Below are 230,686 nucleotides of genomic sequence, written 5' to 3'. Positions count from 1 at the left end.
AATTTTTAGGAGGGTTGGAGCGTCCAGATGTTGATAAAATAGATGGCCTTTCTCCCGTAATTGCCATAGAACAAAAAACCACTTCAAAATCACCACGCTCCACCGTAGGCACTATAACGGAAGTTTACGATTTTTTACGACTCTTGTTTGCAAGAGCTGGTGATGCGTATAGTTACAATACAGGTCAAAAGATGGTAAGCTATAGTGATGAACAAATCAAAAGCTTGATTATTGATTCCTATCGCGAAAAGAAAATCAACATTTTGGCCCCGGTGGTCAAATCTAGAAAAGGACATTACCGAGAGCTTTTTGAGCAAATTGCCAAACAGGGTTTTCTAAAAGTGCGTGTTGATGGTGAAATAGTGGACATCATCAAAGGAATGAAAGTGGATCGCTACAAGATGCATGACATTGAAATAGTCATTGACCGCTTAAAGGTGATTGAAAATGAGGATTTCCACAAACGTCTCAATGAAACCATAAACACGGCCATGTATAGCGGAAATAATGTGCTTATGGTCTTGGAAGAAGGAGAAAAAGAACCGCGTTATTTTAGTCGTGATTTAATGTGTCCTACTTCCGGAATCTCCTACCCCACCCCTGAACCAAACACCTTTTCCTTCAACTCTCCAAAGGGGATGTGTCCAGAATGCAATGGCCTGGGTCATGTGTTCCAGGTCAATGAGCAAAAAATATTTCCAGATAAAAAATTATCAATAAAGGCCGGTGGTATTGCCCCATTGGGCGAATACAAAAAGTCATGGGCTTTTAAACAGTTAGAGACCATTGCGCAGCGCTATAACTTTGAATTAACAGATTCTTTGAGCAAGATTCCAAAAGAAGCAATGGATGTTATTTTGAATGGTGGGAAGGATAGCTTTGAAGTGGATTCCAAGACTTTAGGCGTCAAACGACAGTATAAAATTGATTATGAAGGCATTTCCAATTTTATCAAAAACCAATTTGAAGAAGCAAATTCTACCTCTATAAAACGTTGGGCTAAAGATTATATGGACAAGGTTGAGTGTCCAAATTGCCAAGGAGCACGGTTACGAAAAGAATCTTTGTACTTTAAAATTGGAGAAAAGAATATTGCTGAACTGGCCCATTTGGACATTGCAGAGCTTGCTATTTTTTTTAAGGAGCTGAATGACACACTAGAGGGAAACCAAAAAAAAATAGCCGAGGAAATCATTAAGGAAATCAGAACTCGAATCCAATTCTTATTGGATGTGGGATTGGATTATTTATCCTTGAATCGGAGTTCAAAATCTCTTTCAGGCGGTGAGGCACAACGTATTCGGTTGGCAACACAAATTGGTTCGCAATTGGTTGGGGTGCTCTATATTTTGGATGAGCCCAGTATAGGTTTACATCAAAGGGACAACGAACGTCTAATTAATTCTTTGGTATCTCTTCGGAATTTAGGAAACTCAGTTATTGTCGTGGAACATGACCGTGATATGATCGAGCATGCTGACCATGTTATTGATATTGGCCCGAAAGCCGGTAGACATGGGGGAGAAATTATTTCAGAAGGAAAGCCAGAAGAACTTAGAAAACACAATACCCTAACAGCTGAATATATTACTGGAGAGCGGGAAATTCCCGTTCCAGCCAATCGCAGAAAAGGGACTGGAAAAAAAATTGTGCTTTCAGGATGTAACGGAAATAACTTAAAAAATGTAACTGCTGAATTTCCCTTGGGAAAATTGATTGGTGTAACTGGTGTTTCTGGAAGTGGTAAATCCACGCTAATCAATGAAACACTTTATCCCATAATGAATACCCATTATTTCAATGGGGTAAAAAAACCAATGCCGTATAAAAAAATTACTGGTTTGGAACATGTGGATAAGGTCATTGATATTAATCAATCACCTATCGGACGAACTCCACGCTCTAATCCCGCAACATATACAGGTACTTTTAGCGAAATTCGTGCACTGTTTTCCAAAACAACGGAAGCAACCATTCGTGGATACAAGCCGGGGCGATTTAGTTTTAATGTAGCTGGTGGAAGATGTGAAACCTGCCAAGGCGGCGGGCTCAAGGTCATTGAAATGAATTTTTTGCCCGATGTTTACGTAGAGTGTGAAACTTGTAACGGCAAACGCTTTAATCGAGAGACTTTGGAAATCCGGTATAAAGGGAAATCTATTGCCGATGTTTTGGAAATGACCATTAATGAAGCGGTTGATTTTTTCGAAAACATTCCCAAAATCCATAGAAAACTTAAAACAATCAAAGATGTAGGTTTGGGTTACATTTCCTTGGGACAACAGTCCACTACCCTATCCGGCGGTGAAGCCCAGCGGGTAAAATTGGCCACAGAACTTTCAAAACGAGATACGGGGAATACCTTCTATATCTTGGACGAGCCAACAACAGGACTCCATTTTGAAGATATTAGGGTCTTAATGGAAGTTTTGAATCAATTGGTGGACAAAGGAAATACCATTTTGGTGATCGAACATAATATGGATGTCATTAAAATGATGGATCACATCATCGATATAGGCTATGAAGGTGGTCGCGGTGGCGGAATGATTGTGGCAAAGGGAACCCCGGAAGAGGTTGCTAAGGACAATAAAAGCTATACAGCGAAGTTTTTGAAAAAGGAGTTGGAAGCGGTTAAACGTAAAATAGCCCCAGCAGTATAAAATATAAATACAGTAAAAATGCGTAAAGAACAACATCATAAGGGATGGAATGAGATAAAGACAAATGACTCCTGGGCCATCTTTAAAATCATGGGGGAATTTGTAAGTGGCTTTGAAAAAATGAGCGCTATTGGTCCCTGTGTTTCCATTTTTGGTTCTGCAAGGGTAAAACCCGGAGATGCATACTATGATCTAGCCGTAAAGGTTGCAAAAAGTATTGCTGAAGCAGGTTACGGAGTAATAACTGGTGGAGGACCTGGTATTATGGAAGCTGGTAATAAAGGTGCAAGTTTAGCAGGTGGTACTTCCGTAGGCCTTAATATAGATTTGCCGTTTGAACAGCACGATAATCCATTCATAGACAGTGATAAAAGTCTGGACTTTGATTACTTCTTTGTTAGAAAAGTAATGTTTGTAAAATATTCACAAGGGTTTGTGGTAATGCCAGGTGGATTTGGCACTTTGGATGAACTTTTTGAGGCAATTACACTTATTCAAACCAACAAAATACACACCTTCCCAATTATTTTGGTTGGGTCTAAATTTTGGAGCGGGTTAATTGATTGGGTAAAAGACACTATGCTTGAAGCTGGAAATATAAGCGCAAAGGACCTTGATTTAATTAAAATTGTCGATACAGAGGAAGAAGTGGTTTCAATTATTGATGCTTTCTATAAAGGACGAACCTTGAGTCCTAATTTCTAATATCACTACAACTTTGGTAAATAAAAATCTCATTTTAAGCATATTCGTATTGTTCTTTTTAGTACAATCAGTATGCTGGTCGCAACATAAAAATGAGATTGCCGCTACTTTGACGGATGCCACCAAAGAAATCTACATCAAACAAAAACTAACCTATTATAACAGTAGTAACGATGGCCTTTCCGTAATCTATCTTAACGATTGGAACCATGCTTATTCCAACAAAAAAACAGCTTTGGCTAAGCGTTTTGCGGAGGAATTTAAACGCAGTCTTCATTTGGCGAAAGATCGCGAAAGAGGATACACAAAAATAACAAGCATTGTGGGTCAGGACTATCAGGGCTTACATTGGGAGCGATTAGGGAACAAGGATATCCTAAGGGTAGAATTAGCCGAAGCGTTAGACCCTGGTGAGTCTGTTCAACTCTTTCTAACCTATACAATTAGACTTCCACACAGCAAGTTCACTACCTATGGATTTAAATCCAATGGAGAATATTATCTAAAAGATTGGTATCTGACCCCTGCAATTTATGATGGGGAGTGGAAGCTATACGATAATATGGATTTGGATGATCAGTATACGGAACCCATCAACACCTTAATTGATTTCACATTTCCTTCCAAACTTTTTCTGGCATCCAACTATGATGAAGATGGTCTAGTAGATTTTACTGAGGGTCAGTATGTAAAACTTATGGCCAATAATAGAACAAACTGCAAGTTGGTTTTAAGTCGAACTAAAAGATTCACAAAACATGTAACACAGTTTTTAACGGTTACGACTGATTTGGAATCGAACAATTTTGATGAAATATCCCAGGGTATCTCAATTAATAAAGTAGCTTCATTTCTTGATGAAAATTTAGGAAGATATCCGCATCCAAACCTATTGGTAAGTGAGTTGGATTATAACAAAACGCCGCTCTATGGAATAAATCAGTTGCCTTCATTCATACGACCCTATGAAAAACAGTTTCAATTTGAAATGAAGTTTTTAAAAACCGCCATTCATAGTTTTCTGCAGGAAACTCTTTATTTGGATACGAGACGTGAACGGTGGGTAAATGATGCCATTGGCACTTATCTTATGATAAGGTATGTTGAGGATTATTACCCCAATCAAAAATTGGCAGGAAAACTTTCCAAGTTATGGGGGTTTAAAAACTTCCACATGGCAAAAATGGACTTTAACGAGCAATACGCTCTGCTTAGTATGCTTTCTGCGCGGAAAAATATTGACCAAGCATTGACGACTCCCAACGATTCCCTAATAAAATTTAATAGAAAGATTGCCAATAGCTACAAAGCCGGGCTGGGAATGTCCTATTTATCAACATACTTGGGCGGTGAAAAAATTGACAGTAGTATTATATCCTTCTATAAATCCCACAGTCTAAATCCAAGAGTAAATGCAACGGATTTCAAAAATGAGATAAACACATTTTCAAATAAGGATATCGATTGGTTTTTTGACGAATATGTTGCAACGCGTAAAAAAATCGATTTCAAAATAAAAAAGCTCAAAAAAACTGAAGATTCCATAACCTTCACCATTAAAAACAAAAGGCAGACCAATGTACCCATTTCATTATTTGGGCTGCAAAAAGACTCTGTGATTTCCCACTATTGGTTTTCAGATATTGATACTTCAAAAACCTTTACAATACCAAGAAATTCCGAAGATCGTCTTGTTCTTAATTATGATCAGAAAATTCCTGAATTTAATCAAAGGGACAATTGGAAAACTTTGAACGGCTTTTTTTCGAGTAACAAAAAACTAAAATTTCAATTCTTTAAAGACACCGAAGATCCTTATTACAATCAGGTGTTTTATGTGCCTATTGCAAATTTTAATGTGTATGACGGAATTACACCGGGATTGAGGCTTTATAACAAACCATTTCTTGAAAGACCATTTAATTATGATATTGCCCCAACTTATTCCTTTTTAGAGCGGACATTGGTAGGTAAAGCAAATTTTAGTTATAGAAAATATCATGGCAAAAGTGGTCTATATGTTTCCAATTACTCTCTTTCGGGTTCCACGTCACACTTTCAGGTTAATTCTCGTTTTTCCACCCTTACACCAGCTGTTAGTTTTGGTTGGAGGCCCAATGACCTCATTTCAAATAGAAGACAATCATTGCTTTTCCGCTTCAGGAATGTATTCAGAAATATAGATGAAAATGTTGCGCAACAGATAGACACAGACCCAGATTATAGTGTGCTTAATTTAAGGTACAGGGATGTGGACAATAACATCTTAAATTATACTTCTTGGTTTTTGGATGCACAGCATTCAAGTGATTTTACGAAATTGGCATTTGAATTGGAGTATAGAAAACTGTTTGAAAGCAACAGACAAATTAACTTCCGTTTATATGCCGGGAAGTTTTTACGCAACAAAACGGATTCAGATTTTTTTAGCTTTGCTTTGGATAGACCAACGGATTACCTTTTTGATCTTCCCTACCTAGGTCGTTCGGAGGATTCTGGTATTTATAGTCAACAAATAATTATAGCAGAAGGTGGTTTTAAATCCCAATTGGAAAATCCATTTGCAAATGATTGGATCGCTACAACCAATGCAAGCACCAACATATGGAAATGGGTTGAAGCGTATGGCGATCTTGGTTACATAAAAAATAGAGGTGAAAACGCGCGATTCGTTTATGATTCTGGAGTCCGATTGAATCTTGTAACTGACTATTTTGAACTTTACTTTCCCGTATATTCAAATAGAGGATGGGAGATTGCGCAGCAAAACTATGGTGAACGCATTAGATTCATTGTAACATTAAGCCCACGTACGCTTATCGGGCTGTTCACAAGGCAGTGGTTTTAGTATTGAATTATTCCTAAATATTAAGTCTTAAAGAAGATATATTTTTAATAATTTCTACTCTATTATACTTTTTTTTATCAAATTATCATTTTTTTAGCAATATATCCTATTGCCATTTTGATGATGTTTTTGTATTTTTGCAAAACTAAAAATCACCTATGAAGCCAGATTCTAGCACAAGTAGCGATATTTCTTTTGATGATTTTCAATCACAAATCCTTAAGGATTATGTAGTTGCGGTCACCAGTAGAGAATGTAGCTTGCTAGGTAGACGGGAAGTGTTATCCGGAAAGGCGAAGTTTGGAATTTTTGGAGATGGTAAGGAATTGCCTCAGCTTGCAATGGCGAGAGCATTCCAAAATGGTGATTTTAGAAGTGGTTATTACAGGGATCAAACTTTTATGATGGCCCTAGGAAACCTGAGTCCCAAAGAATTTTTTCATGGTCTCTATGCCACTACGGACATAGAAAAGGAACCAATGAGTGCAGGCAGGCAAATGGGAGCACACTTTGTCACCCACAGCCTAAATAATGATGGTACTTGGAAAAATTTAACCCAACAAAAGAATAGTAGCGCAGATATTTCGTGTACAGCAGGTCAAATGCCACGCTTGTTGGGATTGGCCCAAGCTTCAAAAATCTATAGAAACGTAAAAGAAATTAACCAAACCAACTTTTCAAAAAATGGAAACGAAGTTGCTTGGGGGACTATAGGTAATGCAAGCACAAGTGAAGGCCACTTTTTTGAAACCGTGAACGCTGCCGGAGTAATGCAAGTACCTATGGTTATTGCCATTTGGGATGATGCCTATGGCATTTCCGTTCCTGCGGAGTTTCATACTACAAAAGGCGATATCTCAGAAATGCTAAAAGGGCTACAACGCGATGAATCCAACGAAGGCTATGAAATGCTGAAGGTTAAAGGTTGGGACTATACGGGTTTGATACATGCTTTTGAGAATGCTTCCGATATTGCTAGGGAAAACCATATTCCTGTTCTTATACATGTTACTGACCTTACGCAACCTCAAGGGCATTCAACCTCTGGTTCCCATGAGCGCTATAAATCTGAGGATCGCTTGGAATGGGAACGGGAAAACGATTGTAACAAACGTTTTAGGGAATGGGTTCTTGAAAATAATATTTCCACTGAAGAGGAATTAAAAAAATTGGAGCGGCAAATAAAACAAGAAGTTAGGGCTTCAAAAAAAGAGGCATGGGCCGAATTTTTGGAACCACATCTTATTGCCAAAAAGCAGCTTATCCGATTGTTGGAGAATGCATCAACTAAAAGTCCGAACAAGAGCTTCGTATCAAAAATAAAGAATGATTTAATTGCTATTGAAGAACCTTTAAAAAAAGATCTAGCATCCCAATCAAGAAAGGCTATGCGCTATCTTTTGGGTGAATCAACACAAGAAAAAACAATACTACAACAATGGATTAAAAACTTCTTGGGTATAAATCAACCCAAGTATAGTTCACATCTTTACAACGAAGGCCCAACCAAGGCAACAAATATCAATTCCATACCTCCATCATATTCAGATGACTCGAAATCTGTGGATGGTAGGATTATCTTACGAGATAATTTCGATACTATTTTTAACAAGTATCCAGAGGCAATGGTATTTGGAGAAGATACTGGGGCAATTGGAGATGTAAATCAAGGCCTGGAAGGCCTACAGAAAAAATACGGGCCATTGCGTGTAGCGGATACGGGAATTCGGGAAACAACTATTATTGGACAAGGTATTGGTCTTGCGCTAAGAGGCTTAAGGCCAATAGCAGAAATTCAATATTTAGATTATATTCTTTACGCAATACAGACCTTAAGTGATGATTTAGCATCACTCATGTACCGCACAGTCGGTAAACAAAAAGCACCTCTCATTGTAAGGACTAGAGGCCACCGATTAGAGGGTATTTGGCATTCAGGGTCTCAAATGGGTGGGCTTGTTCATCTATTACGCGGCATGTATATTTTAGTGCCTAGAAACATGACACAAGCTGCAGGTTTTTACAATACCCTAATGAAAAGTGATGAACCAGCCTTGGTTATTGAAAGTCTCAACGGTTATCGTTTAAAAGAAAAAATGCCCGCTAACCTTGGGGAGTTTTGTACCCCAATAGGAAAAGTTGAAACTATCAAGGAAGGTAACGATATTACCCTTCTTTCATATGGTTCTACGCTTAGAATTGTAGAAAAAACAGCTCAAGAGTTATTGGAGGTTGGTATTGATGCTGAAGTTATTGATGCACAATCCTTATTACCATTTGATTTGGACCATGATGTAACCAAAAGTTTGAAAAAAACCAATAGACTCTTGATTATTGATGAAGATGTACCTGGAGGATGTTCGGCTTATCTTCTACAACAAATAATCGAAGAACAAGGAGGCTATCAATATTTAGATAGTGCTCCGCAGACACTAACGGCAAAAGCGCATAGACCAGCTTATGCTTCAGATGGGGATTACTTTTCAAAACCAAGTGCCGAGGATATTTTTGAGAAAATCTGCCAAATTATGCATGAGGTTGACCCAAAGTCTTTTCCCAGTTTACGATAATAGAAGAACATTTGTTCTCACTTAAGCACAAACATAGTATTAAGCCTATCGGTTTTGTCCTTAATTACTTACTTAAACTAACTTTAATAGTCCATTCTTACTTTCATTTGGACATAATTCATATTTTCACAGTACCTAAATTCCCCTTTCATGAAAAATAATCTTTTAATCCACCTAGGTCTTGCGCTATTAAGAATCGTCCCTTCTGCATTTATGCTAACCCATGGTTATTCCAAATTTCAAAAGCTTATCAGTGGTAATACCGAATTTGCCAACCCATTGGGTATTGGACAAGCTCCTTCGCTCTTCTTAACTGTAATAGGTGAGTTTATTTGTCCCATTCTTATTATTATAGGATTTAAAACACGTTGGGCAACAATTCCAACGGCTATTACCATGTTTGTTGCTGCTTTTGTAGTTCATGGCTCAGATCCTTTTGGAAAAAAAGAATTGGCCTTACTATATCTTATCATTTTTGTAGTAGTATTTCTACTAGGACCGGGTAAATACAGTATCGACAAAAAATAATCTATACAATTTTGGTCAACAACTCTTTAAGAAGATCAGCCTGAGTAAGGTTGCTTGCCCCAACACCTTTACTTTTTAAATCCAACTGTCTTAGGTTTGAGATGATTGAACTCACTCTCCGCATTGGATAGTTTTTGGCAGCAACTGTATATTCATTTACAAAATACGGGTTTACACCAAGTGCCTTTGCAACATTGCCTGGGGAATGGTCTTTAAGACCATGATATTGCAATAGCTGGGTAAAAAAAGTATTCAATAATGTAATAGTGACCACAAAAGGATTGTCCTTGGGATTTTGCGAAAAATAATTGATTATACGGGTAGCTTTACCAACATTTCGCTCGCCTAGAGCCTTTTTAAGTTCAAAATTGTTGAAATCCTTGCTAATGCCTATATGCTGTTCAATCAATTCTGGAGTGATTTCTATGGTTTCAGGTACTACTATCATTAGTTTGTCAAGTTCATTATTGATCTTGCTCAGATCCGTTCCCAGAAACTCTACAAGCAACATACAAGCCTTAGGGGAAATCTTATATTTCTTTCCGTTCAAAATTTTCCGTATCCAATCAGCTACTTGATTATCGTATAACTTCTTACTCTCAAATAATTCTCCTGTTTTCAGAATAGATTTATATAACTTTTTTCGCTTATCAAGCTTTTTGTATTTATAGCAGAAAACAAGTATTGTATTCGGCTGAGGGTTTTCAACGTAAGCGTTAAGGTTTTCAATAGTTCGGGAAAGATGTTGTGCCTCTTTAACTATGACAACCTGGTACTCTGCCATCATGGGAAACCGTTTCGCATTGGAGATAACCTCATCAATACTGGTATCACGCCCATAAAGCACCATTTGGTTAAAACCCCGCTCCTCTTCGGTCAAAACATTATCCGCGATGTACTTTGAAATCTTATCAATATAATAAGGCTCATCACCCATTAAAAAATAAATGGGTTTCGGATTTCCCTGATTTATATTGGCTACAATTTCCTTTACGCTGTCCATTCAGAAAAAATTATCAAATTTGTCCAATGCAAGCCTTGAACTTTCCCAAGTATTCGTTTAGAGTCAAAAATAGCGAAAATGGCCTCCATATCTTTGACCCAGTCCGTAAAAAATTTGTTGTGCTGCAACCCGAAGAATGGGTGCGCCAACATGTTGTCCATTATTTAATTGATACAAAGAAGTATCCCAAAAGCCTCATCAATGTAGAAAAACAGCTGATTGTCAACACCTTGAAAAAACGTTATGATGTTGTCGTTTTTGAACCCAACGGCTCAATCCAAATCTTAGTGGAATGCAAAGCGCCAGAAATTAAAATTGACCAAAAAACGTTTGACCAGATTGCCCAGTACAATTATCAATTAAAGTCTAAGTACATTATGGTTACAAATGGCATGCAACATTATTATTGTAAAATGGACCATGAAAATGAAAAATACAAGTTTTTGAAGGAAATTCCTGATTTTAGCCGTTAATTTGCTGCCGATTTGAATGTCGCTGTTGTCATACTAAACTGGAATGGAAGAACATTGCTGGAAAGGTTTCTTCCCAGTGTTGTAGCGCACTCAAATGGCGCTAGCATCCACCTTATTGACAATGCGAGCACAGATGACTCTGTTGCATTTGTCAGAAAAAATTATTCAACCATAAATATTATCCAAAATGCATCGAACGGTGGCTTTGCCAAAGGCTATAATGATGGCTTAAAAAATATTGAGGCCGATATCTTCTGTCTTTTAAATTCTGATGTTGAGGTTACTCCAAATTGGTTAAAACCCATCACCACTCTTTTTAATACCATTCCAGAAGCTGCTATTGTTCAACCAAAAATACTGGACTTAAAGCGGAAAGAATATTTTGAGTATGCAGGTGCAGCTGGAGGGTTCATAGACAAGTTGGGGTATCCTTTTTGTCGTGGCAGAATATTTCAAGCCTTAGAAAAAGATGAAGGTCAATATGATGATGTAAAGGAAGTTTTCTGGGCCACAGGGGCATGCATGTTTATAAAAAGTGAAGTGTTCAAGGCTTTAAATGGGTTTGATGAAGATTATTTTGCACATCAAGAAGAAATTGATCTATGTTGGAGGGCCAAAAACTTGGGGCATCGTGTTTATTATGTTGGTAATAGCCACATTTTTCATCTTGGAGGTTCAACATTGGAAAACATGAATCCTAAAAAAACTTTCCTCAATTTTAGAAACTCTTTATATTCTATCACCAAGAATTTACCAAGAAAAAAGGCATTCCCAATTATTTTTTTCCGTTTGATATTGGATGGAATAGCAGCACTGCGTTTTATTTTTCAATTTAAATTCAGCCATTGTACCGCTATTTTAAGGGCTCATTTCAGTTTTTATGCTAATTTTAGAAAGATATATGGTAAAAGGGAGAAAGCTAATTTTATACTAAAGTATTACTCAACAACATCCATAGTTTGGTCTCACTTCGTACATCAAGTAAAGAATTTTAACATTTTAGTAAAAGATTAACGATGCCTAGATTAATGCGGCTTTAGTTTTTGTATAATTTTGGCTGACAAATTTAGCATCAACCTAATAACAATACTTTTAACTTATAATCAAAATCATGAAGAAAGTTTTCCTAGGATCATTGGCAATGGCAGTTTTGTTGTCATCATGTGTATCACAAAAAAAATATGCTGAGCTTGAAGCACAGCAGCAAGAAACCCAAGATTTATTAAACTCTGCAACTGTAAAGTTGAACGATTGCTTAGAGGAAAAAGCCTCGGCATCGTCCAAACTAAAGACTCTTGAAGATCAAAATGCATTTTTAAAAGCAAACAATCAGGAGCTTATCAACAATATGGGTAATCTAACAACCTTGACTACCAAGGGTGCTGAGAATCTTGAAAAATCTTTGGAAAGTCTAAAAGAAAAAGATTTAACCATCAGAAAATTACAGGATGCCGTTACCCGAAGAGATTCAGTGAATCTTGCCTTGGTACAGAGCCTTAAAGGAGTTTTGGGCAACTTGGATGATGAAGACATTGAAGTAAGTGTTGAAAAAGGTGTAGTCTTTGTTTCTATTTCTGACAAATTATTGTTTAGCAGCGGAAGCTACAATATCACCAGCGCAGCCAAAAGTGTTTTAGGCAAAGTGGCAAAAGTGGTCAATAACAAGCCAGACTTTGAATTCTTGGTAGAAGGCCATACAGATAATGTGCCTTACTCTAGTGGAGTGCTGGTAGATAACTGGGATTTGAGTGCCAAAAGAGCAACTGCAATCGTAAGAACATTGCAAAATGAGTTTAATGTTGCTCCTGAGCGTATGACAGCAGCAGGAAGAAGTTTTTATGTACCATTAGCATCTAATGATACGGCAGCTGAACGTGCTAAAAACAGAAGAACGCGTATTGTTGTTCTTCCTAAAATTGACCAGTTCTACAATATGATTGAGGAAGGAATGAAAGATCCTGCTATTGGAGGTTCTGGCAAATAAGCCATTTTCTTTCAATTAAAATATAGGAAGCGGCCTTAGGGCCGCTTTTTTTGTTTAAAAAATATCTAATTCACCCTTTCCTTCTCGTACTATCTCAGGAGGTTCAGATGACAAATCAACTACAGTCGAGGCAATATTCCCTCCATATCCGCCATCAATAACCACATCAACAAGATTTCGCCACTTTTCATAAATCAGCTCTGGGTCAGTAGTATACTCTAAAATATCATCCTCGTCCCTAATTGATGTGGAAACAATGGGATTTCCCAATTCGGTAACCAAGGCTTTAACTATTTCATTATCCGGAACTCTAATTCCAACTGTTTTCTTTTTTTTGAAATCCTTTGGAAGATTATTGTTCCCTGGTAGAATAAAAGTATAGGGGCCCGGTAATGACCTTTTAAGGATTTTGAACGTTGCCGAATCCAATTGCCTAACATAATCAGAAAGGTTGCTTAAATCCGCACATACAAAAGACCAATTGGCCTTTGCCAATTTTATTCCTTTTATGCGGGCAATACGCTCCAACGCTTTTGAATTTGAAATATCGCATCCCAGACCATACACCGTATCCGTTGGGTAAATAATCAACCCTCCTTTACGAAGTACGTTCCCCACTTTCTCTACTTGTTTTGGGTTAGGGTTCTCTTCAAATATTTTTATGAATTCAGCCATTTTAAGCAAAGTAACAAAGATTAAAAGTAATAGTTGTTAAAAAATAGAAGGTGAAATCAGATGTGTGTGGGAAAAGATTTTGAATTTGGAGAACTAAGGAGACCTACGACTAGCCTTGTAATACTTCAAGCTTGGCAAATCTGAGCAATAGCTTTTTAATATCTCCTTTTTCAAACTTAATTTCTGCCTTTTTATCGTTTCCTATCCCTTCAATCTTTAAAACGGTTCCGCGACCAAAGCGAGTGTGATTTACGAGGGAACCTTCAGATAAATTGGAATCGATGGTATTAGTGTTTTGTGCTGGTGAGGATAATTGGGGCTTTAACTTTCTAAGTTTTCGCAATTGATTCTCATTGGGCTTTTGAATGCTGGGAGGTGTTCCATTCTTAGGTTTTATTTGTCTCAACTTGCTCTTATCAACCTCTCCAAAAATATCAGCATCAATCAAAGATTTGTACCGGTACCCATCATTCACTGGAGTAAGGTTTTCAACATATTGTTCTTCAATTTCTTCCAAAAACCTACTTGGTTCGGCGTCAATAAGCTTTCCCCAACGGTATCTGTTTTGGGTGTACGTCAGAAATGCTTGTTTCTCAGCCCTTGTCAATGCAACATAAAAAAGTCTTCGTTCTTCCTCTAGCTCACTTCGTGTATTCATGCTCATGGCAGAAGGAAACAAATCCTCTTCCATTCCAACCACATAGACATAAGGGAATTCCAATCCTTTTGCCAAGTGAATGGTCATTAAGGCTACTCGGTCGTCATCACCTGTATCCTTGTCTAAGTCCGTAGCCAAAGCAACATCTTCTAAAAACTCAGATAAACCTCCAGTGGCGTCCGCCAGTTCTTTTTGTCCCTCAACAAAATCCTTTATACCATTCAAGAGCTCCTCAATATTCTCCATTCTGGCAATTCCCTCCGGAGTTCCATCTTTTTTAAACTCCAGCAGCAGACCGGTTTTTTTTGCGACATGCTCTGCAAGGGTAAAAGCATCTGAACCTTCATTCATAATTTGAAAGCTTTTGATCATGGTCACAAAATCTTCCAACTTCCGTTTGGTTCCCGTATTGATTTTTAAATCAAGTTTTTTCAAATGTTCTATTACCTCAAAAATGGAACGGCCGTAGTGGTTGGCGGCAACAATTAATTTGTCAATTGTGGTCTGTCCAATACCTCGAGCTGGAAAATTAATGACCCGTTTTAAAGCTTCTTCATCTTTTGGGTTGATAATCATTCGCAGATACGCCAGAACATCTTTGATTTCTTTACGTTGATAAAAGGAAAGTCCACCATAAATTCGATACGGGATATCACGTTTACGTAAAGCATCTTCTATCGCCCGGGACTGAGAATTGGTACGGTACAGAACAGCAAACTCACCATTCTGCATCTGTTGTTGCATTTTGTTTTCAAAAATGGAACTTGCCACATACCTACCCTCCTCTGCATCTGTTATGCTTCGGTGTATTTTTATCTTGTTCCCTTCATCGTTAGAGGTCCAAACCACTTTCTCCAATTGGTTTTTATTTTTGGCTATAATGGAATTGGCGGCATTCACAATGTTTTTTGTGGAACGGTAATTTTGTTCCAAACGGTACATACCCACATTATCATAATCCTTTTGAAAATTGAGGATATTATTAATGTTGGCTCCCCTGAAGGAATAGATGCTCTGGGCATCATCACCCACTACGCATATGTTTTGGTAACGGTCCGAGAGTGCCTTTACGATTAAATATTGCGAATGATTGGTATCTTGATACTCATCAACCAAAATATACCTAAACCTATCTTGGTACTTCATCAGCACCTCAGGAAAACGTGTTAAAAGCTCATTGGTACGCAGTAAAAGGTCATCAAAATCCATTGCGCCCGCCTTAAAACAACGATCTACATAGTTTTGATAGATTTCTCCAAGCCTTGGTCTTTTAGCCATGGCATCAGCTTCCACCAATTCTGGATTTTGGAAATATGCCTTGACCGTGATTAAACTGTTTTTATACGATGATATTCTGTTTTGAATCTGCTTGTACTTGTAGATATCCTTATCAAGTCCCATTTCTTTTATGATCGAAGCAATCAAACGTTGGGAATCCTGGGTGTCATAAATAGTGAAATTGCTAGGGAACCCTAATTTATCACCATCAAAGCGTAGCAATTTTGCAAATACGGAATGGAAAGTTCCCATCCACAAGTTTTTCGTTTCTGAACTTCCGGCAATAAGGGCTATCCGCTTTTTCATTTCGCGAGCGGCTTTATTGGTAAAGGTCAGAGCCAAGATATTAAAAGAATCTACCCCTTGCTCCATTAAATGTGCAATCCTATAGGTAAGCACACGTGTCTTTCCAGAGCCTGCACCGGCAATTACCATCAGAGGGCCATCCTTGTGCAACACCGGGTCGCGTTGCGCATCATTTAATTCATCCAAAAAACTACTCAAACAATAGGCTTTTATAAAAAGTAAAGGTGAAATTAGACAATAATGGTTTTATGCTAAAATCATCCTATGAATACTTACTAACAGAAAATTAGTTTTATCTCGAATTTGAATATATTTAGGAGCTTAATTCCAATATGCATGAATTATACCCACAACTTCCTTCTATTTTTTATTTTGATTTGCCTTAGCGGATATTCACAAGAGAAAACAGCTGGACCCATTATTGAAAATTACGGTAAAGTGTGGTCAATAGAGAACCCAGATTTTAAGACAGACATAGCTGCTGACTTTAAAGTGGTCTTTGATATTATGAACAGCCCCGAATCACACACGGAAATCAATAAAAGTATTGAGACCGCGGCGCGATTTCTGAATATGCACGCAAAGGGAGGTGTTCCCCACGCACAGCTTAAAGTTGCATTGGTGGTTCACAATAAAGCTTCTAAAGATATTATTGAAAATAAGGCATATGAGACCAGATACGGAGTTTCAAACCCAAACTATGACCTGGTCAAAGATTTGATGGAAGCTGGGGTCGAGGTTATTCTCTGTGGGCAATCTTCAAAATCCAGAAACTTTCCAAAGGAGGATTTGATTTCCGGCGTGCAAGTTTCCCTTTCAGCCATGACGGCACTTATTCAATTACAAAACCAAGACTATCGTCTTATCAAGTTTTAACAAAACACAATCATCTTATCATATTGAAAGTAATTTATGGAGCAATTTCTTGATTTTTTAGCGAATATTCCATGGTGGAGTTGGATTCTCATCGCACTTTTATTGGTTGTGGTGTGGGATGTGTTTCTTCAAAAGAAACACACCATTAACCACAATTTCCCTCTTGTTGGACACCTTAGATATTGGCTGGAAAGTATAGGGCCGGAAATGCGACAGTACTTTGTGGCAAACAATAGGGAGGAACTTCCTTTCAATAGGATTGAACGCGGTTGGATTTACGCTTCCGCTAAAAAAGAAAATAATTACGAAGGGTTTGGTACGGACAGAGACATATATGCACATCAACATATTTTCGTGAAAAATGCCATGATTGGGTATCAAATGCCCAGTGGTCATCCAAATATTGAAAATCCTTATTTTTTACCCTGTGCCAAAGTTATTGGAGCCTATAACAAACGTAAAAAACCATATCGCCCTGCCTCGGTAATCAATATTTCAGCAATGAGTTTTGGTTCGTTATCAGCAGCAGCTGTTGAAGCCATGAATACAGGGGTAAAAAAAAGTCAAGCATACCATAATACGGGAGAAGGAGGTTTATCTCCATACCACAAACAAGGAGGCGATGTAATTTTCCATTTTGGAACAGGTTATTTTGGCGTTCGGTCTAGAGAAGGCAATTTCTCCATGGAAAAAATGAAGATTCTGGTCGATGAGAATCCATGTATCAAAGCCATTGAAATAAAACTATCCCAAGGTGCAAAACCTGGAAAGGGAGGTGTTCTGCCTGGTGCCAAAATCAGTCCCGAAATTGCGAAAATACGCGGGGTCGCCGTTGGAAAAGACGTCCTCTCCCCTGCTACGCATAGAGCATTCAGCTCCATTCCTGAGCTTTTAGATTTAATAGAATCTATTGCAGACGAAACTGGGTTGCCCGTGGGAATCAAAGCGGCCATTGGGAAATTGGACCAATGGGAAGAATTGGCAGATTTAATGAAAAAATCTGGGAAAGGACCAGACTTTATTACCGTTGATGGTGGTGAAGGAGGAACTGGAGCAGCCCCACCAAGTTTTGCAGATCACGTTTCATTGCCTTGGGTCTATGGATTTGCATCAGTCTATAAAATTTTTAAAGAAAAAGATTTAGCAGACCGTATCGTTTTTATTGGAAGTGGGAAATTGGGTTTTCCAGCTAAGGCAGCCATGGCTTTTGCTATGGGGATTGATTGTATAAATGTGGCTAGGGAAGCTATGATGAGTATTGGCTGTATTCAAGCCCAAATATGCCACACCAATAGATGCCCCGCCGGTGTGGCCACACAAAGCAAATGGTTGCAAAATGGGATAAACGTTCCCTTGAAATCCGATAGGTTGTCACAATATTTTAAAACCTTTAGAAAAGAGTTTTTAGAGATTACCCATGCTGCAGGTTATGAACATCCTTGCCAGTTTACCATGAATGATATCCAGGTAAATGTAGATGATGACTATTTAAGTAGTGATTTGGAAACCGTTTATAAATACAAAAAAACAAAAGTCCCTTTTACATCGGTACAGGAATTTTATGATTGCAATTTTCTAGGTGGAAAAACCAATGTGGAAAAAACACCCTAATTTTGATATAATAATACATTTAAAACCAAATATTACTTACATATGAAAAAACTATTACCTACCCTAGGTTTTTTGATTTTAACCACTATAGGCTTTTCACAAAAAAAAAGTGAGCTCTTGGCCCAAATTGAGGACTTGAAAACTGAGAAAAGTGGTGTTGAACAGGAATTGGCCAAAGCCAAACGCGAAATTTCATCCAGCAAAGCCACCGCTGAAACGTTTGAAAGTGAAAATGCAAGTTTGCGCGATGCCAATGCCACGTTACTGCAAAATTTGAGCAGCTTCTCAGAACTTTCAAAAAAGAACAGTGAAAATGTGAATGCTACCTTGGCAGCCTTGAGCCGAAAGGAAAAACAACTTAGTGGAATTTCGGACATGATAGCTTCCAGTGACTCTACTTCCATTGTTTTGCTAACGCGAATAAAACAGACCATGGGTGAAAATGCAAATCCTAATATATCAGATGGCGCAGTAGTGCTCTCAAAGGGTTTGACCACCTTATTTGGGTCTGACACTGGGACTGAACTCACAGAAGAAGGCAAAAGTTGGCTTACTCAAATAGCAAAAGTGTTGTTAGCAAGCCCCAACCTTAAGGCAGAGGTGGAGGGTCTTAACATGACAGGTGAATTTGGAGTTACCTACGATCAAGCTGCAACCGTTACCAAAGAATTGGTAGTTACTTTGGGTATCCCTAGCAGCAGTGTGGGCATCTCTGCAAAGGATGGAAATTTTAAGGAAGGTATCGCCATAAGTTTTAGTCCAGATTATAAGGGGTTTTATACCAAGGCAAAGGAAAGTGTGAAAACCAACTAAATCATAGAAATTCATCTCCAATACTTTTTAATGTTTTAGTTCGTTTTAGTTTTTATAAAATCAAAAACCAAACTATATCATGACTGGAGATAACATCTTTCAACTTTTTGCTTACTTATTGCCCGCAGTAGTTACAGGCGCTGTTGCTTTTTATTTCTTTAGGTTACATACCAAAAATGAGGACGGACGCAGACGTTTCTTATTGCATAAAGATTCACAAAAAGACACCTTGCCTATTAGGCTCCAGGCATATGAAAGAATGGTCTTGTTCTTGGAACGTATCTCGATAAATAGTTTGGTAGTTCGCGTAGCTCCTAAAAGCAAGGACAAAACTGACTACGAAAACTTGCTGATAAAACAGGTAGAAACTGAATTTGACCATAACCTGTCCCAACAAATCTATATGTCTGAAGAATGTTGGAACATTATTAAAGCGGCAAAAAATGCTACTATCCAGATTATTCGTTCCGCGGGAATGAGCGAAACGGACTCACCTGATAAACTTAGAGAAGACATTTTAAACCAGACCATGGAAAAACAATCCCCTTCAGCAACTGCTCTGGCATTTGTAAAGAAAGAAGTAGGAGATTTATGGTAATCACCTATCTTGGTGATCTGGATCTATAGGACTCGTTTCCTCGTTCTTATTCTTTGCGTACAAATACCCTCTTTTCCACCATAAGGTCATTCGCTCCTTATTAAAAATTAGAGAATTTGTGGTTAAAACTGCCGGGGTATAGTAGAAATTTATAATTGCATCTTTTTGATTGGCCACCAGTTTGCCTATACGCACATTTTGGTTTTCTATGCGATCCAACACAAAACTGAAGATGGTTGTCATCAATTCAAACGGATTTCTGGAATGCATACGATTCAGATAGTTTACTTCGGTATGCAAAACGACCACATCCACTTCCGTAGCACCTCGTTTTAAGGCCTCCTCAATAGGAACCAAACTTCCCAATCCGCCATCAGCATATTCGCATCCATTTTTTTTTACAAGACTCATAAATGGGGCGTAATTGGATGAGATCCATATCCAATCGCAAAATTCATCATACGTACAATCATTTATCGATTTATACTCCACTTGATTTAGCGATAAATTGGATACCGTGACTACAACATCGGTCAAACCCTGTTTTAACTCATTGAACTCATTTTGAGTTATTGACTCACGAATTAGGTGCCTCAAGTTTTCACTTTCACCAAAGGTTTTTTTCCCTTTGATAAAATTCTTTACAACATTCCAATGGTTAATTGCAATTATGTCAATTCCATGTTTCTTTTTGACAACGAAAGGACAGCTATTAAAAATACTTTTTTGATTTACGGAAGAGTATATCCGCTTAATTTTATCCAACTTGTTCAATGCCAAATGGGATATCAGCAAACTTCCCGTGGAAGTCCCAACGAACAAATCGTATTTGTGATTGGCCTCTTGTATTAAAAACTGGGCAACTCCGCCTGCAAAGGCACCTTTGCTCCCACCTCCAGAAATAACCAATGCTCTCATTTACCCAATGCTTTATCTAAATATTGTTTTTCCTGTTGATTTAAAGAAGGATAAATATCTTTAATTCGGGCTACATTTTCTTCACCTTTTAAAAATTCTTTTAAAATTTTTCTGGAAGATTTTTTAAAATGCCAAACATGATGGCTACATGCTTCAATCAGGCTTTTAAGGGTTGAATCGTTAAATCCCCCTATACTTTTCAAATATTGAAATGCCAGAAGCCTCACCTCAAAATGATGTTCCAAACCCGTGTAACTGCTCAGTTCTTCAAAATATGTTGGCTTTAATCCAATATTATAATCTGGACTAACCAGTGCCAATGTCAGCCAAAGTAAGCGCACATTTTTATTGGGCATTCCAATAACCCCAGAGGTTTTGTTCAAGTATTTGTTCTGATTACTGGGAAAATCTGTCCATAACCTATAGAGAGCCGACTCTACTGTAGTATAACTCTTATCCACTAATAGCTTTTCATAGTCTGATTGAATTTCCAAAGGTATTTGCTGTAATGAAAATGCAACCGCCTGCCTTACTTTTATACTTTCATTTTTAAGTATTTGACTTAAAAAGTCTACTGAAAAAGCATTTCCGTAATCCAAAACCAGTTGTTTTTTTAAGTAATCAGATTCCAGTTTATTCCAATCATTTTTTAGAATGGCTTCCGCTGAAGTTAAATTTTCTCCAATACGATCTTTAAACTCAAAATATGTTTTGATAGAAGCATTCTTCCCAATTAAAAATTCCTTGACCGTTTCAAATGGAAACTCAGATTCTTGTAACCAAGTAGTATCAAAATCTGAAAGCTCCATTCCAGATGCTTTCTCCATTTCCCACATAAAATCTGATATGGTTACATTTTGATATGCGTATTTCGCCAAATAATTCTGTACCCCTTCACGAAAATTAACATCTCCTACCCGTTCTCTAAGCATTACCAATGCCCATGCCCCCTTTTCATAGAACGTAAGACTGCCAGCACTGGAACTCGTAAGGGCTTCTCCATTTCCATCACCAGAAAAATTAACTAGTGACTTGGCCGTTTCTAATAACCGCCAATAAAAATAGTCCTCTCCAAAAACCTCTCGCTCTGCCAAATAGGCATAATAGGTTGCAAAACCTTCATGCAACCAATGATGCTTCCCACTTTGTTCCGTCACTAGATTCCCAAACCATTGATGCGCCAGTTCATGTGCATTTACATTTACATAGTTTTTATCAGCAAAAGCTATGGAGTCTATCATATATGTATTGGAAAAGGTAGTAGCCCCAGTATTTTCCATTCCAGCGTATAAAAAATCCTGCACAGGAACTTGCTTATAGTTCTGCCAAGGATAGGGAACGCCAATTTCCTTTTCCAGAAAATCAAAAATTTTCTTGGTATATCTATAAGTTGGTTCAACTTTTAAACTGTCCTTCGGTTCATAATACAATTCAATCGGTATTCCAGAGAGGGAACTAATCTCTTTTTTTTGAAAGCTTCCAACTGCAAAACTCAACAAATAACTGCTCATGGGCTTTCTCATGTCAAAGCGCCACTCAAACTTATCATCCTTGATTTCATCTCTACTTATAAGTCTTCCATTCGAAATTACAGCCAAATGTCTTTCTGCTGTAATTTTTAAATCGAATTCAACCTTCTCATTCATGTCATCAAAGCTGGGCAGCCAATGGCTTGTGTATTTTCCCTGTCCCTGGGTCCATATTTGATTGTTTGACGGATCGTCATCATCCCATCCTAAAAAATATACTGTTTGTTTTGGTTTCGCTGTATAGGTCAAATCCAAAAAATGTGTATCTCCTTTTTTGAATTTCTTGTCTATGGAAATCACTTTTCCATCATTTGCGAATTTCACCTTTTTCAAGTCCAATAAAACTGATGAAAAATCCATATTCACCGCATCCAAAAAGATTGAGTCCACATCATTTAAAACCTGAAACCCATATCTAACGGTACCTTTAATCTGATTTTCCTTTGGAAATGGTTCAATATAAACTTCCGCATTTGTAAAATCTACTTTATCTTGAATTTGGGAGCATAAGATATGTCCAAACAGAAAAAAAAGAACAATGGGGTATAGCTTCATCATTTGTAAATAGCAAAAGTCAATCCAAATTACATATTTTAGTTTGATGAATCCCAATTTTCTACAAACTCCCATTCCATACCTTAAGGGTGTTGGTCCAAACAGGGCAGAAACCTTGGGTGCAGAATTGGGCATTCAAACCTACCGTGACTTACTTCATTTGTTTCCCAACAGATATCTGGACAAAACAAGTTATTATAAAATCAATCAACTAAAACCCAGTGGCGCAGATGTTCAAGTAGTTGGTAAAATAGTGCATATTAAAACCGTGGAACAAAAACGTGGAAAACGTTTGGTTGCCAGTTTTGTTGATGAAACAGGACAAATGGAATTGGTATGGTTCCGTGGGCACAAATGGATTCGGGAAAACCTTAAACTCAACGAACCTTATGTGGTATTTGGGAAAACTACCCGCTATGGAAGCATTTTTTCCATGCCGCATCCTGAAATGGAATTGCTGTCGGAACACCAAAAAGGTTTAAAAGTTGCCATGCAACCAATTTATCCTTCAACAGAAAAGTTAAGTGCCAAAGGCATTACCAATCGTGTCATTGGTAAAATGATGCAGCAATTGTTTTTGGAATCAAAAGGTCAATTTCCAGAATCGCTATCTTCCACTATTCTGGATGAATTAAAACTGATTCCAAAGAGTGAGGCACTGTTTAATATCCATTTTCCCAAAAACCAAGAGCTATTGGCAAAAGCCCAATTTAGATTAAAATTTGAAGAGCTTTTCTATGTTCAATTACAGCTTATTTCAAAAAAGCTAATCCGTAAACAAAAAATAAAAGGGCTTCCATTTGAAAACGTAGGTGAAAAATTCAATGTTTTCTTCAAAAATCATCTTCCGTTTGAATTGACCAATGCCCAAAAGAAGGTAATCAAGGAAATTAGAAACGATATGGGCAGTAATGCCCAAATGAATAGATTGCTACAGGGTGATGTAGGCTCAGGAAAGACAATTGTGGCCCTAATGTGCATGATTTTGGCTATAGACAATGGTTTTCAAACCTGTTTGATGGCGCCCACAGAAATTTTGGCTAACCAACATTATACCGGGCTAAAGGAATTACTGGGTGAAATGGAAATAACTATTTCTTTATTGACCGGCTCTACAAAAAAGTCTGCTCGTACACATATTCATGAGCAATTGGAAAATGGGGAATTGCATATTTTGGTTGGTACTCATGCTGTTTTGGAAGATAAGGTGCAATTCAATAACCTTGGTTTGGCAATCATAGATGAGCAACATAGGTTTGGAGTGGCACAGCGCTCAAAATTATGGCATAAAAACGAGGTGCCTCCCCATATTTTGGTCATGACAGCTACTCCAATTCCACGAACCTTGGCTATGAGTTTGTATGGGGATTTGGACATTTCGGTAATTGATGAACTCCCTCCCGGACGTAAACCTATTAAAACAGTACATCGATTTGATAGCAATAGATTAAAAGTCTTTCAATTCATAAAAGATGAAATAAAAAAAGGAAGACAAATCTATATGGTCTATCCATTAATAAAAGAATCTGAAGCACTGGATTACAAGGATTTAATGGATGGATATGAAAGTATTTCTAGAGATTTTCCACTACCCGATTATCAAATTTCCATTGTTCATGGAAAAATGAAACCCAAGGACAAGGATTATGAAATGGAACGCTTTGTAAAAGGCGAAACTCAAATTATGGTGGCAACTACCGTAATTGAAGTTGGGGTCAATGTTCCAAATGCTTCTGTAATGATCATTGAAAGCGCTGAACGATTTGGACTTTCGCAATTGCATCAGTTGCGCGGTCGTGTGGGTAGAGGTGCGGAACAGAGTTTTTGTATTCTAATGACAAGTCATAAATTGTCTGAAGATGCCAAAACACGTTTGCTGACCATGGTCCGGACCAATGATGGTTTTGATATTGCTGAAGTAGATTTAAAATTACGTGGCCCAGGGGATTTAATGGGTACGCAACAAAGCGGACTGCTAAACTTAAAAATTGCTGACATTGTAAAGGATAATCAAATCCTAAAAACAGCTAGGTATTATGCAATACAGTTATTGAAAGAAGATCCAAAAATGGAAAAGGAAGAAAATAAATCCATTCGTATAGCATACACAAAAATGATGAAACAATCATCAATCTGGAATTATATAAGCTAAAATGCTCGACCAAGGCCGAGCATTTCTTGCTGGAATCTTCAAAAAATATGGTTTAGTTGATTGATTCTCCTTTTTCAGCCTTGGCAATATTTGCCGCTACCCTATCCCTGTTAGCTTGTGCTGGAGCGTTTTCAAGAGCTATTTTTAAATGCTTCAATGTTGATTTGTTATCTCCTATTGCTGAATACCCTCTCGCCAATCCATAGTGAACTGGCCATGTATCTTTGTTATTCTTTACGTTCCATTTGAAAATCTCCAATGCTTCTGCAGTTTTTCCTTGACCTATAAGTTGTCTACCATATCCATGTACTTGAAAAACCGTACCCAATGGTAAAGCTTCCTTCATCAATGCCTCAGCTTCTACGGTTTTCCCTTTCTTGGCCATAATCTGTGACTTAATCCGAAGATTATTGAAAGTTTTCTGACTAAAAAACTGACCTGCGATTGCGGCATCTACCCAACCTAAAGCTTCATCCAAATCCCCATCATTATTGAGGGCGAAATTGGCAGCTTGCTCCCAACTTGGTCGATTAAATCCAGGATTGGTCTGCAATTGTTGCCGAACTTCAGCCAAAACATTTGCCGTAACATCCGTTTCTATCTTAAATGGAATTTGTTTTTTCTCCCAACTTAGTGCCACAACAGCAGACTTGGCATCAACCTCATTAAAATTAAATGTAAGCTGCTCTACATGCGAAACTTCCATGGTTTCAACATCTACGCGCAAAGCATCCTCGCTTGGCTCATAAAAATAACTTCCCCATGCCCCATGGTTTTTAGAAAAAATTATTGTTGCGGAATTATCTTCATTGACAATCATATGCAAACCGTACTTGCCTGCCGGTAGGGTTTTTCCCCCAATGGTTAGGTCATGTGTCGTCTTAAAAATGGTATTCTCATTAGCACCAGCTCTCCATGGAGATTCTTTGGCTGTTCCAAATCCCAGATTGTTCATTCCATAGGGAACAAGTGCGCCCCATATTTCCCGATCATTGACACTAGGTCGGGAATAAATAATGGTTACATCAGTATTTCCTATTCGTTGCCCAATTTTTGCCATCTGGCTGCCACGTGGTAAAAAGTCAAGTTGGGCTGAAGTAATGTTGGTAATACAAAAAATTGCGATTAAAATCATGGTCGAAATGACCGAGTAGTTTGTCTTCATGAGTTAATTGTTTTTGATTTGTTGATGTTCAGTTTAGGTTTTTGATTGATGAATAAACTGCTTAGGTGTGCCTCTAAAGTAGAACGCTCAGAGTTTCCACAACGTTACAGCAATGTTAAAATAAAACGAAACTTGTTAAAATTCAGGGGTTTATGTGTAAAATACTCAAAATCAATACTTAAAAAATATCAGATTCACACTTTAAAAGGTAAATTTTTATCGGCTATTTCCAATGTGTCTAAATTTTTCTGATTTTACTATCTGCAAAGTGCATATAAGCTGATAACATTTGCATCAGATTTTGTTTTAAAACAATGAATCTTAAAAGTCTTTTGCACTATTATGTAAAAAATCAACCTTGAACATCGTAATTTTCACATCAAAATGAAAACAGTTTTTTATACATATTCTAATTTTACAAGCTTATAAATTATTGATTGTAACGATGAGTAAAACACTATTTGACAAGGTTTGGGACTCTCATGTGGTAAAACACATTGAAAATGGCCCCGATGTGCTATTTATTGATAGGCATTTAGTGCACGAGGTAACGAGCCCAGTGGCTTTTCTTGGGTTAAAAAATAGAAATATCAAAGTTTTATACCCGGAACGCACTTTTGCCACTGCCGATCATAACACCCCAACGCGGAATCAACACTTGCCAGTAAAAGACAAGTTGTCGGCAAACCAGTTAAAAGCCTTGGAGGAAAACTCTAAAGCACACAATATTCCATATTGGGGGCTTGGACATGAGAAAAATGGAATTGTTCATGTTATTGGGCCCGAAAACGGGATTACAGTTCCTGGCGCAACAATTGTCTGTGGAGATTCACATACATCTACACATGGTGCTTTTGGTGCCATTGCTTTTGGTATTGGAACTAGTGAGGTTGAGATGGTGTTGTCCACACAGTGCATTATGCAGCCCAAGGCCAAAAGTTTGCGTATTTCTATTGATGGTGATTTAAATATAGGCGTAACGCCAAAAGACGTGGCGCTGTTTATAATTTCCAAACTAACCACTTCTGGTGCTACAGGTTATTTTGTGGAATACGCTGGAGAAGTTTTTAGAAATATGTCGATGGAAGGCCGTATGACCGTTTGCAACCTAAGCATTGAAATGGGTGCTCGTGGTGGAATGATTGCTCCAGATGAAAAGACCTTTGATTATATCAAAGGAAGGGAATACACACCTAAAGGTGCCACATGGGATAAGGCTATGAAATACTGGCAAACACTTTATTCTGATGAAAATGCCGTTTTTGATAAGGAAATCACTTTCACCGCAAACGAAATAGAACCGATGATCACCTATGGCACAAACCCTGGAATGGGCATCGGAATTCAGAATGGTATCCCTTCGGCAGATGCTGTTGAGGGCGGAAATGCAACTTATAAAAAATCACTTCAATACATGGCCTTTAATGAGGGTGAGGCCATGATTGGAAAACCTATTGACTTTGTCTTCTTAGGAAGTTGTACCAACGGAAGAATTGAAGATTTTAGAGCATTTGCCTCTATTATTAAAGGAAGAAAAAAGGCTGACAATGTAACTGCATGGTTGGTTCCAGGTTCGCATCGTGTTGAAGAAGCTATTAGAAGGGAAGGTATTCTGGATATTTTAAATACTGCAGGTTTTGAATTAAGAGAACCCGGGTGTTCCGCATGTTTGGCAATGAATGACGATAAAATTCCAGCAGGAAAATACGCGGTAAGCACATCAAACAGAAATTTTGAAGGAAGACAGGGCCCTGGCTCGCGCACACTTTTGGCAAGTCCATTGGTTGCGGCGGCGGCGGCGGTAACCGGAAAAGTAACTGATCCGCGAGAATTAATGGAATTGCAGACTGCATAACAATATAACAAAATCTGTTTCAGGATTCAGAAAACTGATAGCTGATAACTTAAAACTGATAAAAATGGCTTACGATAAATTCAATATACTAAAAAGCTCCGCGGTACCACTTCCGATAGAAAATGTGGATACTGATCAGATAATCCCAGCCCGATTTTTAAAAGCAACAGAGCGAAAAGGGTTTGGAGATAATCTTTTTAGAGACTGGCGCTACAATCCAGATAATACACCTAAAGAACATTTTGTGTTGAACAACCCCATTTATAGTGGGAAAATATTAGTGGGGGGTAAAAACTTTGGTTCTGGTTCTTCAAGGGAACATGCAGCATGGGCGGTGTATGATTATGGCTTCAGATGTGTTGTATCCAGTTTTTTTGCAGATATCTTCAGAAATAATTGCTTAAATATCGGGGTTCTTCCAGTTCAGGTAAGTCCTGAATTTTTGGACAAAATCTTCAAGGCCATCGAGGCAAATCCAAATGCTGAATTAGAAATCAGCCTTCCAGAGCAAACCATCACAATTTTAGAAACAGGAGAAAGTGAAGGCTTTGCCATCAATGATTATAAGAAAGAAAACATGCTGAATGGCTTTGATGATATCGACTATCTGTTGAACATCAAAAAAGACATTGAGGTGTTTGCCCAGGATACCCCACTTTAAGTCATTATAGAAGATTACTACATTTAAAATGGAAAAACGTACTGTTGAGATTATGGATACCACCCTAAGGGATGGTGAACAAACTTCAGGTGTGTCCTTCTCTTCATCAGAAAAGCTTACGCTGGCAAAACTGCTATTGGAAGAGCTTAAAGTAGACCGCATAGAGGTGGCTTCGGCGCGTGTATCGGACGGAGAGTTCACTGCAGTCAAGAACATTACGGATTGGGCCGCAACAGAAGGGTATCTTTCCAAGGTGGAAGTACTGACCTTTGTAGACAAGGGTGTCTCCTTAAATTGGATGCAAGAAAGTGGTGCCAAGGTTCAAAACTTGCTTACAAAAGGCTCGTTAAACCATCTTACCCATCAACTAAAAAAGACACCTGAACAACATTTCAAAGATATTGAAATAGTCGTTTCCAAAGCTGAAGTTCTGGGTATCGAAACCAACGTATATTTGGAGGACTGGAGCAACGGAATGCGAAATTCTCCAGAATATGTCTTTCAATTTCTTGATTTTCTAACTGCCCAACCCATAAAAAGAATCCTTTTACCGGATACCTTGGGAGTTTTAACCCATGATGAGACTTCAGACTTTCTAGGTCAAATTATTGCAAAATACCCCAATACACATTTTGATTTTCATGGCCATAACGATTATGATCTTAGTGTTGCAAACGTTATGGAAGCATTAAAAGCTGGATGTCACGGATTGCACCTAACAGTCAACGGAATGGGTGAGCGTGCAGGGAATGCGCCTTTGGCCAGTGTGGTTGCCGTGATCAATGATTTTATGCCCGAAATTTCAATAGGTGTCAAAGAATCTTCACTTTACAAAGTCAGTAAATTAGTGTCTGCTTTTACCGGTTTTGGCATTCCTGACAATAAACCAATTGTAGGAGATAATGTTTTTACGCAAACTGCTGGTATACATGCAGATGGAGATAGCAAAAAAAACCTTTACTTTAATGATTTATTGCCTGAGCGTTTTGGTAGAAAGCGGAAATATGCTTTAGGAAAAACATCAGGAAAAGCCAATATTCAGAAAAATCTTCAGGAGTTAGGATTGACCCTGAATGATGATGAGCTCAAAAAAGTAACAGAGCGCATTATTGAACTTGGAGATAAAAAGGAACGCGTTACCAAAGAAGATCTTCCCTTTATTATTTCTGATGTTTTGGATAGTGAATTACATCAACAACGCATATTTGTAAAATCATATGTACTCACCCATTCAAAAGGTCTAAAACCTTCCACTACTCTTTCTATAGAGATTGACGGTAAGCTGTATGAAGAACATGCACAAGGAGACGGGCAATTTGACGCTTTTATCAATGCCCTTAAAAAAGTATATCAGAAAGAAAAAATGGAATTGCCCAAATTGGTGGACTACGCAGTAAGAATTCCTCCGGGAAGTACTTCGGATGCACTTTGCGAAACATTTATCACCTGGCAAACCAAAGAAAATGATTTTACTACTAGAGGATTAGATTCCGATCAAACGGTATCTGCTATAAAAGCAACGGAAAAAATGCTCAACCTAATTTAAACAGAGTTCAGAATTCAGGTTACAATAATCAGTCATCTGAACTCTGATAATCGACAACTAATAATAAACAACTGAATACCCAAAATATGAAATTAAACATTGCCCTTCTGGCAGGAGATGGAATTGGTCCAGAAGTAATAGATCAAGCTGTAAAAGTATCAAATGCGATTGCTGCAAAATTTAACCATGAAATCAATTGGACACCGGCATTGACAGGGGCCGCGGCCATTGATGCCGTTGGTGAGCCGTATCCAGATGAAACCCATGAAATTTGTGCCAATGCGGACGCCGTTCTGTTTGGAGCAATTGGACATCCCCGTTTTGACAATGATCCATCGGCAAAGGTACGTCCTGAGCAAGGGTTACTTAAAATGCGAAAAAAATTGGGGTTGTTTGCCAATGTACGCCCAACATTTACTTTTCCTTCTTTGATAGACAAATCCCCATTAAAAAGAGAACGGATTGAAGGTACTGACCTCATTATTCTGCGAGAATTGACTGGAGGCGTATATTTTGGTGTGAGAGGTAGAAAAGATAATGGAAATACCGCTTTTGATACAATGACCTATTCTCGCGCCGAAATTCAGCGATTGGCAAAAAAGGGTTTTGAAATGGCCATGAAGCGTAGTAAAAAACTTTGCTGTGTGGATAAGGCCAACGTACTGGAAGCTTCTCGCTTATGGAGAGAAACCGTCCAAGCCATGGAAAAAGATTATCCAGAAGTAGAAGTTTCCTATGAATTTGTAGACGCAGTAGCCATGCGTTTGGTGCAATGGCCCAAAGCATATGATGTTATGATAACCGCTAATTTGTTTGGGGATATTTTAACCGATGAGGCTTCTGTGATTTCCGGGTCTATGGGATTAATGCCCTCTTCCTCCTTGGGTGAAAAGACAAAACTGTACGAGCCAATTCATGGTTCTTACCCACAAGCAGCGGGCAAGGATATTGCCAACCCCTTGGCTACTGTATTATCTGCAGCTATGCTGTTTGAAGATTTTAACCTTACAGAAGAAGCTGAAGCCATTAGATCGATTGTAAACAAATCTTTGGCCGAAGGTATTGTTACCGAAGATTTAGCCGATGGTGGAAAAGCGTACAAAACAAGTGAGGTTGGCGATTGGCTGGCCCAAAACCTCTAATACAGTAAAGAGCCGCCACTGTCATATCGAGTGCAGTCGAGATATTCAGATGCCCATTTTGAACGTGGTCGAAAGGACTCTCAAAACATAAATAACCAAACTATCCAAAGAGGGCTCCGTGAAATTCACGGAGCTTTTTATTTATATTCCTTTTACCTCCCCTCCAATAATCTCTATATCCCATACTGAGCGAAATATCCATACTATCTGATGTTCTATTCTAGACAATAAATAGGAGTAAAAAAATACCAAATCAGTTCAGTTTTACACTACATCAACTGAAACTCCACATCCGTCAATTGACATCCCCAGACGGCTACCTCCATTTCTATTTTTGAAACCGATTATGACGTGTGAGCCACCACGTTTAAACCAAAATTAGAATGTCAAGTCAATCTCAAAAATCAAACCTTCCTACCCTTGGGCCTTACCCGTACCTAAATATTGAATTACAATGTTTAGAACTATCATAAATGGCCCGGCAAATAACATACACAATAATAACCCTTAAACCAATTTGCAAATGAAAGGAAAAACCTATGATACATCTTAATTAAATAGCAACACCATATAAACATGAAAAAATCAAAAATTTTTAACCAAAGCCTTCAAATCCAATAATTATTATGAAGCATATACTCTTTATTACATCGGTCCTGTGTTTTTTGATATTCCCTTTAAAGGGAATCGCTCAGGATACGGATGAAGCAACAAATTCCGATGGCTCCATTATAGTGGGTGCCCGAGTCGGAGGCAGTTTTAGTCAATTTGCACAACCCGGAACCGTGATCACCGGCAATATCGGTGCTTTTGGTCGTTATGAGGCCTTGCCCTATATGCAGGTACAATTAGATTTAGGTTACGATGTTTTCGGTGGCGGCCGTACTGACCTTAACAGGGAGTTGCCTGAGCCTGCCAATACCACGCAAGCAGGTATACTCACACAATTGGAATACCTGAACCGTCAGGTCTTTTTCCATTCGGTAGCGGGTCGGCTTTCAGCAAGGTTTTCCTTGCCGGAGCTTAATGGCGCTGCAGTGCAGCCACGTCTTATCGTCGGGGGTAACCTGAACTACATTTTCAGGGGCCGTGAAAACCGGGATCAGTACATGGTGTTCGACGATGGTTCACGAATCATCCTATCCAACGATTGGGAAGAAGTCGGAGCCGACTACAAGTCGATTAATCTTGGCGCACATTTCGGTCTTGGCATCGATTTTAACCTGACAAACGGCGAAACATTTTCAGTGGAATTTATCTACGACCGCGGTTTTACCGACCTGAATAATATCACCATAGGTCAGCCCGAAAATATCGAGGTAATACGAACCAATCGTTTCGGGATAAGCTTTACCTACACCATTTTAAATTTTTAGCTATGAACAAGAAATACAAACACAATTATTTTAATCCAATACATCTATTGTCGAATACATTTAAAAACCATAATACAATGAAAAGAAACAAAAACTATTTTTCCATCATAGGCATGGTACTCGCTTGTGGTGTGCTCATCACTTCATGTGCCGATAACTTCGCAGAAGAAGAACTATTGCTCAGGCAACAAGAACGCAGTGACCGAATTGCAGCAGATGAAGCCGCAGCAGAAGCGGCAGATGAAGCAGCGGAAGAAGCCCTTTCAGCCGAAAATGCCGCTGCATTAACAGCAGCCGCCAATGTTACCTATACCATAAGCCTTCACTCAGATAACGTTCCAGCAGCTGATGTAGCCGTAACGCTTACCAACCAAAATGGCGGCGGCACAACTTCAATTGTTACAGATGCAAACGGTAATGCTGCTTTTGTAGATATCGATTTAGGTGGATACAACGTGTCCATAGTATCCAATGACTACCTTGATTCTTCATATCTTGTAGATTTTGGTTCCCCTCAAGACGGCGTCCATTACGAGTGGATAAATGGCTCAATCGTAGCTTTGGAGCAGTCCGAGGCTTCAAAAATTGAGTTGTTGGAACTTAATGGTATGCAAACCGCTACCATTACAGGAACGGTAGAAATAGAAACTGACCTTACCAATGATACCCCAGAGGTACCACAAGAGGTCACCATCCGTGCCAATTTGGACAATTTCGGTGGTCTTTTTGAGCATACTATAAATAGTGCTAATGGAAACAACAATGGAGGTGATTTTTATATCTTCAACTCATATTCCTTAACAGAAGGAGATATCGGTTCCGCAGTTGTTGATGCCAATACTGGTGAATATTCTATGCAAGTTCCCGCTCAAGAAGATGGTACTGTTATTGATTTACTAATACCCCTTGTAGAAGCAGACCAAACACTAGGGTTCTCAAGTGTAGACGGACAAGATGTAGGTGTACAAGTAGGTACACAGGCAGCTGTTTTTGGCCCAGATATTACAGCTACCACCACCCCTACTATTGAAGGAGTGGTTGCCCAGTTCCCAGAACCTGAAGCTCCGGGAAGAGGGTTTACTGTAGGTAACTTTACCACATTACCACGAACACTATCAACCGGTGTTATAGACAACTTTCCACTTGAAAACGATTTAGATGATATTCAATTTAGAGGTAACCCGGGATCAGATGACTTCCAGTTATCACCACTAATTACAGTCTCAGATCCTGAAATTACTGATGGATTGGGAGATACGGCAGAGATAGTGGCCAATATGTCTTGGGCACTTAACTCTTTTGATTTAATAAGTGGAGGGAATTTTGCTGCGTTCGAAAGTGTCGAATTTGTTGTCAGAGTTGTCTACAGTGATGCAACCACTGAAGATTTTCCTACAGGTCTATCTAGGCAAGCCAATAATGCGGGAACTCTTACACCAGTATCGTATACTGATATTGATATTCCTTTCAACACATCTAAAGAAGTAGTTGGCATTACAATTACCCAGGACATAGCGAATAGCCAGGCGGGCGTGTTAAACGTTAATAACATTGGAATAAATGGTTCAATTACGGGCTTTGAATTGACTAATGCTGGTCATGGATACACTTCAGTTCCGACAATAACCGTTGGAAATCAGGGTAGCCCGACTACTAGGCCTTCTCTTGAGATTTCAGAAATGGCATTCCAGTATACATTTGATTTGGACAACTCCGGAGTAACACAAGGATATGTTGTACTTCCTGATGTATCTTTTGAGCTTGAAAACGCAATTGGAGCTTTCAATGAAAGTACTTCGGTGACGCTTGTCACATTAGATGCAGATGGTTTTCAGGACCTTTCAGCCCCTCAAGATCCTTTAACTGATGGTTTAATGGTTTCCAATGGCGACCTCGTCTTTAATGATGATTTGTTTAGCGCTAATGTTTTTGCAATCGCTACTGTAGATAAAGGACTGACTGGTTATTCATACTCGGAACCAAATGTGATCATAGTTGAACCTATCCACGAACAAACCACAGCAGATGTAGATGTCAACAACGATGGCGAAATCACAGGCTTATTCAATATTATTGTAGGCTCCGGTTATACTTCGGAATACGATGTCACCTTGGTTACACAAAACGGTCTGCCCGGTGCAGGTGCTGTACTTGACTTGATAAATTTTGCTACTACTAGTGAAACTGGAGAAGTGACTTGGGGTGGTAATGATGTTATCGTGGTAGAGTCAGGTTCTGGTTATACTGAGGATGTGAACATTAGCAGAGAATTCTTTTCTGCCCCAACTTTCATTAGTTTAAAAAATGGTGAGACCAAGATTGTAAATATTAACTACGGTACGGGAGATACTGTATCTGACGTTGATTAAGAACAATGGTTGCTTATTCACATATAAATGAAAGGGGCCTTCGGGCTCCTTTTGTGTATTCTAAAAAGTAGTTTTTAAAAAAATTATCATGACAACAAGAAAAAATATACGGACAAAAAACAAAACCTGTTTTTTCGTCTTAGGCCTAGTACTCGTCTGTGGGGTTTTGATTACCTCATGTAAAGATGAGTTTGAAGCAGAACAACTGTTGGTCGATCAAGCCGAGCGCAGTGACCAAATTGCGCAACGAGAAGCTGATGAGAAAGCCGCAGAACAACTCGCAGAAGAAGAACTTTCAGCCGAAAATGCCGCTGCATTGGCGGCAGCTGCCAACCTCACCTATACTATAAACCTTTTCTCAGATGACGTTCCAGTTGTTGATGTAGATGTTATGCTTACCAACCAAAATGGCGGCAGTATAGCCGCAGTGACTACAGATACTAATGGCAATGCTGTTTTTGTGGATATTGACCTGGGAGGGTACAATGTGGCCATAACATCGGATAATTACCTTAACGCATCTTACTTGGTAGATTTTGGTTCTCCTCAAGAAGGTGTCCATTATGAATGGATCAATGGTTCCATTATAGCTTTGGAACAGACCGAGGCATCAAGAATTGAGTTGTTGGAATTGAATGGCACCCAAACAGCGACCATCGAAGGAAAAGTTGAAATAGAGACCGATTTGACCAACAATACTCCAGAAGTACCACAAGACATTACCATCCGTGCCAATTTGGACAATTTCAACGGCATGTTTGAACATACCAATAATAGTTTCAATGGATCCAACGATACTGACTCGTTCTATATTACTGGTTCTTTCTCATTAACGGAAGGAGATATCGGTTCTGCCAATGTTGACCCCAATACTGGTGACTACACCATGCAGGTCCCTGCCCAAGAGAACGGTACAACTATAGAACTTTTGTTCCCTTTGATTGAGGCCAATCAGACCTTGGCATTTTCCAGTATCAATGGACAAGATGTAGGTGCCCAGGTAGGTACACAGGCAGCTGTCTTTGGGCCTGATATTGCTGCTGCCACTACTCCCAAAGTACCAGGAGTTACAGCTACCTTTCCTACTCCCCCGGAGCCAGGAAGAGGATTTAACCTTAGTTTAAACACTGATCGATATCCGGAGGATTTGCTCAGTATAGGAAGTGGCGTGGCGACTATTGATGAATTTCCTGTACAACTCGTAGAAGGAACATGGTTCAGAGCTTCCAGAGGATCAGGATATCAGGTCACACCTCTAATTACTTTAAGTGCACAGGATATACCCACGGGAGACCCAGCTATGATAGAAGCATGGATGGACTGGACGTTTGAGTCTGTGACCTACACAGCTCAGCCTGCAGCTACATATGGCGTTAATGAGCAACTTTATATTTTTGTGGAAATATTGGATGAGAACGGAGTACGAGATACTTATGATTTTGCACGAATCAATGCTGAAGCGGATGGATCGCTGGTTGCTAGCACTGTGGATTTAGATCCTAACATAAATATTTTTTATGGTCCTGTACCCGCCGAACTAATAACCGAATATGTTGTCACTGGTTTTAATATAATTATCTCGGGTGGAGGCAATTCAACAGGTACCCTGACAAGGTCTGGTAGTGTAGATGCATTTAGGATAGTAGATGATGGTGATTCAGTGTACATCAATATACCAACCATTATAGTAGCTCCTGCTCCGGCACAGGGGACTGATGCAACGTTGGCCATCACAGATTGGGAGTCTATCTATACATATAACTTGGATAATTCAAACATTTCTACACCCTATGTAGTATTGCCTGAAATTTCTTATGAGTATGAAGTTGATCTTGGAGTAACAACTGTTGATGACAGGTTTAGGGTAACCTGGTTTAATTCTGATGGTTCTATAGGTGGCGATGATTTGATTCAACCTTCTCGCAAGCTTCCAGATGCCTTGATCACAGCTAATAATGGTTTGCTGTTTGATAATGATAACTTTTTTGGCAATACTGATATTGATGTTGCAAGACCAGAACAAGCATCTTATACTCCCCCTAAGATTATTATTATTGAGCCTACCCATGAACAAACTACCGCGGATGTCCTTGTGAATTCGGATGGTGAAATCACCGGTATTGCCAATATTTTTGTTGGTAAGGGGTATAATACTATTTACGATGTTACTCTCACAACTTTGGATGGACTTCCAGGCTCGGGAGCTGTGCTTGACCTAGTGGATTTTGATACCGATGAACGAACTGGGGAAGTGACCTGGGGAGGAAATGCTAATGATTTTATCGTAGTAGATAGAGGTTCTGGTTACACACTTGATGTAAACATAGTTGAAGAACCCTTTACCCCAGGAACAGCAAGTCAGGTAATTACCGTAAAAAATGGAGAGACCAAGATTGTAAATGTGAATTACGGTACTGGAAAACCAGTTGCCGAACTTGAATAGAACATATCGTTCTCTATTGAATTAGCAATAAAGGGGCCTTCAGGCTCCTTTTGTTTTTCCAAGCATTTTTGGAACCAAATCCAATAAAACACTATTTAGGTTTTTATTTATTGTTATACAGTAGGATACTGAATATTTTTTATTCCAGATTAAAACAACTCATAAATAAATCATTGAATTTCAATTACTTGAAACTATAATGTAGTTTTTATCCTACGCTATTTTATCTAAATCTATCCGGATTGGGCATTTGTCAACTGGAAAGCCTAATCCATATATCTGAGTCCAAAAAGCGCTTGCAATGCCTATAAATTTGTAGTCGGATGCTATAAAATAGTATGCCTTCTTTATAAAATATAAGTAAACCTCTAAGAAGAAATTATGAAAACCTCAAATATTTTCAAGGCCCTTATGGCAACATTAATCCTATTGATTTTAGCTACCTGTATTCTTTTGATTGCTGTTTACTATGCAGGATATACACCTACGCTATAAAAATTTAAATGAAAAGTTTAGTTAGTTTGAGTTTGTTCAGTGTTTTTTTCAATTCAGATAAGGCTTCGGGAACTAGTTTCCTGGGGCCTTCTGTTCTTTCACATAATTCTGAATATATCTATTGGAAGCACCACGTCCTAAAATTTAAGTAGTAATGATTCCTATCATATCAATTCTAAAAACCCAAAAATCTCAATTGGTAAAATTTTTTATTTCCAAATCAACCCCTTTTTAACTTAACCCTTTAAATTATGAAAAAACTATTTCTTCTCTGTGTTTTACCCCTGTTCTGTATAGGGCAAAAAAAAATAAAGCTTACCAAAGACCCGGTGGCATGGACATACGAAATTTCACCCTCTACCCCTTTGGATGAAACCCTCCGCACCTTTTCTGCAACAGTGAATACCAAATTAGATCCCATGGATTTTTGGGACGATATCAATTGGGCCATGCAAATGGGTGAAATGGATTTGGAAGAACGCGCAAGACTTAGAAGACAAGCCGCGAAGGATACCATTGCAAAATGGAGTAAACAGTACCTATTAAATTCCCGACCCTTTCTATGGGTGAAAACCGACCCTGACTTTTATGTTGAGCTAAGTACGGATACCTTTAAAATGGAACATGTACAATTGGATGTGGACTATTCCAACCCAGAGAGTATTATGGGAGAAATCAACGTTGCAGCCAGATTGTTGGTAAAGACGGCTCAAGATGAAGTACTTCTTGACAAGGAAATCCGGTATTATATTGATGATAAAGATGGATTGACAAACAAACTACGTCTAAGGCATTTGGTATTTAACCCTTCTTTCAAGTTAAAATACAAAATGACTAAAAAGCCCGAGAAAAAAAGAAAATTGTTGGAAAAAAGAATAAAAAAATACGAGGCCGACATTTTGGAGTATTTTATCCAAGAAGCCGGGCGCATTTTAAAAGAACACTATTTGGTTCAACAAGTAAATGCTTATAGCGCCATGTTCGGAGTTAAAAGTAAAGATTATGAAGCTTTGAACGATGCAAGTGAAATAGCAAAAAAGAGCATCAACTCCCTTTCAGCATTGAGCAAAAAGAAAAGAAAGCAGCTAAACGAGATTAAACCTGATTTGGAATACGCAAGGGATTATTGGACCGATAAACTGACCAGAACCACAGATTCGACCATACAAAATGTACTTAATGCCAATCTTTCGGCAGTACTATTAATTTTGGGCGACATTGAAGCCGCAAAATTTCATATCAAAAGCATTCCCGAATATGAAGAATTAGGTACTAAAACCATTTGGGATGGTAGTTTTACATACTACCTCCAAGGACTTGCCAATGCTATTGCCCTAAAAGAACATTACGGAGTACGTGCACAACTGTACAAATATTAAATCCCAACACTAATACGGATTATAAAATATAATCCGTACTTAAAAAGTTGCTCACTTTGGCTTCCAATAGTTGCTCAATAGTTTCATTGTTCAACTCATTATCCTTAAAGGCCACAAACGTACGTACTGAAAAAGAACGTAATGCATCGTGCACACTTAGTGTGGATTGCGCTGAGTCTTTTCTACCTGTAAATGGGTATACATCTGGCCCACGCTGGCAAGAACTGTTCAAATTTACTCGACAAACGAGATTGGCAAGTGTGTCAATCAATGGAGAAAGTGTATATACATCTTTTCCAAACAAACTTACCTGCTGTCCATAGTTTGACTCAGCCATATCGTTCAGAGGTTCTTCAATATCCTTAAAAGAAAGAATCGGGATTATAGGACCAAACTGTTCTTCTTCGTATACCCGCATGTCTTTTGTAACAGGATACAGAACTGCTGGCCAAATATAGTTATCCGATTGTTTACCCCCTTTTTTATTCTTGACCCTAGCTCCTTTTGTCTTGGCATCATCCAACAATTCTTGGATATATGCTGGTTTTCCAGGTTCAGGTAATGGAGTTAGTTTTGCTCCATCATCCCATGGGTTGCCAAACTTTAATGCATCTACCTTTTCAGAAAATCGTTTTAAGAACTCATCCTTGATATCCTCATGTATATAAACCACTTTTAAGGCCGTACAACGCTGCCCATTAAAAGATAATGTACCTGCCAAACATTCGTTTATGGTAAGGTCTAAATCAGCATCTGGTAAAATAATTGCCGGGTTTTTAGCTTCCAATCCTAAAACCAATCGTAATCTATTGCTCTTTGGATGCTGGTCTTGCAACGCATTGGCTGATTTACTGTTTCCAATCAATGCCAATACATCAACTTTGCCTGTTTTCATAATTGGAGCTGCCACTGCCCTACCCCTTCCAAAAAGAATATTCACTACTCCTTTGGGAAAACTACTTTGAAACGCTTCCAAAAGTGGCGTAATCAACAAAACACCATGCTTTGCAGGTTTAAAAACCGTAGTGTTTCCCATTATGATTGCCGGAATCAAGAGGGCAAATGTTTCATTCAATGGATAGTTGTAAGGTCCCAAGCACAATACCACGCCTAGAGGGCCCCTGCGAATATGTGCGTATACTCCATCGTGTTTTTGAAACTTGGCAGAATCACGATCCAATTGTTTATAATCCTCAATGGTATCGTAAATGTATTCTACTGTTCGGTCAAACTCCTTTTGTGAATCTGGTAGAGATTTACCTATCTCCCACATCAGCAGTTTTACAACCTCTTCCCGCTTCGCTTCCATCTTTTTCACAAAGGCCTCCATACACTCTATACGATCTTTCACCTTCATTGTTGGCCACACACCTTGACCTTGGTTATATGCACCCACAGCCGCATCCAAAGCATCCATGGCTTCTGGTTCGCCCATATCAGGAATACTGCCCAATAGTGTTGGGGCATATTCTGCTGTTGATGAAATCGTTGAAAACACTTCTGTGATATTTCCATTCCATTTCTTTAATTCACCATTAACAAGATATTCTTGTTGATGAATTTGTTCTTTTATTTGAAATTCTTCAGGTATTTCAAGAGTTGCTTTTTTCATGTGTTCAAATAGGTTTTGAGTAATTAAAAAATCCCCGATTGCTCAGGGATTTAGTCGTTATACAATGGGTTTCATTGCAGTCATGGATTCCCGCAATCGAGCACCCACAATTTCAACAGGATGTTCTCGTAATGCTTTGTTTACTGCAATCAATTTTACGTTGTCCACGCCATTGCCTTTACCTTCGCCAAAGTGTTTGCCAATAATATCCGTATCTACGGTATTCATAAAATCGGTCAATAACGGTTTGCAAGCATGATCAAATAAATAACAACCATATTCTGCAGTATCCGAAATTACACGGTTCATTTCAAACAATTTCTTTCTTGCAATAGTGTTCGCAATCAATGGGGTTTCATGTAATGACTCATAGTAAGCAGATTCTCCAATGATTCCTGACTCTGTCATGGTTTCATAGGCCAGCTCCACTCCAGATTTTACAAAGGCAACCATCAATACGCCATTGTCATAAAACTCTTGCTCCGAAATTTCAACAGCTCCAGCCGGAGTCTTTTCAAAAGCGGTATCTCCCGTAGCTGCTCTCCAATCCAATAAATTTTTGTCTCCGTTTGCCCAATCTTCCATCATAGTTTTGGAGAAATGACCACTCATAATATCATCCATGTGTTTCTGGAACAACGGACGCATAATATCTTTCAATTCTTCCGCCAAATCAAATGCCTTTATCTTGGCTGGGTTGGACAATCTATCCATCATGTTGGTGATTCCCCCATATTTTAATCCTTCGGTAATAGTTTCCCATCCGTATTGAATCAATTTTGAAGCATACCCTGCATCAATCCCTTTTTCCAACATTTTATTAAAGGAAAGTATAGATCCTGTTTGCAACAATCCACATAGAATTGTTTGCTCTCCCATTAAATCGGATTTTACTTCAGCTACGAAAGAAGACTCCAAAACTCCAGCTTTGTGTCCTCCTGTACCAGCAGCATAGGCTTTTGCTTGCTCTAGACCTTTGCCTTCTGGATCATTCTCTGGGTGTACCGCAATCAATGTAGGTACTCCAAAACCTCTTTTGTATTCCTCACGCACCTCAGAACCCGGGCTTTTTGGTGCAACCATGATTACCGTTAGGTCTTCACGAACCTGCATCCCCTCTTCCACAATATTGAAGCCATGCGAATAAGAAAGCGTAGCGCCCTTTTTCATAAGAGGCATAACCGTACTTACTACATTGGTGTGCTGTTTGTCTGGAGTTAGATTGATAACCAAATCCGCAGTAGGAATCAGTTCTTCATAGGTCCCTACATTAAAATTGTTCTCCTTGGCATTTTTATAGGACTGTCTTTGCTCTTTTATGGCGGCTTCCCGTAAAGTGTATGAAATATCCAATCCTGAATCCCTCATATTCAGACCTTGGTTAAGACCTTGAGCCCCACAACCAACAATTACAATTTTTTTACCTTTTAGTGCTGTTACACCATCTGCAAACTCGCTGGCATCCATGAACCTGCATTTTCCCAATTGTGTCAATTGATCTCGTAGTGATAGTGTATTAAAATAATTTGTCATTTTATTTTTTGGTTTACGCTGTTTATTTATTTTGAAATTCTGATAAGATATTTGTGATTGGCATGGCCGCCTTACTGACCGTAATTCTTCCGGAACGAACAAATTGCATTATTCCATAGGGCTCCAAAGCATCGTGCATTTCATCAATTTCATGCCTGCGACCCGTTTTTGCCAACACAAAAAAGTCTCTTGCTACCGTAACAATTTGAGAATTGCTCTCTTTTATAATATTTTGAATTTGTCGTTCATCAAACAACAAATGGGATTCTATTTTAAAAAGGGCAGATTCTTGATAAATGGTTTCATCGTCTGTATGATAAAAAGCCTTGATAACTTCAATCTGCTTTTCAATTTGACCTACAATTTTTCTAGTCCATTCCTCGGAAGCAAAAATGACGATGGTAAATTTGGATACGTTTTCAATTTCTGACTTTGAAACATTTAAGCTTTCAATATTAATGTGACGCTTTAAGAATATACCTGATATTCTATTCAGCAGTCCAATATTGTTTTCTGAATAAACCGATATGGTATACCATTGTTTTTCCATACTATTTTATTTTAACCGCAACTATTACTCCTGTTGACCAGTCCATTTTTGTAATTGTAAAATCCTCCCTTGATTCCAGAATATCAACCAAGTCGGATACATTATTTTCATGACCCGCTGGCCAATTCGGTTGAGTTTTCATATCATCAATCACATAAAATCCACCTTCGTTTATCAAAGTCAATGTTTGATCTAAAAAACTATACTTTCCAGGCCATGCATCTGCAAAAATCAAATCAAATTTTCCGCCCTTGTATCCTGATAACCAGTTTTCGCCATCTTCGCATATCAATTCCAGTCTTTTTTCTTCCCCAAAAAAATGTTCAGCAATTTGAATGAGTTCCTTATCATTGTCTATACTGATGAGTTTGGAGTTTTTATCCATTCCTTCCAGCATCCATACAAGTGAAAGACTCATCCCAGTTCCAAGCTCTAAAAAATTTCCAGCAGGTTTGGAGGAAATCAATGTTTTTAGCAAAGTACCGATGTACATATCCGAAGGCATGGTAAAACCAATCTCTTCCGATTTCGCAAGTAATTCTGGATATATGCTTGGCGCATCTAAAATCTTGGTCTGATCCATTATTTTAATCTGATATCAGAAACTGATGCCCCAGAAGGAATCATGGGAAATACATTATCTTCTTTTTCCACCTTAACTTCTAAAAAATAGGGGTCTTTGGATGCCATCATTTCTGCAACAGTGTCCTCAAGCTCTGACCGTTGGGACACCCTTTTTGATTTGATATGATACCCTTCTGCAATCTTTACAAAATCTGGGTTTACCATTACCGTGGAGGCATATCTACTTTCAAAGAAAAGTTCCTGCCACTGACGTACCATTCCTAAATGATCGTTATTAAGAACCACTATTTTAACAGGAACGCTATGCTGAAAAATAACCCCTAGTTCTTGAATTGTCATTTGATACCCTCCATCTCCAATAATTGCCACCACTTCACGGTCCATTGCTCCCATCTTGGCACCTATCGCAGCTGGTAATGCAAATCCCATCGTTCCCAATCCACCAGAGGTAATATTGCTTTTGGATTGTTTGAACTTGGCATATCTACAGGCAATCATTTGGTGTTGCCCCACATCCGTTACAATAACTGCCTTGTGCTCGGACGCAATATTGATCTGTTCAATAACTTCACCCATGGTAAGACCCTCTTTTGTGGGTGTGATATCATTTTTTATAACCGTATCAAACTCTATTTGATGCTTTTTGTCAAACTCAATCTTCCATTCTTTATGCTCATTTTTATGAACCATGGGCAATAACAAATCCAACGTTTGTTTCGCGTTACCCAGTACAGCAACATCTGCATTTACATTTTTATTGATTTCAGCCGGGTCAATTTCAAAATGTATAACCTTCGCTTGCTTGGCATAGGTATCCAAACTACCGGTAACACGATCATCAAAACGCATTCCGATAGCAATTAGAAGATCGCATTCATTGGTAAGTACATTTGGGCCGTAGTTCCCATGCATACCCACCATACCTACATTTAATGGATGACTGGTATCCATAGCGGATAGGCCTAAAATAGTCCATGCGGCAGGAATTCCGGTCTTCTCAACAAATGCTTTCAATTCTTCTTCTGCTTCTCCCAAAATAACACCTTGTCCAAAAACAATCATGGGTTTTTCGGCAACATTGATAAGTTCAGCCGCAGCTTCAATAGCCTTTATATCCGGTTTAGGGACTGGCTTATAACTACGAACACCTGAACATTTTTCATATGTAAAGTCCAACTCATCAAATTGGGCATTTTTGGTAATATCTATCAAAACCGGCCCTGGTCTTCCTGATCTGGCTATATAAAAAGCTTTTGCCATAATTTCGGGAATCTCATCAGCATGGGTAATTTGATAGTTCCATTTGGTTACTGGAGTGGATATTCCTACAATATCAGTTTCTTGAAAGGCATCCGACCCCAATAAATGCCTTGGTACCTGACCCGTAATACAAACCATTGGAGTTGAATCTATTTGGGCATCGGCCAATCCCGTTACCAAGTTCGTCGCACCCGGTCCTGAGGTTGCCATGGCCACACCCACTTTTCCGCTTACCCTTGCATATCCCTGAGCAGCATGTGTTGCACCTTGTTCATGTCTAGTTAATACGTGGGTTAATTTATCTTGGAATTTATAAAGCTCATCATATATTGGCATGATTGCCCCTCCGGGATATCCGTAGATCAAGTCCACACCCTCTGCCAATAAACAATGTATAACTGCTTCTGCACCACTTATTTTGAGTGTGGTTGAATTTTTGGCATCCTTTTTTTGTTCTTTCAGTGTTTCCATAAAACAACTGTTTTAAATCAAATCAGTAACACAACCCTGAGAGGCGGATGAAACCGTTTTGGCGTATTTGTACAAACTTCCTTTTTTAACTTTTAACGGGGGTTGTTTCCAGTTTGTTCTTCTTTCAGCTATTTCAGAATCGGTTAGATCAACTGAAATCTGGTTCTTCTCTGCATCAATGGTAATAACGTCACCATCTTTCAACAAACCGATCAACCCTCCTTCTTGCGCTTCCGGACAAACGTGTCCCACAACAAACCCATGAGTTCCTCCGGAAAATCTTCCGTCGGTAATCAAGGCGACATCTTTTCCAAGGCCAGCTCCCATAATCGCAGCTGTCGGTTTAAGCATTTCCGGCATGCCCGGCCCTCCTTTTGGCCCTTCATACCGAATAACCACAACATCTCCTTTGCTTACTTCTCCCCTTCCAATTCCGGCATTAGCCAAAAATTCATCGTCATATACTTTTGCAGGACCTGAGAAATGCAATCCTTCTTTACCTGTAATCTTTGCAACCGCTCCATCTTCTGCCAAATTCCCGTAGAGAATACGCAAGTGGCCCGTCTCTTTAATAGGGGCATCAATAGGTTTTATCACATCCTGACCCGATGAAAGTTCAGGGAGATCTGCTAGATTTTCAGCAATTGTTTTTCCTGTGACCGTAAGACAATCGCCATGGAGCATTCCGTTTTCCAACATAAACTTCATTACCGCTGGGGTTCCTCCCACACGATGAAGGTCTTCCATCAAATATTTTCCACTTGGCTTTAAATCGGCCAAAAATGGTGTGGTATCGCTAATTTTCTGAAAATCATCAATTGTAAAATCAACTTCAGCAGCTTTGGCGATAGCCAAAAAGTGTAGAACGGCATTCGTAGAACCACCAAGAAGGGTCAGCAAACGAATTGCATTTTCAAACGATTTTCTTGTAATAATATCACTTGGTTTAATATCATTTTCAATCAAGTGCCTTAATGCAAAACCAGAGTTTATAGCATCTTTTTGCTTTTCCTTTCCAATTGCAGGATTGGATGAATTGTATGGCATTGCCATGCCCAAGGCTTCAATGGCTGATGCCATTGTGTTTGCCGTGTACATACCTCCACAAGCTCCTGCACCCGGACACGCATTTTGAATAACACCTTTGTAATCATCCTCATCCATGGTTCCAGCCACTTTCTCACCCCATGCTTCAAAAGCGGAAACAATATCCAATTTTTTATCCTTGAAACAGCCAGAAGCAATAGTTCCTCCATACACCATGACAGAGGGTCTATTTAAACGAATCATTGCCATAAGTGCACCGGGCATATTTTTATCACATCCCACAACAGTGACCAATCCATCATAATTCATTGCCTGAACAACGGTTTCCATGGAATCTGCAATAATATCTCTTGATGGAAGTGAATAACGCATTCCATACGTGCCCATTGAAATGCCATCACTAACGCCTATGGTATTGAACACTAAACCTACCAATCCACCCTTGTTTGTACCTGATTTGACTTCTTGAGCCAAATCATTCAAATGCATATTACAGGGGTTCCCCTCGTAGCCCGTACTGCCAATTCCAATCAGCGGTTTTTTAAGATCCTCCTCATTTAGTCCAATGGCATAAAGCATTGCTTGTGCCGCGGGTTGTGTTGGGTCTTGAGTGACATTTTTACTAAACTTGTTCAGCTCCATTAATAGAATTATTTCAAATCTTGGATTTCTTTAGATTTACTTCAATATTCAAAGATAAATGTTTAAAAAGGCCAATAATTTTAACACATTTATTGTGTTTAAATTCATTTAAAATAATATTGACCCATATTGCTGTATGTCAGCAATTTAACGTCAAACAAAATATCATATTCAATCATTTTTTAGGCATGTGGAGAAGTGAAATATTACCTTATCTTATGGGTCACAAATCAATTTTGGAATTGAATAAAAGGTATGCGCTGGATAGGTGTCTTCTGACCCAATTAGAAAATTTCATTAATAGTGTACCTAAAATCTGAAGTCTCTAAGTAAGTTTAAAATTGATGAAGTCTCCAAATTTTTTCTGTGCCAAAACGCAAATTGAGGTTTCGGAAAGTTGTAAGATTCTCGGGTATCCACCTGTGGTCTGACCGTCTTTCATTAAAACAATCAACTTGCCCGCTGGTGTAAGTTGAACAGTTCCTGGTAAAGTGGCAGAGGTCAACATAGAATATGAATGGCCCTCAATTTTCTCATCCAATTGATACGCCATTCGGTTATTTTTTTTCGAGATTGTAAAATCTTTGGAAAAAAGTGCCTCCAAATGATTGTCCGTTAAAATATTGAACTCTGGTCCTCTTTGGACCTCCAAAAAGTCAAAATCTAAATAGGTATCCATCTTTACTTCTGATATCTTGGGTTCAAATAAATTACAAACTTCATACTGGATTTCTTCATTCTCCGAAATGCATTTTTTTGAGGTTAATGGAACATATTGCGAGTAACTCCCCAATATTTTTTCGGTTTTCAGTCCGCCTTTTACCGCTAAATAACTTCTAAAACCTTTTTCAAGTCTACCATAGGAAAGGATATCCCCCGAAGAAACTTTGTATACTTTATAATTTTCAACAGGCTCGTTGTTCAATGTTGGTGAAATCAATGCTCCTGCCAAACATACATATGTATTTTCCTCAAATAACAAAGTTGGCCCGGTCATCGTAATTTCGAGTACCGCTGCGGAAGATTCATTTTCAAGCAATGTATTAATTCTTTCTACGGAAATAGAATCCATCACCCCGGAAATGGGAACTCCTTTATTTCTGAAACCGAATCGGCCAGCATCTTGAATGGTAGTAAAAAAACCAGATTTTAATATTTTAAGCATTCAAAACGATTTTTTCTGGCGTATATATTCCTACTTCCCCTTCAATCTTATGCAGCTCGTATTCTGCGCGGGGTATTGCTTCAAACTTAATCTTATCTCCAACACTTACAAAACAGGGTTCTTCTGATTTTAAATTGAATACTGGTATTGGACAATTTCCAATTATGTTCCAACCACCAGGAGACTCTTGCGGATAAATGCCTGTTTGTTTTCCTGCCAATCCAACTGCACCTTTTTCAACCTTTAGCCTAGGTTCACTTTTACGCTGGGTTTCCAAACTTTTTGGCAACCCTCCCAAATACATGAAACCTGGTAAAAAACCTATTCCATAGACTATATATTCATGAGAAGAATGCATCTTTATAAGCTCCTCGATTGACATCTTTAACTCTTTCGACAATTCTTCCAAGTCTATGCCGAATTCCAAATCATAGCAAACAGGTAACTTCCATAGGTAGTTTTGCCGCTTTGAAGTACTGTCTGAATCTTTGTGCATTTTCAACAGTTGTTTTTCAATTGTTGAAAAATCTATTTTAGTTTTAAGATTGATAAGGGTTAATGAATTATAGGCTGGTATAAATTCCCAATCATTTTCAATTTCTAACTGCAGAAATGCCTGGAATCTTAGTATGTCATCCAAAATTACTTCTTCAACCTTATTGGGCCATTCTATTAAAACAGCGTTTTCACCAAAAGGTTTTATGGTAATGGGGTACTTATTCACTTGTTTGGTTGTACTTGGTGATTTGGCAATTCTTGTGAAAGATACATCAATATTTTCAAAGCCGAAGGTGTATCTCCATGGATACATAAGGTATCTGCAAGAATTTTTGGGCTTTGACCTGAAACCGTATTTACCGTATTTGTTTTTATTATTTGCACTATATGCATCAAAACTTCCTCAGGATCTTGTATCGAAGCATTCTCTTTTGTTCGTGACACCAAACTCAAATCAGGGTTATAATTTCTATCTCCAAAGGCTTCAAACTTTATTTTAAAATTTTGATTATCTGCTTCCTTTGCAATTTTCGAAGCATAGGGAGCATACAGATATACCTGCTCTTTATACTTTTCTATGGCTTTTAAAAAAATGATTGCCAATTGTCTGTCCTTTGCTATATCATTGTAAAGTGCCCCATGAGGTTTGATGTGGTGCAAATGGACATCTTCTTCTTTTACGATTTTAACAAAGGTATCCAGTTGTTCCTGAATGCTCTTTTGAAGTTTTTCTGGGGAAATATCCATAGTCTTTCGACCAAAATTTTCCTTATCTGGATAGCTTGGGTGTGCTCCTATTTTGACCTTATGTACTTTTGATAATTTTAGTATCTGTCTAATGGAATTTTCATCACCTGCATGACCCCCACATGCAATATTGCACGAAGTAATATATGGGAACAACTTTGTTTCGTTGCCAACTCCTTCACCTACATCAGAATTAATATCAATGTACCAGCTTTCCATTTAAAACAACCCAATTACTTTAAAGATACTTTTTGCACCCAAAATTAAGGATAGTATAATGATAAGGAAACCAAAGATGTTTTGAATCAGCGTATTCCGGAACTTCCCCATAACACTGGTCTTATTTACCATCCATATTAAAAGTATTGCGATTACCGGTAGTAATATGCCATTGGCAATCTGAGCGAATTTGATAACTTCAATGGGCTTAATATTAAATGACATGAACAAAACTCCCAAAAGGAGTATTGTACCCCAAACAACTCTATAGCGTCTATCCTTCATATCCGCATTCCACCCAAAACAGCTATTTGCTACATAAGCTGCAGCTAAGGGCGCAGTTATTGAAGAGGTAATTCCAGCCGCGAACAACCCAATGCCCATAAAATAAACTGCGGCATTACCAAATAGGGGTTGAAGTCCCATTGCCAAATCCATTGCCCCAGTTACATCTTGAGTTGGAATTGCAGTCGCTGCAATAACAATGGCCATAGAAACCAAGCCTCCCAATCCAATTGAAATCATGGTATCCCAACGTATTGCTTTAAGGTCGCTTCTTGACTTCCATTTCTCATTGACCAAAGAAGCATGTAGAAATAAATTATATGGAACCACAGTTGTTCCAACCAAGGCGATAACCGTAAGCAAACTATCCTTTGGCAGTAAAGGAACAAAAAGACCTTTTGCAACTTCTATTAGGTTAGGCTTTGTCAAAACTGCCGTTACAATAAAGGAGATACTCATTAAGGCAATCAATCCCACAAACGCTCGTTCCAGTATTTTATAATTACCAATCCAAAGTAGTATAAAAGCAAAGAATCCCACAATAAGCGGATAATACTGTTTATATGTATTTCCAAACAATGCTTCCATACCTAAGGTCGCACCTCCAATATTTCCTGCTTCATAGGCGGCGTTTCCAACTAATATAGCCCCTAAGATAATTGTGATTACGGCAATTCTAATCCATTTTGAAGTGATTTCGGATTTAATGACATCGGCCAATCCTTTTTGGGTAATGATTCCCAAACGCGCTGCCATTTCCTGTAAAACAATAGTGGCGAAAATGGAAAGCAGTAAAGCCCAAAGTAATGTATAACCAAAGGTGACCCCAGCTATAGTGCAGGCTGCAATTGTACCGGGGCCTATAAAAGCCGCGGCTATCAGTACTCCTGGTCCCATTTTTTTGAACATAGGCATCTATTTTATGGTTAGTCAAGGTAAGTGTTTTGCCACAAAAAATGCATTTCATCTAAAAAAATGCATTTCGTCTAAAAATAGGATGTTTTACATCGACATTTTATACGATTCTAAAAATGTCAAAGTTATAATAGTCCCAAATCGTATAATTGACCTAAACTTGACCAATACTTATGACGTGCAAGGATTGTGACAAAGCAATCGGGTATAAACAGCATAAAGAATCTATGGATTCTTTAGGTGTTGAACTCTGTGAGAGACATACTCGACTTATCAAAAAAATTATTCTCGACAACGGCACCCCTGTTGAGGCCATTCAACTGTTTTATGCATTGAAAGAAGCCGGCGCCCATCCCATGTTAGAATGGTGGGATGGAAAAAAATCTGTGGATGTAGCTATTTCAAGAGTAAAACTCAATATTGAAATTGACAAGGATTATAACATGATAACCCATGAACAAGCCATCAGTGATTTAGAAGAAGCTATGCATTCCTTTAAAAATGGCTTTACCACCGTTAGAATTCCTCATTTGGCAATTAAGTATTACTTAGATGATACTGTGCAAAATATTTTGGGAATAATTACCGGTCTAAAATCCAATATTAAAGCGATTTAATCGGAAAACAATAACTGTTTTCCGATGTTGTTTTTTTTGTATTCCAAAATATTGATGAGAATAGATTCCTCACCAATGTTTTCCAAATCATAGATGTGGTTTTTTCCCTCGAACTCAAAATATTCGGTATCGCCAGGGTTTATTTTTACCATAGATATCTTGCCATTACCAGAACGAGTGAGGGTCAAGCCGCCAGTAGTACATACACAACTAAAATTTGTGAAATGTTTTCTGAATGGAATACGTTCGCCTGGAATTAGCTTAATGTCCCAAAGTTTGACGCTCTCGTTCTCAAACACCAATCGCCCACCTAAAGATGGTGAAATCTCTTGGTGAAACAATTCATCTATCATTTTTTGCTCCCACGGATCAAAATTTCCAACTGGGTTTAACTCTACACATTGCATGGGTATTTTTTTAAAACGGCCGCAAAAGTACTCTAAAACAGCTCTTTAAGTTCAATTTGATGTAGGAATTAACTTATTTTTAAACATTTTGATAGTAATTTTCTCTTTTACTTAAGAAATTGAAGATGAAATACTTAAAAAATAATTTAAAATTAAATGATTGTGCTATCCCAACCATCCTTCCCTATCCAAACTTCTATATTGAATGGCCTCGGCAATATGGTCTCCAGAAATATTATCAGCCCTTTCTAAATCGGCAATCGTTCTTGAAACTTTCAAAATCCGGTCATAGGCCCTAGCCGAAAGATTAAGCCGTTCCATCGCATTTTTCAATAATTCTTTTGATGTAACATTCAACATACAAAACTCCCTAATCTGTTTTGTGTTCATTTGTGCATTGTAATGTAGATTTTCAATTTGTGCGAATCGCTTTGTTTGAATATCTCGTGCCCTGGTCACCCGTTTACGTATTGTCACACTGTTCTCAGCCTTATTATCATCAGATAATTTTTCAAAAGGCACTGGTGTTACTTCAATATGTATATCAATCCTATCCAACAAGGGGCCAGATATCTTTCCTAAATAACGCTGCATTTCAATTGAAGATGTGCTCACCGGGGCATCTTTGTCATTAAAATAACCGCTAGGGCTTGGATTCATACTCGCAACCAACATAAAGCTGCTTGGATACGTAACTGTAAATTTTGCTCTCGCAATGGTCACTTCCCTATCTTCCATGGGCTGACGCATGACTTCAAGAACCCTACGTTCAAATTCTGGCAGTTCGTCTAAAAAAAGAACCCCATTGTGCGATAAGGAAATTTCGCCAGGTTGGGGATAACTGCCCCCGCCAACAAGAGCAGCACTGCTTATTGTATGGTGCGGATTGCGAAAAGGCCTTTGACTCATTAATCCCATATTCTTCACCTTGCCAACCACACTATGTATTTTGGTCGTTTCCAATGCTTCATTCAAAGTCATTGGGGGTAAAATTGAGGGCAGTCGTTTTGCAAGCATTGTCTTCCCTGCTCCGGGAGGTCCTATCAGGATAATATTATGGCCTCCTGCAGCTGCAATTTCCATACAGCGTTTTATACTTTCTTGCCCTTTTACATCAGAAAAATCAAATTCAGGAAAATCCAACCTCTTATAAAACTCAGCCCGAGTATCCACATGGGTCCTTTCCAGTGGCTTTCCTAAATCAAAAAAAGCTATCACCTCTTCAATGTTCTCTACACCATAAACTTCTAAATCCCCAACTATTGCCGCTTCTTTCGCATTTTGATTTGGTAGAATGAACCCTTTGAAACCTTCCTCTTGGGCTTTTATGGCAATGGGCAGAGCTCCCTTTATTGGCTGAAGACTTCCATCCAAGGAAAGTTCTCCCATAATCAGGTATTTTTCTATGTCCTCTGATTTAATTTGATTGGAAGCGGCCAATATTCCCAACGCTAAGGTAAGATCATAAGCAGAACCTTCCTTTCGTAAATCGGCAGGAGCCATATTGATGGTGATTTTCTTTCCGGGAATTCGATATCCATTATTTTGAAGTGCCGCGGCAATACGGTAATTACTTTCTTTTATGGCATTATCGGGAAGGCCGACCAAATGATATCCTATTCCCTTGTCTACATTTACCTCTACAACAATTGTGGTGGCCTCTACCCCAAAGACGGAGCTACCAAATACTTTTATGAGCATATAGTTTTTTTAAGTCCAAAATGTTTTGAGGTAAGAAACGAAGATGGAGTGTTCTTATTTTTATCTAAAAATCAAGACAATAAAAGTATAATTATTTCACAAAACAATGTAAAACCCAAAATTACTTAATATTTTTATTTGCCCTTTAATCAGATTTATCCTACTTTATGAAGATTCTCATCATTGAACAAGAGTCAGAATCCTTTAACTCATTAAGAAGGGGTTTAGAAGAATCCTTCGCCTCTATACAAGTATTGGAACATGCCGATACCATTGAGCATGCAGTAAGTCTTATAAAAAAAATTAATCCTGATATTATTTTTATGAGTTTTTTACTTAAGGATGGTGACGTATTTGAGGTTTTAAAAAGAATTCGGGTTTTTGACTGCAAAATATGTTTTACCAGTGAATTCAATAGACACATTAACATGGTTTCGGTAAAGTCTTTAATTTCTTTAATGCTAAACCCAACTAATGGTTCAAAAGTTCAAAAACATACATTGTCCAATAATCAATATTTTAATAATAACAAAAATGGTTCTTATTCATTTTATAATCCTAACGCCAAACTATTTTTGCCTAAAGGTGGTGAACATGTTGCAGTAAAGACTAGTGAGATAATAAAATGTGTAGCAGATGGAAATTTTACTTTTTTTTATTTAACTGGACAAAAACACTATGTTTCACAACCTATCAAATATTATGACATGTTGTTGTCTGATAAAGGATTTTTTAGAATTAACAGATCAGTTTTGATTAATATAAATTATATAAAATCAATTAGTAAAAAAGAAGCTATTGTACTGACCAATAATGAAAAATTAATGGTTTCAAGACGAAATAAAGAAAAGTTAAAAAGACTTATTGAGCATTTTTCCTGAGTTACTTGCCGTTCATCAAAAAAGTAAGCTTATTCCTACTTTTGTATTCGCCTTTTATCAGTTTTGTCTAGTATTGTAATAGTGTATCTTTTACTTTAGATACCAAGCCTACCAAATTCAGTTCAAAGCCAATACAACTAACAACCCTAAAAACAGTATATGTTAGATGGATTTAGCTTTGTATTTTCTAATAAAAAGGTTTCTTGTTAATCAAAATTATCCAATAAATTCTGAAGAGTTAAAACTTCAATTACTGAGCCACCCTTCATATCCCAGCCTGCATTCGGTAACAGGTTTGTTAAATCATCTTGGAATAGAGAATATTGCATTAGAAGTACCTAAGGACATTGAAACGTTGAAAGAACTTCCAGATATATTCTTGTCAATCACTTCAACTCAAGAATACATACTTGTCCAAAAACAAGAAGAACATATCGAGCTTTTATTTGACAGTAAGGATAAAAAGAATGTTGCCACAAGTGAATTTTTGACTATCTGGAGTGGTATTGTAGTAGCCATTGAAAAAAAAGACTCCAATGAAATAGGTGAAAGTAGTCCTTACACAAAAAAAAATATCCCTTATTATCTTTTAGCAATTATAGTAATAGGTCTTTTCTTTTTTACGAAGCCTACGTTTTTCAATTCTATTCACTTCATATTATCATTAATTGGTTTGACCATAAGTGTCCTTATTGTAAAACATGATTTGGGTTATAAATCCAATACTATAGAAAAGCTATGTAGCTCGAATAAATCTTCAAGCTGTGATGCTGTTTTGAATTCTACTGGAGCATCAATATCAAAATATGTTAAACTTAGTGATGCATGTCTAATCTATTTTGTCTCAGTTACACTTTACTGGCTCTTAACGCAATCTTACTCCATACCACAATCAATTATAGCAGTACCAAGTATTTTATCCATTCTAGTTACCCCAGTCTCAATTTACTATCAATCCAGGGTAATTAAAAAATGGTGTCCATTATGTGTTGGTATAACCGGGGTGCTTTGGTTACAATTCTTTAGTTTGTTTATTAATATGGATATCTTCCAAAACCTAAATTTCGAGCTATCGGATAGTCTTTCACTTTTAATCAGTTTTCTGTTTGTTTCCGTTGCTTGGAGTTTTATTAGGCCCTTTATTAATAGGAGTTTGGAACTAAATAAACTCTACATATCCCATTATAAATTCATAAGGAATTTTGACTTGTTTGCATCTGCTCTAAATAAGAACAAAACTATAGATACGGATATTCATGAAATTGATGGGATGGAAATAATTTTAGGTAATAGAAATGCCCCATTGAGTATACTTCTGGTAACTAATCCACAATGCCACTATTGCAAGAAAGCACATTTTGATTTAGAAAAGATTTTAAATAAACATGCTCAGGACATCTCTATTATTATCCGTTTTAGTGTACATACCGAAAAGGACAATCTTGGTTTAAAGATATCACAAAGACTTCTAGAACTATATAATTCTCCTCAAATAGAACAATTTAAAAGTGCCATGCAAGAAGCCTATTCGGAAGAAGCAAATCTAGAGAAATGGATTGAAAAATGGGAAGCACCAAAGATTGGCTCTCATTTGAACGTGTTAGAAATGGAAAAAAAATGGTGTCTTGACCATGAAATCAATTTTACCCCCGCGCTATATGTAAACGGCAAAGAATACCCCAAGGAATATGAAAGAGAGTACCTCTCTTATTTTATTGAAGAACTAACTGAACTTTCCAATACTGTATTAGAAAACATAGAACATTTGGAAATGGTGGACAGATAACAATACTACCGATCACTCTCTTTTGGTGAGTAAAATTGTGAATTGAACAATTCACTTTCTCCAAAAAAGGACATAAACCTTGAGTGTCCTTAAGTGTTCAAGGAAAGTATAATTCTAAATTAATTTATCATGAAAAAGTTAGCAAGTTTAAAAGGTGTAAAAATGCTTAACAGAAATGAGCAAAAAACTATTACTGGAGGTGCTAAATGCTATCAAGGAGGTCATCCGGAATGTTGTGGAACAGGCCCACATCAATGCGGAACAGGTCCAAATGGTGGTGGCCTACTTGAAGGCTATCTAGATGGCAATCCTATTTGTCTTTGTTTCTAGAAAATAAACCTCAAAGTATCGACCCGTTTTAAAGTGGGTCGATGCTTTAATTATCCCAAATGAAAAAATTCCCACACTATAAACAAGCAGACCAAAAAGATTGTGGCCCTACTTGTCTTAAAATCATATCCAAATATTATGGGAAAATCATCAATATCCAAAGCTTACGCAATCTAGCAGAGACAACTCGGGAAGGAAGTAGCCTATTAGGTTTAAGTGAAGCCGCAGAACAAATAGGTTTTCACACTATAGGCATTAGGGTTAGTTTCTCAAAATTTCTGGAAGCAACGCTACCGTGCATAGTACATTGGAACAAAAATCATTTTGTAGTAGTCTACAAAATTAAAAAGGATATAATCTACGTGTCTGACCCGGCACATGGGCTAATTCAATATACAACAAAGGAGTTTTTAAAGTTTTGGATAGGAAATAATGCTACAAAAGAAACGGACGAAGGCATTGTACTTCTTCTTGAACCCACTCCAAAATTTTATAACGATAGTTTGGAAGATTTGGAAGACCCGAAATTTGATTTTGCCTTTGTCTCACGCTATCTTTTAAAATATAAAAAATTTATAGTACAACTATCTATTGGGCTTTTAGCTGGCAGTTTATTACAATTAATAGTTCCCTTTCTTACACAGAGCATTGTGGACGTTGGTATTCAAAACCAAGATATTAATTTCATTTTTTTAATACTCTTTGCTCAGTTATTTCTTTTCTTGGGAAGAACCTTGCTTGAAGTCATACGAGGATGGATTTTATTGCATTTGAGCACTCGAATCAACATTTCATTGATTTCTGATTTCTTTATTAAGCTCATGAACCTTCCCATTTCATTTTTCGACTCTAAAATGACGGGGGATTTATTACAACGTATAAATGATCATAAACGAATAGAAAAAATACTGACAACATCTTCCCTTAACGTATTATTTTCAATGGTAAACCTAGTTATTTTCGGAGTTGTTCTCGGGTATTACAGTTTGCAGATTTTTGGAATATTTCTTTTGGGAAGCGTACTGTATTTTGGATGGGTACTTTTCTTTTTCAAGCGACGAAAAACATTGGATTACAAACGCTTCTCTGAAGTAAGCCAGGAACAAAGTAAAGTCATTGAACTCATTAATGGAATGCAGGAAATTAAATTGCATAATGCAGAACGTCAAATGCGTTGGAATTGGGAATTTGTCCAAGCAAGGTTATTTAAAGTTGGCATTAAAAGCCTTGCTTTGGAACAAACACAGTCTGTAGGTTCCTCATTCATTAATGAACTGAAAAATATATTGATTACTGTAGTCGCTGCTAAGTTGGTAATCGATGGAGAAATTACCCTGGGCATGATGATGGCCATCACCTACATAGTTGGTCAATTAAATGCACCTGTTATGCAATTAATTAGTTTTCTGCGAGATGCACAGGATGCCAAAATATCCTTAGACCGTCTGGGAGAAATTCATAATAAAAAAGACGAGGAAAGTGCTTCTGATAAAAAAGTGACAAATATTCCAGATGATTCTGATTTCAGTTTACGGAATGTTTCATTTCGTTATACTGGTGGGTTAGAACCTGTTATAAAGAAATTGGATTTGGTGATTCCTGCGAACAAAGTAACTGCTATTGTCGGAGTAAGTGGCAGTGGCAAAACAACGCTTATGAAGTTACTTTTAGGCTTCTACAATATAGAAAAAGGGGAAATAGCAATCGGCAATCACAATCTTAAGAATATTTCTCAAAAAACATGGCGCTCCCACTGTGGAGTGGTTATGCAAGAGGGATATATTTTTAATGATACCATAGCAAAGAATATTGCTGTTGGAACTGATTTTATTGATGAAGAAAAATTATTACATGCAGTAAAGGTTGCAAATATAAAACCCTACATAGACGAATTACCATTGGGGTTCAACACCAAAATAGGAATGGAAGGCAGTGGACTCAGCACAGGGCAAAAACAACGTCTTTTAATTGCTCGTGCCGTATATAAAAATCCAAGATTCTTGTTTTTTGATGAGGCTACATCAGCCTTAGATGCAAATAATGAAAAAGTAATCATGGAAAATCTCGATGAGTTTTTTAAAAATAAGACCGTTGTGGTCATTGCCCATAGATTGAGTACAGTGAAAAATGCCAACCAAATTGTGGTTTTGGATGATGGTAAGATTGTAGAAGCAGGAACTCATAAGGAATTGACCAAACAACAAAAGAATTACTACAACCTAGTAAAAAACCAATTGGAACTGGGCAATTAAAATATTTTTCGCGAAGGATGGACACAAGCCATGAGTGTCGTTAACTGTTCGTGGTATTTATTAATATAAATTTTTAATAATGAAAAAGTTATCGAATCTTGAGAATTCAAAAATTCTTAACAAAGCTGAACAGAAATCAATAAAAGGAGGCTATCCTGGTGCTCCCTGTTATCAAGCTGTGGACTGTCCTGATTTAGGAATTCCAAAAGCCTGTAAAGTAAATTATCCTGGAGCTCTTGGATACTGTATTTATGCAAATGTCTAACAAAGTTAAATACGAGGTGGGAGTGAAAATTTCCACCTCTTTAAAACATGCCGAATAACATAGAATTACGTAGCGAAGAAGTTCAAGAGATTTTAAGTTTTGTCCCCAATTGGATGATTCGCTGGGGCAATACCTTAATTTTTATTCTTTTTATTGGATTATTGTTAATGTCTTGGTTCATTAAATATCCAGATACTATTCAAGCAGAAGTAATAATCACTACAACGCTACCACCAGAGAAAGTATATGCGGCCAGCGGTGGTCAGTTAGAAGCAATCTTGGTCAAAAATAATGATTTTGTTACCAAAGGAACTTTCTTGGGAATCATTGAAAATACATCCAATTATGAAGATGTGCTCTTACTAAAGCAAATTGTGGATACTTTGAAAATTGACTATAAAGATTTTTACTTCCCAATAGAACAGATTCCTATCCTCTTTTTGGGGGACTTAGAATCGGAATATGCCTTATTTGAACAGAGCTACACGGAATACATTCTAAACAAAGACTTGGATCCTTTTTCCAATGAATCTTCAACCAACAAATTGTCTATTCAAGAAGCGAAAACAAGATTGAATATTCTAGTATCTCAACAGGCTTTGAATAAAAGCGAACTCAACCTTAAACAAAAGGATTTTGAACGGTTTAAACTATTGTTTGAAAAAGGAGCGATATCCGCACAAGAACTAGATCAAAAACAACTGGAATATCTACAAGCCCAGAGGTCTTTCCAAAATATAGAGGCATCCATCTCCCAGCTGCGTGAAACTATTTATGCTTCACGGAACAGTTTGAAAAACACCGAATTCAAAAAAACTCGGGATGAAAGTAGCTTGTTAAAAAAAACAATTCAATCTTATAATCAGCTTAAAAAAAGTATTAAAAATTGGGAGTTGCATTACGCTTTAAAATCTTCGATTTCGGGACAAGTCTCATTATTAAACTTTAATAATGAAAACCAAACTGTAAATGCCGGAGATTTAGTTTTTACAATTATACCTCAAGGCTACCAAAACTACATTGGAAAAATAAAAGCTCCAGCCCAAAACTCCGGTAAAATAAAACCAGGACAAGATGTAAAGATAAGATTAGCTAATTACCCATATACAGAGTTTGGGGTTTTGGAAGGAAACATCAAAAACATATCAATGGTTACTGATGTTGATGGAAACTATCTCATTGATGTAAGCTTACCCAAAAAACTGATTACCACATATAACATTGAAATTGATTTTAAACAAGAAATGATTGGATCGGTTGAGATTATAACGGAAGACTTAAGATTAATTGAGCGATTTTTTTATCAATTTAAAAGTATTTTTACCCGATAAAATAGTTGACCAAGTTTTTATAAAACTCCGCTCAAGTGTTATTTTGAAGTGCCGCGGCAATACGGTAATTACTTTCTTTTATGGCATTATCGGGAAGGCCGACCAAATGATATCCTATTCCCTTGTCTACATTTACCTCTACAACAATTGTGGTGGCCTCTACCCCAAAGACGGAGCTACCAAATACTTTTATGAGCATAAACCTTTAAAAAGAAAGTCTTGTTAACATTTTCATCAAGATATTTAATCTCATCTAACAACAAAACTCTTTTTGACGGATACTGGTTTTCCAATTGATGTAAACCCTTCTAGAATCAACTCATAATCTCCTACAACATCAGAAGCATAAAAAACAAGCTCTTTGTCTTCATCTGACAAATCTAGATTTGGCTCCCAAAGTAATTGATATCTAAAATCTGGTATTCGCTTTTGCAATTTATTCCCTGAATAGTCTTGAGCATGATATTCTTTTTGGGGTAGTGGCTTAAACAAGTCTACGTCTATGATATATGGGGCATGAAAATCATTATAAAAATCACCTTCTATTGTTTCAAAAGAAATCACACCTTGGAATAGTTGCGTCCCTAAAAAGTACTTACCCCGCGAAAAGCTTATGGTCTTAATCTTTTTTGCACTATAATCCATAAAATCTTCGTGCCTTTTTATAAAAAGACCATCTACAAAAACCATGGGCTGGAGGTTGGTATCTGTAAGTCCTTCTTCAGGTCTAATTTCAAAAACCCGGTCTTTGTTATTTAATTTTCTAATTGAGACCTGATTTACAACTTCAATAATCGTCTCTTGTAGGCTACTAAACCGAGTGAAATCATCTAAGTTATATACCGTAGTATACTTCCTGTAAAAAGGTTCCTTATGACTTGCTTGCTTGATAGAATCTGTTTTAATTTCTCGATATACATTTTCTATCTGATTCTGAACACTTCTTTTCAGTATAAAATTCTCTATCTCCTTTGAAATGAAAAAATTACTGAAACTCAGTCCATCGTAATCAATTTGTTGGCCATCAATAATAATCTCATAGTTCTCCCAATCATCGGACAGTACCTGGATGGCCGCCCTCATATTTGCATATTCCTCGCTAATGTTAAACCAAAACTTTCCCTCATCAGTAGAAGTAGCAATCTTAAATAGAAAATTATTGCCCGGTAAGGATATTGATATCTTTTGATTCTTGACCGGACTTCCTGAGCTTTTCTCTTTTATAACTCCTGAAATGATCTCTCCCCTAAGTTCGGGCAAATTGATGTTTGAATCTTTCAATGGAATTTTTGTAGTACTTCCATTCTGAAAATTAGCATAAAAATCTTTAGAGGTGGCGTACATCGGCATACAAATTGAATCAATCTTTCGAACTGAAATCCCATAAGTACCCCCGGAAGCAATTTCGTTTAAAGTAGAAATAGTAACACTTATTTTTTCACGCTTTTTGAAATCCATTTTATTCAACTCAACTTTTACCAAATTCCCTTGGCTCAAGGATGTAATTCCATTTTTATGTTTTGCATTCACAATCTCATGAATGGTTGATTGGGAAGAATCTATTGACTGTTTTAGGTATGATTTCGGTGTGGTTTGATAAGGGTTGATGATATGGATATCGGATTGAAAAAAATGCTTTATTCCAAAATTCTTCATCCATTCCGTGTATCCCACAATTTTATAACTTCCCGTAGAAACTGATGTTGGTATAAAAAAATCTCCGTAGCCGGTACCAAAATTCAAACGTATCTTTTGTTTTACAATTACGGTTCCATCCCTTCCAATAAGAGCCACATAGGCTATCTTACTTAAACCACTGATCTTTTTTGTATCGTTATTAAAATTATACAACTTGTATTTTAAATATTCGCCCGCAAACAATAAGCCTGTGTTGTACTGAACATAAACACTTTCTTGGGGAATAACTTCCAACGCTTCAGAAAAATTGGGCTTATCCGTACCGCTTTGGGCAACTACAGTTGTTGCTATCAAGAAAACTATTTTAGCTATGTTTTTAAATTTTCCCATTTTTTCTCTGTTATTCGACCCAAAAACTTGGTATTTCTGTTTTTCCCAATAAGGTGCAATCACCACAGACTCTATTAACAATAAAAAAAGGGCCTTCTTGTGGTCCAGGTGTCGGATTATCTGCCCAATACCGAGCTGATTTATCTTCAAATATTGGACGAAGCAGACAGCCTCCCAGTGCATCTACCAGGGGGGGCGAGTTATTATTACAAGGATCTACATATGGAGGCAATGGCTCATTTGGATAAAAGTCGGTATAATCAAAAAAGATACGTTTCTCTGAAATGGATGAGACATCAAAAAAGCCCAATACCTTCTCGTTTTCATCTTGATCAGATGTAATATTGCCTTTTAGAAATCCAGGTTGCGTTTCCGAAAAAAGACTTTCACTCTGGGAAAATTGATTCAAATTATCATAAAAAATATAGGCTTCATTGGATTGTATATATTGCCGAACAAGAATTGAATATCGATGGGATATGATATAATTGTCCCTATTGATAAAGCGAACCACAAATTCCGCTACCCGATCTTCTGCTAAATCGCCTGTGTTGGTCAATATAATTTCATTGGAAAAATCCGTGTTGTAACATATTTGTTCATCCCGTACATTTCTTATTTTAACAAGCCCACAACCTCCGGCTGGGTCTCCTTCCAAATCTATCGCCGACCATTTGGGAGCAATTATTTTATAGGTTTCTTCGTAATCATAGCGGTAGTTTACAGAACTACCAGTAGGATCAAAGCTGTCCGCCAAAATTGCAATACCGTCAATACCATCGTCATTTGTAATTCTTCTGGCCGTAATGTTATCCAGTTGGGTTGCCTGTGTTAATTGCATTTCACTTGAACCATACGATTTTCCATCTTGTGTACTAATGGAAAGTTTATAGTTTCTGTCCGGTAATGCCGAAAATGTATCAACCGAAACATAGATACCCGGTTCGGATTCAAGAAAAGTAAAGGTACTACCGGTATCATCGGTCACTTCAACACTTGCATTTCTAACTGCTGTAGTGTTATCGACCTCAAACTCAAAAGTCCGGGTCAAATAAACTTTTTGTTGCTTTGTTTCATTGGTAATGGTGGCTTCAATTACCAAAACACTTTCAAAGCCGACAAATTCCGTATCAAAAGGTTCAATACAGCTATTCATCAAAAAAATAAGCAGTGCAGAAAAAAAAAGATTTTTTTCAAATAGTATGCTTCCAACTTTTATCTCTAGCATGTTCAAAATTTGAAATTATATGTTATTGTGGGCACCGGTATGGAGAAAATAGAACTTTGAAAGGCCTTTATCCCTCCATCTTCTGTAACAAAGAATACTGAATACGGGTTATTTCTTCCCAATACGTTATAGATGGAAAAACTCCAAAAACTATGGGCAAACTTCTTTATTTTATGATTTCCCTCTACATTAAAACTCAAATCCAATCGATAGTAGTCTGGAATTCTGAACTTATTCCGGTCACTATATAACACAAACTCAGAATTATTGAACGTAAAGCTTCCTATGGGAAAAGTTACAGGTCTTCCTGTTTGGCATACAAAATTGGCCGATGCACTAAACCTCTTGGTAAACTTGTAGTTGGCCACGACACTTATATCGTGTGGTTTATCATAATTTGATGGAAAAAAATCACCGTTGTTCACTACTTCTTCATTGAATTCACTATCCAATTTCACAAATGATCTTGAGTATGTATAACCCAACCAACCGTTTAGCCTTCCTTCGTTTTTCTTTAGTAAGAATTCGACCCCATAGGCTTTTCCATCTCCTTGTAACACCTCTGTCTCAATAGCTTGATTAAGCAGTAGTTGGGCCCCAACCTTATAGTCCAACAAATTTCTTTGCTGTTTATAATAACCTTCAATGCTTAGTTCATACTTATTACCTTCTAAGTTTTTATAAAAACCTAAAGAAGCTTGATATGCTTCTTGGGGCTTGATGTTTAAATCGGATAATTTCCATGTATCTGTTGGAGATGCCGTGGTATTATTGGATAACGTATGAATGTACTGAAAAGCATTATTAAGGCTTGCTTTCACTGAAAAGTCAGGCTTGATGAAATACCTTGCGGAAAGCCGTACTTCCGGACCTCCAAATGTTTCTATTACTTCGTTTTTATCAAATTCCTCTATTTCTGTTAAAGTGGCGCTACTTCGAGGTGCGTTGTCTTCATAAATCCGCTGTGCTGAAGCACCAAGCGCAGCATAAAAGGAATACCTGAGGCCCATATCCACTAACAACTTATCGCTTACTTTATACCTGTCAGATAAAAAAATAGCAGACTCCAGACCTTTTTCTTCAGCCAGGGTCAAAGTTGAAACATCAGAATCTGAAGTTAGCGGGGCAATTTCTCCAGGGTTTACAACATAAAGCTTACTGGATAAACCATAATCAAATTTGTGTTTATCACTATGAAGGTATTTTATCTTAATCTTAATCTCGGTTTCGTTGTTTTTATACCCTAAATCAAAATCATCGTTGGATTCACCATCAAACTCAATCCCAAATTTATATTCGCTATTGGAAAGTATGAGACTTCCTGTGTTCTTTTCATTAAACTTATGGTCCCATTTCAATGAAACCAATCTATTGCTGTAATCAAATATGGAATCTGATGTAATGCTAAAGGCATCTCGACTAAAATAGCCCGTAGCTTTTATTTCGTTATTGTCATTTATGGTATGGTTGTACTTAGCGATGAGGTCGAAAAATGAGGCTGTACTATTACTCAGTTGCTCATCATCCAATGCGCGTAATATCCAATCTGAATAAGTACCCCTGCCACCAATAAGCAATGCCGATTTATCTTTTAGTATAGGGGTTTCAAGTACAATATTGCTTGTTACCGGTCCTATGGAAGCCTCTCCTGCAAATTTTTGTGTGTTTCCATCTTTGGTGGTAATATCAAAGACCGAGGAAAGCCTTCCTCCAAATTCCGCAGGAATATTTCCTTTGTAAATCTCCGCCAACCCTGTACTATATGGGTTAATTGCAGAAAAAATGCCAAAAAAATGAGATGGATTGTAAATAACCCCATCATCCAATAAGATTAGATTTTGGTCTGCTCTCCCTCCTCTTACATTATAACCTGCGGCCCCCTCACCAGCAGTGGTAATACCAGGTAAAGTAACTGCTGCTTTCAATACATCCCTTTCCCCCAGTACCAAAGGAATGTTCTTTATTTTCTCAACTTCAATCAAGGTTACCCCCGTCAATGCCGTTTCTACATTTCTATCTCTATTTGCCTCTACAATAACCTCGTCCAATACCTCTAGACTTTCATTCAGTTGAAAATTAAAAACACCATCATTATACAGAATAATTTTGGTTCTTGAACCTTGAATACCAAGTCCTTTGGTTTCTAAAATGTTTTCACCTGCAGGAAGGTCAATGCTATAATTTCCATTTACATTAGTAGATGTACCAACATCTTTTCCTTGAAGAATAATAGCTAAATCTGGGATAGGCTGCCCTTTAGCATTAACAGCTTTTCCAGTCAGTGTAAATGTCCTTCTTCGATTGCTCTTATTTTCTTTTCCAATTTTAACAACTTTTAATTCTTTGTTTATGTCATTCTCATCTGTTTCCACAAACAAAGGAGCTAAATTTTCTAATTCTTCAAACTCAATTTCGGAGTCGGTCAGCTCTTCTTCTTTTCCAAAAAAAACCTTCGGCAAGGAATTGTATATTTGGTTATTCTGCAGTAGAAATATTCTTTGTTCGTCCATGATGTGGAAATTGAATGCCGTATTCTTGAATAATTCTTCCAGGACTTCATCAATTCTTAAATCTGTATATTCTCCGGAAACCTTTACCCCTTTTAACCATGATTCGATATAGAAAAAACTGTATTCTGTTTTCTCTTCAATAGCAGAAAGTGCCTCTTTTAAATCTGTATCGTTGAAAGACACCGAAATCTTTGGAATCTCCACTTGGGAATGTACATATTGCATGCTTGCTAAAAGCATGAGGCTCACTAGGATTCTTTTCATTTCACCAATGGTTTTTTCGTATTGGACAATTGTATTTCTATACGCTTCATAAGGCCAATATGAAACCCATCAGTATCCGTTTTGGTACGCCAATTTACCTTTCTATAATATTCATTAATATCATTTTTAAATTCTGGAAATAGACCTGTTATGCTTTTTTTAGATTTTAGTAAAACATACTTGTTAGTGTAGCATAAGACATATTCACTTCGTCCATCTAAAAACTCATCAAAAATGAATGTATCTTTTCTTTCAAATTTCTTTTTTACCCGCTTTGCATAAAGTGTGAAAAATGCGTTTTTCACCAAAACTTCATAGAATCCTGTCGGTAAACTTTCTGCATAAATTTGTTCAAATACCCTTCCTTCTATTTCAAAACTTTCAATGTTTTCTTTGAACAGTTTAATTGTTCCTCCGCCTGCTTTCTGAATTATTTTCAGCAATAATTCATCGTTATAGACGTCATACTTTAGATCAAGGTCAAAATACATCTGTCCATTGTAATCTATAGAACCACTGAGGAAATCATCACTTCTAAAAAACTGGGTGTTTTCGTTGATGGTTCTATACTCTTTAACATATAGAACTCCTTGATATAAGTTAGTGTTATCGACTCCGATAAAATCATCAAACAATAAGTAGTAGTCCCTCTCCTTCTCAGAGATTTGACCATGACATAAAACAAAATTGAGCAGGAACCCAACTAGGAAAGAAAACAGTTGAAAATAGCTATTAATGAAAGTTTTTTTGGAACAGTCCAAAGCAAAACATTTAAATTCAAAAAAATAGCTATCAATACTAAAATATATATTTAAAAATAATAAAGCAGTATAACCAGCGGAATATTTTTAAATTAAATTATTTCTTAAGATTAACTACTTGATTAATAATAAGTAGTGTTTTAAAATGAGAAGTTTGAAATGGCTTACTCCTTTGAGGGTTTAAAAACAAGTAATGAGGCTGCGGTCTCCTCGATCTCCTCCTTGTTCATCATCATTTTTCTAAATTCTCCATTTACAAAAAGTTCCGCTTGATCCTTATAGTATTTGCTCAGGGGGTTTCCTGATTGTCCTGTTGGCAAGATGCTTATACTGTTTTCCACGTCTGAAAAATCAATTATACGACGCGTAGATGGTCCAGAACTTACACGATAGAGACCTGTACTATCATATTTAAAGCTCATATTGTTGATTACTTCTTGTGTACCCTCTACCGGGTATGGGCCTACATTAAAAAATTTACGCAAGGATTCCACTTGACCAATAGGATGTGGGTGTTCCAATGTATGGGCTTTATCCCAGGTCCATTCACTTGGGTCTGGACCAAAATCAGCAACCAATGATTTCCATGCATCCGCAAATGATTTTAATGCGATTTCATCCCTGGTTTCAACTTTATCCTTAGTTGTAATATTATCCCACCATATTCCTTTTTCCTTTCGAGTGCCAAAGGCAATGTGACGTTTGAATAAATGCGTTGCCAAGAACTGATTAAATTGTTCTGTACCCATTTCGTCTTCAAAAGTGTTTTTAAGCACATAATATTCGCATCTATGATAAAGTAGGGCACTTGTGCTTTCCAAAGTATACGTTCCATCCCAATTTTTAAGTGCGTCTAATTGTACCAATTGGTCATTTGATAAAGGGGTGATATCCAAGAGTTTTATCAATTCGGACACCATTTTTGGATTAATGGGAGAAGTAATGTCAAGTGTCATTTTAGAAGTGGATTCCAGGTCCCAATCATCTTTTGAGCTTAACAGCTCTACAATCCTAACAGCTCTGTTTTCTGGGAGGTAGTAGCCAGGATAAACCATTCCAGAAATGGAATCAGGTTGGTTGTTAGCCGAGTATACATAATTCCATGGAGGGTTTATGGCGCTTGGGTTCTCTGAAAAATCCAAATAATCTAAACGTTCTTCCTCACCAGAAGCTCCATTTAGCACAAATTTGGTAGATACACTATCTGGCATCTGATACAATTTTGCAGTTGCCCACCAGGCTACATTACCCTTGGCATCCCCATACATTATATTTAAGCCCGGGGCATGTATTTTGGGTAGGGCTTTCTTAAACTCATCAATATCCTTGGCCGTGCACATACCATATAAACCTTTCATTATCTCATTGTCCACTTGTGTGTAGATCCAAGACATCGAAATCGGTGTTTCTCCCTTAATTTGATCGGCTATATTGTTAAGCACTGGGCCATGCCTTGTTTTCTTGTATTTGAAAATAGTAGTTTCCCCATCCTTTACCTTAATGTTTTTTGTTACATACTCATAATTTTTCCAACCAGATTCGGTTTTATATTTTGTACTGTCCGATGGATGGGTTTCTTCAAAATAAAAATCAATATCGTCATTCTCAAACATTGTCAATCCAAATGCCAGATTTCTATCGTGGGCAAGAATGGGAAATGGGACCCCCGCCAAGTGGTATCCGTATTTTTCATATTCCGGGGTTATGACATGGGCTTCATACCAAACAGAAGGTTGAGCAAATTCTATATGGGGATCGTTTGCGAATATAACCTTGCCATTTTTGGTTTTCTCTGGTGATAGCACCCAGCTATTGCTTCCAACAAACTTTGGTACAGGGAGTTTTTCCATAACACTGGTAACGTTCGCCGTGATGTTCGTTTTTAGGGAATCTGAAACGGTTTTTTTGAAATTCTTGATCCAAAGGGTTGATGTATCTGACTCTATTGCCAATTCATTTACATATTCATCCCCGAGCTGATTTCTAAGGTTGGTCAACAACGGGTCTGTTTTATGGGCCATTGCAAAACTAAAGGCCATATAACCCATAGTGTTGTATACATCTTCGATGGAAAATGGTTCTTTTTCCAAGCCAGTAAGATAAAATTCCACTGGGGTTGGGCCTTCTGCTATAAACTGATTAATTCCGTCTAGATAAGCATTTGAGAGCGTTACCATTTCGCTTTCCATATCCAAGTTGGAAACCGTTTCCGTTGTATAATCATCTATTCCAAGAGAAAGAAAAAACTTGTCCGTTCCTACTAAATCTTTGCCAAAAACTTCGGAAAGTCCTCCTTTTGCTATTCTCCTTAACAATTCCATTTGCCATAGACGATCTTGGGCATGGACATATCCCAAGCTTTGGAAAGCATCTTCTTTATTGTTAGCATATATATGAGGGATTCCGTAGGCGTCGTAAAATACGTTGACCTCGGTTTGTATTCCTGATAATGTCTTTTTTCCGTTGTAATCTGGCTTAAGGGAATTTATGAATATCAGCAGACCAATGACAACAAGGCATAGGGTACTAATAAGTACGAGAAGTACTTTTTTTAATTTTTTCACTGGGGTTTTTTGATTGAGTTATTAGTCTAACTAAGGTACTATTTTTTCTAAAAAGGGAAAATTCCCTGAAAAACAGAAAATTATTTGTTCATGGAAAGCTGATACTTTTCCAAACCAGATTTCAACCACTTTTCATAGACATCTGCATCAACATATTGCACAGATTTGTTCAAGATTTCGAGGTTTGGAGAGAGCAGCACATAATACGGCTGGGATGCAGCATTGAAGTTTATGGTTTGGAAAGTGCCCCATTTTTGTCCTATGGTTTCAATAGTCTTAATTCTTCCAGAATCGTATTTAAAATCAAACTTTTCTTCTTCCGGAAGCTCTTTTCTATCATCAACATATAATGAAATCAATACGTATTCATCCTTTAGGATTGGATAGATGCTTGCATCGCTCCATACATTTTCTTCCATTTTTCGGCAATTCACACAGGCCCACCCTGTGAAATCCAACAAAATAGGTTTATTTACTTCCTGTGCGTAAGCGACCCCTTCTTCAAAATCCTTAAAACAATCCAAACCTAACGGACAGTCACTTTCTGTTTCTGTTATACTATAGAAATCAGGAGGAGGAAAACCACTAAGTAGTTTAAGGTTTGTAACAGTAAATAGACCCAATACAAGGTATACGGAAAAAACAATGCTAACCAATCCAATGAGTTTTCGAGTCAGGGAAATTTTTTGTTTTGGACCGTCATGTGGAAATCTAAATATTCCAAAAAGGTACAGTGCCAATAGTACAAAAAGTACTATCCAAATCCCTAAAAATATTTCTCTCTTAAAAATCCCCCAATTTCCTACTAAATCAGCATTAGAAAGAAATTTAAATGCAAGTGCCAACTCTAAAAATCCCAACACCACTTTTACAGTGGTCATCCATCCACCTGATTTTGGCAAAGAATTTAACCAAGCTGGGAAAAGGGCAAATAATGCGAAAGGCAAGGCCAAGGCCAAACCAAAACCAACCATTCCGGCCGATAGGTTCGTTGCCACGTTTCCATCAGCCAAGGTGGTGCTTCCCAAAAGTCCTCCCAAAATTGGTCCGGTACATGAAAATGAAACTATGGCAAGGGTCAATGCCATAAAAAATATTCCCATTCCACCTCCTACCTTGGAAGAAGCCGCGTCCATTTTGTTGGCCCAGGAACTGGGCAATGTCAACTCGTAATATCCAAAAAATGAGAAGGCAAAAAACACAAAAATGATGAAGAAAAAGACATTCAACCAAATGTTGGTTGCAATCGTATTTAGAATTTGGGAGTCTATGGAATCAAACAAATGAAATGGCAGGCTCAATAAAAAATAAATCAGCACAATAAAGAATCCATATAAAATGGCATTTGCGATACCTTTTGATTTTTGTTGGGACTGTTTTGTAAAAAAAGAAACGGTAAGGGGTATCATTGGAAAAACGCAGGGGGTCAACAATGCGATTAGACCTCCTAAAAATCCTAAACCAAATACCATCCATAGGTTAGATTTACCCTGTTCTCCTTGCAAAGTGCCCTGATTTAAAAGTGCTTTGTTTTTTAAATCCAACTTTAATGATGTGCCCAGCGCAAGGCTACGTTCGTCCAGATTCTTTTCCTGGCTTACGAAATCGCTCCCATCCAGTGAAATCTGGAATAATTCATCTTTTGGGATACAGACCTCCTTACATATCTGATAGAATAAATTGACCGAAACCTGGGTAACATTTGATTTTAAGAGCTTAATCCGTTGTGTAAAAATGGCTTCTTTCTTGAAAAAGGTTTCATCAACCTCGAAAACGTCACTAAATTCTGTTATGGTTTTGCTCTCAGTGGTTTTTCCGACCAATTCGTAGTCCTCACCAGCTCCTTCAAATGTAAACTCACTAGGAAGTGAGCCGCCTTCTGCCGTATATTGGGAATAGACATGCCAACCTTCTAAAATTTCTCCTTGAAATACTAGATCATATTCTGAATCCGATAGCTTCTTTACTTCATGTGACCATAGCGCTGGGTTATCCCCAGTTTGCCCTTGACTAGTCAAATTGGCAAAAAACAATCCCAAGAATAGAAACAAAAACCTCATACAGAAAGTGTAATTTTTATAATACTTTTTGTTAATTCATCAACCTTAAAACGCTCATCCAATCTTTTACCAACAACCCAAACAATGTTATTTCCCGAACATAACAGCCATTGTTTTTCCTTGGACAGGACATCTGTCTTTTCATCTTTAAAGAATTTTGACAGTTTCTTTTTTCCTTGCATACCAAAGGGATAAAAATAGTCGCCTTTTTCCCAATTCCTTAATAGTAACGGATAGTTTAACTTTTCCTTATCTATATAAATTACATTTTGCAAGGGATTTTGCAAGGTTTTTACGGTTTCAATCTTTAATTGGACTGGATTTATAATATGGTTATCATCTTCTGAAATCACAAAGACCGTTTTTTTCTTAGTCTCCTTTTTGGAAAGCAGTAAATGTTCTCTGTCTTTAATAAGGCTATGGGTTTTTGATTCTACTTTTTTGCCGCTCATAGCGGTTAAAAGTCCTTTAACATCCTCCCATTCGGTAAATCCAAATTCATTAAAAAGTTGATATAGATAAGGTTCAATAGGATGCAATTCCGCTAAATCTTCTATACGTATTCTGTAATGGCCTACCTCCTGCACAAATAACTTCTCCTTGAGCTCATTGATATGATTCTGAACTAGGGCATTAGTTTGAATTAAATGCTCTTGTGTCTTTTTAAAATTCTCCAAAAATGTTGGGTGCAGTTCTTTTAATTTGGGCACAATTTCATGACGGATTTTATTCCGCAAATATTTATTTTCTGCATTGCTACTATCCTCTCTCCATTTAATATGCTCTGCTTTTGCAAATTCTAGGATTTCATTTCGAGAAAAATTCAAAAGTGGCCTAAACACACGTCCGTTTTGAGCTGGAATTCCAGATAAACCATCAATACCCGTCCCTCTTGAAAGATTTATTACAAATGTTTCCAAACTATCGTCTGCATGATGTGCCGTCAACACAAAATCAAAACCTTCAGCATCCATAATTTCGTGAAACCATTGATAGCGTAGTTCCCTCGCTGCCATCTGCACCGAACCCTTATGGGTTTGGACATACTCTTTTGTGTGAAAGGATTTTACCAGGATAGCTATATTTAATTGCTTGGCCAGCTCTCGGACAAACAATTCATTTTCGTCACTTTCTAATCCTCTAAGGTTAAAATTGCAATGTGCCAATGTAATATTCAACCCCAGTTTAATGCATAAATGTGCCAACACAACACTATCCACTCCCCCACTACAAGCCAATAGCAACCGCTTCTCCTTTAAGAAGGGAAAACCAGTTTTAATATGAGCTATGAATTGCGTCAACATAGTGTAAAATTAACAATAAACTTCAGCTCCCTTCCAATACGCTACGCATTGCCTTTGCTTTAAGCAAACATTCTTGATATTCCTTTTCAGGGTTTGACTTGGCGGTTATAGCACTTCCTACGGAAAAAGAAACATACTTTTTAGTGGCATTATATAGAATACTGCGAATGACTACATTAAAATCGAAATTCCCATTTGGGTCAAAATACCCAACAGTGCCACTATACAATCCCCGTTTTGTTTCCTCTAGTTCTTCAATAATTTTCATTGCAGAAATTTTGGGGGCTCCTGTCATACTTCCCATAGGGAAAGTTTCCTGGATCAACTCTACCGGATTTTTATCTTTTGGAACTTTGGAAACTATTGTTGAAATCATCTGATGCACTTGTTCAAAAGTATACACCTTGCAAAATTCCTTCACTTCAACACTACCTTTTAATGCACTCTTGGAAAGATCGTTTCGTACTAAATCTGTAATCATGATATTTTCCGTTCGTTCCTTCTCGTCATTTCCTAGCTGAATTTTGAGCTTTTTATCTTCAACCTCATTTAATCCGCGAGCTGCTGTTCCTTTAATGGGTTGTGAAACAACGGTTTGGCCATTTCTTTTTAAATAACGTTCTGGTGACCCGCACATTAAATATTTATCATCCAATCGCATAAAGGAGGCAAAAGGCGGTTTTGAAATCGTGTTTAAATTCTTGTACGTGTATAAAGCATCAATACTTGTGCCTTCTGAATAAAATTCCTGACAGAAATTTGCTTCATAAACATCTCCGCGATGAATATGGCTTAATAGCTTGTCAAGCTTTTCAAAATAAGCGTCTTTGTGGATGCGTAATTTTATGTGTACGGATTGTTTCTGTTCTTTTTCGACTTTCTGGGATTTCTTTATTGCTTCTATTTGCGTATAATCTCCTTCAATTTCCTGGGCATAATCATCAAGGTAGAGAAAATTGACTTGATTGCCTTTTAGGGCGATAATCTTCTCAGGTTGAAAGAAGTGAATTTTAGGAAACCCAAGACCATCGTAGTTGTTAGACACCAAGTCTTCCAATTCATTTTTAACATCATAAGTAAAATATCCGAACAACCAATCATTCTTTTTATCTATAAAATCATTTATTTCATCGATGTTTTTTAAACCTATTCTAGACTTATCGGTCTGTTCGGAAATTGCCAAAACAGCATCAAAAGAACCGTACTCATCAGAATGTCCATTGCTATCCAACCAGACAATTTTCTGATTTTTTTTTGACCACTCTAATAAAGCTTCTTTAAATTTTAAAGGGGAAGAAATTGTAAATGAAAGATGCTTGCGCAATAGATTTTTACTTTAATGTTTTCAGAAAAGCATCCAAAGCCACTTTATGCTGATTTTTTAATTCGTCATTGGTAATTCCCTCTGGTCCAAAGTTTTCACTGAAAGATGGCAATGAAAATGTGCTTATTATATCGGCTCCAAACCTGGGCAACATATCCTGCACTACTCCTAGTGACCCTATACCACCTCTTTTTCCTCCGGAAGTAGACATTAACAGTACTTTTTTATCCTGTAAAAACTTTCGTTCCAATCTAGACAGCCAATCCAATACATTTTTGAAATAAGCCGATGGATTACCATTGTGCTCGTTTACAGAAAGTATTACCCCATCTGCTTTTTGAAAATCGTTCTTAAGTTCTATCAATGAATTGGAGTATCCTTTCTGTTTTTCATCATCGGCACTGTACATGGGAAAAGGATAATATGTCATGTTCAACTGTTGTATTTGATGTCCATCTATCAATGAGGTTGTAAATTGTACTAATTTGAAATTGATGGAAGTTGAAGAATTGCTTCCCGCCAGTGCCAAAATTGCAGCCATATGTGTAAAATCTTGATTGTTTTGCTAAAATACCGCAATTGTACATTACATGCGAGTATTTTGCCTAATTTCGCACTGCAAAACATCCAAACTTGTTGTTAAGCAAGTATATAGGGTAATTATTTGCATATGCAAACCAAAGCCAACAGATTATTTTTCATAGATGCAATGCGTGCCTGGGCCATCTTAATGATGCTTCAGGGACATTTCATTGATGGGCTTTTAGACCCTGTTTTTAGAGATAGGGAAAATATGGTTTTTTCCATTTGGCTTTATTTTAGAGGCATTACCGCTCCCGTTTTCTTTACGGTTTCAGGATTTATTTTTACATATCTTTTAATAAAAGTACCTCAAAAAGGTTTTGACAACCCAAGGGTAAAAAAAGGAATCCGCCGCGGATTACAGTTGCTTTTGATAGGCTACCTGCTGCGAATGAATCTTTTTGGAATTCTTAGTGGTGAGATTTATGACTCGTTTTACTTGGTTGATGTACTGCATTGTATTGGACTTTCCATTTTAGCCTTGATTGGGGTTTATCTCTTTACCATTGAGAGAAAAAAATATCTCTTTCCAACACTGCTCTTAGGAATCACTATCGTGTTATTTTTGTTTGAACCAGCCTATAAGCAATGGACATTTTCATTTTTGCCCAATGCAATAGCAAATTACTTTACCAAAGCAAATGGTTCCGTATTTACCATAATTCCATGGTTGGGCTATGCCACAATGGGAGGGTTCATATCTATCTTATTCAATAGATTCAAAAACTTTAAATATCTGTACGAAGTTGCTATAAGCTTGGCGTTAGTTTTAGGGTCTTTATTGATTTTCGCGTCTTCGGATGCCTTTTTGTATATACATAGGTTGACGAAAATTCAGCTTTTTGCAGATATCTTCTTTAATAATTATTTGTTTATCCGTCTGGGTGATGTCTTCTTCGTCTTCGCAATTTTTATGCTGCTTCGAAAATTTATGACCAACAAGACTGTACTGAGTATTGGCGCCAGTACACTGTCCATTTATGTGATCCATTTTGTAATTCTGTATGGAAGTTTCACTGGATTGGGATTGTATCGGTTCTTTAATCACATATTAACACCTTCTGTTGTAATTCCGGGAGCATTGGCATTTATGTTCACTTGTACGTTTTTAGCCCTGAGATACAACAAATATGAATCGGAAATTAAAGGTAATATTGCTTGGGGCAGAGAATATATCAAGACTAAAAGTCTTAATTTATTGGCAGTAAGCAAACCCATTCTGAAAGAATTATTGCTAAAAGCCAAGCTTTTCCTTACCAGACTTTTTGGATTGATAAAAAACTAGTTTAGTTACTGTCAATCAGTTTTAATTCTTCATCAGAAAAGTGTAATTGCTCCAAAGCACCTACATTTTCCCTTAATTGATCAGCAGAACTTGCTCCAATAAGAACAGATGCAACCGCCGGTCTGCTCAATAGCCAGGCAATGGCCATTTGAGAAAGTTTTTGACCTCTTGCATCGGCTATTTTCGCCAAACTTTGTATTCTTTTTAAGTTGGCCTCTACCTGCTCTTTTTCCAAATAAGTGAGGTTCCTTGCCGCTCTCGAATTATCAGGAATGCCATTTACATATTTATTTGTGAGCATACCTTGTGCCAAAGGAGAAAAAGCAATACAGCCCACTCCCTCTTCCTCCAAAGTATCCAATAAACCATCTTCAACCCATCGGTCAAAAATAGAATACCTGGCTTGGTGCAATATAAATGGTGTTTTTAATTCTCGAAGTAGCTTTGCTGCTTCTGCTGTTTCTTTGGGTTTGTAGTTTGAAATGCCCACATACAAAGCTTTTCCTTGGCGCACAATATCTGATAATGCAATCATGGTCTCTTCAAGTGGCGTTTCTGGGTCTGGTCTATGGTGGTAAAATATATCGACATAATCCAATCCCATTCGTTTTAGGCTTTGATCAAGACTGGAAATAAGATATTTCCTTGAACCATGGTTCCCATAAGGCCCAGGCCACATATCAAAACCTGCTTTTGAAGCAATGAACAGTTCGTCCCTGTAGGGTTTAAAATCCTTTTTGAAGATTGTTCCAAAATTTTCCTCTGCAGAACCATATGGAGGGCCATAATTATTGGCAAGATCAAAATGGGTGATTCCCAAATCAAATGCACAACGTAAAATATCCCTCCCATTCTGAAGGCTATCCACAAAGCCGAAATTATGCCATAATCCTATTGACAACGCTGGTAAGAGTACCCCACTTTTACCGGTTCGGTTGTATTGCATGGTTTCATACCTTTCAGCACTGGCAAGATATTCCGTTACTCCTGACTTATCTCTAATCTTCATTGAAAACCTATTTCTAGATGTGTATTGCCCTATCTTCTGTAGCAGCCAAGGCTGCTTCTTTTACAGCTTCGGCATAGGTTGGATGCGCATGGCTCATACGTGCAATATCTTCTGCTGATGCCCTAAATTCCATAGCTGTGACCCCCTCAGTGATTAAATCAGCACAGCGAGCGCCGATCATATGGACTCCAAGGACCTCATCAGTGGTTTTATCTGCAAGTATTTTCACAAAGCCATCAATATCCATACTAGCTCTTGCACGTCCTAAAGCGCGCATAGGAAATTGTCCTGATTTATATGCAACTCCGGCCTCTTTTAGTTCTTCTTCTGTTTTGCCGACAGCAGCAACTTCTGGCCATGTGTAAACAACACCAGGAATTAAATTATAATTGATGTGTGGTTTTTGTCCTGCAATCAATTCAGCAACCATGGTTCCTTCTTCTTCTGCTTTATGGGCCAACATAGCTCCTCGAACCACGTCACCAATTGCATAAATATTGGAAACATTGGTCTGTAAATGGTCATTGACCTCTACTCTACCCCTGTCATCCAATTTTACTCCAGCTGCCTCAGCATTCAATCCATCCGTATAAGGTCTTCTTCCTACGGAAACCAGACAATAATCTCCAGTAAAGGTAACCTCTTGCCCTTTTTTATCATCAGCTTTTACCACAATCTCATTTCCTTTTCGTTCAACAGACTTCACCTTATGGGATAGGTTGAACTTGACCTTCTGCTTTTTCATCGCCTTCATCAATTCTTTGGAAAGCGCTCCATCCATTCCTGGAATTATACGGTCCATGAATTCAACAACGGTAACTTCAGCACCAAGTCTCTTATAAACCTGACCCAATTCCAAGCCAATAACACCCCCTCCAATCACAATCATGTGTTTTGGGATCTCTTTGAGCTCCAAAGCTTCTGTTGAAGTGATAATACGTTCCTTATCAATCTTAATAAAAGGAAGTGTTGATGGTTTGGAACCTGTTGCTATTATTGTATGTTTTGTTTCTATGGTCTCCTTCTTACCATCCACCTTATCCACATCAATGTGCGTAGCATCCTTAAAACTGCCAACACCTTCATAGACATCTATCTGGTTTTTATCCATCAAAAATTGAATGCCTTTGGTGGTTTGGTCAACCACACCTTGCTTTCTGGCAATCATTTGTTTTAAATTCACTTTGACTTCACCGGGAATATCAATTCCATGCTCTTCAAAATGTTTTATGGCATCTTCATAATGATGTGATGAATCTAAAAGTGCCTTGGAAGGGATGCACCCAACATTGAGGCAAGTGCCTCCTAAAGTGCTATACTTTTCTATAATTGCAGTTTTCATTCCTAATTGTGCACAGCGAATTGCCGCCACATAGCCTCCAGGTCCAGAGCCAATAACGGCCACATCATATTGATTCATATCTATTTCTTAGGGATAATGTTTTGATTTCAATAATAACTACAAAAATAACAATGTTATCTGAAAAGACTCTGTTCTTTTAAGATTTGATTTTATATCAATTTTGTTACAAAAGCCATTTGCTGTTAAGGTTATCTTATATCCATAAATTTTATGCAAATTCTGGTTATATTTAGTTGATGCGAACCGTACGACTAAACAAAGAACTTGAGATTTTCATAGCTGGAATTGGGGCAACCCAAAGTTTTTTAATGGCTTTTTATAGCTTCTACGTGCGGAAAAAGGACTTTAGGAACCTTTTGCTTTGTATACTTTTTCTATCGGTGGCATTACGATTGACCAAGTCCATTCTTTGGGTATATTTAGATTTCACTCCTATGTGGCTAATTAATTTAGGTTTTCTGGCGCATTCCATTTCAGGGCCAGCTTTACTTCTTTACAGTTTGTATTTTCTATTTCCAAAGAAATGGTCCTCCTATACTATTTTACATTTTATTCCCAGTGCCCTTCTGCTGCTTTTTGTATCCTCTTTGACCTTATCAAATTTTTGGTATTCTGGTGGGTATTCCCTTCTTCTTTTTCATCAAGTTGCCTATGGTTTTATGACATTGGGTCTCTTAGGTATTCGATTTTTATCAAAAAAGCATAAGTCTCCTATGGATAAGACTTCCGCAATCTGGATAACAACCTTGATTCTTGGAACGGTCTTGTTTCAATTTTTATATTTCTCCAACTATATTCTGGGTTTAACCCCTTATTTGCTTGGGCCAGTAATCTACCTTCCCTTTATTTACTTCCTTGCTTTTCTATTGTTCAAAAACCCATCGCTCTTAAAACATGACCCAACTAGGAAGCATCAAAACATCCGATTGACTCAAGAAAAGCTTGGTCTCTATGCAAAACAGCTTGAATCCCTAATGCAGGGCAAAAAACTATACTTGGACTCGGATTGCACTTTAAATAGTGTTGCAAGGCAAGCAAAACTTCCTGCCTATTTGGTTTCTCACGTTGTTAATAACACCATTGGAAAAAGCTTTCCAGATTTTATGAACGGGTATAGAATTGAGGATGCCAAAGGAAAACTTCTCCATGCCGATTATGCACAAATTAAAATTGCCAATATTGCATATGATTGTGGATTTAATACACTTTCCTCTTTTAACAGCGCTTTTAAAAAATTTACGGGAACAACCCCTACAAAGTTTCAAAAGACCAACGCGCGCTTTTAGCCATTTATAAATTCATCAGACGTATTCACCAATCAAAAAGGATTGGCAAACATTAATTCCCAAATTCGATTTCGAACAGAATGGAATTAAGACTTCGTGAAATACTTTTTCAATACATCAATTTTTAAATCACTAAAAGAAACTGAGGATCGAGAGCTTCGTCTAATCGGTTACTCTTTTATTTATTTTTTCTGTTTACTATGTTCTTACTTTATCCTACGCCCATTGCGAGATGAGATGGGAATTGTAAATGGTGCCATAAATATGCAATGGTTGTTTAGTGGAACTTTTGTTGCCATGCTCTGCATTGTTCCAGTATTTAGCCTCTTGGTATCACGAAATTCAATAAGAAGAATTCTGTTTTTTTCATATTCTTTCTTTATTGGTAACATTCTTTTGTTTTATCTGGCATTCCAATTTTTTGGTGTTTCCAAATGGTTTGCCATTTCCTTTTTTATTTGGTTGAGTGTTTTCAACTTATTTGTGGTGTCATTGTTCTGGAGTTTTATGGCTGATGTATTTTCCAGTAAATCATCTAAACGATTTTTTGGAATAATTGCATCTGGTGGAAGTTTAGGAGCTCTAACTGGCCCTATATTGGCAAATCATCTAAGCTCTAAATTTTCTGTCGCCATGCTCTTATTGATAGCTGCTTTCTTATTGGTAGCTGCTCTTCTGTGCATTCGTGGTATTTTGAACTTGTCAGAAAAGAAACAGCATTTTAATAAAAGTGTTCAGCCAAACCCAGTTAAACTCACAAGTCTTTTTGAAGGAGTTAAAAATATAGTCAAATCAACATATCTCTTAGGTATTGTATCCTTTGTGTTACTCTACACCACAATTTCAACAGTGCTTTATTTTGAACAAGCCCATGTTGTAGAGGAAATGTTGACGAGCAGTGGTGATAGGATTCGCTATTTTTCAAGTATTGATTTTAAGGTAAATGCAATTGCTATTATTGGTCAATTGTTTTTTGCAGGACATATTATAAAAAAGTCTGGGCTATCTGTGGTTTTGGCTTCCATTCCATTTATAATGGGTGTTGGATTGATGGTTCTAGGGATGAATCCATCTTTGAGTATTATTGCTATGTTGATGGTGGTTCACAGGGCTGGAAACTTTATGCTGTTGCGGCCTGGAAAGGAAATCCTCTTTACTGTTTCCTCTTTTGAGGACAAATACAAATCCAAAAACTTCATCGATACGGCAATCTATCGCGGAGGAGATGCGTTTGTTGGATGGCTTTTTGCAGGGTTCGTAGCTATGGGCTGGGGATTGGGAGCCATTGCATTTTTGGCCATCCCTCTTTCTTTCTTATGGAGTTTTATAGGTTATCGACTTGGAAAACAGCATGTAAAAAAAGAGAATGTATTAACTTTAAGCAGCAAGACTTATGAAAACAGTATATAACAGAAGGGAAGCCCTAAAATTATCGTTATTGGCAGGATTTGGACTTTCATTACAATCCTATGGAAACCCATTGAACGCAAATGATAAAGTTCATACCAGGATTATACCATCAACCAGGGAGGCAATTCCAATAGTTGGTCTAGGCACCTGGCAAACTTTTGATGTTGGTAATTCTTCTGAAAAACGTAAAATTCTAAACCAAGTACTGGTCGAGATGAATAGACTTGGAGGCACCGTTATTGATTCATCACCTATGTATGGTAGTTCCGAAAAAGTGGTAGGGGATTTGACAAGTACATTGGACTTTGGAAACAAATTGTTTTACGGCACCAAAGTTTGGACAACAGGCAGGCAAGCAGGAATTCAGCAAATGGAGGCATCCATGAAGAAAATGCAGCGAGCAAAAATGGATTTGATTCAGATTCATAATCTAACGGATTGGAAAACACATGTTAAAACATTAAAAGACTGGAAAGAACAAGGAAAGATACGCTATTTGGGCATCACACATTATGTGGATTCATCCCATAGCTCTTTGGAGGAAATTATTAAATCAGAAAGGCCTGATTTTGTTCAATTCAACTATTCCATAAAGTCTAGGCATGCTGAAAAATCGTTATTTGATACAGCCAGAAAGTATAAAACGGCAACACTAATAAATCAACCATATGAGAGTGGTTCGTTGTTCAGGTTGATAAAAGGAAAGGAACTCCCGCAATGGGCCAAAGAACAGGATATCAATAGCTGGGGGCAATATTTTTTAAAATTCATCCTGGCAAATGAAAATGTGAGTTGCGTAATTCCGGGTACTTCAAAACCACATCATATGATTGATAATATGGGAGCAGGATTGGGCAAAATACCCGATACTAATTTGAGAAACAAAATGGTTGCACACCTTAAATCCCTGTAATTCTATTTAAAAAGGAGCCAAGGGAAATTTAACAGCGCCATACCTACCCAACCAAATACCTCCAATAAGAGACAGATTCATTCCTGTTTCAAACCATAAGGGACCATGCCATTGTCCGCAGGCGGCAGCCACAGACATTTTTCCAATAATAAAAAGGGAAATGAAAAAATGTGGTACAAAATTGTCTTTAACCACAATCAACGTGGCAATGAATCCAGCTAAAATAGCCGAAGTGAAAAGTGACATGCTTCCAAGCACAAGGTCTTGGGATGAGGAGGAGCAAAAACTTAAATTTTCAAATAGGATATCCTCTGAAATAGTGGTGTAAAGCGTCAATGACAGTCCGCCAATGATTGTTGCCAGAACCGTGAGAAAGACTCGCGTACGGGAATTCATTTGTGAAAAGGTGTTTTTTTGATTGTTGTTTGTTTCTTGATTGGAGTAGAAATTAGGAATATCATCCCAATTCAACTTCTCTTTTAACACCTTATTAGGTTAAAGTTTCCTAAATATAAACGGAGGGGCTGTACTTTACTTCTTTTATGGAAAACGAACTTTGTGTACTACCAATATTGCTAATAGCGGTGAGTTTGGTGACCATAAACTCTCTATATTTTTTCATGTTCTTCACATTGACCTTCAAGATATAATCATAATCCCCGCTCACATGAAAACATTCCGAAACTTCTTCTAATTTTAGAATTTCCCGCTCAAATCGAAGTACATTTTCCTTGGTATGCTGTACCAATCGTATATGGCATAGCACTGTGAAGTCACGCTGTACTTTTTCCTTATCCAATAAGGCAACATAACCGGTTATGACCCCCGTTCGCTCCAGACGACGAATCCGTTCATAAACAGCGGTCTTGGATAATTGCAAATTATCCGCATACTCTTTTGTGGTTTTTTTACAGTCTTCCTGAAGTAATTTCACCAATTGTTTATCCTTATCATCAAGCTCCATACTGATTATTTTTCGGTTAAATCAAAAATTCTTCTCCAAAATAGAATTAAAATCTAAATTAATCTAATAAATAAGTTTAAAATCTATATTATAATATGATCATTGATATTAATTCACTTTTCTAATAATTTTACTGTTAAAACATTCAAAAATGGACTATAAAGCATCGGAAAACATTCAGGATTTACAGTATTTTGGTGAATTTGGAGGAGTAAATCCCTCAATTTCAGACTCATCAACCTATACATTTCTTTCAGCAAAAACAATGTTCGATACTTTTGAAGGCAATACTGAGGGCTGTTATCTGTACAGTAGACACTCCTCTCCTTCTAATTTATATTTGGGTGAAGCATTGGCACAATTGGAAGGAACCGAATCCGCAAATGTTTACGCCAGCGGTATGGGAGCCATCAGCGCTGTAATTATGCAATTATGCAATGCCAATGAGCATATTGTATGTAGCCGAACCATTTATGGAGGCACCTACGCGTTTCTAAAAAACTTTTTAAAGAAATTCAACATCTCTACCTCTTTTGTTGATATCACCAATTTGGAGACAGTAGAAATGTCCATTACATCAAACACCAAAATGATTTATTGTGAAGCGGTTAGCAATCCACTGCTTGAGGTAGCTGATATTACGTCACTTTCTAAACTTGCCAAAAAATATGGCATTCCATTGGTTGTGGACAATACCTTTTCGCCGCTAAACATAAACGCGGCCAAACTTGGAGCTGACATTGTTGTGCATAGCCTTACCAAATTCATAAATGGGAGCAGTGATTGTGTTGCGGGAGCAGTCTGCGCTTCCACAGAGTTTTGTCTTAGTCTAAAGGATGTAAACGATGGCGCTGGAATGCTGTTGGGCAGCACTTTGGACAGTCTTAGAGCGGCATCAATCCTAAAAAACATGCGGACATTGCATATCCGTATTAAAAAACATAGTGAAAATGCACACTATTTAGCTTCAGCATTTAAAAATGATGGGCTTAAAGTTGTCTATCCAGGTCTAGACAATCATCCCGGTCATAAAATCATGAAGAATCAAATGAACCCTGAATATGGTTTTGGCGGATTAATGACTTTGGATGTTGGTTCCTTGGAAAATGCCAATGCCTTGATGGAATTAATGCAAAAAGAGAAGTTGGGCTATCTGGCCGTTAGTCTTGGTTTTTACAAAACATTGTTTAGCGCTCCAGGCACCTCCACCTCTTCGGAAATTCCTATGGAAGAACAGGAAGAATTGGGTCTATCCCATGGACTCATTCGCTTTTCAATAGGTTTGGACAATGATATCCATAAAACATATTTAACCATGCGTTCTTGTATGGAGAAATTGAACATCCTACCTAAAACAATTCTTTTGGCTTAAAAAGGGATTGTTGACCTGTTTGGAGAACAAGCTTCAAAATCGTAATATTACCTTTCACCAAACACCAACCTAATGTCAAAAGAAAAGCAAAAAGCAAAATATAGGGAAGACGAAAACATCATCGAAAATAGAGAACTGAATATTTGGGAAGCCCTTATTCCAGTTTTTGCTTTAGTAGGTATGTTGGCTTACAACGTTTATGTTTTTGGAGATGATGCCTTAAGTGGTTCCAACCAATTCATTTTGCTGTTGGGAGGAGCAGTTGCTGCTATAGTTGGGTTTTTCAATAAAGTATCGTATAAGCAAATGATTTCCGAAGTAGCGGAAAACGTGAAATCCACAACTGGTGCCTTGCTTATTTTATTAATGGTTGGTGCACTTTCTGGAACTTGGTTGGTTAGTGGTATCATTCCTGCTATGATTTATTATGGTTTACAAATATTAAATCCTACTATTTTTCTAGCAGCATGCGTAATTATCTGCGCCATTATTTCCATTGCTACGGGTAGTAGCTGGACAACTGCTGCTACAGTTGGTATTGCTCTAATAGGCATTGGGGAGGCTTTGGGCATTTCTCTAGGAATGACTGCGGGAGCGGTTCTTTCGGGGGCCTATTTTGGTGATAAAATGTCACCGCTAAGTGATACGACTAATTTGGCTCCGGCAATGGCAGGTGGTGATTTGTTTTCCCATATAAGATATATGACCTGGACGACAATTCCCACCATATCGATTACCCTCATAGTATTTATAATTCTTGGATTTACAATTGATACCTCTGGAGTTGCGGATACCGATACTATTCTTAAAAATATTAGCGCAACGTTCAATGTGAATGGATGGCTTTTTATAGTGCCATTAGTAGTTATCTTTTTAATCGTAAAAAAAGCTCCGCCACTTTTGGCTTTATTGATTGGCACATTATTGGGAGGAGTCTTTGCATTAATTTTTCAACCTGAGATTGTAACAACTTTAGGTGGTGGTACAAGCTTAAATTTTGAATCTGGTTACAAGGGTATCTTAAATGCAATTACTGTTGACACTAATATAGCAACGGATGATCCTGCACTAAATGATTTATTTTCTTCTGGAGGTATGGCCGGGATGTTAGGTACTATATGGTTAATTGTTTGCGCTATGGTTTTTGGCGGCATTATGGATGGTATTGGCGCTCTGGCACGCATTACCAAATCACTTTTAAGTATGGCTAAAACAACATTCGGGCTCTTTGCAAGTACAGTTGGTAGCTGTCTAGCCCTGAACGTAACGGCATCCGATCAATATCTCGCCTTGGTTGTTCCTGGAAAAATGTTTTCAAAAGCATATAGGGAAAGAGGCCTGGCTCCTGAAAATCTTAGTAGAACATTGGAAGATTCAGGTACGGTTACCTCTGTTCTGGTTCCTTGGAATACTTGTGGGGCATACCATAGTGGAGTTTTAGGTGTTGGTGTGGGGGAATATTTTATGTATGCCATATTCAACTGGTTAAGTCCTTTTATGACCTTACTATTTGCTGCCCTAAGAATAAAAATAAAACAATTGGCAACACCTGCAAAAGCATAAGAAAACCTTTAAATTTAGATTAAATATTTTAAGATAAGCGTGCCTATAAGCGTTTATCTTTTTACCTTCACATCAAAATAAATCAATACGATATGGCTTCAATTACCTTAGGAGGAAACCCAGCAAATACAGTTGGTGAACTTCCATCGCTAAATACAAATGCTCCAAGTTTTACACTTACAAAATCAGACCTATCCGAAGTTTCTTTGTCGGATTACAGCGATCATAAACTTGTGCTGAATATTTTCCCAAGTGTGGATACAGGGACGTGTGCAAAATCAGTTCGCCAATTTAATGAGGAAGCTGCTAAGCTTGAAAACACTAAAATTTTGTGCATTTCAAAAGATCTTCCATTTGCACAAGCACGTTTTTGTGGTGCTGAAGGAATTGAAAATGTAGATATGCTTTCCGATTACAAATCAGGAAACTTTGGTAACGATTATGGAGTTGCCTTTGCTGATAGCGCATTTGAAACGCTTCTTTCAAGATGTATTGTTGTAGTGGATGAAAGTGGAAAAATCGTCCATACAGAACAAGTTTCTGAAACAGCGGATGAACCAAATTACAAAGCTGCTTTAGATGCAATTTTGAATGCCTAAAGAATCTTTTTTCAAAAATAGAATCAAAAGTGTGGGATATGCCCTAAAGGGCATGTTCCTTCTTTTACAAACCGAGGCAAGTATTAAAATTCAGTTTGTAATTGCTTTGGTGGTCACCGGAGCTGGCTTCTATTTTAATATTTCCAATACAGAATGGATGATTCAGTTGGTTGCCATTGGTATGGTTATGGGAATAGAAGGGCTTAACACTGCAGTGGAAAAAATATCGGATTTTATTCAACCAGAAAATGACCCCAAAATTGGTTTTATAAAAGATATATCGGCAGGAGCCGTAATGATTGTATCTATTTTGGCCGGCATTGTTGGATTGCTAATCTATGTGCCAAAATTGGTATAAGTTACATCTAAGAACATCTTTAGCAACGTAAATTTGTAAATTAGCCCCCATATTATAAAGATTAATGGCAAAAAAGAGGACAAAATCCAAACCTACATCCGCCAAAAAAGGTTTTTCATTAAAACTCTCAAAGCAAAACAAAATTATTCTGGGCAGTCTTTTGATTGTCCTTAGTATAGCTTTGTTCTTCTCCTTTATGTCGTATTATTTTACGTGGCAGGAAGACCAGAGCATGCTTTCCGAGTTTAGTGATAGAAATGCAGAAGCAAGCAATTTGTTGAATAAATTTGGTGCTGGTATAAGCCACTTTTTCATGTACCAAGGTTTTGGGCTTGCCTCATTTACATTTCCTTTATTATTGGCTATTACCGGACTATATCTTTTTCTTGGTTTAAACAGCAAAGGACTTGTAAGCAAGTGGATTTGGGGGTTGACAGGTGTTATTTGGATTTCAGTGGCACTTGGTTTTTTTGCTTATGAACAACCGCTCTTAGGTGGCCTTATCGGTTACGAAATGAATGATTTTCTTCAGGACTACACTGGAAAGATAGGTGTGTTTTTGCTGTTGATATTTGTTCTGATTATAATCCTGGTGCAACTCTTCAACTTTTCACCCGAAGGTATTGCCCACTTTTTTCGTTCCCAAAGACAAAACCTTAAATCCGACCTTAAAAAAGAAAAGTCAAAAGCTAAAATTTTGACAACCGATGAAGGTAGTATTGAATTAAACATGGACACTGTTGCTCCCATTGTTGTGGATACTTATACACACAAAAAAGACATTCCTCCACTTGAAAATGAAGCTGGCTTGGACGTTAACCTTCCGCAGGAAGAAGAAATAGATATTGATTTAAAGGTTGAAAAAATAACCGAAGAAAAAGAAGAAAAAGATATAAAAGCTGACAAATTGGTTAAGGATTTTGGGGAATTTGACCCAAAATTGGAGCTTGGAAATTATAAATTCCCCCCATTGGAATTATTGGAACCTCATGGGGCCTCCGGTGGTATCACAATCAACCAAGAAGAGCTTGAAGAAAATAAGAACAAAATTGTAAGCACCCTCAAAAATTACAAAATTGGGATTGCACAAATAAAGGCCACTATTGGTCCTACGGTTACGCTTTATGAAATTGTCCCCGAAGCAGGTGTTCGTATATCCAAGATTAAAAACCTTGAGGACGACATTGCACTTTCACTAGCGGCATTGGGCATACGAATTATTGCCCCTATTCCTGGAAAAGGAACCATTGGTATTGAGGTTCCCAACAAGAATGCCACCATAGTTTCCATGCGCTCCGTAATTGCTTCTAATAAATTTCAAAAGGCAGAAATGGAGCTTCCCATAGCCTTTGGAAAAACCATTAGCAACGAAACGTTTGTGGTTGATCTGGCCAAAATGCCGCACATGCTTATGGCGGGTGCCACGGGTCAAGGAAAATCAGTTGGGCTAAATGCCGTTATCACTTCATTGCTTTACAAAAAGCATCCGGCCGAGGTCAAATTCATTTTGGTTGACCCCAAAAAAGTGGAATTGACACTTTACAACAAGATTGAACGCCATTTCTTGGCAAAGCTTCCAGATTCGGATGAAGCTATTATTACAGACAATACCAAAGTAATCAATACCTTGAATTCGCTTTGTATTGAAATGGATAACAGGTATGAATTGCTCAAATTGGCAATGGTCCGAAACATTAAGGAATACAATGTCAAATTCAAGTCAAGAAAATTAAATCCTAACGATGGGCATAAGTTCCTTCCGTATATTGTTTTGGTGATTGATGAGTTTGCAGACTTGATCATGACCGCTGGGAAAGAAGTAGAGACCCCTATTGCCAGATTGGCACAATTGGCAAGGGCGATTGGCATTCACTTAATTATCGCTACGCAAAGACCTTCGGTAAACGTGATTACGGGAATCATAAAGGCCAACTTTCCGGCAAGGATTGCGTTTAGGGTTACCTCAAAAATAGATTCCCGAACAATTTTGGATGCTCAAGGTGCCGATCAACTCATCGGTCGGGGAGATATGTTGTTCACCCAAGGTAATGATGTCACGCGATTGCAATGTGCTTTTGTGGATACTCCTGAAGTTGGTAAAATCACAGAATATATTGGCTCCCAACGTGCCTATCCAGATGCACATTTGCTTCCTGAATATGTTGGCGAAGAATCTGGCACGGGGATTGATTATGATATTTCGGATAGAGATGCTATGTTCAGAGACGCTGCTGAGGTTATTGTAACCGCACAACAAGGTTCTGCTTCTCTTATCCAACGAAAATTAAAATTGGGATATAACAGGGCTGGAAGAATCATTGATCAATTGGAAGCGGCAGGAATAGTCGGCCCTTTTGAAGGCAGCAAGGCTCGTCAGGTTTTAGTACCGGACATCCTTTCCCTAGAACAACTATTGCAAAATGAAACAAAATAAAATTATGCTTAAAAAACAACTTCTTTTTATTGCACTTTTTACTGTGGGGGTTTTCTCTTATGGACAAAGCGATGCCAAAGCAAAGGCACTTCTTGACGAGGTCTATACTAAAGTGATGAATTACAATAATATATATGTTGATTTTAAATATTCTTTAGAGAACACCGAGGCCAATACTAAAAGTGAAACCCGGGGAACTGCAACATTGGAAGGAAATAAATATTTGGTTGACCTTTTTGGGTCACAGCAGCTATTTGATGGCTCCAAAGTGTACACTATTGTTCCAGATAATGAAGAAGTGACGATTGAAGACCAAAGTGATGATGAAAATACCATTACACCATCAAAAATGTTGACCTTTTACAAGGATGGACACAATTACAAATGGGATATCGTACAAAATATACAAGGTAGAAAAATTCAATATATTAAGTTGATTCCCATCGATACCAACACAGAGATAAAATCTATTTTATTGGGCGTGGATACACAAACCAAACATATCTACAAATTAATAGAAACGGGCAAAAATGGTACTAAAACAACCATTACCGTTAATTCTTTCAAAACCGATCAGCCCTTGTCAAATACCTTGTTTACCTTTAACGCGAAAAAATACGAAGACCAAGGGTATTACATCATAAGAAACTAGTGTATTGAAAATTCTTGACCGATATATTTTATCGAGATTTCTCTATAACTTCTTCAGCTCTTTCTTCATCTTAATGGTCATATTCATCTTTCAGGGTATATGGCTTTTTATAGATGATTTAGCTGGAAAAGGTCTTGGTATCGTTATTATTGGCAAGTTTCTTTTTTACTATATGCCCAGTCTGGTAGATAAGGTGTTACCCCTTACCGTGCTGCTTTCTTCCATTCTTACCTTTGGTACTTTTGCAGAAAATTATGAGTTTGCGGCAATGAAGGCTTCTGGCATTTCTTTACAGAGAGGCATGCGAAGTCTCATTGTATATGTGATTTTCTTGGGAGGCGTAACCTTTTTTTTCGCAAACAATGTTATTCCAAAATCAGAACAAAAAACCTATAACCTAAGAAGGAATATTGCCAAAGTAAAACCTGCAGCCGCAATCACAGAGGGTGTTTTTAGTGATTTTGAAGGCACAGGTGAAGGAATGAACATCAAGGTGGATAAGAAGTACGGAGAACAAGATCGTTTCTTGGACAATGTTATTATTCACAAGAAAACCAAACAAAGTATCAATAATACAGTAATCAAAGCCGAGGCTGGTGAATTGATCAGTAGTGAGGATTCAGATATTATCCAATTGGTATTAAAAGATGGAAACTACTACGAAGAATTAATATCAAAATCAACCAAGGAAAAAAGAAAACACCCATTTGCCAAATCAAAATTTGAGACCTATACAATTAATATTGATGTTTCGGAACTGAACAATCAAGATTTTGATGAAGACCGTAATGTTACCACGGACAAGATGAAAAATGTAGGGCGCTTGATCAAGGATATTGATTCTTTAAAAAAGAACAACTTAGAAAAAGTTGAAGCTTTCTCTAAAAATATCGTTACCAGAATGGGAGCTTTTTACAATCCTGCAAAAATAGATTCCACTAAACGAAAACAATCCAATACGAATCTTATCAAAGATGTTGTACAAAATGATGTGGATGATTTGGTCAAGCAAAACAAGCCCAAAACGGATAGCATTGAGACAATAGATCAGCTTTTATCAAAACTTAAGGAATATCAGCACACACAAACGATTAACAGAGCTAAAAACTCCGTTTCCAGTATTTTAACAACGGTCGTTGCCAAAAAAGATGAATTGCAGAAAAGGTTTAAGTTCTATAACAGTCATATTTTGTCCTTGCATAAAAAATATGCCCTTGCATTTTCGTGTATTATTCTATTCTTTGTGGGAGCACCATTAGGTGCAATTATTAGAAAAGGAGGACTTGGACTACCTATGGTCATTGCTATTGTTTTATTTTTGACCTACTATTTTATTGGTGTTTTTGCAGGGAATTATGCCAAAGAAGGAAACATTCACCCTGCGCTTGGCGCATGGCTTTCAACCTTGATCATGCTCCCACTTGGCATCTTTTTAACCAAAAGGGCAACCGCAGACAGGGGGCTTACCGGTTTTGGACATATTATAGATATAGTAAAAGGTTTTTTTAAAAAGAAAGAAAAAGTTTCTGAAAAATAATGGTGACTAAGGAAAAGAAGATAAAATTGCACGCAATAGAAGATGCTATTGAGGACATCAGGCAAGGAAAGGTCATAATCGTCGTGGATGATGAAAACCGAGAGAATGAAGGCGATTTTTTGGCGGCTGCCGAATTGATTACCCCCGAGACCATAAACTTTATGGCCAAGCATGGACGCGGTCTTATTTGTGCACCACTTACTGAAGGTAGGTGCGAAGAATTGGGGCTCCATATGATGGTCACACACAACTCCGACCCTCTAGAAACCGCTTTTACAGTTTCCGTAGACCTTAGAGGTAATGGTGTCACCACAGGTATTTCGGCATCCGATCGGGCCAAAACAGTTATTGCACTTACAGAGAAGAATACCAAACCGCATGAATTGGCTAGACCTGGACATATTTTCCCATTGATTGCAAAGGAAGGTGGTGTTCTAAGGAGAACGGGGCATACAGAAGCTGCTATTGATTTTGCCAGATTGGCAGATCTTAAACCAGCAGGAGTGATTGTTGAAATCATGAATGAAGATGGTAGTATGGCACGCTTACCCGAGCTTATTAAGGTAGCCGAAAAGTTTGATTTAAAGATTGTTTCCATTGAGGATTTGATTGCCTATCGCATGGAACATGATAGCCTTATTGAACGAAAGGAGGCTTTTGATATAAAAACCAGGTTTGGAGATTTTCGCTTACGTGCTTACAAGCAAACCACCAACGACCAAGTACATATCGCTTTGGTTCGTGGTACCTGGAAAAGTGGGGATCCCATTTTAACGCGGATAAATTCCACTCTGGTGAACAATGATATGCTGGGTACTTTGACCAATAATCCTGATGAAACATTGCATAAAATGTTCACCGCGCTCAATGCTGAGGAAAAAAGCGCCATGATATTCATTAACCAAGGGAATCAAAATGTGAATCTGCTGAGTCGTTTGGCCGAATTCAAAAAATTACAGTCCCCGGAAGGAATTACCAAGGCTCCAAAAATTGAAATGGACAACAAGGATTTTGGTATTGGAGCACAAATTCTTCACGATCTCAACATTTCCAAAATTAGATTGCTTACCAATTCCGGGAAAACCCGTCGTGTGGGTATGGTGGGCTATGGTTTGGAAATTGTAGAATATGTGAATTATTAAACTACTTGTTTAATAATTTCAACCATTTTTTTGGCACGCTGTTGAACTTCTTCGGCTGTCCAACTTAGTTTAATCAAACATGAAATGGTTCGTCCTATCCATTGGTCAGAAGCTGAAAAATCTGCACTTGAGTAATCCGGTAAATTATTTTTGACTTCATTGGGCAGTTTTCCCAAAGATTCCAAATTGGTCAGATGCTCCCATTTTCGATAGTAATGCCAATTATTATCATACCAATAAAAACAGGCATCAATTCCATTAGTACCCAAGGATTTATGCACTTTTTGAGTGATTTCCTTAGTGGGTAGATAAAAGCTTAAAAATGAATAGTTTTCTACGCCTCCTTCAGGTACACGCCTAAAAGTTACTTCAGGAATGGAGGATAACGCTTCTCTTACAATAGTATAGTTCCGTTCTTGGAGTTTCAAAAATTTATCCAACCGTGAAACCTGAGCCAAGCCTACCGCTGCATGTAACTCGGAAATTCTAAAATTATAACCTAAAAAGGGATGTTGCTCAGCTCCCCTGTCATTGCCGATGTGGTCATGTCCATGATCAGAATATTTTTGGGCATTTTCGTAATAGACATCACTATTGGTTATCAATGCTCCACCTTCTCCACAGGTTATCGTTTTTACATAATCAAAAGAAAAACAGCCTAAATGACCAATGCTGCCCAAGGGTTTTCCCTGATAGCTCCCTCCTATTGCCTGGCAAGCATCTTCCAACAATAATAGACTATGTTTTTCACAGATTGATTTTAATGTTGCCAAGTCAGCCATGGAACCACACATGTGTACAGGCATGATCACTTTCGTTTTCTTGGTTACTGCTTTTTCCACTGCTGCTGGATCTAGGGTAAGGGTATCATCCACATCAACTAAAATGGGGATGGCACCTAAGGCCAATATGGATTCAAAACTTGCAACGAAAGTAAACGTAGGCATGATCACCTCATCTCCAGCACCCACTCCAGCACTGGCTAAAGCTATGGTCAGCGCAGCCGTTCCACTACTGACCAAATGTGTATACTTCACCTGCATTCGATTTGAAAGTGCTGCTTCTAGTTCTTTCGCTTTCCAATGCCCATTGCGCATTCCATCAAACCCATATCGCATCAAAACTCCAGAATCAAGCACGTCCTGTACCTGAGTGCGTTCTTTATCTCCAAAAAGTTCAAATCCCGGCATTCTTGTTTTAGATTATTTCGGTTAACAAATATTTTGTTTTATGGTTTTAAAGTATGCTGATGCGCTACGTAAAAAACCATAATTTGATGGCCATGATAACAACCATTACCACTAAAAAGGTTTTTATAAACCCGTCTCCTTTTTTTACGGAAAATCGACTAGCAACCCATGCTCCCGTTCCATTGCCAATGGCTAAAATAAAGCCAAGTTTCCAATTTACCTTGTCATTAAAAGCAAAAACGGCTAGGGCCGATAGCATGTAAATCAAGACCACCACCACTTTTGTGGCGTTTACCCTGACTAGGTTCATTCGATTTACAAAATGCATGAACAAAATCATTAAAAAACCTAATCCTGCATTTATGAAACCTCCATAAATCCCAAAAAAGAAGAATACAATGATACTAAGCCACAAGTATTTACCTGTTAGCCGTTCCTGCATTTCAATCAATTTCATTTTAGGCTTAAAAATAATTATCAGTACCACAGCTAACATCACGATAGCCAAAATCTGATTAAATGTTTCACCTTTGATATCAACTGCAATTCTTGCTCCAATTATTGACCCCAAAAAAGCCGAAATTCCCAAATACACATTAAAAGGATATGTAGATATTCCCTTGCTCTTGAAACCGGCAGTGGCCATAGCGGTCTGGATTACAATAGCAACCCTATTGGTACCATTGGCCACACTTGGGGGCAGCCCTAAAAATATTAGGGTTGGTAATGAAAGTAACGATCCTCCTCCTGCAATGGTGTTTATAAAACCGACAGCAAAACCAACAACTATTAAAAGTGCATAATGATACCACTCGTTCATGGGCGTAAAAGTAATGGGTAATATTGGAATCTTTTCCATTAAAAAAATAAAGTGTTGGAGCTTTTAAAGAAATAAAAAAGGTTAGTATATTTGCACCCGCATTAGGAGAAATGGCAGAGTGGTCGAATGCGGCAGTCTTGAAAACTGTTGAGGGTCACACCTCCGGGGGTTCGAATCCCTCTTTCTCCGCTCATCCCTTGTAAGTCAATGATTTGCAAGGGTTTTTTGTTTTTAAGAGAATTTAAAAGGATAACCATTACTACTAATTATTGATTTTCTTTGTCTGGATCATCTTAATCCTACGGAAATTAATGATGAACGATTGGATGAAAAACTATACTAGGCAGACCGACCTAACGGCCTCATTCATAAATTGTAACGAAAAAACAAACAATACTAGCCTTAATTTTTTTAGATAGTAATTTGTTTTCTAATCGGGATTTGGAGCTGTACCCTTAATTACCCATTTTTTTAAACGTACGTCCGTGGTGGCAATTGGTTCCAACGAAAGTGTACGAGACATATAAGGACCTGCACTAGCACTAGTAGCGCCAACAGTAAGGCAAAGGGTATCATCTCCTTCGGGTATAAATTCACCGCTTTCACTATTGTAATTAAATTTCTGATTTGATGAATTAGCATCACTTTGAACGAGGTTCAAAGTCATACCCTGTATAGGACCCCCAGTCATTTCTATACAAAAACCATCATACTCAGCTGAAAAAATTTGATGCGTTTCTTCGTTATAATAAAATTGCACATCACCGCCTGTTGGTTTGCAGGAATGCGCATGTACTATATCACTGAATCCATTTCCTTGGGTGTCTATGCACCATCCCAAGTTATCCTGCTCATCAAGATTATCTGCAAGATAAATAACCGGTTCTGGTGTTTGAACACTAGGGGAATTCAATTCATTCCCTGTAGTCTCAGGTTCTTCTATATCCTCGTTTTTGTCATTGTTACAGCTAAAGATTAATAATGTAGTAAAAAGAATACATAAGTTTTTCATTTTCTTATTTTGAAGGATTAAAAAATCTTTGCTGCCAACCATTAATTTTGAACTACAAGGGTCTAAAAAAAAGTGTGTACAAAGAACCTGTGCTTCCCGTCCCTACTCCCCCACCAAAGTTTATTGCAATGGAACCATCACCTTTTAAATCACCTACATAGGAAATAGAGCGTGCAAAACGATCTCCAGCATCAAGAACCAAATCAAAGTCACCTTCTGTTGCACTAATTTTATCATACGATTTTACGGTTTTATCGGCATTTAAATACAATACATATCCGTTACCTTCATTTTGTTGATTTGCTCCCGTAACCAAATCCGTAATTCCGTCTCCATCAATGTCTCCAGCAGCGCACATGGCATGGCCAAACTGTGCACCAAAAGTACCATTAGGGTTCTCTTCCAAATCGAGTGTTTCTGTAAAACCGTTTAAACCATCAGTAATTTTAATTTTGGAATCAACATTATAAGTTGTTGCATCCAATGAAAGTATCCATATGGCACCTTTACCACCATCAGACAAAAATGCACCCACAGCCATCTCTATAGTTCCATCATTATCCAAATCTCCAAGCATAGCAGCTTCCCTTCCTCCAAATTGGTCTCCATCCTCCAATCCTGTGCCAAAACCACCTTGTGTAGAACTAATGGTTACGGTATTGGCATACATAACTTGTGATGCTTCATTTAAAAACAAGATATCTATAGCACCGCGATCTGTTCCACCATCATTTGATCCTGGGTTGCAAGCAACTAAATCTATTCTATTATCGTTATTGATATCTCCAATAGCTGTTAACCCTTGAGCTATTATATTTTCATTTTTGACAAAATCTTTTACGGTTCCATCTTCGTTGAGATGAATAATATATAAGGAGTTATTCGGGGGGACAGGAGATGATACTGCAATATCTGGAATACCGTCACCATCATAGTCACCAATACCGGCCACTCCATAACCAAAGAAATTTCCAGCATTTAAAGTTTCATCAAATCCACCTTCCAAGGTTGATATTTTTTGATTGGACAAAACGGAACCGTCAGTATTCATAAACAAGATATAAACGGCTCCTGCATCAATTCCACCATCATCATCCGATCTTGCACCAATAACAAAATCTATGACCCCATCACCATTAACATCACCTATAGCATCATGGTCTCTAGCGAACCTATCTCCTGAGTCTAAATCAGCAACAAGCCCACCTGAGCCATTCTCTATTTTAACATACCCTTCAGCTTGATACTTTAATTCTGGTGTTTCATCATCGTCATCATTTGTTTCTTCAATACTAGTTTCCTCGTCATCAACCGCTACTTCCGAATCACTGCTACAGTTTAAAAAAAGGAAAAGAAAACACAAGAAAAAGAGTTTTTTGTCAATCATAATTTTTAGAGAAAAATTAACATTTATAGTATGACTAAAATTTATGCTGATGGTTTAATTGGATTATCTTTTTTATTTGGACTTATCCTGCTGAATGCTGCAAAAGTCAGATAAGGGTCATTTGATTAGCTTTAGTAAAGTTCAGGGACAATTAAAAATCCATCCTTCTTTTCAATGCTAAATACCAATTCTAAGCTTCAATCATTTAAGTATTTACTAAAAATCACATCATTTTGTTTAATATAAATACTAAATAGTTAAACATTTTGTATTTTTACAAAAAACGGAAGCTCATCTCTAGAATTTTCGAATCAAAAAAAAGTAATGTTCGGATTATTTAAAAAGAAATCAGAAAAAGAAAAATTGCAAGAGCAGTACAAAAAGTTATTGAAGGAAGCTCACACATTATCTACTACCAACAGAAAATTGAGTGACGAAAAAACGTTTGAGGCTGAAGAAGTGATGAAACAGCTTGAAAAACTTAGTTAATGCTGTTTAATAAAAATGAAAGAAGTAAAAAAACCAGACAACATAGTTTTCGATTCAGAAACCCAGAAATATGATGCAGCTATCAAGCCGTATGCTACTTCTGTTGGAGCCCCTGTAATAACTGCTACAGATACTATTGCATGGAAAAATAGAAGCATCAACAAAGTAAACCATAAGATTGAAGCCCGATATTTAGAATTAAAAGCGGAATATGATAAAATGTTACTTGAGTTTGAGTTGAACAAACTCATTTTTAATGCAAAATTTAATTTTGAACCCATTATAGGCCAAATATATCATCTCTATAAAAAAGAGAATGATGAAACTTTTCTCTCCATCATAGCGCCAGAACAATGCCGCTTCAACGCTATGGGCAGTTTTTATTTGAATGCAGACCAAATCTGGGAAAAAATAATGGAATGAGATGGTAGAAACAAAACAGTTTACCGAAAGAGAATTGGACCGTATTATAGAAATGGCTTGGGAAGATCGTACTCCTTTTGAAGCTATTTTGTTTCAGTTTAGCGTACCAGAAAAAGATGTTATTAAGATAATGCGTGGAAATCTTAAATCTTCCAGTTTTAAACGATGGCGAAAACGTGTAAATAGTGGTGTCAGCCAAAAACACCTAAAAAAACGCAATCCAAATATTACCCGTTTTAAATGCTCGCGACAAAAGGCAATCTCAGGAAATAGAATAAGTAAACGCTAAATGGGGTTATTTGAAAATCCAGGTTCCATATTTCCTCTTTCTTATACCGAAATCCTTCAACGCGTTAGAAATGTAAATCCTGTTAAGTATGGTTCAACACGAAACTACGTAAATGGCTCGGTCACCTATCTTTCGCCTTATATTTCAAGAGGCATTATTTCAACTAAGTTCATTCTTTCAGAGATTTTAAACCAAGGCCATAAACCTGCCCAAATTGAAAAATTTATACAAGAGTTGGCTTGGCGCGATTACTGGCAGCAGGTATGGATAGCAAAAGGCGAAGCCATCAACAAAGACATAAAACACAAACAAAATCCTGTTTCCAATACAGCTATTCCAAAAGCAATTGTAGATGGCGATACTGGTATTAGAGCTATAGACAAAGCCATTAAAGAATTTTACGAAACAGGCTATCTCCATAATCACATACGGATGTATATTGCAGCATTGACTTGTAATTTAGGACAAAGTCATTGGAAAGTGCCTGCACAATGGATGTACTACCATTTATTGGATGCAGACTGGGCAAGTAATGCGCTAAGTTGGCAATGGGTCGCTGGAGCAAATTCGAACAAAAAATATGTTGCCAATCAAGAAAACATTAATAAGTACTGTTTTACAGACCAAAAAAACACCTTTTTAGATGTGCCCTATGAAGCTTTTGCTTCTATGCCAATTCCTAAAATTCTGGAAGATACACGTACACTAGCATTGAAAACGACCTTACCAAAGCAAAAAACGATTAATATTGATGAAGCCCTTCCTACTTGCATTTATAATTTTTACAATTTAGACCCTCTTTGGAAAAGGGATATTGCTGCAAATAGAATTCTATTGTTAGAACCTTCCCATTTTGCGCACTATCCTATATCCCAAAATACAATCGATTTTATACTAAACATTTCTAAAGAAAATATAAACGGTATTCAAATCTATGTAGGAGAATTTAATGAGCTTATGATGGCATATAACCTAAGAGATATCTATTACAAGGAGCATCCTCTGAACAAAAGCTATGAAGGTGTTGAAGAACCCAGGGAATGGATGTTTGATGTGCAAGGTTATTATCCCTCTTTCTTTGCCTATTGGAAAAAATGTAAAAAACAACTTCCCTATTGAAATCCAATGCCACATAATTTCCAGAGAATGAAAAAACAACACCTTCCCCAAAAAATATGTATTGTTTGCGAGCGTGCGTTTACATGGCGCAAAAAATGGGAGAAAAGTTGGGAAGAGGTAAAATATTGTAGTGAACGCTGTAGAAAGAATAAATGAAACAGATTAATATCATATTTCCGCATCAACTATTTGAAAAATCACCACTTTTTAAAGTAGTTGCACCATTTTACATCGTCGAAGAATATCTGTTCTTCAAGCAATACCCTTTTCATAAGCAAAAAATAGCTTTTCACAGAGCAACAATGAAACACTATGCAGATTTCCTTTCCAAGGATAAAAATCTCGATGTACACTATATTGATGCCACAAAGGATATTTCAGATATCAGATTGCTGATTCCTGAACTGAAACGCCAAGGTGTTGAGCATATCAATTATATAGACCCAACGGATAATTGGCTTCAAAAAAGATTGGATAAAGGTTTTCGCGAAAACAACATAACAGCTATCTGCAATGATTCACCTTTATTTTTAAATACGAAGGATGAACTGGGTGATTTCTTCAGAAACAATAAAAAGAAGTACCATCAAACCACATTTTACACGGAACAACGTAAAAGACAAAACATTCTCATAGAACCAGATGGAAAGCCTACGGGTGGAAAGTGGACTTTTGATACTGAAAACAGGAAAAAATATCCGGCCACTAAAACACCTCCAGCTATTCAATTCCCGGATGTAGATGTATATTATGAAGAAGCCAAAGCCTACGTTGCTAAACATTTCCCAAACAATTTAGGACACCTTACGGAGTATCAATTATATCCAACAAACTTTAAGGCTACAAGGTCTTGGCTCAATCAATTTTTTGAGCGACGTTTTATGGAATTCGGGGTATATGAAGATGCGATTGTTGCAGAAAATTCAATACTAAATCACAGTGTATTGACACCAATGCTGAATGTAGGTTTGATTACTCCCAAAGAGATCATAGATGCTTGTCTGCTCTATGCAGAAGAAAACAATGTTCCCATCAATTCTACCGAAGGTTTTATACGCCAAATCATAGGTTGGCGAGAGTTTATACGAGGTGTTTATGAATCTAGGGGGAGTGAAGAACGTACAACCAATTTTTGGAAATTTAAAAAGAAAATACCTGTTTCTTTTTATGATGGCACTACGGGCATTCTACCTATAGACCAAACCATTAAAAAAGTGATGCAAACCGGTTATTGCCATCATATAGAACGCTTAATGGTATTGGGTAATTTTATGATGTTATGCGAGTTTGACCCAGATGAAGTATATAGATGGTTCATGGAACTTTTTATTGATGCATATGACTGGGTGATGGTAACCAATATCTATGGTATGAGCCAATTTGCAGATGGCGGGCTAATGGCGACCAAACCCTATATAAGTGGTAGTAATTATTTAATGAAAATGAGCAATTATAAAAAAGGCGAATGGCAAGCTACCTGGGATGGGCTCTTTTGGCGATTTATGCATACCCACCGTGATTTCTTTTTATCAAACCCTAGACTGGGGATGCTTGTAAAAATGTTTGATAAAATGCCAGCTGAGAAGCAACAAAAACATCTTGAAGCTGGAGAGCAATACTTATTTTCCTTAGAAAATCAACAATAATATTTAATACAAGCTTTATAAATATTGGAATCAATTAAAGCCTAGAGACTTTAGTATACATTTTACCAATAGACTTTTTTAATACAACGTATACTGATGCTAATTAAGCAATGGAATGGTTAACCATGCTATATAGAAATAGAGTGGTCCATAGCAACGTTCTAATCCAGTTTTTCTTAACCAATGACCTGAGCATTTTCTCGCTCACTTTTCCTTTTGAAATATTGGAATGAATAGGAACAAACTGAAAGAAGGTAGATATCCAAATAACTAAAACAATACCCAAACTTATAATAGTATATGCAGTAACAGATATAACTACCTGATAGATATAAATACCAAGTTGCCCAAACATTAGGGGTATTACTATGGGGTTTAATTTGCGGATATATTCTTTATGCCAACCGACCAGGTTTTCAGTTCCATAATGAATGAAGCTCGGATATACTATTCGCTGTATGATCCAAATCAGTACCATTAGCCCAAAATCCAGTAAAAGATGTATGATTTGGAAAGACATTAAAGGTGCCTCGTTATTTTTGGACTCATTGGTTTGGTGATTGAAAAGTAATAATCAATAAGATTGCCTTTTTCATCAACTAAATACTTTTGAAAATTCCATTTTACACTAGAACTCTTTTTGCTATTGAGGTCTTTAGAAGTGAGCCACTTGTACAAAGGGTGCTGTTTACTTCCTTTTACATGTATTTTTTCAGTAAGCAAAAATGTAACACCAAAATTCAGCTCACAAAATTCTTGAATTTGCGAGGCATCACCAGGTTCTTGCTTACCAAACTGGTTGCACGGCAAACCAATAACAACAAGTTCTTCCTTGTACCTATCACTCAAAGCTTGTAGCTCTTTGTATTGTTTGGTAAAACCACATTCAGAGGCTACATTGACAAAAAGAATGTGCTTTCCTTTATATTGGGAAAGACGGATAGGGATGCCACCCAAAGTATTAATGTTGATATCATAAAGCGAATTGATTTTTACATCCTTGGAAGCGCTTGGTGCCAATTTTGCTTTTTCAACTATTCTCATAAGTAATGCTTTAAAAAGATAATATTTCTAGAACCGTTTCTCCCAAATACGATTCCTGTTGCACAGGACTGCTATATTCCGAGGTTAGGCCTTCCTTTCAAACGAATATCAATTCTTTTTTTCTTCGCAGTTATACGCTTCATCACATCCATCAAGCTTGTATCTTTAGTCTTCTTATAAATCTCGTTAATAGCTAAAACTAGTCGTTTTGCTTCTCTTGAAGCTACCACTCTATCGCTAGTGGACATATGACTCATTTTTGCTTTTTCGAATGCTGCTGCCTCTTGCAAAATATCCATAACATCTTTTTGTTTAAACTTATATAAATATAATTAAACAAAATTATATTGACAAAAGGTACGTTTTCATTATGACTACTTTAACAGTCTCTTATAGACCAAATATCAATCTTAAAACTCAAAAAAAAAATAGTGAAACAGAGTTATCGGGTGCGGTTAAAATTCCAAAAACCTTTTAGACCTATAAACAGAATTTTAGATAGTTCCTCTTTCCCCGGGGGAATCCTCCTAATCATAAAATGATTATCAAGGATTATTTGCTTCACCTCCTTTTACAAATTCAACCACTGTTTAAACTCCGCAGCCTTGTTCTTGCTTATAATAATATCAATTTCAGAATTTGGATTGACCAATATTTTTAATTGGTTGTTACCGTATTTTACAATTTTGTCAATTGCGGAAATGGCAATTATAGCCTGTCTGTTGGCCCTAAAGAAATAACTGCTGTCCAAATTGGAGAACAATTCGTCCAGACTTAAATTGGAAACAGACCTCCTCCCCTCAATGGAAACCACATAGGTGATGGAGTTTTCGGTATAAATATGGGCAATTTCCTCTGTAGGAACAGGTAGCAGCTCGTTTCTTACGTAGGTCAATATCCTTTTTTTGGATGAACTCTCCCTTGTGGGTCCTTCAACCTGTTTATCGCTCACCTTTTGCTGATAGTCGCCCACGGCCCGGTTAAGCTTGGATAGATTGATTACTTCATCTTCCAGTTTTCTGTTTTTGAGTTCCAGTCGCTTCTCATAACTGCTCCCAATCAAGCGTACCACAATTACGAAAGACAACACAACCACAAAACCCATAATCAACAGTATGGTGTAGAAATTATTTCGGAGCTTGTTTATCCGCTGGGAAATTTTATCCGTATTGGCGTGCGCAGCCAAAATCCAGTCGGAGTTCTTAATTGGGAATAGATAAATCACCTCAGATTCCTTTTCCGAACCTTCAAAATTCCGCACACCGCCTACCTCTTTGCGGGTTTGGAGCAAGCTATAAAAATCATCGGAGCTTAAATCATCGGTAACAGAAGAAACAAAAGACTGATTGGGACTCACCTTTTGCCCAACTTGCTTAATATCTGGGTGACAAACCTGATTACCGGACCAATCAAAAATACTCACAAAACCTGTTTCCAGATCAGAGCTTTCCAAGCTGTTTTGAATATTGTCTATGAGTTGTTCCTTGTCAATTCCATTTTCTAGTTGATAACTTATAAAGGTTCCGAGTTCCTTTGCTTCCCTTTTTCCAAATTCCAATTGGGTATCCAATATTTGATTGGCACTCACTTTTACAAAATAGTGGATGGCAATACTTCCCATCAAAATAAAAATGATGGTGAGTGAAAGAAAGGTGTAGAGATAAAGCCTGTCTTTGCGCATTTTATATAGCAGTTCTTTTGCGCCCTAAGATACTAATTTGAAAAATTGGAAAAACAAAAAGTGAAATTCCAATCCAATTCACATTTTAACGAATCCGTTCAACCCTGTTTTTTCCCAATCAAAGCCAATTTTTCCCTTTCACACAGAATATATAGGTAGAACTGCTTGGTTTTCAATTGCTTTGAACTCGAAACAATTTTAAGTATTAACCTAAAAAGAACACCAATGAAACATGCATTTAAACTTATGTCCTTCATTCTTATCATGCTGATTGCAGCTTGCTCATCAGAAAGTACAGAAGATTTAACCCCACCCGATGAAACCGGAGATGGCGATGATGGGGATAACACAACTGAAGTAACCTACACTGCAGACATAGCCCCACTTCTATCCAGTAATTGCCTGGGTTGTCATTCCAATCCACCACAAAATGGTGCTCCAATGGCATTGACCACCTTTAGCGCAGTACAGAGCAGGGCCAGTGGGATATTTAATAGAACTAATAATGGTACGATGCCGCCAAGCGGTAAACTACCCCAGGCCAACATAGATTTAATACAGGCTTGGATTAATGCCGGTACTCCAGAATAAAATTTTAAAAGAATAACTATGAAAAGTATACTCAAGAGTGCCATCATCTTGGCCACTTTTTTAGGAAGCCTAGGCTCGCAAAACGTTTTTGCACAAAATAGATACGTGGAACGCAATGGCGAAATTCAGTTTGAAGCTTCAGAAAAATTGTTTGAAGAAGTCAAGGCTACCCATGAATCTGTAACTGGAATCTTGGATGTTGCCACTGGAGAAATTGCCGTCTTGGCCTTGGTAAAAGGATTCCGCTTTAAAAATTCATTGATGGAGGAACATTTCAATGAAAATTATATAGAATCCGAAAAATATCCAAAAGCCTCCTTTAAAGGCAAATTGAATGGATTTGATTTTGAAAGTCTGACCGACAATTGGACAAACATCTCAGTGGATGGGAAATTAATATTGCATGGAAAAGAAAAGCTGATAACCCCCGCATTGATGTTTAGAAAGCTGGACGGTTCTGTGGTCATGAAGGGGTCGTTTATTGCGGCCCCATCTGACTTTGACATTAAAATTCCCAAAATAGTTGAAAACAAGATTGCCAAAGAGGTAACCATTAATGTTGAATTTAATTTCTCTAAAAAATGAACTGGAAAAAAATAATTTCCATAGGAGCCATTTGCCTAACAGCCTTTGCAGGGCTGGGCTATTATCTAATTTTTGGGGCTGGTCCAAGAAACATCCTTGATGAGAAAGCCAGTTTCGTCCTTAACGCCAACGAACTTCAACATCCCTTTAAAAATGGGGAGCATAGAACGGCTGTTTCCTATATAGATGAGGTTGCACAGGTAAACGGTAGTGTAACTGCCTATGAGGGAAATACCCTAGAGTTGGACTACAAAGTCCAAGTAAACTTGGTAAATAATCCAGATTCCACTGTTCAAATAGGTAGTGTAGTTTCTGTTAAGGGCAGATGTGTGGGATATGATGACCTGCTGGAAGTTGTAAAAATGGATCAGGCCATGCTACTCGACAATAATATTAACGACTTTAACCTTTAATACATGAAATCTTTATTAATCGCTATCTTATTAATTCCGTTTATGGTGCTATCGCAGGAAAATGACCTTCTTGCTGAAATCGATACCATGAGTCTTAACGATCCCGTTAAATCCGCATTCAAGGGTTTAAAGATTGTCAATTTTGAATCCACAAAAATGGTCTCACAGGGCGAGCTTTATTTTGTGGTATCCCATAGATTTGGATCTGTAAAAACCGGGTTTGAAGACTTTTTTGGACTAGATCAGGCCGTTACCCGACTGAATTTTATCTACGGTATATCGGATGGCATCAATGTTGGAGTATCGCGCAGTTCGTTTCAAAAGATATATGAATCCTCTTTAAAGTTGCGACTACTCAGTCAAAGAGATCAAGGTTCACCATTTTCCATTGTCAGTTTCAACACATTTTTGATAAACACCCAATTGGATGAAGTTAATCTCCCCCTCCTTGAATTTGTTGATAGACTGGGGTATACTTTTCAATTACTGGTTTCAAGAAAGTTCAACGAAAACTTTTCATTGGAGCTTATCCCCACCTTCTTCCATGAAAACTTTGTGGCCATAGATGAGCAGGATAATTCCCAAATGGCAATCGGTATTGGGGGGAGGCATAAACTTTCCAAAAGATGGTCTTTAAATCTTGACTACGGAATTCATTTAAATAGAGCTGAGAATTCCCCCTTCAAAAATCCATTTTCCGTTGGTTTTGATTTGGAAACAGGAGGACACGTTTTTCAATTGCACTTTACCAACGCCCAACCTATGAACACCAATGGTTTTCTGGGTCAAACAACGGGTGACTGGGGAAGTGGTGATTTCTTCTTTGGTTTTAATCTTTCAAGAGTCTTTTAAAAACAACGATATGAAAACAGGTTTAGCAAAAATTCCAGTGCAGAATTCGTTCTGTGCATCATGCTCCCATCAGATTAGGAAGGAGCTCCTAAAAATAGAAGATATAAGCAACGTCCATCTCTTCCCTACAGAATCTTTGGTCGTCTTTAATTTCGTGAGGGCCAATGAGCTTTCAACCGCATTGAATGTATTGACAGATTTAGGATATCCCCAGGTAGGTGACCGCATTAATGGTAGAAATCACCATCCTCCGTATTGCACTTGTACTAGAATGAAACAAAAAAATACATATCTGTATAACCGCACTACGGTTTGATGGTAGTCAAGTCCTTTTTGGAATTGACTGTTCAATAAATGAAAAACAACTGGTAATAAATTACCGAACAAGAATTAATTAACTATTTAAATATCAAAAAAAATGAAAAAGTTCTTTTTATCAATATATGCCCTTTTACTTTTAGTTGGCTGCACAAGTGATGACAGTTATGGTGATGACCCGGGAGATGACAATCCCGCTCCGGAAGAAAACGCTGTAAGACTTTCCAGTGACGCCACCTTTGGCAATATCCTGACCAATTCTGAAGGTTTTACCCTTTATTTCTTTGCCCCGGATAGCAATGGGGAATCCAATTGTTCAGGTGGATGTATCGATGCCTGGCCAGTATTTAATGCTAGCGAACTTACCTTGGACAATGGCTTGGATGAAGGGGATTTTGGTTCTATTACAAGAGGTGATGGCGCAATACAAACTACCTACAAAGGATGGCCGTTGTACTTATTTGGAAATGATGCAAATGCCGGAGATGCGAATGGTGACGGTTCCGGTGGTGTATGGTTTGTTGCAAAACCCGATTACTCCATTATGATAACAAGAGCCCAATTGGTGGGAAGGGATTCTGGTGGTACTGAGACCAATCTAACCGGGAATTACGAGCCCGGAGACGAGCAGACCTTCTATATAACTGATGCTGAAGGCAATACCTTATATAGTTTTATCAACGACACTAATAGCAAAAACAATTTTACTGCGGAAGACTTTTCCAACGACCCTGTTTGGCCCATTTTTGAAGAGACTTTGGACAATATCCCAAGCACCCTAGATGAAGCCGATTTTGGCTCCATTGATGTTTTTGGAAGACAACAAGTGACCTACAAAGGATGGCCCTTGTACTATTTTGGACAAGATGCACAACGAGGTGACAACTTTGGCGTTGGATTTCCTGCTGCCGGTATATGGCCCATACTCAACACAGATACAGAAGAAGCTCCTGAAGCAGAAACGGACAAGACAACCTACAATGTAACAAATCAAGCTGCATCGGCCTATCTTTTTACTGGTGAAGGTTTAACAGATGCTGTTAACCCAAATATTACTTTAAAAAGAGGTGAAACATATGAATTTGTAGTGGATTCTCCAGGGCATCCGTTCCTGATTAAATCAGTGCAAAGCACAGGTACGGGTGACACCTACAATGATGGCGTTACCAATAATGGCTCATCCTCAGGTACCATTTCGTTTACTGTGCCAAATGATGCTCCAGACACCTTATTTTATGTTTGTGAGTTTCATGGACCTATGACTGGAACCCTTACGATTACAGATTGAAAATAAGAGTAGTGTTTATTAGTTTTGGACCTGGGGCTGGTTTTGGTTCCAGGTTTTTACTATGAATTTAGAGTCGGGAGCCAACAAAGAAATGAGAAAACGGTAATTTTGGATGGTATGCTTGGAAAAACTGATAAGTTCTTGGTTGGGGTTTTATTGCTAATTTTAAGTTTTGGCATTGGAGCTTTATACATTTTTAATAAACCTGACTATGTAGATTTGGTGGAAGCTGAACCTGAGCTTTTTTTAAACGCGGAAACATTGCTCCTACATTTCGCCGCAGAAGATGAAACTTTTTTAAAGGCTGAAAGCATTATTGAATTTGAGGGGGCCATAAAAGAAATCAACACTAAAAATGAACGTGTTACCGTATTACTTGAAGGTAATTACCCAAAAACATCGATTATAATTTGCGACATGCAACCCAATCAGAAAGAAGGTCTTGAAGGCCTTGGACCAACCGATACAATTCGAATTAAAGGAATTTTCAAGGGATTCTTAAAGGATGCCGTTTTTTTGAATTGTGTTATTACAGATAGAAAAACCAATGAATAGATTACTACTGCCTTTTATTATTTTGCTGTCGCATGGGATAACCAATGCGCAAGAAAAAGTAATTGCCCGGCAGGGACAGGTTTCCTTTTTTTCATATACATCCGTTGAACACATAAAGGCAGAAAACAATCAGGTGCTTAGCATTATAGATTTGGGTACCCTGGATATCGCTGTAAGTATGCTCATGAATGCCTTTATTTTTGAAAAAGCCTTGATGCGAGAACATTTTAACGAAAGTTATATAGAATCGGATATCTATCCCAAAGCTACTTTCCAGGGGACTATTGCTGATTTTGACCCCACCATGGAGGATGAACAAACCAGAATCATAAAAGGTGTGTTTGCCATGCATGGTGTTACCAAAGAATTGGAAATCAAAACCAAAATAGAAAAACAGCAGGGCAACTATGTCTTGTCAGGTACTTTTGAAGCTTTGGTAAAGGATTACGAAATAAAAATACCGCCGCTTTTGGCAGGGAACATTGCTGAAAGGATATCCGTTAATTTTAGATTTGAATATGAGCCTTATGAAAACTAAACGAATTTTACTTACGGTTTTTATGGTCTTTGGCTGTATCCAGTTTTCATTCACCCAAGACCTTTTGGGTATTCTTGAAAATGAACAGGAAAATGTGCCGAAGTATACTTCTGCCACATTTAAAATGACCCGAATTGCCATTGGTCATTCCATAGAGACACGAAAAAAAGGCATCTTGGAAATTTTTGTTGCCAATAGGTTTTGGAATACTCCAGAAACCAGAACGCAAAGTTTTTTTGTGGATAGGTTAAGCTCGCGAATTGCATTGGAGTATGGAATTTCGGATAGACTTTCCTTTGGTGCAGGTGGCACTTCCTTTGATGGATTATTTGATGCCTATTTAAAATATAAATTGGTGCGGCAACGGGACGATGGACAAGGATCTCCTTTTAGCATAACACTACTACAAAATTCAAGTTACAACAGTAGTGCATTTCCAGGAACCACAGAAAGTTTTTCGGACAGGTTAGGGTTCACTTCCCAAGTACTGATAGCCAAAAAGTTTTCGCAAGATTTTTCACTGCAAATTGCCCCTACCCTTGTGCACAGGGCAAATTTGTCTTCAACGGATGATTCCAAGAGTCATTTTGCCATTGGTTTTGGTGGAAGGTATAAACTGGGTAGCCATTTATCATTGGTCTCTGAATACTATTACACAGCAAACCCAATTGAATCTTTTGATGTTTACGGACCTTTCGCTTTAGGGGTGAATTGGGAGCTTGGCGATATAATGCTTCAATTTATGCTGACAAACGCCCAAAGGATAGAAGACGGCGCATTTATAACCCAAACACGAAACAACTTCAACTTTAAGAATCCAAACTTAAACTTTGGTTTCAATGCTACCTATGTCATCCATTTTAAACGAAACTTAAAAAAATAATAAAAAGTAGTTTGATATGTGCAGTTAAAATTTCAAAAGCCTTTTAGACCAATGGAATTTTGGGCAGTTCCTCTTTCAGCAACCATTAATTAATAATTCGGTACCCACTATCCCTAACTTCCCCTGCCTTCCCTAGGGTATTGAATTTCCAACTAAAACCCAGCATAAAATATCGTTGTAAAACATTACTTTGTCTATCTTCAATAAAATATTCATTCGTAATTCTTCGAACATTCGTGTTTTGATTGAGTAGATCATAGGCCTTTAGGGTCAGCGTTGCTCTATCTTTCATAAAAGAATAGGCCAATGTAGAGTTCCAAAACCAAGCGCTTTTTTCAAAGCCATCTGCTACATCTGGGTTATAGGTATATGTTATCTCATTGCGCCACTCAACATTTTTAGGAACAAAAGTAGCTGTCCTTAAAAACAGTAAGTGATTTGAAAAATTCTGATCATCAAAACCATCAATATCAAAATTACTTTGAGTTAGGGATAACCTATAATTTATCCCCAGTTCAGTAATGTCTTTCCATACAAATCTGGTACCCAAACTTGGTGATAATGTTTTTGACAAGCTAGCATATTGTATATCACCATTAAAATTTATAACTCTTCTAAGTTCAGGGTTGAAACCAAAATTAAATTGGATTGTTTTCAAGGTATCCATTTTAATTTTTTTGTTATAACCCATATACATGTTTACTCTATAACCACCATTTACATTGGCATAAGTAGTTTCCCGGGTTAGGTTTTCGTTTATTGTACGTTTCACCGTAATACTGTTATTCTGTATCTGTGCGTTAACATATGTGTACAAGTCTCTACCTTTTTGAAAATTATTCGCATTATAATACATGTGAAAGTCATGGTTATTGGAAGGTTTTAAACTTGGATTACCAACAACAATTTCCAGTGGATTAGTAATGTCTATAAAGGTTTGCAATTGATTTAATTGGGGAGGATTGTTTCTTAAATTATAACCAGCTCCCAAAGATGATTTAGGACTTCTATAATTTAACCTATAGGCTACTGTAACTGCATTAAAATTGCGACTTAGGTTAAAACCAGGTCTTAGAAAATCATTGTTCTCCAATGTTCTAAAAATCAAATCCATACCTAAAGAGGAAGACCATTTCTCTTTTTTATACTGTAAGCTTACGCCTGGTGTGCTAGTAATGTTTTTATACTCAAAATCCGAACTTAGGTCTACATTGATGTCCGTATCGTATTCTTGAGTTACTTCATTAAAATCAAATGAGTTTTTTAAATTTTCCTGTATATTGTTCCTGTAGCCGTATTTGAAATCCATTGACAGTTCTTTTCCTTTGATTGGCAACCTGTACGACATTCCAGCAATAAATGTATCATCATTCTTCTCTTCCATCCCTAATTGATTTCTTGTAATATTTTCTGGGTCGTCCCCGTACACATCAACTTGAGAATTAAATATATCTTCAATATCTGTTTTAGTGTTTCTGTTAAAAATATCAAGTTTTAAAAAAGAGCCTTTATTTCCAAAGCGCTTTGTAAAATTCACATTGTTTGAAAAGAACTTTTCTCTCCTTTCGGTGAACGAACCGCTAATGGATTCATTGATCAATAATTGGTCCTCATCAAAAGATTCTTCAGCATTGTTGGAAGTGTTTGTGCTCATTGCGTATCTGAACTTAGGCTCTACGATGATTTGCAAGGTAGAGTCCACTTTTATTTGCAATTTTGTTTCTGTACTATGCTCTTCAATATTTGAATTGGTATTGGAACTGGAATTGGTGAAAAATCTGTTATCTGGCAGTATATTTTCACGTTCTGATATTCTAATGTTATCTAAATCAACATTGGAAGCAAAATAGTTTGTGGAAATAACTACTTTTTCTCCTAAATCATCGGCATAATTTAGGCCGGTATTTCTTGAAGTCGATACGCCTTCACCTTTGTCATAGAATAGTTGTCTATTAATATTGTAGGATCCCCCAAACATTTTTCTGATCTCCCCAAAACTAAAACCTGGTGAATTAATGTTATTGCCCCCGCCTAAAACACTAAACTGCAAATCATCATTGAAAGTGTTGAACATCCCTGCAAATTCATAGCGCTTGTCGGTCCCAACACCAGCTGCAAAACGTCCAAAAATACCTTTGTTATTTTCTTTTTTTATAACCAGATTCACGGTTTTATTTGTTCTATCACCTTCCTCTCCCGTAAAGGCCTCCGAATCTGTTTTGGTATCGGACACTTGTATTTTCTCTACAATTTCTTTGCTTAAATTTCTTGTGGCAATAGTGGGGTCATCTCCAAAAAACGGTTTTCCATTCACCAGTATTTTATTCATTTCTTTACCGTTTACTTTTATTTTTCCATCTGCATCCACTTCAAAACCGGGGAGTTCTTTTAATAAATCCTCAATATTTGCATCTTTTTTTGCCTTAAAAGATTTTACGTTAAACTCAATAGTATCTTTTTTTATGGTTATGGGTGCACTGGACTTTACAACTACCTCATCCAATACATTTGTATTGATCATAAGCGAAATTTCGCCTGCATTTATTATAGATTGATTTATTTGTATTCGCCTGTAATACGTTTGATACCCTATATGCGATACATAGAGGTCGGCCTCTGCAACATTACCATTGTTTTCTAGCAGAAACTTTCCCTGCTGATTAGAAACTGTATACGTAATCAATGAACTGTCTTTTACTTGCTGAAGATATACGGTTGCAGATTCTATGGGTTGTTTATCAACCTCTGAGATTAAGGTTCCGGAAATTTCAAAAGATTTGGATTGGGAAAAGGAAAAATTAATAAAGCATACTACTATTGTAAAAAATACACGCATGATTGATGGTTCGTCTTTTGGTTAATTTATGCCGGACAAACCTAATATTTGAGATGAACTTAGTAAGTCAGCAATTAGCTATCAATACGATTTACTTAGCAATCTATCTTATTCGATTAGAATTCATTTTGGGGTGATTTGTACAATGATCTTGGTTTTGTGCTCAATTCAATCCCAAACCCAACACATTAAACATTTATATTTGAAGCTTTGAATTTTTTAAGCCCATGAGCATAAGTGTTTCTGCCATGTTACTAAATGTTCTGTTCTCTTTTTCCGATAGTGTTTCAATATCCTTTACCAATTGTTTTTTAAGGGAAATAGTTTTTGCGATTGTTGTTTTTTCCATGATGTAAGATTTTTTGTTTAACTACTGCATTCTATTCAAATTCAACCTACACGTATTGTATACAAAGCTTTTATCCCAACAGAGTGCAAGAATTTAGTGAGTAGGCCTCGATTTTGCAAAAAAGAATCTTTGTGTTACTAGATTATTGATTGATGAAATAACTGAGTACTAAATATATTGGATGTCAATTACATTTAAGAACACGTATTAGTCTTGAACTACATTTATTTAGTATTCCGCCTATTTGGTCTAGAATTATTTTATGGAGGAGAGCATATTCAAGGTCTGTTCTTTTTTAAGTTTAGAAACACTTATCGTGCTACCATCTTTCATTAAGATATAACCACCATCTTTTTTAACAAATGACTTAACATGAATACTATTGATTAAATGGGATTGGTGTGTTCTAATAAATTGATACGGGGAAAGTAAATCGTCCCACTCCTTTAATGTTCGGGACACTAAAACAGAACTACCGTTGGTAAGATAAAACATGGTGTAATTGTTTTCACTTTTACATCTAATAATATCCACTATAGAAACAAAAAAAAGTTCCTCTGCGGTTGGAAGGGCTATTTTTTTAGGTTGATTTAAATTTTTCAGATTTTGTACCAAAACTTTTAATTTTTGGTTTTCCTTTTTTTCTGAAACTACTTGGGACACCCTAGATACTGCTTCCTGTAGCTCCGCTATTGCCACAGGCTTCATTAAATAATCCAAAGCACAAGACTTTATAGCTTGTAGTACATACTGATTGTATGCGGTTACAAAAATGACTTCAAAATTTACCTCTTCCAGGGATTCCAACATTTCAAAACCATTCATTTTAGGTATTTCAATGTCCAGAAAAACCAAATCCGGTTGTTGTTTTGCTATAAGTTTTATTGCCTGTTGGGCCGAAGTGGCCACTCCGATAACTTCCACACATGAACAGTTTTTTTCCAATAACCTATTTAGGTTTTCTAAATTATGCTCTTCATCGTCCACTAAAATGCTTCTAATTGTCATTTTTCTTTTCAAACTAAAATTGGTCCATCAATACCGTAAGGGCATTAAAATTTCAACAAGAGTTCCTGTATCTTCTTTATTTTGCCTAGAGATGTTGGTTATATTGATTTTTGCATCGGTTTTATAGCTCTCATTGATTAAATCAATTCGGTCTTGGGCTAGTTTTAATCCATACTTCTTTCTTTTTACGCCCATATTGGTTTTGGGTTGCGAAGTATCAATGCCTACTCCATTGTCCCTAATGAGACAAGTTAATTTTTCGTCCACAATTTTGAATTCAACACTCAGTTTTTTATCGCCTTCTTTTTCCTTAAGACCATGAATAATGGCATTTTCCACAAAGGGTTGGATCAACATTGCTGGAATTTCAATTTGATGTATATCCAAATCTGGGGATATTTCGATTTCGTAGTCAAAGGATAGGCGTAATTTTTCCAGCTCCAAATACTTCCTGATAGAATCAATTTCTTCATGCAAAAGAACAAGACCTTTTTCCGATTTATCCAATGTTAAACGCATTAGTTGGGAAAACTCAGTCAAATAATGATTTGCCTTATCACTATCCCCTCTGTTTATAAGGTTTTGAATTGCGCTTAACGCATTGAACAAAAAATGAGGGTTCATTTGGGAACGGATACTTTTAAGCTGCATTTCCATAAATTTTCGCTTAGCAGCTTCCTTCTTTGCAGTAATTGCCATTTTCCACCTAAAAAGAAAATAACTTACTATAAGGAAGAGGACTATACCAAGAGAAATAAGACTGGTACTGTGTTTCTTAAAAAAGGATTCTTTCTTTAAGGCGTCAATCATTAAAAAACCCATACTCAAAAAATGACCCTCGTCATTAATAAAGTTATGTGAATAATAGTATTCTCCTTCCTTATATAAAATAAGGGAATAGTTTATTCCATTGGCTGAAATACCATAAACCAACCTGTAAGGTTCGCCCAAATAAACCACTGAATCATCCAATACACTTATTCTGTCCTCAGAGCCATACCAATTTCCCTGAAGTATTTCAGGTATTTTTTTAAGACCGTTGGCCTTTACTTTAGTTAGCCCACTTATCGCATAGCCCTCATCCAAATTAATTTTGGCTGTATCAATTATTGAAAGACTAAAATATTTTATGTTGTCATTATTTACTCCTATAACATTTAAAACTTCTTTTTCTTTTACAATATCATTGTAATAGAACAGCTCATTTTTGACAACGATATAGTCTCTTGCTATGATTAGTACAACTTCCTTTTGAGCATCTACCCAACTTCCTAAAATTGATTCATCAAGCTCGGATGGTAGTATACTCACTCCCTGTCCGGATGATAGTATTGGAACCAGCAATACCAATATTAGGAATGTCTTTTTCAGTTTCAAATAAAATAATCTAGGATTAATTTTTAATTTTTGTGTATCTAGCCCCTGGATAACCTCTAGGAGTCAATATATATTTACCGTTTGTTTTGCGTGCCGTATAGAGCTGATAGTTTCCCTCTCTATATAGAACAAACCAGATTATATCTCCAGAATGTGATATTGCAACATGGTCTATGCGGCTTTTTATAACATCATAGACGCCCATCGACCCCCTATCATCATTATAAAAGTAGTCGTCCGTAATGGTAATTCTCTTCACTCTTTGCCAATGCAACCATTCACCTTTCATAAACCCCAGAATAATATTATTACTGGGTTTTCTTTTTAAGGTACTTAATTTATCTTGCCTTATGGTCATAATATCTCCTTCTATATTCAAGACTTCCAAACTGCCCCTATTAGTTTTTATGGTGAAATTGATGTTCCCTGTCCGTTTAATGTTTTGATAGTATTGAACCCTTGAATTTGAGACTATATAATCTGGTGTGGTGATTAAAATTAATGTGCCATGTTTATCATACCAATTGCCAAAAAAAGCTTTTGGTAAATCTTTTGGAAGCATGGTACGCTCTCCAGTAGAGGCATAGTCGTCATTTTCAATGTGTTTATTGCCAAAAAACACTCTTTCGCCATTCGCATACATCGGTTCACTGGAGTTTTTAATGAAACCCCTACCATTTTTGATCAGATCAAGTTTATAAATGAACCAATTGCCTTTGGGGTTGGATTCGCCATAGTTTATTTTTTTAACATCCCTCCCTAAAGCGGGGAAATATAATTTATACCTGACTTCACCAGAATGTGATATTTGGAACCATTCGGATATGTTAACACCTTCAGATTTTTTAATATACAGCCTTTCAGTATCCTCCCCCGAATTCTCTATATACGTACGGGCAGCTATCAAAAATCTACTTCCAATAGGGGCTTTCATGCTAAAGTGCAGAATTGTTTCTGTACCTGTTTGCTCTACCTTGGTAACTTTTCCAGGAAAATTAGTGCTTATATAATCAGGGTTATAAGTGACTTTTTGAGCAATACTCGTTTTCCAGCAGAGTATAGTACATAAAATTAAAAAAGATCTTTTCATAATTGTGGAAACTCGTGTCCAAATATACCTTACTCAATATCGCTTTCAATTACTAAATTAGAATTTGGTATAATATAATGAGTGATTAGGTTTAATTAAGTTATATTCCTTAAAAATCATAAAAAAAATGATTTTTTTTAGAGCAACACAGCTACAGGATATATTTAATGGTATTAAGAACAGATTCATGGTAAAATGTGTACTTATAATAGTTTTGTTTGTTTTTCTAGTTAATCCAATCAAAACATTCTCCCAAACAAAATTGGTAAATGAAAGGTGCTTAACAGATAACTCCTTCGATGATCGATATGCGTCCTATTCCCCTTCTGGTGAGAAAATTGTATTTGAATCCAACAGAGATGGGAATTGGGAAATTTATCTAATGGATTCCAACGGAAACAACGTTAGGAGATTAACTTTTAATGAAGCCGATGATAGAAGACCTACTTGGCATCCGAGTGGAAAAAAGGTATTGTTTGAATCAACCCGAAATGGTGAAAATGAACTCTACACGCTGAATTTAAGGTATTTGAAGACCAAACAAATCACAAACTTTGTGAAAGGAGAGCCTCTATTTGGAAATTTTTCTCCAGACGGGAAATTAATTGCCGTAGGTCTCAAAGAATCAGAAGATATCACCAATATTATTTTACTTGACCGTAAGGGAAGAAAGGTAAACGAATTAACAAATTCCAATAAAAGGAGCAACTATCCAAAATGGTCCAAAGATGGAAGTAAGATTGTTTATTTTTCGCGAAAGGAGACAAATAATCAAGATGATGAAATATATAGTTATACTATTACGAATGGGACCGGAAAGCGATTGACCCATTGGCCAAAACATAATTTTTGCCCATCTTGGTCCAGTGATGGTTCAAAAATTGCCTACGTAACTTCCATGGAGGGTACAAGGCCAGAAATTTATGTGATGGATTCCGATGGTAAAAATCAAGTGAGAATTACCACAAATGAAGATGGTGACACGTTGCCCAATTGGGCTCCAAATGGCAATAAATTAATTATCACCGGATATAGAAATGGTAATTTTCAAATTTGTGAATTGGAATTAAAATAAAAATGGTCTTCAAAATAACTTTGCAAAGAATTCTGAAGAGAATCATCCTTTTGTTTCTTTAAGATTGCGATATTAGCAATGCTTTTTACCCTATGAAAGAAACCCGAATCAATAAATATTTGAGCGAAGTAGGTTATTGCTCCAGACGTGCTGCCGATAAACTTATTGATAAAGGCCGTGTGACCATTAATGGAAAAGTACCGGAGATGGGGACCAAAATAAGTTCTTTGGATGAGGTTCGCGTTGATGGCGAGCTCATCTCCGAACCCAAGGAAAAACCAGTCTATTTAGCTTTTAACAAACCCATTGGTATTGTTTGTACCACGGATACCAGGGTTGAAAAGGACAATATCGTTGATTTTATCAATTACCCCAAGCGCATTTTTCCCATTGGGCGCTTAGACAAGCCCAGCGAGGGTCTAATTTTTATGACCAACGATGGCGATATTGTAAACAAGATACTCCGTGCCAGAAATCACCATGAAAAGGAATATGTGGTGACCGTAAACAAACCCATTACCCCAAATTTTCTAAAGAGAATGCGAAATGGGATTCCAATCCTGGATACCGTGACCCGAAAATGTGAAGTGGAGCAACTGGGACAAAACCAATTTCGAATTGTTTTAACCCAAGGTCTTAACCGTCAAATCCGTAGAATGTGCGAACATCTGGATTATCGGGTACGGAAATTAAAACGTGTACGGATCATGAATGTCAACCTCGATGTTCCAATAGGCAAATGGCGACATCTAACAGAAACCGAATTAAAAGAAATCAATAGGCTGGTTTCCAGTTCTGCCAAAACACATGATTAGACTTCCCTTATAAACGAACTATTTTAAAGGCTTCTTGCACTGTTTCACCTTCTATCGATATCATATAGGTTCCAGCACTGAGCAACCCTAAATCCAATTCCAACATTCTATTTTCGGTCACTTCATAGTCAGACAATAAAACCATATTTCCTGAAAAATTATGTACTGCAATCCTAACCTGGGTGTCCGTTCCGGGAATATAAATATTTAGAATACCATCCGTTGGGTTTGGCCCATATAGCATTTCCTCCGAAACTATTAGCTCTTCTTCATAAATTCCCTGGCAGTCAAAACCTGTGCTTACCCTGAGGTTCGTTAAAGTATCTGAAAGTACTGTGGAGAAACTATTGCCAGTTACGTCAAAATCTTCATCATTTAAGGTTATCGTATATGCATTACTTCCTGATAAACTAAGCTCAAGAGCTCCAGATTCAGTATTGAACGTGTTTGTTACCAAAAGTGGCTCAGGTTCCGTAATTACCGCTGTGGTGCACACCTCCGTTTGTGGAAATCCTGCTATGGCAAAACAAATATTATAGGAACCTGCCGATAAATTTTCAATAATTGTTGAAAAGCCTTCGGAAACATTCAAACCAAAAGTGTCCAGGCCTTCAAAACTCACCTCATATCCAAAATCCGTATTGATGGCACTAATTGTTAATGCACCGTCCGCACTTTCTGCGCAGGAAGCAATCAACATCTCAACCACAAAATCGTTAATTTCCAACTCCGGAATTGTACAACCTGTTCCATCCACAGCCGTTCCATTGGGTGTATCTGGGCAATCATCCTCAAAGTTTGGTACGCCATCACCATCATCATCCAAAACCGAAACAGTAACGGTTGCAGTACCTGAAATACTGTTCCCACTACTATCAATTGCAGTTAACGTTACTATATTTTCTCCAAGATCGTCTGCGGTAAAGCTGTCTATATCCAACTGCAATGTTGAAATACCACAATTATCTGAAGAACCATTGTCGATATCTTCTGCAGTAATCTGGGCAGTTGCACTTGCATCAAGTACTATGGCCATATCCGTGGTCAAAACTACAGGCAGTACATTGTCAACAACGGTCACCACCGAAGAACAACTACTGGAATTTCCGGCCACATCGGTCACAGTTAGGTTTACCTCGTTTTCCCCTAAATCTTCGCAGGTAAATGCTGTAACATCAATGGACCTACTTACTATGGCGTTGGCATCAAACGAACCGTTATCAATGTCTTCTTCCGAAATAGTGGCATTCCCCGAGTCATCCAAAGCAATGGTCATAGGCTGGCAAACTACTGTTGGCGCTGTAACATCAACGGTAACTGCGCTGCCATCCAAGGTATTCTCTACAAACAAACCATTATCGTACAAATCGGTCACAAACAATTCAAACGTAACGTTTCCTTCCAACGCACTTTCTGTAATGGGTAATATGCCCCTCCACAAATTAGTCTCAACATTAAAAAATGTAACCACCGTACTATGAATGTTTCCTATGGCATCCATTAAGGGTTCATCCGATTCAAAATCCAGATAAACCTCATCCCCTGCTCTAGCAAAACTTGCTGAGCCTGCATTATTGGAACTTAAGGTAATGGATTGCAACTCTGGAGCAGAAATATCATATATGACGGTGACCTCCTCTAAAGGATTACTATTGTTCCCCGCCAAATCTCTGGCCATACCAACATTTTCATTAGAAAAGCGAAGTTCACCCTCTATAGTTGGGGTCACTTCTATGGTATAGGAAAAGCCCTCAATGACTGTGACCAAATCTCCCAAAGTAGCCATACTTAGACCATTTGCATCTGGAGCTACAGTTATAGGGCTTGGAGATAAATCCCTTACCTCCTCATCAAATACCAGTTCCAATGTAAAAGGCCCATCCACAACAGCGGGTACGTTCTGAAGACTTGGCGTAGGAGCTGTTATATCTGTCAATGTGGTAAATTCAACGGTATCGCCGTAGTGAATTACATCAAAAGCGTCTTTTACAAAAGCGCGTACATAATAGGTGGTATTTTGATCTAGTTCGCTAAAACCCGCTATAAAATTACCTGTGTCCAAAGGTGCACCCAACACAATTGTTCCTTTAGTTATAAAACCGGCATCTTCTCCCAGCTGTAAGCCGTGTTCCGTAACTTGTGGATTCCCTAAATTCTCCATAGCACCATTTACGGTAACGGAAGTAGCTGTTAGATCAGAAACTGCAAGCGTGGTAACCTCGGGATCAAACTGCTGCCATTGCAGGTACGGATATCCGTTATTGTTTATCCCGTCTATTTTCCAGATTGTACCAAAATCCCAATTGGTAAAGGTGGCCTGTTGTTGCATTTCTGCTGTTGTCTTTCCATTTCCAGCAGCACTGGTGCCCTGCATTGAAGATTCCGTATTCCAGAAAGAATCTGTTGTCCCCCCAGTCAAAAAAGTAAATCCTCCAAGGTCAATCGAAGTCAATTCCTTTCCTATAAGACCCCCTACGTCGGTTGTTCCGTCAACAGTAGAAATGGAAAAAGTGTTCTCAATGTCCCCCAATTCATTTGTACCTATCAAACCCCCTACGGTAGTATCTCCATTCACATTCCCGCTACCATAGCTATTAGTAATGTTCCCCGTGTTATAGCCAACAAGCCCTCCTGTATGGCTTGTTCCCGAAACATCTGCTGAGCTATAGCTGATGCTTATGCTAGATTTTGTATGGGTAACATCCCCTCCATTTATCTCGACCTCATAGGCCGAATAACCAACAATCCCACCAACACCCATGCCTCCAGATACTTGACCAGATACATGGACATTGGTAATTTGGGCAGCATTGAAACCCACTAGCCCACCAACGATATCCGCGCCTGTAATAGCAACATTCAACATCTGGATATTGGCCAAGGTACTTTCAAAACTGATAATTTGACCAAATAAACCAACAATATCCTGTGTTGTTCGATTAATATAAAAATTGTTTAAGGCATATCCAAAGCCATCGTAATGACCCGCAAAAGGAATAGTATTATTTCCAATAGGAGAAAAACCCTCGTTGTTCCCGTCACTGGTTAGGTCATTGGGGTCATTGTACAAATCACCATCGTTGTTGTCATCCGCATCATCCAAAAATTGGGTCGCCGTGGCATCTATATCCGCGGTCTGTGCAAAATACATGTCCCACGAGTCTGGGGTCTGGCTTATCCACAGCAGTTCCTGCAGGTTGGAAATCTGATAGGGATCCGCTTGCGTGCCCGTGCCAGAAGGTGTTGTATAACTGGTGGGCACAATATGCGTGGTAAAGCTTACAGTTTCACCATAGATGGTTCCTGAATCCGAACTTACCCAACTGCGTATAAAGTTTTCCGTATTTGGTTGTAAATTGGTTATTGCCAAGGAAAAATTGCCAGTACTGGAAGGGGCACCCAATGAATAGGTTGCCTTAAAATCAAAATTGGCGTCTAAGCCTATATCAAACCCATGATCGGTTGCACTTGGATTTCCAAGGTTGTCCAAACTGCCATTTGCCGTTACGGTGGTCTGTGAGATGTCCGAGACCGCTGCAGTGGTTACCCCAGGATCAAACTGCTGCCATTGCAGGTACGGGTATCCGTCATTGTTTATCCCGTCTATTTTCCAGACCGTGCTAAAATCCCAATTGGTAAAGGTGGTCTGTTGTTGCATTTCCGAAGTCGTTTTTCCAACTTCAGAACCGTGACTGCTGCTTTGCCCTGAAGTCTGTGTATCCCAGAAACAATCTGTTGAAACATTTGTTTGAAGCCCCACTAAACCGCCTACGAAAGATGAACCCGATACCACTCCCGTTGAAAAAGAATTTTCAATATCCCGAGTAGATTGGCCAACTAAACCCCCAACTTCATCTGGACAGGATACAGATGCCCTTGAAAAAGAATTTTCAATACTACGATGGGATTGACCAATTAAACCGCCTACATACCTATCTCCCTCAACCGTTCCGGTTGCATAACAACGGATTATATTATGCTGGCTTGAACCAACTAAACTACCAACTTCATCCTCTCCTGTGATACTGCAGTTGGTTATCCCTAAATCTAAAATTGTACTGGAATCCGATCCTATTGTGATATAATTTGATCTACCAATAAAACCTACTCGATCTGTCCCTGGACGGTCAATGAACAAACCATCGACAATATGACCCTGACCATCATAAATTCCTTCAAAACGGGTGCTGTTATTTCCAATAGGAGAAAAACCTTCGTTGTTCCCGTCACTGGTAAGGTCGTTGGGGTCATTGTACGGATCACCATCGTTGTTGTCATCGCTATCATCCAAAAATTGGGTAGCCGTGGCATCTATATCCGCGGTCTGTTCATAATACGTGTCCCAAGAATCCGGGGTCTGGCTTATCCACAACAGTTCCTGCAGGTTGGAAATCTGATAGGGATCCGCTTCCGTTCCCGAACCGGAGGGTGCCGTATAACTAGTGGGCACAATATGTGTGGTAAAACTTTCCACGGTTCCGTAAACGGTGCCAGCGCTATTGGTGGCATAGGCACGTACATAATAGGTAGTGCCAGCGGACAAACCGCTAAATGCCTGTGTATAGTTGCCCGTGGCACTGGGAGCACCGGGGCCAAAAATGGTGGTGCCAGAGGAAAAATCCGATGTTGTCGACAACTCAAACCCATGATCCGTGGCACCTGGGTTTCCAAGGTTGTCCAAACTGCCATTTGCCGTTACGGTGGTCTGTGATATATCCGAAACCGGAGCAGTGGTGACCTCAGGGTCAAACTGCTGCCATTGCAGGTATGGATAGCCCCCGTTGTTTAACCCATCAATTTTCCAGATTGTACTAAAATCCCAATTGGTAAAAGTTTCTTCGAGTTGCATTTCTGCTGTTGTCTTGCCCACAGCATCACCACCACTGGTACTCTGTCCTGAAGTATCTGTATCCCAGAATATATCATTTTCCCCAAAAAATGAGTTGCCAATTAACCCGCCCACATAGAATGGTCCAGATACCGCTCCAGTTGCATATGAATTTTCGATTGATTCATTGGAAAAACCCACCAAACCACCCACCATAAACGAACCTGATACCGCAACCATTGTGTATGATTTTTCAATATTCTGATTGGATTCGCCTAGTAAACCACCCACAATCTGATCGCCAAAAACCATACCAGTCGCATAACAACCGATTATGTTATGCTTGCTTAGTCCAACTAAGGCTCCTACCTGATCTTCTCCGGTAATATTACAGTTAGTTATTCCCAAGTCTAAAATAGAGCTGGAATCCGATCCTATTGTGATATAATTTGATCTACCAATAAAACCCACATAATCCGTAACGGGGCGGTCAATGAACAAGCCATCAACAATATGACCCTGACCATCATAAATTCCTTCAAAGCGGGTGCTGTTGTTTCCAATAGGGGAAAAACCTTCATTGTTCCCATCACTGGTAAGGTCATTTGGGTCATTGTACAGATCACCATCGTTATTGTCATCGCTATCATCCCAATATTGGGTTTCAGAGGCATCTATATCCGTGGTCTGTTCAAAATAGCTGCTCCAAGCTCCAATTGATTGGGCAAGCCATGATAAATGGGCCAGTGAAGAAATTTGATACGGATCTCCTGAAGTACCTGAGCCAGAAGGTTGCGATGCATTGGTTTGCGCTGTTGTTAGCACAGGCAATGCAAACAAGAACAATACGATTCCCTTTTGATATAGTTTTATAGGGTTGGATTTCATAGCTTTTTGACTTTGGATTTGGTAAATGGTTATCTGGGCGTCAAAAAACTATAATTTGTAAGTTTTAACCTACTTTTTGTTGTGTCGTGTTGCAACTTTTGTAGTCAATGTCTAAAAAGCTGATGTTGAGATTTTTATATAATAAGGCAAAAAAGAAAAGAAAACCCCAATGACCTAGGCCAGTTGGGGCTTTGTGAATTTTGAAAACAAAAAAACTATTTATACGATAGAAATACCGCTACAATTTATACTCTCCTTAAAACCGAACCGATACTTTTCCTTTTTCATAGACTTTCCCACAACCCTACAGGTATTTTTAGGCGCACTGGAAAAACCCAAATAGTTGCAACCGCTTTTAAAAAGGACTTCCCTTGGCATCATTAAAAAAACATCTGCCCAAATGCAAAAAACATCGTTAATCGACACAATTCATTTCTACATATGTTAAATAATTAAAATATATTCGATGAAAAATCATTTTTAATCGTTAAAATTCAAAACCTATGAAAAATTCATAAGTAATTCTCAAAATGTTTCCCCAACTTTGTGATGTATTAATCCCCAAATCCCTATATCATGAAAAGTTTACTAGCCTACAACTTCGCTCTAATTATCGGACTGTTTTGCATAAATCAAGTTGCTGCACAAAATCCAATGAAACTTGAAAATAGTAACGGTCACTTATCAACACTTGAAGGTTATATCCCGTCGAAATCAATAACCGATGACGGCAACATAGCTTATTTTAGCCAAGTTGGTGAACAAAAACCATTGTATGGGGTCTTCTCTAAAAAAGAAGTGGTACACAAAATTTATCGGGCCGAAAAGATAAATGGCAAATGGACCAATATTACTGAATTAAAGGTGTGTCCAAAATATGCTTCTGCCAAACACCCAACTATAACAGCAGATGGTAAGCGTCTTTTCTTTGCTTCCAACATGAGAGGTAGCTTTGGAAAATATGACATCTACGTTGCCGATATCAATGAGGATGGAAGTTTAGGAGTGTCAAAAAATCTTGGCCCCAAGGTAAATACCAAAGAAGATGAATTATACCCCAATATCTACAACGGTACGCTTCTTTTCTTTGCTTCTGCCGGGCGTGATGGATTTGGTGGTCTAGACCTTTATGCTTCCCAAGTGGCTTACAATAGCCTTACCCCTTCTGTAAACCTTGGTAGTCACATCAACAGCAGCAGGGATGATTATGCCATACAGCTTGATATTGAAAAAGGAGAAAGCTATGTTGTATCCAACAGAGGGCAAAATCACACCATCGAACAAGTTACCATCGCTTATAGAGGTCAGTCCACAGATGATACCATGGTGGCCTACAGTGATGAAAACTTAAGAACAACGCTAACGCACCAGTACACAAGTACTTCTTTTCAAGACTAAAAATAATACATAGATCGGTTCATTACCTGAGGGTTAATCTGATTTTGTCAAATATCGAGATACTAATGATTGTTAACCTATGATATACTAGACGTAGGGAAAACTAAACTTTATCATAGAAACGGGTTGTATTATTTCAACTGAACCGATTTACTAGAATAGGATGCTCCAAAAGAGCATCCTATTTTGTTGGTTATAAATACTCTTATTATTTGATTATTAGCTATTTGAAGTTCTTTAGTTTGCATGGATATCCTATTTTTCTTGAAAACATAAAAGTGCATTTGAACGAAAAAAGCCACAAAAATTACTTCTGAAAGAAAAAATATCCTAATTTAATTTCTGAAATAATACAAGATCCCAAATCTTATAACTATGAAAAAAGCTACAATTCTCAGTGCTACATTACACCCCCCTAACCAATTAAGGGTATTTTTTTAGCATATCAAAAACCTTTTCTAGACTTCTATTGATTTAATCCTTTCATAGGATTGTTATCAGCATATCCGATTAAGACATCGGTGAAGCTTACCATTGTTTTCAAATTAATCTTTTGAAACATCAAAAGCTTTTCCTTGGTGTAATGTCATCAGGATATGACGGACAGAATGCATATTGCCTTAAATCAAGGTAAAATGAAGGTAGACAATGACAAAATCAGATAATCCAAATTTCGAAACATGAAAACTAACCCATTAAAAATTGTAATCATTGATAATGACGAAAAATTATACCCCCTTTATCGATTCTATTTTAGCGAAGAGCTATCCTATAAATCAGTAGAAATACATACATCGGTAAATAAATTTATGTCTCATCCGGGAAGAACCAATCCAGATATTATTGTGTCTGAAGTGAATTTGACCGGAATCTCGGGAATAGATGGAATTCAATATTTCAATAAACAAAATACTCCTCCCAAAATCTTGATGATAAGTGAGAAATGCGATTTTGAAACTATTAGGGAAGCCTTTAAAAAGGGTGCCCATGGCTTTTTGACAAAACCTTTGACCAAAAACCGATTCTTTAATGCCCTTGATGAGTTGCACCAGCATGGTGTGGTCTTGGAACATGATATTGCCAAGAAAATCATCCACTCTTTCCAAATCAAAACTTTTGAGCGATTTTCAAAAAAGGAAAATCAAATTATAGAGCTTCTTACTCAAGGATACACCTATAAAATGATTGCCGACAGGTTTTGCGTAACTCCAAGTGCTGTAAATTTCCACATTCAAAATATTTATGTGAAATTAAATGTGAATTCAAAAGCCGAGGCTTTGAAAAAACTTCAGGAGCTGGAAATACGCCAATTGAATGCAGCTTAGATCACTCTTTTAAACAAAAAGCCGCAATATTCATTGCGGTTTTTTTTATGCCTTTTGATGCTAACCAAATATAAAGAAGTTGGGTGAAATCAAATTTCTTTCTCAAAACTCATATCAATTCGAAATCCCCTTTCACAAATCTACACACTTCAGTTATCAACCGGAACTGATAAATTCATAATATCTAGTATAAGTTAGATTTTTGAAAAGTTTCTTCCAAAAAAAACCTTGGATGTCACTTCCTTGTATACAAGTTAAAAAATGATAAACCCAACCTAAGCGTTATGAAAAAAATAGTTCTATTATTTGCATTTATTTTTTGCTTCCATACTCAAGCCCAGAGATCTAGTAGCAAAAAAATTGAGTTCAACTACATTCAATATCCAACTGTTAGAATGGAGCTCACTTGGACATTCACTCCCAAAGTGGTGCAGCAAAACAAAACAGCAATTTTGGAAGAGCAAGAAGCATATCTGGCAAACCTCGAAAGTATTAGTGAACAGTATTTAGCCGAGGTGGAAACCTACAAAAACTATTCAGCCGCTGAAAAGCTTATTGCCGGCAAGCCCATTAAACCAAAACTCCCTGAGATGATTTATGAAAGGTTAATTCTTGATGAGCAGGTTATTGCAAATGAACATATCAAAATTGATGGGTTCAATAAGAAATCGGACAATGCAGATTTTACTGCAGAAATTGTACTTAGCGGATTTGAAATAGAAACAAAGTTTGAAAAAAATAAGGATAATGCAGCGTTCTTTTATGATGTGATGTACAAATGCCCCGTATCTGTTAGTATCTACGATAAAGAAGGCAAGATGTACTTGGATGAGGTTGTCGAAAACACAACACTGCACAAAACAACCCCAAAAAGAGATTCTTCCGATGAGCTAAAAAAGTATTGGATAGACAACGAATTGGCTTTTACTCAAGAATTGGAAAAAACATCCTATAATTCTGCGCTCTCCAAAGGAGCAAATTTTATAAATGATGCGCTCGGTTATCGAGAAAAATCGGAATCAATAAAAATCAATACAGCAAAAGGGAAAAAAATCACTTATCCAGAATTGGACAGAGCAATTGAAATCGTTCAACGTGCATTAATCAGTTTTGGAGATGGCACTGACCAAGATTCAATGGACAAATTAAAAGAAGTTACCCAGATATGGGAAAATGAATTACTAGAAAAGAATGTAAAAGACAAAAAAGCAAGGATTAATAAAAAAGTAGCCACTGGAATCCATTGGAACTGTGTTCTGATATACTCTATACTAAATGATTTTGAAAAGGCTAAAAATCATCTTAATGAGTTGAAATTGATTGGACGTGGACCATCAGGAACCAGCGCAGAAAAGTTTATGAAAAATTTTAAAGCAAGGAAAAGATGACGTGGGCCTATTATATAAAAAAAGCCCGCAATTTGCGGGCTTTTTTTATGAATCCCCGTTATTATTTCACTTCTTCGAAGTCTATCCTTCGACCCTGCTCAGGACGGGCTACTTGACTTCTTCGAAGTCCACATCCTCAACATTATCTCCTTCCGAAGCACCATTGGATGACGCCTCTGCTCCTGCTCCAGCAGTTGGGTCACCTCCTGCTTGCGTAGATTCTGCTTGGGCTTTATACATTTCCTCAGAAGCAACTTTCCACGCTTCGTTGATTTTCTCCAAAGCTGGCTCAATAACTACCAAATCCTTGGTTTCAAAAGCTTTCTTCAACTCTTCTAGAGCATCTTCAATTGGTTTTTTCTTATCCTCAGATAATTTATCCCCAAACTCTTTCAGTTGTTTTTCCGTTTGGAAAATCATCCCATCAGCTTCATTCAACTTATCCGCAGTTTCCTTTGCTTTTTTATCAGATTCAGCATTAGCTTCAGCCTCAGCTTTCATTTTCTGAATTTCCTCCTCAGTTAATCCAGATGAAGCTTCAATACGGATATCCTGCGTTTTGTTTGTTGCCTTATCCGTTGCCGAAACTTTGATGATACCGTTTGCGTCAATATCAAAAGTTACTTCAATCTGAGGTGTTCCTCTTGGCGCAGGTGGAATTCCATCTAAATGGAATCTACCAATGGTTTTGTTGTCCGCAGCCATAGGACGCTCTCCTTGCAATACGTGAATCTCAACCGAAGGCTGGTTATCAGCTGCAGTAGAAAATACCTGTGATTTCTTTGTAGGAATCGTGGTGTTTGCCTCGATCAACTTGGTAAAGACGCTTCCCATTGTTTCAATTCCCAAAGAAAGTGGGGTAACATCCAATAGCAGAACATCTTTTACATCTCCAGTTAACACCCCTCCTTGAATAGCAGCTCCAACGGCAACAACCTCATCAGGGTTTACTCCTTTTGAAGGTTTCTTTCCAAAGAATTTCTCTACAGCTTCTTGTACAGCTGGGATACGTGTTGAACCACCTACCAAGATAATTTCATCTATATCACTTTTTGAAAGTCCTGCAGATTTCAATGCCGTTTCACAAGGTTCAATAGTCCTTTTTACCAAATCTTCTATCAATTGCTCAAATTTTGCACGAGACAGCGTCCTAACTAAGTGCTTTGGTCCAGAAGCCGTAGCTGTAACATAAGGCAAATTGATTTCAGTCTGCGCAGAAGATGAGAGTTCAATCTTTGCTTTTTCAGCTGCCTCTCTTAGTCTTTGTAATGCCATGGCATCTTCACGCAAATCCATTGATTCGTCTTTTTTAAACTCTTCGGCCAACCAATCAATAATTTTTTGATCTACATCATCACCACCTAAGTGCGTATCTCCATCTGTAGCCAAAACTTCAAAAACACCATCACCCAATTCAAGAATGGAAACATCATGTGTACCACCTCCAAAATCAAAAACAACTATTTTTTGATCTGTATCTTTTTTATCCATACCATAGGCCAAAGATGCAGCCGTTGGTTCGTTGATAATACGCTCTACAGTTAAACCGGCTATTTCACCAGCTTCTTTTGTAGCCTGTCTTTGTGAATCATTAAAGTAAGCAGGCACGGTAATCACTGCTCTTGAAACATCTTGACCTAAATAATCTTCAGCTGTTTTCTTCATTTTCTGAAGTATCATGGCTGAAAGTTCTTGGGGAGTATATAAACGACCGTCAATATCAACTCTTGGTGTATTGTTGTCTCCTTTTACAACATTGTAAGGAACACGGTCTGCTTCTTTCTTAGATTCAGAGAATTTATTGCCCATGAATCGTTTGATAGAATAAATGGTTTTGTGTGGATTTGTAACTGCCTGTCTTTTTGCAGGGTCTCCCACTTTTATTTCTCCACCTTCCACAAATGCAATTACAGAGGGAGTCGTACGCTTACCCTCAGCATTTGGAATTACCACGGGTTCGTTTCCTTCCATCACAGAGACGCAGGAGTTTGTTGTACCTAAGTCTATACCTATAATTTTGCTCATTGTATCTAAAGTTATATCTATTGAAAATTCTTTTTTATCTCGCACTTAAAATGTCAATGATTATGCCATGTGAAAGAATATGACAAGGTGTCATATTATAAAGATATGTAAGGATAGTATTAATTTCAAAATGCCTGTCTATCTTTGGCCTTACACAATGTTATACTATGGAATGTATAAGTGTTTTTGACATGTTGAAAATTGGCGTAGGCCCTTCAAGCTCCCATACATTAGGGCCTTGGAGAGCTGCAGAGCGTTGGATTAAGGAGTTGAAGGAGCAAGAAGTTTTCAAAGCTGTTCTTAATGTCAAAGTTCACCTGTATGGATCTTTGTCCCTTACCGGAAAAGGACATGCCACAGACATTGCCGTTGTCATGGGTTTATTGGGCAGCGACCCTGAAACAGTACCTACAGAAAATATAGACACTATAATTTCAAAGTTAAAGATTGAAAAACAACTTCATCTTGACGGTATGCAAAAGGTAGCATTCAATATTGATGAAGACATCATTTTTAAAAAAGAATTTCTTCCCTTTCATTCCAATGGAATACAATTTGAAGCGATTTTAGTTAATGGAGATGTCACATTAGAGACATTCTATTCCATTGGTGGTGGTTTTGTTGTGAAAGAGGAGTTGCTTCATTCAAAAGAAAACGATGAAGTATTCAAAACTTTTCCATGTCCCATAAAAACTGGTGACGAACTACTCCGCTATTGCGAAGAAAAAAATCAATCTATTTCTGCCATTGTTCTAGAGAATGAACTTTCGTTAAGAACGGGTTCTGAAATTGATGTAGAATTGGAACGGATTTGGAATACTATGCTGGAATGTATGTATTTAGGTTGCCATACCAAAGGTACTTTACCGGGTGGGCTAAATGTAAGAAGACGTGCTTATGAAATGCATGAAAAATTAAAAGGAGACCTTTCGTATTCCAATCCCAAAGAATGGTTGGGAACTATCCGAAAAACAGAAGTTAAATTTAGGCAAATTCTTAAATGGGTGAGTTGTTTTGCCCTTAGCGTCAATGAAGTAAATGCCTCTTTAGGAAGGGTTGTTACCGCTCCAACCAATGGAAGTGCTGGCGTTATCCCTGCGGTATTGATGTACTATATGGTCATTGAAAATCACAAGGCAGATTTTGAATACATTAAAAAATTCTTGCTTGTAGCTGGTGAAATTGGGAGCATCTTTAAAAAAGGTGCCACAATATCTGCCGCTATGGGTGGTTGCCAAGCAGAGATTGGCGTTTCATCTGCAATGGCTGCTGGAGCATTAACCGAACTGCTGGGTGGTTCACCAGAACAGGTCCTAGTTGCAGCGGAAATTGCTATGGAACATCATTTAGGGCTAACCTGTGACCCTATTGGCGGATTGGTACAAGTTCCTTGTATTGAACGAAATTCCATGGGAGCCATTAAAGCAATCAATGCCGCAGAACTGGCATTGGACACCAATCCAAAAGAAGTTAAAGTACCTTTAGACAAAGTTGTAAATACCATGTGGGAAACTGCTAAGGACATGAGTTCTAAATACAAGGAAACTTCGGAAGGTGGTCTTGCCGTTGGGGTGTTCTTAAGTGATTGTTAATCGAAATTTGCTAACCTAAATCTCAGCATGGAAAATCAAAATAATTCCAACCGACAACCAAACAACCCATTACATGGTGTAAAGTTAGTAGATATATTGACCCTTTTAGAAGAACATTACGGATGGGATGAGTTGGCAAACAGAATCAATATCAATTGTTTCAAAAAAGATCCTTCAATTAAATCCAGTCTTAAATTTTTGAGAAGAACTCCATGGGCTAGAGATAAGGTAGAGCAGCTCTACCTTAAATTGATTACTGGTAAGTAATACAGCAAAACACACCAAAATATATTAAGAACAAGCATATAGAACATCTTTATTGCTAACATCCCATAACTTTTGTTACCTTACGCCCTGATTTGCAACCAACTATTGGTTACAATTATCCATTCAGACCTACGGCGCCGTGATTTCCATCTCCCGAGACAGCACCGTAATATTGACACATTAAGCACTATTTGATTCCCCCGCTAGAACAAAAAGGAACATTTTATTTATTCTATTCAATTCATGAGACATTCAAAAAAGGTATGGTTGGCAGTAAGCACAATTCTAACCGTCTGCTTATTTTCCTGTAAAAACAAAAAACAAAACCCTGCATTGGCCTCCATCGACCTTAAAAGAGGAGAGCTCTTATTGTGTAGTACAGAAAGTTTTGGGGAGGTAAATTTTTCGTTATCCTGTAGTTATGAGACCAGAGCCACTTTTGATTTGGCATTATCACTTCTGCACTCTTTTGAATATGCCGAAGCTGAAAAAGCATTTGTGAAAGTAATTGATATGGACCCAAATTGTGCAATGGCTTATTGGGGAGTTTCAATGAGTATCTTTCAATCACTTTGGATGCAATCTGACCTTAGTTATTTAGAAAAAGGTGAGAAACTTATAAAATTGGCAAACAAACTACCAAAATCCGATTTGGAAAAAGATTATTTGGATGCGATTAGCGTCTTCTATACAGATTGGCAAAATATTGACAAACTGACTAGACAGAGAATGTATGAAAAGAAAATGGAAGAGCTATATAATAAACATGAAGGCGATACTGAAGCTGCAGTTTTCTATGCATTGGCCATCCGAGCCGCTGCAGACCCCAATGATAAAACCTATTCCAGACAAAAAAAATCAGGAAAAATTTTAGAAGATCTCTTTGTTGAAAAGCCCAACCACCCCGGGATTGCACATTATATTATTCATAATTATGATTATCCTGAACTGGCAGCAAAGGCATTGACCACAGCAAGACGTTATGCCGAAATTGCACCAGCTTCAGCACATGCACAGCATATGCCATCACATATATTTACACGTTTGGGGCTTTGGGACGAATCTATCAACACAAATCTAAATTCTGCATCTTCTGCAACCTGCTACGCAGAAAGTGTTAATCCAACTGCAAGTTGGGCACAGGAAATTCATGCAGTTGATTATTTGGTATATGGCTATTTGCAGATGGGAGACAATCAAAAAGCAGCCGAACAATTGAAGGAAATGCAAGAAGTAAAAGAAGTTTTTCCCAAAGACCACTTTGCTGCCACTTATGCTTTAACCGCAATGCCCGTTAGAATGGCTTTAGAGAACAAAAACTGGGAGCAGGCCTCTAAACTTGAATTACCAACGATTAACTTTCCATGGGAGAATTTGCATTGGGAAAAAGCCATGTTACATTTTGGCAAAGCATTGGGTTATTCCCATACTGCGGATGTAAAATCAGCGGAAAATGAACTAGTATCCTTAAAAACACTACATCAAAGTCTTCTAGATTCAAAAGAGGTGTACAAAGCGGGTCAAGTAAACGTGCAAATACATTCCGCCAAAGCTTGGATTGAATTAGCAAAAGGCAATAGTGATGATGCTCTTGTTTTGATGGAAACAGCCGCTAAATTAGAAGGTGAAACCTCAAAACATGCCGTAACTCCTGGAGAAGTATTACCCGCTGATGAGCTTTTGGGCGATATGCTCTTAGCACTAAACAAACCTGTAGAAGCACTAGAAGCTTATGAGATAAATTTAAAAGGACACCCTAATAGATTCAATGGTGTCTATGGTGCTGCAATTGCAGCAAAAGAATCAGATAAAAATGAGATAGCTGTAGACTACTTTAATCAACTTATTGAACTGACCAAGAATTCTAATAGTGAACGACCTGAAATAAAAGAGGCCAAAGCATTTGTCCAACAATATGCGAGCTGATTTTAATCCAAAGTATTAAGAACACATTATAATAAGAACATTATGAAAACAAAATTAGGACTGGCCATATCAGTGTTAGGAGTATTAGTATCGATTCATTTTTTAACCAAGAACAATTCTACAGGAACACCTAAAAACTATCAGAAAGCATCTTTTAGTTTTATCAAATGTACGCCCACCAACTATTTACTGGAAGTGGTGGACTCTACGCAACAAATTTCACCTCTTTTTGAAAATTTGGGAGATTTAAGTTTTACAATCACTACTAAAAATGAGCGTGCGCAAACATTCTTTAACCAAGGATTAAAGCTTACTTACGCATTTAATCATGCTGAGGCGCATAGATCTTTTATGGAAGCTTCTCGCTTAGATCCAACCTCACCCATGACTTATTGGGGTCAAGCTTATGCATTGGGCCCTAATATTAATGATCCACTGCCTCCGGATGATCGCAAAATAAAAACCAATGAGGCTATGGCCAAAGCCAGAAATTTAAGTGCGAATGCCACTCCTAAAGAGCAAGCATTAATAAATGCCTTAACTTCAAGATATAGCGAAGATTTGACCAAAGATATAGAGGAGCTAAATATAGCATATATGAATGCTATGGTCGAAGTGCTAAAAGAATTTCCAGAAGATGCCGAAGTCCAAATTCTTTATGCAGCATCAGTCATGAATACAGTTCCTTGGAATTACTGGGATGAAGAAGGAAACCCTTCCCCTAATATTGCTGAGGCCAAGGCGGCCCTGGAAAAGGCCATGGAAATAAACCCAAACAACCCAGGAGCACACCATTATTATATACATATGGTAGAGTTACCTAAACCAGATCTAGCCGTTGCAAGTGCGGATAAATTAGGAGGGCTAATGCCCGCTGCTGGACATATTGTTCATATGCCTTCACACATATATATCCGAGTTGGACGTTATCTAGATGCGGTAAAGGCAAATCAAAAAGCAATTTTGGCAGATGAAGACTACATCTCTCAATGTTATTCGCAAGGGTTATATCCTTTAGGATATTATCCCCATAACATTCATTTTCTGTGGTCAGCAGCTAGCTTACTGGGTGATAGTGATATTGCCATTGATGCCGCTAAAAAAACTGCCGAAAAAGTACCTGTTGGAGAGTTTATCAACATGCCTTTTTTACAAGACTTTGCAGCCACCCCAATGTTGGCCTACACTCGGTTTGGTAAATGGAATGAAATCCTTACAATTCCTGCTCCAAAAAAAGATATTAAACATTTGAATTTGATACGGCATTATGCTAGAGGTATAGCCTTTATCCGTAAAGGAAACAGCAAAGAAGCTCAAGAAGAATTGGATGCAATTGAAGCGTTGAAAAATGATCCAGAATTAGCAGATTTAGTAGCTACTGCCAACAATGCCTCTGTTTATTCGGCGAACATAGCATACGAAGTTGTTGCCGGGGAGTTGGCTGCATTGAACGGTGACACTTCCAAAGCCATAAAGCATCTTGAAAATGCAGTGGAATTTGAGGATGGTCTTACCTATACGGAGCCAGCAGCATGGCACATTCCAACACGACAAAACTTAGGAGCCATATTAATGAATGCCAAAAAATATGAGGAGGCTGAAAAAATCTATAAAGAGGATTTAGATGTTCTTAGACAAAACGGATGGTCATTAATGGGTTTGCACAACAGTTTAAAAGCTCAGGGGAAGCTTGAAGAAGCTCAGGCAATAAAGCAAGAATTTGAAAAGGCTTGGGAGCATTCAGATATTGAAATTGAAACGTCAATCCTATAATAAATGACCTCCTTTAAAAAGTTGAAATCATCCAAAATACCAATAGCGCTTGCTGTAATTGGTATTTTGGCTGTTGTTTTCTTCCTTTCAAGAAGAAGTTCGGAATTACCCGTTTATAGTCCTCAAGATTTTAATCCGGAATTAGTGGATGTAAGCCTACAAAATGTGGGAAACCATCATACAGTAGCTGATTTTAAATTGACAAATCAGAATGGAGAAATCATTACACAGTCAGATTATGACAATAAAATTTATGTAACTGACTTCTTTTTTACCCGCTGCCCAAGTATCTGTCCTATCATGTCAAACAACATGGAAAAATTGCAGCAGATTTTCTTGAACAATGATGATGTCATGTTTTTATCCATGTCCGTAACACCAGAAATGGATAGTGTTCCAGTTTTAAGAAAATATGCAACTGACAAAGGCGTCATCGATTCTAAATGGAATATAACTACTGGCAACAAAAAGCACATATACAATTTGGCCCGTAAAAGCTATTTTGCCGTTGTGGACCAAGGTGATGGTGGGTTGCAAGATTTTATCCATACTCCCAATTTTATACTTGTGGACAAGGCCAAACAAATACGGGGAGTTTATGATGGAACCAACAATGATGAAATCCTTCGATTAATTGATGATATTAAAATTTTATCGAATTAATCATTTAACCTGTTTAAATCGCTATTTAAAAGGTAATAGAAAAGATGTTTTGAAAACGTCCTTGATTTTTATTTTTAGGATTAAGCCGGTAGCGAATCTTAAAGCATTGCTTAAACGGTTAATAGATAGGGATAGAGGTGTTTTACTGATTACTATTCTGCATTGGCATAAAACGTAAAATCATAGTCTTCAGAAATTGGAATTTCATAAAGCGTCTTTGTCTTTCCATGCTCTTTTTCAAAAACAACCAATTTTCCTTTTTCTTGTACCACTTTCCAACTTACATTTTCTTCTTTAGCATCAATGTAAACAATATCTCCAATACCAAACCTTTTACTAGATTTCCCTATCGATGTTTCCACATTCCCTTTAATTTCATTTCGCAAGGAGCAACTAACACCAAGTCTAGAGGTTTGATTTTGGAAGGTCATTTGATAATCACGGGTGGAGGATAGTATATTAAAATCAAAAATTATATTGATTCGTTGTTGTTTTTGCGGGCCGTATATTGGAAAACTTGGAAAAGTAACTTCATCTATGATTACATCTTCAAAAGGAGGTAAACAGTCCACATTTTCAACAACCCATTTTTCATACCTTTTGTTAAGGTTTAGAAATTTAAGCCTCACCTTGCCCCCGTCGACAGTTTCCAAATCGAGGTCAACTCTTTTTTTATCACCCCAAAGACTACGTTGCTTTAACTCAAAAGTTGAAAAATAATCTTCACCTAAATCGCCAACCGTCTCTATTTCTAAAATACCTTCTGTTTCATAGGTAGTACCAAAAATAAAACTGACACTGTTACTACCCGTTTGACATCCATTACCATGGTTGGCTAATACCCAATTTTGGGGCCAATTATTTAAGTAAAGGCCGAAATCAGGTAAATAGAGTGTTCTTGGCTTTTCTTGAATCTTTTCTTTTTGGGTTTCAGCTACCAAAACCAGCTGTTTTTCATCATTTTTCTTACAACTAAGGTTAAGTATAAAAAGATAAACCAAAAAGAGCAGTCTATAATTCATAATCGTCACTTGATCAGTATCTTTTTCAAACTTAAATTAGGGACTAATATTGCGTTTGAACCGAAAAGAGACAATTTTATTTTTTTGAGCTATTCTTCAAGACAACCTGCCTTTCCCCTTGTATCTATTAAATAAATAATTTTCCACTCCCCATCAAAATTAATGAGTTGAAAAGAATTTATTCCACAATGGCTGAATTTCTCATTAATCCAAAATTCATAGCCTACCCATGCATTGGCCATTGTGCGGTCTACTTGAATAGACCATGAAGTCAATTTTTCTTCAAAGGCAATACTGTCCGGGATACTGGTAATGGAGGTTATAAGTTTTTCAAATTTCTCTGTTTTAAACAAGGTTTCTCCCTTCTTGTTTCTTGCTGTTGTCTGCAAAACAACATTATCTGTAACAAGACTGCTCATGGCAATTGAATCCTGTTTGTGAAATCCATCGAAGAAATCCACAATAACTTGTTTAACGGCCAGCTTATCCTCTTCTGGAGGGTTAGGGCCCTGTGCATTGACATTGAAAACGAGTAGTAATAAAAAAAGTGTTACGTATTTCATTTTGATGTTTTTTGATTTGAATCTAATTTAAACAAATCTGCTTACATTTAGCCATCAAAAGCAAACCATAATGTCAGTTGCAAAAAAAGAGTACAAAAGGGTAACCGTTAAGTCCTTAATAGAGATGAAGCAAAATGGGGAGAAAATTTCCATGCTTACCTCATACGATTACTCCATGGCCAAAATTGTTGATGCTGCAAATGTAGATGTGATTTTAGTTGGAGATTCTGCCAGTAATGTCATTGCAGGGCATGAAACCACTTTACCCATTACCTTAGACCAAATGATTTATCATGCAAGTTCCGTGGTAAGAGCCGCAAAACGAGCTTTGGTCGTTGTTGATATTCCTTTTGGTAGTTATCAAAGTGATTCCAAGGAAGCTTTGCGTTCAGCCATCCGAATTATGAAAGAAAGTGGAGGACATGCCGTAAAAGTTGAGGGTGGGGAAGAAATTCAAGAATCTGTTAAACGTATTCTGCAGGCAGGCATTCCTGTAATGGGGCATTTGGGACTCACTCCCCAATCTATTTATAAATTCGGAACATATACTGTTAGGGCCAAAGAGGAGGCGGAAGCAAAAAAACTTAAAGAGGATGCCAAAATGTTGGAAGAATTGGGATGTTTTGGAATTGTATTGGAAAAAATACCTGCAAAACTGGCTAAAGAAGTAGCTGAAAGTGTATCGATTCCCATTATTGGAATTGGCGCTGGAAATGGAGTTGATGGGCAAGTATTGGTAGTACATGACCTGCTAGGGATGACACATGAGTTTAATCCCAGGTTTCTCCGCAGGTATATGAACTTATATGAGGAAATGAGTAGCGCTATCTCCCAATATGTTGACGACGTTAAGAGCAAGGATTTCCCTAATGAAGATGAGCAATATTGATTCCATTGGCTGATAAAACCCTACATTCAAATCCTTCCAACATTGAAGTGCTATACGAAGACAACCACCTTATTGTAATCAATAAAAGATCTGGGGATATTGTTCAAGGGGATAAAACCGGGGATAAACCACTGAGTGAAGTAGTAAAACAGGCCCTCAAAGAAAAATATAACAAACCAGGTAATGTTTATTTAGGTGTTGTGCATAGATTGGATAGGCCCACTTCCGGAATTGTGCTGTTTGCCAAAACTTCTAAAGCACTGCCGCGCCTAAACAAGATGTTTTCAGAAGGAAAACCTAAAAAGACCTATTGGGCAGTTGTAAAAAAAGCTCCAGAAAACGAACATGGAGTTTTAACGCATTGGCTGGTTCGGAATCCAAAGCAAAACAAATCTTACGCCTATAAAAAAGAGATTCAAAATAGTAAAAAGGCTGTTCTGGAATATAGAATTCTAAAAAAAATGGACAATTATTTCCTCTTGGAAATTGATTTACAAACAGGAAGACACCACCAAATTAGAGCTCAGTTGGCCACTATGGGTTGCTTTATAAAAGGGGATTTAAAATATGGCGCGGATAGAAGCAACAAAAATGGGGGGATACATTTACATGCGAGAAGTCTTGAACTTGAACACCCCGTAAAAAAAGAATTGTTGACTTTAGTTGCCAACCCACCAAATGATGCTATTTGGAATGCATGTCGCTAACGGGTAATCGCCAACGCCTTTTCTCGTATAATCTGTCCAACAGGTTTATTTTCTAAATGGCTTTCCAACCAGGAAAGAATATCCAAATACAAAAAAGCTCTTTTTTCGTATGGATGGTTCTCATATTTCTTGAGCTCGTTATAGAGCTTTTGAAATTCATTTCTAAGTTCATTCGGGTATATGTCACCAAGACTACGTAAAAACTTTATCATCTCTTTTTGAACTGCATGCAAGTCGTTCATTTTCAATAAGAACTTGTAGGTGCTTTTAAGCTGTACTTCCAGGTGATAGTCCATTCCTGCCTCATAATGTGCAACGAGGCTCAATACACGGGCAAAACACATCAGATCCTCGCGCATTTTTAAGTTTTTATTCGAAATGATTTTCTTTAGATAGACAATGCAATTTTTATTATCCCCATTTCCAAAATAAAGACATGCAATCTTATAATATAGAAGCATGATATGGTGCTCATCAATCCTATCCTTGTGTTTTTTGATTCCGTACTCAATAATATTAACTAAATACAGTCCTTTATTGAAGGTGCCCTCTAAAAAATGAAGGTTTAATTTGTTTGAATTGATGTATAAAAACGCAAGCGAAGCTATATTATCATTCTGAGGAAACTTAGGGCTACCAACTTGCGCTTCCATTCGCTCTAAGGTCTCCTTGAACTGAGATCTATATTTTACAAAAAACTGAGATTCCAATAAATAATGATTCCCCTTTAAAAAGAAAACAGGGTTCAAAGCAATCATTTCTTCATTGTCATAGAAAAGATCTACCCATTTACTTGCATATTTATAAGAGGATAAAAAATCTTGGGTTAGAAAACTATACCATAAATGAGCTTTATAGAGCCATAATTTTTCGCGAAAGCCCAAATCATCCAGATTGTAGGCGGGCATGTGCTTCTCAAAATAATCTTTTACGCTTCTTAAATCTTCATCATTCCGTACATAACCTACTTTCAGCATCATTCCATACAACTGCAAAGACAAATTGGAAAGCTTGCTTGTCATTACATTATGTGCCGAAAGTTCTTTTGCTTGCACCGAAAGCTCATCCGCCCGATCAGGAATACTTCTGGTAATATATTGTGTCTCAATTATTTTTTCGAGTTCCACAATTTCATAAGCCACATTCTTTTCCTCATTCTCAATCGCAAAATTTTTGGCCTTGTCCAAAATTTTCAAACTTTGCTTATACAGCCCCTTTTGATAAAGGATTGTGGCAAAATCCAATTGTTCCCGTATTTGAACCCGAATATTTTGATTTACAGGGTTCAATCGCAAGCTTACAAGTATTTGTTTGTAGAGATGTGCCTTTAAGTTGGATAGTTGCGCTTTTTTTACAATTCCGCTATCCAAAATTTGTCGTTCGTCATACATCCGCATCTTATCCATAAGGTTAAAAAGTGCCAGGAATTTAGCATCTGTATTTACCCCAAGACGACCAACATAGAGTTTAAACTGACGTTTCTCTGATTTGGAAAGCGACTTAATCAGTACAAATAAGGTGTCCTTATGGGCATTTGTCATCGTAAAATATATAATTTAAATAATTGTAATTCAGACATTTAAATACTATGAAATACAATTTAACGTTGTAATGATTTTTATCATTTTTTAGTTCTTGAAAACTCCTACCATATCTTCGTATAGCTTAGAATAAATTGACTAAAATAATGAGTAAAGATAAGGTACAAATTTTTGATACTACACTTAGGGATGGTGAACAGGTCCCTGGTTGTAAGTTGGATACGACTCAAAAATTGGTCATAGCTGAGCGTTTAGATCAACTTGGAGTCGATGTTATTGAAGCAGGCTTTCCTATTTCAAGTCCTGGAGACTTTAAATCTGTTCATGAAATCGCAAAATTGGTCAAAAATGCAACGGTCTGTGGTTTGACCAGGGCCGTTAAGAAAGATATAGAAGTTGCCGCTGAAGCTATTAAGATTGCCAAAAGACCAAGAATACATACTGGCATTGGCACTTCAGATTCCCACATAAAATATAAGTTTAACACCACCCGAGATAAAATCATTGAGCGCGCAGTTGAGGCCGTTACTTATGCAAAGTCTTTTGTGGAAGATGTGGAGTTTTATGCGGAAGACGCAGGACGTACGGATAATGAGTTCTTGGCGCAAGTCTGCGAAGCTGTAGTAAAAGCTGGTGCCACTGTTCTTAATATTCCGGACACTACTGGATATTGCTTACCAGAAGAATATGGAGCAAAAATGAAGTATTTAAAAGAAAATGTCAAGGGAATAGAAAAGGCCATACTTTCGTGTCACTGTCATAATGATTTAGGTTTGGCAACTGCTAATTCCATTGCAGGAGTAGTAAATGGTGCCAGACAAATTGAATGTACCATAAACGGTATTGGAGAACGTGCTGGAAACACTTCTTTAGAAGAGGTAGTCATGATCTTAAGACAACACCCTTATTTAAATTTAGATACAAACGTAAACAGCACACTTCTTTTGGATACCAGTCAGATGGTATCACAAAAAATGGGAATGCCGGTACAGCCAAATAAAGCTATAGTTGGTTCCAATGCCTTTGCCCATAGCTCAGGAATACATCAAGATGGGGTTATCAAACAGCGTGAAACCTATGAAATTATGGATCCAAAGGATGTTGGTGTAAGCGAATCTTCCATTGTACTTACAGCCAGAAGTGGCCGTGCAGCTTTGGCATATAGAGCAAAAAATGTAGGATACGAACTAACCAAGTTACAATTGGATGTGGTTTATGAAAACTTCCTAAAATTTGCTGATCAGAAAAAGGAAATTTTGGATGAGGATATTCATCAAATTATTGATACCTGTGATATCACCATCGAAAGTTTGGCATAGTTATTCTGTTCTTAAACTTCAAATGAGACTTTAATGAATCTCAATATAGCTTTACTCCCTGGGGATGGTGTTGGACCAGAAGTATTGAAACAGGCGGTAAAATGTCTTCAGGCCGTTGAAGAAACCTTTAACCATAATTTCACCTATAAAGAAGCATTGGTTGGGGCGATTGCAATCCATAAAAAAGGAAATCCACTTCCAGATGCCACACTGAAACTATGCAAGGAAGCAGATGCTGTATTGTTTGGAGCAATTGGAGACCCAAAATATGATAATGATCCAAATTCCAAAATAAGACCAGAACAAGGCTTATTGGCATTGCGCAAAGAACTTGGACTTTTCGCAAATATTAGACCCGTTCAAATTTTTCCTACTTTAATTGACAATTCTCCATTAAAAAAAGATATTATCGCTGGTACCGATTTCACTATTTATAGGGAATTGACAGGAGGAATCTATTTTGGTGAAAAAAAATTGAACGATGAAGGTACAGTAGCCTCCGACCTTTGCGAGTATTCAGAAAAAGAAATAAGTCGTATAGCCCATTTAGCTTTTAAGGCAGCAAAAAATAGAAAAAACAAACTTACTTTGATTGATAAGGCCAATGTTTTGGAATCTTCCAGATTATGGCGAAAGGTTGTGGCTAAAATTGGTGAAAGTTATCCTGATGTCGCCTTGGATTTTCTTTTTGTTGACAATGCGGCCATGCAGATTATTTTAAACCCCAGTCAGTTTGATGTCATCCTTACAGAAAATATGTTTGGTGATATTATTTCTGATGAAGGAAGTGTAATTGGTGGCTCTATTGGTTTATTGGCCTCTGCATCCGTTGGAAGCGAAAGTGCCATGTTTGAACCTATTCATGGCTCATACCCGCAAGCTAAGGGAAAAGATATTGCCAATCCGATTGCATCTATACTTTCAGCAGCCATGTTTTTGGAACATTTCAAGCTTTTTGAAGAGGCAATGGCAGTACGAGAAGCGGTTGGCAAATCCTTAAAAAAAGGCATTGTAACCCCAGATTTGGATGCTTCCAGTAAGTACGGCACCAATCAGGTGGGAGATTTTATTGCTGATAATATTGTGGATAGCGAGGACGACATTAATATTAACGACGAAAATATCGATTTAGGCAAGTCAACAATTATTTGATTACCTCCTTATTTCTTGCTTCGTAAGAGTTTCATTGTCTCATCAAACTCTTTTTTGAATTCTTCATGTTTGTCACCAGTCGCCGGACCGTTGAAACCCGTATGGATTTTTTGTACGTCACCTTTTTTATCTATATAAATTGTAGTTGGATACGAGATAACATGGTTTAACATGGGTAGTTTTTCATTGGCAATTTTCTTATCGGAAGTTCCATATTGAGCCAATACTATTGGATACTCGACCCCTACTCTATTTTTAAGTCTTTTTATTCCCTCGAATGCTTTTTCCTTTGTTTTTGCATATTCAAATGCCAATGCAACAAACTCTACATCTTCCATGGAATGATCTTTCATATAGTTCACATAAAACTTTGTTTCATCCAGACAATTGGGGCACCATGTACCCATAATTTGTGCCAATACCACTTTATCCTTAAATCTAGCATCTGACAAACTAATCATAGTACCATTCTCATCAGGAAATGAAAAATCTATTTTATGGTAGCCTTCTTTTAAAAAAGTTAATGTACTTGCGTCCGATAATTCAAAAGCTTCGTTCCGTTTTGCAACAAATTTTTCTGCATAATGATTTCCTGAATAGAAATAGCCATTCAAAGTACTATCCGTGACCTTGGCAGTAAACAGAAAAACATGAGCTCCATCAAAAGTTGAAAGGTTTAATGAATCTCCATCTACAACACCTTCCAAATATCGGTAATCCCCTGTCTCGGTTCGGAACGTACCTGTAACCCTATTGTTTTGCTGTATAAAAATACCTTTTGCAGGATATTCTCCATTATCCCCATCATCAAAATGGGCCTCCCAAACTCCAGAAACATTGGTCTTTGCATCTGATTTTACCTCAAATCGGTCTCGTTTTCCATAACTCGCATAAAAAGGCACCACACGATTTAAACTTTCCTTTATAAAATTCCCTTCTATCGTGCGCTCCGAAAAAGTGCCCAATACATATCCTTCAAAAATTGGCATTTTAATACGTATGGAATCATTGTAGATTTCAATTTCATCAACAATGACCACTTCATTGGAATTGTAGATTTCAATAGTTAACTCTCCATTATGGTTTTCCAAAACTTTGAATGTAAAGGGAAGTATTTTACTGGATGAAACATCCATCTTACCCCACCAATCCCCAATTGCAAGCTGCTTCTTTTCTTCTTTACATGAAAAAAATAGCAACGATAGAGAGCAGACCAAAACCAAAATTCTTTTCATAATCAAGAAGATTTATTGCATTTATCTAAAATACAACCAAAAACTTACACTCATTACATGAGTTTAGCATAATATTTACATTGAATCTGTAACCCTATTGTTTTATATTTGTCCACTTTAAAATTGGGGTATGAAAATTTCTTACAACTGGTTGAAGCAATTTTTGCAGATTGACTGGAATTCGCAAAAAACAGGAGAGCTGTTGACGGACTTAGGTCTTGAAGTTGAGGGAATTTCAAGCTTTGAATCGGTTAAAGGAGGATTGCAAGGTGTAGTGGTTGGACATGTACTTACATGTGACAAACACCCAAATGCAGATAGGCTTAAACTAACCACGGTTGATATTGGGGAGGAAGCTCATGTGCAAATTGTTTGCGGTGCTCCCAATGTTGCTGCAGGGCAGAAAGTTCCCGTTGCAACCATCGGCACAACATTATACTCGCCAGAAGGAGAACCTTGGCAAATAAAAAAAGGAAAAATACGAGGAGAGGAAAGCCACGGAATGATTTGCGCGGAAGATGAGCTGGGCTTGGGTATAGGGCATGATGGTATTATGGTGCTAAGTGAAATTTTGGAGCCCGGAACCCCATGTTCAGAGGTTTTTGAAATTGAAAATGATGAAGTTTTTGAAATAGGACTTACTCCCAATCGTGCAGATGCCATGAGCCACTATGGTGTTGCCCGCGATCTTAAGGCTGGATTGGAGCAACAAGAAATTCAAAAAGAATTGGTTACCCCATCAACAAGTAATTTTTTAGTTGATAATCGATCATTGAAGATTGATGTTGAGGTTGAAGATATTGCCCTGGCACCAAGGTATTGTGGTTTAACCATTAATAATATCATCGTCCAGGAATCTCCAGATTGGTTAAAAAATCGTTTGAGGGCAATAGGTCTATCTCCAATAAACAATATTGTAGATGTTACGAACTATGTATTGCATGAACTCGGTCAGCCACTGCATGCTTTCGATGCATCAAAAATTAAAGGCGCCAAAATTAAAGTAAAGACATTGGCCGCTGGCACAAAATTCACTACTCTAGATAATGTGGAGCGTGAACTTCACAAAGATGACCTTATGATTTGTGATGATGAAAAACCCATGTGTATTGCAGGGGTTTTTGGAGGAATTCACTCAGGTGTTACGGAACATACTTCATCTATATTTTTGGAAAGCGCATATTTTGATTCTGTATCAATTCGGAAAACAGCAAAAAGACATAACCTTAACACCGACGCTTCTTTTAGGTTTGAACGTGGTATTGACATTAACATAACCGAATACGCATTGAAACGCGCTGCCTTGTTGATACGAGAGATTGCAGGGGGTGATATTAGTTCCGAAGTGGTAGACCTCTACCCTAAAAGAGCGCAAGAACAACAGGTTTTTTTAACTTTTGATAAAATAAACTCTCTAATTGGCCAGGAAATCCCGAGAGATACCATAAAATCTATTTTGAGTTCTCTCGAAATAAAAGTCAACAATGTTACAGAGTCCGGTCTGGGGTTAACCATTCCCACGTACCGTGTGGATGTTGAAAGAGAAGTGGATGTAATTGAGGAAATTCTTAGGGTTTATGGGTATAACAATATAGATTTTAAAGAAAAACTAACAGCATCCATTGCCAAAACCTCCAATTTTGAAAACTATAAGGTTCAAGATGTTGTTGGTACTATGTTAGCGGCTCAAGGTTTTTATGAAATCATGACCAATAGCTTGGTAGGGGCAGAAAGTCAAAATGTGTTCAATACAGGAGCTAATCCTGTGGAAATGCTAAATCCACTAAGTTCAGATTTATCAGTGCTTAGAACATCAATGTTATTCTCTGGACTTCAAACTGTAAGCTATAATAACAATCGACAAAAAACTAACTTACGCCTTTTTGAGTTTGGCAAAACATATAATAAAGTTGGTACAGAAAATAAAGAGAAGCAGCATTTAGCCATTTTTATATCTGGAAATCGTTCAGAAGATAGTTGGGCTACAGATTCAAAAAAGACTGACTTTTTCTTCTTGAAAGGTTGTGTTGAAACCATTTTTAGTCGTCTTGGTATAAAAGGAATTCTTGTTGAACCCTATAGTGATACTATTTATGCTGAAGGTTTATCATGCAGTAAAAACGGAAAAGCAATAGGTACTTACGGATTGGTGAGCAAACAAATACTCAAAAAATCTGACGTAAAACAAGATGTTTTCTATGCTGATTTTGATTGGGATGCTATTCTTGGTCTTATTAATACCCAGAATATCACTTTCAGGGAAATTCCAAAATTTCCAGAGGTCACTAGGGATTTTGCCCTTTTATTAGATGAGGCAACATCATTCCAGCAAGTATATGATCTAGCCTGGAAAACTGAAAAAAACCTCCTGAAAAAAGTGAACCTATTTGACGTTTATACAGGAAGTAAGTTACCAGAAGGCAAAAAATCCTATGCGATAAGTTTTACACTTTCTGATGAGAAAAAGACCTTGACGGATAAGCAAATAGATAAAATTATGTCAAAATTGTTGGCAGCTTATCAAAAGGAATTGTCCGCGGAACTACGCTGATTACATTTGTGATGGAAGTATGACACTATCAATTTCATGGATAACTCCATTCTTCTGATTCACGTCTGCTGCTGTAATTCTAGCTGTGTTACCCAAATGATCCGTTAATACAATATCATAACCATCCATCTGGGCGATTAGCTTTTTACCCTGAATAGTAGTAAAGCTTGCTTTACCATTTCCCTTACACATGGCTCTCAAAATTTTTGATGCCGATAAGTTACCTGCAACTATGTGGTAGGTTAACAAAGACTTCAACTCTGTTTTATCTTTTGAGTTAATCAACTCTTCCATTTTGGTACTTGAAAACTTCTCGAAAGCCTTGTCAGAGGGTGCAAAAACTGTAAAGGGTCCAGACTTATCCAAAATATCATCCATTTTGGTAGCCTTAACTGCAGCCATCAAAATTTTGTGTGTGTTGGATTCAATTGTATTTTGAGTTATTGATTTTGTTTCGGAAGAATTAGTCTCTTGTGCTAATGCCGAAAATGTGAAGGCAAAACATAGACCAAGTAGGGCTTTCTTGAATGGGGCTTTCATAGATGTTCTAATCTTTGGGACTACCTTAATTAATAAGCTTTAAAAGTATGTTTAGACGATTAAATGCTAAAATCTTCGATAAGTTACACATTTTTATGAAAACGCTCTCTGTATTTAAAGAATGAAATGTTATTTAACATAATATTAACATTTCATTCTTTAGCAGGATCAACACTGAAAAACACAATTCGTTAAATTTGAATGAATTGCTAAGAAAAAGACATGTTATTTAAAAACACCAACATTGAGCGGGAACTTTCCATACTACGGAATAAATCATTAAATGAAAATCGTATTCTTCGGGATGTGCATCATATTTTGGAAGAGGACAACGCAAAGGAAATCAAAATAAACAAACAGCTTGGTTCCAAGAATAGTCCACATAACAATAATTTTGATTTTGAACTTCTCGAAACTGAAAGGATTTATCATTTGGACCATATCAAAGAGATTTGTATAAATTATAGACTTCGTTTTTTAGATAGTAGGTATTTCAAAGGCAAAATTCCGCAAAGCGCCATTTCTAAAATTAAAAAATTGGAAGCTTCCCATAATATTGAAATTCAAGGATTCAAAATTATGGCACCTTCTAAACTCTTTAAGTTGGAGGACAAGGATGACCCGTTGCTTTTTGCGCCAATTGGGAATAATTATTTCTATTTGATCCATAAATGGGGAAACGACCTTCACCCTTTTCGTAGGGTATTGGTCTGGCCATTTAAAAACATGGTCAATCTACTGTTTCTGTTATTATTTATGAGTTATTTGACAACCCTTTTGGTTCCAGAAGGACTATTTTCGAAAAAAAGCACAAACGCCGAGTTCTGGATCATTTACTTTTTTATGTTTAAGTGTATTGCTTCGGTGGCGTTATTTTATGGTTTTGCCCTGGGTAAAAACTTTAATCCAGCAATTTGGAACAGTAAATACTTTAACGCTTAGACTATACAGTTGCCATAGCGTACATTTTCTCCCGTTGTTCTTTTATGGATTTATCAGACATATAATCATCAAAAGTTGAGTAGCGATCAATTGTGCCTTTTGGTGTAAGCTCTATAATCCTGGTTGCCACAGTGTGGACAAACTCATGGTCATGGGTCGTTAGCAAAACAGTTCCTTTAAAATTCTTTAGAGAATTGTTGAACGCCGTAATACTCTCAAGATCCAAATGGTTGGTAGGTTCATCCAGCAACAATACATTAGCGCGCAACAGCATCATCCTACTTAACATGCAGCGTACTTTTTCACCACCTGAAAGCACCGTACATTTTTTCAGGGCCTCTTCACCGCTGAACAGCATTTTTCCTAAAAAACCCCTTACATAAACTTCTTCTCTTTCTTCTTCAGTTTTTGTCCATTGACGAAGCCAATCCACTAAATTGATGTTGTCTTCAAAATACGATGCATTATCAGCAGGCAAATAAGAATGTGTTGTTGTTATTCCCCATTGATATGTACCACTGTCAGCTTTGATCTTTCCATTGATAATATCATAAAACGCCGTAGTTGCCCTTGAATCTTTTGAGATAATAGCAACTTTATCGCCCTTGGCAAGGTTAATATTAACGTCTTGAAACAGTAAATCTCCATCTTCAGAAGTGACAGAGAGTTTTTCTATATTCAAAATTTGATCTCCAGCTTCGCGTTCTCGTTCAAAAATAATGGCAGGATACCTTCTGCTTGAAGGCTTTATATCTTCAATTTTAAGTTTACTCAACATTTTTTTACGCGATGTTGCTTGTTTGCTCTTGGCAACGTTGGCACTAAATCGCATGATAAACTCTTGGAGTTCCTTTGCTTTGTCCTCAGCTTTTTTATTCTGTTGCGCACGTTGACGAGCTGCCAACTGACTACTTTCATACCAGAATGTATAGTTTCCGGAAAAAAGATTGATCTTACCAAAATCTATATCGGCAATACTGGTACAAACAGCATCTAAAAAGTGTCTATCGTGAGATACTACGATTACCGTATTTTCATAATTGGCCAAGAAGTTCTCCAACCAACCTATCGTCTCATAATCCAAATCGTTTGTAGGCTCATCCATAATTAATAGATCCGGATTTCCAAACAGGGCCTGAGCCAAAAGCACACGAACCTTTAACTTGGAATCCATATCAGCCATATTGGTGTAATGTAAGTCCTCTGCTATCCCTAAGTTAGATAAGAGTGCTGCAGCATTGCTATCGGCGTTCCAACCGTCCATTTCTTCAAACTGCACTTGAAGCTCCCCTATTTTTTCCGCATTCTCATCTGTGTAATCTGCATAAAGTGCATCTATCTCCTTTTTTATGGTGAAAAGAGGCTTATTACCCATAACAACTGTCTCCAGTACCGGAACATCATCATACGCATTATGATTCTGTTCCAATATGGACATCCGCTTTCCTGGCTCCAAGTGTACGCTTCCAGAAGTTGCATCTATTTGCCCAGCTATGATTTTTAAAAAGGTAGATTTCCCGGCACCGTTGGCGCCAATTATGCCATAACAATTTCCTTGGGTGAAGGTAACATTCACCTCATCAAACAAAACTCTCTTTCCAAATTGAACGGATAAATTAGATACTGATAGCATGCAATAATAAATTTTTTGCAAAAATAGCTAAAACCTACCCGTATTACCAATTTAAACACACATTATTAAACTACACAATTACAAGGTTTTACAACATTTAACTAGCTATTAACAAGAGTCGTTTTAAGGTATTCGTAATTTTGTCAATCGAACAAGATGGTTCCCATATATGATTAGACTTTTACTCGGCCTCTCCTTTTTATCAATTTTGGGGTGCTCTGAAAAATCCAAAGAGTGTCCTTCTGTTTTTTTTGGTGGAGAGATTGTCAATCCCACAAGTGATTACGTTGTTCTCTACAAGAACGATACTTACGTTGATTCCGTGAAGTTGGATGAAGGTAATCGATTTGCATTCAACCTACAGGCAATAGAAGAAGGTTTATACCATTTTGACCATAGTCCAGAGCTTCAATATCTTTATCTTCAGGAAGGTGATAGTATTTTAATTCGTTTAAACACCGTTGAGTTTGACGAATCATTGGTCTTCTCTGGCCAAGGAAGCGAAATCAACAACTTTTTAATAGAGATGTTCCTGACCTATGAAAAAGAATCACCCTTTGTCTACGACTATTATGCATTGAACCCTGAAGAATTCAAACAAAAAATTGATTCTTTACGAAATTTAAAAATTGCCAGCTTGGAAGAAATGACCCAAGACAATCTATTGTCTGAAAAAGCTCTTTCCATTGCCAAAGCATCTATAGATTACAACAATTTCATATACAAAGAAAAGTATCCTTTTTACCACAAAAAGAAAACGGACGAGGAGACAATCCATGAATTGTCCGATGGCTTTTACGATTACCGGTCTACTTTAGATTTAAATAGAAAAGACCTTGCCTATTTTAGGCCTTACTTCGATTTTGTGAAATACCATTTTGGCAACCTGTCCTACATGTCATGTATAAAGAGTTGTGGGTCTGATGAAAAACCGGGAGGGAAACATTTACATTTCAACAAGCATAAGATTAAACTGGTAGATAGTTTAGTGGCAGAAACTGAATTGAGGGATATGCTTTTTAGAAACATTGCCATGGATTATTTATTGAAAGAGCATGATTCCAACAAAGAATGCCAAGCCTTCATTAATAAATTTGATTCATTGTCTACAAATGACGAGCACAAGGAAGAGATAGCACACCTATATCAAGGAATTCAAAACCTACAGCCAAATTACAGCCTTCCTGATTTAATGCTTCTGGACACAAATAATAATGAAATTTCCTTGAAAGATATTAGCAAGAAGAAAACCACAGTCTTCTATTTTTGGACTGCTTCCCAAAAAAAGCATTTCAGAAATGTTAGCAAGCAAGTAAGAAAGCTGAAAAAAGAAAACCCGGATTTAAATTTTGTTGGCATCAATCTACGCAATAGCCATGCACAGTGGGTGAAAATGCTTGACCAACATAGTATGGACAAAGCCAACCAATATCATGGGAAAAATTTTAAGGAAGTGAGGAACACCATGATCATTGATGGTCTAAACAAATGTGTTATTGCAAAGGATACTATTATTGTTGATGCATTTGCAAACCTATATGCATCTTTTGAAAAACAGAAAAAGCTCTAAAAACATACTTTTCCAGAGCTTTTTTCAATTTGCATTTTTTCTGATTCTTTACCCGTTACCTTTACGATAATCTGCTAAGAATTTTTCCAACCCAATATCAGTAAGTGGATGTTTTAAAAGACCTTCTATTGAAGATAATGGTCCTGTCATTACATCAGCACCTATTTTTGCACAATCAATCACATGCATTGTATGACGTATTGATGCTGCCAATATTTGCGTATCAAACCCGTAATTGTCATAAATCAATCGGATTTCAGAAATCAGGTTAAGACCATCTGTGGATATGTCGTCCAATCTTCCTAAAAATGGAGAAACATAGGTTGCACCAGCTTTTGCTGCCAACAAGGCCTGCCCTGCTGAAAACACCAAAGTACAATTGGTTCTGATTCCTTTATCTGAAAAATATTTTAAAGCTTTTACGCCATCTTTGATCATTGGGACCTTTACCACTATTTGCTCGTGCAATTTGGCAAGCTCCTCCCCTTCTTTAACCATTCCATCAAAATCTGTAGAAACTACTTCTGCAGAAACATCACCATCAACAATCTTGCAGATATCCACATAATGCTTAAGAATGTTTTCTCTTCCTGTTATTCCTTCTTTAGCCATCAATGATGGATTTGTAGTCACGCCATCCAAAACGCCAAGTTGTTGTGCTTCGGAAATTTGGTCAAGATTAGCTGTATCAATAAAAAATTTCATTTTTATTTGCTTGTTTTTAAGTTTACTAATGAATCAATTGCGAATTTACAACATTAACAAACCTTGTCGCCCATCTTTGACCAAAATATGTGTACGGGGCTCTATTCCACCACCTGAATCGTGAATTCCCTTACTGTAGATTCTGAACATGTTGGACTTCTATCATACCCATCATAATCATAACCTTCAACAAACAATTCCACTCTAAACCTATACGTGCCCGTTTCTTCAGGAGTACCAAAAAATTCTACTGATCTTCTATTAAAATCATAAAAAATGCCTGGAGGAAGTTCTCCGATAACATCAAAGAAATAGTCATAATCATTATCATTGACCTCATTGCTTATCTCAGCAGTGACAATATCATAGTAATCGTCACCAACAAAACCTATAAGCAATTGTTTGCTGTGGATTTCTGGATTGATGTTAAAAATGCATTCATAAATTTCGTCACACCCTCCAAAAAGCAGTAGCAGAGAGAGTGAACAAATTCCGGTAAATCTTTTCAGTTGTATCATGTTTTTCTAATTATCAAAAAACATGCCATCGCTTTACAGCTTATAATGATTGAGCAAAAGTCGCTCATAGATTTTGTCTGGCAAGACCTTCTTTAAAAACAGCGAAAACTTTTGCATAAACTCTCCTACAGGGTTGTGAATCTTCGGGTTTTGTTTTTGAATAATGGCATACACTTTCTCAGCCACTTGAATGGGATCACCACCAGCATCCACGTGCTCGTTCATTAAATCCAAGGATTTTTGATATACCGCTTCGTATGGTGAACCATCCATAACCGGAGCGTGATATCTACCCGCCGCTATGTTAGTGGCAAAATCTCCCGGTGCAAGATTGGTAATGGAAATCCCAAAATCTTTTACCTCCATCCGTAATGCTTCAGTAATTACTCCTAACGCTCCCTTCGAGGCCGAATAATACCCTCTAAATGGTAAACCCATATAGCCTGCAATGGATGTTATATTGATGACCTTTCCCTCACCCTGTTCTCTCATTTGAGGCAAGACAGCCTTTATTACATGAATGGGGCCATGAAAATTGATATCAAAAACGTTTAAGATTTCTTCATGGGGTGTTTCTTCAATTGGACCTGTAATTCCAACCCCCGCATTATTAATCAAGATATCCAATCTTCCTTCTTTTGAAATGACCTCGGCAACCGCTTTGGTAATAGTCTCTGGAATCTTTACATCAAGTGGTAATAACTCAAAAGCATCAAAGCCTTGATAGTTTTTGGGATTTCTGGCAGTGCCATAAACCTTAAAGTTCTTGGAGGTCAAATAAGTTCCGATGGCCTTTCCCAAGCCTGAGGAACCACCTGTTATCAAAACAACTTTTTTATCCATCATTACGGTTTAAAATTGTAGTTGAAGTATTCACAATTACGTGACTTTAGGGAACAAAAAAAGGCAAGCTACCTACATCGCACCGCTACGACCGCATACCCTTGCTGCGTTCCCACCCTGGGGGATTTTGCAGGAGCTGGTCGTGTAGGACTTGCCAAATGCAAATATACGACCTTTTAAATTTGCTGCAATCCCATTTCATCCTTAATTTCGATGACCAGGATGCTACAAATGAAACATATTATTAAAACCATGGTCAAGCTACTTTCTATTTTTGGATTCTTGCTCTTTTTTTTGGGTTGTGGAGGAGAAACGGACCCAGCAAAACTCTTTACCATTCAATTAGAGGGAAATAAAAATAAGTTCCAACACAATCAAAAAGTTGGGGTTGCCATAGGGAACAAAAAAAATATTGAAATATCAGAAATCCAATATAGCATGGATGGTCAGGAATTAGTTTTAACGGATGGCAAATTAACCTTAAGTTCCAAAACTCTGGGCAACAAGATGCTGAAAGCCAAACTAACCGTTGAAGGACAACCTGTTGAGCTTGAAAAGAAAATTAAACTGCTGTCAGCCACAGCACCGGAGGTGTATACCTACGATATTATCAACACTTATCCGCACGACCCAAAGGCCTATACACAGGGATTGGAATTCAGTAATGGTATTCTTTATGAAAGTACGGGCAAAAAAGGAGCATCAACCATTAGGAAAGTAAATTTTGAGACCGGGGAAATCCTTCAAAAAATAGATTTGGACAAAACTGTATTTGGAGAAGGCATCACCTTATTGAATGATAAACTATACCAACTAACATGGCGAAGTGGGCTGGGTTACATATACAATCCTAGCAATTTGGAGAAAATCAAAAATTTCAGTTATGGTGAAAGTCGTGAAGGTTGGGGGCTGTGCAATGATGGTAAACAGCTTTATAAGAGTGATGGTACAGAGAAAATATGGTTTTTAGAGCCCTCTACGCTTCAAGAAATGGGTTACATTGAGACAGTGACCAACAAGTCCATTTTTAATATGGCCAATGAATTGGAATATGTTGACGGAAAGTTATACGCCAACGTCTATCAAAAAGAAAGTATGATGATCATTGATGCTGCCTCTGGGGCAATTGAAGGGGTAATTAATTTTGGTGGTCTTAAAAACAAAGTAAAAAAAGGTCCCGAATGGGACGAAGGCAATTCGGTTTTAAATGGTGTGGCCTATCATAAAGAAAGAGAGACTTTTTTTGTTACCGGAAAAAACTGGAACAAGCTGTTTGAGGTAAAAATTCGGAAAAAAAATTAATGAATTCATATAAAGAGGTATTTGAAGTGGTTCAAAGTGATTTGGACGACTTAGATCATGTGAACAACATAAGATATATAGAATGGATTCAGCAGGTTTCTAAAAATCATTGGTTTAAGGCAACGGACATTAACATTAGAAACAATTGCATTTGGGTAGTTAGAAACCATAATATTACATACAAAAAGGCCGCAAAACTGAACGATCAAATTGAAGTCAGCACCTATATCAAGAATACGAAAGGCGCTCTTTCCACTCGAGTTGTGGAAGTTAAAAACAATAAAACAGGTAAGCTTTTAGTTAAAGCCTCTACAGAATGGTGCCTTTTGGACGCAAAGACACTTAGACCGAAACGTGTTCCTGATTCCATTCAAAACCTATTTAGCAGAACGTGAATCGCTGGTATATAAAATTTAGTGTGATTTTTTTAGGGCTCGCCCTAGCTATCTTCCTAGGTTCATGCCGCAGTGATTTTGAGTATACTCCTAGTTCAGGAAATCTCCAGTTCTCAAAAGATACAGTTTTTCTTGATACCGTTTTCACGAATATTGGCAGTAGCACCTATACACTTAAAGTTTATAATAGAGGAAATGATGATATCTTCATTCCCTTTGTTGGCCTGGAAAATGGCCAGAGCAGCAGTTATAGGCTTAATGTTGATGGAGCTGCTGGAAAAGAATTCAGCAATGTACCATTATTGGCCAAGGATAGTCTTTTTGTTTTTATAGAGACTACTTTTGATGTTTCCCAAACTTCGGAGAATGAATTTTTATATACCGAAGCACTGGTATTTGGAAACGGAGCCAATGCCCAAGAAGTACAATTGGTCACTTTGGTCAAAGATGCCGTTTTCTTGTATCCTAGTGAGCTTTCCAATGGTTCTAAAGAAACTTTGTCACTTGGACTGGACGAAGATGGCAACGAAATTCAAATTGAGGGCTTTTTTCTTGAGGAGAATGAACTCCAGTTTACAAATGAAAAACCTTATGTAATCTATGGCTATGCCGCTGTTCCGGAAGATGCAACGCTGACCATTCAGGCAGGTACAAGGGTTCATTTTCATCAAAACTCTGGAATCTTGGTAAGCAGTGGAGCTTCAATACAGGTAAATGGCCTTTTAAGTGAAGATCCAGATTTGCTTGAAAATGAGGTGATTTTTGAAGGAGATCGTTTAGAACCAACATACGCTGATGAACCTGGGCAATGGGGAACAATTTGGTTAAGGTCTGGAAGTATAAACAATTATATAGAGTACCTCACAATCAAAAATGCTACAATAGGATTACGAATTGATGGGGATGGAATTTTAGACGACCCCACAGTAACAATTAAGAACACACAGGTCTATAACAGTCTAAATTATAACCTTTGGGCCACCACAGCCAATATTATTGCAGAAAATACGGTACTGGGGAGCGCTGGTTTCAATTCATTTTATGGTAACCTGGGAGGAAAGTATAGTTTTACCCATTGTACCTTTGCCAATTATTGGAACAATGGTTTTAGGCAAGGAACCACTTTGGCATTGGATAATTTTCTTCAGACGCCTACGGACATAGTCACTGAGAATCTGGAAAATGCGAATTTCACAAATTGCATTATATATGGTAGCCAATCCCTTGAACTTACATTGAGACTAGATACCAGCAAAACATTCAATTTTGCCTTTACCAATTGTCTTTTAAAATTTAATGATCCCAATGGTCAATTTGCGAACGACCCTCTTTATGATTTTGACAATTCTACACTTTACCAAAATACCATTTTAAACCAGGATCCAGATTTCATCCAAGTTTTGGACAATCAATTTAGTATTGGTCCAGAATCAGCTGCCTTGGATTCAGCCGAATCCAATATTTTCCCTACAATTCCAACAGATATTTTGGGAATTGATAGAACGCAAGACCCGGATGTTGGTGCCTATGAAAATGAAATCATGAACTAATTTTCTTGCTTAAATTGTTCTTTTCTTACAAGAAAAGGCATTTTTGGGGAAAATCCATAGTTTTTTTAAGGCAAAACTGCAATGAGTTTTTTCCACACGTTAGTAACTTGCAACCAGTAAGTTACACATGGATTATACTTATCTTATAATAGACCCTAATGCAGAATCTAAATTGCAGCTACAGTTGTATTTGCAAGACTATGATGATTTCACCTGTGTAGATATTGTTAGAAATCATCGTGATGGACTGAATTCCATTTTAAAATATACTCCGGATATCATTCTTATTAATCTTAATGAAGATGGAATAAGTTATTTTCAGATGGTCACGGAACTTAATCAATTTATGGAATCACTTCCAATCCTCATTGGATTTTCCACTTCTAAAAAATATGCATACAATGCCATAAAAAGTGGTTTTTTTGATTATTGGATTCTTCCACACAATGAGTTTGACATTAGGAAAACCATATTGCGACTACGGAAACTATATCCCAAACAAAACGTTCCATCTACCATTTGTTTAAAATCCTACAATGATTATCGTTATTTGGATACCAATGACATTCTATATTTAAAATCGGACAACAATGCCACTGATTTTTTTATGTTGGATGGTAATGTTGTAAGCGCATTTAAAACATTAAAGTCTTTTGAGGAAAGACTTCCCCAAAGCTTTATCCGCATTCATCAAAGCTATATACTAAATAGCAGGTATGTATCCCGAATCAATTACGGTAAATCCGTTTGTACCCTGCGTAGTGATCGTGAGGACGAATTACCCTTTTCCAAGACGTATAAGAATAAAATTGACGCGTTAAAAGAAATGCTCTCCAAAACAGCCATTAAGACACTCAATTAGTTTAATTCTTACAGTTTCTCTTAAAATTCTAGTAGAATCCCGAAAAATACTAAAACCCTATAGATTTAATTCTTACAGGTTTAGGTGCTAGGTATCTTGTCGCCATTAACAACTAAATATCCATATTATGAGAAAGACGTTAAGTATTTTAGCTATTGCTGCAATGACAATTGGAATGGTATCTTGTGAAGCAGAATCCAGTGTTCAAGAAACCGAAGATCTTTTTGAAAGCATAGCGGACCAAGATGCTACTACAGGAAATGACTCTGATGAAGATGCTAGAGAAAATTAAAATTGGTAAAAAAAAATCCTCCTTTGAAAAAGCTCATAATACCTCTAGCGTTGATTGTTTTTGGATTTAGCATAAATTCTTGTGACAGGAAAAAAATACCAGAAAGTTTCGGAACCAAACTTTCAGATAAATCACGTCACATAAATACTAGAACATGCAGTTTTAGTGAGGAGGAATCATTGAGTTATGATAAAAGTTCAAGGTCTGACTTTGTACGGTCAGAAAGGCTTTTGTCCTCAATGGAAGATTCTAGGGATATGTGAACCACAATCCATGGTTCAAAAAAGCTCTGGGTATGTTAATATTCAGAGCTTTTTTGTTTACCTTGTAATAAAAGAACATACTCTCATATCCATAATTACCTTCCAAAAAAGTGAAAAAAGGATTACTTATATTGGTTCTTCTAATTACCTCTATTAACTGCAATAATCGAGGTCCACAAAATTTAGTGAATTCTGAATTTACTAACATTGAAAACTGGATAGGAATAGCCAATGACAGTACGCAACTTTCCATTAACGAACGTCAAGAATTTTTAGCTAGGGCTTTGCAGGATATTTTGGTTCTAAGCAATGATTCTATATCCCTAAAATATCTTTCATCTGCCTCATTAACGTATAAAAAACTAAAGGACTCTTCCGGTTTTAGAAGTGTCAACCAAAAAGCCATGAAAATGGCTTTAAATCAAAACAACAACAAAATTTTGGGTGAATCTCATTGGGACATGGCCTCTTTTATGCTTTCGTATAATGTTATGGACAGCGCCTATTTTCATTATCAAAAAGCATATAAAAGTTTTAACAAATTACCTGTTGATTCCACATCTTTGTCCTTGAACGGGCGCATGTTATATAGCATGGGAAGAATTCAAGAATATTTTAAGGACTATTTAGGTGCTGAAAAAAATATTGCCGAGGCATTGCGCATTTTTGATGATTTGGATGATAATAGGAGAATATACAACTGTACTAATATGCTGGGTATAATTGCGGGAGGAATGAACAATTCTGAAAAATCCTTGGAATACTATAAAAAGGCTGGAGATTATATAAAAAAATTCAAGTCCAGTGATAAATTAGAATATAGTAGACAAAATAGAAATAATATTGCCAATGAATTTTTAAGGAGTGAAGAATATATTAAGGCAGAAAATGCATATTCAGAGTTATTTACTGATAATGATTTAAGATTAGAAAAACCGTCGCTATATTCCAAAGCTTTGGCTAGCCATGGATATGCGATATTTAAGGGTAGAAAAAATATTTCTGAAGCATCTGATTTGCTCTCAAAAGCTATTCGTTTAAATGATAGTATCGAGTTTTCTTTGGATCAAGCAAGGGCTAAAAAATATTACGCTGAACTACTAGCTGTGGAAGGCGATACTCTCAAATCAAAGAAATATGCTCAAGAGGCATTGGCATTGGCAAAAGAGACCTCTAACAATGACCAGCATCTAAAAGTACTTCGGTTATTAACAAACATGGATAGCCAAAATGCCGTTGCCTACTCCAATGAGTTCTATGAGCTAAGTGAGAGAATAAAGGATGAAGAACGTGCCATACGGGATAAGTTTGCACGAATACGTTTGGAAACCGATGAGGTCATTGAACGCAATGAGATTTTATACCGCCAAAAACAAGTTTGGACCGGAGTGGCAATTGGGCTGTTGTTATTGGGTGCATCCATATTTGTAATTGTCTACCAACGCATAAGTAACAACAAACTTAAGTTTCAACAGAAACAACAAGAGAACAATCAAGAAATTTATAACCTTATGCTTTCCCAACAGGGTAAATTTGAAGAAGGTAAGCAATTGGAGCAAAAAAGGATATCCGAAGAACTGCATGATGGTATTTTGGGAGAAATGCTTGGTATACGCTTAATATTAAGTGGTTTAAATGATAAAGAGGATGAAGCTTCCGTGAATCAAAGGGCTGCTCTTATTGAAAAACTAAGAGATCTTGAAGAGGAAATACGGACCATTTCACATGAACTTAATGATGCAGCTTATCAAAAAATTTATAACTTTATTGTATCACTTGAAGATTTAATAAATACTATTGGCAAGTCTTCAGGTATTTCATGTTCTTTTGTTTATACTGAAAATGTGCAATGGGACAATTTGGATGGTGATATTAAAATCAATGTTTATCGCATTATTCAAGAATCGTTGCAAAATTGCGTAAAGCATGCCCAGTGCAAAATGGTGAATGTTAGTTTTGTGTTAGAAAATGAACAATTAGAACTGACCATTGAAGATGACGGTATTGGTTTTGATACCACAAAGGGAAAAAGAGGCATCGGTTTACGAAATGTAACCGCAAGAGTTAAAAAAATAAAGGGCACCTATACCATTATCAGTAAAAAAGGGAGAGGCACAACGATAATTGTTTCGTTACCGGCCAATTATACACAACTGAAAGATCCAAAGGTTTTTTTGGAACGTAGACAAACTGTAAATGTCTAATTTTGATAAATGATTATGGAGATGACAACACTTCGAATATTAGCGATAGATGATCATGAGATGACAATGCTGGGATATAAATTTATCTTGGAACGAATTGTTTTTGAGGGTCACAGCATAATAGTTGACACAGCCAATACCTATGAAAGAGGTAAAAAGCTTATCGAAGATTCTGTTGATTCGTTTAAGTATGACATTTTGTTCATGGACGTTCAGTTATTTCCGCCAAATGAAGACCAACCACACACCGGTGAAGATTTAGGGGTGCTGGCCCGGAGATTGGTCCCGGAAACCAAAATTGTGTTCATGTCTTCTTTCAGTGATAATTATAGAATAAACAGTATTCTTAAATCCGTAGATCCAGATGGATATTTGGTAAAAACGGATATTGATCCAAAAACATTGGAAGAGGCTGTTAAAACTGTTGTCCTAAACCCACCTTATTATTCGTCAAAAGCACTTGCTGCGATACGGAAGAAAATGACGAATGACATCAGCCTTGACGAAAAGGACAAAAAGATATTGTACCATCTTTCCATCGGAACCAAAAACAAGGATTTGGAAAAATTTATCAGGCTCTCCCCATCTTCAATAGAAAATAGAAAACGACACTTGAAATCGCTTTTTGGTACAGAAAATGAAAATGATCTTGCATTGATTTTAGCTGCAAAAAATAGAGGTTTTATCTAATCTCGGAATCTTCACTACTACTTCATTAAGTCAACATCTAGGAATTATTTTGTTTTATTTATAAAAAAAGTGGCTAAATACTAGAAAACCCCCAGAATTTTTAAGGTTTTCCTCCAATCCAAAAAAAAAGATTCGTTATAACTTTGGTAGAGAACATATACCAAACTATCCGCTATGTCATTCGAAAAAAAAATGAAAAAAAACTTCCCCCTAGATGGCATTAATTCATTTGCCACACTTGACGGCTTGGATGATTTTATAAAAGTCTTGGAAAAAGACTTTTTTGCCAAAGTAAAGGTTCACTGGAGTTATCATTCAGACAGTGAAAAAACTGATTTAGTACTGGAGCTATTCTGTAATTATGGATTAACCGAAAGTCTACATCACTTTAATACCGAAAATTGGGGCGGTTTTACTATTAATGAAGAAGATTCCACCATACAATCTTCTTTCAATACAGCTTTCCAAAAGTTTTGCGACAATAATTCCAATACTATTGATATAACCGAAGCCTCATTTCACTTCAATGACACATCCATAGTTATTACCAAAATTTACGATCATAGCATACCAGAGCAACTTGGAGAAATCATTTTTAAGGCCAGTGAAAACTTCGTTCATTTCACAAAGGGCCTAACCGAAATGCCCTACGAAATTTTTGTTCCTGTTTTTGAAGACCCAACCCAAAACATATTCGAAATTGAACAAAACTATTTTGATTATTGGGGCATTTACTTTGAAGATGGCTCACAACATAATGCGATGGTCTATAACCTCAAAACAAAACAACTCAGCAAAGAAGACTTCTTTCTTTTGGAATAAAAACTTTTGGCCCTTAGGCTTAGTCTAAGAACGCTTCTCATTGCTAACCGTTAAACAAAGGTCTTGACTTCATTAAGTCGTTGACCTTTTGTTTTATTTGAGAAATATGTTGTTCATTATCAGAATCCATTAGAACTTGGTCTATAAAGTCAACAATGGTTTCCATATCACCTTCCTTTAAACCTCTTGTAGTTATTGCCGGGGTTCCAAAACGAATTCCAGAAGTAATAAATGGAGACTGATTGTCAAAAGGAACCATGTTTTTATTTGCGGTGATGGCAGCTTCCTCTAGAACCTTCTCTGCATCTTTACCAGTAATGTTTTTGTTTCTAAGATCAATTAACATCATATGGTTATCCGTTCCTCCAGAGATAACTTTGTAATCCCGTTTCATAAATGCATTTGCCATTGCATCGGCATTTTTCTTAACCTGAAGCATGTAGTGTAAAAACTCATCGGTAAGTGCTTCGCCAAATGCGATTGCCTTCGCGGCAATTATGTGTTCCAAAGGACCTCCTTGGTTACCAGGAAATACAGCAAGGTCCAATAAACCGGACATTTTTCTGAGATTCCCATTTTTAAGCCGTATTCCAAAAGGGTTTTCAAAATTCTCTCCCATTAAGATAAGTCCACCTCTTGGCCCACGTAATGTTTTATGGGTAGTAGTGGTAACAATATGGCAATGTGGAATAGGGTCATTTAAAATTCCTTTGGCAATCAGACCAGCAGGGTGAGAGATATCTGCAAGTAATATTGCATTGACACTATCCGAAATTTCCCGGAATCGCTTAAAATCCATATCTCGGGAATACGCAGAAGCACCCGCAATAATCAACTTTGGCTGTTCCCTCGTAGCTATTTCTTGAATTTTATCATAGTTCAAAGTACCCGTCTCTTCATCAACACCATAAAATACAGGCTTGTACAATCTACCAGAAAAATTTACGGGAGACCCATGGGTCAAATGCCCTCCGTGAGATAAATCAAAACCTAAAATGGTATCTCCTGGCTTTAAACAGGCATGATATACCGCAGCGTTTGCTTGAGAACCTGAATGTGGTTGCACATTGGCATATACCGCACCAAAAAGCTCTTTGGCACGATCAATGGCAAGCTGCTCTACTTTATCAACCACTTCGCAACCACCATAATAGCGCTTTCCGGGATAGCCCTCGGCATATTTGTTGGTCAGAACAGAGCCCGCAGCCTCCATAACCTGTGGACTGGTAAAGTTCTCTGAAGCTATTAGCTCTATTCCTTCTATCTGACGTTCCTTTTCTTGTGCTATTAAGTCAAAAATTGCTTGGTCTCTTTGCATTTGCTTTTAAATTAAGAAGTGCTAAAATTACGAATAGAAAAGCTAATTAAATCGAAAAAAATTGTTGCAAAAATTGATTTTATCCAACAACAATTAACAATGGAGTAAGTGCTATTTTTCATGTATTTCATCGATATTATACTACTCTTCATCCTTTTTCGTTACTACAATGTGCTTTTTTGGCACAGCTATTGAAAACCATATCCAAACCCATAAAATCAAAAAACCATGAAAAAATTAGTACTCATTAGTATGATGGTCTTGCTTGCTGCCTGCGGGGGAGTAAAGAAAACCCAAGAAGATTTAAACAGTGGCAACTACGTTTCTGCAATGAACAAGGCAATAAAAAACTTGGCAGAAAACAAAACCAAAAAAGGAAATCAAGCCTATATTCTGATGCTTGAAGACGCATTTGCGAAAAACTCTGAACGGGAAGTTGAACAAATTACCTTTTTAGAAAAAGACGGTAATCCTGCTAATTTGGAAACCATTTATAAAAAGTATCAGCAATTAAAGAGAATTCAAGAGCGCATTAGACCACTATTGCCCCTCTCCATCATAGATGAGGGTAGAGATGCAAACTTTCGTTTTTCAAATTATGACTCTAGTATTCTTAGCACCAAAAACGGTCTATCCCAGTATTTGTACGACAATGCTTCAAACTTGTTGACAACCGCAAGGGAAAAAGAAGATTACAGAGCTGCATATGATGATCTTAAGTATTTAGAGAATATTAATCCTGGGTACAAAGAGACAGTGGCAAAGATGCATCAGGCCCATGAAAGAGGATTGGAGTACATACGTGTTGATATTGCCAATGAAACGGAACAGATCATTCCAGAAAGATTGGAAAATGAATTGTTAGATTTTAACACCTTTGGCATCAATAATTTTTGGACAGAATACCATACCAGACCGTTGGAAGATATACAATATGATTATGCCTTGAATTTAAATTTTAGGGAAATCTACATATCTCCAGAACAAATAAATGAAACGCAGATCATCAAGGAGAAACAAATTAAGGATGGGTATGAATATCTACTGGATAACCAAGGTAACGCCGTTAAGGACAGTCTTGGAAACAGGATTAAGGTAGATCGGCTTAAAACGGTAAAGTGCAATTTCTATCAATTTACCCAATTTAAAAGCGCACAGATCGGAGCGCAGGTAAGCCTAACGGATTTGTCCAATGGTCAAGAAATCAACTCCTACCCTTTGTCCAGTGAATTTATCTTTGAGCACATCTACGCCAATTATAAAGGTGATAAAAGAGCCTTGAACACGGATTTAATTACACTTTTGGATGTGAGAGCCATACCTTTTCCAACCAATGAGCAAATGGTCTATGATGCCGGTGAGGATCTAAAGATGAGGTTGAAATCCATTGTCAACCAAAATCAGTTTGTTGCCGGGAATCGGTTTAACGATTAAGAGATTGTCTCGAGTTCAGTTGGGTAATACAGGAAGTCAATTTCTTGGAATTCCCAACTGCACTCGAATTTATCCTATTTTCCTTTAAACATATTGTGTTAAATCAATATCTGTTATAGCACCGTGCGAAGTGTGATAGGTTACCTCTCCGTTCTTAATGACCAAAAGTTGCGGAGATTGATGCATGACCTGAAATTTATATTGTACTTCATTGGAAACATCTCTATGGGCATGCAAATCCAGAAAATAAATGTCCTGTTCTCCTACAAGGGGATATGAATCTGTAAACATATTTAATACCATTCTACTGATACCGCAAGTGGTTGAATGTTTAAATATAAGTTGCGTTCTTGTTTTAGACTTTTCAGCAATCATATCCAGTTGCTCAATGGACACCAAGGGAATCCAAGGAATTCTTTTTTCCTCTCTTACCGAATCGCCTTTCTTTCCAAACACACTATCAAATATTCCCATGTCACAAATTTAGTTGTTCTGTCGAGGAAGTGCAAAAAGCTTACAAAGCTGACGAAATGTCCTTTGTTTTCAAGGTTTTAGCGACATTTTGACTGTGTTTTCCCAATGGTAAGGTTGTTGAAACCATAAAAACAAAAACAATTGAAAATGAATTTTAACAATTATACCATAAAATCACAAGAAGCCATACAGCAAGCACAACAGCTTGCCCAGGGGCATGGACATCAACAAATAGAAAATGAACATCTATTTAAGGGCATAACAGAAGTGGACGAGAATGTATTGCCATTCATTCTAAAAAAGTTAAATGTCAATACAACACTTCTCAATCAAATCCTAGAAAAGGAATTGGAGAATTTTTCCAAAGTATCCGGGGCAGAGATAATGCTTTCAAGAGAAGCTGGAAAATCTTTGAATGAAGCAAGTATCATAGCAAAAAAGCAAGGTGATGAATTTGTATCTATTGAACATTTGTTGCTTGCAATTTTTAAATCAAAAAGTAAAATAGCCCAGATTCTAAAAGATCAGGGAGTTACTGAAAAAGACCTGAATGCTGCAATTCAAGAATTACGGAAAGGCGGGAAAGTAACCTCCCAAAGTGTAGAGGACACCTACAACTCTTTGGATAAATATGCGAAAAATCTAAATGAGCTTGCCGACTGCGGGAAGCTTGATCCAGTCATTGGAAGGGACGAAGAAATAAGACGGGTATTGCAAATCTTATCAAGAAGAACAAAAAACAACCCAATGTTGGTAGGGGAACCCGGTGTGGGTAAAACCGCTATTGCCGAAGGGTTGGCCCACCGAATTGTTCAAGGCGATATTCCTGAAAATCTAAAAGAAAAAATTATTTATTCTTTAGATATGGGAGCTTTAATTGCCGGAGCAAAATACAAAGGTGAGTTTGAAGAGCGCTTGAAATCTGTTATTAAGGAAGTTACTTCATCAGATGGGGATATTGTACTCTTTATAGACGAGATACACACCCTTGTGGGTGCTGGAGGTGGCCAAGGTGCCATGGATGCCGCCAATATTCTAAAACCAGCCTTGGCGCGTGGAGAACTTAGGGCAATTGGTGCAACTACGCTTGATGAATACCAAAAATATTTTGAAAAAGACAAGGCTTTGGAACGAAGGTTTCAAAAAGTAATAATCGATGAACCTGATACTGAAAGCGCAATTTCTATTTTAAGGGGAATCAAAGAGAAATATGAGGCGCACCATAAAGTACGTATAAAGGATGAAGCTGTAATTTCCGCGGTAGAGCTTTCACAACGTTATATCACAAATCGATTTCTACCCGATAAAGCCATTGACCTTATGGATGAAGCTGCCTCCAAGTTGCGAATGGAAATTAATTCCAAACCCGAAGAACTGGATGTGTTGGATAGAAGAATTATGCAATTGGAGATTGAGATTGAGGCTATTAAACGTGAAAATGACAAAGTCAAATTACAAAGTTTAAATCTTGAGCTTGCCAATATTAAAGAAGAGCGAAATGAAATCTTTGCCAAATGGGAAAGTGAAAAAACCGTTGTTGACAACATACAAAAGACAAAACAGGATATTGAAAACTTTAAATTGGAAGCAGAACGGGCGGAACGTAATGGAGACTATGGCAAGGTAGCAGAGCTACGGTATGGGAAAATAAAAGAATCCCATGAAAAATTGGAGCAATTGCAAGAAGAATTGGCAAATCAGCAAAGTGCAGGGACACTTATAAAAGAAGAAGTGACCAATGAAGATATTGCTGAAGTAGTGGCAAAATGGACTGGAATTCCTGTTACCAAAATGATGCAAAGTGAACGTGAGAAGCTTTTGCAGCTTGAAGATGTGCTGCACAAAAGGGTCGTTGGTCAAGAAGAAGCAATTGTAGCGGTTTCTGATGCCATACGAAGAAGTAGAGCGGGCCTGCAAGATGCAAAAAAGCCTATTGGCTCTTTTCTATTCCTTGGAAATACCGGAGTTGGAAAAACCGAGTTGGCAAAGACATTGGCCGCTTATTTGTTTGATGACGAGAACGCCATAACACGCATTGATATGAGTGAATATCAGGAACGTCATTCCATAAGTAGATTGGTAGGGGCACCTCCTGGGTATGTTGGTTATGACGAAGGAGGCCAACTGACCGAAGCTGTCAGAAGAAAACCCTATTCCGTGGTGCTTTTGGATGAAATTGAAAAAGCCCATCCAGATACGTTCAACATTTTATTGCAGGTTTTGGATGAAGGAAGGTTGACCGATAATAAAGGACGCGTAGCTGATTTTAAAAATTCCATCATTATCATGACAAGTAATATGGGTAGCCAAATCATTCAGGAAAAGTTTACGGATGCCACAGATATTGAAAGTGCAACCAATGCTGCACGATTTGGGGTAATGGAGCTATTGAGAAAAACCATTCGTCCAGAATTTTTAAACAGGATAGACGATATTATTATGTTCACACCTTTGGATAGGTCCAATATTAGAGACATTGTGAAGCTACAGTTGGAACAATTGAAAAAGATGGTTTCCAAACAGCATATTACGCTGGATGCCACAGATGAGGCAATAGATTATTTGGCGGAAAAAGGATTTGACCCCCAATTTGGAGCGAGACCAGTAAAAAGACTTATTCAAAAAGAGGTATTGAACAACCTATCAAAAGAACTTTTAGCTGGGAAAATTAAAGCAGAGAGTATCATACTTCTGGATTCATTTGATAACGAGTTGGTCTTCAGAAATCAAAATGAATTAGTAAAATAATCTCATTATCAACCTGTAAAAGCCCTTATTTTGTTAAAAGTAAGGGCTTTTGCTTTTTTAAAATACCATACAGTATCTGTTTTTTATATATTAGCGATACCCTAAACCAACCTGAACCTCAATGAGTAAAAAAGCAGAAAGAACCACAGCTTATATTATTGAAACCGTTGCGCCACTGTTTAATAAGTTTGGCTATGTAGGTACAAGTATGAGTGACCTTACTGAGGCGACCGGACTTACTAAGGGTGCCATCTATGGAAATTTTGAAAATAAAGAAGCACTTGCCCTATCTGCATTTGAATACAACCGAAACCAATTATTGACCACTATTGATGAAAAATTGGGAGTAGAAGGAAATGCAATGGACAAACTCTTCTCATTGCTACGTTTCTACAAACAGTATGATGTGTTTACTCTCCCGTTTGGAGGTTGTCCAATTTTAAAAGTTGGTGTCGATGCGCAACATAACAACAGCTTGCTATCAGCAGCTGCCAAGGAAACCATTAAGGAAATGGAGGGTAAAATTGCCTTAGTGTTAGAAAATGGTGTAAATCAAAGCGAAATTCATTTACCAGTACCTCCATTGCAGTTTGCCAAACAATTGTTTACAATGCTTCAAGGAGCGGTAGCCATGTTTACAATGACCCAAGATCGAAAATACCTAATGAATACGGTTGCATATCTAGAGCAATTGGTTCAGAAGGAGATTAAAAAATAGTTGCCAAGTATTGCTCCTATAGCCAATTCGACATTACCTTATCTTGTAAAAGAGTTTCCCTTATCCATCAAACTGTAAGACCATTTGGTATATTGCTACGGTCACAATTACCTCAAAATAACTTTCTTCAGAGGATTATATAAAACGGAAGCCTCTTCCATATACTTGGCATCTTTATCATTTTAAATCACACTCATGAATAAGGTCGAGAACAAACTACAAAAGATGAAAGCCTTAATTTTCAAAAACTCATCATACTTTCCTCAGATAGAAAATCAACAAAACCTTCCCATACTTCATGAAAATCTTCAACAGTTTGAAGAAATCTACCAAATCAAATTTCCAATGGAATATCGGGAATTCCTACTAAATGTAGCTAATGGCGGGATTGGACCAGGAAATGGCATATTTCCTTTAGAAAGAGCTTTGCAATACAGCACTAATCTACATTTACCATGGTTAAATCCAACAAAGTACAACGATTTGTTCAAATATTATAGCAGTATGGATGAAGGAGAATCGTTTGACAAGAGAATGAATTTAATACTTAATCGTATAGAATCACCAGAATTGGACTTATACAATAGAAGGGAGAATGGCATCCTTTACATTGCTGATGGAGGTTGTGGAACCAATATTTTTTTGGTTGTCAGTGGCACAAAAAGAGGCCAAATATGGATAGATCTTAACGTAACCGAGGAGGGCTACTCTTTTATTGCTGATGATTTTCTTAGTTGGTATGAAAAATGGCTAGACAGAAAGATTAAAAATATTAAAGGGAAACATGAGGTAATTAAAAGAAGGAATAGCTAAATATGAGTCATCTAAACTTCATTTTAATAGTACCAAAGAAGATCACAATTTCATGACCCTATTTAGTAGTAAACTGTTATACAAATAAAGTGCTGAAAAAAATTCTGCAAATTGAGTACTTGGGTAAAATACATTACTTCTAAAGGACAAACCTTTTCGGTTTCCTTAAATGGAAAATTGCATAATAGGGCTTCAAAATTGGTGGCTCACGGAAAAGTGAAAATTAAATCTTACTTTTAAAACGTTGAAAATCGTTTAAAACATAATTTTTAATGCTGAATATGCGTAAGTTCTTTTCAAGTATTCTCATTTTGACAATGAGCCTGATTCTTACTTTAGGGTGTAACGAGGACAAAAAAGAAGAAAAACTAGAGCCGGTCATTTCAACATTCTACTTTATCCGACATGCTGAGAAAGACAGAACTGACCCTGAAAACAAGGATCCAGAATTAAATCAAGATGGTTTGGGAAGAGCTATTCGCTGGGCTGAAGTTTTTGACCCTATTTTTCTAGATGCAATTTATTCTACAAACTATGAGCGTACTTCTATGACCGCTGCACCTACTGCCGTAAAAAAAGATATTGACGTATCATATTACGATCCAACATCATTAGATATTGAAGCTTTTAAAAATGACCATGAAGGTCTCAATGTTTTAGTGGTAGGGCATAGCAATACAACTCCGCAGTTGGTTAATAAAATACTAGGTCTTGAAAAGTATGATTCTATGGATGATGATGATAACAGCAGTCTTTTTATCGTAAGATTCATAGACGGAGTTGCTACCGACATTAGGCTGAACATGGATTAGTTCTCCACTACTTTTATTTCTGAAAGTTCAATCTTGGATAGAAGTTCCAATTCCCCTTTTTCAAATAATTTGGCAATTTCAAAAATTGAAGTCTTTTTGTTTTTTGGTTTGAAGTTATAATAGTCAACAAAACGAATTCCATTTACATAGCGTTCGTTATAAGCCTCTCTAAAACGTTGGCCACCACCATTCACGTGAAAATCATAGGCCAAATACTCGGCCTTAAATGTTTGTTTATTGAACCAATACAGATAAACATCGTCAAAATCATCCCCTCCTCCATTTTCGTCAAAGGTAATCTTGATCTTGTAATAATTTTTCCCTTTTATGGTCTCCTCTCCTAAAAGTTCTTTATGTACAGCTTTATCATTTAGACCAAAAGGAAGTTTTGCAAAATAATGTACTGAGTTAACAGAATTGGCATATCTATTTGCAATGGAGTCTGATAGATTTACAAGCGTGTCATTCATATATCGTTCAAAACTGGCGTTGGTTTTTATGTCAGTAACAATAGTGGAATCAAAAAAAGAGATTCGTTTTAATACTTTCCTTCCTCTAAAACTTTCAGAAATGTACTTTCTATTTCTAAAAAGAAAAGATGTTCCATGATTGGTGTAACGTACTCCCCCACTGTCCTCTATTGATTTATCCACAATTTCCTGGGCCGTAATATTCATTTTGGGCTTCTCCTTGCAGGCAAGGCATAAAAGCAAAAAGGTTCCAACAAAAAAGCGATTCATTAGTTCAGTTTTTATTGATAATCGTAAAATCTATTGTAAGATTACAATTTTCTTACATAAGAGTTTCTATTTTTGTTGGCAATGCAGAAGAATATCAACATAAAAAACAGACGGGCCAGATTCGATTATGAGATTTTGGATACCTATACTGCTGGTATTGTTTTAGGGGGTACCGAAATAAAATCTATTCGTTTGGGCAAGGCATCACTTTCTCAAAGTTTCTGTGAATTCAATCCTAGTGGAGAGCTTTTCGTAATAAACATGCAGGTTGATGAATACAGTCATGGGGGCCACTATAACCACAAACCCAAAGCAGAGCGTAAATTACTCTTAAATAAGAAAGAGTTGAAAAAACTGCGTAAAGAAGTCACAACCTCCGGGCTCACCATAATTCCGCTTAATCTTTTTATCAATGAAAGAGGTCTGGCCAAAATAAACATTGGATTGGCCAAGGGTAAAAAACTGTACGACAAACGCGAAACGATAAAGGATAGGGACAATAAGCGTGACCTATCAAGAATTAAGAAAAGTTTTAACGAGTAAAGGAGCTTAGTTTTTGTTTTCAAGCAGCGGAACAAACCGAAAAGAGCCTAATTCTTGTTTTTCAAATTCCTTTTCAGATTTTCTTGTAAAAAGAGTCATTACCTGTTCCTCCACTCCTACTGGAATCACCAAACGACCTCCCACCTTCAACTGAGACATTAACGGCTTTGGAACTTCCGGAGCCCCAGCGGTTACAATAATTCCATCAAAAGGAGCCTGCTGGGGCAAACCTTTGTAACCATCACCAAAAATTACTTTTTTTGGGCGATAGTTCATTTTAGTAAAAAACAATTTGGTCTTTTTAAAGAGTTCCCGCTGTCTCTCAATGGTAAATACTTTTGCCCTTAGGTGCAGCAATACCGCTGTTTGATATCCACTGCCCGTGCCTATTTCAAGAATAGTATCGTTTGGTTTTATCTTTAACAACTCAGTTTGAAAAGCAACGGTATACGGTTGGGAAATAGTTTGTTCCGCACCAATGGGAAAAGCCTTATCCTGATATGCATGGTCTTCAAAACCGCTATCCAAAAACAAATGTCGAGGAATATTCTTAATAGCATCCAAAACCTTTGTATCCGTTATTCCCTTAGCAGATAAAACATCCGCTAGTTTATTACGCATACCATTATGCTTTAATGTATCTTTCATTGTTATAGTCTGGCATACGAATTTAAAAAGTTCTTTAGAAATTTTATAGATAGATGCATTCTTATTTTTATGGAAGAGTGATGCCATATCCTTATTTTTGACAAAAACAGTACGTATGTTAAAAGTTGGTGTTCTTGGTGCAGGACATTTAGGTAAAATTCACCTTAGGCTCTTGAATGATTCTGACAACTATGACCTAGTTGGTTTTTATGATCCCGATGAAATCAACGCAAAAAAAGTAGTGGATGAATTTGGGTATTCGTACTTCGAGAATATCAATACCCTTATTGATGCGGTCGATGTTGTTGATATTGTTACCCCCACTTTATCCCATTTTGACTGTGCCAAAAAAGCGATTACAAAAGGGAAACATATTTTTATTGAAAAGCCCATCACCAATACTCATCAGGAAGCTAAAGAACTATTAAAGTTGGCTGAACAATTTAAAGTAAAAGGTCAAGTTGGACATGTGGAACGTTTTAATCCAGCGTTTTTAGCGGTGAGGGACACTATTGAAAACCCAATGTTCATTGAAACCCATCGTTTGGCAGAATTTAATCCCAGGGGAACCGACGTTCCTGTAGTTTTGGATTTAATGATTCATGATATTGATGTGATTTTGAGCGTTGTAAAATCAGAAGTGAAACAAATAAATGCCAGTGGGGTATCTGTAGTAAGCAAATCCCCAGATATTGCGAATGCCAGAATTGAATTTGAAAATGGCTGTGTTGCCAATTTAACCTCGAGCAGGATATCATTAAAAAACATGCGTAAATCCAGATTCTTTCAACAGGATGCTTATATCTCAGTTGACTTTTTGGAAAAGAAAGTCGAAGTCGTAAAAATGAAGGATGCTCCGGAAAAACCTGGAGATTTTGATATGATTTTACAAAATGCCGAAGGTGATAAAAAACAAATCTATTTTGAAAATCCGGATATTGAAACCAACAATGCCATTTTGGAGGAGCTTGAAACCTTCGCAAATGCCATAAACACCCATACTGATCCTGTAGTAACCTTAAAACAAGGAACACAAGCATTACGCGTTGCCCTTCAAATTATAGAATCATTTAAACAATAAGTCTATGAAAACAATAGCAGTAATTGGCGCAGGTACCATGGGCAATGGAATAGCTCACGTTTTCGCACAAAATGGATTTCAAGTCCATCTTGTTGACATTGCACAGGCTTCTTTGGATAAAGGTTTGGCAACAATCACCAAAAATTTGGACCGTATGCTTTCAAAAGCGGTCATTACGGAAAAAGCCAAGGAGAATACTCTCAATAACATAGCAACATTTACCAGTTTAAAAGCAGGAGTTGCCAATACGGATTTGGTAGTTGAGGCAGCAACCGAAAATCTTGACATCAAACTACAGATTTTTAAGGATTTAGATGGGATTTGTGACACTAAAACCATTTTAGCCACAAACACTTCTTCCATATCAATAACTCAAATTGCCGCGGTCACAAGTCGTCCAGAAAAGGTAATAGGCATGCATTTTATGAATCCAGTGCCAATTATGAAACTGGTAGAGATTATAAGGGGGTACAGCACTTCGGATGAGGTGACCAAAACGGTTATGGACTTGTCCTCCAAATTGGGCAAAACCCCAACCGAAGTAAATGATTACCCTGGATTTGTGGCCAACCGCATCTTAATGCCCATGATCAATGAGGCAATTGAAACCTTATACAATGGAGTGGCTGGTGTTCAAGAGATAGATACCGTCATGAAATTGGGAATGGCGCACCCAATGGGACCTTTACAACTTGCAGATTTTATTGGATTGGATGTCTGTCTGTCCATCTTGAATGTAATGTACGATGGGTTCAAGAATCCAAAATATGCTCCCTGCCCCCTATTGGTGAATATGGTTATGGCTGGAAAACTGGGTGTGAAGTCCAGTGAGGGGTTTTATGATTATGCCGAATCCAGAAAAGCGGAAAAAGTATCATCTCAATTTAATTAAAAAATAATGGCCCTAATAAAACCGTTCAAGGCCATTCGCCCAACTAAGGACAAGGCGCCTTATGTTGCTTCAAGGTCCTATGAAGAATATTCCAAGGATGAGCTTAAATCTGTTTTAAAATACAATCCATTTTCGTTCTTGCACATTATCAACCCTGGTTTTAAGTTTGATAAAAACATCACGGGAAAAGAACGATTTAAACTTGTTCATAACCGCTATCTGGAGTTTTTAGAGGATGCCATTTTCACAAAAGACAATCAACCCTGTTTCTATTTATACCAAATAACAAAACGCGATTTCAAAACTTTAGGTTTTTTCTGTGCGTGTAGTGTATTGGACTATCAGAATGACATCATTAAAAAGCATGAGAATACCATACATAGGAGAGAAGAGCTATTTGCCAGCTACTTAAATACCGTGGGTTTCAATGCCGAGCCCGTGCTTATGACCTATTCAGATAATGAATCCATAAAAGCATTACTACAAAATGAAGCTGCAAAAGAACCGCATTATAACTTTACAACTACGGACAAAATAAATCATAAGCTCTGGAAAATAGAAGAAAAGGACACCATTGCTAAACTTGAAAATGCGTTTGGTAAAATCGATGCGCTTTATATTGCCGATGGTCATCATCGTAGTGCTTCATCAAATCTTTTGGCAGAAAAAATGAAAGCTGCCAATACCTCACATACTGGTAATGAAGCCTATAATTTTTTTATGACCTATCTAATTCCTGAATCAGAAATTAGAATATATGAATTTAATAGGATGGTCATGGATTTGAACGGCTACTCAAAAGAGGAATTCTTAATTCAACTGGACACCCATTTCAGAATCGAAAAAAAAGATGATGGATTGTACAAACCTACACAAAAACATCATTTTAGCATGTATTTGGATGGTGAGTTTTATTCACTTTACCTTAGAAAAACGGTGTATGAATTTACGGATGCTTTAAGTGAATTGGATACCCAAATACTTTATAAAACCATACTAGAGCCCATCCTAGGAATTCATGATTTAAGAAACGATAAGCGCATTTCTTATGGGTATGGGAAATACAATCTCCTTAAAATGAAAGATAGTATTGACAGGGGCGAGTTTGCTGTTGGTTTTAGTTTGGTTCCTATCAATATTAATGAAATAAAGTCCATTGCCGATGCTGGATTGGTTATGCCGCCAAAAAGCACCTATATTGAACCAAAGTTAAGAAGTGGGCTTGCAATTTATGAGCTATAATACAAATTGAATTTTAATGTCTATGTCGATAAAGGACAAACTTAATATCATAATAAACAAACTTCCAAAAGAGGTGTCTCTTGTTGCTGTATCCAAGACCAAACCCAACGATGCTATTTTAGAAGCTTATGAAGCGGGACAACGCATTTTTGGAGAAAACAAAATACAAGAAATGACCCAGAAGTGGGAAGCATTGCCAAAAGATATTGAATGGCATATGATAGGTCATGTTCAGAGAAACAAGGTCAAGTACATGGCTGAATATGTTTCGCTTATTCACGGAGTGGACAGTTTTAGGTTGCTTAAAGAAATTGACAAACAAGCAAAAAAACACAATCGTGTAATACCATGCTTGCTGCAAATGCATATTGCCGAAGAAGAGACCAAATTTGGATTGGACAGCTCAGAGTTGAACCATATTGTAAGCTCTGAAGAATTTGAAGCCCTTAAGAACATCAAGGTTATAGGTTTGATGGGAATGGCAACGTTCACTGATAATACGTCACAGGTAAGAAAAGAATTTGCCAATCTAAAATCCATGTTCGATGGCTTAAAAAACAGTCTCTCGGACATCTCTGTTTTGTCCATGGGCATGAGTGGGGATTATTCACTTGCCATTGAAGAAGGCAGTACTATGGTGCGGATTGGAAGTAGTATATTTGGAGCTCGCAACTATTCATAACTTATTTTCAGACACTTTTCATGTACGCCATACTCGATATTGAAAGCACAGGGGGGAAATACAATGAAGAAGGCATCATGGAAATTGCAATCCACAGGTTTGACGGACATAAAGTGGTGGATACGTTTATTGGTTTGATAAATCCTGAAAGGGAAATTCAACCCTTTGTGGTAAAACTCACGGGAATCAATAACAAAATGCTACGGTCGGCACCTAAATTTCACGAAGTGGCAAAACGTATTGTAGAAATTACGGAAGATGCCATTATTGTAGCACATAATGCCCAGTTTGATTATAGAATACTTCGAACTGAATTTAGAAGACTGGGCTATGATTTTCAACGAAAAACCCTCTGTACGGTAGATTTGTCCAAAAAATTGCTTCCCGATGAAGAGTCCCACAGTTTAGGAAAGCTTGTTCGCTCATTGGGCATTCCCTTGAGTGACCGCCATAGGGCTAATGGAGATGCGTTGGCCACACTAAAACTTTTCAAATTATTGTTGGGCAAAGATTCCGAAAAGATCATCATTAAAGAAGTTATCCGTGAAGAATCCCAAGGAGAATTGTCTCCTACGCAGTTAGACATTGTTTCCGACCTTCCATCCGAAACAGGCGTTTACTACATGCATGACAAAGATGGTGAGATTATCTTTTTAGGTAAGACAAAAGACATAAAAAAAAGAGTGAACCAGCACTTTACCAATGTAAGTCAGCTTGCCAGAAAACTTCAAAAAGAAACCAAAAAAGTAACCTATGAGCAAACTGGCAATGAACTGGTAGCCATTTTAAAGGAATATCAAGAACTAAAGAAAATAAATCCCAAACACAATACCATTACCAAAAAAAAACTTTTTTCACACGTTATCAATTTTTCAAAAAATGGTGCGCCCCACATTTCGGTTGATATTGTAAAAAGTAGATTTCAGAAAGATCAAAGAATTGGATTCAATGGCGTTCCATCTGCAAAAAGTTTTCTAAACAAAATAAGCGAGGAATTTGAGCTTTGCCCAACATCATTGGGCTTGGATATCATTTGTTCTCATTCTGAGAATGGGTGTGCGGATAGCTGTATGACCATCGGGGATGCATTAGATTATAATCAAAAACTAAACTCCGCTTTTAGCAAATACAGTATTCTTGGGAAAAGTATCGCCCTTGTAGATGCAGGTCGAGAAGTTGGTGAACGCAGTTTTATCTTAATCAAAAATGGTGCTTTACAAGGTTTTGGTTATGTTGAGTTAAACCATCAAATAAATAATATTCATATATTGGAATCGATTTTGACGCCAATGTCAAGCGACGAAAACACTTCATTCATTATTGAGTCCTATTTAAGAAAAAATAAAAAATTCAAGGTTTTAGAATTAACACCTGCCCTTTGAAAGAACAAAAAATACATTCTGGATGGAAAAACACGCTGCATGAAATTATTTATGAAGCAGACACACCCTTAGGTAAATTCTTTGACATTGTCCTTTTTGTACTCATCATCCTAAGTGTAATCCTAGTAATGCTGGAAAGCGTCAAAGAAGTTGACCAGAATTTCCATAAAATTTTATTGACTTTGGAATGGGTGGTTACCATTTTCTTTACCCTTGAATATATAGCTAGACTTATAAGCATAAAGAAACCATGGAAATATGTTTTCAGCTTTTATGGAATTATTGATCTTGTTTCCACCATTCCCTTATACCTCTCTTACATTTTTGCCGGTTCACAGGTATTACTAGCGGTAAGGGCATTCAGACTACTGCGCATCTTTAGAATACTTAAGCTCGTTAAGTTTATGGGGGAGGCATCACAACTAAAGGCTGCCTTAAAAGCAAGCAGGGCCAAAATAGCTGTTTTTATCTATGTTGTTATGATTCTTTCAGTGATTATGGGAACAATTATGTATTTAATTGAAAGTAATGAAGCTGGGTTTACCAGTATTCCCAGAAGCATTTATTGGACCATTGTTACGCTAACCACTGTTGGCTATGGTGATATTGCACCACAAACCAACTTAGGGCAATTCTTAGCCACTATTATTATGGTTTTGGGTTACGGCATTATAGCAGTACCAACCGGTATTGTCACCGTCGAATTCTCACGGCATAAAAATGGAGACAAGACTAAAAGTGTTGTGCACACCAATACACAGGCATGTCCCAGTTGCGCTTCAGAAGGTCATCGTGATGATGCTTCCAACTGCTATAATTGTGGCGAACTCTTATGAAATCGAATACCTTAATTTCAGTAGTGGGTCCAACTGCTATTGGAAAGACCGCTTTGGGCATTTTGCTTGCCAAGTATTTTAAGACTGAAATTATTTCAGCTGACTCCCGACAATTTTTTAAGGAGATGAATATTGGTACTGCCGTACCTTCTCCTGATGAATTAAACACCGCTAAACATCATTTTATACAGCACAAAAGCGTTCTTGAACCCTATTCCGTTGGTGATTTTGAAAAGGATGCTGTTTCAATACTTGAAACGCTTTTTCAAGAAAATAATATTGCGGTTATGGTGGGCGGCAGTGGTCTTTATGTTGATGCAGTTGTTGGAGGATTGGATGAATTCCCCGAAGTAGACCCAAAACTGCGTGAAACCCTAACTAAAAGGCTTGAAACCGATGGATTACAGAGTTTGCAAAAAGAGTTGAAGGCACGCGACCCTAAATACTATGGTAATGTTGATATTGAAAATCCACACAGACTAATCCGAGCTTTGGAAGTTTGTATAACCTCTAATAAACCCTATTCCTCATTTTTAGGACAGAAAAAGAAAACGAGAAACTTTACTTCCTTTTACGTTGGTATACAAGCAGATAGAAAAGTTATTTATGACCGAATAAATCAACGAGTGGATCTTATGTTGAAGTCCGGTTTGCTGGAAGAAGCGCAAAAGCTTTACAAGCATAGACACCTCAATGCATTGCAAACAGTTGGTTACAAAGAACTTTTTGAATATATTGACGGGCATTTCACCTTGGATTTTGCCATTTCCGAAATTAAAAAAAATACACGACGCTTCGCCAAGAGACAATTGACATGGTTACGCAAAAACAAGGATATTTTTTGGGTTAATTTTGATGATGAGCAAGAAGTAATGCTCGAAAAAATAACTGACCAACTTAAAACCAACCTGCATGCCCAATAGTAAAAAGGTATTTATTCTAATGGGAGTTTCCGGAACTGGAAAATCCACAATTGGCAACTTGCTTTCCAACAAACTTGGCATTCCCTTTTTTGATGGGGATGATTTTCATCCTGAGGCAAATATCAAAAAAATGGCAGCCGGTAAACCATTAAATGATGATGACAGACAGGGATGGCTCATCAAGTTGAATGAATTGGCTAAAGAATACAAATTCAGAGGTGCAATAATTGCGTGCTCTGCCCTGAAAGAAAGTTACCGGGGAATATTACAAAATGAAATGGAGAATCAACTACAGTTCGTCCATTTGGAAGGTTCTTTTGAGCTTATAAAATCTAGATTGGAAAATAGAAAAGACCATTTTATGCCCTTGGAGCTACTCAAATCACAATTTGAAACACTTGAGCCTCCCGTAGATGCAATTACCGTATCCATATCCTTGACCCCTGACGACATTGTACATCATATTGTAAACCAAACGTAATGATAGAAATCAATTTATTGTTAGCCGTTTTAGCTGGTATAGCCATACTCCTGTTCCTAATTTTAAAATTACGGATCCATGCTTTTATTGCCTTACTTATGGGGAGTATTGCAGTTGGTTTAATTGCTGGACTGGATGCAAAGGAAATTATTAAAACCGTTCAAGATGGCATGGGCAGTACTTTGGGCTTTGTTGCCACTGTAGTAGGTCTTGGAGCAATGTTCGGGGCTATCTTGGAAACTTCGGGAGGGGCAAAAACCATTGCCGATTTTATGGTATCCAAATTTGGATTAAAAAAAGCTCCAGGAGCAATGGTAATTTCTGGTTTTTTAATAGCCATACCTGTTTTTTTTGATGTTGCCTTTATCATTTTGGTTCCAATGATCTATGCATTGCAACGAAAAACCGGAAAATCCCTTCTACTCTATGCTATACCATTACTAGCAGGTTTGGCCATTACTCATGCATTTATTCCTCCAACCCCTGGTCCTATTGCCGTAGCCGATATTATTGGAGCTGATTTGGGCTGGGTTATTTTGGTCGGTTTTCTTGCTGGTATTCCTACCGCATTGATTGCCGGACTTTTATTTGGCCGGTTTATAGCAAAGAAAATATTTGTGGAGGCTCCTAAACAGCTGGAAGACTCTGAACCCTCTTCCCTACCTCCCATTGGTCAAACCTTATTAATAATTGCCTTTCCAATTATTCTAATCCTACTCAACACTATTGTATCTACTGGAGCATTGGGAATAACCAACAAAACAGTATTGAACGGTATTGCATTGATAGGGCATCCTTTTTCTGCATTGTTAATCGCAAATATTTTGGCATGGTACTTCTTTGGAATCAAAAGAGGATTTACCAAACAGCAACTTTTTGATATTTCTACTAAATCATTGGCTCCGGCGGGAACCATTATTTTACTAACAGGTGCTGGTGGGGTTTTTAAACAAGTGCTTACAAATACAGGTGCGGGAGAACTGTTAGCCACATCTTTAAGCAATGCTGGTTTTCCTGTATTGGCATTTGCTTTTATAAGTGCTGCAATTGTTAGAGTGATTCAAGGTTCTTCTACGGTTGCCATGATTACCGCAGCAGGTTTAATATCACCATTGTTGCTAAACGCATCATTAAGTCCGATAGAGCTTGCCTGCATGGTTATTGCCATTGCATCCGGTGCAAGTATCTTTTCACATGTAAATGATAGTGGTTTTTGGCTAGTAGGTCAATATTTAGGTATTACAGAAAAGCAAACTTTTAAATCTTGGACGGTTATGACCACAATTCTTGCTTTTGTGGGCATCTTTACTGTATCCATCATCTACATTTTGGCATAAAAAAACCACCCAAAGGGTGGCTTTATTTATGTATTATTTCTTTTTGATAAACTTATTGATTTTCAGCCTTAACAACCAATCTAAATCCTTCTCCATGAATATTTAGGATTTCCACAACATCATCCCTTTTAAGGTATTTTCTTAATTTGGCAATGTAAACATCCATACTTCTTGAAGTGAAATAGTTATCATCTCTCCATATTTTGGTCAACGCTAATTCCCTGGGCATTAAATCATTTTCATGAAGCGCGAGAAGTCTCAACAACTCATTTTCCTTGGGAGAAAGTTTAACCGCTTCCTCATCCATATATTTTAGGAAGCGTAGTTTTGAATTCAGATGGAAATTTCCGATTTCAAATTCAAATTGCTTGCTGTCTGCTAGGGTGCTAGATGCCTTTCTTTGAAGTATTGCTTTAAGTTTCATCAATAATACTTCAGAATCAAAAGGCTTGTTCAAATAATCATCTGCTCCGGCCTTATACCCCTTAAGCACATCTTCTTTCATGGTTTTGGCAGTAAGAAAAATAATTGGGACATTTTCATTCTTTTCCCGTATTTCCCTTGCCAAGGTAAACCCATCTTTATAAGGCATCATTACGTCCAGAATGCAAACATCATAGTTATCTTTTTTGAACTTCTCAAAACCTTCCATTCCGTTCTTTGCCAGAACAACGTCAAAGTCGTTCATGGACAAATAATCCTTTAACACGATACCAAAGTTTGGATCGTCCTCAACTAAAAGTATTTTCTTTTTTTCTATTTCCATGATTTTTTAAATTAAAGGTAGTTTTATGTAGAAAGTACTTCCTTTTCCCTTTTCACTTTCCGCATAGACCTCTCCTTGATGATCTTCTATTATTCGTTTTACATAGGCCAACCCTAATCCATGACCCTTTACATTGTGAATGTCTCCGGTATGTTCCCGGTAAAATTTCTCAAAAACTCTTTTAAGGACCGCCTTGCTCATTCCAGCTCCCTGATCCTTCACTTTAACTATGATACTGTTTTTAACCACTTCGGTAAAAACATCTATTTTAGGGGATTCCGTTGAATACTTTACCGCATTGTCCAAAATGTTGACGATTACATTGGTAAAATGGACATCATTCGCCAGTATCTCCGACCTTTCAGCATCGCAATGCGAATTAATATAGCCTCCTCTATCAGCCACAATCAACTCAATATGTGCAATAGCGTCTACTATTATGTCATGAACATCTACCCTATCCTTACGTATGTCCAACTGATTTTTTTCCAATTTGGATATTCTTAGCACATTTTCTACCTGGGCATGCATACGTTTATTCTCATCCTTGATCATTCCCAAATAACGCAACACTTTTTCCTTGTCTTCAATTGATTTTGGATTTCTGATTGCTTCAACGGCCAGATTTATTGTCGCTATTGGAGTCTTGAACTCATGAGTCATATTATTTATGAAATCCGTCTTTATCTCAGATATTTGTTTTTGCTTGATTAATTGATAGATAGCACTGGAATAAGCCACCATAATCACAAGCGTAAAAATCAGGGATAATAAGGCCATACTCATTATCGATTGAAAAAGAAATTTCTTCATGGTTGGAAATGTGAGCAATAGCGAAAAACTCGAATTCCCCTCAGCATCTTTAAAAATCGGTGCCTTGTACATTTTGGATTCAGAAAACTTGAACTTTTTGGATTTGATTTTGGTAGGATAGCCTTGGCTGTACACCCCATACTCATAATCGATATCTATGTTTCTATTTCCCAATTCTTGACTAAGCATCAGCTCCAATTCCTTTTTGGATACCCTTTTGTGTATTGGACTGCTTTTGGCATACTCCATAAAAACGTCTTCCCAAGCTGCCTTATCAATACTAGACAGACCTCCTATCTTTTCAGCTTTTTGAATTGGGGTCAAACTATAACTTTTACCGTCCAGCCCAAATTCTTCCTTGAAAACGGTCTTGGTCCGCTTACTGGTCAAATTTTTAAATATTGTGGTGTCTTCACCCCCTAAATTATCAAAGAACGTTGATGTTATATTATAATCTTCTTCAAGAATTCCATGTGAATAGAACAGAATTTCATCAGAATTCAAATCCCTATCGACAAACATAAAATTTCTGAACTGGGTAGTTTTGGGTTCCCCAATACTATCAACCAGTGAAGCCAATCGGTCTGAATAATCTTTCATCTCCCTCTTCTCTACCCTGCTTGCAACTTTATCCAGTATGTCGGTGACCGTTCTTGAGAATTGCTCCTCTTTGTCATTTACAGATGTTCTTATCCAATACACTTGGACAAAAATTATCCCTATAAGGGATAAGCTCATGAGAATGACGAGAAGAACGAATAGCTTCTTGTTCATCGGGGTAAAATTAGAAATTTAACATTTAGGCCTTTTACCGTTTAACCTAACCTTAACAAAAATGTTAAAATTGTTGGTCAATCTGAAAGGATAACAAGTGTTTTGTGCAGTTTTGCAACCTCTTTTTGGGTTGTTTCTAAATCAATATTGTCAATATGAAAATCTGCAAGTACCAACTTTTCATCATCTCCCATCTGGTTTTTAATACGGTCCAAAACTTCTTTTTCAGAAACTCCGTCCCTTCTCATAACCCTACCCAACCTTAAATTGATAGGTGCGGTAATTAAAATTACATAATCATATTGATCTTGGGATGCTTTTTCAAAAATAAGGGCAGTTTCCTGAATTACGTAGGGCGATTGCTGTATTTTCGCCCATTCTTTAAAATCTTCTTTTACTGCGGGATGTACAATTTCATTTAATTCCTGCAACATTGTGGGATTTTCAAAAACCTTGCTCGCAATAAAACTTCTGTTCAGGGCTTCGCCTTCATATGCCTTTTCGCCAAGTAAAGAAATTATTGCTTTTTTTAGTTGGGACGATTCGGTCATCAAGCGCTTTGCTTCTGAATCTGAATCATATATTGGAACTCTCAAATCCTTGAACATTCCTGCCACGGTGCTCTTTCCCGTTCCAATTCCACCTGTCAACCCTACAATCTTCATTCCTGTTCTAAAACAAAATTAATTTTATTTTCAAGCAATCGTACTCCATGAACTTTTTCAGGTTTCTTTGTGACTTCTAAAAACAACTCATTACCGTTTGAGCCATTCAGCTGTTTATAATCAGCTACAATTTCAAAATCTTTTGACGTAATTGTTTTCAATTGGTCTATTGTTGCTTTACAAAGAACCGTAATGGAATTAGGAAATGTATTGACCTTATAACCTTCGGGAAAATTTAAAACTTGAATTGGAATATCGAAAACCTTCTCAGAGAATTTGTCCACTTTCCCAGAAACATTGGTTCTGTTGGTGGCAAAAATGCTATTATTAAGGCTTTTTGGGAAAACTAGGAGTACATTCTCCGAAAAATCAGAAGAAAGATCGGTCATTTCAACTTTTGATGTGTAAATGGCGGTAAGAGTATCAATTTCTGCTTTAGGCCCCTTAACCAGAATCTTATCGGGACTAAGTTTCAGGTCTCCATTAAGTATGTAATTCTGTTTAAACTGTAAATCAATATCCGCCTTAATTGGCACTTCTTTAGACGCTACTTGATAAAGATTCACTTCAAGTTGGTCTCTATCCAAATCAATTAACGAAATGCTCTGGGAAAGCTGTCTTTCCATTTGTTTTTTCACTGCATCCTCTGTCAATATATAATTTCCATTCCGATACTCAACTTGGGATAAATCTACATCAACCCGCTTATTGGAAAAATTATAGTAGAGAAATTGAAATCCACTTGTTCTAATTTTTGCTTCTATGGAATTGACAGCATCGTTACCCAGTAACAAGGTATCCGGCAGGTTCTTATAATTTAAATTGAAATTGGCTCGGGATTCATAAGGTTCCGATAGATTGCTCAGGAACCAAGCAAGGAATGAGCATATCAAAAAAAGTGAAAATACCTTCACTTTTCTTTTATTCAAACCACCTATCAACTTTTTGAGCACTTCTACTTTCTTTTAAAAAATAATTTAGGGAACAGCTTTTCTGGTTCTTTGCTATTAAAGTTAAGCAAGATTGTGGATTTTAGAAAACCTATCCCATATCCAGTAAACTGCATTAATGCGGCAAAAATTGTCATAAAAGCCACTTTTATGTTTTTAGTTTTAATCAGGGAATCCAAAAACAACAGTATTGGATAAGCCCCAATGATTGCCAAGGGAAGACTAATTCCGATTACTGCTAAAAATATGAATGCAACCAATCCAATCATGAACAGGCTTGGGAACCAATAGGTCAACTTTGCGGTTCCTGGATGCCATTTATTCAGAATAGGTCTGACCATTCCAAATTTATTGACTTGAGTATAGAATTTTTTCCAGTCTATTCGTCTTTTATGATATACAAAGGCTTTTGAGAACAATCTGGTTGTATAGCCCGCTTTCCATATTCTAAAGGTTAGGTCAGGATCTTCACCGGGATGTATTTGTCCAAATCCACCTACTTTTTCAAATACTTCTTTGGAAATCCCCATATTGAAGCTTCGCGGTTGAAACTTACCGACAGAATTACTGCCACCTCGTATGCCCCCGGTAGTCAAAAAGGAGGTCATTACATAGTTTATTGCTTTCTGGACCGAAGTGAACGACTCATGTGCCGCATCAGGACCGCCAAAGCAGTGTACAAACTCTTCTTGTAGTTCATTGTTCACTTTAGTAAGATATTGTTGAGGCAATATGCAATCAGAATCCAATATGATAAAATAGTTTCCATTGGCTTTTTGCATTCCATAGTTTCTGGAATCTCCAGGACCTGAATTTTCTTTAAAGTAATACGAGATTTGTAGACTCTGTTGAAATCTTTTAACCGCTTCTTCAGAGCTTTCCGAAGAACCATCTTCAACAATCACAATCTCATAACTTTCCTTAAAATCTTGATGCAACAGGCTTTCCAACAGTTCCTGAATTTCTTCGGGCCTATTAAAAACTGGAACGATTATGGAAAAAAATAAGTTCATCCAAAAACAGAAAAGCCACCCAAAAAGGATGGCTCTTATAATTAGTCACACTTCTTACTTTGTGAATTCATCTATTACTTCTTGACTTACCCCCGTGTTGGAAAATCCACCATCATGGAATAGGTTCTGCATGGTAACTTTTTTTGTCAAATCTGAAAAAAGACTGACCGTATAATCTGCACAATCGGCGGCAGATGCATTTCCAAGAGGAGACATTTTTTCAGCATAGCTGATAAATCCATCGAATCCTTTTACCCCTTGTCCAGCAGTGGTTGGCGTTGGAGATTGGGAAATAGTGTTTACCCGAACCTTCTTTTCTTTTCCAAAGAAATATCCAAAACTCCTGGCCACAGATTCCAAATAGGCTTTGTTGTCGGCCATATCATTGTAATCTGGAAACGTGCGCTGCGCTGCCATGTAGGTCAGGGCAACTATACTACCCCACTCGTTCATGGCATCAGATTTATATAGTGATTGCATTACTTTATGGAACGAAAGTGCGGAAACATCCCACCCTTTTGCCGTAAAGTCATATTTTTCATCGGTATACGCCCTTCCTTTTCTAACATTAACGGACATTCCAATGGAGTGTAACACAAAGTCCAACTTTCCACCTAAAATTTCCATGGACTGGGTCACCAAATTCTGCAAATCTTCTTCATTGGTAGCATCCGCGGGAATGATTTCTGAATTTGTCTTTGCGGCCAACTCTTTAATCTGTCCCATTCGCATTGCAATGGGTGCATTCGTCAACACAAAAGTTCCGCCTTCCTCATGAATGCGCTCTGCCGTTTTCCATGCAATGGAATTCTCATCCAAAGCCCCAAAAATGATTCCTTTTTTACCTTTTAAAAGATTATAAGCCATAGTATTTATCTAATGTTGGTTTGCGACAAAGATATTTAATCTTATCGATTTTTTCTGTTTTGATATTATTCAACAAAGTAACGCGCATACCCTACTGCAAAAGTTGTCTTGCATGGGCCAAGGCCGATTCTGATATAGATTTTCCCCCCAGCATTTCCGCCAACTCATTTACGCGTTCTTCAGGATTAAGTTTTTTCATTTGGGTACTTGTTCCATCTGCAATTTCTTCTTTAAAAACTTTGAATTGCTGCGCTCCCTTGGAAGCTACCTGGGGTAAATGGGTAATGGAAAAAACCTGCATGGTCTTACTCATCTGCTGCATAATTTCTCCCATTCGATTTGAAATTTCTCCTGAAACCCCTGTGTCGATTTCATCGAACATCATAGTGGGCAATTGCTCGTATTTGGCCAAAATGGATTTTATCGTCAACATAATCCGCGATAATTCTCCTCCTGATGCTACTTTTTTTAGCTCACCATAATCCGAACCTTTGTTTGCGGAGAATAAAAAAACCAAATCATCTTTTCCATTTGGTTTGAATGAAGCCGAAGGATTCACTTCAATTTTAAAAGTAGCCGAGGGCATTCCCAAAGAATACAGACTTTCTTGAAGCGTACTCTTCAACTTTGGAATTACAGTATTTCTTGCTTTCCTTATTTTGATTGCCTCTTCCTCAACTTGCTTTGTGATTTGCGAAACTTCGACTTCCTTATCTTTTATTTTCGACTCAATATTTTCAACAGCATCCACTTTGTCGGACAATCCATTTCTAATTTCAATAAGTTCCTCAACCGAATTTACTTGATGCTTTTTCTGTAAATCATACAATTGCTGTAACTGTGCGTTTACAGTCTCCAATCTCAAGGGATTGGCCTCAACACCATCCTTTACATGCTCAAGTTCAGAAGCTATATCATCCATTTCTATAAAAATGGACTGCACCCGCTCATTTAGTGCGGAATACGTATTCCCAAAATCAGCTAAGTTTTGAAACGCCCGCTTTAAATCCGTCAACTTCCCCAATATCCCAATCTGCTCGTCATTTAGCAATTGATTCCCTCGGGATAATTGCTCCATAATCTGTTCCACATTGTTCAATTGCTCAAATTCAGCTTCAAGTTCTGCTTGAGCACCAATTTTTAATTGTGCCGACTCAAGTTCTTTCAGTAAAAAGCTGTTATAATCATGTTCTTTGTTTGAATTGGATTGAAAATCCATCAGTTCTTGCAGCTCCTTTGATGCCTTCTTATACCTTTCTAAAAACCTTTTATACGCATCAAGGTTTTCATTATTTTCCGCTAACGCATCTACAACTTTTAATTGAAAATCATTTTCTGTCAATCGTAAAGTTTGATGTTGGGAATGTACATCGACCAAACGTTCGCCCAAATTCCTCAGTACTTCAAGTACTACCGGGGAATCGTTTACAAATGCCCTTGATTTTCCGCTTGGGAGAATTTCCCTTCTCAAAATGGTTACCGCTTCATAATCCAGATCATTTACATCAAAAAAAGGTTTCAGTTCGTATTTAGAAATTTCAAACTCTGCTTCAATAATGCATTTTTGGGCTTTGTTTTTGAGTGAAGACAAATCGGCACGTTTCCCCAAAACCAAAGAAAGTCCACCCAACAAAATAGACTTACCTGCTCCGGTCTCACCAGTAATAGTAGTAAATCCACTAGAAAACGACACATTAAGATCGTCTATTAAGGCGTAATTTTGAATTGAAAGATTATTAAGCAACGTAGAAGATTTTCTCGGTAAAGATAAATGTCTTTAGAGAAACTGACTAGTATTTTATTTGGTTCCAGGTATTGGAGTAAAATGGCGCAACCCTATTCAAGGTTTCTTTGAGCTTTACGATATCTACCTTAGGGCCATCAGAAAAAATGTTTTTTATCTCTTCCGATTTTGAATCAAAAAATGTCTGAATCAAAAAGGCGTTGGGCCTACGCTTGATCAGGGTTTCAAAGAGACGCATGCTTCCTGCAATAATTTGCTTTCCCGTACTATTGTTATCGCCTAAAATATCCAACCCTTTTCTATGGTAGTTGTACATGGCAATACGGTACTCCCTAAAAGAATTGCTCAACAAATTATCCACTAATTCAAAGCGTGAACGACTTCCTGTTTCTTGTTTCCAGCCTGCAGCATTGGAGCCTTGGGCCTGCGTAACAATATTCTGAGCCTTTCTAAACATTTCATCACCACCTTCTAAAGAAAAAGTATCTGCATCCAAACCTAAAATGATATAAACGTAATAGGATACAACTGCAATTAAATTGGACTCAAAAACATTCTCGTTATATACCAAAGGTTGAAATTCTTGGTATTGAAAGTTGAAAGAATCGTCTTTATAATTAAAAACTGGGCTTTCGTATGAGCTATTAAAAACTGGTCTTGAAGATTGAATCTGAATGTTGGCATCAAAACGATCCGATTCATATTGGGTAACGGTTATGAACAATCTTGCATTTACCCGTTCATTTTCATTGTAAACCCTATTGGTCCATTTATTTTTATTCACAAAATCACTGAGTGATCGTTCCAGAGTCCTAAAAATCTGTTGGTTTGTTTGACTAACTTGATCTGAATTGACAGTGACCGTACAATTCAATTCCTGGGCACACATTAACTGTGAAGTTGAAAGAAAAAAAGCGAACAGTACAATTCTAAACATGAATTCTGGAGATGATTTCTTTCCAAATGTCCGAAGCAACATCTGGCTTTGTCTTCAATTCAAACGTTTTTATATCCAAATTCTTATCAATGAAGGTTATTTTATTGGTATTTCCACCAAAACCGGCCCCATCATCCTTTAGGGAGTTTAGCACTATGGCATCCAGGTTTTTCCGCTTTAATTTTCCCTTGGCATTTTCAAGTTCATTTTCGGTTTCCAAAGCAAATCCTACCAAAAATTGATGCTTTTTTTCCTTCCCTAACGAAAAAAGAATGTCGGGGTTTCGTTCCAGCTCAATCTGTAAATCATCATCTTTCTTTTTCAGTTTTTCCTCAGCGACATGTTTTGGGCGATAATCCGCAACAGCCGCAGCACAAACAGCTACATCTACACTTTCATAATGTTCATGCGAAGCATCAAACATTTCTTGTGCAGTTGTTACCCGTACTAGATTAATGCCGCTATGTTCTACATTTAGGTTTGTAGGGCCTGAAACCAAAACGACTTCAGCTCCCAAATTGGCGGCCTGCTTGGCCAATTCAAAGCCCATTGTTCCAGAAGAACGATTCCCCAAAAACCGAACGGGATCAATAGCCTCATGGGTTGGTCCCGCCGTAATCAATACTTTTTTCCCGTTTAGCACAAGTCCATTAGCGATATGTTCCTGAACAAACCCTACAATTGTTTCGGGTTCAGCCATACGTCCCTCTCCATGTAATCCACTGGCTAATTCTCCAGATTCAGCTGGAATCATGATATTGTTAAATGATTCCAATTTTTCAAAAGAAGCGTTGGTTGAAGGATGTTTGTACATGTCTAAATCCATTGCCGGTGCATAAAAAACGGGGCATTTGGCTGATAAGTACGTTGCCATTAGGAGGTTGTCACAAGTGCCGTGAGCCATTTTGGACAGTGTATTCGCAGTTGCCGGTGCAACAATCATATAATCGGCCCAAAGCCCCAATTCTACATGATTGTTCCAAGAAATGCTTCCATCTTCCTTATCAATAAAATCTGTCAATACAGGATTTTTAGATAATGTGGACAATGTAAGGGGAGAAACAAAAGAGCTAGCACTTTGGGTCATTACAATTTTGACCTCGGCACCAGCTTTTATCAATAGCCTAACAAGAAATGTTGTTTTGTATGCGGCGATTCCTCCGGTAATGCCCAAAAGGATGTGTTTACCGCTAAGCATTATTAGGCGTCTTTCTCAGTATTCCTGTAGTATATTTTATCTTCCAACCACTCCATAACTGCCAATGCATGGGGCTTTGGCAATTTTTCATAAAATTTGGAAACTTCAATCTGTTCTTTGTTTTCAAAGACCTCTTCCAAACTATCACTATAGGTTGCAAATTCTTCCAGTTTTTCCAATAATTCCTTTTTTATTTCAGAATTGATTTGGATTGCACGCTTAGAGGCAATGGAAATTGCTTCGTAAATGTTGTCTGTTTTTTCATCAAATTCGTTTCTATCATGAGTTACGGTAGAAACTGGGGCCTTTGTATTTTTTAAATCTTGCATGTGTTGTGCTTATTTTGAAATGGAATATATGCTCAATTCTTTTTGAATTCTATCAGAAAGCTCATCTGCTTTCTTTTTGAATTTTGATTCTGGAAAATAACGCATCAAGTTATTGTACGAATTCAATGCTTCTTCCAAACGTTCTTTCTTTTTATTTTCATAGCTGTTCATAGCTAAGTTTGTGGTTGCTTCAATACGATAATAAAGAGCCTCTTCTCTGTAGATTGAACCTGGATTGTCTGAAATAAAATTATCCAATGCTTTTATGGCCGATACCAAAATTGGGTAGTTAAACTCTCCTAATTTATTGAATTGTTTGGCAACCTCGATTTGTTTCTTTTCTTTTTTTGAAGTCAGCTCTTTCGCCATCATATTTGCTTCTTCAAAATATTCTGATTCTGGATAGGTGTTGATAAACAGCTGCAGTCTTGCCAACGCCTTGTCCGTATCCGTTTGATCCAACGAGTATGCAGGTGAAAGCTCGTAGTAACTCTTTGCACCTAAAAAAGAGGCTTCTTGAATCTTATCACTTTTTGGATATGATTTTATGAATCGTTCAAACTGATAACCAGAAAGATAATAGTCCTTTGTTTTAAAATAGGTATCAGCAAAAAAGAACATAACACGTTCACCCTGTGGCTTACCCACATATTTAGGGGCAATTTGTTCGTATAATCTTTTTGCTCGTTTATAATCCCCTTCATCATAATATTTTTGAGCTAAATCATATTTAGCCTTTACATCCTCATTCTTGAGCACTTTTTGGTACTCATTACATGATGAAATAAAAATAGCTACAAAGAGTATTGGGAGAATAGACCTCATTTTCAAAAACATTTTGCAAAATTAGTGATAATCAATGGATTTAAAAAAAATAGATTTATCAATCAAAAGTAAGTGTAGCAAGAAGTATTCGCTACTGTTTTAGCGAACATTTAACTTACTTTAGGCATGGACCCTTACAAATGATTTCAGAAAGTGGGCAATCTTGTTTTTTAAGCCCGGTGTAGCTTCTACCAAAGGTAGCCTTACGATTCCTTTACAGAGTCCCAATGATTCAAACACACTTTTGATTCCAGCCGGGTTTCCCTCTTCAAAAATATAGTGCATAATGGGTAAAAGTGCTTGGTGTATTTGATAGGCTTCATCCGAATTACCTTCATTTCCCAAACGTATCATTTTGGAAAATTCATTGGGTAAAGCTTGCCCCAATACGGAAATCACACCAGAGCCTCCTGCCAGTACTGTTGGAAGGGCGGTAAAATCATCTCCTGAAATAACTAAAAAGTCTTCTGGTTTTTCCTTAATGATTTTATCAATCTGGACCATATCCCCTGATGCTTCCTTGATTGCCACAATATTTGGAATATCAAAAGCCAATCTAATTGTGGTTTCAGGCAAAATATTGCTTCCCGTCCTAGAGGGAACATTATAAAGAACAATAGGTTTTGGTGATGCTTTGGCAATCGCCCTAAAGTGCTGATAAATACCTTCTTGTGTTGGCTTGTTGTAGTAGGGAGAAACGGACAAAATCGCCGTAAATTCAGATAGATCAATCGTGTTCAAATCTTCAATTACCGTTTGGGTATTATTCCCTCCAACACCCAAAACCAAAGGAAGTCTTCCTGCATTTGCCCTAATAACCGTATCGATTACCAGCTGTTTATTATTCTTGGAAAGTGTAACAGACTCGCCAGTGGTTCCCAATACCACAAGATAATCCACACCACCTTGAATAGTATGCTCCACAACACGCTCCAATGCGTTTACATCTATAGAAAAATCATCATTGAACGGTGTTACCAAAGCAACTCCCGTACCCATCAACTGTTCCATTATAATTCTTTTAAAACCTTTAAATACTTTTTCAATTCACTTTTAAAAACCTTAAAATCCTTTAAGGGTGTATTTAAAATTAAATCATTGATTTTTGGATCCAAGGTTCCAAAACCTACTTTAAGTCTTGCCTTGGTTTTAACGGATAACAACTTCATCATCAAATTATCCTCTTCATAATAATTAATCAACATGTCATATTCCCGTCCTAAAAACTCCAATACATATCCATTTTCAATTACTCCTTTCCAACCTAAATCCTTGTCGGAAAAAATTTGAATGGCATACGGTGAGTTTTTGTCATATTCCCTTTTGTACCCAATAATCTTGATTGCGTTGGGTCTAAGGGAAAACTCATCAATTAGTTCATAAAACACCTCCGCACTTTGAAAATTATCAACATCAACAATACAGCCAATGCTTGTGATTCCCTTCTCTCTATTTACGACCGAAGAAGGCTTTTCTATCTCCTCTTGTAAATGTTTATGACCCGATTTAACTTTAAATTTATCCTGGAGCCCTCTTAAAAACATATTTTTTATGCATTTTTACAAAGGTAATTATTCTACCAAGACTACTTAACAAAGATAATAACGTGAGTATTTTAAAATTAAAACATTTTGTTACGTTTACAACTTTTTGTTTTTTGCTTTCCTGCAATCAGGATAAAAGCCAGCTTTCAAAAATTGAAGCCAATAAACTGACTGTGGACACTTCCTATAAAGAGGTAGATTCGATTACCACTTTTGTAGCTCCCTTTAAAAATAGAATTGATGAAGTTTTGGATAGCACATTAGCTTTTGCTCCAAAAGCTTTTTTATTGGATGATGGTGAACGCAACACCTCGATGGGCAACTTAATTGCGGATATTGTTTTTCAAGAGACCTATCCCGTTTTTAAGTCTAAAACAGGCAAAGAACTTGACTTTGCTGTGATGAATAGAGGGGGAATACGTTCAATTATTTCCAAAGGAAATGTAAGTGCGCGAAATGGATATGAAGTTATGCCCTTTGAAAACTATATTTCGGTTGTAGAGCTAAGTGGTAAAGCTGTAAGGGAGCTTGTTTCCTTTATAGTAGAAGCTGAACGTGTCCATCCCATTTCAGGTATGCAAATTGTTTTGGACAAAAAAGGAACACTTGAATCAGTTAGTGTAAATGATAGCCCTTTTGATGAGAATCGCAATTATTACGTAGCAACATCAGATTATTTGGTTCAAGGTGGTGCTAGTATTGGTTTTTTTAATGAAATAGTTTCAGTTACCGATACAGGATATCTCCTGCGAAACGCCATTATAAATCACCTGAAAAAAGTAGATACTTTAAAAGCAGAAGTTGACAATCGGTTTATTCAATTAAAATAAATGAAAAGAAGGGATTTTTTATCAAATACAACAGCGGCTTCAACTTTTATTGGTTTAGGCGGTCTTGGTCTTAATTCATGTGCAAATTTAGGTACTAAACACATTACTATTTTGCACACCAATGATGTGCATAGTCATATCGACCCTTTTCCCACTTCACATTCGCATTATGCCAACTTGGGTGGAATAGCACGAAGAGCCGCATTGGTTGACACGATAAGAAATGAAAATCCAAATACCTTGCTTTTTGATGCTGGCGATATTTTTCAAGGCACTCCCTACTTCAATTTTTATGGAGGAGAACTGGAGTTTAAGTTGATGAGCAAACTCAAATATGATGCTGCAACCATTGGAAACCATGATTTTGATAATGGTATTGATGGATTGTTGGCACAGGTTCCCAACGCAACATTCGAATTATTATCCGCTAACTATGACTTCTCAAACACCGTAATGGATGGTTTTGCAAAGCCCTATAAAATTTATCTAATCGACGGAATAAAGATTGGCGTGTACGGCATTGGTATTGCCTTGGATGGTCTGGTTACCAAAAGACTTTACAAGGAGACACAATACTTAAATCCATATGAAATAGCATTGGATATGGAACGTAACCTAAAAGAAGCTGAAAACTGTGATCTAATAATCTGCCTTTCTCATTTGGGGTACGATTATGAGAGACCTGAAAGGCCTTCTGATACCCAACTGGCACAGCGTACATATCAAACCAACTTAATTATTGGTGGTCATACCCATACCTTTTTGGACAAACCAGATGTTCGCACCAACAAAAATGGAGATTCCGTTTTAATAAATCAAGTCGGAGCGTTCGGCATAAATGTAGGTCGAATTGACTTTTACTTTGATGGCCAAAACAATACATCGGCAAATGGGGTCAGTATTTCAGTCTAAGGGTTTATCCACTGTATAATTTCTGCAAGTTTAAACTCCGGATTATGCATTTATAATCTAAATCCATTCATCCATACAAAATTTAACACCTACTTTACAACAGCCCTAAAGAGCCTATAAGAAAATTCCTATATTAAACATGAATTTTAAAATATGGTCGATAACCTCATTCTAAAAAATCATGCCGCAACTAAATACAACCCTATTCAATACCAATGGGTCAAGAAAATTTACCTACGCCGGTTTTCCCGATGCTAAAATTCTTAAAAGTGAGACCTCATCAAAATGGGAACAACACTTGCTTTTTGGAGATTACATTACAATTTTGGATACCGAAGTAGTAAATGACAGGGTATTGGTCAATTCGAGAAACAAAACAGGTTGGATTCGAATTGGAGACATTCAGAAGAACAGGGTCTTAGAAGTAAATTTTGTGGACATAGGTCAGGGAGATGGTTGTCATATGGTAACTCCAGATGATCAGCATTATTTAATAGATGCCGGAAAAGGTGATAATATGTACCGGTACTTATATTGGCGATTTAACCTTGATAAGAACGATAGTCTCCCGTTTAAGTTCAAAGCTATTGTTAGCCATCCAGACAATGATCATTATTTGGGCTTTGCCGATATCTTTAAGGAATCTGCAATTGAGTTTGATAAAATCTATCACAGTGGTATTGTCCAACGCCCCGTTGATGACACCAAAGGTTGGAATACGCAGTTGGGCGAGGTTAAGGAGCTTTCGGATGGTGAAGACTATCTACTGTCATTGGAACTTACCGATGCTAAAATGAAGGCAATCCTTAGTGACCCACAAAACTCTTCAGGTACGGGGTCACAATATCCAGAGACCATGGCCCTATCATTAACACAGCAACCACAACCAAATTTTGAAGCCCTGAACAACACTACAGGGTTCTTATTGGGCAGTGGCGGGGATAATGAACTTTCACTAAAAGTAATTGCACCTATAATTTCTCAAAAAGATGGAAAGCAAGTACTTCCCTTTTTAAAGGATAATGGAAAAACCAAAAATGGCCACTCCGTTTTACTGATGCTAAAATTCAATAAACTCAGGGTTATGCTGGGTGGTGATATCAATGAAGAAGCTGGAGAATACATCAATCATAAATTGGGTGCCAATGCTAAAATGGAGCTACAGGCAGATATCGCCAAAGCGTGTCATCACGGAAGTCATTTGTTCAGTTATGAGTTTTTGGAAAACATCAACGCTTTGGGAACCGTTATTTCCAGTGGTGATAACGAAAATTACAGTCATCCCAGACCAGATACCCTTGGTGCCATAGGAAAAACAGGATACAGCAAAAAACCATTGATTTTCAGTACCGAACTTGCACGTTCCAATAAAGATTTCTCCTCGACCACCATTCCAGAATTGGTGAAAAAATATCGAAAATGGGAAGAAGCTGAGAAAGCTTATGAAGACTTTAAGGCAAATTTTGTTGACACTCCAGCCAATCGGCAAATATTATCTGACCTTAAAGAGGATAAAGTAAAAAAGTATAAAGAAATCAACTCATACCTGACCCGTTACGGCATGATCAGTCTACGAAGTGATGGCGAGCAAATGATTGTTGCCCAAAAATTGGAAAAAGATGGTCGTGGAGGAAAATATGACATTTATAAGTTTAGGTTTGATACGCAAGAACAACGATTTGTAAGAAAGTAATATCCTGTTAAACAAAAAAAGACCAGCTTAAAGCTGGTCTTTTATATAATTTTTCTTGTATTATCTTTTTGGCATAATACGATTCAATACGCTTATTAAAAACAAACTTCTGCAAGACCATTGTCAGTAATAGTCCATCCTGAATTAATCAAATTATTATGTGCTTGACCCGCAGTACACAAATATTGAAGGCCTGCAGCGCCTAGATTTACATTGTTTGGTGGATTCTGAGCAGCCCAACCTATCAAAGTATCAGAGTAACTTTGAGGAGACATGCCACAATTATCCAACATGTAAAACATGAATAGCACATTGCCAATATTCCAACTACCAAGGCTTTGGTCAAAATCAGTTGCTCCATTGAACATAAATGACATATTTATAACATTTCTAGTATCCCAATTTTCAAGATTTTGATTGAAAGATGTAGCACTAAAGAACATAGCCCCGATATCCTCAACATTTGAAGTATCCCAATTTCCGATATCCTGATTAAATGAAGTTGCCACGGAGAACATCGTTGCCATATTGGTTACATTGGAAGTATTCCAACTTGTGCCATTCGCTTTTGTAGATATATCTTGATTGAAGGAGATTGCATCGTTGAACATAACTTCCATGTTGGTGACTTTGGAAGTGTTCCAATTCCCAATATCTTGGTTAAAGGTAGAAGCCCTGACAAACATAAAACTCATATCGGTAACCTCACCCGTATCCCAATTCCCTATGTCCTTATTAAAGGAAGAGGCCACAGCGAACATACCGCCCATATCTATCACTTTGCTGGTATCCCAACCCCCAATATCTTGGTTAAATTCCTCAGCACCACTGAACATTCCGCTCATATCTGTCACTTTACTGGTATTCCAACCTCCGATATTTTGGTTAAAGGATCTGGCACGGTTAAACATTATCGACATATCCTCAACTTGGGAAACATCCCAATCTCCAATTGCCCCATTGAACTTGTCGGCAGTGTCAAACATTCTGCTCATACTTTTCACCTTGCTTAAATCTGGCTTGTCCTCAGCATTGTATTCCAATAAGTTAAAACAGTAGCCAAATGCAGATGTAAAACTTTCCCATGCAATGGTACCCCATTGTTCAATTCCTATCAAAACTTGTCGGGATGCTACCAATTTGCTGTTCTCATCATTGTCAAATGGATAGTGCATTTGAATCGCTGGGAAATTACCGAGAATAGCCACGGTGTAGATACCTGCTTTTTCGTAGGTATGTGATGGGTGATCTGTTATTGCAGATAGTTCTTCCACGGTTCCATCACCCCAATCAATAGTAAAATCATAAGACAAGCCTGTATTTGTACCAATTACCAACTCAAAATCATCAGAAGGTATTCTCCATTTGGTGACGAAAGCATTGGGGTCCTCGGCCAATCTGTCTATTATTTTTGTCACTCTGATTCTCACACGGACTTCTGTGGTATTTCCATTGGCATCACTTACCACCACGGTCAATATATGTCGATGAGCAATATCAAAATCCAGGCTCTGTCCAGAAGCAAGGCGTAATTCGCCCGTTGGTGAAACTTCAAACAGGGTATTATCATCGTTCGTTATTTCAAAGAAAAGTTCATCCCCATCCGGGTCTTTGGCATCTACCCTGCCAATTAGTTGTGAGCTGGTGATATCCTCCGCAACAACAAACGTTGGGGTGATATTTGCAATAGTAGGTGCCTTATTTGTTGGGGTATGGTCAGGGATTTGGATTACAGCCTCTTTTGTACAAGCCACCAAAAGGAACCCAACGAGAGTTAATATGAATAGTTTCTTTTGATACATTTTCTCTACTTCTTAATTTTCAGAAGGTTAATTTCTTGAATTACCTCTTTATTAAGGAGCATGAATTGATGAACGCTTTATATGAGTTCGTAGATGATGGTTTTAGATTGAATCAAGAAAAGAAAGATTGACTTAGAAAAGGGAATGAAATTTGAAAAATTAAAGTGTTTTTCCCATTTAACTATTGATTTCAAACTCCACAAGCTCCTGTAGTTCTTCGGTTAAAGTTGATTTCGGGAAAAATTTGCCTGCCTGCCTGTACCAATAACCAGCATTCCATTCATCACCTTCCATGCGATGTAAATACGCATGTATTCGACTGCCCATTTCTGTATGCAGATCCTGTGCAATGTCATGAGAAGAATTCCAGTCTCCTTTTGCAGCCCACCAAAGCGATTGTAAGGCTAAAGGCCAATCTGCCATAGGTGCGTATGCTATCAAAGTATCCGTAAATTCTTGATATGTTCTTGGTACTGCCATTTTAAGTAGTTAAATCGTATTTGATTTATTTCTATGAAATCGATTTTATCCGCATTCTTGATTAAATTAGACCTTAACAAAATCTTTTTCAAGATAAATTTAGATAAAATCAGCAATGCGTCTAACTCACCTTTTCGTTTTTCTATTCTCTACGGTTTCATTTACTTCCGTGATTGCCCAAAATACCTTCGACATCGTATTTCCACGTACAGAGGTTGAAAGAAGTGCCAATTGTGCGCGTTGTTTACAGGTTTTCGCCCAAAAGCCTAAAGAAGTTAATTTTTCAATCCAAATGGATAAGACCAAAACACTTTACTTTCAGGTTAATGACAAAGAGTGGTTCAATATACTTTTTAAAAATGCTGGCGATGGCATTGCCGTGGATATTGTGGATAAAAATCGTTATGATTGTTCTGAATTAGCGCCTGAACCACAACAAATACGTGGAACACTTTTAAAACCGGTGTATGCCCCTGCCCTAAAAAAGACTTTAAAGATTACAGATGAAGACAGGTACCGTGTTAGAGTGGGTAAATTACCTGCTTCACTTTATAACAAGGAAGTGGAATTCAACATTCTATTTTTAAGTAACAAAACATTCTGTAGATATAACACCATCTTCAATTTGGAATCATACCAATGGGATTTATTGGATATGGGCATGTATTTGGATTCACTGACTTATAAAACCAAACACAATTCCAGAAATGAAGGAGAACAATACTCACTGAAGCAAAAGACACTCACTTTCACCATTCTGTTTGAAAAGAATAAGTCCAGCTATTCACAGGAGGACATTAAACCACTATATGATTCATTACGATTAACGGATTTCAACATCAAAAAAATCGATATTAAGGCATACGCTTCTGTGGAGGGCAATGCCGAACGCAATCTAAAACTGCAACAGGATCGTGCATCAAGTATTGTCCAGGCCATGCAAGCATTTCAAGAGCCTACTATTGAAACCAAAGTTTCAACCTCAGAAAACTGGGTAGAATTTTTAAATGATATTACCGAAACACCATATGCCTCTTTCAAGAACCTAAGCAAACTGGAAATAAAACAAAAGCTTGTAGGAGCTACTTCCCAAGAATTGGAAAAATATTTACGTAACCATCGTAAAGCGGTCATTCGATTAGACCTTGAACGTATAGATCAATATAAGGACATGAAGACCGAGGTCATTATCGATCTCTTTAATCAAGCGATTGGAAACGAAGATATTGATCAGGCTAAAATTTTACAGAATTCCATCTTTGAACGGTTGAAAGGTAAGGAGGCAGACCCCAATTTATTATCATCTATGGAAATACCTCGTCAGTTAAAATATGCTCCCTTTTTCAACAAAAATTCTGCTTTTCGCTATTTAAAGGATGAACGAAATCTTCTTATCGCCTATAAAGAGTTACAGGAGCTGGAAAAGCTAGCTCCCCAGGATAAAAGAATTAAATACAATATAGCAGCCCTAAAAATGAGGATTTGGCGCTATAATGTCGAGCCGGTTAAACAGGACAATTTCAAAACAGAACTCTTAAATCTTAAAAAGTACGGTATTCAACAAAAGCTTATAGACCGTATGTTGGTAAACTATCATATAATTAGAAGTGAGCTCTTTATGCGAGAACGTGATTATGCGAACAAAGACAAGTCAGTAGATTTTATTTTGAAAAACTATAAAAATATACCTATGCAGGATTACGATTATTTAAGCCTTGCACAATTTTTAACCTATTATGCGGATTTGGAGAATGCAGAACACCTTTTACAACCCAAAATGAAGACAGTTGATGTGAATGAAAATCTTCTTTTTTATTATTTGAACCTCACTTTGATAAATGAGGATATTATTCAAAATCCAGAGTACCGTACAATTATGCTTAACGCAATCAACCTCAACAAAGAAAGATTCTGCAGATTGTTTGATGAATCACATAAAGGTGGGGTAACTTTTCAATTATTGGAAGACTACTACCTGTATACTACTTACTGCGAAAATTGTGAAAACTAAAGCATGTTTAAATTTTTTGGGGTCATTTCACAAGACTATGGACGAAGCCAAGTATCTGGATTTAGATAAAACATTTTTTTCCAGCCTTGGACTGCATCCGAATCTTTTAAATGAACATATGGAAACGGCGTAGTTATGGCATAATGCAAATGATCCGGTTTTCCGACAGCATTCCCGGTATTGCCAACTGTTCCTAAAACGGAGCCTATTTTAACAGGTTTTAAAGGAAAAGTATCAATAGCATCCAAATGCGCATAGTAATGAAATCGCCATTTTGGTCCTAAAACCATCACGGATTTACCTCCCTTACCCCCTTCATGGGTATAGACTACAATACCATAGGTTGATGCTATTACCGGAGTTCCCTTTTCAGCAAAAATGTCAATTCCTTTATGAGTGACGGAACTACCCCAAGGGTAAGCCCAAAACGAGTTTTTATCCCAACTTTTGGTAGTTGCATCATCAACCGGAATCATCATTTGTTGGGGACATAAAAATCCAATCAAAAGTACAAGAAGGGGTAACCAGAACCATTTTTTAAAGTATCGATAGCGTACCAAAAAAGCAAAGCTTGTCAGCAAAAAATACCAAAAACGCCTTGTGGTATTGGTAATCATGAATCCAATTTGGATAAAAACTCTTGTTCAGAGATAATGGGTACACCAAGGCCTTCGGCTTTTGTTCTTTTGCTAGGGCCCATATTGGCACCAGCCACTAGAAAGCTAGTTTTGGACGATATGGAAGAAGCCACTTTACCACCATTGTCCTCTATCAATTTCTTCAATTCGGTGCGACCGATAGACTCAAACACACCAGATACCACAAAAGTCTGTCCTTTTAATGTATCGGACTGATTTTCCAACTGTTCTTCAGATAGTGAAAACTGTAACCCGTATGATTTTAATCGCTCAATAATTTCAATATTGGAAGGTTCTCCAAAAAACTGGACCACACTTTCGGCAATTCGCCCCCCTATCTCATCTACAGCAATTAATTCTTCTTCAGTTGCAGCAATCAGTCCATCAATATTTTTATAGGCCTTTGCTAATTTTTTGGCAACGGTTTCCCCAACATATCGAATGCCCAAACCGAACAAGACCCTCTCAAAAGGAATGGATTTGGATAAGGCAACACCATTTACCAGATTCTCAGCCGACTTTTCCGCCATCCGCTCTAGCGGTACTACCTGTTCTTTAGTCAAAGTGTACAAATCTGCATAATTGGCAATCAATCCTTCTTTAAAAAGTAATTCCACCGTTTCTCCGCCCAACCCCTCAATATCCATGGCCTTTCGTGATATAAAGTGTTGAATACGTCCAGTTATTTGGGTTGGACAACCGGTATCATTTGGGCAAAAGTGTTGTGCTTCACCTTCTTTCCGTACTAACTCTGTATTGCATTCGGGACAATGCTGAATATATATGGTTAGAACAGAATCTAAGGGGCGCTTGGTAAAATCCACCGCGATTATTTTTGGGATGATTTCTCCCCCCTTTTCAACAAAAACCGTATCCCCTACTCTAATATCAAGCTTTTCTATCTGATCGGCATTGTGCAAGGAAGCACGCTTTACGGTTGTGCCGGCCAACAAAACTGGTTCTAAATTGGCCACTGGGGTTATAGCCCCGGTTCTACCTACCTGATAGGTGATTTCATGTAATACCGTGGAAACCTGTTCCGCCTTAAATTTATAGGCCATTGCCCAACGTGGGGCTTTGGCGGTATATCCCAATTCTTCTTGATGTCTCAGACTATTGACCTTAACCACCACGCCATCAGTTTCGTAGGGCAAATCATGGCGCTTTTCATCCCAATATTCAACAAACTCCATGACCTCATCTGTTGTCTTGCACAGTTTTGCCACCTTTGGCACTTTAAAACCCCATGCCCGAGCCTTATCCAAAACTTCATATTGCGAAGTAATATCCAAGTTTTTACCTGTAATACTATATAGCAAGCATTCCAATGGACGTTGGGCAACCAAGGCACTGTCTTGTAGTTTTAAGCTTCCTGAAGCTGTGTTTCGTGGGTTCATGTAAGCTTCTTCGCCGTTTGCCAGTCGTTCTTGGTTCATTTTAGCAAAACCTTCCAAGGTTAAAATAATCTCGCCCCGTATGTCAAACTTAGGTGGGTAATCTCCTTTTAATTGTAACGGAACAGATTTTATGGTCTTAATGTTTGCGGTAACATCATCCCCTTGAAAACCATCACCTCGTGTAACTGCCTTAACCAATTTCCCTTCTTCGTAGGTCAGACTTATGGAAGCTCCGTCATATTTTAGCTCACAGGTGAATTCCACTTCAACATCACCTAGAATGCGTTGAATCCGCTTTTCCCAATCCTCCAAATCTTCCTTGGAATAGGAATTGTCCAAGGAGTACATTCGATGTTCATGTGTGATGGTCTGAAAATTCTTCGTTACCGTTCCGCCTACCCTTAGTGTGGGTGATGTTTCATCATAAAACTCAGGATAGGTTTCTTCTAATTTTTGAAGCTCTTTTAATTTTATGTCGAACTCATAATCAGAAATTGTAGGTTTATCCAATACATAATAACTATAATTATGAGTTCGGAGTTCTTCTCTGAGTGATTCTATATTTTGTTGGATATTCATGGTTTTATTCCTTTAAGCATTCGGTCATTTCCAAAGAGGTCCTTGCGAAGTTCAATTTCTGAAAAATTATGCGCTTCTAAAAGTGCTTTGGTCTCCTTTCCTAAGTATTGATTGATTTCTAAGTACAAGCGCCCATTTTTCATAAGGTGTTTTTCAGCAGATGTGGCAACTGCCCTGTAAAATAATAAGGCATCATTATCTGGTACAAAAAGTGCCAAATTAGGCTCATGTTCCTTTACATTATTCTTGATTTTGTTCTTCTCCAATTCCCTCACATAAGGGGGGTTGGAAACTATGATGTCAAACTTATGTTCAGGTTGGAGCTCGAGCTTCAATACATCCGCCATAAAGAAGTTTACCTTTACTTGATTTAATTCAGCGTTACTTTTTGCCACTTTCAATGCTTCTTTTGAAACGTCCATAGCATACACTTTGGCATTTGGCAGTTTTCTTGCCAGGGCAATGGCAATGCATCCACTTCCTGTTCCTACATCTAAAATATTTAGGTCTCGACTGCGCTCGACCTGATACTCATTCAAAATCCACTCCACCAATTCCTCCGTTTCGGGCCTTGGAATCAATACATGTTCATTGACTTTTAATTCCAAATCCATAAAGTAGGCAACTCCTAAAATATATTGCAAGGGTTTTTCCAACTTCAGTCCAGCCAAAGCTTCAAAAAGTGGCTGTTCCTCTTCTTTTGTAACGGTTAAATGGGGTTGTAATACCAAAACAAATCTATCCAGCTTCAAATAATGCTCAATCAACCTATAAAAAAAGGCATCCACTTCTTCTTTTGGATAGATGGTATCTAATTCTTCATGGAAAATGGTTTTTATTTCCTTAAGCATCATGCTAGAATGTTTTAAGCATCCAAACCGGACAAGAATAATGACCTGTGTTTCCCATTGGAGCGTCTATATATTCAAAACCATTCTTTTTGTAAAGCTTTTGGGCTGCTTTCATATAAGGCATTGTTTCCAGGTAGCATTGTTCAAAACCGTAGGATTTAGCTTTCTCCAAACACACCTTTATCATTTTAGCTCCCAATCCCCTACCTCTGGCCTGCGCTAACAAATACATTTTTTGCAATTCACACACATTGCCTTCATAATTATCCAATTGTGCAATCCCGGAACAACCAACAATTTGTCCCTCATCTTCAATAACAAAATAAGTGGCTTTGGGAATATTATAGGCTTCATACATATTATCCAAGGCCTTATCCGCATAAGCAGTGCCTACTTTGGGAACACCCATTTCCAGTAAAACTTTTCGAATCACTTTTGCTACAACTAGGTTGTCGTTCGGAGTGATTTCCCTAATTATGGCTTCACCCATATTGTATTTTATTGTTCTATTTTTGCGATGTGAATATACACGAAAAATATATGCTACGGTGCATTGAACTGGGCAAAAAAGGACTTGGAATTACGGCTCCAAATCCAATGGTGGGATGTGTAATTGTTCATGATCATAAAATTATTGGTGAAGGGTTTACAAGCCCATACGGTGGCTCCCACGCCGAGGTAAACGCCATCAATTCAGTGAAGAATACGGAACTGCTAAAAGAGGCCACTCTTTATGTTACTTTAGAACCTTGTTCCCATTTTGGAAAGACACCGCCTTGTGCAAATCTTATTGCGGAACATAAGATTTCTGAGGTCTTTATTAGCATACAAGACCCTCATGATAAAGTTGCTGGAAAAGGAATTGAAAAGTTAAGAGCGTCTGGTTGTAAGGTGACCATTGGAGTTCTTGAAAAAGAATGTCGCCTTCATCATAAGCGATTTTTAAGCTTCCAAGAAAAAAAACGCCCCTATATCATATTAAAATGGGCAGAAACAAAAGATGGTTTTATTGCTCCGGAAACCAAAATGCGAGAAAAGACTCCAGAACCTGTTTGGATAACAAATAAACACTCCAAGCAATTGGTTCATAAATGGCGTAGTGAGGAACAGGCAATTTTTGTGGGCACCAATACCGTGTTAGAAGATAATCCAAAGTTGACGGTTAGAAATTGGGAAGGAAAACATCCCATCAGGATTATTTTAGATAAAGATTTGAAGGTTCCGGTGGATTTTCATGTCTTGGATAGCAGTGTAAAAACAATTGTGCTTACCCAAATTAATGATTCATCAAAGCATTTTCAAGACGTTGATTATGAATTTATTGATTTCTCCTTACCTATAGCCCAACAAATTTGTTCGGTACTTTACAAACATTCCATAACCAGCTTGTTGATTGAAGGTGGGACAAAAACGCTTCAAACTTTTATTGATGTTGGTTTATGGGATGAAGCAAGAATATTTGAAGGGGCGATTACATTTGAAAATGGGGTTTCTGCACCGGAAATTTCAGGAAAGTTACTTGAATCAAAACAAATTTTAACGGATACCTTATCTATTTATTTAAATGATTAAAAACATTATTTTGGACTTTGGAGATATTTTTATCGACTTGGATAAATCGGCCACTCCAAAGGCTTTGCAAAAACTTGGCCTTGAAACACTTACGCCAGCATTGGAGGCTTTATTCAATGACTATGAAAAAGGCCTATTGAGCTCCTCCAAATTTCTTAGTGAACTGTCCAATTATATTCCAGGGGCAAATGAACAGGATTTGATGGTAGCATGGAATTGTATTTTACTGGATTTTCCGGATAGACGATTGGAATTCATTGAATCTTTGGCAAGAGAAAACCAATATCGACTGCTACTTTTAAGTAATACCAATGACATTCATATAGGATATGTGAAACAGAAAATGGGGATGGAAAAGTTTAATCGGTTTAAAAATTCATTCGATGTGTTTTATCTGTCCTATGAAATGGGGATGCGAAAACCAGATTCTGAAATCTTTGAGTTTGTTTTAAAAGAGAATGGTTTGACGGCCTCTGAAACTTTATTTGTGGATGATACCAAAGAAAACACCGATTCGGCCGCCAAGATTGGAATCAAGGTGTGGAATCTTCAGGTTGGAGAAGAAGATATTTCTCAATTAAAGTCGCATTTATAATGTTGAACCTTGTTCTCAGTGTTCTTTGCTCCAGCCTAATTTTTGTCATCTTTAAATTATTTGACGTCTATAAGGTACAGACTCTTTATGCCATCATCACCAATTATGTGGTTGCCTGTACGGTAGGGTTGATTCTTTATGAAAAGGAAATAGATTTTAACAAAATTATACACGAATCTTGGTTTTTGGGAACATTGGCATTAGGTATATTTTTTATCCTTGTCTTTAATCTTATGGCAAAAGCTTCTCAGGTTGCTGGGGTTTCCGTAGCATCCGTAGCCACAAAAATGTCATTGGTTATGCCGGTTATTTTTGGTGTGATTTTTTACAAAGAGGTATTATCACTATATCAGATCATTGGAATCTTATTGGCTTTGGCCGCCGTTTATTTTGCTTCCATGAAAGAAAAATCGATAGCGTTTTCAAAAAAGACCTTGCTACTTCCCGCACTGGTTTTTTTAGGTTCCGGGATTATAGATATTAGTGTAAGCTATTTTCAAGAAAATCATTTGGCCCAGCATGAAGTTGCAATTTTCTCTGCTATAGTTTTTGGCTTTGCCGCTTTAACTGGTTTGATTTTTATTGGTGTGAAATCCGTTAAAAAGCCTTTAAGAGTGAATATTAAAAATATTGTTGGTGGTATTGTTTTGGGAGTTCCCAACTACTTTTCCATATTCTTTTTGATACGGGCACTTCAAAATGAGGAGCTCGACAGCGCAGCTATCTTCACATTGAACAATGTTGCTATCGTAATGCTTTCCACACTTCTGGGAATTGCCATTTTCAAGGAAAAACTCAGCTTAAAAAATTGGGGTGGGATAGCTTTGGCCATTGTTAGTATCATGTTGGTTGCTTTATTCTGATGGAGGAAAAAGATTCATATAGAACCATTGAAGAACCCACTCCGGGAATACTTTATAAGGATAAGAAAAGTAAGTTTTTCGGATACGCATTTCCTATTTCCTCAGAAAACGAAGTTAAGCCCATAATTGAATCTTTGCGAAAGGAATATCATACCGCCAATCATGTATGTTATGCCTGGCAACTTGGCGTAACTCCTACCACATATAGGGCCAATGATGATGGAGAACCAAACAACTCGGCGGGAATGCCTATCTATGGTCAAATTCAATCTTTTGATGTGACAAATATTTTAATTGCAGTTGTTCGGATTTTTGGCGGCACCAAACTTGGTGTTGGAGGACTTATTCAAGCCTATCGTACCGCAGCTAAAATGGCTTTGGAAAATTCTTCCATTACCAAGAAAAGAATAGAATCCTATTTTCAGTTGGATTTCGATTATCCCGAAATGGACAAAGTGATGCGTGCAATCAAACAAAAGAATATTACCATTACTTCCCAAAAGATGGAATTGAAATGTTCTATTTCTATTTCAGTTAGAAAAAGTGAAGCGCCCCAAACACAACGGTTTTTTGAAGAGATGCAACGGGTAACTATTCAAAAGGAAAATTAAAACTCCAATTTATCCAGAATATACTCCGGACATTTAATAGGTCGGTTTGTTTGTTTGTCCATAAAGGCAAGTACCGTATTTGCTGTTGCCAATAACTCCTTGGCTTCGTTATAAATTTTATAGTCAAATTCAATCTTCACCATGGGTTGTTTTTTAATACAGGTTTCAACCGTAATCAAATCGTCATAAAGCGCTGATTTTTTGTAATCTATCTGTAAGGAAATTACTGGCAACATGATTCCATTTTCTTCCATCTTCCTATAACTGACTCCCAAGGCCCGTAACCATTCTATTCTGCCCAATTCCAAGTATTGCGCATAGTTTCCATGGTAAACCACGCCCATTTGGTCGGTTTCTCCATACCTGACCCTAAAAGAAAATGAATTTAATCGCATATATTAAATGAAAAATTATATATTTAAAGGCTTGGTTAACGTTGAGGAAACATGCGAAAAAAAAACAGAATATTCAACCACAAAATCATTTTTTTTTTCAAAGATTTGTTCACATATTTGTCGCATCCAAAAAGCATCTAAATATCCCCATTTGGATGTTTTAACTTAACAGCTTTAAAGCTAACCAACAAAACTAAGGAAAAACTTTTATGAGTGTTACTGCAAATTCCGTGTGGAAAAACTGTTTGGCTTTTATCCAGGATAATATCCAACCGCAGGCATTCAAAACTTGGTTTGAACCAATAAAACCGGTCAAGTTAACAGATAAGGCTTTAAGCATTCAAGTACCCAGTAAATTTTTCTACGAGTGGTTGGAAGAGCATTACGTAAAACTTTTAAAAGTTGCCCTAACCAAAGAATTGGGAAATAGCGCAAAACTTATCTACATCATTAAAATGGAAAATAAGTATGGTAACAAGGAACCGTTCACTGAACAGATTCCAAGTTCCAATAGAACCGCAGTTGGTCCACAGGAATTGGATGTACCCATTACCTCTAAAAGTCCTGAGCTAAAAAATCCTTTTGTAATACCCGGTATTCGGAATATAAAAATAGAATCACAGTTAAATCCTAGCTACAATTTCGAAAATTTCTTGGAAGGTGATTCCAACAGACTTGCAAGGTCTGCAGGTATGGCGGTGGCCAATAAGCCAGGTGGCACATCGTTTAATCCCTTGCTTGTTTTTGGTGGTGTAGGTTTGGGAAAAACACATTTAGCACATGCAATAGGAGTTGAAATCAAAGACAAGTACCCGGAAAAAACGGTGCTTTATATTTCAGCGGAAAAATTCACCCAACAATATATAGAGTCGGTAAAGAAGAATACCCGCAATGATTTTATCCATTTTTATCAGTTGATAGATGTTCTAATCATTGATGATGTCCAGTTTTTATCCGGTAAGTCTGGTACGCAGGACGTGTTCTTTCATATATTCAACCATTTGCACCAAAATGGCAAACAGGTCATATTAACATCGGACAAAGCTCCGGTTGATATGCAAGATATAGAGCAACGACTGCTTTCCCGTTTTAAGTGGGGACTTTCAGCTGAGTTGCAAAATCCAGATTTTGAAACCCGTATTTCGATACTCAAGAACAAGTTGTATCGAGATGGTGTTGAAATGCCAGACGATATTATTGATCATGTTGCCAAGAACATAAAAACCAATATTAGGGAATTGGAAGGCGCTATAATCTCTTTGATAGCCCAATCCTCTTTCAACAAACGTGAAGTTACTTTGGAATTGGCACAACAGGTAGTAGAGAAGTTTGTGAAAAATACCAAACGGGAAGTTTCTATCGATTATATTCAAAAAGTGGTCTCTGATTACTTTGAAATGGATGTAGCCACCTTGCAATCAAAAACCAGAAAAAGACATATTGTCCAAGCTAGGCAATTGGCCATGTTCTTTGCAAAAAAGTTCACCAAAGCTTCGCTGGCCAGTATTGGTTCCCAAATAGGGAAACGTGATCATGCCACAGTGCTTCACGCATGTAAAACGGTAGATAATCTTGCCGAAACGGATAAGCAATTCAGAAAATACATTGAAGATCTGAGTAAAAAATTCTCCTAATTCCTTCAACTTAATGAAAACCAAAGTCTTAATGGTCTGCTTGGGAAATATTTGCAGATCACCCTTGGCTGAGGGTATTTTAAAATCAAAAGTTGACCCCGATAATATTTTAGTAGATTCCGCAGGAACTGCTGGATACCATGTGGGCAATCCACCCGACGAAAGGTCTATTGCCGTTGCACAAAAGCACGGAATTGATATCAGCAATCAAAAGTGCAGACGATTTTCTAAAAACGATTTTAAGGAGTTTGATGTAATCTACGCCATGGACGAAAGTAATTTTGCCAATATTTTAAGGCTAGCGGATACTGATAAAGATGAGAAAAAGGTTAGATTGCTATTGGATGAAATTGATCTAGGTTTTTCGGAAGTCCCGGACCCTTACTATGGTGGAACGGATGGTTTTGAAAAGGTATATCAAATGATCGACCTTGCTTGTGGTGCAATTGAAAAAAAACTAATAAAATAGATGGAAGAAACAAAACCAGGCTTAGTTTTGGGCAAAGTCTATCTTATCCCCACTACCCTCGGGGACAATGCCCCATTGGAAGTACTTCCCATATCCGTGAAAAGAACCATTGAAAATATTGACCATTACATAGTTGAGAATGAAAAAACGGCCCGGAGGTTCATAAAAAAAGTAAGCCCCAGCAAGGCACAGCCAAGTTTGCATATTGAAACATTAAATAAATACACTGACCCCGCAGTCATACCGGCCTATTTGGAGCCTTGTATAAGTGGTCAAGATATTGGCGTTTTATCGGAAGCTGGATGCCCAGGAATAGCTGACCCAGGAGCCGAGGTGGCAAGAATTGCACATGAAAAACGAATACAGGTGGTTCCGCTTGTTGGTCCATCCTCTATCCTTATGGCAATGATGTCTAGCGGTATGAACGGGCAGAACTTTGCCTTTAATGGGTATTTGCCGATAGATGCCACTGAACGCAAGAGCAAAGTGAAAAGTTTAGAGAAACTTTCACGAGAGAAAGGACAATCACAAATATTCATGGAAACCCCATATAGGAATGATAAGCTCTTGTTAGAATTAACCAAAACGCTTCAAAAAAGCACTCGGCTGTGTATTGCCTGTGACATTACTTTGCCAACAGAGTTCATTCAAACCAAAACGGTTCATGAATGGAGTGAGATAACTATTAACCTTAACAAAAGGCCTACTATTTTTATCATTCAGGCATAAAAAAACCCAGAATACATTCCGGGTCTTTCTTCTTGCTTTTAAAAGTTGTTCTTAAACTTTAGCGTTTCTTTTTTGCTTGATTTTGGATATATCGTATCCAGCAAACTTTCTCATATACTGTGAGATATTACTCCCATATGCATCTGCAACATCATTCTTTCCATAGGAGCGTAAAAATTTCTTTACATTTCCTGCTCCGGCTAAATGTGCAGCAGCCAGAATACCAGACTCTGTGATTTCTATTCCACGGATTCGCTTTCCATTAAACCGTTTGATATCTTTTCGTAGTATCCATTTGTTCCGTGCAATATTGGTTTCAAACGTTCTTTCCTGAAGTGCCGGGTTTTTTATAAAATCATTTGCATTATAAACCCCCATCAAGTTCAAGGTGCTCAATCCAAATTGATATTTTCCTAAATATCCCAACGTATTGATTGCATGATATTTTCCTTGCGATTCTTTGAAAGCCAAAGCCTCCTTAAAACCATTATAGGCATTCCCTAAAAAAGGAGGGTAAACCACTTCATCTTCCGCAGAAATTGAATCTTGCAGCACGGTAATCTCCAAATCTGTCCCAGCCTTTAAAAAATCTGGAACTTTGTAATCTACTGTCTCAGTAACCGAATAGTAACCAAAACTTGTTAAAATCACAATCATGGCAAGATGCAAAACAAAACCTATCCATCTTTTCATAACTTACATATTTAGAATTTCAAAGCGTTTAAGCATTGAAATTAAATTTGGTCGACAAATATAGGGGGAGACTTTTTCTTAACACTTACGAAGCTCTTAAGTTTTTCTTAAATAGCTCTCAAATTACGTTAAAGCGCTGAAAATAAACGGCAAACAACATTATCTGACCACTTTTTGGGAATCTAACCATCGGGTATATTGTACCTTATTTCGGTTGTGCTGCGCCAGTGTTTTTGCAAACATGTGGTACCCAAAGTTGGAAACATCTGCCACAAAAAATAAATAATCGTGTTTTTCAGGATTTAAAACAGCCTCAATCGATGAAATATCGGGCATAGTAATCGGTCCAGGAGGAATTCCGCTATACTTATAAGTATTATAGGGTGAATCCATTTCCAAATCCTTGTATAAAACACGCTTGATGATTGTGTCGTAATTTCCCGTTTCTTTTTTGATTGCATAAATCACTGTTGGGTCAGCCTGCAGAAGTATTCCTTTTTTGATTCTATTTAGATACACTCCCGCAACCCTAGGTCTCTCATCTGCCTTAACCGTTTCTTTCTGCACAATAGCTGCCAAAGCGATTACCTTGTTTGGTGTCAGGTTCAATTTCTCTGCTTTTAGCAATCTTTCCTTAGTCCAATATTTTTGATACTCCTCATACATTCTTTCCCTAAAATCCGTCGCATTGGTATTCCAAAAGAACTCATAGGTGTTGGGTAGGTACATGCCCAGTTTCGTGTCTTTGTTAAACCCAGATTGCTTTAAAAACTCATCATCATTAACAGCATTAAGAAGTGAAAGGCTATCTGCTTCAATCTGTTCGGAAATTCTACCTGCCAATGATTGTAAGGATTCCTGATTGTTGAAGGAGACTCTGACAGGTGTATTCTTACTACGTAGGGAGTTTATAATATCATTATTGTTCATTCCTTTTTTAATAGGGAATTTTCCAGCTCTGATATTCGTTACATATCCTTTACGCTCCGCTACCGCTTCAAAAGTCCCCACATCTTTCAACAGTGGTTCTACAATCTTTTTTACCTCAGAAAATGAAGCATCCGAAGGGATAAAAACAAAAGCCTGCTCATTATTGAATTGGGTATTGGGCGAAAAAATGGCATTGTAAATCTGAAAGGCAACAAAACCACAAATCAACAATCCTAATATGGCCACAGCCCAAAGTGTTTTCTTAAGATACATTTTTTCTATTTACTTTTTGAAACATTATCTCATCCTTAAAACCTGTATTGGTCCGAATCCATTCTCGTTTCAACCCAACTTTTTCAAATCCCAGTTTTTCAAATAAATGAATACTGGCTGAATTGTCAGATAAAATATTTGCATATAATTGATGGAGGTCCAGCGTTGAGAATGCATAATTGCTGAGCAAGGTTATGGCCTCTGCGCCAAGTCCTTTGTTTCTGTTTTCTGAATTTGAAATAACAATTCCAATCCCTGCACGTCTATTTTTTGGATCAAAATCAAAAAGATCGATTAAACCTATGCACTTGTCCTGCATATCGCAAATACAAAGTCGCAATTGCTTTACATCATATATGTCGCGATGTACATTCTCCAAGTATAAACTAAGTACTTTTTTCGAATAGGGTTTAAGCGTGCCGCTTATTTCCCAAATGGAAGTATCATTTTCCAATTCGTAAAGAAAATCCAAATCCCTTGGTTCCAAAGCCCTCAAATAAACCTGTTTTCCTTTCAAGCTTAACATACTACTTCTCCTTTGTAAACCTGTTTTGCCGGTCCTTTCAAGAAAATATTGGTATAAGTATCACCTTTGAGTTTAAAACTAATGGTCAAATTACCACCTGGAGTATTGATTCTCACACTGTTTGAAGTCGTTTTTCCCAATTTATGCATTGCCAAGGCAACTGCTGTAACACCTGTCCCACAAGATAAAGTTTCATCTTCCACTCCCCTTTCATAGGTTCTGACATTAAATGCTCCATTACCAGATTGCTCAACAAAGTTGATGTTACTACCGGATTCACCATAAAGTCCATACCTAAGCTTTGCTCCTTCCTTCTGTACATTAAACTTCTCCAAATGTTCCACCAATTGTACATGATGTGGAGAACCGGTATCCAAAAAACTATACAAAGGTTTTTCTCTTATCTCATCAACATCGTTCATTTTAAGGTTGACAATGTCACCTTCAATAGTTGCAAAATGTAGTCCGTCAATCGCGTTAAAAGTCGTTTCGTTTTCGATAATTCCCAAATATTTGGCAAAAGCCACGGCGCATCTGCCCCCATTGCCACACATACTCTGACTTGCATCAGCATTATAATAATCCATATTAAAATCTGATGCACTGTCATTTTCCAACAAAATGAGTCCATCCCCACCAATACCAAATCTTCTGTCACATAACTTCGTGATTAATTCAGTGTTGTCTTTTGGAAAAGTTTGTTGACGGTTGTCTATAAACACAAAATCGTTTCCCGTACCCTGATATTTGAAAAACTGTAGTATCATATTTGGATGCAAAGGAACAAATATAGCGTATTCTTTAAGGTTTTTTTTGTAGTTAAAAACGAGTTAAATTGATAATGTTAAAATTGATTTCATTTAATTTTGTTGGAGCTTAATGTTAAATTATTACAGAATTATGAAGAGAATAGCCAGTTTATTTTTTGTATCGCTTTTTGCAGGTGCAATTACACTAGGAGCTTATAAAATATTTTTTGAAAAAGATGCTTATAAATGGGTTGTTTCAAATGAGGAAACGCCTTTCTTGAGTACGAGTAACCTATCAACCTCAGCCAAAGGTGCTGGAATCAATGAAGTTGATTTCACCATAGCCGCGGAAAAAACTGTAAACGCTGTGGTACACGTTAAAAATTTAGCCATTAATAAGGGTTCTAGCAGTCTTTCAGATTTCTTTTATGGTTTTGAAAAGAAACAAACTCCACAAGTTGGTACAGGATCGGGCGTTATCATTTCACCGGATGGATTTATAGTCACTAACAACCATGTTATTGCCAATGCAAGCCAGTTAGAGGTTACCTTAAATAATAATAAGACTTATGAAGCAGAGGTTATTGGAGCAGATTCCGACTCCGACATTGCTTTGTTAAAAATAGAGGTCAATAAACCATTGCCCTATTTGGCTTTTGGTGATTCCGACAATTCAAAAATTGGGGAATGGGTCTTAGCTGTAGGGAATCCGTTTAGTCTTACCTCTACAGTAACAGCAGGAATTGTAAGTGCCAAAGCCAGATCTTTGGGAAGAAATCAATCCTTTATTCAAACTGATGCTGCCGTGAACCCTGGAAACAGTGGTGGGGCCTTGGTCAACACCAACGGTGATCTAATTGGCATAAACACTGCAATTACATCGCAGACAGGGTCCTATGTTGGTTATTCTTTTGCTGTTCCAAGCAATATTGCAAAAAAAGTAGTTGAGGATATTATGGAGTTCGGCAATGTACAACGTGGATTGCTTGGAATCTCTGCCGCAAACACAAATTCAAGAGAAGCTATTGAGCTTGGCTATGATGAAATTGAAGGTGTCGTAATCTCTCAGGTATCAGAGGATTCCGGTGCGGAGGAAGCTGGTTTAAAAACAGGCGACATCATCAAACAAGTTGATAACATACGAATCCGCAAGTTTTCAGAACTTACCGGCTATCTTTCTTCTAAAAGACCTGGAGACATGGTCGAAGTTTTGGTGGATCGAGATGGAGAAAGAGTATCTAAGAATGTTACGCTCAAAAAGCAACAAACCATTATTTTACCCGCTACCGGTTTTATGGTAAAGAATCTATCCAAAGAGGATAAAAAGAGATTTGGTGTTAATAGTGGTGTAAAAATCATAGATGTTCCAGAAGGTTACAGCAGATACGATTTAAAAGATAAAGTAATCGTTGAAGTTGATGACAATGAAATCAAGAATATTGATGACGCCAAAGACTTATTTAGTAAAATATCAAGATACGGCAGAACAAGTTTTACCATGATCAATGATAAAGGGGAAAAGGAGCGTTTAATCCTACAATAACGGAATCTAAATATATAAAAAAGGCACTCTTTAAATGAGTGCCTTTTTTTGTTGCGATAATTTCACGAAAACGTTTGAAATATCTAATTTTGCCGACAACTAAACTTAAACTCAATTAAAATTCATGGGCGATATCAAGTCTTACGAAAAGGAACTCGCATTCCAAGCAGATAGAAGAAAAGCAACAACTGAATTTATTAAAATTATAAGTGATCTATGGTACGATAAGGCCATTGAAGTGGTCCTTTTCAAAAATCAAATCATAGACAAAAATGTAAGTGATATCATAAACTTACATGAATATGCTGGAGAATTTGTCCAAAAACCAATTTCCATTTTTGATTCTGTTGAAATTCTTAGGGCAATCAATGATATCAACTTACCTCCTGCCAAGCTGGATATTGGAAAGCTTACCTATGAATATCATTCTGATGATAATGACCATCTCAATGTAAAGGCATTCGTAATAGAAAAACTTACAGATGCCCAATCTTCCCAGGAAATCAAGCCAAAAGACGTAGTTCTATATGGTTTTGGTCGTATAGGAAGGTTGGTTGCCCGTGAACTGATGGCAAAAACCGGAAGAGGAAGTCAATTACGCCTAAGAGCCATTGTTGTAAGAGGCGAAATCAGTGAGGAAATACTCGAAAAAAGAGCTGCATTGCTAAAAACTGATTCCGTTCATGGCCAGTTTATGGGCACGGTGGATGTTGATATAAAAAATAGTGCTTTGGTCATCAATGGCACTACCGTGAAAATTATAACTGCGGATAAGCCTGAATCTATAGACTATACAAAGTATGGCATCTATAACGCCTTGATTATTGACAATACTGGTGCTTTCAGGGATAAAGCTTCGCTCTCCCGACATTTGGAAGCTAAAGGGGCCGGCAAGGTTTTACTTACCGCTCCTGGAAAAGAAATCCCTAACATTGTTCATGGGGTAAACCAAAAAGAATTTGATCCAGACAAGACCAAAATCTATTCTGCTGCCTCTTGTACTACAAATGCCATTACCCCAATATTAAAAGTTATTGAAGATTCCCTTGGAATTAAGAAAGGGCATTTGGAAACTATTCATGCATACACCAACGACCAGAATCTTGTGGATAATATGCATAAAAAGTACCGTCGAGGTCGTGCCGCAGCGCTTAACATGGTTATTACCGAAACCGGTGCAGGTGCCGCTGTTGCCAAGGCCCTACCCTCTTTAAAAGGTAAATTGACATCGAATGCAATACGAGTTCCAGTTCCAAACGGCTCGCTTGCCATCTTAAATCTTGAAATAAAGAACAAAACCTCAAAAGAAAGTGTAAACACTATTTTAAAAAAATATGCCCTTGAAGGTGATTTGGTAGAACAGATACAATATTCTCTTAGCAATGAATTGGTATCATCAGATATTGTTGGCACTTCTGCCCCATCCATATATGACAGCAAGGCCACTTTAGTTTCAGCAGATGGAAAAAGTTTGGTCCTATATATATGGTATGATAATGAATATGGTTATTCACATCAAGTTATCCGTCTTGCAAAATACATTGCCAAAGTAAGACGATACACGTATTATTAAATCATAAATATTCAAGTAGCAACCTCCATAAATATGATTTTCTTTTGATTTTTGGTTTATTGGTGTAATTTCGCCTTACCCTTAATCTAAATTAAAACGCATAATTACCATGAGACGTTTACAAGTTTTCTTATCCCTTGTTCTTTTTATCAGTGTTTTTTCAATTTCAGCTCAAAATCAAGATACTACGCCTGACACGGATACATCCATTGCCGGACAGTTTGAGGTACTGGAACGAAAGTCCACAAATTATAATGCACAGGGTAAACGCTATGAGGTAATTCGATTAATTGAACTGAATAAAATCAAAAAGAATATTTTTGATACCATTAGCTCGGCCAATCAATCTATAAAAGACCTTACTGCGACTATTACAAGCAATAAGGATGAAATAAATAGCCTTAACTCAAAACTTCAAGAAACCACTAACAACTTAAAGACCATTACTGCCGAAAAAGACAGTATATCGTTCTTTGGAGCTTTGATTAGCAAAGGAACCTACAACTTTATTTTATGGTCCATCATTTTTGGTTTATTGCTCTTTTTGTTATTGTTCATTTATAAGTTCAGGAACAGTAATTTTTTAACCCATCAGGCCAAAACTGCGCTTGCCGATGTTGAAAAAGAATACGAAGACCATAGGAGAAGAGCACTGGAACGTGAGCAGAAAATTAGCCGTCAGCTCCAGGATGAGCTGAACAAACAGAAGAAATAAATATTTGTTAAAGCTTCCCTGTTTGGAGGCTTTTTTGTTTAAATTTCATCATCAAAAAGGATTCACAGGTACAGTTACTGTCTTTCCTTTCTGCCTAGAATCTCACTTTTGCGTTTACCAACTATTGCTATATAGTTAATCATCAATCAAAAAACATGGACAAAAGAAAACTGACTTTTATTCCATTATTTCTGATATGCTTTTTTGTAAAAGCCCAAGAAATAAATGGAGAAATAGTCGATAGTAATGGACAAGGACTTGCCTTTGCCAATGTACTTTTACAAACCGCATCAGATTCCACACTAGTAAAAGGGGCAATTACCAATGATACAGGAACATTTACATTTGAAAGCGTCGCTTCTGGAAATTACATCATAACTGCTAGTATGGTGGGCTTCTCAACAAAAACAACCGATGCTTTTAGCTATCAACAGAATTCAATGTTTACCATTCCCACATTAACATTGACTGAGGGTGTTGAACTGGATGAGGTTGTGGTCCAGACCACAAAGCCCATTTTTGTTCAAAAGATTGACCGAATGGTAATCAATGTTGAAAATAGCATTGTGTCTGCCGGTAGCTCAGCTCTAGAAGTTTTAGAACGTTCCCCTGGAGTGATTGTGGACAGACAGAATAGTGCCATATCCTTGGCAGGGAAAAACGGAGTTGTGGTAATGATTGATGGAAAAATAAGCTACATGCCGCAGGAAAGCATTGTTCAGTTGTTGGAAGGTATGAGCTCTGACAATATTCAAAGTATTGAACTGATTACTACTCCTCCCGCAAATTTTGATGCGGAAGGAAATGCCGGTTTTATAAATATTGTGCTTAAAAAGAGAACAGATTTGGGTTTAAACGGCACCTATTCAGTTTCGGGAGGAATTGGAAACGGTGAAACCACCTCAGATAACATCAGCTTTAATTTTAGAAAAAACAAGATAAATCTTTTTGGCAACTATTCTTTCTTAATAGATACACAAGGACAACAATTCGACTTCTCAAGAATTTTCACAAATGAGCAAGACAATACGATAAATCTGGCTACTGTTTCCGACCGTGATCCAAGACAGCGTAATCATAATATACGGTTGGGAATGGATTATCAAGCCACAGACAAAACTGTCATAGGCATTCTGGTAGGAGCTTATGATAACAAATGGACTATGGATGCAGTGAACGATAGTAGAGAAACCGAAAACGGTGTTCCTTTTTCTTTTGTACAACTTTTGAACACAGAACGAAACCAATGGCAACATTTTAATTCCAACGTCAATCTTAAACATAATTTTAAGGACGATGAGTTCATAAGTGTGGATTTGGACTACTTGCACTATTACGATGAAAACCCTACAGATTACACCAACAGTTTTTTTGATGGGGACAACAATTTTCTTCGAGAAGAACTTACCCTCAGCGATAAAACAACCCCTATTAACATTGCGGTAGGCAAGGCAGATTATAGCAATCAATTAAATGAAAATTTAAAATTGGAAACAGGTATTAAAGCAGTGATATCAGACTTTGAAAATGATGTATCTGTCGCAACTTTTGATGGACAAAACTTTATTGAAGACCCTACCTTGACAAATAAAAGTGTCCTTAACGAGCATATTCTAGCAGCGTATACTTCTGTCGATTATAAACTGAAAGAAAAAACAAGCATGAAACTTGGTCTTCGATATGAGCATACCGACTCTGAGCTGGATACGGAAACCGAAGGCCGAGTTGTGGACCGAAATTTTGGTAACTTTTTTCCGAGCATCTTTGTTTCCCATTCGGTAAGCGATACCCTAAGTTTTAATCTGTCCTATTCTAAACGAATCACCCGACCAACCTTCAATAATTTGGCACCCTTTGTTATTTTTATTGACCCAACTACATTTTTATCAGGTAATTCGGCTTTACAACCAGCCACATCGAACTCAGTAAAATTTGACACCAATTATAAATCCATACTTCTTTCTTTTCAATATTCGGTCGAAGACCAACCCATATCTGGTTTTCAAGAACGTTTTGATGAAGCTACGGGAAGATTGTTTTTTGAGGCTGCCAACAATGATCAAACCAAATTATTTACCATCACATTAGGATTACCCATCAACTTTACCAATTGGTGGAAAATGCAAAACAATTTCATATTTATAAATACCAAGGTAAGCGCTTTACTTCAAGATTCTTCATTTAATTTTGAGCAAAATACCTTCCGGGCAAACAGCTCCAATTCTTTTACCATAACAAAGACTTTTAGTTCAGAGGTAAACCTTAATTATTTTGGAGCCAGTCTTTTTGGCATCCGGAAATTTGATCCAGTTTTTGGAATGAACATTGGTTTTCAGAAAAAACTCGGGGACAAATGGGGAACGCTCAGATTTGCCGTAAACGATGTGTTCGATTCTTTCGAATTTACGGGAAGAACCCAGATACCTGAACAAAACCTAAATACCGAAAACACCTTCGACTTTAGCAATCGTACTTTTCTTCTCACCTATTCCAGAAGTTTTGGAAATGATAAACTAAAATCCTCAAGACAACGAGGAACCGGTTCTGAAGATGAGCGCAGACGGGTGAATTAATTACATTTGTCCATGGAAATTAAAAATGTAACCCCTTCAGATATAGAACTTGTTCTTCCGCTATTTGATGCATATCGAATGTTCTATGAACAATCATCAGACATAGAAGCTTGCAGGCGTTTCTTAAAAGAGCGTTTCTTAAACAATGAGACTGTAGTTTTCTTAGCATTGGAAAATGACAAACCAGTTGGATTTACACAGCTTTACAAAACATTTTCTTCTGTATCATTACAACCATTTTATGTGCTGAATGATTTATTTGTTGTCCCACAATTTCGAAAAAAAGGAGTGGGAGAAGCATTATTAAAGCATGCAAAAACGTTTTGCAAAAAACAAGGTTTCAAAGGACTGGCACTCGAGACAGCAAAAGACAACCCAGCCCAAAAACTCTATGAGCGATTGGATTGGGAGAAAGATGAAGCATATTTTCACTACTTCTGGAAGAATTCCTAGATAAATTAACCATTATCTTTGACAACTTTCTATGTAAGCCATGCGAATAGACATTATTACAGTTTTACCCGAATTATTAAAAAGCCCTTTTGAAGCCTCTATTTTAAAACGAGCTATTGAGAAAAAGTTGGTGGAGGTACATTTTCACAACCTCAGAAAATACTCAATCGGTAATTACAAACAAGTTGATGACTATCAATTTGGTGGTGGAGCTGGAATGGTTTTAATGATAGAACCCATAGATAAGTGTATTTCAGAGCTCAAAAAAGAAAGGGAGTATGATGAAATCATTTACATGACTCCAGATGGCAATACCCTGAATCAGGGTATTTCAAATGAAATTTCCCTAAAAAAGAACATTATTATACTTTGTGGGCATTACAAAGGAGTAGACCAAAGAGTGCGCGATCTGTTCATAACGCGAGAAATATCCATTGGTGACTATGTACTTTCAGGAGGTGAATTGGCGGCAGCAGTTTTCTGTGATTCCATTATAAGGCTTCTTCCAGGGGTTTTAAATGACGAAACATCGGCACTGACAGATACTTTTCAAGATAACCTATTGGCACCACCGGTATACACGAGACCCTCAGATTACAAAGGGCATAAAGTGCCAGAGGTTTTGTTAAGCGGGGACTTTCCAAAAATTGAAAAATGGCGTGAAGAACAAGCAATGGAGCGAACGCGTCAAAGAAGACCTGATTTACTGAAATAACTATGGAATATTTAGAAAGTTACTTTGTTTTTGGCGGAATCTTAAAGATAATAGGACAACTTCTTTTTCTCATTGGTTGTATTGTGTTAGTACTAAAAAAGAAAAACAAGGGAACCGTCTTAATGCTCATAGGGGCTATTTTATCTATTTTGTTTGCACTGGCGAGCTTTCTTTTGACTTCTATTGCTGTCGGCAAGGGTACTACATTTCTTGCACGGGCTACAGTTATATTGAATTCCATTGGCCAATTTCCCCTTATTCTTGTTGGCATTGGGTTGCTGTTGTTTGGTACGAGCTATTCAAATAAAAAGCGTTAATTGCTTTTCTACTTTTAAAAGTCAAAAACACCTTGCTATTTATAAATATTGCATTATTTTTGCAATCTCAAAATTAACCTCTGACGAAACTCGTGTAAGTTAATCTTGGTAAACATTAAAAAAAATATAAAATGGAATCCCTTATAAAATTTGTTGAAGACGAATTTGTTCCAAAAAAAGAATTTCCAAAATTCTCGTCAGGTGACACCATCACAGTGTATTATGAGATTAAGGAAGGTGAAAAAACACGTACACAGTTCTTTAAAGGAGTTGTTATCCAACGAAGAGGAACTGGTGCTACAGAGACTTTTACAATCAGAAAAATGTCTGGTACAGTTGGTGTAGAAAGAATTTTTCCAATAAACATGCCAGCACTTCAAAGAGTAGAAGTCAACAAAAAAGGTAAAGTACGTAGATCAAGAATCTTCTACTTTAGAGGTCTTACAGGTAAAAAGGCCCGTATCAAAGAGATTAGGGGTTAATTTACAATCACTACGCAAAATAATAAAGCACCTCAACGGGTGCTTTTTTTATGAACAATTGTTAATAACCATAGTTCATATATTGTTGATTTTTAATCTATTACAAAATTTGGTTTTCCGCAACTTTCTCATACTTTAGTAAGAGAAATGGGAAGGAGATTATATCAAGTTTCGGTTTCTATTTTGAAGTTGACGTTCTTTAAAACTGATGTTTCCCTTTTTAATTGGTAACACTACTAATCACAAAAGGAATTTCGAATTCTGGAAAGCTTCGGCCAACCTCAAAGAGAAATAATAAATTTTATGTGCGGACGGAAGAGCAATTTTCTGTTTTGATAAGATTTAGGAAACTATTGGACCACTTTGCACAAGTGTTGTTTAGTTGAAAAATTAGAAGCATAGTGTTGAGTAAACGTCAAAAGGGCAACGGATGCAATCAATGGTTGCGATTTTGTGGCAACGCAAAATGATATCTTTTAGCTCTTTTCAGAAAGCCATATCAATGTTCACACATAGATATGGCTTTTGTTATTTCAAACCCTATCCAAAATCACACTTTTTAGTAAAATCACCTAGTATAGCAACAGTCATAAGTTGTATATTTGCACCGCTCAAATAAAAACACCTAAATGGCTAAGATTTTTTATACAAAAACCGATGAGGCGCCAGCCTTGGCAACATTATCTTTTTTACCTGTTGTAAAAGCGTTTACAAAAACTGCTGACATTAGTATAGAAACCAAAGATATTTCTCTTGCAGGTAGAATTATCTCAGTATTTCCCGAATTCTTGAATGCCGACCAGCAAATACCGGATAACCTGGCTCAATTGGGTGAATTGGCCAAAACACCAGAGGCAAACATCATTAAACTTCCCAATATAAGTGCTTCTATTCCACAATTAAAAGAAGCCATTGAAGAATTACAACAAAAAGGGTATAATTTACCAAGTTATCCTGATGAGCCTAAAACGGATGAGGAAAAAACAATCAAAGCCAAATACGATAAAATAAAAGGAAGTGCCGTAAACCCTGTTCTTAGAGAAGGTAATTCAGATAGAAGAGCCCCAAAGGCAATTAAAAACTATGCAAAGAAAAACCCACATTCAATGGGTGCATGGTCATCAGAATCCAAAACCCACGTGGCCACTATGGCCGAGGGGGACTTTAAGCACAACGAAAAGTCATTGACCATGAAAGCTGCTGGTGATGTTCGCATAGAGCTAGTAGATTCTAGTGGGACAACAACAGTTCTCAAAGAAAATGTTTCGCTTCAAAAAGATGAGGTCATTGATGCTACAGTCATGAGCAAAAACGCATTGGTAAGTTTCCTAAAAAAGGAAATTGCAGATGCCAAAAGCGAAAGCCTATTACTTTCTCTTCATTTTAAGGCCACCATGATGAAGGTTTCAGACCCAATCATTTTTGGCCATGCACTTAAAGCCTATTTTTCAGATTTGTTTGAAAAATATCAAGACACTTTCAATGCCTTGGGAATAAACGCCAATAATGGATTGGAAACCCTGTTTGATAAATTGGAAGAACTCCCTGAAGATAAACGTCAAGAAATTAAAAATGTAATTGCCCAGACAATAGCAAACGGACCTGATTTGGCAATGGTTAATTCTGACAAGGGAATTACAAACCTCCATGTTCCCAGTGATATTATCATTGACGCATCAATGCCTGCCATGATTAGGAGTTCAGGTAAAATGTGGGACAAAAATGGAAAACTTCAAGACACAAAGGCGGTAATCCCAGATAGTAGTTATGCTGGTATCTATCAAGCCACCATTGATTTTTGCAAAGAACACGGGGCATTTGACCCAACTACCATGGGAACAGTTCCCAATGTAGGCCTTATGGCCCAAAAAGCAGAGGAATATGGCTCGCATGACAAAACTTTTGAAATTAAAAACGCAGGCACGGTAAAGGTTGTAAACGTATCTAGCAATGAAACCCTAATTCAACATAATGTTGAGGAAGGGGATATATGGAGAATGTGCCAGGTAAAAGATGCTCCAATCCAGGACTGGGTTAAACTGGCCGTATCACGAGCACGAGCAACAAATACCCCTGCTGTTTTTTGGTTGGATAAAGAAAGAGCCCATGATGCGGAACTTATCACTAAGGTTGATGAATATCTTAAACATCATGACACCACGGGTCTCGATATACAGATTTTATCACCGATTGAAGCTACAAAATTCACTCTAAAACGCATAAAAGAAGGAAAAGACACCATTTCAGTTTCTGGTAATGTATTGCGCGATTACCTTACGGATTTGTTCCCAATACTTGAGGTAGGTACCAGTGCCAAGATGTTATCCATAGTTCCATTAATGAATGGTGGCGGGTTGTTTGAAACAGGAGCAGGTGGTTCCGCGCCCAAGCATGTAGAACAGTTTTTAGAGGAAGGACATCTTCGCTGGGATTCTCTAGGTGAATTTTTGGCGCTTGGGGTTTCTCTGGAGCACTTTGGAGAAAAAAATCTAAATAAAAAAGCTTCTGTCCTTGCAGATGCATTGGATAAGGCTACCGAAAAGTTTCTGGACAACGACAAATCACCTTCACGGAAAGTGAATGAACTGGATACACGTGGCAGCCATTTTTATTTAACGCTTTATTGGGCGGAACAACTGGCAACTCAAAATGAAAATGAGGAATTAAAATCGATTTTTTTCACAGTTTTTCAGGAATTGCAATCAAAGGAAAGCCAAATAGCACAAGAATTGATTGATGCCCAAGGAGCTGCAGTTGACATTGCAGGGTATTATTTACCAGATGTGAACCTAGCTTCCAAAGCAATGCGTCCAAGTGAAACATTCAACAGCATATTAAATACCATTGCCTAATTACTAGCTATGGTAATTAACAAATTGTTAAACTATGCTATTTGAGCTAATGATTGCCTATTTTAGACTTTCGTACCCCAAATAGCATGGTTTTAAAGAACAGTTTATATGTTACCTTTTTCTTTTTCCTATTTATTAGTTGCGAAGAGGCCATAGATATTGACCTACCAACATCCGAGACAAGGCTTGTTATAGATGCCATCATAGGGTTTAATGATAATAATGGCGATCCTATCATAAATGGTGAAGTAAAACTTACATTGACGGGGCCATTCTTTCAAGATGAAACTTTTCCGGCTGAAAATGCCACAGCCACAATTATTGATGAGCAAAGTGGGCAATCATTTTCACTTGTGGAAAACGCTCCGGGTGTTTTTAGTGCAGGCTTTCCTAGTTTTGAACTCGATAGGGACTATACATTGTTGGTCAATTATAACGATGAAGTCTATACAGCCACACAGCAATTGCAAAAATCTCCTGTTATCGATATGATTGAACAGGGGGACGGGTTTCTATTTGATGAAGAAGAAGAAACCGAAATCTTGATCTCCTTCACAGATATTCCCAACGAGATTAACCACTATTTGTTTTCGTTTGGTTTTGATAATTTTTTGGTGGTTGATGATGAGTTTTTTCAAGACGGTCAACTCACATTTTCGTATTTCTATGAAGAGGTTGAACCTGGTGATATAGTTGCTATAACCCTTCTTGGAATTGATAGCAACTTTGCAACCTACGCTAATTTGGCATTGGCACAATCCGGCGAAGATGGAGGTGGTCCTTTTGCAACCCCTCCTGCTACCTTGAGAGGTAATATTATTAATGAAACAAATTCAAGCAACCTGCCTTTTGGATATTTCGCTTTAAGTGAATTTGATACCAAACTATTAATGATTCAATAACTCGGGCTTATTCTTTTGTGACCTATGGCATTAAACTATAATGAAATTAAAATACAGCCTAAAAAAATATGCCTCCTTCTTTTAGTTTTGGTTTTAAGTAGTCTTCAGGTTGAAGCACAACAAAAATATACACTCAGCGGTACCATTTCAGAGGCCAGCAGTAATGAGACATTAATAGGGGTCAACGTGCTGTTCCCTAGCCTAAAAACAGGTGTTACTACCAATGAATACGGTTTTTATTCCATAACACTCCCCGAAGGGCAATATGAAATAATTGTAAGTTATTTAGGCTTTCAGGATGTTAGGGAAAGTATAGATTTAAGCACGGACATCAAAAAAGATTTTAGCTTATTGGAAGAAGCTGAACAGCTCGAAGAGGTAGTCATTACCGATGATGTTGAGCGTTTGGATATACGAAAACCTCAAATGAGTGTTAACACTTTATCCGCTGGTACAATAAAACAGATTCCTGTGGTCCTTGGAGAATCGGATGTTATAAAGTCTTTATTGTTATTACCCGGTATTTCCAATGCTGGTGAGGCGTCTTCAGGATTTAATGTTAGAGGAGGTGCCGTAGATCAGAATCTTATCTTATTGGATGAGGCTATCGTATTCAATTCATCGCACCTTTTTGGTTTATTTTCTGTTTTCAATCCAGATGCCATCAAAGATGTAAAACTGTTTAAGGGTGGTATTCCAGCAAGATATGGAGGAAGATTATCCTCAGTACTGGAAATCTTTCAAAAGGAAGGAAATAGCAAAGAACTCAAAGTAAACGGTGGAATTGGGGCCATTTCAAGTAGGTTGCTCATAGAAGGGCCTATTGCTAAAGACAGATCTTCTTTTTTGGTTGGTGGCAGGGCATCTTATGCCCATCTTTTTTTACCCTTGTTCGATGTAAACAATAAAGCCTATTTCTATGACCTAAATACGAAAATCAGTCATAAAATAAACGACAGGAACAATATTTACTTATCAGGTTATTTTGGGCGCGACTTATTCAGTATTAATGAAAGTTTTGTCAACACTTATGGAAATGCGGTCGGTAACTTTAGGTGGAACCATTTGTTTTCTGATAAATTGTTTTCCAATCTATCGGTAATCTATTCAGATTATTTCTATGGATTAGTACTTGATTTTGTGGGTTTTGAATGGGATTCGGGAATTCAAAACTTTAACCTGAAATATGACCTTAAACATTACCTTAACGATAAGTTTCAGGTCAATTATGGATTGAACAATATCTATTATGTCTTCAATCCTGGAAAAATAAAGCCTAACCGTGCAGACTCTGGCATTGTAGAAGATCAAATCACCAAAAAATATGCTAACGAAACCGCAGCATATGTAGATATTGAACATAAAATAAATGAAAGGCTAAGTTTAAATTATGGTCTTAGAGTAAGTCATTTTAACAGATTGGGACAGGATGAATTTTTTGTTTACGAAAATGACAATCCAATATTCTTTGATCCTACCTTTCAAATTTACCGTGAAGGCAATCCCATTGATACTATTGACCCTGGAAGAGGAAGTAGTTTGGAGAAGTTTACCAATTTGGAACCAAGGGTCTCCCTTTCCTATAATTTTAATGCAAAGCGCTCTATAAAGGCCAGTTATACACGGTTGGCACAATACCTACATCTTCTTTCCAATACCAGCTCTCCTACTCCTTTGGATGTATGGACACCCAGCGGCCCATTTGTAGAACCTCAATTGTTAGATCAATACGCTATTGGCTATTTTCAGGATATAAACGATGGTGAATTTTCTTTTGAAACTGAGTTGTTCTATAAAGACATTCAAAATAGAATAGATTACATAGATGGGGCTGATCTAATTGCAAATGATGCCATTGAACAAGTTATCTTAAGTGGTGAAGCAAGAGCTTATGGGTTGGAAGTATTGGTGCGGAAAAATGAAGGCCGATTTAAAGGCTGGCTATCCTATACCCTATCCAAATCTGAACAACGCACTCCAGGAAGAACCGCTTCTGCAGCCAATGGAATATCAAATTTGGAAACTGGAATTAATTTTGGGGAATGGTACAATACGCCATATGACAAAACACATGACCTCTCCTTATTTGGTAGTTATGATTTAAATGAGAAATGGAATTTCAATGCCAATTTTGTATTTCAAACGGGGCAGCCCACAAACTATCCCATTGGGCAATTTGAGTTTCAAGGTTTAACAATCCCCTATTATGGATTACGAAATGATGAACGCCTTCCCGCCTATCACAGATTAGATATTTCAGCTACTTTAACCCCAAGAAAGAACCGTAAAAGGAAAGTACAATCAGAATGGGTCTTCAGCATCTACAATGCATATAATCGTATGAATGCCGCTTCCATCAACTTTAGGGAAAACGAAGATAACGGAAGAAATGAAGCACTTCGGACGTCTATTTTTGGAATTATACCTTCAGTAACCTACAATTTCAAGTTTTAATCAAAACACGATTCCAAACACCTTTAAAGGAATTGATATAAAAGCAAAATCATCAAAATTCCAACGGTTCCCTGTACTAGAGTACCCAACGTATGTCCTTTTAAAGCTGTTTTTACATTCATGTTCGAAAACTGGGATACCACCCAAAAATAGCTGTCATTTATATGGGAAACGGTCATTGCACCTGCCCCAATAGCAAGAACCGCAAGGGCTTTGTCAGAAATTGAAAATAATCCAAACGTTTCCAGCAAAGGAGCAATTATTGCAGATGTGGTTATTATTGCCACAGTGGAAGAACCCTGAGCCGTTTTTAATACCATTGCAATGGTAAATGAAATTAAAAGACCTCCAATACCCGAACTGGATTCAAGGTCGATTATCGATGCGATATCAATGGTACGAAGAATTGCCCCAAAGGCACCACCTGCACCTGTAATCAAAACTATCAACCCTGCCTGCTTAAAGGCTTCCGTTACCCACCCTTCCTTCTGTTCTTTAGCTATTTTTCTACTTAAAAAGAAAGCAAAAAATACTCCTATCAACAACGCAATGATAGGATTTCCTAAAAAATCAAAGACTTCGAATAAAATCTCCTTTCCTAAAGGAAATGTGGGGTAATTGACCACGGACTTCATCGCAATTAAACAAATGGGAGCCAAAAGTGGTAAAAAAGCTTGAATTGGTTTAATACTATGCGTCTCATCT

General features: G+C 37.4%; 201 protein-coding genes, 1 tRNA gene, 1 other RNA gene and 1 pseudogene (2 of these 204 only partly in view). 118 read left to right on the top strand and 86 right to left on the bottom strand.

Going from position 1 to position 230,686, the window contains the following annotated elements; all coding sequences use genetic code 11:
- The 5 genes from uvrA to AAY42_RS03230 form a co-directional block, all read left to right on the top strand.
- Positions 1-2,663, top strand: the 3' portion of a protein-coding gene (gene uvrA / locus AAY42_RS03250; RefSeq protein WP_055392566.1) for an excinuclease ABC subunit UvrA. Its footprint begins 199 nt before the window's first position; the window shows 2,663 of its 2,862 coding nt (coding positions 200-2,862); its start codon lies off the left edge, out of view; the stop codon is at positions 2,661-2,663.
- An 18-nt stretch (positions 2,664-2,681) separates the two neighbouring features.
- Positions 2,682-3,368, top strand: coding sequence for an LOG family protein (locus AAY42_RS03245; protein WP_055392565.1), 687 nt, complete (start codon positions 2,682-2,684; stop codon positions 3,366-3,368).
- Between the two features lie 49 nt (positions 3,369-3,417).
- Positions 3,418-6,216 (top strand): gluzincin family metallopeptidase, encoded by a 2,799-nt coding sequence (locus AAY42_RS03240; protein ID WP_245625582.1) that lies wholly within the window; start codon positions 3,418-3,420, stop codon positions 6,214-6,216.
- Positions 6,217-6,374: 158 nt separating this feature from the next.
- Entirely contained in the window at positions 6,375-8,786 is a 2,412-nt protein-coding gene (locus tag AAY42_RS03235; RefSeq protein ID WP_055392564.1) for an alpha-ketoacid dehydrogenase subunit alpha/beta, read from the top strand.
- Positions 8,787-8,936: 150 nt separating this feature from the next.
- Positions 8,937-9,314 (top strand): DoxX family protein, encoded by a 378-nt coding sequence (locus AAY42_RS03230; protein ID WP_055392563.1) that lies wholly within the window; start codon positions 8,937-8,939, stop codon positions 9,312-9,314.
- A 1-nt stretch (position 9,315) separates the two neighbouring features.
- On the opposite strand, the gene holA is transcribed toward AAY42_RS03230, so the two are convergent.
- Positions 9,316-10,317 carry a DNA polymerase III subunit delta gene (gene holA / locus AAY42_RS03225; protein ID WP_055392562.1) on the bottom strand — a complete coding sequence of 334 codons (1,002 nt, stop codon included), beginning with the start codon at positions 10,315-10,317 and terminating at the stop codon, positions 9,316-9,318.
- A 26-nt stretch (positions 10,318-10,343) separates the two neighbouring features.
- Between holA and AAY42_RS03220 the strand changes: the two genes are divergently transcribed.
- The 3 genes from AAY42_RS03220 to AAY42_RS03210 all read left to right on the top strand — a co-directional run bounded on the left by AAY42_RS03220 (position 10,344) and on the right by AAY42_RS03210 (position 12,774).
- A complete protein-coding gene (locus AAY42_RS03220; RefSeq protein ID WP_055392561.1) occupies positions 10,344-10,790 on the top strand; it encodes a type I restriction enzyme HsdR N-terminal domain-containing protein in 447 nt (148 codons plus the stop codon).
- A 12-nt stretch (positions 10,791-10,802) separates the two neighbouring features.
- Positions 10,803-11,804 carry a glycosyltransferase family 2 protein gene (locus tag AAY42_RS03215; RefSeq protein WP_055392560.1) on the top strand — a complete coding sequence of 334 codons (1,002 nt, stop codon included), beginning with the start codon at positions 10,803-10,805 and terminating at the stop codon, positions 11,802-11,804.
- A 97-nt stretch (positions 11,805-11,901) separates the two neighbouring features.
- Complete coding sequence (locus tag AAY42_RS03210; RefSeq protein ID WP_055392559.1) at positions 11,902-12,774, top strand: OmpA family protein; 873 nt, start codon at positions 11,902-11,904, stop codon at positions 12,772-12,774.
- 54 nt (positions 12,775-12,828) lie between these two features.
- Here the strand turns inward: AAY42_RS03210 and AAY42_RS03205 are convergent, their stop codons facing one another.
- Both AAY42_RS03205 and AAY42_RS03200 read right to left on the bottom strand, forming a co-directional pair.
- A complete protein-coding gene (locus tag AAY42_RS03205; RefSeq protein WP_055392558.1) occupies positions 12,829-13,449 on the bottom strand; it encodes an L-threonylcarbamoyladenylate synthase in 621 nt (206 codons plus the stop codon).
- A 109-nt stretch (positions 13,450-13,558) separates the two neighbouring features.
- Positions 13,559-15,889, bottom strand: a complete 2,331-nt coding sequence (locus AAY42_RS03200; RefSeq protein ID WP_055392557.1) for an ATP-dependent helicase — start codon at positions 15,887-15,889, stop codon at positions 13,559-13,561.
- A gap of 138 nt (positions 15,890-16,027) precedes the next feature.
- Between AAY42_RS03200 and AAY42_RS03195 the strand changes: the two genes are divergently transcribed.
- The 4 genes from AAY42_RS03195 (at position 16,028) to AAY42_RS03180 (ending at position 19,589) form a co-directional block, all read left to right on the top strand.
- Positions 16,028-16,567: a DsrE family protein gene (locus AAY42_RS03195; protein WP_055392556.1), complete on the top strand. Its 540-nt coding sequence runs from the start codon at positions 16,028-16,030 to the stop codon at positions 16,565-16,567.
- A 36-nt stretch (positions 16,568-16,603) separates the two neighbouring features.
- Positions 16,604-18,178, top strand: a complete 1,575-nt coding sequence (locus AAY42_RS03190) for an FMN-binding glutamate synthase family protein (RefSeq protein WP_055392555.1) — start codon at positions 16,604-16,606, stop codon at positions 18,176-18,178.
- Between the two features lie 42 nt (positions 18,179-18,220).
- Positions 18,221-18,991: a hypothetical protein gene (locus AAY42_RS03185; RefSeq protein WP_055392554.1), complete on the top strand. Its 771-nt coding sequence runs from the start codon at positions 18,221-18,223 to the stop codon at positions 18,989-18,991.
- A 79-nt stretch (positions 18,992-19,070) separates the two neighbouring features.
- On the top strand, positions 19,071-19,589 hold the full coding sequence (locus AAY42_RS03180; protein ID WP_055392553.1) for a DUF7935 family protein: 519 nt from the start codon (positions 19,071-19,073) through the stop codon (positions 19,587-19,589).
- On the opposite strand, the gene AAY42_RS03175 is transcribed toward AAY42_RS03180, so the two are convergent.
- On the bottom strand, positions 19,590-20,507 hold the full coding sequence (locus AAY42_RS03175; RefSeq protein WP_055392552.1) for a patatin-like phospholipase family protein: 918 nt from the start codon (positions 20,505-20,507) through the stop codon (positions 19,590-19,592). It lies immediately after the preceding gene.
- Entirely contained in the window at positions 20,504-22,594 is a 2,091-nt protein-coding gene (locus AAY42_RS03170; RefSeq protein ID WP_245625581.1) for a M1 family metallopeptidase, read from the bottom strand. Before AAY42_RS03170 ends, AAY42_RS03175 begins: the two co-directional genes overlap by 4 nt.
- Before the next feature lie 43 nt (positions 22,595-22,637).
- Here AAY42_RS03170 and recG point away from each other — a divergent pair, with 43 nt between their 5' ends.
- Complete coding sequence (gene recG / locus AAY42_RS03165; RefSeq protein ID WP_055392551.1) at positions 22,638-24,743, top strand: ATP-dependent DNA helicase RecG; 2,106 nt, start codon at positions 22,638-22,640, stop codon at positions 24,741-24,743.
- 52 nt (positions 24,744-24,795) lie between these two features.
- Here the strand turns inward: recG and AAY42_RS03160 are convergent, their stop codons facing one another.
- Positions 24,796-25,908 carry a DUF2911 domain-containing protein gene (locus AAY42_RS03160; RefSeq protein ID WP_055392550.1) on the bottom strand — a complete coding sequence of 371 codons (1,113 nt, stop codon included), beginning with the start codon at positions 25,906-25,908 and terminating at the stop codon, positions 24,796-24,798.
- A gap of 445 nt (positions 25,909-26,353) precedes the next feature.
- On the opposite strand from AAY42_RS03160, the gene leuC reads away from it, so the two are divergent.
- From leuC to AAY42_RS03120, 8 genes are all read left to right on the top strand, one after another.
- Entirely contained in the window at positions 26,354-27,763 is a 1,410-nt protein-coding gene (gene leuC, locus AAY42_RS03155) for a 3-isopropylmalate dehydratase large subunit (protein ID WP_055392549.1), read from the top strand.
- Positions 27,764-27,827: 64 nt separating this feature from the next.
- A complete protein-coding gene (gene leuD / locus AAY42_RS03150; protein WP_055392548.1) occupies positions 27,828-28,424 on the top strand; it encodes a 3-isopropylmalate dehydratase small subunit in 597 nt (198 codons plus the stop codon).
- Positions 28,425-28,452: 28 nt separating this feature from the next.
- On the top strand, positions 28,453-29,970 hold the full coding sequence (locus tag AAY42_RS03145) for an alpha-isopropylmalate synthase regulatory domain-containing protein (protein WP_055392547.1): 1,518 nt from the start codon (positions 28,453-28,455) through the stop codon (positions 29,968-29,970).
- An 86-nt stretch (positions 29,971-30,056) separates the two neighbouring features.
- Positions 30,057-31,112 (top strand): 3-isopropylmalate dehydrogenase, encoded by a 1,056-nt coding sequence (leuB, locus tag AAY42_RS03140; protein WP_055392546.1) that lies wholly within the window; start codon positions 30,057-30,059, stop codon positions 31,110-31,112.
- 626 nt (positions 31,113-31,738) lie between these two features.
- Positions 31,739-32,488 (top strand): outer membrane beta-barrel protein, encoded by a 750-nt coding sequence (locus AAY42_RS03135; protein WP_055392545.1) that lies wholly within the window; start codon positions 31,739-31,741, stop codon positions 32,486-32,488.
- Between the two features lie 77 nt (positions 32,489-32,565).
- Positions 32,566-34,857 (top strand): carboxypeptidase-like regulatory domain-containing protein, encoded by a 2,292-nt coding sequence (locus tag AAY42_RS03130; protein ID WP_139063631.1) that lies wholly within the window; start codon positions 32,566-32,568, stop codon positions 34,855-34,857.
- Between the two features lie 88 nt (positions 34,858-34,945).
- On the top strand, positions 34,946-37,300 hold the full coding sequence (locus AAY42_RS03125; RefSeq protein WP_055392543.1) for a hypothetical protein: 2,355 nt from the start codon (positions 34,946-34,948) through the stop codon (positions 37,298-37,300).
- 746 nt (positions 37,301-38,046) lie between these two features.
- Positions 38,047-39,174, top strand: a complete 1,128-nt coding sequence (locus tag AAY42_RS03120) for a hypothetical protein (RefSeq protein WP_055392542.1) — start codon at positions 38,047-38,049, stop codon at positions 39,172-39,174.
- 19 nt (positions 39,175-39,193) lie between these two features.
- On the opposite strand, the gene AAY42_RS03115 is transcribed toward AAY42_RS03120, so the two are convergent.
- The 10 genes from AAY42_RS03115 to AAY42_RS03070 all read right to left on the bottom strand — a co-directional run bounded on the left by AAY42_RS03115 (position 39,194) and on the right by AAY42_RS03070 (position 50,697).
- Positions 39,194-40,786: an NADP-dependent glyceraldehyde-3-phosphate dehydrogenase gene (locus AAY42_RS03115; protein WP_055392541.1), complete on the bottom strand. Its 1,593-nt coding sequence runs from the start codon at positions 40,784-40,786 to the stop codon at positions 39,194-39,196.
- Positions 40,787-40,843: 57 nt separating this feature from the next.
- A complete protein-coding gene (gene ilvC, locus AAY42_RS03110) occupies positions 40,844-42,319 on the bottom strand; it encodes a ketol-acid reductoisomerase (protein WP_055392540.1) in 1,476 nt (491 codons plus the stop codon).
- Between the two features lie 22 nt (positions 42,320-42,341).
- A complete protein-coding gene (gene ilvN, locus AAY42_RS03105; protein WP_055392539.1) occupies positions 42,342-42,869 on the bottom strand; it encodes an acetolactate synthase small subunit in 528 nt (175 codons plus the stop codon).
- Position 42,870: 1 nt separating this feature from the next.
- Positions 42,871-43,452 carry an O-methyltransferase gene (locus tag AAY42_RS03100; RefSeq protein WP_055392538.1) on the bottom strand — a complete coding sequence of 194 codons (582 nt, stop codon included), beginning with the start codon at positions 43,450-43,452 and terminating at the stop codon, positions 42,871-42,873.
- Positions 43,452-45,185 (bottom strand): biosynthetic-type acetolactate synthase large subunit, encoded by a 1,734-nt coding sequence (ilvB, locus tag AAY42_RS03095; protein ID WP_055392537.1) that lies wholly within the window; start codon positions 45,183-45,185, stop codon positions 43,452-43,454. The genes AAY42_RS03100 and ilvB overlap by 1 nt, the downstream gene beginning before the upstream one ends.
- Before the next feature lie 12 nt (positions 45,186-45,197).
- Positions 45,198-46,874: a dihydroxy-acid dehydratase gene (gene ilvD / locus AAY42_RS03090; protein WP_055392536.1), complete on the bottom strand. Its 1,677-nt coding sequence runs from the start codon at positions 46,872-46,874 to the stop codon at positions 45,198-45,200.
- Between the two features lie 325 nt (positions 46,875-47,199).
- The gene (locus tag AAY42_RS03085; protein WP_055392535.1) at positions 47,200-48,039 is read right to left on the bottom strand and encodes a 5-oxoprolinase subunit C family protein; all 840 of its coding nucleotides are present in this window, start codon (positions 48,037-48,039) and stop codon (positions 47,200-47,202) included.
- Positions 48,032-48,763 (bottom strand): 5-oxoprolinase subunit PxpB, encoded by a 732-nt coding sequence (gene pxpB / locus AAY42_RS03080; protein ID WP_055392534.1) that lies wholly within the window; start codon positions 48,761-48,763, stop codon positions 48,032-48,034. Before pxpB ends, AAY42_RS03085 begins: the two co-directional genes overlap by 8 nt.
- A complete protein-coding gene (gene pxpA / locus AAY42_RS03075) occupies positions 48,760-49,503 on the bottom strand; it encodes a 5-oxoprolinase subunit PxpA (protein WP_055392533.1) in 744 nt (247 codons plus the stop codon). Before pxpA ends, pxpB begins: the two co-directional genes overlap by 4 nt.
- Entirely contained in the window at positions 49,504-50,697 is a 1,194-nt protein-coding gene (locus tag AAY42_RS03070; RefSeq protein ID WP_055392532.1) for an Nramp family divalent metal transporter, read from the bottom strand. It lies immediately after the preceding gene.
- A 179-nt stretch (positions 50,698-50,876) separates the two neighbouring features.
- Here AAY42_RS03070 and AAY42_RS03065 point away from each other — a divergent pair, with 179 nt between their 5' ends.
- On the top strand, positions 50,877-51,320 hold the full coding sequence (locus AAY42_RS03065) for a hypothetical protein (RefSeq protein ID WP_055392531.1): 444 nt from the start codon (positions 50,877-50,879) through the stop codon (positions 51,318-51,320).
- On the opposite strand, the gene AAY42_RS03060 is transcribed toward AAY42_RS03065, so the two are convergent.
- Both AAY42_RS03060 and AAY42_RS03055 read right to left on the bottom strand, forming a co-directional pair.
- Positions 51,317-51,727: a hypothetical protein gene (locus AAY42_RS03060; RefSeq protein WP_055392530.1), complete on the bottom strand. Its 411-nt coding sequence runs from the start codon at positions 51,725-51,727 to the stop codon at positions 51,317-51,319. The genes AAY42_RS03065 and AAY42_RS03060 overlap by 4 nt on opposite strands.
- A 165-nt stretch (positions 51,728-51,892) precedes the next feature.
- Positions 51,893-53,428, bottom strand: a complete 1,536-nt coding sequence (locus tag AAY42_RS03055) for a YifB family Mg chelatase-like AAA ATPase (protein ID WP_055392529.1) — start codon at positions 53,426-53,428, stop codon at positions 51,893-51,895.
- Between the two features lie 167 nt (positions 53,429-53,595).
- On the opposite strand from AAY42_RS03055, the gene AAY42_RS03050 reads away from it, so the two are divergent.
- The 6 genes from AAY42_RS03050 (at position 53,596) to AAY42_RS03025 (ending at position 60,273) form a co-directional block, all read left to right on the top strand.
- A complete protein-coding gene (locus AAY42_RS03050) occupies positions 53,596-54,309 on the top strand; it encodes a LytR/AlgR family response regulator transcription factor (protein ID WP_055392528.1) in 714 nt (237 codons plus the stop codon).
- 166 nt (positions 54,310-54,475) lie between these two features.
- On the top strand, positions 54,476-56,095 hold the full coding sequence (locus AAY42_RS03045; protein ID WP_055392527.1) for a vitamin K epoxide reductase family protein: 1,620 nt from the start codon (positions 54,476-54,478) through the stop codon (positions 56,093-56,095).
- 129 nt (positions 56,096-56,224) lie between these two features.
- Positions 56,225-56,425 carry a hypothetical protein gene (locus tag AAY42_RS03040; RefSeq protein ID WP_055392526.1) on the top strand — a complete coding sequence of 67 codons (201 nt, stop codon included), beginning with the start codon at positions 56,225-56,227 and terminating at the stop codon, positions 56,423-56,425.
- Positions 56,426-56,484: 59 nt separating this feature from the next.
- A complete protein-coding gene (locus AAY42_RS03035) occupies positions 56,485-58,677 on the top strand; it encodes a peptidase domain-containing ABC transporter (protein WP_055392525.1) in 2,193 nt (730 codons plus the stop codon).
- Positions 58,678-58,756: 79 nt separating this feature from the next.
- Positions 58,757-58,942, top strand: coding sequence for a hypothetical protein (locus tag AAY42_RS03030; protein ID WP_055392524.1), 186 nt, complete (start codon positions 58,757-58,759; stop codon positions 58,940-58,942).
- 47 nt (positions 58,943-58,989) lie between these two features.
- On the top strand, positions 58,990-60,273 hold the full coding sequence (locus AAY42_RS03025) for an HlyD family secretion protein (RefSeq protein WP_055392523.1): 1,284 nt from the start codon (positions 58,990-58,992) through the stop codon (positions 60,271-60,273).
- Between the two features lie 37 nt (positions 60,274-60,310).
- Here the strand turns inward: AAY42_RS03025 and AAY42_RS17900 are convergent.
- The 10 genes and pseudogenes from AAY42_RS17900 to AAY42_RS02980 all read right to left on the bottom strand — a co-directional run.
- A pseudogene (locus tag AAY42_RS17900) lies at positions 60,311-60,472 on the bottom strand (magnesium chelatase domain-containing protein); the annotation flags it as partial.
- A 50-nt stretch (positions 60,473-60,522) separates the two neighbouring features.
- Complete coding sequence (locus AAY42_RS03020; protein WP_055392522.1) at positions 60,523-62,301, bottom strand: hypothetical protein; 1,779 nt, start codon at positions 62,299-62,301, stop codon at positions 60,523-60,525.
- 10 nt (positions 62,302-62,311) lie between these two features.
- Positions 62,312-63,529 (bottom strand): DUF4249 domain-containing protein, encoded by a 1,218-nt coding sequence (locus tag AAY42_RS03015; protein ID WP_055392521.1) that lies wholly within the window; start codon positions 63,527-63,529, stop codon positions 62,312-62,314.
- 2 nt (positions 63,530-63,531) lie between these two features.
- Positions 63,532-66,303: a carboxypeptidase-like regulatory domain-containing protein gene (locus AAY42_RS03010; protein ID WP_055392520.1), complete on the bottom strand. Its 2,772-nt coding sequence runs from the start codon at positions 66,301-66,303 to the stop codon at positions 63,532-63,534.
- Entirely contained in the window at positions 66,300-67,064 is a 765-nt protein-coding gene (locus AAY42_RS03005; RefSeq protein ID WP_055392519.1) for a hypothetical protein, read from the bottom strand. The genes AAY42_RS03010 and AAY42_RS03005 overlap by 4 nt, the downstream gene beginning before the upstream one ends.
- Positions 67,065-67,228: 164 nt before the next feature.
- Positions 67,229-69,628: a penicillin acylase family protein gene (locus AAY42_RS03000; protein WP_055392518.1), complete on the bottom strand. Its 2,400-nt coding sequence runs from the start codon at positions 69,626-69,628 to the stop codon at positions 67,229-67,231.
- Between the two features lie 80 nt (positions 69,629-69,708).
- The gene (locus tag AAY42_RS02995) at positions 69,709-71,688 is read right to left on the bottom strand and encodes a protein-disulfide reductase DsbD family protein (protein ID WP_055392517.1); all 1,980 of its coding nucleotides are present in this window, start codon (positions 71,686-71,688) and stop codon (positions 69,709-69,711) included.
- A complete protein-coding gene (tilS, locus tag AAY42_RS02990) occupies positions 71,685-72,992 on the bottom strand; it encodes a tRNA lysidine(34) synthetase TilS (protein ID WP_055392516.1) in 1,308 nt (435 codons plus the stop codon). Before tilS ends, AAY42_RS02995 begins: the two co-directional genes overlap by 4 nt.
- 22 nt (positions 72,993-73,014) lie before the next feature.
- The gene (locus AAY42_RS02985; RefSeq protein WP_055392515.1) at positions 73,015-74,316 is read right to left on the bottom strand and encodes an anthranilate synthase component I family protein; all 1,302 of its coding nucleotides are present in this window, start codon (positions 74,314-74,316) and stop codon (positions 73,015-73,017) included.
- 7 nt (positions 74,317-74,323) lie between these two features.
- Positions 74,324-74,857 (bottom strand): NADPH-dependent FMN reductase, encoded by a 534-nt coding sequence (locus tag AAY42_RS02980; protein WP_055392514.1) that lies wholly within the window; start codon positions 74,855-74,857, stop codon positions 74,324-74,326.
- A 129-nt stretch (positions 74,858-74,986) separates the two neighbouring features.
- Here AAY42_RS02980 and AAY42_RS02975 point away from each other — a divergent pair, with 129 nt between their 5' ends.
- Positions 74,987-76,183 carry an acyltransferase family protein gene (locus AAY42_RS02975; RefSeq protein ID WP_055392513.1) on the top strand — a complete coding sequence of 399 codons (1,197 nt, stop codon included), beginning with the start codon at positions 74,987-74,989 and terminating at the stop codon, positions 76,181-76,183.
- Between the two features lies 1 nt (position 76,184).
- Here the strand turns inward: AAY42_RS02975 and mgrA are convergent, their stop codons facing one another.
- Both mgrA and lpdA read right to left on the bottom strand, forming a co-directional pair.
- A complete protein-coding gene (mgrA, locus tag AAY42_RS02970; protein ID WP_055392512.1) occupies positions 76,185-77,192 on the bottom strand; it encodes an L-glyceraldehyde 3-phosphate reductase in 1,008 nt (335 codons plus the stop codon).
- 13 nt (positions 77,193-77,205) lie between these two features.
- Complete coding sequence (gene lpdA / locus AAY42_RS02965; protein ID WP_055392511.1) at positions 77,206-78,612, bottom strand: dihydrolipoyl dehydrogenase; 1,407 nt, start codon at positions 78,610-78,612, stop codon at positions 77,206-77,208.
- A 179-nt stretch (positions 78,613-78,791) separates the two neighbouring features.
- Between lpdA and AAY42_RS02960 the strand changes: the two genes are divergently transcribed.
- From AAY42_RS02960 to AAY42_RS02950, 3 genes are all read left to right on the top strand, one after another.
- Complete coding sequence (locus AAY42_RS02960) at positions 78,792-79,841, top strand: helix-turn-helix domain-containing protein (RefSeq protein ID WP_055392510.1); 1,050 nt, start codon at positions 78,792-78,794, stop codon at positions 79,839-79,841.
- Between the two features lie 96 nt (positions 79,842-79,937).
- A complete protein-coding gene (locus AAY42_RS02955) occupies positions 79,938-81,251 on the top strand; it encodes an NTP/NDP exchange transporter (protein WP_055392509.1) in 1,314 nt (437 codons plus the stop codon).
- Positions 81,235-82,164: an aldo/keto reductase gene (locus AAY42_RS02950; protein WP_055392508.1), complete on the top strand. Its 930-nt coding sequence runs from the start codon at positions 81,235-81,237 to the stop codon at positions 82,162-82,164. Before AAY42_RS02955 ends, AAY42_RS02950 begins: the two co-directional genes overlap by 17 nt.
- Positions 82,165-82,170: 6 nt before the next feature.
- On the opposite strand, the gene AAY42_RS02945 is transcribed toward AAY42_RS02950, so the two are convergent.
- Both AAY42_RS02945 and AAY42_RS02940 read right to left on the bottom strand, forming a co-directional pair.
- On the bottom strand, positions 82,171-82,650 hold the full coding sequence (locus tag AAY42_RS02945; protein WP_055392507.1) for a hypothetical protein: 480 nt from the start codon (positions 82,648-82,650) through the stop codon (positions 82,171-82,173).
- 19 nt (positions 82,651-82,669) lie between these two features.
- Positions 82,670-83,128: an Lrp/AsnC family transcriptional regulator gene (locus tag AAY42_RS02940; protein WP_055392506.1), complete on the bottom strand. Its 459-nt coding sequence runs from the start codon at positions 83,126-83,128 to the stop codon at positions 82,670-82,672.
- A gap of 151 nt (positions 83,129-83,279) precedes the next feature.
- Between AAY42_RS02940 and AAY42_RS02935 the strand changes: the two genes are divergently transcribed.
- The 8 genes from AAY42_RS02935 to ribB all read left to right on the top strand — a co-directional run bounded on the left by AAY42_RS02935 (position 83,280) and on the right by ribB (position 92,785).
- Positions 83,280-84,500 carry an aminotransferase class I/II-fold pyridoxal phosphate-dependent enzyme gene (locus tag AAY42_RS02935; protein WP_055392505.1) on the top strand — a complete coding sequence of 407 codons (1,221 nt, stop codon included), beginning with the start codon at positions 83,280-83,282 and terminating at the stop codon, positions 84,498-84,500.
- A gap of 72 nt (positions 84,501-84,572) precedes the next feature.
- Positions 84,573-86,063, top strand: coding sequence for a Na+/H+ antiporter NhaC (gene nhaC, locus AAY42_RS02930; RefSeq protein ID WP_055392504.1), 1,491 nt, complete (start codon positions 84,573-84,575; stop codon positions 86,061-86,063).
- Between the two features lie 92 nt (positions 86,064-86,155).
- Positions 86,156-86,662, top strand: a complete 507-nt coding sequence (gene tpx, locus AAY42_RS02925; RefSeq protein WP_055392503.1) for a thiol peroxidase — start codon at positions 86,156-86,158, stop codon at positions 86,660-86,662.
- Complete coding sequence (locus tag AAY42_RS02920) at positions 86,655-87,020, top strand: diacylglycerol kinase (RefSeq protein WP_055392502.1); 366 nt, start codon at positions 86,655-86,657, stop codon at positions 87,018-87,020. The genes tpx and AAY42_RS02920 overlap by 8 nt, the downstream gene beginning before the upstream one ends.
- Before the next feature lie 64 nt (positions 87,021-87,084).
- Positions 87,085-89,454 carry an FtsK/SpoIIIE family DNA translocase gene (locus tag AAY42_RS02915; protein ID WP_055392501.1) on the top strand — a complete coding sequence of 790 codons (2,370 nt, stop codon included), beginning with the start codon at positions 87,085-87,087 and terminating at the stop codon, positions 89,452-89,454.
- Between the two features lie 4 nt (positions 89,455-89,458).
- Positions 89,459-90,106: an outer membrane lipoprotein periplasmic chaperone LolA1 gene (gene lolA1, locus AAY42_RS02910; protein ID WP_055397700.1), complete on the top strand. Its 648-nt coding sequence runs from the start codon at positions 89,459-89,461 to the stop codon at positions 90,104-90,106.
- Between the two features lie 73 nt (positions 90,107-90,179).
- Positions 90,180-91,643: an LptF/LptG family permease gene (locus tag AAY42_RS02905; RefSeq protein WP_055392500.1), complete on the top strand. Its 1,464-nt coding sequence runs from the start codon at positions 90,180-90,182 to the stop codon at positions 91,641-91,643.
- Complete coding sequence (gene ribB / locus AAY42_RS02900) at positions 91,643-92,785, top strand: 3,4-dihydroxy-2-butanone-4-phosphate synthase (RefSeq protein ID WP_055392499.1); 1,143 nt, start codon at positions 91,643-91,645, stop codon at positions 92,783-92,785. The genes AAY42_RS02905 and ribB overlap by 1 nt, the downstream gene beginning before the upstream one ends.
- On the opposite strand, the gene AAY42_RS02895 is transcribed toward ribB, so the two are convergent.
- Positions 92,782-93,975, bottom strand: coding sequence for a DegT/DnrJ/EryC1/StrS family aminotransferase (locus AAY42_RS02895; protein ID WP_055392498.1), 1,194 nt, complete (start codon positions 93,973-93,975; stop codon positions 92,782-92,784). The genes ribB and AAY42_RS02895 overlap by 4 nt on opposite strands.
- A 64-nt stretch (positions 93,976-94,039) precedes the next feature.
- Positions 94,040-94,795 carry a sulfite exporter TauE/SafE family protein gene (locus AAY42_RS02890; protein WP_055397699.1) on the bottom strand — a complete coding sequence of 252 codons (756 nt, stop codon included), beginning with the start codon at positions 94,793-94,795 and terminating at the stop codon, positions 94,040-94,042.
- Between the two features lie 104 nt (positions 94,796-94,899).
- On the opposite strand from AAY42_RS02890, the gene AAY42_RS02885 reads away from it, so the two are divergent.
- A tRNA-Ser gene (locus tag AAY42_RS02885) sits at positions 94,900-94,984 on the top strand.
- Between the two features lie 241 nt (positions 94,985-95,225).
- Here the strand turns inward: AAY42_RS02885 and AAY42_RS02880 are convergent.
- Together AAY42_RS02880 and AAY42_RS02875 are read right to left on the bottom strand one after the other, a co-directional pair.
- Entirely contained in the window at positions 95,226-95,807 is a 582-nt protein-coding gene (locus tag AAY42_RS02880) for an RICIN domain-containing protein (protein ID WP_139063629.1), read from the bottom strand.
- Positions 95,808-95,859: 52 nt separating this feature from the next.
- On the bottom strand, positions 95,860-97,194 hold the full coding sequence (locus AAY42_RS02875; RefSeq protein ID WP_055392496.1) for an integrin alpha: 1,335 nt from the start codon (positions 97,192-97,194) through the stop codon (positions 95,860-95,862).
- Positions 97,195-97,518: 324 nt separating this feature from the next.
- On the opposite strand from AAY42_RS02875, the gene AAY42_RS18095 reads away from it, so the two are divergent.
- Genes AAY42_RS18095 through AAY42_RS02850 form a run of 6 tightly spaced genes read left to right on the top strand, consistent with a single transcriptional unit; the run spans position 97,519 to position 101,160 of the window.
- Entirely contained in the window at positions 97,519-97,683 is a 165-nt protein-coding gene (locus tag AAY42_RS18095; protein WP_055392495.1) for a Lacal_2735 family protein, read from the top strand.
- A 15-nt stretch (positions 97,684-97,698) separates the two neighbouring features.
- Positions 97,699-98,106, top strand: coding sequence for a DUF2452 domain-containing protein (locus AAY42_RS02865; RefSeq protein WP_055392494.1), 408 nt, complete (start codon positions 97,699-97,701; stop codon positions 98,104-98,106).
- 1 nt (position 98,107) lies between these two features.
- Positions 98,108-98,395 carry a TIGR03643 family protein gene (locus AAY42_RS02860; protein WP_055392493.1) on the top strand — a complete coding sequence of 96 codons (288 nt, stop codon included), beginning with the start codon at positions 98,108-98,110 and terminating at the stop codon, positions 98,393-98,395.
- Positions 98,396-99,514: an FAD-binding domain-containing protein gene (locus AAY42_RS02855; RefSeq protein WP_055392492.1), complete on the top strand. Its 1,119-nt coding sequence runs from the start codon at positions 98,396-98,398 to the stop codon at positions 99,512-99,514.
- 27 nt (positions 99,515-99,541) lie between these two features.
- Positions 99,542-99,670 carry a DUF2256 domain-containing protein gene (locus AAY42_RS17895; RefSeq protein ID WP_082433538.1) on the top strand — a complete coding sequence of 43 codons (129 nt, stop codon included), beginning with the start codon at positions 99,542-99,544 and terminating at the stop codon, positions 99,668-99,670.
- Entirely contained in the window at positions 99,667-101,160 is a 1,494-nt protein-coding gene (locus AAY42_RS02850) for a cryptochrome/photolyase family protein (protein ID WP_055392491.1), read from the top strand. The genes AAY42_RS17895 and AAY42_RS02850 overlap by 4 nt, the downstream gene beginning before the upstream one ends.
- Positions 101,161-101,263: 103 nt before the next feature.
- Here AAY42_RS02850 and AAY42_RS02845 read toward each other — a convergent pair whose 3' ends face one another.
- The 4 genes from AAY42_RS02845 to AAY42_RS02830 all read right to left on the bottom strand — a co-directional run bounded on the left by AAY42_RS02845 (position 101,264) and on the right by AAY42_RS02830 (position 103,885).
- On the bottom strand, positions 101,264-101,680 hold the full coding sequence (locus AAY42_RS02845) for a hypothetical protein (protein WP_055392490.1): 417 nt from the start codon (positions 101,678-101,680) through the stop codon (positions 101,264-101,266).
- Complete coding sequence (locus AAY42_RS02840) at positions 101,680-102,204, bottom strand: glutathione peroxidase (protein ID WP_055392489.1); 525 nt, start codon at positions 102,202-102,204, stop codon at positions 101,680-101,682. The genes AAY42_RS02845 and AAY42_RS02840 overlap by 1 nt, the downstream gene beginning before the upstream one ends.
- A gap of 71 nt (positions 102,205-102,275) precedes the next feature.
- Positions 102,276-102,503 (bottom strand): hypothetical protein, encoded by a 228-nt coding sequence (locus tag AAY42_RS02835; RefSeq protein ID WP_055392488.1) that lies wholly within the window; start codon positions 102,501-102,503, stop codon positions 102,276-102,278.
- A 272-nt stretch (positions 102,504-102,775) separates the two neighbouring features.
- Positions 102,776-103,885: a LytR/AlgR family response regulator transcription factor gene (locus tag AAY42_RS02830; protein WP_055392487.1), complete on the bottom strand. Its 1,110-nt coding sequence runs from the start codon at positions 103,883-103,885 to the stop codon at positions 102,776-102,778.
- Positions 103,886-104,110: 225 nt separating this feature from the next.
- Here AAY42_RS02830 and AAY42_RS02825 point away from each other — a divergent pair, with 225 nt between their 5' ends.
- From AAY42_RS02825 to AAY42_RS02790, 9 genes are all read left to right on the top strand, one after another.
- Complete coding sequence (locus AAY42_RS02825; protein ID WP_139063627.1) at positions 104,111-104,476, top strand: hypothetical protein; 366 nt, start codon at positions 104,111-104,113, stop codon at positions 104,474-104,476.
- Between the two features lie 18 nt (positions 104,477-104,494).
- Positions 104,495-105,061, top strand: coding sequence for a YceI family protein (locus AAY42_RS02820; protein WP_082433303.1), 567 nt, complete (start codon positions 104,495-104,497; stop codon positions 105,059-105,061).
- Positions 105,058-105,474: a hypothetical protein gene (locus AAY42_RS02815; protein WP_055392485.1), complete on the top strand. Its 417-nt coding sequence runs from the start codon at positions 105,058-105,060 to the stop codon at positions 105,472-105,474. The genes AAY42_RS02820 and AAY42_RS02815 overlap by 4 nt, the downstream gene beginning before the upstream one ends.
- A gap of 3 nt (positions 105,475-105,477) precedes the next feature.
- The gene (locus tag AAY42_RS02810; protein ID WP_055392484.1) at positions 105,478-106,326 is read left to right on the top strand and encodes a DUF5777 family beta-barrel protein; all 849 of its coding nucleotides are present in this window, start codon (positions 105,478-105,480) and stop codon (positions 106,324-106,326) included.
- A 10-nt stretch (positions 106,327-106,336) separates the two neighbouring features.
- Positions 106,337-106,642: a heavy-metal-associated domain-containing protein gene (locus AAY42_RS18090; RefSeq protein WP_139063626.1), complete on the top strand. Its 306-nt coding sequence runs from the start codon at positions 106,337-106,339 to the stop codon at positions 106,640-106,642.
- Positions 106,643-106,744: 102 nt separating this feature from the next.
- Positions 106,745-107,932, top strand: a complete 1,188-nt coding sequence (locus AAY42_RS02805) for a hypothetical protein (RefSeq protein ID WP_245625580.1) — start codon at positions 106,745-106,747, stop codon at positions 107,930-107,932.
- A 117-nt stretch (positions 107,933-108,049) separates the two neighbouring features.
- A complete protein-coding gene (locus AAY42_RS02800; RefSeq protein ID WP_139063624.1) occupies positions 108,050-108,487 on the top strand; it encodes an OB-fold protein in 438 nt (145 codons plus the stop codon).
- Positions 108,480-109,025 (top strand): YceI family protein, encoded by a 546-nt coding sequence (locus AAY42_RS02795; RefSeq protein WP_055392482.1) that lies wholly within the window; start codon positions 108,480-108,482, stop codon positions 109,023-109,025. Before AAY42_RS02800 ends, AAY42_RS02795 begins: the two co-directional genes overlap by 8 nt.
- A complete protein-coding gene (locus AAY42_RS02790) occupies positions 109,015-109,908 on the top strand; it encodes a DUF5777 family beta-barrel protein (RefSeq protein WP_055392481.1) in 894 nt (297 codons plus the stop codon). The genes AAY42_RS02795 and AAY42_RS02790 overlap by 11 nt, the downstream gene beginning before the upstream one ends.
- An 85-nt stretch (positions 109,909-109,993) precedes the next feature.
- On the opposite strand, the gene AAY42_RS02785 is transcribed toward AAY42_RS02790, so the two are convergent.
- The 5 genes from AAY42_RS02785 to AAY42_RS02770 form a co-directional block, all read right to left on the bottom strand.
- Positions 109,994-112,744 (bottom strand): outer membrane beta-barrel protein, encoded by a 2,751-nt coding sequence (locus AAY42_RS02785; RefSeq protein WP_055392480.1) that lies wholly within the window; start codon positions 112,742-112,744, stop codon positions 109,994-109,996.
- Positions 112,745-112,940: 196 nt separating this feature from the next.
- The gene (locus tag AAY42_RS18210) at positions 112,941-113,093 is read right to left on the bottom strand and encodes a hypothetical protein (RefSeq protein WP_175288714.1); all 153 of its coding nucleotides are present in this window, start codon (positions 113,091-113,093) and stop codon (positions 112,941-112,943) included.
- A 255-nt stretch (positions 113,094-113,348) separates the two neighbouring features.
- Complete coding sequence (locus tag AAY42_RS02780) at positions 113,349-114,101, bottom strand: LytR/AlgR family response regulator transcription factor (protein WP_055392479.1); 753 nt, start codon at positions 114,099-114,101, stop codon at positions 113,349-113,351.
- 27 nt (positions 114,102-114,128) lie between these two features.
- Complete coding sequence (locus tag AAY42_RS02775; RefSeq protein WP_139063622.1) at positions 114,129-115,478, bottom strand: sensor histidine kinase; 1,350 nt, start codon at positions 115,476-115,478, stop codon at positions 114,129-114,131.
- Between the two features lie 16 nt (positions 115,479-115,494).
- The gene (locus tag AAY42_RS02770; protein ID WP_055392477.1) at positions 115,495-116,568 is read right to left on the bottom strand and encodes a hypothetical protein; all 1,074 of its coding nucleotides are present in this window, start codon (positions 116,566-116,568) and stop codon (positions 115,495-115,497) included.
- Positions 116,569-116,695: 127 nt separating this feature from the next.
- On the opposite strand from AAY42_RS02770, the gene AAY42_RS02765 reads away from it, so the two are divergent.
- On the top strand, positions 116,696-117,643 hold the full coding sequence (locus tag AAY42_RS02765; RefSeq protein WP_055392476.1) for a PD40 domain-containing protein: 948 nt from the start codon (positions 116,696-116,698) through the stop codon (positions 117,641-117,643).
- Positions 117,644-117,735: 92 nt separating this feature from the next.
- Positions 117,736-118,458 carry a 23S rRNA pseudouridine(2604) synthase RluF gene (gene rluF / locus AAY42_RS02760; protein ID WP_055392475.1) on the top strand — a complete coding sequence of 241 codons (723 nt, stop codon included), beginning with the start codon at positions 117,736-117,738 and terminating at the stop codon, positions 118,456-118,458.
- Positions 118,459-118,465: 7 nt separating this feature from the next.
- On the opposite strand, the gene AAY42_RS02755 is transcribed toward rluF, so the two are convergent.
- The gene (locus tag AAY42_RS02755; protein ID WP_055392474.1) at positions 118,466-124,174 is read right to left on the bottom strand and encodes a GLUG motif-containing protein; all 5,709 of its coding nucleotides are present in this window, start codon (positions 124,172-124,174) and stop codon (positions 118,466-118,468) included.
- A gap of 576 nt (positions 124,175-124,750) precedes the next feature.
- On the opposite strand from AAY42_RS02755, the gene AAY42_RS02750 reads away from it, so the two are divergent.
- The 3 genes from AAY42_RS02750 (at position 124,751) to AAY42_RS02740 (ending at position 128,285) form a co-directional block, all read left to right on the top strand.
- Entirely contained in the window at positions 124,751-125,572 is an 822-nt protein-coding gene (locus AAY42_RS02750; RefSeq protein WP_055392473.1) for a TolB-like translocation protein, read from the top strand.
- A gap of 680 nt (positions 125,573-126,252) precedes the next feature.
- Positions 126,253-126,897 (top strand): response regulator transcription factor, encoded by a 645-nt coding sequence (locus AAY42_RS02745; protein WP_055392472.1) that lies wholly within the window; start codon positions 126,253-126,255, stop codon positions 126,895-126,897.
- A 284-nt stretch (positions 126,898-127,181) separates the two neighbouring features.
- Positions 127,182-128,285, top strand: a complete 1,104-nt coding sequence (locus AAY42_RS02740; RefSeq protein WP_139063621.1) for a hypothetical protein — start codon at positions 127,182-127,184, stop codon at positions 128,283-128,285.
- Between the two features lie 108 nt (positions 128,286-128,393).
- Here AAY42_RS02740 and dnaK read toward each other — a convergent pair whose 3' ends face one another.
- Positions 128,394-130,310 (bottom strand): molecular chaperone DnaK, encoded by a 1,917-nt coding sequence (dnaK, locus tag AAY42_RS02735; RefSeq protein ID WP_055392470.1) that lies wholly within the window; start codon positions 130,308-130,310, stop codon positions 128,394-128,396.
- Positions 130,311-130,477: 167 nt separating this feature from the next.
- On the opposite strand from dnaK, the gene AAY42_RS02730 reads away from it, so the two are divergent.
- From AAY42_RS02730 to AAY42_RS02710, 5 genes are all read left to right on the top strand, one after another.
- A complete protein-coding gene (locus AAY42_RS02730; RefSeq protein WP_055392469.1) occupies positions 130,478-131,902 on the top strand; it encodes an L-serine ammonia-lyase in 1,425 nt (474 codons plus the stop codon).
- 27 nt (positions 131,903-131,929) lie between these two features.
- Entirely contained in the window at positions 131,930-132,169 is a 240-nt protein-coding gene (locus AAY42_RS02725) for a VF530 family protein (RefSeq protein ID WP_055392468.1), read from the top strand.
- Between the two features lie 243 nt (positions 132,170-132,412).
- Positions 132,413-134,095, top strand: a complete 1,683-nt coding sequence (locus AAY42_RS02720) for a tetratricopeptide repeat protein (RefSeq protein ID WP_055392467.1) — start codon at positions 132,413-132,415, stop codon at positions 134,093-134,095.
- 42 nt (positions 134,096-134,137) lie between these two features.
- Positions 134,138-135,868 carry a tetratricopeptide repeat protein gene (locus AAY42_RS02715; protein WP_055392466.1) on the top strand — a complete coding sequence of 577 codons (1,731 nt, stop codon included), beginning with the start codon at positions 134,138-134,140 and terminating at the stop codon, positions 135,866-135,868.
- Between the two features lie 3 nt (positions 135,869-135,871).
- Positions 135,872-136,531 carry an SCO family protein gene (locus AAY42_RS02710; protein WP_055392465.1) on the top strand — a complete coding sequence of 220 codons (660 nt, stop codon included), beginning with the start codon at positions 135,872-135,874 and terminating at the stop codon, positions 136,529-136,531.
- Positions 136,532-136,683: 152 nt separating this feature from the next.
- Here AAY42_RS02710 and AAY42_RS02705 read toward each other — a convergent pair whose 3' ends face one another.
- Together AAY42_RS02705 and AAY42_RS02700 are read right to left on the bottom strand one after the other, a co-directional pair.
- Complete coding sequence (locus AAY42_RS02705; RefSeq protein WP_055392464.1) at positions 136,684-137,553, bottom strand: hypothetical protein; 870 nt, start codon at positions 137,551-137,553, stop codon at positions 136,684-136,686.
- A gap of 89 nt (positions 137,554-137,642) precedes the next feature.
- A complete protein-coding gene (locus AAY42_RS02700; protein WP_055392463.1) occupies positions 137,643-138,116 on the bottom strand; it encodes a nuclear transport factor 2 family protein in 474 nt (157 codons plus the stop codon).
- A 70-nt stretch (positions 138,117-138,186) separates the two neighbouring features.
- Here AAY42_RS02700 and panB point away from each other — a divergent pair, with 70 nt between their 5' ends.
- Complete coding sequence (gene panB, locus AAY42_RS02695) at positions 138,187-139,005, top strand: 3-methyl-2-oxobutanoate hydroxymethyltransferase (RefSeq protein ID WP_055392462.1); 819 nt, start codon at positions 138,187-138,189, stop codon at positions 139,003-139,005.
- Positions 139,006-139,010: 5 nt separating this feature from the next.
- Complete coding sequence (locus AAY42_RS02690; protein WP_055397696.1) at positions 139,011-139,712, top strand: RluA family pseudouridine synthase; 702 nt, start codon at positions 139,011-139,013, stop codon at positions 139,710-139,712.
- On the opposite strand, the gene AAY42_RS02685 is transcribed toward AAY42_RS02690, so the two are convergent.
- Positions 139,709-141,253 (bottom strand): hypothetical protein, encoded by a 1,545-nt coding sequence (locus AAY42_RS02685; RefSeq protein WP_055392461.1) that lies wholly within the window; start codon positions 141,251-141,253, stop codon positions 139,709-139,711. The two genes, AAY42_RS02690 and AAY42_RS02685, sit on opposite strands and share 4 nt — an antisense overlap.
- A 146-nt stretch (positions 141,254-141,399) precedes the next feature.
- Here AAY42_RS02685 and AAY42_RS02680 point away from each other — a divergent pair, with 146 nt between their 5' ends.
- Complete coding sequence (locus tag AAY42_RS02680; protein ID WP_082433302.1) at positions 141,400-142,572, top strand: 2-isopropylmalate synthase; 1,173 nt, start codon at positions 141,400-141,402, stop codon at positions 142,570-142,572.
- A 33-nt stretch (positions 142,573-142,605) separates the two neighbouring features.
- Positions 142,606-143,724: a 3-isopropylmalate dehydrogenase gene (gene leuB, locus AAY42_RS02675; RefSeq protein ID WP_055392460.1), complete on the top strand. Its 1,119-nt coding sequence runs from the start codon at positions 142,606-142,608 to the stop codon at positions 143,722-143,724.
- Positions 143,725-143,732: 8 nt separating this feature from the next.
- Here the strand turns inward: leuB (AAY42_RS02675) and AAY42_RS02670 are convergent, their stop codons facing one another.
- Positions 143,733-144,959, bottom strand: coding sequence for a peroxiredoxin family protein (locus AAY42_RS02670; protein ID WP_055392459.1), 1,227 nt, complete (start codon positions 144,957-144,959; stop codon positions 143,733-143,735).
- Between the two features lie 130 nt (positions 144,960-145,089).
- Here AAY42_RS02670 and pheT point away from each other — a divergent pair, with 130 nt between their 5' ends.
- The gene (gene pheT / locus AAY42_RS02665) at positions 145,090-147,510 is read left to right on the top strand and encodes a phenylalanine--tRNA ligase subunit beta (RefSeq protein WP_055392458.1); all 2,421 of its coding nucleotides are present in this window, start codon (positions 145,090-145,092) and stop codon (positions 147,508-147,510) included.
- Here pheT and AAY42_RS02660 read toward each other — a convergent pair whose 3' ends face one another.
- Complete coding sequence (locus tag AAY42_RS02660; protein WP_055392457.1) at positions 147,511-148,050, bottom strand: fasciclin domain-containing protein; 540 nt, start codon at positions 148,048-148,050, stop codon at positions 147,511-147,513.
- Between the two features lie 222 nt (positions 148,051-148,272).
- Between AAY42_RS02660 and AAY42_RS02655 the strand changes: the two genes are divergently transcribed.
- On the top strand, positions 148,273-148,992 hold the full coding sequence (locus tag AAY42_RS02655; RefSeq protein ID WP_055392456.1) for a hypothetical protein: 720 nt from the start codon (positions 148,273-148,275) through the stop codon (positions 148,990-148,992).
- A gap of 1 nt (position 148,993) precedes the next feature.
- Here AAY42_RS02655 and AAY42_RS02650 read toward each other — a convergent pair whose 3' ends face one another.
- On the bottom strand, positions 148,994-150,625 hold the full coding sequence (locus AAY42_RS02650) for an ABC-F family ATP-binding cassette domain-containing protein (protein WP_055392455.1): 1,632 nt from the start codon (positions 150,623-150,625) through the stop codon (positions 148,994-148,996).
- A 169-nt stretch (positions 150,626-150,794) separates the two neighbouring features.
- On the opposite strand from AAY42_RS02650, the gene AAY42_RS02645 reads away from it, so the two are divergent.
- Positions 150,795-152,195 carry a TlpA family protein disulfide reductase gene (locus AAY42_RS02645; RefSeq protein ID WP_055392454.1) on the top strand — a complete coding sequence of 467 codons (1,401 nt, stop codon included), beginning with the start codon at positions 150,795-150,797 and terminating at the stop codon, positions 152,193-152,195.
- Positions 152,196-152,243: 48 nt separating this feature from the next.
- Here AAY42_RS02645 and fsa read toward each other — a convergent pair whose 3' ends face one another.
- From fsa to ffs, 4 genes are all read right to left on the bottom strand, one after another.
- Positions 152,244-152,900 (bottom strand): fructose-6-phosphate aldolase, encoded by a 657-nt coding sequence (gene fsa / locus AAY42_RS02640; protein ID WP_055392453.1) that lies wholly within the window; start codon positions 152,898-152,900, stop codon positions 152,244-152,246.
- Between the two features lie 101 nt (positions 152,901-153,001).
- Positions 153,002-153,418 carry a hypothetical protein gene (locus AAY42_RS02635; protein WP_055392452.1) on the bottom strand — a complete coding sequence of 139 codons (417 nt, stop codon included), beginning with the start codon at positions 153,416-153,418 and terminating at the stop codon, positions 153,002-153,004.
- 33 nt (positions 153,419-153,451) lie between these two features.
- On the bottom strand, positions 153,452-154,261 hold the full coding sequence (locus AAY42_RS02630; RefSeq protein ID WP_055397695.1) for an SDR family oxidoreductase: 810 nt from the start codon (positions 154,259-154,261) through the stop codon (positions 153,452-153,454).
- A 58-nt stretch (positions 154,262-154,319) separates the two neighbouring features.
- Positions 154,320-154,418, bottom strand: an RNA gene (gene ffs / locus AAY42_RS17890) — signal recognition particle sRNA small type.
- 74 nt (positions 154,419-154,492) lie between these two features.
- Between ffs and AAY42_RS02625 the strand changes: the two genes are divergently transcribed.
- The 8 genes from AAY42_RS02625 to AAY42_RS02595 all read left to right on the top strand — a co-directional run bounded on the left by AAY42_RS02625 (position 154,493) and on the right by AAY42_RS02595 (position 162,641).
- Positions 154,493-155,563: a glutaminyl-peptide cyclotransferase gene (locus tag AAY42_RS02625; RefSeq protein ID WP_245625579.1), complete on the top strand. Its 1,071-nt coding sequence runs from the start codon at positions 154,493-154,495 to the stop codon at positions 155,561-155,563.
- Entirely contained in the window at positions 155,563-155,958 is a 396-nt protein-coding gene (locus AAY42_RS02620; RefSeq protein ID WP_055392451.1) for an acyl-CoA thioesterase, read from the top strand. Before AAY42_RS02625 ends, AAY42_RS02620 begins: the two co-directional genes overlap by 1 nt.
- Complete coding sequence (locus AAY42_RS02615; protein ID WP_245625578.1) at positions 155,955-157,508, top strand: hypothetical protein; 1,554 nt, start codon at positions 155,955-155,957, stop codon at positions 157,506-157,508. Before AAY42_RS02620 ends, AAY42_RS02615 begins: the two co-directional genes overlap by 4 nt.
- Before the next feature lie 127 nt (positions 157,509-157,635).
- Entirely contained in the window at positions 157,636-158,370 is a 735-nt protein-coding gene (locus AAY42_RS02610; protein WP_055392450.1) for a LytR/AlgR family response regulator transcription factor, read from the top strand.
- Between the two features lie 127 nt (positions 158,371-158,497).
- Positions 158,498-158,662 carry a hypothetical protein gene (locus AAY42_RS18205; protein WP_175288713.1) on the top strand — a complete coding sequence of 55 codons (165 nt, stop codon included), beginning with the start codon at positions 158,498-158,500 and terminating at the stop codon, positions 158,660-158,662.
- 373 nt (positions 158,663-159,035) lie between these two features.
- Positions 159,036-161,129: a tetratricopeptide repeat-containing sensor histidine kinase gene (locus AAY42_RS02605; protein WP_139063619.1), complete on the top strand. Its 2,094-nt coding sequence runs from the start codon at positions 159,036-159,038 to the stop codon at positions 161,127-161,129.
- A gap of 21 nt (positions 161,130-161,150) precedes the next feature.
- Positions 161,151-161,819: a response regulator gene (locus tag AAY42_RS02600; RefSeq protein WP_055397692.1), complete on the top strand. Its 669-nt coding sequence runs from the start codon at positions 161,151-161,153 to the stop codon at positions 161,817-161,819.
- A 174-nt stretch (positions 161,820-161,993) separates the two neighbouring features.
- Positions 161,994-162,641 (top strand): hypothetical protein, encoded by a 648-nt coding sequence (locus tag AAY42_RS02595; RefSeq protein WP_055392448.1) that lies wholly within the window; start codon positions 161,994-161,996, stop codon positions 162,639-162,641.
- A gap of 43 nt (positions 162,642-162,684) precedes the next feature.
- Here AAY42_RS02595 and glyA read toward each other — a convergent pair whose 3' ends face one another.
- Entirely contained in the window at positions 162,685-163,959 is a 1,275-nt protein-coding gene (gene glyA / locus AAY42_RS02590; protein ID WP_055392447.1) for a serine hydroxymethyltransferase, read from the bottom strand.
- A gap of 228 nt (positions 163,960-164,187) precedes the next feature.
- Between glyA and AAY42_RS02585 the strand changes: the two genes are divergently transcribed.
- Positions 164,188-165,393 (top strand): hypothetical protein, encoded by a 1,206-nt coding sequence (locus AAY42_RS02585; RefSeq protein WP_055392446.1) that lies wholly within the window; start codon positions 164,188-164,190, stop codon positions 165,391-165,393.
- Positions 165,394-165,477: 84 nt separating this feature from the next.
- Here AAY42_RS02585 and ytxJ read toward each other — a convergent pair whose 3' ends face one another.
- Positions 165,478-165,867 (bottom strand): bacillithiol system redox-active protein YtxJ, encoded by a 390-nt coding sequence (ytxJ, locus tag AAY42_RS02580; RefSeq protein WP_055392445.1) that lies wholly within the window; start codon positions 165,865-165,867, stop codon positions 165,478-165,480.
- A gap of 147 nt (positions 165,868-166,014) precedes the next feature.
- Here ytxJ and clpB point away from each other — a divergent pair, with 147 nt between their 5' ends.
- From clpB to AAY42_RS02560, 4 genes are all read left to right on the top strand, one after another.
- A complete protein-coding gene (gene clpB, locus AAY42_RS02575) occupies positions 166,015-168,615 on the top strand; it encodes an ATP-dependent chaperone ClpB (RefSeq protein WP_055392444.1) in 2,601 nt (866 codons plus the stop codon).
- A 121-nt stretch (positions 168,616-168,736) separates the two neighbouring features.
- Complete coding sequence (locus tag AAY42_RS02570; protein WP_055392443.1) at positions 168,737-169,333, top strand: TetR/AcrR family transcriptional regulator; 597 nt, start codon at positions 168,737-168,739, stop codon at positions 169,331-169,333.
- 225 nt (positions 169,334-169,558) lie between these two features.
- Positions 169,559-170,146, top strand: a complete 588-nt coding sequence (locus tag AAY42_RS02565; protein ID WP_175288712.1) for an SMI1/KNR4 family protein — start codon at positions 169,559-169,561, stop codon at positions 170,144-170,146.
- Between the two features lie 281 nt (positions 170,147-170,427).
- Entirely contained in the window at positions 170,428-170,958 is a 531-nt protein-coding gene (locus AAY42_RS02560) for a histidine phosphatase family protein (RefSeq protein ID WP_101956458.1), read from the top strand.
- Here AAY42_RS02560 and AAY42_RS02555 read toward each other — a convergent pair.
- Positions 170,955-171,698, bottom strand: coding sequence for a DUF6503 family protein (locus tag AAY42_RS02555; RefSeq protein WP_055392440.1), 744 nt, complete (start codon positions 171,696-171,698; stop codon positions 170,955-170,957). The genes AAY42_RS02560 and AAY42_RS02555 overlap by 4 nt on opposite strands.
- An 81-nt stretch (positions 171,699-171,779) precedes the next feature.
- Here AAY42_RS02555 and smpB point away from each other — a divergent pair, with 81 nt between their 5' ends.
- Positions 171,780-172,241: an SsrA-binding protein SmpB gene (gene smpB, locus AAY42_RS02550; protein WP_055392439.1), complete on the top strand. Its 462-nt coding sequence runs from the start codon at positions 171,780-171,782 to the stop codon at positions 172,239-172,241.
- A gap of 6 nt (positions 172,242-172,247) precedes the next feature.
- On the opposite strand, the gene AAY42_RS02545 is transcribed toward smpB, so the two are convergent.
- Positions 172,248-172,889, bottom strand: a complete 642-nt coding sequence (locus AAY42_RS02545) for a protein-L-isoaspartate(D-aspartate) O-methyltransferase (protein WP_055392438.1) — start codon at positions 172,887-172,889, stop codon at positions 172,248-172,250.
- Positions 172,890-173,004: 115 nt separating this feature from the next.
- Here AAY42_RS02545 and AAY42_RS02540 point away from each other — a divergent pair, with 115 nt between their 5' ends.
- Genes AAY42_RS02540 through AAY42_RS02500 form a run of 9 tightly spaced genes read left to right on the top strand, consistent with a single transcriptional unit; the run spans position 173,005 to position 181,745 of the window.
- Positions 173,005-173,970, top strand: coding sequence for a Gfo/Idh/MocA family protein (locus tag AAY42_RS02540; protein WP_055392437.1), 966 nt, complete (start codon positions 173,005-173,007; stop codon positions 173,968-173,970).
- Between the two features lie 4 nt (positions 173,971-173,974).
- The gene (locus tag AAY42_RS02535; RefSeq protein ID WP_055392436.1) at positions 173,975-174,862 is read left to right on the top strand and encodes a 3-hydroxyacyl-CoA dehydrogenase family protein; all 888 of its coding nucleotides are present in this window, start codon (positions 173,975-173,977) and stop codon (positions 174,860-174,862) included.
- 6 nt (positions 174,863-174,868) lie between these two features.
- Complete coding sequence (locus AAY42_RS02530) at positions 174,869-176,104, top strand: DUF1015 domain-containing protein (protein ID WP_055392435.1); 1,236 nt, start codon at positions 174,869-174,871, stop codon at positions 176,102-176,104.
- A 22-nt stretch (positions 176,105-176,126) separates the two neighbouring features.
- Positions 176,127-176,786: a YggS family pyridoxal phosphate-dependent enzyme gene (locus AAY42_RS02525; RefSeq protein ID WP_055392434.1), complete on the top strand. Its 660-nt coding sequence runs from the start codon at positions 176,127-176,129 to the stop codon at positions 176,784-176,786.
- A gap of 20 nt (positions 176,787-176,806) precedes the next feature.
- Positions 176,807-178,168, top strand: a complete 1,362-nt coding sequence (locus AAY42_RS02520) for an exonuclease domain-containing protein (protein WP_055392433.1) — start codon at positions 176,807-176,809, stop codon at positions 178,166-178,168.
- Positions 178,165-179,004 carry an ion transporter gene (locus tag AAY42_RS02515; RefSeq protein ID WP_055392432.1) on the top strand — a complete coding sequence of 280 codons (840 nt, stop codon included), beginning with the start codon at positions 178,165-178,167 and terminating at the stop codon, positions 179,002-179,004. The genes AAY42_RS02520 and AAY42_RS02515 overlap by 4 nt, the downstream gene beginning before the upstream one ends.
- Complete coding sequence (gene miaA / locus AAY42_RS02510; protein ID WP_055392431.1) at positions 179,001-179,927, top strand: tRNA (adenosine(37)-N6)-dimethylallyltransferase MiaA; 927 nt, start codon at positions 179,001-179,003, stop codon at positions 179,925-179,927. The genes AAY42_RS02515 and miaA overlap by 4 nt, the downstream gene beginning before the upstream one ends.
- Positions 179,917-180,408 (top strand): gluconokinase, encoded by a 492-nt coding sequence (locus tag AAY42_RS02505; protein WP_055392430.1) that lies wholly within the window; start codon positions 179,917-179,919, stop codon positions 180,406-180,408. The genes miaA and AAY42_RS02505 overlap by 11 nt, the downstream gene beginning before the upstream one ends.
- Positions 180,408-181,745, top strand: coding sequence for a GntP family permease (locus AAY42_RS02500; RefSeq protein WP_055392429.1), 1,338 nt, complete (start codon positions 180,408-180,410; stop codon positions 181,743-181,745). Before AAY42_RS02505 ends, AAY42_RS02500 begins: the two co-directional genes overlap by 1 nt.
- Positions 181,746-181,797: 52 nt before the next feature.
- Here AAY42_RS02500 and AAY42_RS02495 read toward each other — a convergent pair whose 3' ends face one another.
- From AAY42_RS02495 to AAY42_RS02435, 13 genes are all read right to left on the bottom strand, one after another.
- Complete coding sequence (locus AAY42_RS02495; protein ID WP_055392428.1) at positions 181,798-182,511, bottom strand: response regulator transcription factor; 714 nt, start codon at positions 182,509-182,511, stop codon at positions 181,798-181,800.
- A gap of 6 nt (positions 182,512-182,517) precedes the next feature.
- Positions 182,518-184,098, bottom strand: a complete 1,581-nt coding sequence (locus tag AAY42_RS02490) for a sensor histidine kinase (RefSeq protein ID WP_055392427.1) — start codon at positions 184,096-184,098, stop codon at positions 182,518-182,520.
- A gap of 77 nt (positions 184,099-184,175) precedes the next feature.
- Entirely contained in the window at positions 184,176-184,763 is a 588-nt protein-coding gene (gene coaE / locus AAY42_RS02485) for a dephospho-CoA kinase (protein ID WP_055392426.1), read from the bottom strand.
- The gene (locus tag AAY42_RS02480; protein WP_139063617.1) at positions 184,760-185,692 is read right to left on the bottom strand and encodes a CdaR family protein; all 933 of its coding nucleotides are present in this window, start codon (positions 185,690-185,692) and stop codon (positions 184,760-184,762) included. The genes coaE and AAY42_RS02480 overlap by 4 nt, the downstream gene beginning before the upstream one ends.
- A 26-nt stretch (positions 185,693-185,718) precedes the next feature.
- Positions 185,719-186,726 carry a glycosyltransferase family 2 protein gene (locus tag AAY42_RS02475; protein ID WP_055392424.1) on the bottom strand — a complete coding sequence of 336 codons (1,008 nt, stop codon included), beginning with the start codon at positions 186,724-186,726 and terminating at the stop codon, positions 185,719-185,721.
- Positions 186,727-186,780: 54 nt separating this feature from the next.
- Positions 186,781-187,593, bottom strand: a complete 813-nt coding sequence (locus tag AAY42_RS02470) for an enoyl-ACP reductase FabI (RefSeq protein ID WP_055392423.1) — start codon at positions 187,591-187,593, stop codon at positions 186,781-186,783.
- 91 nt (positions 187,594-187,684) lie between these two features.
- Positions 187,685-189,337 carry a DNA repair protein RecN gene (recN, locus tag AAY42_RS02465; RefSeq protein ID WP_055392422.1) on the bottom strand — a complete coding sequence of 551 codons (1,653 nt, stop codon included), beginning with the start codon at positions 189,335-189,337 and terminating at the stop codon, positions 187,685-187,687.
- A 46-nt stretch (positions 189,338-189,383) separates the two neighbouring features.
- Positions 189,384-190,274, bottom strand: coding sequence for a type IX secretion system protein PorD (gene porD, locus AAY42_RS02460; RefSeq protein ID WP_055392421.1), 891 nt, complete (start codon positions 190,272-190,274; stop codon positions 189,384-189,386).
- Positions 190,267-191,472 (bottom strand): bifunctional phosphopantothenoylcysteine decarboxylase/phosphopantothenate--cysteine ligase CoaBC, encoded by a 1,206-nt coding sequence (gene coaBC, locus AAY42_RS02455; RefSeq protein WP_055392420.1) that lies wholly within the window; start codon positions 191,470-191,472, stop codon positions 190,267-190,269. Before coaBC ends, porD begins: the two co-directional genes overlap by 8 nt.
- Positions 191,473-191,474: 2 nt before the next feature.
- Complete coding sequence (locus tag AAY42_RS02450) at positions 191,475-191,801, bottom strand: DNA-directed RNA polymerase subunit omega (RefSeq protein WP_055392419.1); 327 nt, start codon at positions 191,799-191,801, stop codon at positions 191,475-191,477.
- A gap of 9 nt (positions 191,802-191,810) precedes the next feature.
- Entirely contained in the window at positions 191,811-192,638 is an 828-nt protein-coding gene (locus AAY42_RS02445; protein WP_055392418.1) for an outer membrane protein assembly factor BamD, read from the bottom strand.
- 108 nt (positions 192,639-192,746) lie between these two features.
- Positions 192,747-193,637 (bottom strand): 4-hydroxy-tetrahydrodipicolinate synthase, encoded by an 891-nt coding sequence (gene dapA, locus AAY42_RS02440; protein WP_055392417.1) that lies wholly within the window; start codon positions 193,635-193,637, stop codon positions 192,747-192,749.
- The gene (locus AAY42_RS02435; protein ID WP_055392416.1) at positions 193,637-194,170 is read right to left on the bottom strand and encodes a DUF6913 domain-containing protein; all 534 of its coding nucleotides are present in this window, start codon (positions 194,168-194,170) and stop codon (positions 193,637-193,639) included. The genes dapA and AAY42_RS02435 overlap by 1 nt, the downstream gene beginning before the upstream one ends.
- Before the next feature lie 62 nt (positions 194,171-194,232).
- Between AAY42_RS02435 and AAY42_RS02430 the strand changes: the two genes are divergently transcribed.
- From AAY42_RS02430 to AAY42_RS02420, 3 genes are all read left to right on the top strand, one after another.
- Positions 194,233-195,000, top strand: coding sequence for a 5'-nucleotidase C-terminal domain-containing protein (locus tag AAY42_RS02430; protein ID WP_245625577.1), 768 nt, complete (start codon positions 194,233-194,235; stop codon positions 194,998-195,000).
- On the top strand, positions 195,001-195,912 hold the full coding sequence (locus AAY42_RS02425) for a metallophosphatase (RefSeq protein WP_055392414.1): 912 nt from the start codon (positions 195,001-195,003) through the stop codon (positions 195,910-195,912).
- A 181-nt stretch (positions 195,913-196,093) separates the two neighbouring features.
- Complete coding sequence (locus tag AAY42_RS02420) at positions 196,094-197,605, top strand: ComEC/Rec2 family competence protein (RefSeq protein WP_055392413.1); 1,512 nt, start codon at positions 196,094-196,096, stop codon at positions 197,603-197,605.
- Positions 197,606-197,700: 95 nt separating this feature from the next.
- Here the strand turns inward: AAY42_RS02420 and AAY42_RS02415 are convergent, their stop codons facing one another.
- Positions 197,701-199,407 (bottom strand): BspA family leucine-rich repeat surface protein, encoded by a 1,707-nt coding sequence (locus AAY42_RS02415; protein WP_082433301.1) that lies wholly within the window; start codon positions 199,405-199,407, stop codon positions 197,701-197,703.
- 177 nt (positions 199,408-199,584) lie between these two features.
- Positions 199,585-199,887, bottom strand: coding sequence for a hypothetical protein (locus tag AAY42_RS02410; protein ID WP_055392411.1), 303 nt, complete (start codon positions 199,885-199,887; stop codon positions 199,585-199,587).
- 115 nt (positions 199,888-200,002) lie between these two features.
- Here AAY42_RS02410 and AAY42_RS02405 point away from each other — a divergent pair, with 115 nt between their 5' ends.
- Positions 200,003-201,898 (top strand): OmpA family protein, encoded by a 1,896-nt coding sequence (locus tag AAY42_RS02405; RefSeq protein ID WP_055392410.1) that lies wholly within the window; start codon positions 200,003-200,005, stop codon positions 201,896-201,898.
- A gap of 35 nt (positions 201,899-201,933) precedes the next feature.
- Here the strand turns inward: AAY42_RS02405 and AAY42_RS02400 are convergent, their stop codons facing one another.
- The 4 genes from AAY42_RS02400 to AAY42_RS02385 are packed head-to-tail and all read right to left on the bottom strand — an operon-like array spanning position 201,934 to position 205,853.
- Complete coding sequence (locus AAY42_RS02400; protein ID WP_082433300.1) at positions 201,934-202,515, bottom strand: M23 family metallopeptidase; 582 nt, start codon at positions 202,513-202,515, stop codon at positions 201,934-201,936.
- Positions 202,512-204,512 (bottom strand): NAD-dependent DNA ligase LigA, encoded by a 2,001-nt coding sequence (gene ligA / locus AAY42_RS02395; protein ID WP_055392409.1) that lies wholly within the window; start codon positions 204,510-204,512, stop codon positions 202,512-202,514. The genes AAY42_RS02400 and ligA overlap by 4 nt, the downstream gene beginning before the upstream one ends.
- Positions 204,509-205,366: a peptide chain release factor N(5)-glutamine methyltransferase gene (gene prmC, locus AAY42_RS02390; protein ID WP_055392408.1), complete on the bottom strand. Its 858-nt coding sequence runs from the start codon at positions 205,364-205,366 to the stop codon at positions 204,509-204,511. The genes ligA and prmC overlap by 4 nt, the downstream gene beginning before the upstream one ends.
- A gap of 1 nt (position 205,367) precedes the next feature.
- A complete protein-coding gene (locus AAY42_RS02385) occupies positions 205,368-205,853 on the bottom strand; it encodes a GNAT family N-acetyltransferase (RefSeq protein ID WP_055392407.1) in 486 nt (161 codons plus the stop codon).
- A 29-nt stretch (positions 205,854-205,882) separates the two neighbouring features.
- Here AAY42_RS02385 and ribD point away from each other — a divergent pair, with 29 nt between their 5' ends.
- Genes ribD through AAY42_RS02365 form a run of 4 tightly spaced genes read left to right on the top strand, consistent with a single transcriptional unit; the run spans position 205,883 to position 209,004 of the window.
- Positions 205,883-206,935, top strand: coding sequence for a bifunctional diaminohydroxyphosphoribosylaminopyrimidine deaminase/5-amino-6-(5-phosphoribosylamino)uracil reductase RibD (gene ribD / locus AAY42_RS02380; RefSeq protein ID WP_055392406.1), 1,053 nt, complete (start codon positions 205,883-205,885; stop codon positions 206,933-206,935).
- Positions 206,928-207,530 carry an HAD family hydrolase gene (locus tag AAY42_RS02375; RefSeq protein WP_055392405.1) on the top strand — a complete coding sequence of 201 codons (603 nt, stop codon included), beginning with the start codon at positions 206,928-206,930 and terminating at the stop codon, positions 207,528-207,530. The genes ribD and AAY42_RS02375 overlap by 8 nt, the downstream gene beginning before the upstream one ends.
- The gene (locus tag AAY42_RS02370; protein ID WP_055392404.1) at positions 207,530-208,393 is read left to right on the top strand and encodes a DMT family transporter; all 864 of its coding nucleotides are present in this window, start codon (positions 207,530-207,532) and stop codon (positions 208,391-208,393) included. Before AAY42_RS02375 ends, AAY42_RS02370 begins: the two co-directional genes overlap by 1 nt.
- Positions 208,393-209,004: an IMPACT family protein gene (locus tag AAY42_RS02365; RefSeq protein ID WP_055392403.1), complete on the top strand. Its 612-nt coding sequence runs from the start codon at positions 208,393-208,395 to the stop codon at positions 209,002-209,004. The genes AAY42_RS02370 and AAY42_RS02365 overlap by 1 nt, the downstream gene beginning before the upstream one ends.
- Here the strand turns inward: AAY42_RS02365 and AAY42_RS02360 are convergent.
- A complete protein-coding gene (locus AAY42_RS02360) occupies positions 209,001-209,399 on the bottom strand; it encodes an acyl-CoA thioesterase (protein ID WP_055392402.1) in 399 nt (132 codons plus the stop codon). The two genes, AAY42_RS02365 and AAY42_RS02360, sit on opposite strands and share 4 nt — an antisense overlap.
- 209 nt (positions 209,400-209,608) lie before the next feature.
- On the opposite strand from AAY42_RS02360, the gene dnaA reads away from it, so the two are divergent.
- The 3 genes from dnaA to AAY42_RS02345 are packed head-to-tail and all read left to right on the top strand — an operon-like array spanning position 209,609 to position 212,231.
- Complete coding sequence (gene dnaA, locus AAY42_RS02355) at positions 209,609-211,033, top strand: chromosomal replication initiator protein DnaA (protein ID WP_055392401.1); 1,425 nt, start codon at positions 209,609-209,611, stop codon at positions 211,031-211,033.
- A gap of 13 nt (positions 211,034-211,046) precedes the next feature.
- Positions 211,047-211,502: a low molecular weight protein-tyrosine-phosphatase gene (locus AAY42_RS02350; protein WP_055392400.1), complete on the top strand. Its 456-nt coding sequence runs from the start codon at positions 211,047-211,049 to the stop codon at positions 211,500-211,502.
- Positions 211,503-212,231 carry an SAM-dependent methyltransferase gene (locus AAY42_RS02345; protein ID WP_055392399.1) on the top strand — a complete coding sequence of 243 codons (729 nt, stop codon included), beginning with the start codon at positions 211,503-211,505 and terminating at the stop codon, positions 212,229-212,231.
- Between the two features lie 51 nt (positions 212,232-212,282).
- Here AAY42_RS02345 and AAY42_RS02340 read toward each other — a convergent pair whose 3' ends face one another.
- The 4 genes from AAY42_RS02340 to dapF all read right to left on the bottom strand — a co-directional run bounded on the left by AAY42_RS02340 (position 212,283) and on the right by dapF (position 215,420).
- Positions 212,283-212,924: a hypothetical protein gene (locus tag AAY42_RS02340; protein ID WP_055392398.1), complete on the bottom strand. Its 642-nt coding sequence runs from the start codon at positions 212,922-212,924 to the stop codon at positions 212,283-212,285.
- 159 nt (positions 212,925-213,083) lie between these two features.
- On the bottom strand, positions 213,084-214,127 hold the full coding sequence (gene mltG, locus AAY42_RS02335; protein WP_055392397.1) for an endolytic transglycosylase MltG: 1,044 nt from the start codon (positions 214,125-214,127) through the stop codon (positions 213,084-213,086).
- Positions 214,117-214,653, bottom strand: a complete 537-nt coding sequence (locus AAY42_RS02330) for a GNAT family N-acetyltransferase (protein WP_055392396.1) — start codon at positions 214,651-214,653, stop codon at positions 214,117-214,119. Before AAY42_RS02330 ends, mltG begins: the two co-directional genes overlap by 11 nt.
- Positions 214,647-215,420, bottom strand: a complete 774-nt coding sequence (gene dapF / locus AAY42_RS02325; protein ID WP_055392395.1) for a diaminopimelate epimerase — start codon at positions 215,418-215,420, stop codon at positions 214,647-214,649. The genes AAY42_RS02330 and dapF overlap by 7 nt, the downstream gene beginning before the upstream one ends.
- Positions 215,421-215,553: 133 nt before the next feature.
- Here dapF and AAY42_RS02320 point away from each other — a divergent pair, with 133 nt between their 5' ends.
- The 11 genes from AAY42_RS02320 to AAY42_RS02270 all read left to right on the top strand — a co-directional run bounded on the left by AAY42_RS02320 (position 215,554) and on the right by AAY42_RS02270 (position 229,981).
- Positions 215,554-216,945, top strand: coding sequence for a S1C family serine protease (locus AAY42_RS02320; RefSeq protein ID WP_055392394.1), 1,392 nt, complete (start codon positions 215,554-215,556; stop codon positions 216,943-216,945).
- 124 nt (positions 216,946-217,069) lie between these two features.
- Positions 217,070-218,518, top strand: coding sequence for a glyceraldehyde-3-phosphate dehydrogenase (locus tag AAY42_RS02315; RefSeq protein WP_055392393.1), 1,449 nt, complete (start codon positions 217,070-217,072; stop codon positions 218,516-218,518).
- Between the two features lie 109 nt (positions 218,519-218,627).
- Positions 218,628-219,233: a hypothetical protein gene (locus tag AAY42_RS02310; protein ID WP_055392392.1), complete on the top strand. Its 606-nt coding sequence runs from the start codon at positions 218,628-218,630 to the stop codon at positions 219,231-219,233.
- Positions 219,234-219,388: 155 nt separating this feature from the next.
- A complete protein-coding gene (locus tag AAY42_RS02305) occupies positions 219,389-221,806 on the top strand; it encodes a TonB-dependent receptor (protein ID WP_055392391.1) in 2,418 nt (805 codons plus the stop codon).
- Between the two features lie 12 nt (positions 221,807-221,818).
- Positions 221,819-222,259, top strand: a complete 441-nt coding sequence (locus tag AAY42_RS02300; RefSeq protein ID WP_055392390.1) for a GNAT family N-acetyltransferase — start codon at positions 221,819-221,821, stop codon at positions 222,257-222,259.
- 40 nt (positions 222,260-222,299) lie between these two features.
- Positions 222,300-222,974: a tRNA (guanosine(37)-N1)-methyltransferase TrmD gene (gene trmD / locus AAY42_RS02295; RefSeq protein ID WP_055392389.1), complete on the top strand. Its 675-nt coding sequence runs from the start codon at positions 222,300-222,302 to the stop codon at positions 222,972-222,974.
- A 2-nt stretch (positions 222,975-222,976) separates the two neighbouring features.
- On the top strand, positions 222,977-223,291 hold the full coding sequence (locus AAY42_RS02290; RefSeq protein WP_055392388.1) for a hypothetical protein: 315 nt from the start codon (positions 222,977-222,979) through the stop codon (positions 223,289-223,291).
- Between the two features lie 131 nt (positions 223,292-223,422).
- A complete protein-coding gene (rplS, locus tag AAY42_RS02285) occupies positions 223,423-223,773 on the top strand; it encodes a 50S ribosomal protein L19 (RefSeq protein ID WP_055392387.1) in 351 nt (116 codons plus the stop codon).
- A 629-nt stretch (positions 223,774-224,402) separates the two neighbouring features.
- Positions 224,403-226,625: an NADP-dependent isocitrate dehydrogenase gene (locus tag AAY42_RS02280; protein ID WP_055392386.1), complete on the top strand. Its 2,223-nt coding sequence runs from the start codon at positions 224,403-224,405 to the stop codon at positions 226,623-226,625.
- Positions 226,626-226,711: 86 nt separating this feature from the next.
- Complete coding sequence (locus tag AAY42_RS02275) at positions 226,712-227,527, top strand: DUF4249 family protein (RefSeq protein ID WP_055392385.1); 816 nt, start codon at positions 226,712-226,714, stop codon at positions 227,525-227,527.
- A gap of 24 nt (positions 227,528-227,551) precedes the next feature.
- The gene (locus tag AAY42_RS02270) at positions 227,552-229,981 is read left to right on the top strand and encodes a TonB-dependent receptor (RefSeq protein ID WP_055392384.1); all 2,430 of its coding nucleotides are present in this window, start codon (positions 227,552-227,554) and stop codon (positions 229,979-229,981) included.
- A gap of 23 nt (positions 229,982-230,004) precedes the next feature.
- On the opposite strand, the gene AAY42_RS02265 is transcribed toward AAY42_RS02270, so the two are convergent.
- A protein-coding gene (locus tag AAY42_RS02265; protein ID WP_055392383.1) for a GntP family permease crosses the window boundary here: on the bottom strand, positions 230,005-230,686 show its 3' portion. 641 nt of this gene lie beyond the right edge of the window; 682 of the gene's 1,323 nt are visible here — the last part of the coding sequence; its start codon lies off the right edge, out of view; its stop codon occupies positions 230,005-230,007.

The sequence above is a fragment of the Flagellimonas eckloniae genome (assembly GCF_001413955.1).
In the GTDB taxonomy this organism is placed as follows: domain Bacteria; phylum Bacteroidota; class Bacteroidia; order Flavobacteriales; family Flavobacteriaceae; genus Flagellimonas; species Flagellimonas eckloniae.
Note: the sequence above shows the minus strand (reverse complement) of the source record. Positions and strands in the feature narration are given on the sequence as shown.

Excerpts from the sequence above, each read along its gene's own strand:
- AAY42_RS03245 (WP_055392565.1), top strand. The coding sequence starts at position 2,682 with ATGCGTAAAGAACAACATCATAAGGGATGGAATGAGATAAAGACAAAT.
- AAY42_RS03235 (WP_055392564.1), top strand. The coding sequence starts at position 6,375 with ATGAAGCCAGATTCTAGCACAAGTAGCGATATTTCTTTTGATGATTTT.
- AAY42_RS03230 (WP_055392563.1), top strand. The coding sequence starts at position 8,937 with ATGAAAAATAATCTTTTAATCCACCTAGGTCTTGCGCTATTAAGAATC.
- holA (WP_055392562.1), bottom strand. The coding sequence starts at position 10,317 with ATGGACAGCGTAAAGGAAATTGTAGCCAATATAAATCAGGGAAATCCG.
- AAY42_RS03220 (WP_055392561.1), top strand. The coding sequence starts at position 10,344 with ATGCAAGCCTTGAACTTTCCCAAGTATTCGTTTAGAGTCAAAAATAGC.
- AAY42_RS03210 (WP_055392559.1), top strand. The coding sequence starts at position 11,902 with ATGAAGAAAGTTTTCCTAGGATCATTGGCAATGGCAGTTTTGTTGTCA.
- AAY42_RS03205 (WP_055392558.1), bottom strand. The coding sequence starts at position 13,449 with ATGGCTGAATTCATAAAAATATTTGAAGAGAACCCTAACCCAAAACAA.
- AAY42_RS03195 (WP_055392556.1), top strand. The coding sequence starts at position 16,028 with ATGAATTATACCCACAACTTCCTTCTATTTTTTATTTTGATTTGCCTT.
- AAY42_RS03190 (WP_055392555.1), top strand. The coding sequence starts at position 16,604 with ATGGAGCAATTTCTTGATTTTTTAGCGAATATTCCATGGTGGAGTTGG.
- AAY42_RS03185 (WP_055392554.1), top strand. The coding sequence starts at position 18,221 with ATGAAAAAACTATTACCTACCCTAGGTTTTTTGATTTTAACCACTATA.
- AAY42_RS03180 (WP_055392553.1), top strand. The coding sequence starts at position 19,071 with ATGACTGGAGATAACATCTTTCAACTTTTTGCTTACTTATTGCCCGCA.
- AAY42_RS03175 (WP_055392552.1), bottom strand. The coding sequence starts at position 20,507 with ATGAGAGCATTGGTTATTTCTGGAGGTGGGAGCAAAGGTGCCTTTGCA.
- AAY42_RS03170 (WP_245625581.1), bottom strand. The coding sequence starts at position 22,594 with ATGATGAAGCTATACCCCATTGTTCTTTTTTTTCTGTTTGGACATATC.
- recG (WP_055392551.1), top strand. The coding sequence starts at position 22,638 with ATGAATCCCAATTTTCTACAAACTCCCATTCCATACCTTAAGGGTGTT.
- AAY42_RS03160 (WP_055392550.1), bottom strand. The coding sequence starts at position 25,908 with ATGAAGACAAACTACTCGGTCATTTCGACCATGATTTTAATCGCAATT.
- leuC (WP_055392549.1), top strand. The coding sequence starts at position 26,354 with ATGAGTAAAACACTATTTGACAAGGTTTGGGACTCTCATGTGGTAAAA.
- leuD (WP_055392548.1), top strand. The coding sequence starts at position 27,828 with ATGGCTTACGATAAATTCAATATACTAAAAAGCTCCGCGGTACCACTT.
- AAY42_RS03145 (WP_055392547.1), top strand. The coding sequence starts at position 28,453 with ATGGAAAAACGTACTGTTGAGATTATGGATACCACCCTAAGGGATGGT.
- leuB (WP_055392546.1), top strand. The coding sequence starts at position 30,057 with ATGAAATTAAACATTGCCCTTCTGGCAGGAGATGGAATTGGTCCAGAA.
- AAY42_RS03135 (WP_055392545.1), top strand. The coding sequence starts at position 31,739 with ATGAAGCATATACTCTTTATTACATCGGTCCTGTGTTTTTTGATATTC.
- AAY42_RS03130 (WP_139063631.1), top strand. The coding sequence starts at position 32,566 with ATGAAAAGAAACAAAAACTATTTTTCCATCATAGGCATGGTACTCGCT.
- AAY42_RS03125 (WP_055392543.1), top strand. The coding sequence starts at position 34,946 with ATGACAACAAGAAAAAATATACGGACAAAAAACAAAACCTGTTTTTTC.
- AAY42_RS03120 (WP_055392542.1), top strand. The coding sequence starts at position 38,047 with ATGAAAAAACTATTTCTTCTCTGTGTTTTACCCCTGTTCTGTATAGGG.
- AAY42_RS03115 (WP_055392541.1), bottom strand. The coding sequence starts at position 40,786 with ATGAAAAAAGCAACTCTTGAAATACCTGAAGAATTTCAAATAAAAGAA.
- ilvC (WP_055392540.1), bottom strand. The coding sequence starts at position 42,319 with ATGACAAATTATTTTAATACACTATCACTACGAGATCAATTGACACAA.
- ilvN (WP_055392539.1), bottom strand. The coding sequence starts at position 42,869 with ATGGAAAAACAATGGTATACCATATCGGTTTATTCAGAAAACAATATT.
- AAY42_RS03100 (WP_055392538.1), bottom strand. The coding sequence starts at position 43,452 with ATGGATCAGACCAAGATTTTAGATGCGCCAAGCATATATCCAGAATTA.
- ilvB (WP_055392537.1), bottom strand. The coding sequence starts at position 45,185 with ATGGAAACACTGAAAGAACAAAAAAAGGATGCCAAAAATTCAACCACA.
- ilvD (WP_055392536.1), bottom strand. The coding sequence starts at position 46,874 with ATGGAGCTGAACAAGTTTAGTAAAAATGTCACTCAAGACCCAACACAA.
- AAY42_RS03085 (WP_055392535.1), bottom strand. The coding sequence starts at position 48,039 with ATGCTTAAAATATTAAAATCTGGTTTTTTTACTACCATTCAAGATGCT.
- pxpA (WP_055392533.1), bottom strand. The coding sequence starts at position 49,503 with ATGGAAAGCTGGTACATTGATATTAATTCTGATGTAGGTGAAGGAGTT.
- AAY42_RS03070 (WP_055392532.1), bottom strand. The coding sequence starts at position 50,697 with ATGTTCAAAAAAATGGGACCAGGAGTACTGATAGCCGCGGCTTTTATA.
- AAY42_RS03065 (WP_055392531.1), top strand. The coding sequence starts at position 50,877 with ATGACGTGCAAGGATTGTGACAAAGCAATCGGGTATAAACAGCATAAA.
- AAY42_RS03060 (WP_055392530.1), bottom strand. The coding sequence starts at position 51,727 with ATGCAATGTGTAGAGTTAAACCCAGTTGGAAATTTTGATCCGTGGGAG.
- AAY42_RS03055 (WP_055392529.1), bottom strand. The coding sequence starts at position 53,428 with ATGCTCATAAAAGTATTTGGTAGCTCCGTCTTTGGGGTAGAGGCCACC.
- AAY42_RS03050 (WP_055392528.1), top strand. The coding sequence starts at position 53,596 with ATGAAGATTCTCATCATTGAACAAGAGTCAGAATCCTTTAACTCATTA.
- AAY42_RS03045 (WP_055392527.1), top strand. The coding sequence starts at position 54,476 with ATGGATTTAGCTTTGTATTTTCTAATAAAAAGGTTTCTTGTTAATCAA.
- AAY42_RS03040 (WP_055392526.1), top strand. The coding sequence starts at position 56,225 with ATGAAAAAGTTAGCAAGTTTAAAAGGTGTAAAAATGCTTAACAGAAAT.
- AAY42_RS03035 (WP_055392525.1), top strand. The coding sequence starts at position 56,485 with ATGAAAAAATTCCCACACTATAAACAAGCAGACCAAAAAGATTGTGGC.
- AAY42_RS03030 (WP_055392524.1), top strand. The coding sequence starts at position 58,757 with ATGAAAAAGTTATCGAATCTTGAGAATTCAAAAATTCTTAACAAAGCT.
- AAY42_RS03025 (WP_055392523.1), top strand. The coding sequence starts at position 58,990 with ATGCCGAATAACATAGAATTACGTAGCGAAGAAGTTCAAGAGATTTTA.
- AAY42_RS03020 (WP_055392522.1), bottom strand. The coding sequence starts at position 62,301 with ATGGGAAAATTTAAAAACATAGCTAAAATAGTTTTCTTGATAGCAACA.
- AAY42_RS03015 (WP_055392521.1), bottom strand. The coding sequence starts at position 63,529 with ATGCTAGAGATAAAAGTTGGAAGCATACTATTTGAAAAAAATCTTTTT.
- AAY42_RS03010 (WP_055392520.1), bottom strand. The coding sequence starts at position 66,303 with ATGAAAAGAATCCTAGTGAGCCTCATGCTTTTAGCAAGCATGCAATAT.
- AAY42_RS02995 (WP_055392517.1), bottom strand. The coding sequence starts at position 71,688 with ATGAGGTTTTTGTTTCTATTCTTGGGATTGTTTTTTGCCAATTTGACT.
- tilS (WP_055392516.1), bottom strand. The coding sequence starts at position 72,992 with ATGTTGACGCAATTCATAGCTCATATTAAAACTGGTTTTCCCTTCTTA.
- AAY42_RS02980 (WP_055392514.1), bottom strand. The coding sequence starts at position 74,857 with ATGGCTGCAATTTTGGCACTGGCGGGAAGCAATTCTTCAACTTCCATC.
- AAY42_RS02975 (WP_055392513.1), top strand. The coding sequence starts at position 74,987 with ATGCAAACCAAAGCCAACAGATTATTTTTCATAGATGCAATGCGTGCC.
- mgrA (WP_055392512.1), bottom strand. The coding sequence starts at position 77,192 with ATGAAGATTAGAGATAAGTCAGGAGTAACGGAATATCTTGCCAGTGCT.
- lpdA (WP_055392511.1), bottom strand. The coding sequence starts at position 78,612 with ATGAATCAATATGATGTGGCCGTTATTGGCTCTGGACCTGGAGGCTAT.
- AAY42_RS02960 (WP_055392510.1), top strand. The coding sequence starts at position 78,792 with ATGCGAACCGTACGACTAAACAAAGAACTTGAGATTTTCATAGCTGGA.
- AAY42_RS02950 (WP_055392508.1), top strand. The coding sequence starts at position 81,235 with ATGAAAACAGTATATAACAGAAGGGAAGCCCTAAAATTATCGTTATTG.
- AAY42_RS02940 (WP_055392506.1), bottom strand. The coding sequence starts at position 83,128 with ATGGAGCTTGATGATAAGGATAAACAATTGGTGAAATTACTTCAGGAA.
- AAY42_RS02935 (WP_055392505.1), top strand. The coding sequence starts at position 83,280 with ATGGACTATAAAGCATCGGAAAACATTCAGGATTTACAGTATTTTGGT.
- nhaC (WP_055392504.1), top strand. The coding sequence starts at position 84,573 with ATGTCAAAAGAAAAGCAAAAAGCAAAATATAGGGAAGACGAAAACATC.
- tpx (WP_055392503.1), top strand. The coding sequence starts at position 86,156 with ATGGCTTCAATTACCTTAGGAGGAAACCCAGCAAATACAGTTGGTGAA.
- AAY42_RS02920 (WP_055392502.1), top strand. The coding sequence starts at position 86,655 with ATGCCTAAAGAATCTTTTTTCAAAAATAGAATCAAAAGTGTGGGATAT.
- AAY42_RS02915 (WP_055392501.1), top strand. The coding sequence starts at position 87,085 with ATGGCAAAAAAGAGGACAAAATCCAAACCTACATCCGCCAAAAAAGGT.
- lolA1 (WP_055397700.1), top strand. The coding sequence starts at position 89,459 with ATGCTTAAAAAACAACTTCTTTTTATTGCACTTTTTACTGTGGGGGTT.
- AAY42_RS02905 (WP_055392500.1), top strand. The coding sequence starts at position 90,180 with ATGGTCATATTCATCTTTCAGGGTATATGGCTTTTTATAGATGATTTA.
- ribB (WP_055392499.1), top strand. The coding sequence starts at position 91,643 with ATGGTGACTAAGGAAAAGAAGATAAAATTGCACGCAATAGAAGATGCT.
- AAY42_RS02895 (WP_055392498.1), bottom strand. The coding sequence starts at position 93,975 with ATGCCGGGATTTGAACTTTTTGGAGATAAAGAACGCACTCAGGTACAG.
- AAY42_RS02890 (WP_055397699.1), bottom strand. The coding sequence starts at position 94,795 with ATGAACGAGTGGTATCATTATGCACTTTTAATAGTTGTTGGTTTTGCT.
- AAY42_RS02880 (WP_139063629.1), bottom strand. The coding sequence starts at position 95,807 with ATGAAAAACTTATGTATTCTTTTTACTACATTATTAATCTTTAGCTGT.
- AAY42_RS02875 (WP_055392496.1), bottom strand. The coding sequence starts at position 97,194 with ATGATTGACAAAAAACTCTTTTTCTTGTGTTTTCTTTTCCTTTTTTTA.
- AAY42_RS18095 (WP_055392495.1), top strand. The coding sequence starts at position 97,519 with ATGTTCGGATTATTTAAAAAGAAATCAGAAAAAGAAAAATTGCAAGAG.
- AAY42_RS02865 (WP_055392494.1), top strand. The coding sequence starts at position 97,699 with ATGAAAGAAGTAAAAAAACCAGACAACATAGTTTTCGATTCAGAAACC.
- AAY42_RS02860 (WP_055392493.1), top strand. The coding sequence starts at position 98,108 with ATGGTAGAAACAAAACAGTTTACCGAAAGAGAATTGGACCGTATTATA.
- AAY42_RS02855 (WP_055392492.1), top strand. The coding sequence starts at position 98,396 with ATGGGGTTATTTGAAAATCCAGGTTCCATATTTCCTCTTTCTTATACC.
- AAY42_RS17895 (WP_082433538.1), top strand. The coding sequence starts at position 99,542 with ATGAAAAAACAACACCTTCCCCAAAAAATATGTATTGTTTGCGAGCGT.
- AAY42_RS02850 (WP_055392491.1), top strand. The coding sequence starts at position 99,667 with ATGAAACAGATTAATATCATATTTCCGCATCAACTATTTGAAAAATCA.
- AAY42_RS02845 (WP_055392490.1), bottom strand. The coding sequence starts at position 101,680 with ATGTCTTTCCAAATCATACATCTTTTACTGGATTTTGGGCTAATGGTA.
- AAY42_RS02840 (WP_055392489.1), bottom strand. The coding sequence starts at position 102,204 with ATGAGAATAGTTGAAAAAGCAAAATTGGCACCAAGCGCTTCCAAGGAT.
- AAY42_RS02835 (WP_055392488.1), bottom strand. The coding sequence starts at position 102,503 with ATGGATATTTTGCAAGAGGCAGCAGCATTCGAAAAAGCAAAAATGAGT.
- AAY42_RS02830 (WP_055392487.1), bottom strand. The coding sequence starts at position 103,885 with ATGCGCAAAGACAGGCTTTATCTCTACACCTTTCTTTCACTCACCATC.
- AAY42_RS02825 (WP_139063627.1), top strand. The coding sequence starts at position 104,111 with ATGAAACATGCATTTAAACTTATGTCCTTCATTCTTATCATGCTGATT.
- AAY42_RS02820 (WP_082433303.1), top strand. The coding sequence starts at position 104,495 with ATGAAAAGTATACTCAAGAGTGCCATCATCTTGGCCACTTTTTTAGGA.
- AAY42_RS02815 (WP_055392485.1), top strand. The coding sequence starts at position 105,058 with ATGAACTGGAAAAAAATAATTTCCATAGGAGCCATTTGCCTAACAGCC.
- AAY42_RS02810 (WP_055392484.1), top strand. The coding sequence starts at position 105,478 with ATGAAATCTTTATTAATCGCTATCTTATTAATTCCGTTTATGGTGCTA.
- AAY42_RS18090 (WP_139063626.1), top strand. The coding sequence starts at position 106,337 with ATGAAAACAGGTTTAGCAAAAATTCCAGTGCAGAATTCGTTCTGTGCA.
- AAY42_RS02805 (WP_245625580.1), top strand. The coding sequence starts at position 106,745 with ATGAAAAAGTTCTTTTTATCAATATATGCCCTTTTACTTTTAGTTGGC.
- AAY42_RS02800 (WP_139063624.1), top strand. The coding sequence starts at position 108,050 with ATGCTTGGAAAAACTGATAAGTTCTTGGTTGGGGTTTTATTGCTAATT.
- AAY42_RS02795 (WP_055392482.1), top strand. The coding sequence starts at position 108,480 with ATGAATAGATTACTACTGCCTTTTATTATTTTGCTGTCGCATGGGATA.
- AAY42_RS02790 (WP_055392481.1), top strand. The coding sequence starts at position 109,015 with ATGAAAACTAAACGAATTTTACTTACGGTTTTTATGGTCTTTGGCTGT.
- AAY42_RS02785 (WP_055392480.1), bottom strand. The coding sequence starts at position 112,744 with ATGCGTGTATTTTTTACAATAGTAGTATGCTTTATTAATTTTTCCTTT.
- AAY42_RS18210 (WP_175288714.1), bottom strand. The coding sequence starts at position 113,093 with ATGGAAAAAACAACAATCGCAAAAACTATTTCCCTTAAAAAACAATTG.
- AAY42_RS02780 (WP_055392479.1), bottom strand. The coding sequence starts at position 114,101 with ATGACAATTAGAAGCATTTTAGTGGACGATGAAGAGCATAATTTAGAA.
- AAY42_RS02770 (WP_055392477.1), bottom strand. The coding sequence starts at position 116,568 with ATGAAAAGATCTTTTTTAATTTTATGTACTATACTCTGCTGGAAAACG.
- AAY42_RS02765 (WP_055392476.1), top strand. The coding sequence starts at position 116,696 with ATGATTTTTTTTAGAGCAACACAGCTACAGGATATATTTAATGGTATT.
- rluF (WP_055392475.1), top strand. The coding sequence starts at position 117,736 with ATGAAAGAAACCCGAATCAATAAATATTTGAGCGAAGTAGGTTATTGC.
- AAY42_RS02755 (WP_055392474.1), bottom strand. The coding sequence starts at position 124,174 with ATGAAATCCAACCCTATAAAACTATATCAAAAGGGAATCGTATTGTTC.
- AAY42_RS02750 (WP_055392473.1), top strand. The coding sequence starts at position 124,751 with ATGAAAAGTTTACTAGCCTACAACTTCGCTCTAATTATCGGACTGTTT.
- AAY42_RS02745 (WP_055392472.1), top strand. The coding sequence starts at position 126,253 with ATGAAAACTAACCCATTAAAAATTGTAATCATTGATAATGACGAAAAA.
- AAY42_RS02740 (WP_139063621.1), top strand. The coding sequence starts at position 127,182 with ATGAAAAAAATAGTTCTATTATTTGCATTTATTTTTTGCTTCCATACT.
- dnaK (WP_055392470.1), bottom strand. The coding sequence starts at position 130,310 with ATGAGCAAAATTATAGGTATAGACTTAGGTACAACAAACTCCTGCGTC.
- AAY42_RS02730 (WP_055392469.1), top strand. The coding sequence starts at position 130,478 with ATGGAATGTATAAGTGTTTTTGACATGTTGAAAATTGGCGTAGGCCCT.
- AAY42_RS02725 (WP_055392468.1), top strand. The coding sequence starts at position 131,930 with ATGGAAAATCAAAATAATTCCAACCGACAACCAAACAACCCATTACAT.
- AAY42_RS02720 (WP_055392467.1), top strand. The coding sequence starts at position 132,413 with ATGAGACATTCAAAAAAGGTATGGTTGGCAGTAAGCACAATTCTAACC.
- AAY42_RS02715 (WP_055392466.1), top strand. The coding sequence starts at position 134,138 with ATGAAAACAAAATTAGGACTGGCCATATCAGTGTTAGGAGTATTAGTA.
- AAY42_RS02710 (WP_055392465.1), top strand. The coding sequence starts at position 135,872 with ATGACCTCCTTTAAAAAGTTGAAATCATCCAAAATACCAATAGCGCTT.
- AAY42_RS02705 (WP_055392464.1), bottom strand. The coding sequence starts at position 137,553 with ATGAATTATAGACTGCTCTTTTTGGTTTATCTTTTTATACTTAACCTT.
- AAY42_RS02700 (WP_055392463.1), bottom strand. The coding sequence starts at position 138,116 with ATGAAATACGTAACACTTTTTTTATTACTACTCGTTTTCAATGTCAAT.
- panB (WP_055392462.1), top strand. The coding sequence starts at position 138,187 with ATGTCAGTTGCAAAAAAAGAGTACAAAAGGGTAACCGTTAAGTCCTTA.
- AAY42_RS02685 (WP_055392461.1), bottom strand. The coding sequence starts at position 141,253 with ATGACAAATGCCCATAAGGACACCTTATTTGTACTGATTAAGTCGCTT.
- AAY42_RS02680 (WP_082433302.1), top strand. The coding sequence starts at position 141,400 with ATGAGTAAAGATAAGGTACAAATTTTTGATACTACACTTAGGGATGGT.
- leuB (WP_055392460.1), top strand. The coding sequence starts at position 142,606 with ATGAATCTCAATATAGCTTTACTCCCTGGGGATGGTGTTGGACCAGAA.
- AAY42_RS02670 (WP_055392459.1), bottom strand. The coding sequence starts at position 144,959 with ATGAAAAGAATTTTGGTTTTGGTCTGCTCTCTATCGTTGCTATTTTTT.
- pheT (WP_055392458.1), top strand. The coding sequence starts at position 145,090 with ATGAAAATTTCTTACAACTGGTTGAAGCAATTTTTGCAGATTGACTGG.
- AAY42_RS02660 (WP_055392457.1), bottom strand. The coding sequence starts at position 148,050 with ATGAAAGCCCCATTCAAGAAAGCCCTACTTGGTCTATGTTTTGCCTTC.
- AAY42_RS02655 (WP_055392456.1), top strand. The coding sequence starts at position 148,273 with ATGTTATTTAAAAACACCAACATTGAGCGGGAACTTTCCATACTACGG.
- AAY42_RS02650 (WP_055392455.1), bottom strand. The coding sequence starts at position 150,625 with ATGCTATCAGTATCTAATTTATCCGTTCAATTTGGAAAGAGAGTTTTG.
- AAY42_RS02645 (WP_055392454.1), top strand. The coding sequence starts at position 150,795 with ATGATTAGACTTTTACTCGGCCTCTCCTTTTTATCAATTTTGGGGTGC.
- fsa (WP_055392453.1), bottom strand. The coding sequence starts at position 152,900 with ATGAAATTTTTTATTGATACAGCTAATCTTGACCAAATTTCCGAAGCA.
- AAY42_RS02635 (WP_055392452.1), bottom strand. The coding sequence starts at position 153,418 with ATGATACAACTGAAAAGATTTACCGGAATTTGTTCACTCTCTCTGCTA.
- AAY42_RS02630 (WP_055397695.1), bottom strand. The coding sequence starts at position 154,261 with ATGGATAAAAAAGTTGTTTTGATAACAGGTGGTTCCTCAGGCTTGGGA.
- AAY42_RS02625 (WP_245625579.1), top strand. The coding sequence starts at position 154,493 with ATGAAACATATTATTAAAACCATGGTCAAGCTACTTTCTATTTTTGGA.
- AAY42_RS02620 (WP_055392451.1), top strand. The coding sequence starts at position 155,563 with ATGAATTCATATAAAGAGGTATTTGAAGTGGTTCAAAGTGATTTGGAC.
- AAY42_RS02610 (WP_055392450.1), top strand. The coding sequence starts at position 157,636 with ATGGATTATACTTATCTTATAATAGACCCTAATGCAGAATCTAAATTG.
- AAY42_RS18205 (WP_175288713.1), top strand. The coding sequence starts at position 158,498 with ATGAGAAAGACGTTAAGTATTTTAGCTATTGCTGCAATGACAATTGGA.
- AAY42_RS02600 (WP_055397692.1), top strand. The coding sequence starts at position 161,151 with ATGACAACACTTCGAATATTAGCGATAGATGATCATGAGATGACAATG.
- AAY42_RS02595 (WP_055392448.1), top strand. The coding sequence starts at position 161,994 with ATGTCATTCGAAAAAAAAATGAAAAAAAACTTCCCCCTAGATGGCATT.
- glyA (WP_055392447.1), bottom strand. The coding sequence starts at position 163,959 with ATGCAAAGAGACCAAGCAATTTTTGACTTAATAGCACAAGAAAAGGAA.
- AAY42_RS02585 (WP_055392446.1), top strand. The coding sequence starts at position 164,188 with ATGAAAAAATTAGTACTCATTAGTATGATGGTCTTGCTTGCTGCCTGC.
- ytxJ (WP_055392445.1), bottom strand. The coding sequence starts at position 165,867 with ATGGGAATATTTGATAGTGTGTTTGGAAAGAAAGGCGATTCGGTAAGA.
- clpB (WP_055392444.1), top strand. The coding sequence starts at position 166,015 with ATGAATTTTAACAATTATACCATAAAATCACAAGAAGCCATACAGCAA.
- AAY42_RS02570 (WP_055392443.1), top strand. The coding sequence starts at position 168,737 with ATGAGTAAAAAAGCAGAAAGAACCACAGCTTATATTATTGAAACCGTT.
- AAY42_RS02565 (WP_175288712.1), top strand. The coding sequence starts at position 169,559 with ATGAAAGCCTTAATTTTCAAAAACTCATCATACTTTCCTCAGATAGAA.
- AAY42_RS02560 (WP_101956458.1), top strand. The coding sequence starts at position 170,428 with ATGCGTAAGTTCTTTTCAAGTATTCTCATTTTGACAATGAGCCTGATT.
- AAY42_RS02555 (WP_055392440.1), bottom strand. The coding sequence starts at position 171,698 with ATGAATCGCTTTTTTGTTGGAACCTTTTTGCTTTTATGCCTTGCCTGC.
- smpB (WP_055392439.1), top strand. The coding sequence starts at position 171,780 with ATGCAGAAGAATATCAACATAAAAAACAGACGGGCCAGATTCGATTAT.
- AAY42_RS02545 (WP_055392438.1), bottom strand. The coding sequence starts at position 172,889 with ATGAAAGATACATTAAAGCATAATGGTATGCGTAATAAACTAGCGGAT.
- AAY42_RS02540 (WP_055392437.1), top strand. The coding sequence starts at position 173,005 with ATGTTAAAAGTTGGTGTTCTTGGTGCAGGACATTTAGGTAAAATTCAC.
- AAY42_RS02535 (WP_055392436.1), top strand. The coding sequence starts at position 173,975 with ATGAAAACAATAGCAGTAATTGGCGCAGGTACCATGGGCAATGGAATA.
- AAY42_RS02530 (WP_055392435.1), top strand. The coding sequence starts at position 174,869 with ATGGCCCTAATAAAACCGTTCAAGGCCATTCGCCCAACTAAGGACAAG.
- AAY42_RS02525 (WP_055392434.1), top strand. The coding sequence starts at position 176,127 with ATGTCGATAAAGGACAAACTTAATATCATAATAAACAAACTTCCAAAA.
- AAY42_RS02520 (WP_055392433.1), top strand. The coding sequence starts at position 176,807 with ATGTACGCCATACTCGATATTGAAAGCACAGGGGGGAAATACAATGAA.
- miaA (WP_055392431.1), top strand. The coding sequence starts at position 179,001 with ATGAAATCGAATACCTTAATTTCAGTAGTGGGTCCAACTGCTATTGGA.
- AAY42_RS02505 (WP_055392430.1), top strand. The coding sequence starts at position 179,917 with ATGCCCAATAGTAAAAAGGTATTTATTCTAATGGGAGTTTCCGGAACT.
- AAY42_RS02500 (WP_055392429.1), top strand. The coding sequence starts at position 180,408 with ATGATAGAAATCAATTTATTGTTAGCCGTTTTAGCTGGTATAGCCATA.
- AAY42_RS02495 (WP_055392428.1), bottom strand. The coding sequence starts at position 182,511 with ATGGAAATAGAAAAAAAGAAAATACTTTTAGTTGAGGACGATCCAAAC.
- AAY42_RS02490 (WP_055392427.1), bottom strand. The coding sequence starts at position 184,098 with ATGAACAAGAAGCTATTCGTTCTTCTCGTCATTCTCATGAGCTTATCC.
- coaE (WP_055392426.1), bottom strand. The coding sequence starts at position 184,763 with ATGAAGATTGTAGGGTTGACAGGTGGAATTGGAACGGGAAAGAGCACC.
- AAY42_RS02475 (WP_055392424.1), bottom strand. The coding sequence starts at position 186,726 with ATGAACTTATTTTTTTCCATAATCGTTCCAGTTTTTAATAGGCCCGAA.
- AAY42_RS02470 (WP_055392423.1), bottom strand. The coding sequence starts at position 187,593 with ATGGCTTATAATCTTTTAAAAGGTAAAAAAGGAATCATTTTTGGGGCT.
- porD (WP_055392421.1), bottom strand. The coding sequence starts at position 190,274 with ATGTTTAGAATTGTACTGTTCGCTTTTTTTCTTTCAACTTCACAGTTA.
- coaBC (WP_055392420.1), bottom strand. The coding sequence starts at position 191,472 with ATGCTTAGCGGTAAACACATCCTTTTGGGCATTACCGGAGGAATCGCC.
- AAY42_RS02450 (WP_055392419.1), bottom strand. The coding sequence starts at position 191,801 with ATGCAAGATTTAAAAAATACAAAGGCCCCAGTTTCTACCGTAACTCAT.
- AAY42_RS02445 (WP_055392418.1), bottom strand. The coding sequence starts at position 192,638 with ATGTTTTTGAAAATGAGGTCTATTCTCCCAATACTCTTTGTAGCTATT.
- dapA (WP_055392417.1), bottom strand. The coding sequence starts at position 193,637 with ATGGAACAGTTGATGGGTACGGGAGTTGCTTTGGTAACACCGTTCAAT.
- AAY42_RS02435 (WP_055392416.1), bottom strand. The coding sequence starts at position 194,170 with ATGTTTTTAAGAGGGCTCCAGGATAAATTTAAAGTTAAATCGGGTCAT.
- AAY42_RS02425 (WP_055392414.1), top strand. The coding sequence starts at position 195,001 with ATGAAAAGAAGGGATTTTTTATCAAATACAACAGCGGCTTCAACTTTT.
- AAY42_RS02420 (WP_055392413.1), top strand. The coding sequence starts at position 196,094 with ATGCCGCAACTAAATACAACCCTATTCAATACCAATGGGTCAAGAAAA.
- AAY42_RS02415 (WP_082433301.1), bottom strand. The coding sequence starts at position 199,407 with ATGTATCAAAAGAAACTATTCATATTAACTCTCGTTGGGTTCCTTTTG.
- AAY42_RS02410 (WP_055392411.1), bottom strand. The coding sequence starts at position 199,887 with ATGGCAGTACCAAGAACATATCAAGAATTTACGGATACTTTGATAGCA.
- AAY42_RS02405 (WP_055392410.1), top strand. The coding sequence starts at position 200,003 with ATGCGTCTAACTCACCTTTTCGTTTTTCTATTCTCTACGGTTTCATTT.
- AAY42_RS02400 (WP_082433300.1), bottom strand. The coding sequence starts at position 202,515 with ATGATTACCAATACCACAAGGCGTTTTTGGTATTTTTTGCTGACAAGC.
- ligA (WP_055392409.1), bottom strand. The coding sequence starts at position 204,512 with ATGAATATCCAACAAAATATAGAATCACTCAGAGAAGAACTCCGAACT.
- prmC (WP_055392408.1), bottom strand. The coding sequence starts at position 205,366 with ATGATGCTTAAGGAAATAAAAACCATTTTCCATGAAGAATTAGATACC.
- AAY42_RS02385 (WP_055392407.1), bottom strand. The coding sequence starts at position 205,853 with ATGGGTGAAGCCATAATTAGGGAAATCACTCCGAACGACAACCTAGTT.
- AAY42_RS02375 (WP_055392405.1), top strand. The coding sequence starts at position 206,928 with ATGATTAAAAACATTATTTTGGACTTTGGAGATATTTTTATCGACTTG.
- AAY42_RS02370 (WP_055392404.1), top strand. The coding sequence starts at position 207,530 with ATGTTGAACCTTGTTCTCAGTGTTCTTTGCTCCAGCCTAATTTTTGTC.
- AAY42_RS02365 (WP_055392403.1), top strand. The coding sequence starts at position 208,393 with ATGGAGGAAAAAGATTCATATAGAACCATTGAAGAACCCACTCCGGGA.
- AAY42_RS02360 (WP_055392402.1), bottom strand. The coding sequence starts at position 209,399 with ATGCGATTAAATTCATTTTCTTTTAGGGTCAGGTATGGAGAAACCGAC.
- dnaA (WP_055392401.1), top strand. The coding sequence starts at position 209,609 with ATGAGTGTTACTGCAAATTCCGTGTGGAAAAACTGTTTGGCTTTTATC.
- AAY42_RS02350 (WP_055392400.1), top strand. The coding sequence starts at position 211,047 with ATGAAAACCAAAGTCTTAATGGTCTGCTTGGGAAATATTTGCAGATCA.
- AAY42_RS02345 (WP_055392399.1), top strand. The coding sequence starts at position 211,503 with ATGGAAGAAACAAAACCAGGCTTAGTTTTGGGCAAAGTCTATCTTATC.
- AAY42_RS02340 (WP_055392398.1), bottom strand. The coding sequence starts at position 212,924 with ATGAAAAGATGGATAGGTTTTGTTTTGCATCTTGCCATGATTGTGATT.
- mltG (WP_055392397.1), bottom strand. The coding sequence starts at position 214,127 with ATGTATCTTAAGAAAACACTTTGGGCTGTGGCCATATTAGGATTGTTG.
- AAY42_RS02330 (WP_055392396.1), bottom strand. The coding sequence starts at position 214,653 with ATGTTAAGCTTGAAAGGAAAACAGGTTTATTTGAGGGCTTTGGAACCA.
- dapF (WP_055392395.1), bottom strand. The coding sequence starts at position 215,420 with ATGATACTACAGTTTTTCAAATATCAGGGTACGGGAAACGATTTTGTG.
- AAY42_RS02320 (WP_055392394.1), top strand. The coding sequence starts at position 215,554 with ATGAAGAGAATAGCCAGTTTATTTTTTGTATCGCTTTTTGCAGGTGCA.
- AAY42_RS02315 (WP_055392393.1), top strand. The coding sequence starts at position 217,070 with ATGGGCGATATCAAGTCTTACGAAAAGGAACTCGCATTCCAAGCAGAT.
- AAY42_RS02310 (WP_055392392.1), top strand. The coding sequence starts at position 218,628 with ATGAGACGTTTACAAGTTTTCTTATCCCTTGTTCTTTTTATCAGTGTT.
- AAY42_RS02305 (WP_055392391.1), top strand. The coding sequence starts at position 219,389 with ATGGACAAAAGAAAACTGACTTTTATTCCATTATTTCTGATATGCTTT.
- AAY42_RS02300 (WP_055392390.1), top strand. The coding sequence starts at position 221,819 with ATGGAAATTAAAAATGTAACCCCTTCAGATATAGAACTTGTTCTTCCG.
- trmD (WP_055392389.1), top strand. The coding sequence starts at position 222,300 with ATGCGAATAGACATTATTACAGTTTTACCCGAATTATTAAAAAGCCCT.
- AAY42_RS02290 (WP_055392388.1), top strand. The coding sequence starts at position 222,977 with ATGGAATATTTAGAAAGTTACTTTGTTTTTGGCGGAATCTTAAAGATA.
- rplS (WP_055392387.1), top strand. The coding sequence starts at position 223,423 with ATGGAATCCCTTATAAAATTTGTTGAAGACGAATTTGTTCCAAAAAAA.
- AAY42_RS02280 (WP_055392386.1), top strand. The coding sequence starts at position 224,403 with ATGGCTAAGATTTTTTATACAAAAACCGATGAGGCGCCAGCCTTGGCA.
- AAY42_RS02275 (WP_055392385.1), top strand. The coding sequence starts at position 226,712 with ATGGTTTTAAAGAACAGTTTATATGTTACCTTTTTCTTTTTCCTATTT.
- AAY42_RS02270 (WP_055392384.1), top strand. The coding sequence starts at position 227,552 with ATGGCATTAAACTATAATGAAATTAAAATACAGCCTAAAAAAATATGC.